The following is a 220,713-nucleotide window of genomic DNA, read 5'->3' on the forward strand; positions in this document are numbered from 1 at the left end:
GCTCGCCGACCGGCCGGTCATGGTGCTCGACCCGATGCTCGCCACCGGCGGCTCGATGGAGTACACGATCCGGCTGCTCACCGATCGGGGCGCCGACGACGTCACGGCCATCTGCGCCCTGGCCGCGCCGGAAGGCTTGGCGCACCTGGAAAAGACCGGCCTGCCGGTCCGCGTCGTCACCGCCAGCATCGACGAGCGCCTCAACGACTCGGGCTTCATCGTCCCGGGCCTCGGCGACGCCGGTGACCGCCAGTACGGCGCCGTCTGAGCCGTTGCCGGTCCTGAAGTGGCGGTGGATCGCGGTGACGGCCGTCGCGGTCGCGGCCGTCACCGGCGGCCTGCTCTGGCTGTTCCTGGCCTGGTCCGGACGACCGGACGCGCCGGTCCGCATCGACGCCGTGAAGACGGCGTTCGGCGTCGGTGCGGGCGCGGGTGGCGTCTTCGCCTTGTGGCTGGCGACGCGCCGCCAGCGCACGCTCGAGCTGCAGCTCGCCGAGACGACCCGCGTCGCCGGCGTGACCGAACGCGACCTGGAGGAGCGTCGCGTCACCGAGCTGTACACGAAAGCCGTCGAGCAGCTCGGCAGCGACAAGGCACCGGTGCGGTTCGGCGGGCTCTACGCGCTGGAGCGGCTCGGGCAGGACAACCCGAAGCAGCGTCAGACGATCGTCAACGTGCTGTGCGCGTACTTGCGGATGCCGTTCAAGGCCCCGGTCGTCGGGCTCAAGGGAACCGCGGCCCGCGACCTGGACGACGACCCCGAGGAAGGTGAGCTCCTCGTCCGGCTGGCCGTGCAGGAGCTGCTCAAGACGCACCTGAGCCACGACGCGGCGGGCTACTGGCCGGGGATGTCGATCGACCTGCAGCGAGCCACGCTCGTCGACTTCCGGCTGAGCGGGTGCACCCTGGCCGGCGCAGACTTCAGCCGCGCGCGGTTCGTCGGTCAGCTCCACATCCGCGGCTCGCACTTCACCCGCCGCGTCGGGTTCTACGGCACCGAGTTCCGCGACATCGTGAACTTCGACCGGTCGGTCTTCGAGGACGGCGCTTTCTTCTCCCGGGCGCACTTCACCAGCAACGTCCGCTTCACCCGGATCCGGTCCGGCGGCCGGTTCGAGTTTTCGCGCACGGTCTTCGAAGAGGGAGCCGACTTCGAGGGCGGCGAGCACGCGGAACTCGACCTGACCGACGCGCAGTTCCCTCAGGACGGCACCAAGTAGAGCTCCTGCCGTCCCAGCGTCGGCGCGTCGAGCGTCCAGTGCGCGAGGGCATCCGGCGGCGGGCTGGGCAACCGGCGCAGCACCAGGTCGGGCCGCCGCGGCCGGACGTCGAAGTCGAAGAACGCGTAGTCCACCCGCAGTGCCGCGCGGACCCACCGGTCGCCGGCGCCGCGGGCGTCGATGGCCGCCGGGAGCAGGCCGCGGTCGGCGAAGACGTCGACGATCGCGCACTCGCACGTGTAGGCCAGCACGCCGATTTCCCCGGCGCTGCCGATCACCCGGCCGGCGGCGAGGCCGCGCAGGTCCCGGCCGATCTCGACGTACTTCGCGGTCGACGCGTAGTTCGAAGTGAGCGGCGCGAACTCACGCGGCAGACCCGGAGCCGCGTACGCGACGACACTGGCCGCGATCAGCACGAGCACACCGCCGACCGCGATCCGTCCGGAAACCCAGGCACACAGGAAGATCGTCGCCGCGGTGATCCCCGGGCCGTAGTACCAGTGGTACGGCGGAACCGTCAGCAACACGTACATCCCGTGGTAGAGCGCACCTCCCAGCGCCAGCAGCGAAAACGGCCGAAGCCGCCGGGCGGCGAAGGGCAGCGCCACGAGGGGCAGGAACGACAGCACGGTCGTCCAGGGAGCGGTCCGGAGGTAGAACAGCGGCCCGTTGGCGAAGGTCCAGTCACCCCAGGCTCGTTGCGCGCCCTGCAGCGTCTTGATCACGAAGGTGTCCGGCACGGCCGCGCCGAGCACGACCCAGCTGAAAGCGAACCACGGCAGCGCGACGAGCGCGGCGCCGAGTACGGCCCGTCCGGATCGCAGCGAGAAACCCAGGACGACGGCGAAGATCAGCAGGTCCAGCCGCACGAGCGCGAGCGCGCCCGTGGTGAGCCCGAAAACCAGGGGCCGCCGTTCGACGGCGAAGACCGTGAGCCACCCGAGCACCGCCGACCCCAGCGCGACCTCCAGCCCGATCGACGAGAGCAGCAGCGGGTTGACCGTCAACGCGGCGAACGTCAGCGCGGGGAACCAGCGCGGCAGCGCCGTGCCGAGCCGCCGCAGGGCCAGGACGAGCGCGACCTGGCAGAGCACGTACAGCACTCCGGCGGCGAAGACGGCGTCCCGCGCCACGAAGGTCAGCGCAGCCAAGGCGAGGACGTTCGCCGGCGACGTCGCCGAGTTCGACGTCGCGTCGGCCAGCAGGCCCCAGTGCCCGTGGAACGCGAGGTTGCGCGCGTAGGCGAGCGTGATGAACGTGTCGTCGATGAGGTGCGGGCGGGCCAGCGCGAACACCAGCGCCGACACGCACGCGACGGCGGCGGGCAACCGCAGGCGAAGCTTGTCCGTGGTCCGGACCTGTTCGATGATCACGACCGGAAGTGGCCGCCGGATTCGCGGGAGTTGCGCGCAACAACCCGGCCGGTGCCGGCCACTGAGGGGTGTGACCAGCCATGCGACGGGGGCGCCGGTGGACGATCGGGTCCTGTGGGACCGGGCCGCGGGCGGCGACGAGGCGGCCTTCGGCGAACTCTTCGAGCGGCACGCCGAGGCCGTCTGGAACCACGCCTACCGGTTGACCGGGTCGTGGAGCGCCGCCGAGGACCTCACCTCGAACACGTTCCTCACCGCCTGGCGCCGCCGCGCCGACGTGACACTGGTGCGCGACAGTGCGCTGCCGTGGCTCTACACGGTGGCCGGCAACGCCGCCCGCGACGAGCACCGCGGCGCGAGACGGCGGCTGCGGCTGCTCCGGAAGATCCCCGACCCGCCGGTGGTGTCCGACCACGCCGACGCGGTGGCCGAACGGCTCGACGGTGAGGAGCGGCTGCGCGAGATCGTCGAAGCCGTGCGGGCGCTGCCGAAAGCGCAGCGCGCGGTCGTCGAGCTGTGCCTGCTCGGCGACCTGAGCGTCGCCGACGCGGCCGCGGCGCTGGCCGTCGCCGAGGTCACCGTCCGCGCCCACCTGTCCCGGGCCCGCGCACGCCTGCGCACGTTGCTGAAGGAGGCAGAGAAATGAGCGACGACCTCGGTCTCCCGCCGCGGCGCGCGCTGCCGGACGACGTCCGCGACCGGCTGCGCGCCGAAGTCCGCGCCGGGATCGGGCAACCGCGTCGGACCAACCGCGTCTGGTACGCCGCGGCGGCCGCCGTGCTCGTCCTGGCCGCGGGCGCGGTCGTCGCGACGAAGACGTTCCGGCAGCAGCCCGTCGCGGGCCCGCCACCTGCGCTCACCGGCGGCCTGATGCTCGACGCCCGGGTCGCGACCGCGGCGCTGGATCGCTGCTGGGCGGCGGTCGAGGCCGCCGGCAAGACGGACCGGGTGCCGCCGCGCGAGGAGTGGGTCCCGCTGTTCACGGAGGTCCTGGCGGCGGACTCGATGGTCGCGGCGACCGCGGCGGGCAAGCCGATGTTCTGCGAGACGACCGAGACGACGGTGACGCTGTCGGACCCGGCGGCCACGCCCGCGTACGCGCCGGGCACGCGCACCGGGCTCCTGCTGCGCAGCCAGACCGGGCTGGTCGGCGGGGTGCTCGACCCGACCTGGCCGAAGGCGAGCCTCGCGGTCACGACGCCCCGGGGCTCGAGCGGGAACGAGCTCGAGGCCTCGCCGGTCAGCCGCCAGTTCGCGGCGTTCACCCGCGTCGGGCCGGGCCTGGCCCGGGTCGCGCTCACCGACACCGGCGCCGGGCCGCCCCGGCAAGTGGACCTGCCGGCCGCGCCGGCGCCCCTGCTCGCGGTGACCGACCGCCCGGAGCCGGCCGACCGCACCTCACCGGCGGGCCGGGCGCTGGGAGAATGCCTCGCCGACGCCGAAGAGGTGGTCCCGGACGCCGCGGCCTACCGGCCCGGGCCGCTCCTGCGGGACGACGACTACCAGGTCGTCATGGGCCGCCGGGGTGACCGGGTGATCGTCTGCACGCGGGAGCCCGACTACGGGCGGCCGGGACAGACCCAGGCGCGGGTCTACCCCGACCTGGCCGAAAACCGGCAGACCCCGGCCCGCGTCCTGAGGGTGAGCACGCTCGGCGCCCGCGAGGCAGGTGCCCCGGCGGGGAAGGCCCGCAACCCGGTCCCGGTGGCGCTGCCCGCCTCGGCGACCGCGGCGGCCTTCGGGTTCGGAGCCGGCGCCGAAGCCGACGTGGACGTCGTCGAGGGCATGGCCCTGGCCTGGTTGCCGGACGGGATCGACTGGGCCCCGGACGCGAAGGTGCACGTCCTGGCCCGCGACGCGCAGGGCAAGGTCGTCTACGACGGGTCGCTGCGGCTGCTGTGAGGCCGCAGCCAGCCGGAGGCGTTCGCGCGCAGGGCCGTCTCGTAGGAGCCCGTGACGTCGAACTCCTCCGGCAGGTTGCCGGTCAGCTCCAGGGAGACGAGCCCGTGCACGAAGGCCCAGCAGCCGACCGCGACCGTCTCCGGGGGGACGTCGAGGAAGACCCCGTCGGCGATGGCCTTCCGGATGACCGCTTCCAAGGGCTCGAGGGTCTTCCGGGCCAGCTTCTCGGCGTCTTCGTTGGGCTCGAACCCGGGCACCGACCTGGTGAACATGATCCCGTAGAGGTTCGGGTCGGCCAGCGCGCTGGCGCGGTAGGCGCTGCCGAGCGCGACGAGGTCGCCGACCGGGTCGCCGGTCAGCACGGTGCCGGCCATGCGGGCGCCGAAGCGGCGGAAGCCTTCGGTGTAGAGGGCGTTCACCAGATCGGGTTTGCTGCCGAAGAGGGAGTACACGGCGGTGGTCGACGTCCCGGCGTCGGCGGCCAGCTTCCGCAGGGAAAGCGCCTTCGGCCCGTCCGCGGCGATCAGCTCGCCGGCGCGATCGAGCAGCTTCAGCCGGAGGGCTTCGTCGTGTGTCCGTGGTCGTGCCATGCACACAGCGTATCGGAACGCTGTTATTTTTGACCAGAACGAGGATTTGACCTGGAGTGCACTCCAGGTCGTAGTGTCGAGCGCATGAGCTACTCGATAGCGGAAGCCGCTCGACGTAGCGGGCTGTCCATCGACACCCTCCGGTACTACGAGCGCATCAAACTGCTCGACCCGCCCGCGCGCGACACCGCGGGCCGCCGGGCCTATTCCGACGACGACCTCGGCTGGCTGGGGTTCCTGACCAAGCTGCGCACCACGGGGATGCCCATCAAGAGCATGCGCGAGTACGCGTCGCTGCGCCGCCACGGCGTCGCCAGCGCGGGCCGTCGCAAGGCTCTCCTGGTGGAGCAGCGGCGATCGGTCGCCGAGCGGATCGCCGAGCTGCAGGGCTGCCTCGACATCCTCGACTACAAGATCGACAACTACGCCCAGGTCGAGCGCAACGTGCTCGGCGTGGAACCGGGCAGGGAGGAGATTTCCGCGTGAAGACCAGGAAGCTCGGCGGTCTGGAGGTCGGCGCCCAGGGGCTCGGCTGCATGGGGATGAGCCAGGCCTACGGCGTCCGCGACAACGACGACGAGTCGATCGCGACGATCCACCGGGCTCTCGACCTCGGCGTCACGCTGCTCGACACCGCGAACGTCTACGCGAACGGCGTCAACGAGGAGCTGGTCGGCCGCGCGATCGCCGGCCGCCGCGACGAGGTCGTGCTCGCGACCAAGTTCGGCATCGTGTGGACCGACGGCGCGATGGGGGCCCGCGGCGACGCCGAGTACGTGAAGCAGAGCTGCGACGAGTCGCTGCGCCGGCTCGGCGTCGACCACATCGACCTGTACTACCAGCACCGCGTCGACCCGGACACGCCCATCGAGGAGACCTGGGGCGCGCTCGGTGAGCTGGTGGAAGCCGGGAAGATCCGGTACGCCGGGATTTCCGAGGCGAGCGCGGCGACGATCCGCGCCGCGCACGCGGTGCACCCGGTGACGGCCTTGCAGAGCGAGTGGTCGCTGTGGACCCGCGGCATCGAGGGCGAAATCCTCGACACGTGCCGGGAGCTGGGTATCGGCGTCGTGCCGTTCTCGCCGCTGGGCCGCGGTTTCCTGACGGGCGCGGTGACGTCGATGAAGGACCTGCCCGAGGACGACATGCGCCGCGGCCTGCCGCGGTTCGCCGAGGGCAACTTCGAGCGCAACATGGCGATCGTCGACGCGCTGCGGAAGCTGGCGGACGAAAAGGGCGTCACGGCGGGACAGCTGGCGCTCGCGTGGGTGCAGTCCCACGGCGAGGACGTCGTCCCGATCCCGGGGACGAAGCGCCGCAAGTACCTGGAGGAGAACGTGGCGGCGGCTTCGCTGGAGCTGACCGCGGACGACCTCGCGGCCATCGCGGCGGCGGCTCCCGCCGAGGCCGTCGCGGGGGAGCGCTACCCCGAACGCCTGGCCCGCGCGGCCGGCAGGTAAGTGCTTCTGAGCCTTTTCTGAGATCTCCGGAGCAGGCTCGGCGCCGATCAAGGTGCCGAGCCTGCAGGAGGTCGTCGTGGAGGAAGTGCTCGATTATCTGGTCGTCGGGGCCGGGCCCGCCGGGGTGCAGCTGGGGCAGCACCTCGGCCACGCCGGCCACCGGTACCTGGTGCTGGAGGCCGGGTCCGCGCCCGGTCACTTCTTCGAGACCTTCCCGCGGCACCGGACGCTCATCTCCATCAACAAGAAGCACACCGGGTACACCGACCCGGAGCTGCGCATGCGGATGGACTGGAACTCGATCCTGACCGCGGGCGGCGAGGATCAGCCCCTCTTCACCGACTACAGCGAAAAGCTCTTCCCGGACGCGCCGGACCTCCTGCGCTACCTCGCCGACTACGCGGCGAAGCACGACGTCCAGGTCCGCTACGACACCCGGGTGACGCGCATCCGCCGTGACCCGGAAAGCGCTCTCTTCATCCTCACCGCCGGTGACGAAGAGTTCCGAGCGCACCGGCTGGTCATGGCCACCGGCGTCACCAAGCCGTACCTCCCGCAGTTCCCCGGCGTCGAGCTGATCGACCAGTACGTGGACGTCGACGTCGATCCGAAGAGCTTCACCGACCAGCACGTTCTCGTGCTGGGCAAGGGGAACTCCGCGTTCGAGACCGCCGACAACCTCATCGAGACCGCCGCGGTCGTGCACGTCGGCGGCCCGCGGCCGGTGAAGCTCGCCTGGCGCACCCACTTCGTCGGCCACCTGCGCGCCTACAACGCGGGCATCCTCGACATGTACCAGCTGAAACTCCAGCACGCGATCCTCGACGGCGACGTCCGCGAGGTCCGCAAGGACGCCGACGGCTACCACGTCAAGTTCGCCTTCGCCCGCGCCGACGAGGTCATCAAGGAAATCCGCTACGACCGCGTCATCGGCTGCACGGGCTTCCGCTTCGACGCGTCGCTGTTCGACGACGACTGCCGCCCGCAGCTCACGATCAACGACCGGTTCCCGGCGCAGACGCCGGACTGGGAGTCGGTCAACGTGCCCGGCCTCTACTTCGCCGGCACGATCACGCAGGTCCGCGACTTCAAGAAGGCCACCAGCGCGTTCATCCACGGCTTCCGCTACGGCGTCCGCGCGCTGACCAAGGTCCTGAACGAGCGTCACCACGACACGCCGTGGCCGAGCACCGAGCTGCCCGCCAAACCGGACGCGCTGACCGACGCCGTGATCACCCGGATCAACCGGACTTCCGCGCTGTACCAGCAGTTCGGCTTCCTCGGCGACGCACTGGTCGTCGACGGCGACACCGCCCGCTACCTCGAAGAGGTGCCGGTCGACCGCGTCCTGCAGGACCCGCCGGACGAGGTCTACGTCGTCACCCTCGACTACGGCCCCGACCACGACAAGATCGACCCGTTCGACTTCGTCGCACGCGCCGCCCAGGACCAGGCCAACGACACCGGCGAAGGCCACTACCTGCACCCGATCGTCCGGCACTACCGCCGCGGCGAGCTGGTCGCGACCCACCACGTCACCGAAAACCTCGAGAACGAGTGGGACAAAGAGGTGCACGTCGAGCCGCTGACCGCGTTCTTCGCCCGGGAGCTGTGATGCGCACGATCGCGGAGTTCGAGGCGGCGGCCCGGCAGCGCCTCGACCCGGTGCACTACGACTACTTCGCGGGCGGCGCGCAGGACGAGATCACCGTGGCGGAGAACGAAACCGCGTTCAAGAAGCTGCGGCTGCTCCCGCGGGTCCTGCGCGGCAGCGACAAACGGGACCTGAGCGTCGAGCTGCTCGGGACGCCGTCGTCGATGCCGATCCTCGTCGCGCCCACGGCGTTCCACCGGCTGGCCCACGGAGACGGCGAACTCGCCACGGCACGGGCGGCGGCCCGGGCGGGCACGATCATGATCGTCAGCATGGCCGCCACCACGGCGATCGAGGACATCGCCGCGGCGGCCCGCGAGGTCGCGCCGGACCCGGGCCTGTGGTTCCAGCTCTACCTGCAGCCCGACCTGGAGTTCACCGAGGCGATCGTGCGCCGGGCCGAAAACGCGGGCGTCAAGGCGTTCGTCGTCACCGTCGACTCGCCGGTGCTCGGCCGCCGCGAGCGCGACGACCGCAACGACTTCCACGACCTCCCGCCGGGACTCGCTGTCGAGAACCTGCGCGACATCGGGGAAAACCGCAGCGACGGCAACGCCAGCCACGTCCGCGACATCGTCATGTCGGCCGGGCTGAACTGGGACCACATCGCGTGGCTGCGGGGCAAGACCAAGCTCCCGGTGCTGATCAAGGGCGTGCTGCACCCCGAGGACGCGCGGCTGGCGGTGCACCACGGCGTCGCCGGGATCGTCGTGTCCAACCACGGCGGCCGCCAGCTCGACACCGTGCCTGCCACGATCGACGTCCTGCCCGAGATCGCGGCGGCCGTCGGTGGGGCGATCCCGGTGCTGCTCGACGGCGGGATCCGCCGCGGCACCGACGTCGTCAAGGCCCTCGCCCTCGGCGCGGACGCGGTCGGCGTCGGCCGGCCGGTCGTGTGGGGGCTCGCCGCGGGCGGCCGCGAAGGCGTCACGCAGGTCCTGGAGCTGCTGCGCGACGACTTCGACCAAGCCCTCGCGATGTGCGGTGGCCGGCACCCGGCCGACCTGACTCCGGACCAGGTGCGGCGATGATCGGGAAAGCGCTGGCCGCCGCGGCATTGGTGAGCGCGCCGGCGTGGCTGCCCGCCCGGGTCGTCGCGCTGCGGATGCGGATCTTCTCGCTGGTCAACGGCCAGGACACGGTGACGATCCCGGGGGAGCAGGTCGGCGTCGAGGACTTCCGGCGCGTCTACGCCGACCCGGCGGCGAACGGCCGCAGCCGCGGCGCCGCGCTGTCCGACCTGTTCTGGTACTGGCTCGCGCCCGGGCCCCAGGTGCACCAGGAGCACCTCGAAGCCGGGCCGCGCTACGACGAGGTCGCCAAGTGCACCCGGCACATCCTGGTGCGGTCCAAAAAGGACTCCGAAGAGCTGGCCCGGCGCGTGGCCGCCCACGTCCTCGACGATCTCGGCGGCGGCCTGGTCCGGATCCGCGACGAGATGATGCCGATCTGGGCCGAGCTGTACTACGAGCTGGTGTTCGACGAGCCGTGCCCGCCCGAGGCGCGTGACCTCATCGTGGGACACGCCGACGACGTCGTCTCGGCCTTGAAGTGCGTGCGGCCGCGAAACATGCGCCGCCGGGCCCGGTTGACGAAGTACCTGCGGCGGCACCTCGCCGACGTCCCGCACCCGCTGCCGGACTCCCTGACGCCGGAGGAACAGGCCTACTACCTGCAGGGCACGTTCTTCAACACCGCCGTCGTGCAGATGTCCGAGGCGATGGCGCACCTGCTGATGATCGTCGCGCAGCGCCCGGAGGTGCAGCGACACCTCGTCGAGCACCCGGACGACGACGCCTACCTGGACCGGGTCATCGACGACGGGCTGCGCGAGTACCCCCTGTTCGGCATCGCGCACCGGATCTCCACGGCCGACATCGACCTGGCCGACCTGACCATCCCGGCGGGCACGGTGCTGTGCTTCAGCTACCCGGGTTTCGCCGCCCAGACCGCGAAAGACGAGTTCATCCCGTTCGGAGTCGCGCAGAACCGGGCCTGCCCGGCCCGCGGACTGGCCCCGCCGACCATGCGCGTCGTGACGCGTGAGGTCCTGCGCCGGTTCAGCCTCGCCTCGACGGCCGGGCACACGCGCTCCATCCCCAACCGCGGCCCGGCGCTGTTCACGCCCCGCGGTGCCCGTCGCAAGCGAGCGCCCTTGGTGTGGCTCGCGGTCCGCGACCGCTGGGAAGACGTCTGGCGCAGCTTCGCCCAGCTCGTCTTCGGCACGTACATGGTGCTCGACGCCCGCAGGCAAGCCCTCTGCTCGACCTACTTCGCCGGAGGAAACTCATGACCCCCACCGAAGCGGCACCGGCGTTCTTCCTCGCCGTCGCGGTCATCCTCGTGGTGTGCCGGCTCGTCTGCCTGGTCGCGGTGCGGCTGGGCCAGCCACCGGTGGTCGGCGAGATGATCTCCGGCGTGCTGCTCGGCCCGTCGCTGCTGGGGCTGGTCCTCCCGGGCGTGCAGACGGCGCTGTTCCCGGACGGCATCCGCCCGCTGCTCTACGTCGGCGGCCAGATCGGCCTGGTCATCTACATGTTCGGGGCGGGGTACGAGTTCAGCCTCCGCAGCATCCGCGGCTCGGCGAAGTCGGTCGGCGCGATTTCGGCCGCGGGCACGGTGGTGCCGCTCGCGCTCGGGGTCGGCGTCGCCGTGTTCGGCACGAGCTGGGCCGGCATCGCCAAGGACGGCGTCTCGCTCGCGACGTCGGCGGCGTTCGTCGGGGTCGCACTGGCGATCACCGCGTTCCCGATGCTCGCCCGGATCATCACCGAACGCGGTCTCGGCGGCACCCGGTTCGGCTCGCTCGCGCTGGCCTGCGGCGCCCTCGACGACGTCCTGGCGTGGGTCCTGCTGGCCGTCGTGCTGGGCATGCACGCCGACTCGGCCGGCCCGGTCGCGCTGGCCGTGGGCGGCGGCCTGCTGTTCGCGTTGCTGCTCGTGCTCGTCGGCCGTCGGGTGCTCGCGAAGGCGATGGGCAGCGAGCGGATCACCGCCGACCAGAAGATGCTGATCACGGCGCTGACGCTGTTCGCGGCCGCCTGGTTCACCGACATCATCGGGCTGTACGCGGTGTTCGGCGCCTTCTGCGTCGGCATCGTGTTCCCCCGCGTGCCCGCCGCGGACGCCGTGCTCGCGAAGATCATGCCGATCGGGCGGATCGTGTTCCTCCCGCTGTTCTTCACCTATTCCGGCCTGAACACCCGGTTCGCGCTGCTCGCGGACCCGAAGCTGCTCGCGTTCGCGGTGCTGTGCGTGGTCGTCGCGATCATCGGCAAGCTCGGTGCCTGCTGGGGCGCGGCGCGGTTGGTGGGGGAATCGCAGCCGGTGGCGTTGCGCGTGGGCGCGCTGATCAACGCCCGCGGGCTGATGCAGCTGATCGCGCTCAACGTCGGGCTCGCCGCGGGGATCGTCTCGCCGGCGTTGTTCACGGTGCTGGTGCTCGTCGCGCTCGTCACCACGATCATGACGGCGCCGGTGCTGAGCTGGCTCGACCGCCGCGATGCCCGCCGGGGGAGCAGCGAACTGCTCCTGACGGCCGAACCGGTCCCGGTAAACGGGAAAAGTTGATAGTTCAATTTCGGAAAATCACTGCCAGTATGGGTTCGTGCACGAAGGGGCGACGAAACCGAGAGTGCTGCTCGTCGAGGACGACCGGGAGCTGGCGGGCATGCTCGCCGAGCTGCTCGCGGACGAAGGCTACGAGACCGAAGCGGCGCACGACGGGCAGCGGGGCCTGCACCTCGGGCTCACCGGGCGGTACGACGTGATGATCATCGACCGCCGCCTTCCCGTGCTGGACGGCCTCGAGCTGATCGCCCGGCTGCGGGCGCGGGCGGTGACCACCCGGGTCCTGGTGCTCTCGGCGCTGGGCGAGCTCGCCGACCGCGTCGGCGGGCTCGACGCCGGAGCCGACGACTACCTCGTCAAGCCGTTCGAGGCCGAGGAGCTGCTGGCGCGGCTGCGCGCGCTCGGCCGCCGTGACCTGGAGGGCGCGGAGAGCCTGCCGCTCGGCGCGGCGGCCCTCGACCTCCGGCGGCACGAGGTCGTGCTGCCGAGAGGGGAGCGGATCACGCTGTCCGGACGCGAGTTCGAGCTGCTGCGGACGCTGGCGCAGCGGCCCAAGGCGATCCACCCGCGGGCGTCGCTGGTCACGCACGTCTTCGCCGACTCGACCGGTGAGTCCATTGTGGACACTTATGTGTACTACCTGCGGCGCAAGCTCGGCCGCGACGTCGTCCGGACCGTGCACGGCCTCGGCTACCAGATCGGCGTGGTATGAAACCGGACCAGGAGGAACGGGCCCTGCGGCGGGCGCGGTGGGCGATCACCGCGCAGATCGCCGTGGTGGTGTCGATGCTGGTGGCCGTCGCGGGCGCGATCGCGTACGGGATGCTGCTGACCCGGCAGCACGCCGAGGCCGACCGCTCGCTGGCCAGGACGGTCGAGCTGGGCCCGGCCGCGACCCCGCCCGGCTGCGTCTGGCTGTTCACGCCGGTCCTGCACGCGCCCGCGGGCCCGTCCCCGGCCGGCATGCCGATCGCGGCGCTGGACGCGACGGTGCCGTCGCCCGGGGACGTCCACACGGAACGGCGTCCGATCGGCGGCATGACGTACACGATCCGGGTCGAGAACCGCGGGGGCGTCGTTTCGCAGGCGTACTTCGAGGAGCTCTACCAGATCCAGGACCGCTCGTCGCTGGTGTCCGGGCTGGTGGTCGCCGAGGTACTGGCGCTGCTCGCGGCGGTGCTGTGCGGCCGGGTGCTGGCCTGCCGGGCGATCCGGCCCCTGGCCGACGCGCTGCGGCGGCAGCGGACGTTCGTCGCGGACGCGTCCCACGAGCTGCGCGCCCCGCTGACCCGGCTGCACACGCGGGCGCAGCTGCTGGCGCGGCGTTCGTCCGGCCGCGACGCCGAAGACCTCGAGCAGCTGGTCCGCGGCACGCGGGAGCTCGGTGAGGTCGTCGAGGACCTGCTGCTGTCGGCGCAGGCGTGCGACCGGCCGGAGTTCGAGCTGGTGGAGCTGGGCGGCCTCGCCGAGGAGGCGGTGGCGGCCGAAGCGGTGCGCGCGGGGGAGAGCCGGGTCCGGCTCGCGGTGTCACGGGAACGGCGGCCGTACGTCGTCCAGGGCGTCCCGACAGCGCTGCGACGCGTGCTTTCGGCGTTGCTGGACAACGCTTTGGGCCACACCCCACCGGGGGGTTCCATCGAGGTGTGGCTCGGCGTACCGGACGAAAAGCACGTGGAGCTACGGATCCGCGACACGGGCGTCGGCTTCCCCTCGGCGGACGCGGAGCGGATCTTCGAGCGTTTCGCCCGAGGTTCCGACGGCGACGGCCGCCGCTTCGGCCTGGGCCTGGCCCTGGTCCGCGAGGTGGTGACGGGCCACGGCGGCACGATCGCGGCCGCCGGCCGCCCCGGCGACGGAGCCACGTTCACCCTCAGGCTCCTCCGCGCCGACCCCGCGTGATCCACGGGGCATCACCCGTGATCAGGAGGGCATCACGGGTGATTGAAGGGGCATCAGGAGTGATGCCTCCCCAATCACACGTGATGCCCCTTCAATCACGCGAGTTCCGGGTTGGACGCAGGGCGAAGCGGAGCTGCCGGGCCGCTTGCGGTGGGGCAAGCGGGAGGAGTGACTCGATTTCGGTTGCCAGGGCGGGGGACGGGGTCGTGTACGTCGCCGCCGTGTGGTGCAGCCAGGCGTACAGGTCTTGCTCGGCGTCGGCGGCCAGGTCGGGGTCGCGCAGCAGCGTGAGGTCCGTGTGCAGGCGCAACCAGGTGTCGCGGTCACGCAGCAGCGCCGCGCCCGCACGTCGGGTGTGGAGTGGCTCCGCCGCGAGCAGCTCCCGCAGCGCGGGGACGTCGACCAGCGCGGGCTTGCCGCGCAGGAACGTCACCACCTGACGGGTCACCGCGGGCGACAGGTCCGTCAGCAACGGGCGCACCGCGGCCAACTCCGGCGCCACCCGGCGCAGGCCGCGGACCGCCACGGCCCGGATCCGGGGACGGTCGTCGGTGAGGAGCCGCTCCAGGCCCGAAGCGTCCTCGCGCGTGCCGGTCTCGCCGAGCCCGGCGACCGCGCCGAACGACACCGGCATCGCGCGGTAGTGCGCGGCCGGGTCGCCACCCGCCTGGGAGACCAGCGCCTGCGCCATCGACCGCACCGCCGACGACCGGTCCGCCAGGTGGGCCACGGCGGCGTCGGGCCCGAGCAGCGTCAACGCCCGCATCCGGACCTTCGGTGTCCCGGCCGCGAGGAGCTCTTCGACACACTCGCCGCGGTCGAGCAGCGCGGTGCCGCACACCGCGCGGACCACGAAGTCGTGGTCCCGCAGCGCGACGTTCAGCAGGTGCGCGCGCGAAAGGAGTCCGAGCACCTCGACGTGGACCCAGCGCCGGACCTCCCGGTCGTCGATCGCCAGCGCCACGTCGAGGTGATCCGGCAGGGCTCGCCGGAACAGCGTCGTCATCCAGTCGTCGAGCTGCCGGCGCCGGAGCACCCCGATCAGCGGCAGCATCGACCGCAGGGTCGCGGAGTCCAACCTGGACAGTGCCGCTTCCCGGGCGCGCTCGCGGATCGGCCGGACCCAGTCGACGCACCGGACGAGCAGCAGCGGCACCGCCTCCGGGGCGGGGCTGACGGCCAGCCGTTCGACGGCCACTTCGCGCATCCGGCCGTTGCCGTGGCACGCGGCCTCGGCCAGCTTTTCCCGCGACAGCGGCAGGAGCCCGCTGCCGGGGAAGCGGTACCAGCGCTGCTCGGTCCACCACGCCCGCCGCACGGCGACGTCGAACTCCGCCCAGCGCCGCACGTCACCCGCGGCGAAGGCGTCCAGATCGGGCAGGCCGGTTTCGAACACGCACCCAGCCTGTCAGGCGTGTCGAGCCGGTTTCAGCTCAGCAGGGCCTGGACCGCGGCGGGGGCGTCGGCGATCGCGACCGGGTTCTGCTCGCGCGTCGCGAGGCTGCGGACCGTGACGTTGCCGGCCGCCCAGTCCTCCTGGCCGACGATCACCACCGCGACCGCGCCCGCCTTGTCCGCGCGGCCGAGTTCCTTGCCCAGCTTGCGGTGCTCGATCGGCGTCGACGTCCGGAGCCCCGCGGCGCGCAGTGACGACGCCACCGAGCGGGCCGCGTCCGAGAGGTCCTCGGTCACCGGGATCACCATGACGTCGACCTCGCTGCGCGGCGCCGGCGACAAGCCGTGTGTGTCGAGGAAGTCCATCAGCGTGACGTCGCCCATGCCGAACCCGATGCCCGGGATCTGCTGCGGCGTGAACATCGACGCGAGGTCGCTGTAGCGCCCGCCGCCGAAGAGGGCGCGGCGGTTCTCCGGCGAGGTGTCGAAGACCTCGAACACGGTCGACGTGTAGTACGCCAGCCCGCGCACGATCATCGGCTCGTACTTCACCAGGCTGCCCGCGCTGCTGTTCAGGACCTTCACGAGGTTCGACTGCTCGCGCACCTCGGCCGGCAGCTCGTCCAGCAGCGACTCGCCCGCGTCGAGCGTCTCGGCCAGCTTCTCGAACTGCTTGTCCGAGAGCCCGATCTCCCCGGCGCTCTCGGCCAGCTTCTCGCGCGGGTACTTCTCCCAGCGGTCGACCAGCGCGAACACCTGGGCCAAGTGGTCCTGGGAGACACCGGCGACGTCCGTGAGCGCCGACGTCAGCAGGTTCCGGTCGTTGACGCGCAGCACGAACATGTCCGGCGTCGCGCCCAGCGCCGCCATCATGTCGTGGACCAGCTCGAAGATCTCGATCTCGCAGTTGGCGCTGTCCGAGCCGAAGATGTCGGCGTTGATCTGCCAGTGCTCACGCACGCGGCCCCGCTGCGGCGCCTCGTACCGGTGGCAGTTCGGGTGGCTGTACCAGCGGACGGGGAACGACAGCGACTTGGCGCTCCCGGCGATCATCCGCGCCACCGACGGCGTCATCTCCGGCCGCAGCGCGAGGCGCCGCCCGCCCTTGTCGGTGAGGGTGTAGAGCTGCTTGTCGGCGAGCTCCTGGCCCGACTTCCGCTCGTAGATCTCGGCGGATTCGAGGATCGGCCCGTCGTAGCGGAGGAAGCCGCGGCGCTCGAGGACGTCGTAGAGATGACCGAAGACCTGCGTGCGGACGGACATTTCGGCGGGCAGGAAGTCCCGGGTCCCCTTGTAGGGCGCGGTCGGCAGGTATTCAGGCACGTCACCCAGCTTAACGACCGGCGCTCAGGCGAAGGCGACCCCGTAGGCGGTGAGCAGCGTGGCAGCGCCCAGGAGCACCGCACCGACGGACGTGACTCGGCCGCCGAGCTTGCCCCGGTTCGGGATCAGGTGGAGGAAGAAGCCGCCGGACTGGGCGAGGATCCCGAAGAGCAGCAGGAAGCAGGTGACCCACAGGGTGGTGTCGGACAGCGTGGTGCGGCTGAGGATCTGCAGCGCGACCAGGGCGAGGATCAGCAGGACACCGGCATGGGCATGACCGGCGCGGAACATCGTGCGCTGGTGTTCGGTGAGCTTCCGGTCACGCATGACGCCCATGAGCGCGTAGCCGCCGTACATGACGGTGGGCAGCGAGACCAGGGCGATCACGGTGAAGAGCTGGGTGGGTCCGTGCATCGGGGGACTCCTTCGTGGTGGACTGGGGCTACGGTAACACTGTTTTAAAACGGTGTCACCAAACCGGGCATTCCCCGATCGGGAAACTAGGCTTCGCGGCCCTGGGCCAGCACCAGCAGGGGGTTGCGCAACGCCGACAGCGACGCCAGCGGGTCACCTTCGACCACGAGCACGTCCGCGGCCAGGCCCGGCTCGAGGCAGCCGGTCACCGAAGTCAGGCCGAGCCCGGCCGCGGAGTCGCACGTGGCGATCTCCAGGATCCGGCGCCGGGAGAACCCGAGCCACTCGTACAGCTCCAAAGCCCCCACGGGGTCGTCGAACACCGACCCCGGCAACCCCGCGTCCGTCCCCGACAACAGCCGGACGCCGTGCTCCTCCAGCCACGGCAGCCGCCCGTACATCGCCTGCGCCGTCTCGTCGCCGAGCTTCTCGACGATCACTCGCCAGTTGCGGCTGCTCGTCGAGCACGCCGAAATCCCGGCCGCAGCCATCTTCGAAGCCACCGCGTCCCGCCGGTCGAACGACCGCGGCCCGGTCAGGAAGCTGCAGTGCTCGATCGTCGACACCCCGGCGGACACCGCCGCCTCGATCGCGTCCGCGCCGTGGGCGTGCGCCGCCACCGGAAGCCCGTGCGTGGCCGCGTGCGAAACCACCACCGCAAGCTCGCGCGCGGAAAACTGCGACTCCCACATGTCCGCGCCGCCCTCGGTGATCTGGCCGCCGCTGGCCATCACCTTGATCACGTCCGCGCCCGCCGCCGCGTTCTCGTCGATCAACGCGCGGATTTCGGAATCGGACGCGACCGCGCCACCGAAGAAGTGGCAATGCCCGTCCGGCACCGTGATCGGCGGGCCCGACACCAGCAGCCGCGGCGCGGCTTCCCCGGAGAACGACCGCCGGACCGCCGCGCCCAGGTGGTCGCGGTCGCCGAGGTCCCGCACCGTCGTGACACCACTGCGCAGCATCGACGACAGCCGCGAGCGCGCACCGTCCAGAAGGGAGCCGGCGTGGAAGTGCGCCAGCATCTCGCGGGAAGCGTCGAAAGCGAGGTGCACGTGGACGTTGAACAACCCGGCCAGCGCGGTGCCGGTGGGGAAGTCGCGCCGCGACGCGTCCGGCGCGGCCAGTGGCAGCACCTCCGCGCGCGGGCCGGCCGCCACGATCACGCCGTCGCGCACCAGCACCGCGCCGTCGCGCACCGGCGAAGACGGCCGTGGCAGCACCCGGCCCGCCGTGATCAGCGTGTCCACGTCACGACTCCATCGCCGCGGACAGCGCCAGCAGCGGCCGGACGTCCGATTCGATGTCGTCCGCCGGCGCGGGCAGGACCTGCTTGGCATGGCCGTCGCTCTCCTCGCCTGCCGCGTGCCGCGCCAGCGCCGTCTTCAACGCGGCCGCCGCGGCCGCGGGATCGGTGGCGACGACCTCGCCGAAGCCCGCGTCCAGGTACGGCGAAAGCTGCACCAGGCCGTCCCGGATCTCGATCACGCGGCGGTAGTGCACGCGGTGGATGCTGCGCGGGGAAAGGAGCTCGCCGCGGCGGCGCGGTGGCGTCCGCAGCACGATGCTGGGGAATGCCTGGACCAGGACCGTCCACAAGGGACCGAGCGCGTGGTGCTCTCGGCGGTGCTGGCGCCGCCGCCGCAACGCCGACACGCGCGCGCTCACCCCCGGGTAGGTGACGCCGAGCAGGAACAGCATCCCGCCGACGATCACGAACGGCACCCCGAGCAGCAGCAGCACCTTGACGACCGGCCCGAACGCCCACGCCACCACGATGTACAGCGCGCGGAAGATGCTGCCCACGGCCGCGCAGGCCAGGCCGATCGCGCCCAGCCGAAGGCCGATCCGCAGGTTCCGGTCGGCCACCCGCTGGTAGCGGACGATCCACGTCGTGCAGGCGATCAGGCCGTAGATCAGGTACAGCCCGGCGCCGAGGTAGAAGCTCGCGACCCCGCTGTCGTGGATCGTCGACGGTCCGAGCGGGAGCCCGCGCAGCTCCGGCGCCGTCAGGGCCATCGTGACGATCATCAGCGTGATCGCCGCGGCCAGCGGCACCAGCTCCACGACCACCCGGCGGTAGCGCCGCGGGCCCAGCGCGGAGCCGAGGAAGAAGATCACCAGCGCGCACACGGCGCACGCCAGCAGCGCGTTGTTGGCCACGCGCGCCGCGCCGCGCCCGAGGACGGCGTCGATCTCGTCGGAAATGACCTCCTGCTGGAGGAGGAACGCGAGGGCGAACCCGGCGACGCACGCGGTGACGGCCCAGTTCGGCACCGTCGGCGCACGCTGCACCTGGTAGATCCGCCATGCCAAAGCCACGGCGAACAGCACCATCGCGATCAGGTTCACGGGGCTGAAAAGTGTACTCACAACCACCCTTGGTGATCGCCGAGCGCCCCCTGGATCCGGCGGAGATCCCGGTCCGCAGCGCGCCGCGGGATCGTGTAGTTCAGGACCGACGCCCACTCGAGGATGATGGTCGCGACGGTCTCGGCTTCCCACTCGTGCGCGTCATCGTAGGACGTCCGGCGCAGTGCGCGGTGTACTGCATCCGGGTCAAGATCCGGAGCGGGCCCGCGCAGGAAGTCCGCCGGCTCGGCGTCGCCGTGCGGGTGGTGGTCGGCCAGCATGTGCCCGAGCTCGTGCAGGATGATGTGATCTTGGTGGGACTTCGTCGTTTCGGCCTGGTAGAAGATGTAGTCCGCCGCCGACGTCGCGATCCAGCAGCCGAACGGTCCGGGCACTTCCAGCGGGTAGGCCATCAACCGGATCGGCTTCCCCCGTTGGTCCCCCAGCCGCGCGCACAGCACTTCGACGTCGAGCGGCGGGCCGATGTCGAGCTGCTTCAGCAGCTTCCGGCACCGGCGGCGCAGCTCCCGTTCCTTCATCGCGCGGCGTCCTCCGGGTTCCGGCCATCGCGTTCGGCCCGTTCGTAGCGCTCCACCAGCTCCAGCAGGTCCATGACCTGCCGGCGTCCCTGCGGCGAAAGCTCCTGCGCCCGCATCGCCATCAGCTGCGCTTCCCCGGCCGGGGGCGCGGCTGCCTCTTCGTCGAAGAAGTACGTGACGGGCACGCCGAACAGTCTCGCCAGGGCTTCAACATAGTGGATCTTCGGATTGACGCGCTTGCCCGTGGCCAGCTGCTGCAGGTAGGCGGGCGACATCGCCGGCCCGCCCGCCCGCTCGACGGCGGCCGAGATCTCCCGATAGCTGTGCGGCGCGCGGCCGTCCACCCGAGCTGCCTCGATCAGGGCGCTCAGGCGCTCCGCGAAGGTGCGTTCCCGTGCCATACCCGCCCCCTAGGTTTCCACCGTGAAAATTCTAGCCGGGAAACCACTGTACGCACATGTTGACAGGTATCGTATGCAGTGGTTTACAGTTGGCGCGCCTCTCGTCTTGCTCTCCGTACCCTGGGGGTGTACGGAACCGCAAGACGAGAGGCCGTCGTGTCCGCCGACTCGTCATGATCCGCGGTCTGTAGTACGCTTCAGCTGCCAAGGTCGAACGCCCTCGCGGCGGTCCCTTGGCCACGGCCTGTTGCCGGAGGTCGACCCCCAGGGCTTCCGGTGACAGGCCCCTTACTTTTTTAGGACATAACCGTGGCAGCAAGTGTGCCGCCCAGTTCGGTGCACGCTTCCAGGGTCTTCCGGTCCGGTTCCCCGGTGCTGATCACGGGTTCCGCCACCTTCTCCCAACCCAGGCCCGTGGTGATCGAAAGCAGCTGGCGTTCCGTCCCCGACGTGTCGCCGGTGCCGTGGATCCAGTACCCGAACGGACGGCCGCGCGTCGCGTCCAGGCACGGGTAGTAGACGGTGTCGAAGAAGTGCTTCAGCGCACCGCTCATGCTGCCCAGGTTCGCCGGCGTGCCCAGCAGGTAGCCGTCCGCTTCGAGGACGTCGGGGACTCCTGCCCCCAGCGCCGCCCGGCGGACGACCTCCACGCCCTCGATGTCCGGGTGCGCCGCGCCGGCCAGCACCGCTTCGAACAGCGCCTGGGTCGACGGCGACGGCGTGTGGTGCACGATCAGCAGCCTCGGCATCAGGCGAGCAGCTCCTCGACGGCCGCCCGCGACGCGGCCAGCCGGGCGGACGCGGCGTCGCGAGCCTCGGCCAGCGAACCCGTCACCGGCGCCACGACCTGCAGGTACGCCTTCAGCTTCGGCTCGGTCCCGGACGGGCGGATCACCACGCGCAGCCCTTCGCCGGTCAGGCGCAGCACGTCCGCGTCCGGCAGCAGGTCTTCCAGCGTCACCGCGACGCCGCCCAGCTCGGCCGGCGGCGTCTCCCGCACCTTCGCCATCAGCTGCCCGCGGACGGCGAGATCGGTGACCCGCAGGGAAACCTGGTCGGTGAGGTGGACGCTGTGGCGCTGCGCCAGCTCGTCCAGCACGTCCAGTGGCGTGCGTCCCTCGGCCTTCAGCCGCGCCGTATACCCCGCGGCCAAGGTCGCGGCGGCGATGCCGTCCTTGTCCCGCACAAAACCCGGGTTCACGCACAGGCCGAGCGCTTCTTCGTAGGCGAAGACGAGTCCTTCACCCGCGCGGACCAGCCACTTGAACCCGGTCAGCGTCTCGGCGTAGCGGGCGCCCTCGGCCTTCGCGATCTCGCCGAGCATCGACGACGAGACGATCGTCGTCGCGACCAGCGGGTCCGGCAGGACCGTTCGGTCCACTGTGGACAGCACGTACGAGCCGAGCAGCACGCCGGTCTCGTCGCCGCGGAGCATTCGCCACTCGCCGCTCGCGTCCCGCACGCCCAGCGCGCACCGGTCGGCGTCCGGGTCGAGCGCGACCGCCAGGTCGGCGTCCACATCGGACGCGAGCGCGAGCAGCAGGTCCGTCGCGCCGGGCTCTTCCGGGTTCGGGAACGACACGGTCGGGAAGTCGGGGTCCGGCGCGGCTTGGTCGCCGACCAGGTGCAGGTCGGTGAAGCCGGCCCGCTCGAACGCGGCGCGCAGCGTGTCGGCGCCGACGCCGTGCAACGCCGTCGCGGCCACGCGCACCGCTCGCTCGCCTCCCATCGGCAGCGTCGCGACCTCGTCGAGGTAGCGGTCCACGAGGTCGACGACCTCGGCGCCGGGCGCCCGCGGCACGCTCACCGCGGCGGGCGCGGCCTGGATGGCGCGCTCGATCTCGCCGTCGGACGGCGGGACGATCTGGCCGCCGGTCGCGTCGTAGAGCTTGTAGCCGTTGTCCGCCGGGGGGTTGTGCGACGCGGTGATCTGGATTCCGGCCACCGCGCCGAGCCGCCCGACGGCGAACGCGAGCACCGGCGTCGGCAGCGGCTTCGGGAACACCTTGACGTCGAACCCGGCCGCGGTGAGGACCTCGGCGGCCGCGGTCGCGAAGGCTTCCGAACCGTGCCGCGCGTCCCGGCCGACGACGACCAGCGCGCCCGCGTGCCCGTGCGCCTTCAGCCACTCCGCGACCCCCGCGGTGGTCCGCGTGACGACGGCGACGTTCATCCCGTTCGGCCCGGCGCGCACCGGCCCGCGCAAGCCGGCGGTGCCGAACTCCAGGGCGCCGGCCATCCGGTCGGCCAGCTCGTCCGCCGCGTCCGGCTCGCCGCCCATCGCCTTCGCCAGGACGCCCTGCAGCTCGGCGCGGGTGCTTTCGTCCGGGTCGTCGGCAATCCAGCGGTAGGCGGCGTCACGCAGCGTGGAAGTCAAGGTCACCGCGACAGCCTACGGGCTAGGGTCGGACGGGTGCGCTTGCTCTTCACCTCACTGGGGTCCTTCGGTCACACGTTCCCGCTCGTCCCGCTGGCGGTCGCCGCGCGCGACGCGGGCCACGACGTCGTCTTCGCCACCTCCGGCGATTTCCTGCCACAGCTGACGAAAGCCGGTCTCGAGACGGCGGCCGCCGGGCTCGCCATCAAGGACGCGTTCGGGCAGGCGTTCGCCGGGGCCGGTCCGTCCGGTCCGCGTCGTCCGCCCGGTGAGGTCCCGCCGGAGGTGCTGGGACCGATCGTCGCGAAGGTGTTCGGCGAGCTGATGCCGAAGCGGTTCGTCGCCGACCTGCTGCCGCTGTTCTCGCGGTTCCGCCCGGATCTCGTGGTGAGCGAGGCCGGCAACTCCGGTGGCGCGTTCGCCGCGATGAAGGCCGGGATCCCGGTGGTGGCGCACGGTTTCGGCCGCGTGTCGAGCGACGATCCGATGGTGACGCGGATCCGCGACGCGATCCGTGCGCACGGTGCCGAGCTGGGCATCTCCGTCGGTGCGGACCTCGCGTTCGGCGGGCCGTTCGTCGACATCTGCCCGGAGTCGGTGCAGGACCCGGGATTCCTGGCGCGCGCGACGCGCGTCCCGCTGCGGCCGGTCGGCTGGAGCGAGCCGGGCGAGCTGCCGGCCGGGGTGCTGGAGCGGTCGCGGCCGCTGGTCTACCTGACGCTCGGCACGGCGATGGGGCACGCGGGCGTGCTGGGCGCGGCGATCGCCGGACTGTCCGGGTTGGACGTCGACGTCCTGGTCGCCACGGGCCCGACGGTCGACCCGGCCGCGCTCGGCGAGGTGCCGCCGAACGTCCGGCTCGAGTCCTGGGTACCGCAGTCGGAGCTGCTTCCGCACGTCGACCTGGTGGTCCACCACGGCGGCAGCGGCACGACGCTGGGCGCGTTCGGCGCGGGCCTCCCGCAGCTCCTGCTACCGCAGGGCGCGGACCAGTTCAGCAACGCGGACGCGGTCGTGGCGGCCGGCGTCGGCTCCCGCCTGCTCGCCGCGGAGGTCACCGCCGAAGCGGTCGCCGAAACGGCCCGCACGCTGCTCACGGACACCGCGGTCGCCGACGCGACCCGGGCGCTGGCGGCCGAGGTCGCGGCCATGCCGTCCCCGGCCGAGGTGGCGGCCCAGCTCCCGAGTTACGCCTGAAATCACGCGAGTTCCGGCTTGAACCCCGTGCGCACGGAATTCAAGCCGGAACCGGTCAGGCGCGGGTGACCAGCTCGCGCAGCAGGGACCCCATCCGGGTCGCGGCCGCGCGGCCCGCCTCCAGGACTTCCTGGTGGTTCAGCGGCTCGCCGGTCATGCCGGCGGCCAGGTTGGTCACCAGCGACAGCCCGAACACCTCGACCCCGGCCGCGCGGGCCGCGATCGCCTCCAGGACGGTCGACATGCCGACCAGGTCCGCGCCCAGCGTGCGCAGCATGTGGATCTCGGCCGGCGTCTCGAAGTGCGGCCCGGTCAGGCCCGCGTAGACACCCTCCTCCAGCGACGGGTCGATCTCCTGGGCGACCTTCCGCAGCCGCGCCGAGTACAGGTCGGTCAGGTCGACGAAGTTCGCCCCGACGATCGGCGAGCGCGCGGTCAGGTTCAGGTGGTCGGAGATCAGCACCGGCTGACCGACCTGGAACCCCTGGCGCAGCCCGCCCGCGGCGTTCGTCAGCAGCACCGTCCGGACGCCGGCCGCCGCCGCGGTGCGCACGTTGTGCACCACCGGGTCGATGCCCTTGCCCTCGTAGAAGTGCGTCCGCCCGAGCAGGACCAGGACGTTCTTGTCGCCGATCTTCAGCGAGCGGATCGTGCCGCCGTGGCCCACGGCGCCGGGCGTGGTGAAGCCGGGCAGCTCGGCGAACGGGATCTCCGTCTCGTACTCCCCGATGACGTCCGCCGCCGGACGCCAGCCCGACCCCAGGACCACCGCGATGTCGTGCGCGTCCACACCGGTGCGCTTGGCGATGGCGCTCGCGGCTTCGTGTTCACTCATGCCAGGGAGCGTATCCGGACCGCCCTCACCACGAGGAACACCACCAGCCCGAACGGCGACAGGAAGATCGTCAGCACCAGGATCGGGCTCACGATCCATGGCGAGATCCCCGTCGACCGGCCTTCGAAGTACATCCACCGCGCGATGAACAGGTCGAACGCGATGAGGTGCGCCCAGACGAGCCCGGCGCCCCACGGCGTGGCCAGCAGCGTCTGCAGCACGCCGAGGTCGGGCCGCAGCATCGCCCGGCCCCACTCGCCGAAGTGCGGCAGGACCAGGGCGAAGTAGCAAGCGAGCGGCAGCAACGGCACCCACGGTGACGCCATGATCCGCGGGGTCCACCGCCACCCCGGCAGCAGGATCATCAGCGCCCAGAACGGCGTGGCCAGCGGGAACGCCAGGTCGAAGAGGGTCATCGGACGCGCACCGCGGCCCACGACCCCAGCCCGGCCCCCGCCACGAGCACGGCGAACGCGCCGAGCGTCAGCGCGTCGGGGTGCACGATCGACTGCGCCCGCAGCGCCTGCCAGGTGACCAGCGCGGTCAGCCCCGCGTACCCGGCCGCGCCGACCAGGACGAGCCGCGCGCGGACAGTGCCGGCCACGTCATCGCGCAGCCGGGCGAAGCGCGGGGCCAGCGCCGCGAGCGCGAGGGCCAGCAGCGGCAGCGCCTGCAGCGCGTGCATCCCGACGAAGTGCGGGATCCGCAGGTCACCGGCGACCGTGCTCCAGCCGAGGATCGGCAGGCCGGGACCGCCGTCGGCGAGCCCGACGGTGTGCGCGCCGACCATGTCCGGCTTCCCGCCGGTCTGCCACTGCGCGAGCTGCCGCGCGGTCGGGCTCGTCATCAGGACGCCGAGCGAGATCCCCACGAGCGACACGACGGCGCCGGCGCGCACGGCCCAGAAGCTTGCCCGGTCCTCGACCTTCGTGACCATCACCAGCACGGTCAGCGCGAACGTCGCGACCCAGAGCCCGATGATCATCTTGGCCATGACGCTGTAGATCCCGGCGTCGAGCGCGGTCGCGTTGTTGAAGTGGCTCGCCCGGCCGCGCGCGGCCTGGACCACGAGCAGGACGTACTCGGCGGCGAAGATCAGCACCAGGAAGTTCGTCAGCCCGTTCGCCGTGCGCCGGAACCGCGGCAGCAGCGAGACGAGCCAGCTCCAGGTGAGGAAGTAGAGCGCGCCGGACACCGCGAACTTGAACGGCTTCGCCCAGATCGGCGCGCCTTCGAGAGTCCGCTGGTCGAGGAGCATCGCGGCGACGCACAGGACCGCGACCACCCCCAGGGTGGCGGCCGCCAGCGCGGACGGCCGGTGCCACCCGCGCGTTCTGCTCCGGACGTCGGCAAGGATGGTCATGGTTCCCTCCCAGAATGGATAGTCAAGCTCTCCGTTATGGGAAGTTAAGCTATCCATACTGAGAAGTCTTCAGGGTTGACCCGGAACCGGACCCGGGGATCGGAGCGGATGCGCATGCGGATGGCCGAACTGAGCGCGGGATCGGGAGTGCCGGTCGCGACCGTCAAGTACTACCTGCGCGAAGGTCTGCTCCCGCCGGGCGAGCGCACGAGCCCCAACCAGGCCCGGTACTCCCCGGACCACGTCCAGCGGCTCCGGCTGATCAGGGCGCTCACCGAGGTCGGCGGGCTGCCGCTCGCCTCGGTCGGCGCCGTCCTCGCCGCGATCGACGGCGACGCGACCCCGCACGAGACGATGGGCGTGGTCCAGCAGGAGCTGGCCGGCGTGCCACCGCAGGTGTCCGACGAGGCCGCCGCGTGGGCGTCCGAACTGCTCCACGACCTGGCACTTCGCCACGGCTGGAAGTGGCACCCGACGGAGAACCGGGCGTTCGGCAACCTGATCGCCGCGCTGGCCACGGCGAAGGAGCTCGGGCACGGGAAGCTCGCCGAACGGCTGGACGAGTACGCCGTGCTGGCGGTGCGCGTCGCCGAGCTGGACGTCGAGGTCGTGGCCGGGCTGACGTCGTTCGACAAGATCGTCGAGGCGGGGCTGGTCGCCACGGTGCTGGGCGACCGGATCTTCACGGGCCTGCGCCACCTCGCGCAGGAACACGTCTCCCGCGACGTCCTCGGCCGGACGCCCGGCAGCTAGTCCGAGACCTTGAGCGTGGGCGCGACGCGGTCGAAGACGTCCTCCCGGCCCGCGCTCTCCTGCTCGACCGGCACGGTCACCGACAGGAGCCACAGGCTGGTGCCCGCCTCGACCATCTTCATGAACGTCACGCGGGTGCCCCCGGTGCCTTCGTTCTGCGGCAGGGTGCCGGCTTCGCCGAGGCGGTAGGCCAGCGTCGCGCTCTTGTGGTCCGGCGCCGTCGACGTCTCGGAGAGCTCGAACGCGTTGTCGGGGTAGGACTGCTGCAGCCAGGTGATGTAGTCGTCGTAGCTGTCGGTCTGGTCGAAGTACTTCCCCAGCCGCTCCAGGCGCAGCGACCGGCGCCCGTCCGGCGAGACGTACTGGATGACCAGGCTGAGCCCGAACTTGGTGTTGTGCGGGGCGACGAACCGCTGCCAGCCCTCCGGCACGTCGAGGTCGTACTGCCCGCCGTCGTTGTTCAGCGCGCTGCCGTTGCCGGTCTGGTGCACCAGCGTCGGCGGCGGCACCTGGGTCGGCCCGTTCGGCGTCGACGTCGGCTCGGCCGCCGGAGGGAGCAGCGGCTGCCCGCCCACCGTCCTGGCCAGCGCGAACCCGCCGCCCGCGGCCAGCAGGAAGAGCAGGATCGCCACGGCGACGAGCACCGCGCTCGCCCGGGCGGTGCGCCGCCCGGCCGGCCGCGGCTGCGCGACGAACACCGTCGCCGGCTCGGGCGAAGGAGCCGGGGGCGCGGCCGGCGCCGGCGTGGGCGGGCGCAGGAACGGCAGCGGCCCGGGGTCGGTGGCGAGCTCGCTGCTCGACCCCTCGGCCTTCTTCTCCGCCTTGGCGGGCAGGACGGTCTTGATCACCTGGGTGTCGGTCGCGTCCGGCTGCGCGGACGTCTTCTTCCCGTCCGGGGTGCGGAACAGGTCCGGTCCGAACAGGTCGAGCGGCGTCTTCGTCTGCAGCGGGTACAGCCGGTACCGGACCTCGCGCAGGGTGATCCGGTCGCCCGGCTCCTTCTTCATCAGCGCGGAGATGACGTCGGCGAGCGGCCCGGCCTTCGGCTTGGGCACCTTGCCGTTGACGACCTTGCCGACGGTCTCCAGCGGGTCGCCGTCGGCGTCGTACGGCGGCGCGCCCTCGACCGCGGCGAACAGCGTCGCGCCGAGGCCCCACAGGTCGGCGGCGGGGATGACCGCGCCGCCGGAGGCGACCTCCGGCGCGATGTAGGCGGGGGAGCCGAGCATGATCCCGGTGCGGGTCATGGTCGCTTCGGAGACGTTGCGCGCGATGCCGAAGTCGGTCAGCTTGATCCGGCCGTCGCTGGCGACCAGGACGTTGCCCGGCTTGACGTCGCGGTGCGTGATGCCGGCGGCGTGCGCGGCCTCCAGCGCGGACGCGACGGCGATGCCGACCGCGGCGGCCTGCTCGACCGTCAGCGGCCCGTGGTCGCGCAGGATGTGCGCCAGGCTGCGCGAGGGCAGCAGCTCCATCACCACGAACGGCTGGTCGTCCTCGCGGGCGACGTCGTGCAGGATGATCACGTTCGGGTGAGACAGGACGGCGATCGCGCGGGCCTCGCGCAGCGTGCGCTCCCGCAGCTCGTCGGCCTGGGAAGAGGGGATGCCCGGGGGCACCTTCATCTCCTTGACGGCCACCTGGCGGTGCAGGAACTCGTCGTAGGCCGACCAGACCGTGCCCATCGACCCCGAGCCCAGCACCGAGCGCAGCCGGTAGCGACCGGCGACCAGTCGTGTCTCTTCGCTGGAGGGGGGCACCCCCTGATTGTGTCGTACCCGATCGACCCCTGACTGCCTAGGGGCGCGACTAGAGTCACAGGTCCGACGCGGCCCGTGCCTCTACCATCACTGGGTATGACTGAAGTGGCCGGTCCGGAGTCAGTGCCGATCTCCGAACTCGACCTTGCGGCCGAGTTTCCCCAGGCGACCCGCGAGCAGTGGCAGGAGCTCGTCGCCGGTGTCCTGCGCAAGAGCGGCAGGCTGCCGGAGGACTTCACGGGCGCCCCGGAGAGCAAGCTCGTCACGCGGACCTACGACGGCATCGAGATCCAGCCGCTGTACACGGCCGAGGACGTCCCCGGCGAGACCGGGTTCCCCGGCCTGCCGCCGTTCGTGCGCGGATCCCGGCCGGACGGGCAGATCAGCACGGGCTGGGACGTCCGCGCCCGCTTCACCGGCGACGACGCGCGCGAGGTCAACCGCGCGATCCTCGCCGACCTCGAAGGCGGCGTGACGTCGATCTGGCTGTCCGTCCCGCCCGCGTCGATCGCCGACGCGCTCAATGAGGTCTACGTCGACCTGGCGCCGGTGGTCCTGGACGCGGGTGCTTCGTTCGAGGCCGCCGCCGACGCGCTGTTCGAGCTGTTCGACGAGCGCGAGATCCCGGCGAGCGAAGCCACCGCGGTGCTGGGCGCCGACCCGATCGGGCTCGCGGCGCGCAGCGGCTCGGCCGTCGAGCTGGAACCGGCCGCCGCGCTCGCCGCGCGTGTCGCCGGGAAGTACCCGAAGGTGCGCACGATCGTCGCCGACGGCCTCCCGTTCCACGAGGCGGGCGGGTCGGACGCGCAGGAGCTGGGCGCGCTCGTCGCCGCCGGCGTCACCTACCTGCGTTCCTTGACGGACGCGGGCCTCGACGTCGAAGCCGCGGCCGGGCAGCTGGAGTTCCGGCTCGCCGCGACCGCCGACCAGTTCTCCACCATCGCCAAGCTGCGCGCGGCGCGCCGACTGTGGGCCCGCGTCGGCGAGGTGTGCGGGTTCTCCTCGCCGATGCGCCAGCACGCCGTGACGTCGCCGTCGATGCTGACCCGGCGCGACCCCTGGGTGAACATGCTGCGCACGACGGTCGCCTGCTTCGGCGCGGGCGTCGGCGGTGCGGACGCGGTCACGGTGCTGCCGTTCGACGCGGCGATCGGCCGTCCGGACGCGTTCTCCGCGCGGATCGCCCGCAACACCCACGCCGTCCTGCTGGAAGAGTCCAAGCTGGCCGGCGTGGCCGACCCGGCGGGCGGCTCCTGGTACGTCGAGAAGCTGACCGACGACCTCGCGCACGCGGCCTGGGCCGAGTTCACGGCCATCGAGGGTGCGGGCGGCCTGGTGGCCGAACTCGCCTCGGGCGCACTGGCCGGGCGGCTCGCCGAGACGTGGGAGAAGCGGTCGAAGCGGATCGCGACCCGGCGCGACCCGCTCACCGGCGTCAGCGAGTTCCCGAACCTGGCCGAGAAGCCGGTGGTCCGGACGCCGGTCGAGTCCACTGTGGAAGGTGGGCTGCCGCGGCACCGGTACGCCGAAGGCTTCGAGGCGCTTCGCGACGCTTCGGACGCGTACCTCGCCGCGCACGGTTCACGGCCGAAGATCTTCCTCGCCACTTTGGGACCGGTCGCGGCGCACACCGCGCGGGCCGGGTTCGCCGCGAACCTGTTCCAGGCCGGCGGCCTCGAAGCAGTCAACCCGGGCGCGACCGACGACCTGCCGGGCGCGTTCCGCGAGTCCGGCGCGAAGATCGCCTGCCTCTGCGGCACCGACGACGCCTACGCCGAGCGGGCGGCGGACGTCGCCGCGTCGCTCGGAGCCGACTACGTACTACTGGCCGGCAAGGGTACCTACGACGGTGTGGACGCCAACGTCTTCGCCGGCTGTGACGCCCTCGACGTCCTGAACGGCCTGCACGCCAAGCTGGGAGTCACCCGATGAGCATCCCGAACTTCGCCGGCCTCGACCTCGGCGCACCCGCGCCGGCCGACCGCGACGCCTGGGCGCGCGCGGTGCAGGAAGCCACCGGCAAGGGCCCGGACGCCCTGGCCTGGGAGACGCCCGAGGGCATCGGCGTCAAGCCCGTCTACACCGCCGACGACCTGTCCGATGTGGACTTCCTGGGCACGTATCCCGGAATCGCGCCCTTCCTGCGCGGGCCGTACCCGACGATGTACGTCAACCAGCCCTGGACCATCCGCCAGTACGCCGGGTTCTCGACGGCCGAGGAGTCCAACGCCTTCTACCGGCGCAACCTCGCCGCCGGCCAGAAAGGGCTTTCGGTCGCCTTCGACCTGGCCACCCACCGCGGCTACGACTCCGACCACCCGCGCGTCTCCGGCGACGTCGGCATGGCGGGCGTCGCGATCGACTCCATCTACGACATGCGCCAGCTCTTCGACGGGATTCCCCTCGACAAGATGTCCGTGTCGATGACGATGAACGGCGCGGTGCTGCCGGTGCTGGCGCTCTACGTCGTCGCGGCCGAGGAGCAGGGGGTGAAGCCGGAGCAGCTCGCGGGGACCATCCAGAACGACATCCTCAAGGAGTTCATGGTCCGCAACACCTACATCTACCCGCCGCAGCCGTCGATGCGGATCATCTCCGACATCTTCTCCTACACCTCGCAGCACATGCCGAAGTACAACTCGATCTCCATCTCCGGCTACCACATGCAGGAAGCCGGGGCGACGGCCGATCTGGAGCTGGCCTACACCCTCGCCGACGGCGTCGAGTACCTCCGCTCCGGCGTCGACGCGGGGCTCAGCGTCGACAAGTTCGCGCCGCGGCTGTCCTTCTTCTGGGCCATCGGGATGAACTTCTTCATGGAGGTCGCGAAGCTGCGCGCGGCGCGTCTCCTGTGGGCGAAGCTCGTGAAGGGCTTCGACCCTCAGAACTCGAAGTCGCTCTCGCTGCGCACGCACTCCCAGACGTCCGGCTGGTCGCTGACCGCCCAGGACGTCTACAACAACGTCGTGCGGACCTGCGTCGAGGCGATGGCCGCGACCCAGGGGCACACGCAGTCGCTGCACACCAACGCCCTCGACGAAGCCCTCGCGCTGCCCACCGACTTCTCCGCGCGGATCGCCCGCAACACGCAGCTGCTGCTGCAGCAGGAATCCGGCACGACGCGCGTGATCGACCCGTGGGGCGGCAGCGCGTTCGTCGAGAAGCTGACCTACGACCTCGCGCGCAAGGCGTGGGGGCACATCAGCGAGGTCGAGCAGGCCGGCGGCATGGCCAAGGCGATCGACGCGGGCATCCCCAAGCTGCGCATCGAGGAGGCCGCGGCGCGCACCCAGGCGCGCATCGACTCCGGTCGCCAGCCGGTGATCGGCGTGAACAAGTACCAGGTCACGAGCGACGAAGACATCGAAGTGCTCAAAGTGGACAACGCCGGCGTCCGGACGCAGCAGCTGGAGAAGCTGCGGCGCCTGCGTTCCGCGCGTGACTCCGCCGCCACCGAGGACGCGTTGCGGCGGCTCACCGAGGGCGCCGGGAACGGCGGCAACCTCCTGGAGCTGGCCATCGGGGCGGCCCGCGCGAAGGCCACCGTCGGCGAGATCTCCGACGCCTTGGAGAAGCTCTGGGGCCGCCACGCCGGGCAGATCCGGACGATTTCCGGCGTCTACCGCGAAGAGGTGGGTAAGTCGCAGAACGTCGAGAAGGCCCGTCAGCTGGTCGAGGAGTTCGCCGCGGAGGAAGGACGCCGCCCGCGCATCCTGGTCGCCAAGATGGGCCAGGACGGCCACGACCGCGGCCAGAAGGTGATCGCCACCGGCTTCGCCGACATCGGCTTCGACGTCGACGTCGGCCCGCTGTTCTCCACCCCGGCCGAGGTCGCGCGGCAGGCGATCGAGGCGGACGTGCACGTCGTCGGGGTGTCCTCATTGGCCGCCGGGCACCTCTCGCTGGTGCCCGCGCTGCGGCACGAGCTCGCCGAGCTGGGCCGCGAGGACATCATGGTCGTCGTCGGCGGGGTCATCCCACCGCAGGACTACCCGGCGCTGCGCGAGGCCGGCGCGGCGGCGATCTTCGGGCCCGGCACGGTGCTCGCGGACGCGGCCATCGACCTGCTCGGCCAGCTGACGGCGCAGGAGTCCTGACCCTTGCCGCGCAAGATCGACGTCCCCGCGTACGCCAAGGGCGTGCTGGCGGGCGACCGCGGGACGCTGTCGAAGGCGATCACGCTGGTCGAGTCGCAGCGGGAGGACCACCGGGCGCTGGCGCAGGAGCTGCTCGTCGAGCTGCTGCCCGCTTCCGGCGGTGCGCGGCGCATCGGCATCACGGGCGTTCCCGGTGTCGGCAAGTCGACATTCATCGACCAGCTGGGCACCGACCTGACCACGGCCGGGCACCGCGTCGCCGTCCTGGCGGTCGACCCGTCGTCGACGCGCACCGGCGGGTCGATCCTCGGCGACAAGACCCGGATGGCGCGCCTGGCGGTCGACGAACGGGCGTTCATCCGGCCGTCGCCGACGTCCGGGACGCTCGGCGGCGTCGCACGCGCGACCCGCGAGACGATCGTGCTGATGGAAGCCGCCGGCTACGACACCGTGCTGGTCGAGACCGTCGGGGTAGGACAGTCCGAAGTGACCGTCGCGAACATGGTCGACTGCTTCCTGTTCCTGACGCTCGCGCGCACGGGCGACCAGCTCCAGGGCATCAAGAAGGGCGTGCTGGAGCTGGCCGACGTCATCGCCGTCAACAAGGCCGACGGCGACCACGAGCGGGACGCTCGCCGCGCGGCCCGGGAGCTGTCCGGCGCGCTGCGGATGATCTACGGGCCCGAAGCGTCCTGGACGCCACCCGTGCTGACCTGCAGCGGCCTGCACAACCTGCGGCTGGACGAGGTCTGGGGCGCGATCGAGCAGCACCGCGACACGCTCACGGCGTCCGGCGAGCTCGAAGCGCGTCGCCGTCAGCAGCAGGTCGACTGGACGTGGGCGATGGTTCGCGAACAGCTGCTGAGTCGCCTGGCGGCACATCCGGACGTGCGAACGGTCGTTCCCGACGTCGAACGGGCGGTGCGGGACGGTGAGCTGACGGCTACCCTCGGTGCTCAGCGGATCCTCGACGCGTTCGGTCCACCGCGTGGGGGCTGACGCGCCGGGCGTTCCGCGGGAGAATGCCTGGTCGTGGCGAAGGGATGACATGGCGAAACTGCGGGGTCTGGTCCTGGCCGGCGTGCTGGGCGCGGTGCTGTTCACCGCGTCGCCGGCGTCCGCCGAACCGGTGCGCGCCCACCACACGGTGGCGGTGACGGTCGGGCACGCGTCCGCCGCGCTGGTCCCGGTGCAGGCCACTCCCAATCCGGGTCCGGTGCTCGACCCGGCCCAGACCGACAAGGCGAACACCGAAAAGACCAGGAACAAGCTGGTCGCCGGCGTGGTCGCGGTGGCGCTGCTCGGGATCGTGATCTGGGGCAGGCGGATCCGTTCGAAGAAAGCCAAGAGCTCTTGAGGCGTTCGGCTTAACCGAACTACTGCACGCCGTTCAACGCAGATCCGGTACCGGCCATCTAGGACGGCCGTTTTCGAGGCGCGCGTTGCCGCCTGCATGGTGCACGATCGTCTGCAAATGCGTACGACAGATCGATCGGCACGTTGCGTGACCCCAGCCGCTGCCCGGGTTACCCGTGTTGCGGGAGGAGGTGCGGCGTGACGGTGTTGGACTCACGACCGGACGTTCCAGGCGACCCCCACGGGCGCATCATCAACCCCATGGAGGGGTCCGAAGCGCTGATTTCCGAAGCCGGCGTAAGCATGGCTCCCGTGGAGGACCTTGGTGCGGGCCGTGGCCCGTTCTGGCTCGATGACTGGCTGCGCGCCAACGCGACCGATGTGCTCGCCTGGCGCCGGCACATCCACGCGCACCCGGAGCTGTCGCGGCACGAGTTCGCGACCACGGAGCTGATCGTCACGCTGCTGCGTTCCGTCGGGCTCAAGCCGTGGGTGCTGCCCGGCGGCACCGGCGTCGTCTGCGACATCGGCAGCGGCGAACGGTGCGTGGCGTTGCGCGCGGACATGGACGCCCTGCCGCTCACCGAAGCGACCGAGCTGCCCTACGCGTCGACCGTCGAGGGCGCGGCCCACATGTGCGGCCACGACGCCCACACGGCGATCCTGCTGGGCGCGGCCCGCGCCCTCGACGGCGCGCCGGAGCTGCCCGGCCGCGTGCGGCTGATCTTCCAGCACGCTGAAGAGGTCATGCCCGGCGGCGCGCTGGACATGATCGCGGCGGGCGCGCTAAACGGCGTCGAGCGGATCTACGGCCTGCACGTGGACCCGCGGCTCGAGGTCGGCCTGGTCGGGATGCGCGTCGGCGCCCTGACGTCGGCGGCGGACCTGATCGAGCTGCGGCTGACGTCGCCGGGCGGGCACACGTCCCGTCCGCACCTGACGGCCGACCTGGTCCACGCGCTGGGCACGGTGATCACGGGGCTGCCGGCGTTGCTCTCGCGGCGCGTCGACCCGCGCTCGGGAACGGTCCTGGTCTGGGGCGCGGTCCACGCGGGCCAGGCGGCCAACGCGGTCCCGCAGGACGGCGTCCTGCGCGGCACGCTGCGCACGGCCGACCACGAGGTCTGGACGTCGCTGGAGCCGCTGGTGGCGTCGTCGGTGGAGTCCCTCCTGGCGCCGCTGGGCGTCGGCTTCTCCCTCGACTACCGCCGCGGAGTCCCGCCGGTGGTCTCGGACGCGGACTCGACGGCCCTGATGCGCGCGGGCGTCGAAGCGGCCCTGGGCGAAGGCGCGGTGGCTTCGACAGAGCAGTCATCCGGCGGCGAGGACTTCGGCTGGTACCTGGAGCACGTTCAGGGAGCGTTCGCCCGCCTGGGCGTCTGGCCAGGAGCCCCGGACCCCCAGTCCGACATCCACCGCCCCACGTTCATCCTCGACGAGCGAGCCCTGCTCTGCGGAGTCCGGACCCTGGTCCACACCGCCCTAACCACCCTCGCGTAGTTCGTGTCGACCCTTCAATCACGCGTGTCGACCCTCTAAGCACGCGTGTCGACCCTTCCCGCACGGCGGGGTTGTGCACAGGGTTATCCACAGGTGGGCAGTTATCCACAGATCGAGAATGAGGCCCTTCCATCCGGACGTGGAAGGGCCTCATTCTCGACGTCGTGATCGAATGGGCAAGGCGACATGGAGTGCTCTCGCGTGGCGAGGCCGACCGGATCCTAGGTCGGCGGAAGGTCCTCGAAGGGCTCGACCGTGGGCTGCTTTCGCAGCCGTGGCGAGGTGTGGTCGTGCACGCCACCGACCTGCTGAAGCTGCCGACGAGAGCCGCTGCAGCGTTGCTCGCAATCGGTCCTCCTGTCGCGCTGGCTGGGGCTACTTCTCTTGCCCTGCATGGCATTTCGGCCGCCGACGACCGCAACATCCACGTGATGGTGCCGTACTCGCGGCGCATCCGGTCGCGGGCCGGACTGGTCGTGCACCAGGGCGGCTTCCGGGGCGAGGACGTGATCGAAATCGACGGCCTCGCGACGTTCCTGCTCGATCGCGCCCTGGCCGACTTCCTCTGCGATGGGAACAAGCGAGCAGCTTTCACCGCGGCCGACGAGGCCATGCGAGGACTGCCGCCGGACCACTGCGCGAAACTCCGGGAGAACGTGCGCGACCGCCTCGACGACCGCCGGGACCGGCGAGGTATCCACAGGGCGCTGATGCTGCTGGACCTGGCCACCGGCAAGGCGGAGTCGCCTCCGGAAAGCGTGCTCCGGCTGATTGTCGTCGAAGCCGGCTTTCCGGTGCCCGAACCGCAGCACGAGATCACTGCTGTCGACGGCCGCAAGCTCTACGTGTTCGACATGGCTTGGCCGAGCAGGCAGATCGCGCTCGAGTACGACGGGTTCGCCGCCCACGAGGAACGGCGCGAATACGACCGCGAACGTGACGAGCGGATGGCAGGCCGTGGCTGGATCACCATCCGGGCCGCCGCGGCCGACCTCCGGGATCCCAGTCGCCTTCTGGTGGAGCTGCACCACGCCTTCGACCGGCGATCGGGCCGGGCAGCGTGATCAGAGAGCCGACACGCGTGATTGAAGGGTCGACACGCGTGATTAGAGGGTCGACACGGGTTAGCCGGAGATGCCGGAGCAGGGGCGGGTTCGGAGGTCGTCGACGTAGTCGGCGGGGGCTCCGGCGGTCTCGGCGGCGTCGGCCAGCACGCCCAGGTAACGCGCGGAAGGCAAGCCGCCCTCGTACGCGTCCAGGACGTACAGCCAGGCCAGCACCGAGCCGTCCATCGTCTGGACCCGGAGCCGGATCTTCGAGTGGATCCCCAGCTCACCGCCTTCCCAGCGGTCCAGGCCCGTCTCGTCCAGCGGCGTCACGTCGTACAACACGACGAAGACCCGGGAAGCCGGGTCTTCGACGATCGTGGCCAGGGCACCTTCCCAGCCGAGGTCCTCGCCGCCGAAGGTCAGGCGCCACCCCTCCAGCCAGCCGGAGCCGGCCATCGGAGAGTGCGGCGCGCGCTCCAGCATCTGGGCGGGCTCCATGTTCGATCCGTACGCGGCATACAACGGCACGCCGACAGCGTAGCGACCCCGCGCTGACCCGAGTGGACGCACTCGCCGTGTTCGCCCACTTCAGTGTCCGGTCACCTTCGCCGCGTACGGTGAGAGCACCGCACGCGAGCACTTCGAGGAGGACCCAGGTGACCAGGATCGTGATCATGGGCGGGGGCCCGGCCGGCTACGAAGCCGCGCTGGTCGCAGCCCAGCACGGGGCCGACGTCACGATCGTCGAGAAGGACGGCCTGGGTGGCGCCTGCGTGCTCTACGACTGCGTCCCGTCGAAGACGTTCATCGCGAGCTCCGGCGCGCTGGCGAAGATGCACGACCTCGGCGAGCTCGGCATCAACACCGACATGGCCGACACGAGCATCGACCTCCCGACCGTCCACGGCCGGGTGAAGGGCCTCGCGCTCGCCCAGTCCGCCGACATCCGCGCCCGCGTCCAGCGTGAGGGCGTCCGCGTCGTCATCGGCGAAGCCCGCTTCTGCGACGACGAGACCGGCCTCGCGACCCACAAGGTCGCCGTGACGACGGCGGACGGCCAGACCGAGAAGCTCCCCGCCGACGTCGTCCTGATCTCCACCGGCGCCACCCCGCGCGTCCTGCCCGGCGCGGTGCCCGACGGCGAGCGCATCCTCGACTGGCGTCAGCTCTACGAGCTCGAGGAGCTGCCCGAGCACCTCGCCGTCATCGGCTCGGGCGTCACCGGCGCCGAGTTCGCGTCCGCCTACACCGAGATGGGCGTCAAGGTCACCGTCGTCTCCAGCCGCGACCGCGTCCTCCCGCACGAGGACGCCGACGCCGCCGCGGTGCTCGAAGAGGTCTTCTCGCAGCGCGGCACGACCGTCGCGAAGCAGGCGCGCGCCGACCGCGTCGAACGCACCGAAAAGGGCGTCGAGATCCACCTCGCCGACGGCCGCGTGATCGAAGCCAGCCACGCGCTGATGACCGTCGGGTCGGTCCCGAACACCAAGGACATCGGCCTCGACCGCGTCGGCATCTCGCCCGGCCCCGGCGGGTTCATCACCGTCGACCGCGTTTCGCGCACCTCCGTTCCCGGGATCTACGCCGCCGGCGACTGCACCGGCGTGCTCATGCTGGCCTCGGTGGCGAGCATGCAGGGCCGCATCGCGATGTGGCACGCGCTGGGCGAAGGCGTCGCGCCGATCAAGCTGAAGACCGTCGCCGCCAACGTGTTCACCCACCCGGAGATCGCGACCGTCGGCATCAGCCAGCACGCGATCGACTCCGGCGAGGTGCCCGCGCGCACCATCATGCTGCCCCTGGCCACCAACGCGCGCGCGAAGATGGAGGGCCTCCGCCGAGGCTTCGTGAAGCTGTTCTGCCGCCCCGCCACCGGCGTGGTCGTCGGTGGAGTCGTCGTGGCGCCGCAGGCGAGCGAGCTCATCCTTCCCATCGCGCTCGCCGTCCAGAACCAGCTCACAGTGGACCACCTGGCACTGACATTTTCGGTGTACCCGTCGCTGTCGGGCTCGATCACCGAGGCCGGGCGCCAGCTCATGCGCCACGACGATCTGGACTGATCCGGTAGGCAACCCGTCGCGCCCCGTCGCGTCTTGTCGGTTGTAAGGCTGAAGGACGCGAAGGGTGCGAAGGTGCGCAAGACGGTGGTTTTGGTTGTGGCAGCGGTGATCGGGGCGACGACGCTGACGGGGCCGGCGATGGCCCAGCAGAGTCCCAGCACGACTCCGGCCGCCGCGCCGGCGAAGGGCAGCGTCCAGCTCAACGTCAACACCGCGATCAACCAGACGCTCGTGGACAAGTACGTCCGCGACGCGCCCAACGTCGCGCTGGCGAAGTGCGAGGGCGCTTCGCCGAAGTTCTCCTCGCCGGTGCTGACCTTCTCCAACTACACCCCCGGCCCGTTCATGGGCGCCGACGCGAACATCAGTGCCGACGTCGCGCTCAACCCGGGCACCCAGGCCGGGACGTACCCGCTGACCGTCACCTGCGGCGGCCAGACGTACAGCACGCAGTTCTCGGTGCCCGCCCCGCAGGTTTCGAAGGTGCCTTCCGGCGCCGCGAAAGCGGGCGATGGCAGCATGGCCGGCTGAATCCGCAAACCACCGAACCACCTCGGAGCCACGCTCCGAGGTGGTTTTTTCTTGAGTTCCCGCCGGGCGATTTCGCGACTTTTTCGTGACCTTCGGGCGCAACCTTCCGCAGGTGGAGACGTCTTGGGGTACATAAGCAAGCGGACGAAGCCGAGGCAGGGGCAACTGCGACCGGAGTCCGCGAAAATGCTTTGTCTATTCATTCACCAGGGGAGAAAAGAATGAAGAACACCGCTGTCGTCACGGGCATCGCCGTGGCCTTCCTCATCCTCGCGCCCGGCGCGGCGCTCGCGAGCACCGCGCCGAGCACGAGCGCGACCCCCAAGCCGGGCACCACCGCCAAGCCGGCTGCTCCCAAGCTCACGATCACCCCGCGCCACGGCGTGCCCGGCACGGAGCTTCGGATCACCGCCGAGTGCGACGGCGAAGCGTATGTCACCTCCAGAGCGGTCGACGCCTTCGCAACCGGGACCGGCCCGAACGGCTCGGTCCGGACCTACGTCGGGATCGTGCGCGACGTCCGCGCCGGCGAGTACCCCGTCAACCTGCGCTGCCACCCCCTGGACGGCCGCCCCGACACCTTCGTCGACGTGGCGTTCGTCGTGGACGGCGTGCCCGCCAAGACGCCGGGCGCCAAGGCGCCGGCCCCCAAGCAGGTCGCCAAGGTACCGGCCGGTGCGCCGCAGACCGGCGGCACCGACGGCCCGGTCGACGACTCCGGCGCGCCGCTCGCGGCCGCGGCCGCCATGGGGGTGCTCGCCGTCGGCGGCAGCGGTCTCGTGCTGGCCCGGCGGGCGCGGCGCCGCTGATCCTCCGAGGGGGAGCGGGGGTAACGTCTGGGCGGCCCAACCGATCGGGCCGCCCAGACGTGTAAACCCGTGGGAAGGGGGAGCACATGACCACGAGGACCACGGGCCGGCGGCGCTACCTGATCGCGCTCATCCTGGCGTTGCTGGCCGCTTTGGTGGTGCTGGCGCTGACGCTCGGTGGCGGCCCGGAGCCGTCGACCGCCCAGCCGCCGCCCGCGCAACCCGTCGCGGTGAACCCGGAACCCGCGGCCGGTGAGCAGCCCGCCGACGCCGCGTTGCCGAAGTCCGATCCGGTCTCGATCGACATCCCGAAGATCGGTGCGCACTCGTCGCTCGTTCCGCTGGGTGTCAACGCGGACAACACGATCCAGGTGCCACCGGTGACCACGCCGCTGCAGGCGGGCTGGTACACCTACGCGCCGACGCCGGGCGAGGTCGGCCCGGCCGTCGTCCTCGGGCACGTCGACGGCAACCACCAGAAGGGCATTTTCTACCGCCTCAAGGAGCTGGCCCCCGGCGACCGCGTCTCGATCGCGCGCAAGGACGGGACGACGGCGCTGTTCGAGGTGACGAAGGTGCACCAGGTGCCGAAGCAGGACTTCGAGAAGGAAGGCGTGTACGACGACACGGCCGGACCCGAGCTGCGGCTGATCACCTGCGGCGGCGTTTTCGACCGGAGCGCGCACAACTACGTCGACAACATCGTCGTCTACGCCCAGCTCATCAGCGGCTGAGAGTCCTTCGGCCCTGTTTTTGTCGGTGCCCGGTGCAAGACTGTGTCGGCCGTCACCCGAGGCGGCGTAGGCGAGGGTTGGGAGTCGACATGTTGTTCCGCGACGAGCCGTGGCCCGACGGGACACCCAGCTGGGTGGACCTGATGGTGCCCGACCAGGCGAAAGCGGTGGCCTTCTACAGCGGCCTGTTCGGCTGGGACGTGCAGGCGGGCGGTGAAGAAACCGGCTTCTACGGCATGGCGCAGCTGAGTGGCCGCCCGGTCGCCGGGATCGGCCAGACGCCGCCCGGCCAGGACATGCCTCCGGTGTGGACGACGTACCTCTCGGTGTCCGACGTGGACAAGACGGCTGCGGCGATCACCGAGGCCGGCGGGCAGGTCGTCGTGCCGGTGATGGAAGTGATGAAGGAAGGCCGGATGGCGGTGGCGGCCGACCCGGCGGGCGCGGTCTTCGGGCTGTGGGAACCGGGCAACCACCTGGGCACGCAGGTCACGGCGGCCCCGGGCACGCTGGCCTGGAACGAGTGCATGAGCCGCGACTACCCGGCGGCGAAGGCGTTCTACGAGCAGGTGTTCGGGTACGGGTTCCAAGACCTGTCGAACGACGACTTCACGTACGCGGTGCTGCTGCTCGACGGCCGCCCGGTCGGCGGGCTCGGCGCCCTGCCCGATTCGGTGCCGGCGGAGGTGCCGTCGAACTGGTCGGCGTACTTCTCGGTGGCGGACGCCGACGCGAGCGCGGCCAAGGTGGCGGAGCTGGGCGGCCGGGCGCTGGACCGGCCGTTCGACTCACCGTACGGGCGGCAGGTGCGGGTGGTGGACGACCAGGGGGTGCCGTTCTTGATCATCGCGCCGAACGAGCAGTCCGGGAAACCGGAGGGCTGGGAGGACTGAGAGGGGCGGCGGCTGCAGGGGGAGTGCGGCGCCGCGACGAGGGCCGGAGCGCCGTGAGGCCGAGAGCGGCCGCCCCGCGCGCGAACGGGCGGGGCAGCGCACGGCTGCGGACCGGAGGCGCCGGAAGACGCCCCCGGCCCGGGCCGTTCTCTCAGTCCTCGTCGTCGACCCAGTCGAAGGTCTTCGTCACGGCCTTCTTCCAGTTGCGGAACTCGCGGTCGCGGCGGGCGTCGTCCATGGCCGGCTCCCACTGCTTGTCCTGGGCCCAGTTCGTGCGGATGTCGTCCTCGGACTTCCAGAACCCGACCGCCAGGCCGGCGGCGTACGCGGCACCCAGCGCCGTCGTCTCGTTGACCACCGGGCGGATCACCGGCACGCCGAGGATGTCGGCCTGGAACTGCATCAGCAGCTCGTTGACGACCATTCCGCCGTCCACCTTGAGGGAGGTGAGCGAAACACCCGAGTCGGCGTTCATCGCCTCGAGCACCTCACGCGTCTGGAACGCCGTGGCCTCCAGGACCGCGCGAGCCAGGTGACCCTTGTTGACGAACCGGGTGAGCCCGACGATCGCGCCGCGGGCGTCGGACCGCCAGTAAGGAGCGAACAGACCCGAGAACGCCGGGACGAAGTACGCGCCGCCGTTGTCCTCGACACTGCGGGCGTGCTCTTCGATCTCGGCCGCGGTCGAGATCATGCCGAGGTTGTCGCGCAGCCACTGCACCAGCGAGCCGGTCACCGCGATGGAGCCTTCCAGCGCGTAGACCGTGTCGTTCGAGCCGATCTTGTAGCAGACCGTGGTGAGCAGCCCGTTCTGCGACATCACCTTCTCGGTACCGGTGTTCAGCAGCATGAAGTTGCCGGTGCCGTAGGTGTTCTTGGCCTCGCCGGGCGAAAGGCAGGCCTGGCCGAACGTCGCGGCCTGCTGGTCGCCCAGGATGCCCGCGATCGGCACGCCGGCCAGCGCACCCTTTGCGCGGACCTTGCCGTACTCCTCGGAGGAGGAACGGATCTCCGGCAGCATGGACAGCGGGATCGTCATCTCGGCGGCGATCTCGGGGTCCCACTGCAGCGTGTCGAGGTCCATCAGCATGGTGCGCGACGCGTTGGTCGGGTCGGTGACGTGCACGCCGCCGTCGGGCCCGCCGGTCATGTTCCACAGCACCCAGGTGTCCATGTTGCCGAAGATCAGGTCACCGGCTTCGGCCTTCTCGCGCGCGCCTTCGACGTTGTCGAGGATCCACTTGACCTTCGGCCCGGAGAAGTACGTCGCGAGCGGAAGGCCGACCTTGTCGCGGTAGCGCTCCTGGCCGCCGCCGAGGTTGCCGAGCTCGGTGACGATCCGGTCGGTGCGGGTGTCCTGCCAGACGATCGCGTTGTACACCGGCTTGCCGGTCGTCTTGTCCCAGACCAGCGCGGTCTCGCGCTGGTTGGTGATACCGACGGCGACGATGTCGGTGGTGTGCAGGTCGGCCTTGGCGACCGCGCCCGCGGCGACCGCGCGGGTGTTCTCCCAGATCTCCTCGGCGTTGTGCTCGACCCAGCCCGCCTTCGGGAAGATCTGCTCGTGCTCCTTCTGGTCGACGGCGACGACCCGGCCCTCGTGGTTGAAGATCATGCACCGGGTCGACGTCGTGCCCTGGTCGATCGCGGCTACGTACGAAGTCATGTGTGCTCCAGGAATCCGGTAGGGGGGCGATCAGGTCAGGTTGTGCACGACGAGGTAGAGCAACGCGGCCAGCGAACCGCCGGCCAGCGGGCCGACGACCGGGATCCACGAATAGCCCCAGTTGGCGTTGGCCTTGTTCTTGATCGGCAGCAGGAACGCGTATGCGATGCGCGGCCCGAGGTCGCGGGCCGGGTTGATGGCGTAGCCCGTCGGCCCGCCGAGCGAAGTACCGATCACGAGGACCACGAACGAGACACCCGCGTAGCCGAGCGCGGAGTTGCCGAAGTTCGGGGTGCCGCCGTCACCGACGGAGACCACCGGGCTGAGCAGGATCCAGGCCACCAGGACGAAGGTGCCGATGACCTCGGTGACGAGGTTCCACGCGGTGTTCGGGATCTGCGGCGCGGTGGAGAAGATCCCGAGCGTGTTCTCGGGCTCGGGGTGGTCGTCGAACTGCAGCTTGTAGGTGGCCCAGCAGAGCACGGCGCCGATGATCGCGCCGGCCATCTGGCCGATGAAGTAGAAGGGGACGTCGGCCCAGTGGGTCTTGTCCGCGATGGCCAGGCCCAGCGTCACGGCCGGGTTGAGATGCGCGCCGCTGGGCGCGGCGATGCTGGCGCCTGTGAAGACGGCGAACGCCCAGCCGAAGTTGATGAACAGGAACCCGGCGTTGTGACCGTTGTTCTTGCGGAGTACGTGGTTCGCGACCACACCGTTGCCGAGCAGGATCAGCGCGGCCGTTCCCAGTAGTTCCCAGACGATTATTGCCCCAGCACTCACCGCTGCACCTCCACACTGGACACTCTGCGCAGGGTCGATCACGGCGTGCCACGGCACCGTTGCCGACCCACGTCCGCGCGACGTTACCGGGGCGTAGAAGCGGATTCCAAGCTCCGGCCAGCCGAATCTTTTCAAGATCCGACCCGAACGCAGGTGGAAGCGCAGCAAGATCGCGGAGGGTTACGCCACAAGTGTCATCCGTGGACGGGCGGAGGATCACCAGGTCGTGCGATGCTGGAACCCTCGCCGGCACCGAGGAGGAATGTCACGTGGCGCAGCACGCAGCGGAGACGAACCCGGCTCGACTGGGCCCGGTCAAGCGCGAAGAGACCTGGCAGCGGCTCGGCAACGAGACCTTCGACCTCGTCGTCATCGGCGGCGGCGTGGTCGGCGCGGGAACGGCGCTCGACGCCGCGACGCGCGGGCTGCGGGTCGCGCTCGTCGAAGCCCGCGACCTCGCTTCGGGGACGTCGAGCCGGTCGAGCAAGCTCTTCCACGGCGGCCTGCGCTACCTGGAACAGCTCGAGTTCGGCCTGGTCCGGGAGGCGCTGCGCGAACGTGAGCTGATGCTCACGACGATCGCACCCCATCTGGTGAAGCCGGTCAGCTTTCTCTACCCGCTGACGCACCGCGTGTGGGAACGGCCGTACACCGCGGCGGGCCTGCTGATGTACGACACGATGGGCGGCGCCAAGAGCGTCCCGGGCCAGAAGCACCTCACTCGTGCGGGCGCGCTGCGGATGGTGCCGGCGCTCAAGCGGTCCGCGCTGATCGGCGGGATCCGCTACTACGACGCGCAGTCCGACGACGCCCGCCACACGATGACGGTGGCCAGGACGGCGGCGCACTACGGCGCGGTCGTGCGGACGTCGACCCAGGTCGTCGGGTTCCTGCGCGAGGCCGACCGGGTGTCCGGCGTGCGCGTGCGCGACGTCGAGGACGGCCGCGAGACGGAGATCTCGGCGGCCGCGGTGATCAACTGCACCGGCGTCTGGACCGACGAGCTGCAGCGCCTGTCGGGCGGCCGCGGGCGGTTCCGCGTGCGCGCCAGCAAGGGCGTGCACATCGTCGTGCCGCGCGACCGGATCGTCTCGGAGTCGGGGATGATCCTGCGCACCGAGAAGTCGGTGCTGTTCGTGATCCCGTGGCGGAACCACTGGATCGTCGGGACGACGGACACGGACTGGAACCTCGACCTGGCGCACCCGGCGGCGACGAAGCACGACATCGACTACCTGCTGGAGCACGTCAACAGCGTCCTGGCGACCCCGCTGACGCACGACGACATCGAAGGCGTGTACGCGGGCCTCCGCCCGTTGCTGGCGGGGGAGAGCGAAGAGACTTCGAAGCTTTCGCGCGAGCACGCGGTGGCACGGGTGGCGCCGGGCCTGGTCGCGATCGCGGGCGGCAAGTACACGACGTACCGGGTGATGGCGGCGGACGCGGTCGACGCGGCGGCGGTCGACCTCCCGGGCCGCTCGCAGCCGTCGATCACGGACAAGGTGCCCCTGATCGGCGCGGACGGTTACCACGCGCTGGTCAACCAGGCCGACCACCTGGCCGCCGAGCACGGCCTGCACCCGTACCGGGTCCGTCACCTGCTGGATCGCTACGGGTCGCTGGTCAACGAGGTCCTGGCCTCGGCAAGCGGTCGTCCGGAGCTGCTGAAGCCGATCGAGCACGCGCCGGACTACCTGGGCGTCGAGGTGGTGTACGCGGCTTCGCACGAGGGGGCGCTGCACTTGGAGGACGTCCTGGCCCGCCGGACCCGCATCTCGATCGAGTACGCCCACCGCGGGGTGGAGTGCGCGGAGCAGGTGGCGGCCTTGGTCGGCGAGGTCCTCGGCTGGTCACCCGAAACGGTGAAGCGGGAGATCGAGGTCTACAACGCACGGGTGGAGGCGGAGCGCGAGTCCCAGTCCCAGCCGAGCGACGAAGCGGCGGACGCCCTGCGATCGGCGGCCCCGGAGGCCCGGGCGGGCATCGTGGAGCCGGTGAGCTGAGAGGGGTTGTCCCCAGCCCCTGCGAGTTGTGGACAAGCCGCGCCGCCGGGCGCTTTCGGACGAGTTCCGTCCGAGGGCGCCGATAGACTGGCCAAGGGGACGCCCCCCCTGGGAGCGGCGGGGGATGTTTTCGGGAGTCCGGGCCCCGCTGCTGCTGGTTGTCGTTGGGTAACTGTGTCGTGCGTTCGGCCGATCGCGGAGCGGTCGTGGGCGCCCATGATCAGGTTGCCTTCCCAGCGGCCGGGCACCGCCCGGTCCGCGGCTTCGGTCGGGGCGGTCGCATCAGCACCATCGGGGTGGCCATCCGCGGCCGCCGTTGATCCGGCCGCACGTGCGGCCGGCGCTGGACACGGCCGGTCCGCAGCCGGGCCGGGCGGGCCGTGGCCATCTCCGTGCGCGGTGTGCAGGAGGTCGGTCCCGTCGGGTTGCCGGTTGCGGTCCAGTTCCCGGCTGATCGTCGACACCGGCCGGCGCCAGCGATCACCCGCAGCGAGACCCGGGCTCGTGGACCCGGTCAGCGATCCTGATCCGTTCGTCCGGGCTCAAGAACCGCTAGGGCACCTCCGCCGGCACCACCGGTGTCGCGGCCCGGGTCGCCTCGGCTCGCCAGCGTTTCGCGGTCCGGTGATTGACCCCGACCCGCGGCGGCGCTTCCTGTCCCCGCTTCCACCAGGCCACTCCCTCGGCGGTCAACGCCCGGCCACGCTGATCAGGGCCCCGCGACAGCCGGCCCGGGGCACGATCTCGATCCCGTTCGGACACTCAGGTGTGGCAACCACCCCTGGAAACCGCCGAGCGGCGGGGGATGTTCTCCGGGAGTCCGGGCCCCGCTGCTCAGGAAGTCCGGTGCCAGCGGATCAGGCGCTCGCCGGTCGGGGCTGGGGATGGCTCTGGGCCCACCAGGGTGAACCCGCAGCGCTCCGCCACGATTGCCGATGCCGTGTTGCTCTCCTCGTAGCGGTAGCTCACCTCCGTCAGCCCCAGGCCACCGAAACCGAAACGCAAAGCCGCGTTCAACGCCGTTGTCGCGATGCCCTTGCCTCGCTCGGTCGGGTGAACCCAGATCGTCGCCTCCGCGTACGCCGCGGAAAGGTCCAGCTCGCGTAGGCCCACCTCGCCCAGCAGCCTGCCCGACGTCGGCTCCGCGATCGCCCACGAACAGCGCTCGTCGCCCGCCCACTGGGCCGCTCGCAGCGCTACGTACTCCGTTGCCTCGTCGAGGGTGCGCAAGCGGTAGTTCAGCACGTACTTGCGGTGCGTCGGGTCGGCGAACGCCTCCATCAGCGGCGGCCGGTCGTCGATGTGCCGGTCCGCGCGCAGCTGGCGCAAGTAGTACGTGCCCGCGTTGATCTCCACCGGTTCCACTCCGCCCAGCCTAGCCAGGCCGGGAGCGCGCCGCCCCCGGCCCGGCGATCAAGGCCGGATCACGGCGTCAAGCGCCAGATCACCGGCACCCCGCTGTCGGGGGTCGCGTCGTTCGACGCGTAGCCCGCGAGCGTGCCGTCGTCGGCCGCGACCTGGGCCCGGAACGTCGAATAGCCGCTGGGGCCCTGGACCACGCCCGGGACCGTGCCGCGCCACACCACCGCGTTGCCGTAGATCTGCGGCCCTGACGGCGTGGGCACCATGCCCACGGTCAACCCGGCCTTGTTGATGTCCACGGCGATGCCGCCGCCCTCCAGCCCGGTCGTCCCGTCCGGCGTGGACCACCGGGCCGCCTGGTTGCCGCCCCACAGGCGCCACCCGACGACGACTCCGTTGCGGATCGCGGACCCCTCGGCCTGTCCGGACGGGCTCGGCGTGAGCTTCCGCAGGACGCCGTCCTTCCACAGCGCCGAGCCGGTGCCGGTGCTCAGCAGGATCGTGCCGTCGTCGTCCAGGTCGCGCGGGCTCGAGACGTCCCCGGTCTCCGGGATGACCACCGGCGCGCTGCCGTCGGCCCGCCACAGGACGATGGCCCGGGGCACCCCGGGCTCGTACGCCTCACCCAGCACATCGCCGCGCGTGTTGATCGCGACGCCGGTCACTTCCCGGTAGCCCGCCGGGTTGTCCTTGATGTGGTACCACGACTCGTCCAGGGTGTAGGTCCGGCTGGTCATGGTCTGGTAGTCGTGGATCGTGCCGACCACGACGCCGGACGAGTTTTCGTCGTTGGCGTCGACCCGCTCGTACCCGTCCGGCACGCCACGCAAGAACGGCTGCCCGTTGCGCCAGCTCACGACCTGGGTGACGTCGTTGACCCGGAACGTGCCGGTGTACTCGCCCTTGCCGTCCGACCCGGTGATGTTGCCCGCGCCCGCGCCGGGCGGCAACGGCAGCACCGTCGGCCGCCACGGAATGCGGACCGCCGCGGCGTCCGCGGGAACCCCCAGCGCGGTGACGGCGATCGCCACGGTGGCGAGCACCCCCGCCCGCAACCACGTCTTCTTCATCTTGTCCCCTTTCCCCCGACCTGCGGACGGTCCACGTCCGGCGAGGGGAACCGGTTGCCCGGCGAACGGAGCAATCTCAGAGCGCGGGGACCTGCGCGCTGACGGCCGTGCCGCCGCCCGGGGTGCTCTCGATCGACAGCGTCCCCGCCACCCGGCGGACGCGCTGCCGCATCGCCTCCAGCCCGAACCCGGTGCCGTCGCCGCGGTCGCCGGGCCGGAAGCCGGCGCCGTCGTCGACGACGTCGAGCAGCACCAGATCGTCCGAATAGGACAGTGTCACCGCGATCCGGGACGCCTTCGCGTGCTTCTCCGCGTTCGCCAGCGCCTCCTGCGCGACGCGGTAAAGCGTCTCCTCCAGGTCGGGCAGCAGGGGCCGGGCGTCGCCGGTGGTCTCCACGCGCACCGACACCCCGGACGTCGCGGAGACCCGGTCGGCCAGCCGGGAAAGCGCTTCCGGCAGCTGGGCCGCGGCCAACGGCTCCGGCCGCAGCGCCTGCACCGCGCGACGCGCTTCGCCGAGGCTCTCCCGGGCGAGCGCGTGAGCCCGCTCCACCCGCCGGTCGCGGTCCGGGCCGTCGGCGGCCTGCAGCTGCGTGACGATCCCGGTCAGGCCCTGGGCGAGGGTGTCGTGGATTTCGCGGGCCATCCGCTGCCGCTCGTCGAGGACGCCGGCCTCCCGCGCCTGGGTGACCAGCCGCGCGTGCAGGTCCGCGTTCTCCTCGAGCGCCGCTTCCAGCCGGACGGTCGCCTTCCGCCGTTGCTCGCTCTCCGCCCCGACGAACCACGCGGCGTACAGCAGCGGCCCGGCCATCGACAGGACCAGCACCCACGTCGGGCTCGGCGAATCCGAGTTCGCCGCCAGCAGCGGCACCGTCGCCGTCGCGGCCACCGCGAAGAACCCCCAGCGCGCCGGGAAGAGCACGAAGGCGAGCGGGTAGCCGAAGGACGCGAAGCCCATGAAGGTGTCGTCGCGCGCCACCAGCACGGTGGCGGCCGCGAGCACGCCCGCGTAGTAGCCGGCGGCGAGCCACGGGTGCGTGCGCCGGTGCGGGAACAGCGGGATCAGCAGCGGCACCCACACCGCCGCGGCCACGACGACGGCGAGCGTGGCACCCCGGATCCCGGGCCCCCAGATCACGCACGCCGCGAGCCCGGCGAGGCCGACGCCGGTGAAGATCGGCCCCGCCACCCGTTCGCCTCGGGCGTCCAGCGCGCCCGGCACCACGCCCATCACGGCCGTGATTCTCGCAGGCTCAGCGCCGGCGGCGGGCCCCGGCGATCATCGCGACCACCAGCGGCAGCGCCACCGAGATGATCAACAGCCGGCCGCGGGACAGGATGAGCACCGCGACCGCGAGGACGATCGCGATCGGGACCGCGCCGCGGATCAGGAACTGCTGCAGCGCGCTGTCGCCGGACATCACCGGCACCGGGGGCGCGGACGCCCCGTTGAGCAGCGCGCTCGGGCGCGGCGAAGGCAGGTCGTCGAACAGCGGCACGAGCTCGCTGACCCGCTTGGCCGCGGTGACCTTCGCGGACCGGGTGCCGTATTCGTCGATGTCCAGCCGCCCCGACCGGACGTGCTCCTCGAGGACGTCCAGGGCGTCCTGGCGTTCGTCGTCGCTCAACCGCATGTCGCCCACGGTGGATCAGCGGTCCAGGCCACGCCGGTGGTCGCGGTAGGAGTCGCGCAGCTCGCGCCGCCGGTCCCGGTCGCGCAGGTGCCGCTCGCGGCGGTCCCCGTGGTCGTGGTGGGCGTGGTGCTGGTCGTGCCCGGCGTGACCCCACATCGACCGGCCGAAGATGCTCAGCCCGATCGGGACGAGGATCAGGGTCCCGTGCACGACGCCGGTGGCGATCAGCGCGATCGTCGCGATCCAGACCAGCGGGAGGAACGCGGCGACGAACCGTTGTCCTCCGCTCCAGCCGACCGGCGCACCCGGTTGCCGGGGCGCGGGCTGGGCCTCCGACGCCGGTCCGGGGGCCGCGACGGCCTGCGGTGCGTCGTCGTAGCGGGGGTGTGGCGCGGGCAGGTCCGCGAAGATCTCGACGAGCTCGCCCCGCGTCTTGGCCGCGGTGATCCGCGCCGAGCGCTCGCCGTACTCGTCGATGTCGATCCGCCCCGCGCTCATGTGCTCACCGAGCGCGGACAGCGCGGACTCGCGGTTCTGGTCGCTGATCCGCAGCTGCGGAGACGGGACTTCGGTCACCTGGTCGATGGTAGGCCGCCTCGGGGGCGGCCCACCACGACATCGGTAACGAACTGCGCTACTTGATCTCGAGAAGCTGCGTGCCCTGCGTCACGGCGGCGCCGACCTCGACCGAAAGGCCGGTGACCGTGCCCGCTTTGTGTGCGGTGACCGGGTTCTCCATCTTCATCGCCTCGAGGACGACGATCAGCTCACCGGCTTCGACCGTCTGGCCCTCTTCGACGGCGACCTTCACGATGGTGCCCTGCATCGGCGCGGTGACGGCGTCACCGCTGACCGCGGCCTTGCCACCACCGGCGCGCTTGCGCGGCTTCGCCTTGACGGCCGTACCGCCCCCGCCGCCGCCTTCGAGCGCGAACCCGCCCGGCAGCGACACTTCCAGGCGCCGCCCGCCGACCTCGACGACGACGTTCTGCCGTGGCTCTTCTTCAGCGGCCTCGACGTCCGGCGCGACGAACGGCTCGATCTTGTTGTCGAACTCCGTCTCGATCCAGCGCGTGTGCACGCTGAAGCCGTTCTCGTCGCCGATGAACGCGGGGTCGTTCACGATCACGCGGTCGAACGGCAGCACCGTCGCCATGCCCTCGACGACCATCTCGTCGAGCGCGCGGCGGCTGCGTTCGAGGGCGTTGTTCCGGTCGGAGCCGGTGACGATCAGCTTCGCCAGCATCGAGTCGAACTGGCCGCCGATCACGCTGCCGGACTCGACACCCGAGTCGACGCGCACGCCGGGGCCGCTCGGCGCGACGAACTTCGTCACCGTGCCCGGCGCGGGCAGGAAGCCGCGGCCGGCGTCCTCGCCGTTGATGCGGAACTCGATCGAGTGACCGCGCGGCTCGGGGTCCTCGGTGATCCGCAGCTTCTCGCCGCGCGCGATGCGGAACATCTCGCGGACGAGGTCGAGGCCGGTGGTCTCCTCCGAGACCGGGTGCTCGACCTGCAGGCGCGTGTTGACCTCGAGGAAGGAGATGGTGCCGTCGGTGGCGACGAGGTACTCGACCGTGCCGGCGCCGTAGTAGCCGGCTTCCTTGCAGATCGCCTTCGCCGACTCGTGGATGCGCTTGCGCTGCTCGTCGCTCAGGAACGGCGCGGGCGCCTCCTCGACGAGCTTCTGGTGCCGTCGCTGCAGCGAGCAGTCGCGGGTGCCGACGACGATGGCGTTCCCGTGCTGGTCGGCCAGCACCTGCGCCTCGACGTGGCGCGGCTTGTCCAGGTAGCGCTCGACGAAGCACTCGCCGCGGCCGAACGCGGCCACGGCCTCGCGCGTCGCCGACTCGAACAGCTCGGGGATCTCTTCGCGGGTGCGCGCCACCTTGAGGCCGCGGCCACCGCCGCCGAACGCGGCCTTGATGGCCACCGGCAGGCCGTACTCGTCGGCGAACGCGACGATCTCGTCGGCGTCCTTGGCCGGCTCCTTCGTGCCCGGCACCAGCGGCGCGCCCGCGCGCAGCGCGATGTGGCGGGCGGTGACCTTGTCGCCGAGGTCGCGGATGGCCTGCGGGCTCGGCCCGATCCAGGTCAGCCCGGCGTCGAGGACGGCCTGGGCGAAGTCCGCGTTCTCGGAGAGGAAACCGTAGCCCGGGTGCACCGAGTCGGCGCCCGAGCGCTTGGCGGCGTCGAGGAGCTTGTCGAAGTTCAGGTAGCTCTCGGCGGCCGTGCTCCCGCCGAGCGCGAACGCCTCGTCGGCCAGGCGCACGTGCGGTGCGTCGCGGTCCGGATCGGCGTACACCGCGACGCTGGTCAGTCCAGCGTCCTTGGCGGCTCTGATCACGCGTACCGCGATCTCGCCCCGGTTGGCGACCAGGACCCTCGTCACCGGACCACCGGTGGATTCGCCGACCTGCTCGGCCACCCCGCACCTCCTGCGTCCCGACAGCTGCATTGCTGACCGCTCACGCGGTACGGGGAAGTCTACGGATATGCCGTCGCGAGTCCCTTGAGTGAGAGCTGAACCACGCTCAGACGTGGTGCCGCAGCTCCTGGGGCAGCGGCGAGTCCAGCACGATGACGTCGTAGGGGTTCGCCGCGTGGACCTTCGGCAGGTGCTCGGTGTTCACCAGCACCCACGGCTGGTGCTCGCCGCAGCAGTCGATCAGCCGGTCGAGCGCGGTGAACGCGACCAGGGCGGTGCGGCCGTCCGGCGTGCGGCGCAGCTCGATCGACGCGCCTTCGGTCTCGGCGCTGGCCGGTCCGGTCGGCAGGTAGAGGGCGGGGGGAAGGTTCGGGTTCGTCACCCGGACAACATAGACGGACACGCTCCGCGAGCACGGGGTGCCTCCGCGGGGTCCACGGCCGGGGGATTTCGGCCACACCCCGCCGGGCCGCTGCCCACACACAGTCGCGAGGCGGCTTACGCTCTGTCCCATGCGGACTTCGGCGGCGCGCACGCCTCGGTCGGCGCTGCTCACCGCGGTGCTGGCCGCGGTGGTGACCGTCGGCGCGATCGCCGCGGTGTTCCTGCTCCGGCCGCGGCCGGCGGAACCCGCCGGCGCGGCCGAGCCCGCGGCCGCCCCGGTGTCCCCGGTGGTGACGTGCGGCGGCGGCCCGTGCCGCCAGCTGGCGGCGATGACGGTCGGCGGCACCCCGGTGGTGCTGCTGACCGACGCGGCGGGCGGATCGGCGCGGGTGCGCGTCGGACCCGAGCCGGGCACGGTGTTCGAGCTGTCGATCGCCCAGCTGGGCGTGCGGCTGGACCAGAACTCGCTGCGCTGCATCGACGGCGCGGCGCCGACGTGCCTGGTCCGCGGCGACGTCGGCAGCGAGGGCAAGGCGGCGTACGGCGAGCTGCTCGTCGCGAGCGGCGGGGTGTGGCGCGCGCCGGGCAAGCCGTACTTCGCGGACGCGGGAACGCTTTCGCTCTACGACGTCACGGCCGACGGCCGCCCGGACGTGATCGTGGTCCGCCACGACTGCCGCGGCGCGGACTCGGGCACGGCGAAGTGCGACGCGGCCCCGGTGCTGGGCCAGGTGTACGACCTGACGGGCAAGTCGGTCGGCTGCACGCGCCGGTACACGGCGCCGTCGGACCTGCGCGGGTGGCCGGACATCCGCCTCACGCGCACCGACCTGCGCACCTGCCCGTCCTGAACGACGCGAAGGCCGCCTCGAAGCTTCTCGAGGCGGCCTTCGCGGACTCGCGGGTCAGGCGGGGGCGGGTTCCGTGTGCCGGGCCTCGGTGCCCTCGTCGCTGTGCTGCGGACGGTCCGTCGGGGCGTTCAGGACCTCCTCGTCGAGGAGACCCTCGCCGCGGGCCACGACCACCGGGACCACGATCTGGCCGGCCACGTTCGTCGCCGTGCGCATCATGTCCATGATCGGGTTGACCGAGTAGATCAGCGCCAGGCCGAGCGCCACCTGCTTCGCGTCGAGGCCGATGAACGACGTCGTCAGCGTGAACGCCGTCAGCCAGCCCGTGGTGCCGGCCGTCGCCAGTGCGCCGACCACGGCGACCACGACGATGCCCACGTACTGCCAGAAGTTCAGCGACACCCCGGCCAGGTTGGCGACGAAGATCGCCGCGATCGCCGGGAACACCGCCGCGCAGCCGTCCATCTTCGTCGCGCTGCCGAGCGGGGTCGCGAAGGCCGCGTACGCCGGCTGGACGCCGAGGTTCACGGCGGACTGGCGGGTCAGCGGCAGTGTCGCGGCCGAGGACTGCGAGGCGAACGCGAACTGGATCGCCGTGCCCGCCTTGGCGAAGAACTTCAGCGGGCTGACCTTCGCCACGAACCGCAGCAGGATCGGGTAGACGACGAACAGCACGAGCAGGCAGCCGACGTACACCGCGAGCGTGGTGGAGAACAGCGGCCGGAACAGCGCGTCGCCGTAGTTGGAGACCGCCGCGCCGATCAGGCCGATGATGCCGATCGGGGCCAGCCGGACGATCCAGCCGAGGTAGCGCTGGATGATCTCGAAGACGCTCGTCGTGAAGTCCACGAACGGCTTCGCCTTGTCACCCAGGCTGTACGCGGCCGCGCCGATGACCAGCGCGAGGAACAGCACCTGCAGCGTCTCGCCGTCGGAGAACGCTTTCACGAAGTTCTCCGGCAGCAGCCCGTTGACGAAGGCGTCCCACGAACCCCAGTGGTCGACGCTGGCGGCGGCTTTGTCCGCGTTCTTGGCGGTCGCCGTGACGCCGCCGAGGCCGCCCGAACCCGGGTTGAAGATCCGGCCGACCGCGATGCCGATCAGCGACGCGATGAACGAGGTGATGGCGAACCACATGACCGTCTTGCCGCCGAGGCGCGCGGCGGTGCGGCCGCCGCCGAGCTTCCGGAGGCTGTTGATGCCGACCACGATCGCCGTGAAGACCAGCGGGATCACCGCGATCTGCAGCAGGGTCGTGAAGATGGTGCCGATCTGGTCGAGGAGATCGGTCAGCCAGCCGGCTCCGGTCTGCCGCGCGAGGACGCCCAGGAGGGCGCCGACGACGAGCGAGCCGAGAACCGCGGCCGCGAAGACCCGCGGTTTGGTGTATGTCCGTACAAAAGACACGGGGCTACTCCGGTACTCGAAAGTTTCTGTATTGCCTCGTCAAGAGAACGTTAGGCAAGACGAGACTCTTCCGGATCACCCGTTGGTGTGGCGCTCTTCTCAGGATGCGGGAGGTCGCCAGAGATCCACGACACTCACGCCGACCTCGGCGAGCAGCCGGCGCGTCAGCGGGAGGCTGATGCCGATGACGCTCGTGTGGCCGCCGTCGAGCCCGTCGACGAACCAGCTGCCCAGGCCGTCGATCGTGAAGCCGCCGGCCACGTGCAGCGGCTCGCCGGTCGCGATGTAGGCGTCGATCTCCGCCGCGCTCGGCGTGCCGAACCGGACGGTCGTCGACTCCCAGCCGCTGGTGTCCTTGGCGCGCGTGCCGCCGTCGAGCCGGACGACCGCGTGGCCGGTGAGGAGTTCACCGGATGACCCCGCCATCGCGGCCCAGCGCTGCCGCGCGATGTCCGGGTTCGCCGGTTTGCCGACCATCTGCCCGCCGATGTTCAGCATCGAGTCGCAGGCGACGACGACGGCGTCCGGGTGGGCCGCGGCGACCTGGTCGAGGACGGCTTCGGCCTTGGCCGCGGCGAGGGCGGCGACCAGCTCCGACGGTGCTGGATCGGTCAGCGAGGCGGCGACGGCGTCCTCGTCGACGCCGGAGACGAACACGGCCGGATCGAGACCGGCGGAACGCAGGAGGGCGAGCCGGGCGGGGGACTGGGAGGCGAGGACGAACTGCACAGCGTGAAGGTACCCGGACGCCTGCCGTAACCGAATTGTGACCGGCGCCACCCGGATGCGGAGTTAGTTTGTTGTTGCTCGCAACATATGGCGCCGGGAAGACGCGGAGGTGACCGATGACCGTCCGGGTCACGGAATCGACGTCAGCCACCAGGCCGCGGTCGCTGTGGACGAGGATCCGCGCGACGAAGGGCCGGGCGACCATCCGGGCGGACTCGGCCTCGGTGTCGAAGGCCGCCCGCTAGACAACCGCTCTCGCGGTTCGTGCGAGCCTCCGGGCACCCCGACACCCGGAGGCTCGCACGGTTCTCAAGCGGTGGCGGCTTCGGGCGCCGGCGCCTGGGTTTCCCAGCGCGGCTTCACCTTCCGCAGCATGGCGGCCGAAAGCACGCCGAGCAGCAGCACCGCCATCGGCAGCAGCATCGTCACCCGCGCGGCGTCCGTCAGTCCACTGTGGACAGCGTCGGAAGCGAGCCGGCCCGCCTGCGCGGCGACCTCCGCGGGCAGCCCCGGCATCGGCGACGGCCCGCCGGCCGACCCGAACTCGCCGGTGCTCGCCGCGGCCTTCGCGATGCCTTCCGCGAACGGCGCCCGGTACTGCTCCGGCAGCTGCGAGGCCGCCTTCGCCGCTTCGTCCGCGATGGACGAGCTCACCTGGGCCTGCAGCAGCACGCCGATCGCCGCGGAGCCGAGCACGCCGCCGACCTGGCGGGACGTGTTGAAGATCCCCGACGCCGTCCCGGCCAGCCGGGGTTCCACCGACCCCATCGTCATGTTGCTCATCGGCGAGAAGATGCAGCCGATGCCGAGACCGCACAGCAGCAACGCCGGGATGAAGCTCCACGGGCTGCTGTCCGGCGACGCCTGCAGCGCGATGACCCCGAGTCCCGCGGCCAGCGACCCCAGGCCGAACATCACGAGGTACTTGCCGTTCACCTTGTCGGACAGGTTCCCGACGAACGGCGCCACGATCCCCGACAGCAGCGACATCGGCGCGGTCAGCAGGCCCGCCATCGTCGGGGTCAGGCCGAGCACCGACTGGATGTAGATCACCAGCGGCAGGAACATGCCGGTCATCGCGAAGCCGACCGTCGTCGCCGTGAGCGTGCCCGCCGAGAAGTTGCGGTTCGAGAAGACCTGCAGCGGCAGCAGCGGCTCGCGCTTGTTGACCCGCTGCCACACCACGAACGCGATCAACAGCAGCACGCCGGCACCGATGATCTCGAACACCGTGATCCCGCCCCAGACGGTGCCCCAGTCGTACTGCTGGCCGTTCTGCACGCCGAACACGATGAACAGCAGCGCCGCGCTCGAGAGCAGGATGCCGATCACGTCGAACGAGTGCGAGTGCTTCGGCTGCCAGTCCGGCACCAGCACCAGCGTCATGACGATGGCGACCACGCCGATCGGCACGTTGACGTAGAAGATCCACTCCCAGCCGAGGTGGTCGACGAGCACACCGCCGAGCAGCGGGCCGGTGATCGTCGCCAGGCCGGCGACGCCGCCCCACATGCCCATCGCCGGGCCGCGCTTGGCCGGCGGGAACAGGTGCGTGATGAACGCCAGCGTCTGCGGCGTCATCAGCGCGGCGCCGATGCCCTGGACGGCACGCGCGGCGATCAGCATCTCGACGTTGCCGGACAGGCCGCACCACAGCGACGCGCCGGTGAACACGACCAGCCCGGCGAGGAACACCCGCTTCGGGCCGAAGCGGTCGCCGAGGCGGCTGGTGAACAGCATCGGCACGGCGTAGGTCAGCAGGTAGACGCTGATCACCCAGACGACGGAGTTCAGCCCGGCGTTCAGCTCGCGCAGCATGGTCGGGATCGCGATCGACACGATCGTCGTGTCGAGCAGGATCATGAAGAAGCCGAGGCACAGCGCGCCGAGCGCCGCCCACGGGTTAGCTTGTCTTGCGTTCATCGTCGTCTTCCTCGGTGATGAGCGTGAGCTTCGGTTGTTCGCAGTCCTGGAACGGGATCCGTCCGGACCTCAGTTCTTCGTGCAGGCGCACGGTCCACTCGAGCTCGAACTTCCGCTGGTCGCACTTGTACTGCCAGTCGAGCCAGTAGATCGGCGGCGTCCGGTCCTCGGCGAGGCGCTGTAGCACCGCCTCGTCGGCCGCGACGCCGGCGCGCAGCCGGGTGATCCGGTGTTCGAGCTCCAGCAGCGACGTCTCCTTGCCGAGCTCGTCGATCACGGCGAGGCCGGAGAGGTACGCGGGGAACTCGTCAGCGAGGTCGCCCAGCAGCTCGCGGCCGCGCTGGTTGAACTCGTCCAGGCCGGCCTGGGTCATGCCGTAGACGGTCCGTTCGGGCCGCCTGCCGTCGCGCTGCGTGTCGACGACCTCGATGAAACCGTTGCGCTGCAGGCGTTCCACGGTGTGGTAGAGCGACCCGGCCTTCACGTTGACGCGGGTGCTGACGTACCGCTCGCGCATGAGCGAGGCCATCTCGTACGGGTGCATGGGCTTCTCGTGGAGCAGCTCCAGCACGGCGAGGCCGAGCGGGGTCAGCTTGGCCGAGGCCATGATCGTTAGTCCCTTCGGATGACTCCAGGTCGTTTATTCCACGTGGACTATACGGCGCAGACTAAGCGGCCGTCCATGCTCACTTCTGTGACGGTCCGTACACAGCACGGAGGCCCCCATGATCCCGTCATGGGGGCCTCCGCCGCTTCTCTCAGAACGGCCAGTCGGCGTTCTCGCCCGCCTCGAGCAGGGGAATCATCCGGAACCCCTGGTCGGTGAGGCCGCCGAACGTGTGCCGGTGCCCGCTGCCGGACGACGCGTGGCCGAACCGGTAGCCGGCCAGGTTCCACGTGTACAGCGGCACGTGCGCGGGCAGTGACCGTCCGACGTCGCCGCCGCCGGCCTGCTCGTCGGTGAGGATGACGACGCGGTCGTGCCGGGCGAAGTGCCGCTTCACCGCGGCCGCCGTGTTCGTGCCGCCGCCGAGGAAGTACCCGCGGGACTTCCAGCGCTCGACGTCGCTCAGCAGCGACCCGCCCGGCCGCAGCTTGAACACCTTGGTGTGCGCGCCGCCCAGGAGGAAGCCGTCCGAGAACGACACGACGTCGGCGCTCGCGCACCGGCGGCCCAGTGCGAGGCCGAACACCGCGGCCGCGTCCCAGCGCTTCAGCGTGCCGTCCTTGCTGAAGCCCATGTTCATCGACGCCGAGGTGTCGACGAGCACGAGCGTCCGGCCCGGCAGCTCCGGCACGTTCGCCAGCGAATGCGCGATCGCCTGCTCCAGCGCCCACGTCCACCGCGGCGACGGCGCGGCGCGGTGGGCCGACAGGAACCGCATCGGCAGCTGCCGCGACTTCGCGACCTGCGCCGGGTCGGCCAGCCGCGCGGCGACCCGCTGCGCGACCTCGTCCGAGATACCGGCCTGGTCGAAGTTGCGCAGGTTCCGGAGGAGCGCCATGTAGCCCATCGACGGGATCAGGGCTTCCCAGACGCGCGCGTCGAGCGGGCCCTGCAGCCAGCCGGCGACCGACTCCCACGTCATGCCCGCCGCGCGGAGGACGTCCGCGGCGTCCGGCTGCCCGAACAGCTCGCGACGGCGCGGGACGTCCCACGCCATCAGCTCGGCGCGGGCGCGCAGGACTTCGAGCGCGTCCGGCAGCGGGTTCCCGCGGGAGTGCCGCTCGTCGAGGACGTGCTTGAACAGCGCGCCCTGGGCGGCGTCACGGCTGGCCGGGTGCGTCAGCTCGAGGACGTCCGCGAACCGGAACGCCCGCGCGGCCGAGTCCCACTTGACGTACGCGCGCTCGTCGTAGAGCTTCGGCGCCGCGTCGGCCACGCCACGCTTGACCGGCTTCGGGATGTTCCTGCCGTGCACGGAAGTCCAGTAGGCGAGCAGCTCCCCGGGCTCGTCGGCCCGCTGCAGGACGTCGGCGACGACCTGACGGCCGAGCCCGTCGAGCCCGGCATCGCGGCGCGCCTTGGCGAACTCGGCCGCGCCGACGAGCGACGCGGTGCGCAGGTTCGCCTCGGTGCGCAGCCAGCGCAGGAACCGGGCCGTCCACTGTGGATCCTCGAGGGTCGCGGCGTGGACGAGCGAGGTGTAGTGGGTGTCGCGCGCGCCGGCGGACTCGTAGAAGGTGTGTTCGCCGACCATGTTGGTGACGGCGAGCAGGAAAAGCTCGGACCGGGCGTCGCGCGCGTAGCCGGCGCCACCCTCGTGGGTGACGGCGGAAGCCGTGGCCTCACCGCGGACCGGCGAGGTCGCGGCGTTGAACTTGCTCATTTCTCCCCCTCGTGATGGGGGAGCCGCGGCCACCGCGATGCCCGAGTTCGAAGTCGGTGAAGGTACGTTGCTGCTCTGCCGAGCTGAGCTACCGGACCGAGTGGCCCGGGAGGGATTCGAACCCCCGACCTGCCCACTACAAGGAAGTAACCCTCGCCTGCGCACCGGACATCGGTGTGGCCGCGGCTCCCGAGATCGTGCTCGCACCGGGAGTGCGTGCCCGAGATCGAAGTGGTGAAGGCTTTCGGGATTCGAACCCATGGGATACCAGAGAAGTAACCCTCACCGCCGCACCGGGCGAGAACTACGTTAGCCGTCGCGCCGGGGTAGCGGAAATCAATTTCCGGCAGGGACTAACCCATACTATAGTTGGTATAGACGTACTAAAATACAGGTGAGGGCGATGGAGCTGAACAGGCCGCTGGCCACGGTGACTCCGACTCTGGACGGCGATGTGCTCGCCGTCCTGGCCGGCTTCGACGGGACGTTCACGACCGGGCAACTGCACCGCGTGCTGGGCAAGCACTCGGAAGAGGGAATCCGGAAGGTTCTCCAGCGTCTTGTCCGGCAGGGCGTCGTGCACTCTGACCGGGTCGGCAACGCCTTCGCGTACCGGTTCAACCGCGACCATCTCGCCGCAGAGCACATCACCGGGCTGGCGGGCCTGCGAGGGAGGCTGCTGGAGCGGATCGAATCCACTTTGGAGTCTTGGCAGTCGCGGCCGAAGTACGCCGCGGTGTTCGGATCGGCCGCCCGGGGCTCCATGATGGTCGACAGTGACATCGACCTGCTCCTGGTTCGGCCGGACGAGGCGAATGAAGATCGCTGGGCCCTTCAGGTCGACGGGTTGGCTGCCGATGTTTCCCGGTGGACGGGCAATGACGCCCGGATTCTCGAATTCACTGTGGCCGAGGTCGCGGCACGGGGCCCCGACGAGCCGGTGCTGAGCGACGTGCTGCGGGACGGCCTCACCGTGGCCGGTCGCCACGCCTGGCTGGCCGGGCAGGTTCGCAAGAGAAAGAGCTGAAGTGCGCACGAAGAGATGCAGTCCCGACGTGCTGCGTGGTCGCCTCGCGAAGGCGGAGCAGTTCTGGGAAGTGGCCCTTTGCGTGCACGCGGGAATCGCCGCCGCCGACGCGCTGTGCTGTGCCGGTCTCGGCGAGCATGCGCAAGGCGAGAAGCACGACGATGCGGTCCAGCTCTTGGCGAAGGTGGACGTGGAGGCGAGCCGTGCCCTTCGCGCCTTGCTGGGCTTGAAGACCAAGGCGGGCTACAGCCACACCTCGGCTACTGCGGACGAGTTCAAGCGAGCCGGTCGGAACGCCGAGGCGCTCGTCATGCAAGCCCGCCGGCGCGCGGCGAGCTAGGACTCTCAGCCCGACGAAGCCGAGTTAGTTCGTGCTAGGAACTATGTATAGTAAGTTCGTAGAACGAACTAAAACTGGGAGGAATCATGACTTACTTCGGCATCGGCGTGTCCACCGCGGTCGCCGCCGTACCCGGGACCCTGAAGCTCGCCGTACAGGCCGACCAGGCCGGGCTCGACCTGCTCACCGTGTCCGATCACCCGTACTACGCCGACCGCCTCGACGCGTACGCCGAGATCGGGGTCCTTCTGGGACGCACCGAACGGATCTCCGGCCTGGTCAGCGTCACCAACCTGCCGACGCGCCCCGCGTCGATGCTCGCTCGCACGATCACGTCGCTGAGCGCGCTGACCGGCGGGCGGATCGTGCTCGGGATGGGGGTCGGCGGGCTCTGGGACGACATCGCGCGGCTCGGGTTCACCAAGCTGACGCCGGGGCAGGCCGTCCGCGCCTTCGAGGAGGGCGTCCGGCTCGTCAAGATGCTCGGCGGGGGCGGGGAACCGGTGACTTTCGACGGCGAGTTCCACCAGGTCACGAACCTCGAACCGGCCGAGGAAGCGATGCCGCCGGTGTGGACCGGGTCCGTCGGGCCGAAGTCGCTGGCCGTTACCGGGCGCGTCGCCGACGGGTGGATGCCCGGCCGCGCCGCCGACTGGCTCAGCGAGCGCTACCGCACCTCACGACCGGTGATCGACCAGGCCGCCGTCGACGCAGGCCGCGATCCCGGCGACATCGTCACCGTCTACAACTTCCCCGGCCGCATCACGACCGAGGCGCTCAAGAACACCCGCGCCGACGACGGGCGCTGGATCGGCGGCTCGCCGGACCAGTGGATCGAGGAGCTGACCGGCGCGGTCCTGGAGCACGGTGCCGCCGGGTTCGTGCTGTTCGGGCCCGGGGGCAGCACGCCCGACGAGACGAGCGCCGCGCGCTGGGCCCGGGAGATCGTGCCCGCCGTACGGGAAGCCGTCGCGAAGTAGGCTGGCGCGATGGGGAAACACGGGGAGGACCTCGGCGTGGTGGCCGGGCTCGTGCGGGCGTCGTTCCTGGTGAACGCCGTCTACGCCGAGTCGGCGCGAGAGTACGGGCTGACCGTGCCGCAGGGCCAGCTGCTGTGCGTGCTGATGGGCCGTCCGTACGGCATGGGCGACCTCGGCGCGACGCTCGGCCTCGAGAAGTCCAGCCTGACGGGCCTCGTCGACCGCGCGGTCCGGCGCGAGCTGGTGCGCCGCGAGCCCGACCCGGACGATCGCCGCGCGGTCCAGGTCGTGCTGACCGAGGAAGGCCGCGAACTGGCGGAGGACTTCTACGCGGCGACGTGCCGGCGAGTCGACGACCTGGCCGCGGGCTGGAGTGGTCCGGACCGCGACCGGCTGGCGGCGTTGCTGGGGCGGGTCGTCCGCGAGAACGAGGTCCCGACGGTGTTCCTGGACGCCGTTCAGCGCTGAGGAGTCAGCTGGGGAAACCCGAAGCGCGCCAAGCGCCTTCGCCGGGATGAAGCGGCTTACGCAGCGAAGCGGCGTGATCGCCCCACCACGACGTACGCGGCTTCGGCTTCTCCGGCGCCTTCGCGGCCGACGCCGCGGCGACGACCGCCGTCAGCGCGGCCAGCTCGGCGTCGCTCGGATTTCCGCGGACCACCCTCAGCAGGGGCTTCTCGTCGCTGCTCACAGCGGGATGTTCCCGTGCTTCTTGGGCGGCAGCGACTCCCGCTTGTTGCGCAGCAGCGACAGCGCCCGCGCGACGTGCCCGCGGGTGTGCGCCGGCACGATCACCGAGTCGACATATCCCCGCTCAGCCGCCGCGTACGGGTTGAGCAGCGTGTCCTCGTACTCCTGGATCAGCTCGGCGCGCAGGGCGTCGACGTCCTTGCCCTCGTTGGCCGCGTTCGCCAGCGTCTTGCGGTGGACGATGTTCGCCGCGCCCTGGGCGCCCATCACCGCGACCTGCGCGGTCGGCCAGGCGAGGTTTATGTCGGCGCCGAGGTGCTTGGAGCCCATGACGTCGTACGCGCCGCCGTACGCCTTGCGCGTGATGATCGTGACCAGCGGGACCGTGGCTTCCGCGTAGGCGAAGATCAGCTTCGCGCCGCGGCGGATGATGCCGTTCCACTCCTGGTCGGTGCCCGGGAGGAAGCCCGGGACGTCGACGAAGGTGAGCACCGGGATGTTGAACGCGTCGCAGGTGCGGACGAACCGCGCGGCCTTCTCGGACGCGTCGATGTCGAGGCAGCCGGCGAACTGCGTCGGCTGGTTGGCGACGACGCCGACGCTTTGGCCGTCGACGCGGCCGAAGCCGACCAGGATGTTCGGCGCGAAGAGCTCGTGGACCTCGAGGAACTCGCCGTCGTCGACCACGCGGTTGATGACCTCGTGCATGTCGTACGGCGTGTTCGGGGAGTCCGGGATGAGCGTGTCGAGCTCACGGTCGGCGTCCGTGACGTTGTCGAAGAACCCGGCCGGCGCGTCGGACGGTTCGAAGACCGGCGCGTCGGAGAGGTTGTTCTGCGGCAGGTAGGAGAGCAGTTCCTTGACGTAGGCGATGGCGTCTTCGTCGTCGTTGCCCAGGTAGTGCGCGACGCCGGACTTCGTGTTGTGGGTGCGGCCGCCGCCGAGCTCCTCGAAGGTGACGTCCTCGCCGGTGACCGTCTTGACGACGTCCGGGCCGGTGATGAACATCTGCGAGGTCTCGTCGACCATCACCACGAAGTCGGTGAGCGCGGGGGAGTAGACGTGCCCGCCCGCGTTCGCGCCCATGATCAGCGAGATCTGCGGGATGACGCCGGACGCCTGCACGTTGCGCCGGAAGATCTCGCCGTAGAGGCCGAGCGAGACGACGCCTTCCTGGATGCGCGCGCCGCCACCTTCGTTGATGCCGACGATCGGGCGGCCGGTCTTGATGGCCAGGTCCATGACCTTGACGATCTTCTCGCCGTAGACCTCGCCGAGGCTGCCGCCGAAGACGGTGACGTCCTGGCTGAACACGCAGATCGGGCGGCCGTCGACGGTGCCGTACCCGGTGACGACGCCGTCGCCGTAGGGTCGGTTCTTCTCCTGCCCGAAGTTGGTCGAGCGGTGCCGGGCCAGCTCGTCGAGCTCCACGAACGAGTTCTCGTCGAGCAGCAGCTCGATGCGTTCCCGCGCGGTTTTCTTGCCCTTGGCGTGCTGCTTCTCCACCGCACGAGCCGAGCCGGCGTGCACGGCCTCGTCATAACGGCGATAGAGGTCGGCCAGCTTGCCCGCCGTGGTGTGGATGTCCGGTTCATCCTCGGGCGGCGTCCCGAGCGGCTCCGTCGCACTGCTCATGCCACGGGAGCTTAGCTACTTGCCGGTCACTTCGCGTGTGGCGTAGGCAACGTCCGACCGACCAGGCCGGATTCGTACGCCGCGATCACCAGCTGCGCCCGATCGCGGGCCGCGAGCTTGTGCAGCAGCCGGCCGATGTGGGTCTTCACCGTCGCGATGCCCAGGTGCAGCCGCGCCGCGATCTCGTCGTTCGACAGGCCCCGGGCGATCAGCGTCAGCACCTCTTGCTCGCGCGCCGTGATCCCGTCCAGGCGCGTGGTCACCGGGCCCGTCGGCAGCCGTGCGAACTCGGCCACCAGCCGTCGGGTCACCGACGGGGCGAGCAGCGCGTCGCCGGACGCCACGACTTCGATCGCCGTCAGGAGGTCCGCCGGGCGGGTGTCCTTGAGGAGGAAGCCGCTGGCGCCCGCGCGCAACGCCGCGTACACGTACTCGTCCAGGTCGAATGTCGTCAGCATCAGCACCCGGACTTCCGACGCGGCGCAGATCCGGCGGGTCGCCTCGATGCCGTCCATCGACGGCATCCGGACGTCCATCAACACGACGTCCGGGGCGAAACGTCGCGTCAACGCCACCGCCACCGCCTCGACGCCGTCGGACGCCTCGCCGACCACCTCCAGGCCCGGCGCGCTGTCCACCAGCACCCGGAAGCTGCCGCGCAGCAACGCCTGGTCGTCGGCGATCAGGACGCGGGTCATCGGGCCGCCGCCGTCTCGTACGGCAAGCGCGCGAACACGCGGAAGCCAGGAGCGCACGGGCTCGCCGAGAAGTCGCCGCCGTAGACGGCCACGCGCTCGCGCATGCCGATCAAGCCGTGGCCCGGGGTGGCCGGGCCGCCACGGCCGTCGTCGCGGACCTCGATGCTCACTTCGCCCTCGCTGCCCGTGACGCGGATGCGGCACGTCGTCGCGCCCGCGTGCTTGACCACGTTGGTCAGTGCCTCCTGCACGATCCGGTACACCGACTGGCCGACGCCGCCCGGCAGCTCGTCGAGACCCTCGACCGCGAGGTCGACGGACGGCCCCGCCAGCTCCGCGCGTTCGGCGAGCGCGCGCAGGTCGTCGAGCGTCGGGGCGGGGGCCAGCGCCGGGACGCCCGTGCCGTCGCGCAGCACGCCCAGCATGCGCCGCAGCTCGGCCAGCGTCTCGCGGCTGGTGTCTTCGATGACCCGCAACGCTTCCCGCGCCTCCGCGGGCTGCTCCGAAGCGACGTGGTTGCCGACGGCCGCCTTCACCGCGATGAGGCTCATGCTGTGCGCGACGACGTCGTGCATCTCGCGCGCGATCCGCAGCCGTTCCGCGGAAACCGCTTCCCGCGCGTGGTTTTCCCGCTCGGCCGCGGCGTACTCGCGGCGCCCGTGGACGGCGATGCCGAGCGCGAACCCGACGATCAGCGCCGACGCCCCGAAGTTGACGGTCGTGGCGGTGCTCGGGTTCGGCACCACGACCCCGACCAGGCCGACACCGAGCAGCCCGGCCACGAAACCGACTCGCGAGGCTCGGCTGCCCCGGTGCACGACGAAGGTGTAGAGCGCGCACCCGGCCGACACGACGGCGACCGCGAGCACCGGCCCGCCGATCGGCACGGCCGCCGCGGTCAGCACGAGCGCCAGGATGTAGGCGGGCCGCGGCCACCAGCGCCGCAGCAGGATCGGGGCGACGCTCGTCAGCATGATCGTCCAGCCGAGCCACGCGGGCAGCCACAGCGGCAGCGACCACGCCCCCGCGGCGAGGTTGCCGCCGGCCCCCACCGTGAGCACCAGGACCGCGAGCACGTCCAGCACCACGCGAATTCGCATGAAACGAACGTAATGCCGACGCGCGCGCCGCGCGTCAACCCTGGGTCGGACGCTCCGCGTACTGCTTCTTCACGGCCTCGACGTGCTCGGGCGTCCAGTCCGGCAGCTCGACACCGTGCGTCGCGGCGAACAGCTTGTCGAGCTGCTCGTGCCGCCTGGCCAGCTCCGCGACGACGTCGTCGGGCGCGGGTTCGGTGAACTCGACGCGGGTGCCTTCCAACGGCTCCTGGGTCACGTGCCAGCCGGGTTCGTCCGGGAGCAGCGCGCGGACCTCGTCGACCGGCTTCCAGACGAGGTCGCGGCGGAAGCGGATCGTGCCGTCTGCGAGCACTTCCCCGTGGCCGAGGCCGAATTCGTCCACATAGGACGCTATGCGGGCGTGCCAGTCCTTCGGCTGCTCGAAATCGCGGCCGGACAACCGCGCGTCGAGGGCTTCGAGGCAGACGTCCCAGCCGGCGGCGGTGCGGCCCGCGGCCAGCTTCGCGATCGCCGGGTCGCCGCGGCCGAACGTGTGCGTGAACTCCAGGAGGCTGCCGTCGCCGTCCGGCGAAATCAGCCAGCGCAGCGTGTCGTCGTTCCAGACGAAGGTGAACTCGCGCGGTGGGTCGACCGTGACGACCCGGCCGGTCGTCGAGTCGTCCTCGCCGGGGAAGGTGAACCGGATGTCGCCGCCATCGCGCAGTTCGACGTCGACCTTCGCCGGGAACCAGTGCGCCAGCTCGGCCGGGTCCGTGATGGCCCGCCAGACCTTCTCCGGCGCGTGCTTCAGGCGGCGTTCCAGCCGGAGGGCGGGGCGTTCCTCGTCGGTCAGCAGTTTCGCGGGCATGCCCGTATATAACCACTGAGGAATATACGGGTCAAGCTCCCCGGACGGCGGCCGCCGCGGCGGCGAGCTCCGGGTCGCTCGCGGCCTTGTCGAGCGAGGTCCGCAGCACCGAGCAGTACGTCGGCTCGGTCTCGGCGTAGCGCTTGCGGCCCGCGTCGGTGATCACCGAATAGACGCCGCGGCGGTCGTCTTCGCACAGGTCGCGGATGGTCAGACCGGCGTCTTCGAGGCGCGCGCACATCCGGCTGACCGAGCTCTGGTTGAGCCCGATCGCCTCGGCGAGCTCCTGCATCCGCAGGCCACCGCGCGGGCCGGCGACCAGCTTGCCGAGCGCGCGGTACTCGGACAGGCCGAGACCGTGCCGCCGTTGCAGCGCCTTCCCCAGTTCCTGCTCGACGCGGGCGTGCAGCACGAGCATGCGTCCCCAGGACTGTTCGTCGACGGTCATCTTTCCGCCTTCCTCTTGACACCAGCATAGTCCAGGGACAGTCTTTATATGTACATGCAAGTAACTGAGGGGACTGGTCATGACGCGGAACTTCCTCTTCCTGGTCGGCGCGGCGCGAGCCGGCGGGAACACGGAGATGCTGGCGCGGCGGGCGGCGAGGGAGCTGCCTCGCGACGCCGAGCAGCGGTGGCTCCGGCTGCCCGAGCTGCCGCTGCCGCCGTTCGAAGACCGCCGCCACGGCGCGGGCGAGCACCCGGCGCCGGGTGAGAACGAGCAGCTGCTGATGGACGCGACGTTCGCCGCGACGGACATCGTCATCGTGTCGCCGGTGTACTGGTACTCGGTCGCGGCGAGCGTGAAGCTCTACCTGGACTACTGGTCGGGGTGGATGCGGCTGCCGGTCGAGTTCAAGCCGAAGATGCGCGGCAAGTCGCTGTGGGGCGTGAGCGTCCTGAGCGAGACGGCGCGCGAGGCTCAGCCGTTGATCGGCACGCTGGAGCTGTGCGCGGAGTACCTGAGCATGAACTGGGGCGGCGTGCTGCTGGGGAACGGCAGCCGTCCCGGCGACGTGCTCCTCGACGCGGACGCGATGTCGGCGGCGTCGACCTTCTTCACCGGCGCGGATCTGGTAAACGCCTAGATCTTCGGTGGCAGAGTCCAGGGCATGCGAACGATGAAGATCGCCGCTCTGACCTTCTCTCTGGCGGCGGTGTGCGCGCCGGTCGCGCACGCCGCCGGCGCGCCGGTGCTAGCGGTCGCGGCCGTGTCCGCGAGCGGGGACGACGGCCACGTCCCGGCCGCCAGCCTGGACGGCGACCTCGGCACCCGCTGGTCGGCCGAGGGCGACGGCGCGTGGATCGAGTACGACCTGGGCTCGGCGCAGACCGTCGGGTCGGTGGCGCTCGCGTGGTACCAGGGCGACGCCCGGGTGTTCACCTTCGACGTCCAGGTCTCCGGCGACGGCTCGGCCTGGGCCACGGTGCTGTCCCGGCACGCGTCCAGCGGCCGCACCGCGGACTTCGAGGCCGCGGACTTCGCCGACACCGCCGGCCGCTACGTGCGGATTGTCGGGCACGGCAACACCAAGAACGACTGGACCAGCATCGCCGAAGCCCACGTCCTCGGCGCCGACGGCGGCAGCGGCGGGTCGTGCGCGTATCCGGCGGACGTGCTCGACCTCCGCAACTGGTACGAGGGCTTGCCGACCGGCCAAGCCGAAGATCCCACGGTGGTCAAGCAGCCGCAGCTCGCGACCTTCAAGGCCGACCCGTGGTTCGTCCCGACCGCCGATTGCGCCGGCGTGCGGTTCCGGGCGGCGGTCGACGGTGTCACCACCAGCGGCTCCGGCTACCCGCGTTCGGAACTGCGTGAGACGAAGGGTGCGGACCTGGCGAGCTGGTCGTCGACCTCGGGGACGTCGACGATGACGATCCGCGAGGCGATCACCCACCTGCCCGCTGGCAAGCCGCAGGTCGTGGCCGGGCAGATCCACGGCTCCAGCGACGACATCACGGTGTTCCGGCTGGAGGGCTCGAACCTCTACGTCACCAAGGGCGACGACGCCCACTACAAGCTGATCACCGGCGGCTACCAGCTCGGCACGGTGTTCGAGGCGAAGTTCGTCGTCTCCGGTGGTGCCGTCAAGGCGTACTACAACGGCACGCTGGTGACCACGATCAGCCAGAAGTTCTCCGGTGCCTACTTCAAGGCCGGCGCCTACACGCAAGCCAACTGCGGCAACTCCTCGCCCTGCTCCGCCGGCAACTACGGCGAAGTCGTGATCCACGACCTCGTCGTGACCCACACCTAAGCCAGGACGTCCGTCGCGATCAGGCGCAGGCCGCGGACCAAGTCGGCGCCCGAGGGTGCGCGGTCCGGGTCGATCAGCCACTGCAGCATCGCACCCGACAGGAGGGCCTGGTGCACGGTGCCGACGGCCCGGGCCTCGGCGCTGCCGTCGTCGAGGCCCTGGAAGAGGTTCGCCAGCCCGAAGCGGGCCAGCTCCAGGGCGTTCGCCAGCTGCGTGCGGACCTCGGGGTCCAGGTCCGGCTGCGAGTACGCCTCCATGCTCACCGCCCACATCCGGCGGTGCTCTTCGAACGACTCGATGACGCGGCGCCAGATCAGCTCGAACCGCTCGGCCGGTGACGCGCTCGCCGGCGTCTCGACCTGCAGCACCTTCGCCAGCGTCTCGCCCCACTCCTCGTTCGCCTCGATCAGCGCCGTGTTGAGCAGCGCCTCCCGCGAGCCGAAGTGGTAGCCGATCGCGGCCATGCTCACGTTCGCCGCCGAGGCCAGGTCACGCACGGTCGTGCGGGCGTAGCCCTTCTCGTTCAGGCAGCGCTTCGCGCCGGCCAGGAGTGCTTCCTTGTTGCCCATGGCCGGAGTCTAGCACGATCGCCTTAGGCGAACGTCTTGCGCGATCGCCCAAATCGCGGTTATGGTTCTCGGCATGACGAACCGACGAGTCCTCATCTCCGGCGCGAGCGTCGCCGGCCCCGCCCTCGCCTTCTGGCTGCACCGTCACGGCTTCACCCCGACGGTCATCGAACGCGCTCCCGAGCTGCGCGACGGCGGCTACGCGGTCGACTTCCGCGGCGCGTCGCTGCGGGTTCTCGACCGGATGGGCCTGCTGACGCAGGTCGAAGCCGCCGCGACGCGGATGGGCGACGTGACCTATGTAGACGGTGACGACCGGCCGCTGGCCGTCACGCCCGCGACGTTCCAGAGCGGCGAGCTGGAAATCCTGCGCGGCGACCTGTCGCGGATCCTCCACGACGCCACGAAGGACGACGTCGAGTACGTCTTCGGCGACTCGATCACCGGTGTCCTCGAGCGCGACGACGGCGTCACGGTGACGTTCGAACACGGCGAGCCGCGCGAGTTCGACCTGGTCGTCGGGGCCGACGGGCTGCACTCGAACGTGCGCTCGCTGGTCTTCGGCGACGAGTCGCGGTACCGCCGCGACCTCGGGTACTACGTCTCGATCTGCACCGTGCCGAACCACCTCGGCCTCGATCGCGCCGGCCGGTTCTACAACGAGCCGAACCGCACCGTCGGCGTCTACAGCGCGCGGGACAACACGGAGGCGAAGGCGCTGTTCTGGTTCGGCGCCGGCTCGCTCGACTACGACCACCGCGACGTCGAGCAGCAGCGGCGGATCGTCGAGGAGAAGTTCGGGGAGGTCGGCTGGGAGACGTCGAAGCTGCTCGACGCGATGCGTGAGGCGCCGGACTTCTATTTCGACTCGGCCAGCCAGATCGTGCTCGACTCGTACTCACGCGGCCGCGTCGCGCTGGTCGGCGACGCCGCGTACTGCGCCGCGCCGCTCTCGGGCATGGGGACGAGCCTCGCGATCGTCGGCGCGTACGTGCTGGCCGGCGAGCTGGCGGGCCGTGACCACGTCTCCGCGTTGGCGGCCTACGAACAGGAGATGCGCGGCTTCGTCGACGCTTGCCAGAAGCTGGCCCAGGGCAACGGGAAGTGGTTCGTGCCGCCGAGCCGCGGGTGGATCCGGCTGCGCAACCTCAACTACAAGCTGCTGCCGTACCTGCCGTGGCGCAAGATGATCGAGGAACTGCCGCTCAAGGCGGGCAACGCGATCACGCTCAAGGAGTATGCGGCGGCGCGGGCGTGACTCCGCGACGCTTCGCGATGCCGGCCATGTTCTCCTCGCCCCAGTCGCCCAGCGGCAGCAACGCGGTGTTCAACCGCTGACCCAGTTCGGTCAGCGAATACTCGACCTTCGGCGGGATCTCGTGGAACACCTCGCGGTGCACGACTTCGTCCGCTTCGAGTTCGCGCAGTGCTTGGATCAGCATCTTCTCGCTGATCCCGGTCACCTTTCGCTTCAGCTCCCCGAACCGCAGCGGCTCGGCGTGCAGCGCCCACAGGATCAGGGCCTTCCAGCGGCCGCCGACGACGTCGATCGCCGCGTCCAGCCCGCAGCGGTAGGTTCTCGCCAGCATGCAGGATCCTTACCTTTTGGTGGGTACCTGACTAAATAGTCGGTACTTGTCCATAGTAAAGCGCAAGGCCAGCATGATCCGCATGGGAGAAAGCAAGAAACAGGTGGGCGTGCTCGGCCTGGGGCGGATGGGCTCCGCCCTCGCCGGCGCGCTCTTGGGGGCGGGCCACGACGTCGTGGTGTGGAACCGGTCGCCGCTCAAGGCGGGGCCGCTGCTCGACCGTGGGGCACGCCTCGCGGCCACGCCGGCGGAAGCGGCCTCGGCGGACGTGGTGCTCAGTTGTCTGTCCACATACGACAGTCAGCGGCCGGTGCTCTCGGCGTGTTCGCCGAAGGTGCTGGTCAACCTCACTTCGGGGACGCCCGCGCAGGCTCGTGAGACGGCGTCGTGGGCAGCGTCGGCGGGGATCGAGTACGTGGACGGCGTGATCATGGCGGTGCCGCAGGGCATCGGGACCCCGCAGTCTCGGATTCTCTACAGCGGTCCGCCGTCGGTGTTTTCGGCGCAGCGCGAAGTGCTGACGGTGCTGGGGGAACCGGTGTTCCTCGGTGAGGACGCCGGGCTGGCGGCGCTGTACGACCTGGCGCTGCTGGGCATCATGTGGTCGACGATGGCCGGGTACCTGCACGCGCTGGCCCTGGTGGGGACCGAGGGCGTCGCGCCGTCGACGTTCACGCCGATGGCGACGTCGTGGCTCTCGGCGGTCGGCGGCTTCCTGCCGGGGATCGGCGCTTCGGTCGCCGGCGGCGACTACGAGACCGATGTGTCGGCGCTGGACATCAACGCGGCGGGGCTCGGTCTCCTGGTGGAGACGAGCCGTGCGCAGGGGATCGGCGCTTCCGTGCCCGCGGCGCTGCAGGAGTTGTTCGACCGCGCGGTGGCTTCGGGCCACGGTGCGCACGCGATCGCCAGTGTCATCGAGGAGATCCGGTGAAGTATTCGGGGAAGAAGGCCGTCGTCACGGGCGGCACGCACGGCATGGGGCTGGCGGTGGTGCGCGCGCTGCTCGACGGCGGCGCGGAGGTGCTGGCGACCGGCCGCGACGTGTCGGGGCTGGACCTGCCGGCGCACCTGCTGTCGTCGGACGCTTCGTCGTTGGCCGACATCGAGGCATTGGGGGCGTTCGCCGCCGAGAAGCTGGGCTCGCTGGACCTGGTGTTCATCAACGTCGGGTTCGCCACGTTGACGCCGTACGCCGAGGCGACGCCGGAGATCTACGACCGGACGTTCGACGTCAACGCGAAGGGCGCGTACTTCACGGCACAGCGGCTGGCCGGCTTGGTGCGGCCGGGCGGGTCGTTCGTGTTCACGACCTCGGTGGCGGCCGGCGCGGGGATCGCCGGAATGGGGCCGTATTCGGCGGCGAAGGCGGCGGTGCGGTCGTTCGCGCTGACGTACGCGGCCGAGCTGGCGCCGCGCGGGATCCGGGTGAACGTGGTCAGCCCGGGCTACACGGACACGCCGACGATGGGCGTGACCGGGGTGCCCGCGTCGGTGCTGGCGTCGTTCAAGTCGACCGGCGACGAGGTGACGCCGCTGAAGAGGCACGCGAGGGTGGAGGAAGTCGCGGCGGCGGTGCTGTTCCTGGCGTTCGAGGCGACGTTCACGACGGGAGCGGACCTCCCGGTGGACGGCGGCTTGGGACAGCGGCTGACGTTGCCGGCGTGACGATCGGCCCGGCGGGTTCGGCGAGGTGGACGGCCAGGCCTGTCGTGCCGGGTGCGTGATCCGCGCGCAGGACGAGGTCTTCGTCGTAGTCGCCGCCGTTCTGCGTCCGGAACGGGATCGGCTCCGCCGTCTCCAGCGTGGCCAGGCGCGTGCGCACCTGCTCGCGGGCTCGCGTGAACTGCTCGTCCGGCAGCCGGTCGGCGCCGTAGACCGGGACCGGCTCCAGTACCGACATCCCCGCGTAGAACAGCGTTCCGTGGTGCAGCGGGAACAGGATGTCGTTCAGCGGGCCGTTCACCCCGCGCGGGCCCATGGCCGGCTCGCGGGCGCCCGCGGTGAGCACCACCATCGCGCGCTTGCCCGCGAGCCGGCCTTCGCCGTAGCGCAACGTGCGGCCGTCGTCGGCGCGGACGCCGTAGCCGAAGCCCTTCACGAAGACGCGGTCGAACCAGCCCTTGAGGATCGCCGGCATTCCGTACCACCACAACGGGAACTGCACGACGACCGCGTCCGCCCAGTCGAGCTTCTCCTGCTCGGCCGCGATGTCCGGGCTGAGCTCGCCCCGCGCGTGCGCACGGGCCGACGTCGCCCCGACGACCAGCCGTTCGTCGCCGGCCTCGGCGCCGAAGTCGGCCGCGTCGACCACCGGGTTCCACTTCATCGCGTACAGGTCGGATTCCCGGACGTCGTGACCGAGCTCGCGCAGCGTCCGGAGCCCGTCGTCGCGGAGGGCCCCGTTCAGCGAGCGCGGCTCGGGATGCGCGAAAACCCACAGAACGTTCATGACCTCGATGGTCACGCGGACGGCCGTCACGATCGAGTGGCCTGATGGACAACATGTGCAAGAATCGAGCCATGGCCGAATTCGTGCACCCGGACCGTCACCACGTCGCCGTGCTGGTCAGGCACGGCATGCTCGTGATGGAGCTGGGCATCGTCCACCGGCTCTTCGGGCAGGCGCGCTCGGCGTCGGGCGAGCCGTTGTACGAGGTCGTGACCTGCACCCTCGAACCCGGCCCGGTCCGCACCGACTCCGACTTCACCATCCCGATCGACCGCGGCCCCGAGGTCCTCGCCGAAGCCGACACCGTGATCGTCCCGGCGTCGCTGGTCGAGTACGAGCCCCTGGCGCGCGTGCTGACCCCGCCCCTCGCGGCGGCGCTCGACCGGATCCCGGGGGACGCGCGGATCGCGTCGATCTGCACGGGCGCGTTCGTGCTCGCCGCGGCCGGCCTCCTCGACGGCCGCCGCGCGACGACCCACTGGCGCTCCGCCGACGACCTGCGGAACCGGTTCCCGGAGGTCGACGTCGACCCGGACGTGCTTTACACCGACGACGGCAACGTCCTGACGTCGGCGGGCGTCGCGTCCGGAATCGACCTGGTGCTGCACATGATCCGCCGCGACCACGGCGCGACCGTCGCCAACGAGGTCGCCCGCGGCACGGTGGTCTCGCCACACCGCGAGGGCGGCCAGGCCCAGTTCGTCCGACGGCCGGTGCCCGAGCCGAGCACGTCGTCGACGAAAGCGGCGCGCGCCTGGGCGCTCGAGAACCTGCACCGCCCGCTGACGCTGCGCGAACTGGCCGCCCGTGAGGCGATGAGCACCCGGACGTTCACCCGCCGCTTCCGCGACGAGGTCGGCATCTCGGCCCTGCAATGGCTGACGCAGCAACGGATCGAGCGCGCCCGCCAGCTGCTGGAAGAGTCGGACCTGCCGGTCGACCGCGTCGCGACGGAGGCCGGCTTCGGCACGGCGGCGTCGCTGCGCCAGCACTTCCAGGCCGCACTCGGGGTGTCCCCGAGCGCGTACCGCACGACGTTCCGCGGCGAACTCGCGATGCAGGCGGGCTGATCTCGTAGTCCGGGGCGATGGACTGGTACCGCGGCCAGAGCCGTTTCACCGACCCGGGCGCGCAGTCGTCGTGGCTCGACGGAGTTCCGCGCGACCTCGCGCCGGATCTGGACGTGCCGTTCCTGCGCGGCCTGCCGTACGCGCGGCACACCCTCGTGCTCGACCTCGCCGCCCTCACCAAGCCCGAGATGATCCTGTGGGACCTCTGGGGCGATCTCGACGACGCCCCCGTGCTCGCCCCGGACGCCGTCGCCCGCGCGGACGAGCTGGCCGAAGTCATGGCCGACGCGGACCTTGAGCAGCCGCGGGTGCTGTCCGAGGCCGAGGACCTCCGGGTGCCGCCGGTGATCCGCTCGGTCACCCCGCCGGGACCGCTCCCGGTCGAGGTCGTGCTTCGCTGACTTCGACGGCGGTCCGCACGAACCGCGCGATCCGCAGATCCCGCGCGCCCGCCGGCCAGCCGAGCGCGAGCGAGTACGGCGTCGCGTCGGCGACCGGCCGGTAGACGACATCGGTCCGCGGGTACCACTGCGCGACCGACGCCGGCAGCAACGCGATCGCCTGCCCGAGCGCGACGGCCTCCAGCAGCTGGGCGCTGTCGTGCACCACCGGCCCCGGGGTGACCGGGCCGCCGGTCACGTCCCGGCCCGACCAGTAGGCCCGGTCCACGGCCGACGCGTCCGGCCAGGACGGCGTCGCCCGGCCGGTGAAGTCCGCGCAGGTCAGCGAGGACCGGCCGGCCAGCTCGTGCCGCACCGGGAGCGCGGCGACCCGCGGCTCGGTGAACAGCACCTCGACGTCCAGCTCGCCGTGGTCGCCCGGACCGCCCAGCAAGACCTCGACGTCCAGGTCGCCGTGGTCGCCCGGACCGCCCAGCAGGACCACGTCGGCCCGGCCGTCCCGCAGCAGGGCGGCCTGGTCCCCGAACCCGCTGAGCCGGATCTCGACCGGGTCCGGGTGCCCGTCGGCGATCCGCCGCAGCAGTTCGGTGGCGACACCGGGTTTCGCGGCGACGACGAGCGGTCGCCGCGCCGCCCGGCGCGTGCGCCGGACCGCGGCCGTGACCGCGTCCAGTGCCTTGGCCGACTCCGCGAACAGGACGTTCCCGGCCGGCGTCAGCTCGACGTGCCGGCTCGTGCGTTCGAAGAGCTGGACGCCCAGCCGCCGCTCCATCAACCGGATCGCACGCGACAGCGGCGGCTGCGCCATCCCGAGCCGCTCGGCGGCGCGGGAGAAGTTCAGCTCCTCGGCGACTGCGCGGAAGTACCGAAGCTCACGGACCTCGACGTCGTCCATACCGCGAGGGTATCGCGGCGGAGTCCGTCGGTCTTTCCCTTTCTGTTGTGCGAATGGTGGTCTTGGTGTCGAGAATTCCACAAAGGACGGACAGTGATGACGGAGACTCCGCGACCCACGAGAGCCGCGCACGGCCGGTCGGGTGTCAAGGCGCGATGCCGTCGAGGGCCGCTCGGACCACCGCGTCCGGGGTGGGCGGGTCGAGCGGGCCCGTGTGCGGGAAGACCGCTGCCATCACCGAGGCGTGGCAGTAGCCGACCAGCATGGCCGCTGTCGCGTCCACTTCGGACTCCGGGCGCAGCCTGCCGAGGGCGCGTTCCTCCCTCAGGTACGTCAGCAGGCGATCGCGCCAGTAGCCGGATCGCTCGCTGATTTCCGCGAACCGCTCCAGCACCTTCGGCTGCCCGAGCAGGCCGCTGAACGCCGGGACGATCACCGCGTGCAAGGCGAGGCCGAACTCCAGGTGGCGGCGGAGGTTCCCCTCCAGCGTGCCTTCGCCGGCCACCGGCAGGTCGCCCAGCTCCGCTTCCGTCGTGCGCACGTGCTCCAGGAGGGCCCTGGCCACCAGCTCCTCCTTGTCGGAGAAGTGGTTGTAGAGCACGCCGTCGGCGACGCCCGCCATGCGCGCGATCTCGCGCACGGTCATCCCGGCCGTCCCGTGCGTGGCGATCATCTTCTGAGCGGTTTCGACCAGCAGGTCGTGCAGGGACTGGCCGTCCCGCTGAGCCGCGGCTTTCCTCGGTGACATCACCGCCATCGTAGAACCAGTGCCCTACGACCTCCTTCCCGTGACCAGCCACGCCGCCCCGCGCAGGCGGACCGCGTCCGGGCCCGCGAACGGCTCGAGCGCCGCCGTGAGGGCTTCGGTCGCCTTGGCCGCGGTCGAGGCGTCGACCAGGCCCAGGTGGTGGCGGACCGGGCCCCAGCCGGCGATGAACCGCGCCGCGTCCGGGACGTCGCGGCCCCAGACCTGGCCGGCCTCGACGCGGGTGCACACCACGTCCTCGAAGCCGGCTCCGGTCAGGACCGCCGTCGTCCGGTCCGGGTCCGCGAACGACGTCGGGCCGCTGCCGTCCGGGCCCGTGGGCTGGGGCAGGTACTCCGCCATCGCCCCGAACACCGTGCCGAGGTCGGTGCCGGAGAGCGCCGTCATGCAGAGGAACGCGAGCCGCCCGCCGGGGCTCAGGGCCCGCCGGACGTTGGCGAAAGCCGCCACCGGGTCGGCGAAGAACATCACCCCGAACCGGCTGATCGCCAGGTCGAACCCGCCGTCGGCGAACGGGTGCACCTGGGCGTCACCCTGTTCGAAGGTCACGTTCGGCACCTCCGCCGCCCGCGTCCGCGCGGTCGCGAGCATCGGCCCGGACAGATCGACGCCGGTCGCGGACCGGGCCCGCGCCGCCGCGAGCCGCGTCAGCTGCCCGTTGCCGCAGCCGATGTCGAGCACCCTGTCGTCCCGGCCCACCTGGTCGAGCACGTAGTCGTTGAACCCGCTGTTCACCGCGTCGTAGCGGTCGGCATGCGAAGCCCAGTGCTCCCCTTCGTAGCCGTTCCACGCCTCGGCCTGCGCGGTGTTGACGATCCCGGTCATCCCCATCCCCTTCGTTGTGAACACACGTTCATGAACACATGTTCATGGTCGCGAAGACCGCGGCGCCTGTCAAGGCATCGGCCACCCGCTGCCGGATGTCGGCCAGGTGGCAGATCTTCCGGCCGGGCGATCGCGGAAGACTTCCCCTCAGTGAGGCAAACCGCCTCCGACCAGCACAAAGGAGCTCAAAATGGCCGACGTCTTCGCCAACATGTCCATGTCCCTCGACGGCTTCGTCGCCGACCCGCAGGACCGCATCGATCACCTGTTCGGATGGTTCGGCAGCGGTGACGTCGAGGTGCCCACCGCCGTCGAGTGGGCGACCTTCAAGACCTCCGAAGCCAGCGCGAAGATGCTTCGCGACGCCATGGACAACGTGGGCGCGTTGATCGCCGGCCGCCACCTGTTCGACATCACCCAGGGCTGGGGCGGGCAGCACCCGATGGGCGTGCCGGTCTTCGTGGTCACCCACGAGCCGCCGGCGGACTGGCCGCACCCGGACGCGCCGTTCACCTTCGTGACCGACGGCGTCGAAAGCGCCGTCGAGCAGGCCAAGAAGGTCGCCGGTGACAAGAACGTCGCCGTCGCCAGCACCAAGATCGCGCAGCAGTGCCTCAACCTCGGCCTGCTCGACGGCATCCAGGTCGACCTCGTCCCGGTGCTGCTCGGCTCCGGCGTCCGGTTCTTCGACGACCTCGACGCGACCACCACGCTGACCGGTCCCGAGGTCGTCGAAGGGACCGGTGTCACGCACCTCTCCTACCGGGTCGAGCGAGGAGCGTGACGTGCAGCGCGGCGAGCCGGGCGGGATCGGCGATCACCTCGTACGCCGCCACCCGCTCGCCCTCGACCGTCACCGCGAGGGCGAGCACCAGCCGCCCGCGCGGGGCCACGACGACGCCGACCGCGCCGTCCACCAGCGCCGTTTCGGCGAAGTGAGCCCGTTTTCCGAACACCTGCGTCTCGTCGGCGACGGCACGGGCCCCGCGTGCCTCGAGCGCCGCTCCGGCCGGCAGCGCGGCGGCGTCGGCGTGCCGGACGACGTCCGAGGCCAGCACGGCCAGGAGCTCGTCGAGGTCTCCGCCGCGGGCCGCGGCGAGGAAGGCGTCGACCACTCGGCGGTGTCGCGCCAGGTCGGCCGGCGGCAGCGGGGACGTGCCGCGGACGCGGTGCCGCGCACGGCTCGCGAGCTTCTTCGCCGCGACCGGCGTACGGTCGAGCACCGGCGCGATCCGGTCGAACGGCACCGCGAACAGGTCGTGCAGCACGAACGCGATCCGCTCGGCAGGGCCCAGCGCGTCCAGCACGACGAGCAGCGCGCGGCCCACCGAGTCGGCCAGCTCGACCTCGCCCGCCGGATCGGCGTCGGCCGCGAGGTCCGGGACCACCTCGAACGGGTCCTCCCGGCGAGCCTTCCGCGTGCGCAGGGCGTCCAGGCAGACGCGCGAGACGACCGTCGTCAGCCAAGCCGCGAGGTTGTCGACGGAGTCCGCGCGGTTCAGGCGCAGCCAAGCCTCCTGGACGGCGTCGTCCGCTTCGGCCGCCGAGCCGAGCATCCGGAAGGCCAGCCCGCGCAACCGCCCGCGTTCGGCCTCGAACTTCCCGGTCAGCTCGTCCATCGGTCACCTTTCGCCCGCCTTCGCCGTCGCACTGACGACGGATCGCCGCGACCAGAGGTGACCGATGAGCTTGCTGACCCCGCCGAAGTGGCCGGCTACTCGGGGCACCACACCGCCAGCTCGCTGCCGCCGGGTTCGCGGAAGTGGAAGCGTCGCCCGCCGGGGAAGCCGAACGGCTCCTTCGTCACCCGCCCTCCCGCCGCTTCGACCGCGACGCGGGCCGCCACCAGGTCGTCCGTGCGGATCGTGACCAGGGGCGCGCTGGACTGCTCGGCCGCGTCGGCCTGGAAGCCGAAAGTGAGACCGGGCGCGCGGACGTCCGAATACGTCGGCCCGTACGGCGTCACCTCCCAGCCGAAGGCGCGCGCGAAGAACTCGCCGGACGCGGTGGCCGACGTGGACGGGAACTCGGCGAAGTCGACTTCGTACATGCCGCCGACGCTAGCGGCGACCACCGACAAAACCGCGCGAGCGAGCCAGCGCCAGCCCGCCGAGCGCCGCGGCGACCACGCCGATCACCAGCGCCGCCCAGCCGCCGACGATCCCGTATCCGGTGCCGGGACCGCCCTTGGCCATGGCCACGACGACGGCTCCGCCTGCCGCGCCCGCCACTCCCGCGGCCAGCGCGACCGCGGCACCCCGGCCACGGGTCAGGGCCAGCCCGCCGGCGACCACGCCGGCCAGCCCCACCAGCGCGGCCACCACGGACCACACACGTCCCGGCGTCAAGGCATAACTCGTGACAGCTGCTGCAACCATGGCGTACTCCTTCTTCGGTGTCCGGGAAGGATGGCCGCCGGACCCGCCGCCCGTCGTCGTGCGGGCGCGGGCACTTCCCGCTGCCGCGGCCGCCGCAGGAACCGGGGATCTACCGCGGGCGCGGTAGCCGGCGAATGCTCTTCACGCCGGATTCGCCGCCCGGAACCTCCGGTTAGGGTGCGGGGATGAGGGTCGTGGACGGAGTGATCGCCGTGGGGGTGGCGGCGGCCCTGCTGGTCGCCGGGCTCTCCGCGCGGCACGTGCCGACAGACCTCGACCCCCTGGGCTACGCGTTCCTGGTGGCAGGCGGACTCGCGTTGGCGGCGCGCCGCCGGGCGCCGGTCGTCGTGCTGGCGGTGACCGCGGCGTGCGCACTCGGCTACCAGGCCGCGGGATTCGAAGTGCCCGTCGTCGCCTACCTGTTCGCGGTGTACGCGGCGGTCCGGGCGGGCCACCGCGTCGCCGCGGTGGTGGCTTCGGTGCTCATGCTGGGCGCGGTTCCGTTCGCGATCCTGGCCTCGGGCCTGCACACCACCGGCGAGGCGTTCACGCAGTCCCGCGACGTCCTCCAGCTGGCCTGGCTGATCGCCGCCGGCGCGGCGGGGGAGGCGCTGCGCCAGGCCGAGCGCCGCGCCGACGAGGCCGAACGGACCCGCGAAGAGACCGCGCGGCGGCGGGCCGACGAGGAGCGGCTGCACATCGCGCGGGAGCTGCACGATTCGCTCACCCACCAGATCTCCGTCATCAAGCTGCAGGCCGAAGTGGCCGTCCACCTGGCGGGCAAGCGGGGCGAGGACGTGCCGGAAGCGCTCCTGGCGATCCGCGACGCCGGCCGTGAGGCGGCCCGGGAGCTGCGCGCGACGCTGGAAGCGTTGCGCGACGACGACCCGAACCCGCCGCGCGGGCTCGACGACGTCCCGGAACTCGTGGACCGCGCCCGGTCCACCGGTCTCGACGCGCACTTGACGATCGAAGGCCGCCGCGAGGACGTGCCGGCGGCGGTCGGCCGGACCGCCTACCGGATCGTCCAGGAGTCGCTGACCAACGTCGCCCGGCACGCCGCCGCGGCCACCGCGTCGGTCCGGATCGACCACCGGCCCGGCACCCTGGTCGTCCGGATCGACGACGACGGCGAGGCCACTGTGGACACCGCGCCGGAGCCGGGCGTCGGCCTGCTGGGGATGCGCGAACGCGTCACGGCCCTCGGCGGCCGGCTCCGGGCCGAGCCGCGCCGCGAAGGCGGGTTCAGCGTCGAGGCCGAGCTTCCCGTGGGCCACCCGGCATGATCCGCATCCTGCTGGCCGACGACCAGCCGCTCATCCGCAGCGGGTTCCGCGCGCTCCTCGACGCCGAAGACGGCATCGAGGTGGTGGCCGAAGCCGCCGACGGCGGCGAGGCCGTGGCGCTCGCGCTCGAGCACCTGCCGGACATCGCGCTCCTCGACGTCCGGATGCCGGGGGTCGACGGCATCGAGGCGACCCGCCGCATCGCCGCGGAGCCGGCGCTGGCCGCCGTGCACGTCGTCATCCTGACCAACTACGGCCTGGACGAATACGTCTTCGAAGCCCTGCGCGCCGGGGCGGCGGGGTTCCTGGTCAAGGACATCCGGCCGGAGGACTTCCTGCACGCCGTGCGCGTCGCCGCGCGGGGCGACGCGCTGCTCGCGCCGTCGATCACCCGCAAGCTGATCGACCGGTACGTGACTCAGCCGCCCGTGCCGGGCGCGGGCCTGGCGGAGCTGACCAACCGCGAACGCGAGGCCGTCGCGCTGGTCGCGCGCGGCTTGTCCAACGACCAGGTCGCCGCCCGGATGGTGATCAGCCCGCTGACCGCGAAGACCCACGTCAACCGGGCGATGGTGAAGCTGCGGGCGCGGGACCGGGCCCAGCTGGTGGTGTTCGCCTACGAGTCCGGGCTGGTGCCTCAGAGCCCTCAGACCGGGCGGCCCGCGCCCGCGTAGTCGTCGCCCTTCGAGTGGTACGTGTGGATCTGGATCGCCTGGCCCTCGGTCGGCGCGTTGATCATCAGGCCGTTGCCCAGGTACAGCCCCACGTGGTGGATGCGCGTCGCCGGGCTGCCGTAGAACACCAGGTCGCCGAGGCGGGGCTCCTGCGACGCCGGGACCGGCGGGAGCGCCCGGAACTGGCTGTCCGCCGTTCGCGGCAGGTTCACGCCCGCGCTGTCGTACGACGCCTTCGTCAGGCCCGAGCAGTCGAAGCCGGCCGCGCCCGCGTCGGGGCCGTTGCCGCCCCAGACGTACGGGAGGCCGAGCTGGCCCAGGGCGAACCGGGTCGCCTGGACCCGCGGCGACGAGGCCGACGCCGGGTCCAGGGAGAGCGTCGCGTACAGCTGGGCCATGCCGAGGACGCGCTGGCGGAACAGCTCCGTGTCGCCGCCCGGGTGGTACGCCGCGATCGCCTTCCACCATCCCGGGCCGGCGCCGAGGTCCGTGCCGCCCGCGCACAGGGCGCGTCCGGCCGCGACCGGCGCTTCGCCGCCGTACTTCTTGGCCTGCGCCGCGGTCAGCCCGAGGAGGTTGCCGCCGCCGCGGCCGTGGTTCGACGCCGCCGAGCCGACGCCCGCCAGCGTGACCCACGAGAGGTGGCACGACGGGTCTTCGCTCCGCAGGGTCAGCTCGCCGTTCGCGTAGCCGATCAGTGCGGCCGCCGGGATGTCGAGGGGCCCGGACAGCTGGTCGGCCCACTGCTGGAGCGGGCTCTTGCCGCCTTGGCCGGACGCGCCCTGGCCCGGCTCCTGCGCCTTCACCGGCGCGCTGACCTCGAGGACCGACGGGCCCGACGCCGCGTCGCGCGCCACCGGCAGGGGAGCCGGGGCGGCCGCGGGCTCGGGCGACCGGTCGGCCAGCAGCCAGCCCGCGGCCACCAGACCCGCGACGAGCGGGAGCGCGACGAGGCCGCGCAGGGCCGCACCACGAGCCCAGGAGGTCGGCTTGGTCGTCACGGGGTCCAACTTAGAAGAGCGCACCTCTTAGTGAACGACTGAGTAGCTTGCACGTTAGGGGGACTCCCATATGGTGGACACATGGCAGAGATCGACGCCGCCCGGCTGACCGCGGCGCTCAAGGATCGGTACGCGAAGATCGACGTCGTGGAGCGCACCGGGTCCACCAACGCCGACCTGCGGAAAGCCCTGGACGACGGCGCCGCGGACCGGACCGTTCTGCTGGCCGAGGAGCAGACCGCGGGGGTCGGCCGCCGGGCCCGGACGTGGAGCTCGCCGAAGGGCGCCGGGCTGTACCTCAGCGTGGCGCTGCGGCCGGGCGTCCCGTTCACGGCGCTGGGCTCACTCTCCGTCGTCGCCGGGCTCGCCGTCCGGGCGACCGCGGCCGGCGTCGGGGTCGACGCCGTGCTGAAGTGGCCCAACGACGTCCTCGCCGGTGGCGCGAAGTGCGCCGGGATCCTCGCCGAGGCCGTCGCCGGGGACCCGCCGTCGCTCGTGCTCGGCATCGGCCTCAACGTGCTGCCGCTCGGCGACGTCCAGCCGGGCCCGGGCGGCCTGCCCGCGACGTCGCTCGCCGAGCTGGGCGCCACGGACACCGACCGGACCGACGTCGCGATCGCGCTGCTCACCGAGTTCGACGAGCTGGAGAAGCGCTGGCGGCTCGCGGGCGGCGACCTCACCGAAGCCGGCCTGCTGGGCGACTACCGCGCCCACTGCGCGACCCTCGGCCAGGACGTCGAGGTGCAGCTGCCGGACGGGACGTCGCTCGTCGGCCGCGCGGCCGACATCGACGCCGCCGGGCAGCTCCAGGTCGACATGACCGGCGGCCAGCGGCACACCGTGTTCGCAGGTGACGTGGTCCACGTCCGCCCGGCCTGATTCTTCGGGGCGTTGCACTCACCGGCCGGGCGTCTCGCCGGTACGGTGAAGCGACATCGCCGCACCGACCTTGGGAGCGTCCGCCGTGGCTTATCCGGACGATTTGCTCAGCGAGCAAGAGCACGTCGTGGTGCACAGTCACCCGCACTTCAAGATGCTGATCTTCCCGATGCTCGCGTTCCTGGTCACCCTGGGCGCGGGTATCTGGCTGGCGATCCTCGCCAAGGACGCCGGCTCGCCGTGGAACACGGTCGGGCTGATCGCCATCGGGGTCGTCGCCCTCGTGCTGATCGTGTGGCTGTTCCTGGCACCGCTCGTGCGCTGGCGCACCACCCACTTCATCGTGACCACCGACCGCCTGATCGCCCGTGAAGGCGTCCTGAAGCGCACCGGCATCGACATCCCGATGGGCCGCATCAACAGCGTCCAGTTCGAGCACGACCTGCTGGACCGGGTGTTCGGCTGCGGCACGCTGATCATCGAGTCGGCGTCGGCCGAGCCGCTGCGGTTCGAGGACATCCCGCACGTCGAGAAGGTGCACACGGTGATCTACCGCGAGGTCAACGACAACCCGTACGACGACTACCGGGCGGGCGGCCAGGCCCCCGGTCCCCAGCAGACCGAGCCGCTGCCTCCCCAGGGCGGGCACCCGCCCCGCGGCGACCGACGCCGCTGATGGGCACGCGCGAACTGGGCCTGCCGGAGCGGGTCCCCTCGACGGGTGAGCTGCCGGAGCGGGTCACGATCTGGGAGGTCGGCCCCCGGGACGGCCTGCAGAACGAGAAGACGATCGTCCCGGTCGAGGTCAAGCTGGAGTTCCTCGACCGGCTCGCGGGCGCCGGCCTGACGACGCTCGAAGCGACGAGCTTCGTGCACCCCAAGTGGGTGCCGCAGCTGGCCGACGCCGAGCAGCTGCTGGCCGGGCTGGAGCGTCGCGCGGGCGTCCGCTACCCGGTGCTGGTGCCGAACGAGAAGGGCCTGGACCGGGCCCTCGACGCCGGCGTCGAGCACATCGCGATCTTCGCCAGCGCGACCGAGACGTTCGCGCGGAAGAACCTCAACTCGTCGCTGGACGAGCAGTTCGCGATGTTCGAGCCGGTCGTGACGCGGGCCCGGGAAGCCGGCCTGGACGTGCGCGGCTACCTCTCGATGTGCTTCGGCGACCCGTGGGAGGGTGCCGTGCCGGCGAAGCAGGTCGCCGACGCCGGCCGCCGCCTGCTGGAGATGGGGTGCTCGCAGCTGTCGCTGGGCGACACCATCGGCGTCGCGACCGCGGGCCAGGTCGAGAACCTGGTCGGGCTGTTCGGCGATGTCGGTACTTTGGCCGTGCACTTCCACGACACCTATGGTCAGGCTCTGGCCAACACCCTGGCGGCGCTCCGATGTGGAGTGTCGACAGTGGACTCTTCGGCGGGCGGGCTCGGCGGTTGCCCGTACGCCGAGTCGGCCACGGGGAACCTGGCCACCGAAGACCTGGTGTGGATGCTGGACGGCCTCGGGGTGGCCACCGGCGTCGACCTGGACACGCTGGTGGCGGCCAGCGCGTGGATGGCGGGACAGCTCGGCCGCCCGAGCCCGTCCCGCGTGGTGGCCGCGCTCAGCTGACCTCGCCCGCAGCCGCACGCCAGGCGTGCGGTATCAAGGGGGACCGGCAGCGCCGCGGCCGCGTCGAACAGAGTGCCCGCGGGCACCGACCGAGCCGGAGGATGTGTGTGACCGAGCCTTCCGAGGCGGGCTCCGAACCGGTCGAGGCCGACCTCGACACCGGGCCGATCCGGCTGCCCGGGTACGGCTTGACGGATTCCGGCGCGTTCGAAGAGGCGCCGACACCGCCCTCGGGCAACCCCGCGGCGTGGCCGCACGCGGTGTCGCCGCTGCTCCCGCCGTTCCAGCTGCCGCCGGCCCCGCCCGCTCCCGTCCCGTCGGCGCCCGTTCCACCGGCACCCGCCGGGCCGCCTCCGCCGGTGGCCGGCCCGCCGCCGAACCCGGGCTCGCCCGCGCCGCTGCCCGCGCTCGGCTCGCCGCGCATGGAGCGGGAAAGCGTTGTCGCGCTGTTCCTGGTGCACATGTTCCCGATCGGGCACCTGCCGGTGGCCATGGACCGGCCGGCGTTGCAGCTGCCGCTGCCCGAGGATCCGGAGGGCTTCGGCCCGAACGACCACCCGGACGCCCGGCTGATCTTCGACGACCAGGCGCTCACCAACGTCACCGCCGGGTTCCGCCGTTCGCCGACCGCGCCGCCGCGGCCGGTGCCCCGGCACCTGACCGACGGGTATGTCCCGTATGCCCGGGCGACGCAGGCCGTCTGGATCCGCCGGTTCGTCCTCGGGCACAGCGAGCTGGGGCCCGAGTACGCGTGGCCGCCGGGCGACCACTACCCGGAGGGCGGCATCGAGCCGGCCACGCCGGTGATGGTCCCGATGAACACCGTGCTCGACCGCTTCGGCCCGGCGTACGGGCGCGTGTTCTTCGCCGACGGCACGCCGTTCGCGGAACGCTCGCTGCCGCCCGGGATGCTGGACGCCGAATACCGCCGGTACGTCGTCGTGCGCGCGGTGCCGATGTGGCGTTCGGAGACGGCGAACTGGTTCGGCCAGGTCGGCGGTGGCGTCCGGTTCCGGGCCCTGCTGGCGGCCGACGAGCTCGTGACCCTCGGCTACCTCGCCGAGGCCAAGGGGGATGAGGACTGATGAACACGCAGTCGATCCAGCGCTGGCTGGGCGTGCTGGGCGTGCCGCCGGAGGTCGTCTCGCTCGGCGCCGAGGTCGACAACGCCTGGTGCCTGATGCAGGGCGAGGACGAGGCGTGGGAGGTCTTCTGGCGGGAGCAGGGCAACCGCTACGACTGGGCGCGGTTCACCAGCGAGCAGGTGGCGTGCCACTACCTCTTCGGCCGGCTGGCCTGGGCGCAGGTCGCCCGCGGCGCCGTCGGCCTGCTGCCCGGGTCGTGACCCGCACGACCCGGGCAGGCGGGTCAGCTCACGGCGTAGGTGAAGATGTGCGCCGCACCGGCGCCCGTGGACGTCGGCAGGGTGAGTGACTTGACCCGCTTGGCCGGGTCGAGGGCGATCGGGGCCGTCGCGAACAGGTACGACGTGTAGGGCCGCTGCAGCCGGAACATGTACCTCGGGAACGCCGAGTTCACGTACGGCACCGACGCGACGACCGTGTTCCCGAACTGAGGCGTTTCCTCGCCGCCCCGCAGCAGCCACTCCGACAGGCCGAGCGCGCCCTGCTGCGTCGAGCCGTCGGTGTAGGTGACCGTGACGCTGCCCTGCGCGTCGCCGCCGGTCGCCGAACCGAGGAACGACAGCTTCGTCGCGCCCGCCGGGGCGTCCACCGCAAGCGTTTGCCCTGAGGCGATCACGTTGTCCGGCGACCCCGGCGGGCTCGACGGCCACGTGAACTCCCGCACCTTCGCACCGGGCTGGATGCCGCTCGCGGCCAAGCCCTGAGCCGAATAGGCGAACTGGCCGGGGTAGAGGTCCGTCTCGCCGAAGTCGCCGTACTGGACGAACCGATCGTCCGTGACGCCGACGTTCGTGTTGGCCGCGGGCAGCGTCCCCGGCTTCCCGACCGTCACCGGCAGGTACGCGGGCACCGGCTGCCCGGTGAACTCCACCGGCACACTCGTGTAGGCGTCCGGTGTCCCGGCGGCGGCCGCGACGCGGACTTGCTGCGACGCGGTCCCGTTCGGGCCCACCGCGAGCGTGCCGCTCGACGGCGTCACGGTGATCCCGGCCGGCGGCTTCGCCCGCCAGGTCACCTTGCCCTGGCCGGTGATGCCTTCCGCGATCACGGTGGCGGTGGTCGCCGAGCCGGGAGCGACGACGATCCGGCCCGGCCCGACGCGGCCGCGCACCGGCACCTCGCCGTCGCGGAAGGACGGCGGCGCGTCCGAGGCCTTCGAGCCCCACGACGTCGGGGACGCGCCGAGCGTGAAGTCGAGCCGGCCGCCGTTCACCGCGAAGGACTCCGGCAGCCACGGCTTCGTGCTCGACTGGCCGTTCACCTTCAGGCTCTTCACGTACTTCACCGAGCTGGACGCGCCGGGCGCGGTGATCGTGGTCCGCTGCCCGGTCGCCCGCGTCAACGTGATCTTCGGGAACATCGGGCTGGCCAGCACCATTTCGGCGCGGCCGGGCGCTTCCGGGTACATGCCGAGTGCGGCGAAGACGTACCACGCCGACGTCGCGCCGAGGTCGTCGTTACCGGGCAGGCCGTCCTCGGTCGGCTTGAACAGCAGCTCGGCCGAGCGGCGCACGATGTCCTGCGTCTTCGACGGCGCGCCCGCGTACGCGTACTCCCACGGCACCTCGAACGACGGCTCGTTGGACATGAACGCGTACGGCGAACTGGCGTCGCTGTTCAGCTTCGTGAAGAAGAAGTCGAGCCGCTTCTTCACGGCGTCGTCGCCGCCCATCGCGTCGAAGAGCCCGCGGACGTTGTAGGGCACCATCCACGTGTACTGCGCCGCGTTCCCTTCCTGGTAGCGCATTTCCTCGTACTTCGCAGGGTCGAACGGCGACAGGAACCGACCGTCGCGCAGCCGGGTCTGCAGGTAGCCCGTCGCCGGGTTGTAGACGTTCTCCCAGTACTGCGCGCGGGTCATGAACTGCTGGTAGGTGGTCTTCTGGCCGAGCCGCTGGGCCAGCTGGGCGATGCCGAAGTCCGCGGTCGTCTCTTCGAGCATGTCCGAGACGTTGTTCGGGTGGTAGCCCAGCGCCTGGTAGTCCGACAGGCCCGGCCGTTCGAGGGCGCGCTCGCCCGCCTGCTGGACGTGGGTGGCGCCGTTGACCATCGACTTCAACGCCTGGGCCGCGTCGAAGTCCGTGGCGCCGAAGGCGTACGTGCTGGCGATGATCGAGTGGTACGGGTCGCCGCCCATCACGCCCATGAAGTCGTTGTTCTGCGACCAGCGGTCCCAGATCCCGCCGGCCTGGTTCGCCTGGTTGAGCATCGACTGCGCCATGTCGGCGGCCTCGTGCGGCGCGAGCATCGAGAGCAGCTGGACCTCGTCGCGGTAGGTGTCCCAGCCGGAGAAGTTCGCGTACTGCGCGTGGCCCGGTTTCGTGCGGTGGATCGCCTTGTCGAAGCCCGCGTAGCGACCGTCCACATCGGAGAAGACGTTCGGCTGCAGGAGAGTGTGGTAGAGCGCGGTGTAGAAGGTGCGCGTGGCCGCGTCCGTGCCGCCTTCGACGGCGATCTGCCGGAGCCGGTCGTTCCACGTCCGGCGCGCGTTGTCCTTGATGGTCTCGAAGGAGTCGTGACGCTGTTCGAGCGCGGCGTTGAGTCGCGCGCCCTGGGTGTCCACATAGGACAAACCGACGCGGACCTGGACCGGCTTGGCGGGGTCGAAGGTCAGGTAGGCGCCGGAGCCGCCGTCGGCGGTGACGACCTGCTTGTCCCACCTGTCCTTGCTCAGGTCACCGCCGCGGGCGCTGGTGCCACCGGGCGTCACGGTCGCGTCCTGCCAGGTCCCGGACGTCGCGAACGGCTGGTCGAAGGACGCCGAGAAGTAGACCTTGTACGTGTTGGGGCCGCGGCAGAAGTGGCCGCTGGAGACCCAGCCTTCGACGGTGCGCTTCGCCGGGTCGACGGTCACCGAGGCGTCGTCGCTGCCCATCGCGGACTGCGCGACGTCGATGAGCAGCGTGGCGGGCGAGTTTTCGGGGAAGGTGAAGCGGCCCATGCCGGAGCGCTGGGTCGCGGTCAGCTCGGTGGTGATGCCGGAGTCCGTCGTCACCTTGTAGTAGCCGGGGGACGCGGATTCGTTCGGGTGGCTGAAGGTGGGGAAGTACGGCGTGGCGTCCTTCGCCGGTGACGTGGTGATGTTCCCGGCGAAGGGGAGGAACGGGACGTCGCCGGCCGCGCCACCGCAGCCGGCGCCGTTGAAGTGGGTGAGGCTGAAGCCGCGGAGCCGGTTCTCTTCCCACGCGTAGCCGCCGTCGCGGTCGCGGGCGTAGTAGCGGCCCTGCCCGGCGGGCGGCTTGGGCTGCAGGGGAGTGTCGGGACTCCACTGCACCATGCCGAAGGGGACGTCGGCGCCGGGGAAGGTGTCACCGGCGTAGGTGTTGGTTTCGGGGGTGTCGCCGGCCTCGGCGCCGACGAACGGGTTGACGTAGGCGGCGAGGTCGGTCGCGTGAGCGGCGGCTGCCGGAGTGGCTGGGCCGGTCGTGATGGCCGTGAACAGGGGAATGACCAAAGCCGCGGTGACGACTCTGCGCATGCTCTTCCTCCCGGGGTGAGTGGGGCACCCGGGGCTGACAACGTTGTCAGGGAGCAGGGGTGACCCGGCGAGCACTGGGAGTGAACCACCGGTGGTTCAGACCGGTCAAGAAGTGCCCGCCGAGCGGCCTATCCGGTTACCTCTTGAGGATCCCCAGGACGTCCTCGTGCAGCAGGCCGTTCGTCGACAGCGCGCTGCCGTTGTCGTACCGGCCCGAGCCGTCCAGGTCGCTGAAGCGGCCGCCCGCCTCGGTGACGATCACCTGGGCCGCCGCGACGTCCCACGGGTTCACGATGCACTCCGCCGCCACGTCGAGCGCGCCCTCCGCCACCAGCACGTGGTGCCAGAAGTCGCCGAACGCGCGGGTTTCCCAGCACGCGTCCACCAGGTCCAGGTACTTCTCGCGCGAGTGGTACTCGGTCCACGAGTTCAAGTCCGTCGTGGACAGATAAGCGTCCGAAAGGGACGACACGCCGGAAACCGACAGCTGCCGCGTTCCGGCCGAATCGCTGGAGAACGCGCCGGACCCGGCAGCCGCCCACCAACGGCGGCCCAGCAGTGGCGCGCTGATCATGCCGACCACCGGGTCGCCGTCTTCGACGAGGGCGATCAGGGTCGCCCAGACGGGTACACCCCGGAGGAAGTTCTTGGTGCCGTCGATCGGGTCGAGCACCCACGCCCGGCCCGTCGCCGCCGACCCGCCGCGTTCCTCGCCCAGGACAGCGTCGGAAGGGCGCTCGGTAGCCAGCAAAGCCCAGATCGCGTCTTCGACCGCGGTGTCCGCGTCGGTCACCGGGGTGCGGTCGGGCTTGCGCTCGATCCTCAGGTCCAGGGCGCGAAAGCGCGCCGTCGTGATCGCGTCGGCGGCGTCAGCCAGCCGGGTGGCGAGGGCCAGATCATCTCCGTAGCCAGGCACGGTCACGATGGTTTCACGCCTCTTCGCCGTAGAGTTACGCAGGTGAGCATGGTCCTACTTGCCGAAGACGATCCGGCCATCGCCGAACCGCTCTCCCGCGCCCTCGAACGTGAGGGATACGAGATCCACGTCGTCACCGACGGTCCTTCGGTCCTCGACGCCACCGCCGCCCAGAGAGTCGACCTGCTCGTGCTCGACCTCGGGCTGCCCGGCATGGACGGCCTCGAGGTCTGCCGGCGCCTGCGCGCCAACGGCACCGAGCTGCCCGTCCTGATGCTCACCGCCCGCACCGACGAGGTCGACTTCGTCGTCGGCCTGGACGCGGGCGCCGACGACTACGTCGCCAAGCCGTTCCGGCTCGCCGAGCTGCTCGCCCGGATCCGCGCGCTGCTGCGCCGCCGGGTGCCGGAGGTGCTCGAAGCCGGCGGCGTGCGGATGGACCTCGGCGCGCGGCTGGTCACCGTCGACCTGCACGAGGTGCAGCTGGCGAACAAGGAATTCGAGCTGCTGCGCGTGCTGATGAGCCGCGCCGGGCAGGTCGTCAGCCGCGACGAGATCCTCGCCGAGGTCTGGAACGACCTCGAGTCGAAGACGTCCAAGACGCTCGACATGCACATGTCGTGGCTGCGGCGGAAGCTCGCCATCGCCGCCGACGAGGCCGCCGGGCGCACCAGCAAGACCCACGACGGCGAGCGGCGGATCGCGACCGTCCGCGGCGTCGGTTTCCGGTTCAACGCCGAATAAGCCGTGCGCCGTCGCATCCTGCTGGCCATCCTGCTGGCCGTGGCCGTCACCGCGGCGGTCCTCGGCATCCCGCTGGGCATCGTGGCGAGCTGGCAGATCGAGTCGAGCTACCGCGAGACGCTCGCCGAGAACGCCCGCGCCGCCGCGGCGATCCTCGACACCGAGATCGCCAACGGCCAGGAGATCGACCTCGACCAGGTGCGCGCGGCGGTCCCGGCCAACGGGCTGCTCAGCGTCCAGGTCCCCAACCAGCAGGAGAAGCGCTACGGCAACGACCCGGGTCCCGACACCGTCACCGAGACGGCGGACCTGGCTCGCGACGGCAAGGTGGCGATCGCCGTCCCGGCCGGCCCGATGCACGAGCGCCAGACGACGGTGACGCTGGTCGTCGTGCTGCTGGTGCTGCTGTCGGTCGCCACCGGCGCGGTGGTGGCGATCGCGACGGCCCGGCGGCTGGCGAAACCCCTGCGGCACGTCGCCGAACGCGCGTCCCGCCTCGGCGGCGGCGACTTCCGGCCCGACCCGAGCCGCTACGGCGTCGGCGAGCTGGACATGGTCGCCGAGGCGCTGGACGCCTCCGGCACCGCGCTCGCCCAGCTCGTGCAGCGGGAACGCCAGCTCGTCGGCGACGTCTCGCACCAGCTGCGCAGCCGGCTCACGGCGTTGCAGCTGCGGCTGGAACCGCTCACCGTCCACCCGGACGAGGAGGTGGCCGACGAGTCGAAGGCGGCGCAGGAGCAGGCCGACCGGCTCGCCGAGGCGCTCGACGAGCTGCTGGCGGCGGCGCGCGCGGCGCGTGAGGTCGGCGCGGAACCGGTGGACCTGCCGAAGCAGCTGCCGGAAATGGCGCAGGAGTGGCGCGAGCTGCTGCGCTCGGAGGGACGCAACCTCCGGATGCGCGTGGCCGACGGCCTGATGGCGCGCGCGACACCGGGACGGCTGCGCGAGGTCGTCGGAGTACTGCTGGACAACGCCCTGCGCCACGGTTCGGGCACGGTCACGGTGGTGGCGCGCCGCGGCGACGCCGACGGCACGGTGGTGGTCGAAGTCAGCGACACGGGTCCGGGCGTCCCGGACGAGCTGGCCCCGCACATCTTCGAACGAGGCTTCTCCGGCGGCGGCTCGACGGGTGTCGGGCTGGCGTTGGCGCGGGCGCTCGTCGAGGCCGACGGCGGGCGGCTGGAGCTGTCCAACCGCCGCCCGGCCGTCTTCAGCCTGTTCTTGAAGGTGCCGCGGCCCAGCGATGTCCCGGAAGTCCGGTGGCCCGCCGAACGCGTTCCGCGTTAAATCAACCCCTCCCGCAACGCATACGCCACGGCGTGCGAACGGTTGCGCAGCTGGAACCGGTTGGTCACGTCGTGCAGGATGCTCTTCACCGTGCGCTGCGAATAACACAGCTCGTCGGCGATTTCCTGCGTCGAATACCCCGCCGCGACGAGCCGGAGCACCTCCGTCTCCCGGTCGCTCATCCCGCCCAGGTGCAGGCCGTGCGGCTGGAGCACTTGGCGCTGCAGGCGGGAAACCCGGTTCAGCAGCCGGCCGAGCAGGTCCGGCGGCAGTGCGCCCTCCCCGGCCGCGGCCGCCTTGATCAGCCGGACGAGCACCTCCGGCCCGGCGTCGGCGCGGCGGGCGACCGCGCAGACCCCGTGCTCGACGGCGTTGAGGATCTCGTTGTCGTCGACTTCCCCCGCGACCAGCACGATGCGGGTGAAGCCCTGGTGGTGCAGTGCGGACAGCAGCTTGGTCATCGTCTCGTCGAGCCGGTCGGCGACCAGCAACGCGACCGCACCCGCCTCCTCGTCCACCACGCGGACCTCGTCCCGGGAACGCAGCGCCATGCAGACGCCGTTGTGCAGGATCGGATCGGTGGCGCGGACCACCACCGGCGTCCTGTCGGATTCGAACATCGTCACCCATTCCCCTCGAACGGTGTGCGAGAGTTCCACCCCTCACCCTGTCCAGAATGCCCGTCTCAGTGTCCCGGGCGCATGGGACCGGCGTCCCGATGTTGCCCGGATGGACGCCCGTCAGGACCGGCCGAGACCCGCGTCCCGGGCCCGGACGATCGCTTCGGCGCGATCGGCGACGTGAAGCTTGGCGAAGACGTTCGAAATGTGGTTACGCACCGTTTTGGGGCTCAGGCACAGGGTGTGCGCGATGACGCCGTTGCTGTGCCCGGCCGCGATGAGCGACAGGACCTCGCGCTCACGCGCCGTCAGCTCCGGGAACACCGGCTCGCTCGCGGGCGGTGGCTGGTTGAAGAAGCCGAGCAGGCGGTTCGCGATGTCGGGGCCGAAGATCGCTTCCCGCCGCGCGACCGCCCGCACCGCGCGGATGATCTCGTCCGGCTCGGCGTCCTTGAGCAGGTAGCCGCGGGCACCGGCGCGCATCGCCGCGAAGACCGACTCGCTTTCGTCGGCCATCGTCAGCATCAGCACGCCGGTGTCCGGGCTCACGGCCGCGATGTGCCGGGTCGCCTGGATCCCGGACAGGTCCGGCAGGTGGAGGTCCATGACCACGACGTCGGGGAGCAGCGTGCCCGCGGCGTCGATCGCGGCGCCACCGCCTGCGGCCTCGCCGACGACTTCGATCCCGGGCTCGGCGTCCAGGAGCGTGCACACGCCGAACCGGAACAGCGGGTGGTCGTCCACGACGAGGACGCGCAGGTCCTGGCTCATCCGGTCACCTTCCCGCCGTCACCCCCGGTAATGGTAGGGGAACGCGGCCGCATTCTCACGTGCCCAATCGGCGAACGTCAGCGGCGGCCGGCCGAGCACGCGGTCGACGGTGTCGAACACGACGTGTTCGCGCTCGGCGGACTCCCGCTTCAGCGCGAAGAAGCCGTCGACGGCTTCGGCGGGCCAGCCGTACTTCCGCATCATGCGTTCGCGCGCGGCGCTTTCCGGCTCTTCGACGTACTTCACCGGACGGCCGAGGGCGTCGGCGAGGATCGCGACCTGCCGCTCGGTCGTGAGGGCTTCGCCGCCGGTGAGCTCGTAGGTCGCACCTTCGTGCTCGGACGTCGTGAGGGCGAGCGTCGCGACGGCGGCGATGTCCCGGACGTGGATCAGCGCGGACGCCGACTCGCCTTCGGGGACGTAGACGGCGTTCTCGTCGCGGATGGTTTCGCGCCAGGCGAACCGGTTGTCCATGAACGCGCCAGGGCGCAGGATCGTCCACGCCGGGCCGGCTTCGCGGATCGCCTGCTCGGCTTCGGCGTGGGCGCGGGTGATCGGATCCGTCTGTCCGAAGTGGACACCCGTGGTGGACAGCTTGACGAGGTGGGTGGCACCGACGCTCGCGGCGGCTTGCGCGACCGCTGCTTCACGGTCGGCGCTGTGGCCTTGCGTCAGAACGAAAACGCGGTCCGCGCCGTCGAGGAGGCCCGGCAGGTCGGCGGTGTCCAGGTCGGCTCGCACGACTTCGGCGCGCGGGTCGATGCGGGCCTTGGCCGGGTCCCGGGTCAGTGCGCGGACGGCGGCGCCGGCGTCGAGGAGGGCGGGAACGAGGGCGCGGCCGATCTTGCCGGTGGCGCCGAGGACGAAGATCATCGGGAAGCTCCTTCGAGCGGGACGTGCGGGAGTGCGAACGCCGTGACGACGGCGAGCGCGAGGACGGGCAGCAGGGCGAGGAAAACGCCGTGCGTGCCGGCGTTGTAGGCGAAGCCGAGCGCGACCGGGCCGAGGCTCGAGCCGAGCGCTCGGGCGAGGTTGACGCCCGCGGCGACGGCACCGCGGTCCGCCGGCGGCGCGGTGTTCTGCGTCGCCATGGCGAGCACCTGCAGGTTGAGCCCGGCCGCGAGGCCGAAGACGACCAGGCACGCCAGGATCAGGGGCAGTTCGTGCAGCGTGGTCAGGCCGAGCACGGCGATCAGGCCCAGCGCCGTGCTCAGCCGGGGCGCCCAGCGGTAGGCGCCGGTGCGGGCGATGATCCTGCTCGCGACCACGGACGAAAGCGACACGGCGAGCGTCATCGGCACCAGCCGCAGCCCGCCTTCCGCCGGGCCGGCGTCGGCCTGCAGGAGGATCGCGATGTAGTTGATCGAGCCGAGGAACGCGAACCCGGCGAGCACGCTGAGCACGACGGACACGGTGAACGTGCGGTCCTTGAAGAGGCGCAGCGGGAGCACGGGCGCTTCGGCTTTTCGCTCGGTGAAGACGAACGCGACGGCCGCCACCGCGCCGAGACCGACCGACCACGGCGTGATCAGGGTGAACCCGGTGATCGCCCCGCCGAGCAGGACGACGCCGGCGAAGTCGAAGGGCGCTTCCCGCCGCCGTCTCGGCAGGTCGAGGGTCTTGAGGAGCGCGACGGCGACGAGCCCGAGCGGCAGGTTGACCAGGAAGATCGACCGCCACCCGGCGAGCCCGGTGAGCACGCCGCCGACGACCGGCCCGGCGAGCGACGCGACGGCGAAGCAGATCGAGAACCATCCGAAGTACTTCGCGCCTTCGCGCGGCGTGAACATCTCGCCGAGCGAAGCGCCGACGGAGACGAAGAGCCCTCCGGAGCCGGCGCCCTGCAGAACCCGGCCGACGATGAGCGCGGTGGCCGACGGCGCCAGCCCGCAGGCGAGCGAACCGAGCAGGAACAGGCCGAGCGCGCCGAGGAGCACGCGTTTGCGGCCGAAGACGTCGCCGAGCTTGCCGTACAGGGGAGCGGTGACGCTCCCGGCGAGCAGGTAGGCGGTGGTGACCCAGGCGTAGGAACCGGTCCCGCCGAACTCGGCGGCGACCCGGGGGAGCGCGATGGCGACGACCTGGGCGTCGAGCATCGCGAGGAAAACGGACAGGAAAAGCCCGGCAAGGGCAGGTTTTTGGGCGCGCTTCAGCGCGGTGGTACTCACGAAAAGTCCTTGTTTCGTCAGAAGGGACGAGAGATGCGGACGCGGCTCGGGGCACGCGTCCCGTCGAGTCGGGAAAAGGCTCCATCGTCACCCGCGAACGGGTGCGACCTCTTCGCGCTCGGAAACCACCTCGAATCGTCCCGCTCGCCCGGCCGAACCCGGACGGCGTCCTCACAAAGGAACACTGACGAGGATGACTTTAGACAACTACATGTCAGAGGACAAGTAGTTTCCTTGGAGCAGGGCGCCATCCGGGTGAAGCGGGTCCTCCGTGCTCAACGGCGGAACGAGGTGGGGCGTTTCCGTCGCGACGGCCCCGGACCGACCGGGGCTCGGCTGGAGGGAAACGTCGATGACGCGCACAAGTCGAACGGTCCGCAACGGTGTGGCGGTCTCCGGGATCGCTCTTGCCTTGGCGGCCGTGCTGGTCACGCCGGCGAGTGCGAGCAGCGCCTGGCCGAACGACACGTTCCGCTTGTGCACCACCCAGGGCTGCGGCGGGCAGGCCATCGGCGGCGTCATCTGGGGCAATCGGACCTCGACGGTGCAGGGGACCGTGGCGGACTACCTCGCGAGGGGCACGACCGTGTACTTCGAGGCCTACGCCGGGGCGACCAAGATCGACAGCGCGACCAGGACCGCCTCGGCCCACGACGACGTGCCCTTCAACTTTTCGATCGGCGACCCCGATCGGGTCGGCGGTTTCGACCGGCTCAAGATCACCGTCTGCGAGAGCGGGAAGACCTACTGCACCGTCCCGGTCAACGCCGATCGCGACGACGATCCCGAGTACTTCGTGCAGATGTAGCCGCTGAACCCGGGTCAGTGCAGGCGGGTCACGTCGCCGGTGTCCCGGCGGCGCTCGCCCAGCTCGTCCGGGAAGACCCACTTCTTGAAGCCCCAGAAGCGGAAGAACATCGCCAGCAGCATGCCGATGATCGACCCGCTCGCGAAGTCCGCGACCTCCTGCACCAGCCGCGTCACGTGGGGGACCTCCAGGTCCAGCACGTACCGCGAGACGTACAGCGGGATCAGGTTCACCACGACCGCGATGCCGCTGATCACGAAGAACAGCGCGGCCTCGTGGTGGCGCTCCCGGCCGCCGCGGGTGCGGAACGACCACTCGCGGTTCAGGATGTACGACACGATCGTCGCGACGATGATCGCGATCGCCTTCGCCGTCGTCGGCTTCGACTCCAGCACCGACAGCTTCAGGAAGTACCAGACGCCGTTGTCGACCAGGAACGTCGTGCCGCCCACGATCCCGAACTTCAGCAGCTCCCGGTGCTTGATGAGCACCGAACGCAGCGGCTCCGGCGTGCGCTTGAGCACGGTTTCCACAACGGTCACAGCATGCAGTCTAGGAGCACACCGCGTTGACCTGTGGTTCAGGCGGCCTTCCGGTCCTGAATGTCCGGATCATCCGCGACCGCGACGACGCCGCGCGCGTCCTCGTCCGGGAAGACCCACTTCTTGAACGCCCACCACCGGAACGCCGTGCCGAGCAGGGTCCCGATGATGATCCCGCTGACGAAGTCGGCCACCTCGACGCCGAACGGCGACAGCCGCGGCGCCTGCAGGTCGAGCACGTACCGCGAGAACCACTGCGGCAGCGCGTTCAGGCCCAGCGCGACGCCGCTGATCAGGAAGAACAACGTCGCCTCGTGGGCCCGCTCCCGGCCGCCGCGGGTGCGGAACGACCACTCGCGGTTGGCGACGTAGGAGAAGATCGTCGCGACGAGGACGCCGACGATCAACGCCGTCACCGGGTGGGTCCGCAGCACGGTGAACTTCAGGCCGTAGTTGACGGACATCGTGATCACGAAGCTGATCCCGCCGACGACGGCGAAGCGGAGGAGCTCGCGATGCTTCTTCAGCAGCTCGCGCACCGCGCGGACGCTACCCGGTCAGCCAGCCGAATCCCTTCTCGGGGGTGACGGTCGGTCGCTGGTCGGCCGGCTTCGTCCCCGGTTGCGGCGGCGCGCTCGTCGTGGTCGGCGACGTCGGGGGCTCGGTCGTCGGCTCGGTCTTCGTGGTCGTCGCCGGGGGCGTGGACGTCGGCTTCGAGGGCGACGTCGGGGCCGGCTTGGACGGTTTGGTCGTCGGCGTCGTCGACGTCGTCGGGAGCGGGTCCTTGCCGCACCAGTGGTGGTAGCAGCCGAAGTCCACGGTCACCGGCTGCGCGGCCGCCTTGCCGAGCTTCGCGGTGATCGTCACGCGCCCGTCGTCGGGACGGCCCTTCAGCCGCACCCACAGGTTGACGTGCTGACCGGGCGCCAGCGCCGTGTTCGTCGTGCAGGTCGCGCCCTCGCCGGACGGCGTGCACGGGAAGCCGCGCAGGCTCCACCACTGCCACAGCGGGTGGTCGAAGGTGACCGTGACCGGCTTCGTCGACTCGCCGGTGTTGCGCACGCGCACGTAGACCAGCGGGTTGCGGGTCCACGGGAACGCCGAGAGCCCGTCGCCCTGGGCTTCCAGGACCACCGCGTCCGGCGGCAGTTTCACGGTGACCTTGACGCTCACCGCGACGTTGATCCGGACGCCGGCGGTGACCGAGCCGGTCACCGTGCCGCCTTCGGCGTCGTCGTCGGCCCGGAGGCGGAAGTTCAGCGTCGCGCTCTGGCCGGGCTGCAGGCCCGCGCCGGTCTTGCACGTCACCACGCCGTCACCACCCGGGCAGTTCACCGAGATCGGGCCGCCGTCCTGCGCGAACGCCATCGGCGCGCCGCCTCCGCCGGCGTCGACCGCGTGCACGCCCGGCGGCAGCTTCATCGCGGCGACCACCGGCTCGGACGGGCTGCCGCCGTCGTTGCGGACGGTGATCGGCAGGTTCATCGCGGTGCCGGGACTCAGTTCGAGGCCGTCCGGCGGGGTGGTCGCGGACATCGACGGCGGCGCCGGGGCCGGCGGTGCGGGGGGCGCCGGCGCGGGCGGCTCGACCGCCGGAGGAGCGGGCTCGACGGGCGGGGCCGCCGGAGGCGCGGGCGGAGCGGGAGGTGCGGGCGGCTGGGCCGGCGCGGGCGGGGCCGGGGGCGGCGGTTTGGGGGCCGGCGGGTTGACCGGCTGGACCACCGGCGGCGGCACCTGGGCCGCGACCGGGATCTCCTGCGCCCCGCCGCCGGCGGTGAGCGCGATGACGACGGCCGCGACGACCGCCGCGCCCGAGGCGGCGACCCCGGCGAACTGACGGGGTCCCGCGGCCGCGGCTCCGGCGGCCGCGCCGGCCTTGCCCCCGGCCGCGGCGGCTCCGGCGGCCGCCGCACCGGCCGCGGCCGCGGTGGCCGCGCTCGCCTTGGCCGCGCCGATCGTGGCGAGGTAGCCGAGCGCCGCGCCGCCCAGGACGATCGGGGCGATGATCGCGCGCAGCCCGCCGTTGACGTCGGCGAGCTCGGCGGCCAGCGCCCGGCAGTTCTCGCACTCGTCGAGGTGGTTCTCGACCTGGGAGCGTTCGCGCTTGGACAGTCCGTCGCGGGTCCACGAGCCGAGCCGCTCGGCGCAGGCGCGGCAGCGTTCCTCGGCGTTCTCCTGCAGGTGGACCTGCAGGTACGCCTGGCGCAGCCCTTCGCGAGCGCGGTAGGCCAGCGCGGAGACGCCGTTCGCGGTCAGCCCCAGCAGCGGCGCGACCTCGGCCGGGCTCTGCTGCTCGATCTCGGTGTGCCAGAGCACCGCCTGCCAGCGTTCGGGCAGCCGCGCGAACGCCTTGGCGGCCATCGTCCGCTCGAGTCCCGCGACGGCGGTGTCGGAGAACGGCACGGTCAGTGCCTCGGCCGAGACGTCGGCCATGTCCTCGTTGAGGTCGACCCGGCGTTCCTTGCGGGTGCGGTCGTACGCGGTGTGACGCAGCGCAGTCAGCAAGTACGCCCGGAAGGCTGTGTCCGGCCCCTTGCCGCCACGCAGAGTGTCGAGCACTTTCGCGAACGCCTCGGATACGAGGTCGTCGGCTTCGGAGCTCGAACGGGCCAGCTGACGAGCGAGATTGTGGGCCGCACCGGTGTGACGTTCGTAGAGCGGCCCGTACGACTCGATCTTTCCCGCGCGGACCTCGGCGATCAGCTCGGCGTCACTCTTTCCGCTGAGATCGGCGGGAACGGTGGACACGGCACTCCTCGGTCGGTTAGGGCCAGGACCTGCCATTACAGGCGGGTCCGCGACGCGTGACAAGTGTGACTGACCCACCCCGAGCCGTCACGCTGTGGTCGGGGTGTTGACTCCGACGGCGCATCGAAATCACCCGACCCCGGGTCGCGCCGTGGAAAAGCTTCTTAACAAAACTCGCGAGTACGCGTCACGGCGTCCGGTGGGGCACGTCCTCACCGTGAAGCACCGAGCAAGATCGACACGGACCGGACGAAAGGGGCAGGCCGCCAGTGGACGTTCCGGCTACGCGCTCCGGTCCCGGTGACGCCCCGCTCGCCGACCGCGCCCTGCGCACCCTGCGTGCCCGCTGGCGGACGGCCAGCCTGGCCGCCGGGTGGCGGTTCCCCAGCGACTGGGCCCTGCCCGAGGTCGACGCCGTTTGCGCGGCCGTGATGGCCAAGGGCCGCGTCGAGGCCGCCGAAACCGCGTTGGCCGGGCTGGCCCGCGCCCGGGCGGCGGCCGGTGCGGGGCTCGCGGAAACGCTCGCCGACCTGGCCGCGCTGCACGCGGTCCTCGACCACGCCGGCGACGGGTTCGTCTCGCCGGACGTCGACGCCACGCCGGCGCGGCTGCTGCGGACCACCGCGCTGGCCTGGGCCGACGTCGCCACCGACCAGCTCGTGCACACCGAGGTCACCGACCCGCTGACCGGCCTGCCCTCGGCCGCCTACCTGCGCACCCGGCTCTACGAGGTCTACCGGGCCGCCGCCGCGCGGGAGCGGCCGGCCGCCGAGGACCACGTGCTGCTGGTCGTCTCGCTCGACCTCACCACGGTCACCGGGTTCCCGCGGCTGACCGGGATGATCCTGGTCGCGGACGCGCTGCGGGCGGTGTTCGACAGCGGGCAGAGCGTCGCTTCGCTGGGGACGTCCGTCGTGGCCGCGCTGGTCCCGAAGGACGAGCGGGTCGCTTCGCACGGCGTCGCGCTGCGAAGAGCGTTGCACGAGCGGCTTTCCGTGGATTCGCAGCTGGCGGACGCCGGCCGGCCCCGGGTGTCGGCGGTGCGCCTGCCCGCCACCCACGAAATGGCCTGCGACCTGCTGGCCCACCTCGCCCGCGTGTAGTACGGGTGAAATGTCCGATTCTGGCCGGGGCCGTCTGACCCCGATCAGGCGGCTCATGATTTCCTGGTGAGGTGACCCGGACCGTATCCACCGACGTCGACGGCGCAGTCGCGGCCAGATCGCAGCACCGCCTGGCCCTGCGGAAGTCACTCGCCCGCCTGTCCGTCCGCCCTCGGTCGATGCTGATCCTCGCGGTGATCCCGCTGGTCGCGATCGGATACGGCATCTGGGGCTGGCAGCACGACTGGGTGCTCGGCGTCGACAGCGCGGTCTACCGGGCCGGTGCGCTCACGCTGCTGCACGGCGACTCCCTCTACGACGCGAACACGCTGGCCCCCGAGCCGTGGTGGGCGCTGCTGCCGTTCACCTACCCGCCGACGGCCGCCCTGATCTTCGTGCCGCTCGCGGCGTTCCCGACGCAGATTTCCTGGGGCCTGATCACCGCGATCTCGCTGGCGGCGATGGCGTTGTCGATCCGGATCGCGATCGGCGCCCTGCCCCGCCCGGCCGCCGACGGCCCGCGCTGGTGGGCCTCGCCCGCCCGCTCGACCATCGTCTTCTTCCTGGTCTTCCTCGCGCTCGAGCCGGTGTGGCGGACGATCTTCCTGGGCCAGATCAACCTGGTCCTGATGGCCATGATCATGCTGGACATGCTGGTCATCGGCGCGCGCGGCAGCCGATGGGGCGGCGTGCTGGTCGGCGTCGCGGCGGCGATCAAGCTGACGCCGCTGGTGTTCCTCGGGCACCTGTTCATCACCGGCCGCCGGATGGACGCGATCCGCGGCTTCGCCACGTTCGTCGTGCTGCAGGGGCTGATGTTCCTGATCAACTCGCACGACGCGGCCAAGTACTGGACCGTGACGCTGCCGGACACCGGCCGCATCGGGCCGGTGCACTGGGCGGGCAACCAGTCGCTGAACGCGCTGATGAACCGGGCCACCGACCTCGCGCCGTGGGCGTCGTCGGCGGCGATGGGCATCGGGTTCCTGCTCGCGATCCCGGCGCTGTGGCTGCTGGTCCGCTTCCACCGCAAGGGCCAGGCGCTGGCCGCGCTGCTCGTCACGGCGTTCTGGACGCTGCTGATCTCGCCGATCTCGTGGACGCACCACTGGGTGTGGGTGATCCCGCTGATCGTGCTGCTGGTCTCGCGGCTGCCGAAGACCACCCCGAAGACGGCGTGGAAGCGCTGGGTCGGGACGTTCCTCGCGGCGTTCGTGTTCGTCAGCTGCGTGCTGCTGATCCTGCCGAACGGCCGCAACGTCGAGCTGCACTGGACGGTCTGGCAGAACATCCTGGGTGACGCGTACATCCTGATGCCGGTCGTGCTGGCCGTGGCGCTGAGCCTGCGCTGGGGCCTGCAGCGGCGGGCCAGGAAGAAAGCCGCGACGGACGAGCATGTCGACGTCGCGTCCGGCGTCTGAGGTGCGGGGCCGGCTCCTGGCCGGCGGGATCGCGCTGCTGGTGCTGGCGTTCGGCGTCGTCGTCTGGCTGGCCGAGTGGCACCTGGGCGCGGACAGTGCCGTGTACCGCGCCGGGGCCATGACGCTGCTGCACGGCGACCCGCTCTACACGCGGGACGTGCTGACGGCGCTGCCCGACTGGGTGCGGCTGCCGTTCACCTACACGCCGGCCGCCGCGCCGCTGTTCCTGCCGCTCGCGCTCGTGCCGTCCGGCCTGGTGTGGGGCGTGATCGCGTTTTTGTCGGTGGTCGCCCTTATGGTCGTGATCACGGTGGTGCTGTCGTCGCCGGGGCACTCGTCGCTTCTGGGAAGAAGCTGGTGGGCGCTGCCGGCGGGAACGGCCATCGCGCTGGCGCTGGAACCGGTGTGGAAGACGCTGTTCCTGGGCCAGATCAACTTGATACTGATGGCGTTCGTGGTGCTGGACGTCCTGGTGCTGTCGGCCAGGGGGTCGCGCTGGGCGGGCGTGCTGATCGGCGTGGCGGCGGCGATCAAGCTCACCCCGCTGATCTTCGTGCCGCACCTGTTCTTCACGGGAAGGTGGAGAGACGGGCTGCGGGCCCTGGGCACGTTCGTGGCGCTCGAAGCGGTGATGTTCGCGGTCATCCCGGTCGACGCGGCGCGGTTCTGGCGGGATTCCGCGACCGACCCGAGCCGGGTCGGGTCGGTGCACTGGATCTTCAACCAGTCGCTCAACGGGCTGGTCAACCGGGCTTCGCACCTGGCGTCCTGGTCGCTGGCGGTGGCGGTCGGGGTGGCGGCGGTGCTCGCCGTGCCCGCGGTGTGGCTGGTCGTGCGGCTGCACCGGCGAGGTGAGGACGCGGCGGCTCTGCTCGTGACGGCGTTCTACGGGCTGCTGCTGTCGCCGGTGTCCTGGTCGCACCACTGGGTCTGGTGCGTGCCCTTGCTCACGCTGCTCGTTGTCAAGGCGCGGTGGTGGGCCGCGGCGGCGGTGGCGGCGCTGTTCCTCTCGCAGATCGTGATGCTCGTGCCCAACGGCGGTGACGCGGAGTTCGGCTGGGGCCTGGGCTGGTCGGTCCTCGGCAACGTCTACGTGCTCGCGGCGGCGGGCGGGATCCTCGGCCTGGCGGCGCGTGAGCTACGTCTGGTCCGGCGGTCACCGCAGGTCGTCACCGTTTAGGCTGGGCGCGCTATGGACAAACACACCGGTCTGCCCGTCGTGGGCATGGTGGGCGGCGGTCAGCTGGCCCGGATGACCCACCAGGCGGCGATCTCCCTCGGCCAGTCCCTGCGCGTGCTCGCGGCAGGGGAGAACGAAGCCGCGGGGCTCGTCGCCGGCGACGTCACGCTGGGGCACCACACCGACCTCGACGCGCTGCGGAAGTTCGCGGCGTCGGTCGACGTGCTCACGTTCGACCACGAGCACGTGCCGGGCGAGCACCTGCTGACGCTGGCGATGGAGGGCTACCTCATCCGGCCGGCGCCGTCGGCGCTCGGCTTCGCGCAGAACAAGCTGGTGATGCGCGAGATGATGGCGGGTCTCGGCGTGCCGGGCCCGGCCTTCGCCGAGGTGTCCACTGTGGACGACGTGGTGAAGTTCGGCGGCGAGCACGGCTGGCCGGTGGTGCTCAAGGCGTCGACCGGCGGGTACGACGGCCGCGGCGTCTGGATGCTGGACACCGCCCAGCACGCGCGCGAGACCGTGCCGGAGCTGCTGGAAGCGGGCACGGCGCTGCTGGTCGAGGAGAAGGTGGCGATGCGGCGGGAGCTGGCCGCGCTCGTCGCCCGCTCGCCCTTCGGCCAGGGTGCGGCGTACCCCGTGGTCGAGACGGTGCAGACCGGCGGCATCAACACCGAGGTGCTGGCCCCGGCCCCGGGCCTCGCGCCCGAGCGCGTGCACGAGGCACAGGACCTGGCGCTGCGGGTCGCGTCGACGCTGGACGTCACCGGGCTGCTCGCGGTCGAGCTGTTCGAGACGGACACCGGGCTGCTGGTCAACGAGCTGGCCATGCGCCCGCACAACTCCGGGCACTGGACCATGGACGGCGCGCGCACGTCGCAGTTCGAGCAGCACCTGCGGGCGGTGCTCGACTACCCGCTGGGCCGGACGGACCTCATCGCGCCGGCGTGCGTGATGGCGAACGTGCTGGGCGCGCCGGAGCTGCCCGAGATGGGGCCGGACGAGCGGCTGCACCACCTGTTCGCGCGGTACCCGGAGGCGCGGGTGCACCTCTACGGCAAGCAGGAGCGGCCGGGGCGCAAGCTCGGGCACGTCAACTTCACCGGCGACCGCATGGACGACCTGCGCAACCGCGCGCTGCTCTCGGCGCACTGGCTGTCCCACGCCGTCTGGCTCGACGGCTACGAAATCCACTAGGAGATCAGGTATGGCGCCGCAGGTGGGCGTGATCATGGGCAGCGACTCGGACTGGCCGACCCTCGAGGCGGCCGGTGCGGCGCTGGACGAGTTCGGCGTCGAGTACGAGGTCGGCGTCTACTCGGCGCACCGCACCCCGCAGCGCATGCTGGACTACGCGACGTCGGCGGTGGCGCGCGGCATCCGCGTGATCATCGCGGGCGCGGGCGGCGCGGCCCACCTGCCCGGCATGGTCGCCTCGGCGACGGTGCTGCCGGTGATCGGCGTCCCGGTCCCGCTGAAGTACCTGGACGGCCTGGACTCGCTGCTGTCGATCGTCCAGATGCCGGCGGGCGTCCCGGTGGCGACGGTCTCGGTGGGCGGCGCGCGCAACGCGGGCCTGCTGGCGGTCCGCATCCTGGCGGCCTCGGACGAGGGCCTGCGCTCGAAGATGGCGGAGTTCCAGCGCGACCTCGAGAAGCTGGTCCTGGACAAGGACGCGGCCCTGCGCGCGAAGGCCGGCCACTAGCGGTCACCACGGTACGGTCTTGCCCTCGCGGTCGAGGAACTCGAGGCCGGGCTTGCCGAGCTTGGCCAGCAGGACGTCCACGATCAGCGGCACGGACTCCTCGACGGTGAACGGCGCTTGGTCGCCCCCGAGGGCGGTGCGGATCCAGCCGGGGGCCATGAGCAGCAGGGCCCGGTCGGCCTGCCGGGCGGCGAAGCTGCGCATGAGCATGTTCAGCGCCGCCTTGCTGCCGCGGTAGACCTCGCGCGAGCCGGCCGTGTTGTTGGTGATGCTGCCCTGGCCGGACGACATCGCGCCGATGAGCCCGTCCGCAGGCACGAGGTCCTGGAGCGACTCGATGACGCGCATCGGGCTGAGCGCGTTGGTCACCATCACGTCGACGAAGTCGGCGGTCGACACCTCGCCGATCGGAGTCGCCGGGTTGTTCGTGGTGCCCGCGTTGACGAAGAGCATGTCGATCCGGCGTCCGGCGAGCCGTTCGCGCAGGGGCGGCAGCCGATCGGGCTCGGTGATGTCGAGGTGTTCGACTTCGACGCGTCCGGCGGAGGCGTCGGCCAGGTCGTGCAGGGGTGTCCGGGCGGCCGGGTCGCGGACCGTGCCGATCACGTGCCAGTGGCGGGCGGCCAGCTCGGCGGCGATCGCGTGCCCGAGCCCGCGCGAGGCTCCGATGACGAGGGCGGTTTCCATGGCTGTTCCCTTCGAGCGGTGTGCCCCGAGTCTGTCCACTCGCTCGCCGAGCGTGCCCGTGCGGGTGGCGAATTTGTAGGATTGCCTCGATGAGGGGAGCCGTGATGGCCGAATCCGGCACTGTGCAGGCCGACGATGTGCGTCTCATCCGGGCACTCCAGGTGGCTCCGCGCGCCTCGTTCGCTTCGATCGCGGCCGTCCTCGGCGTCACCGAGAACGCGGTCGGCCGCCGCTATCGGCGGCTTCGGGCCGAGGGCGTCCTGCGCGTCGCGGGCATCGTCGACCCGGGCGCGCTGGGCCAGAGCAAGTGGCTGGTGCGGCTGCGGTGCCGTCCCGGCAGCACCGCGGCGATCGCCGACGCCCTCGCGAAGCGCGAGGACGTCAGCTGGGTGGGCCTCTGCGCCGGGGGCTCCGAGATCGGGTTCGCCGTGCGGTCGCGGACCCGGGAACAGCGGGACGACCTGCTCGGCCAGCAGCTGCCGCGGACCGCGGCCGTCCTCGACATCCACGCGTCGGCGATGCTCCGCCAGTTCGTCGGCGGCCGCGGGCACTACTGGGCCGCGCTGCGGGGCACGCTGACCCCCGAGCAGGAAGCGATGCTCGGGACCGACGCGTCGCCGTTCACGGAAGCCCCGGTCGTGGCGCGTGAGCCCGTGCACCTGACGCCCGAAGACGAAAAGCTGCTCGACGTCCTCGCCGCGGACGGCCGCGCCGCCCTGGTCGACCTCGCCGCGGCGGCGGACCTGACGTCCGGCCGCGCCGCGCGCCGTCTGGAGACGCTGATCCGGCTGCGCGTCGTCCACATCGACGTCGAAATCGCGGCCGAGGCGCTCGGGTACCACGCCCGGGCGCACCTCTGGCTGCGCGTACACCCGTCGGCGGTCAAGGACGTGGGGCGCACGCTCGCGCAGCAGCCGGAAATCGCCTTCGCCGCGGCGGTTTCCGGGCCGTACAACCTCCACGCCGTCGCGCACTGCCGTGACCTCGACGAGCTGTTCGAGTTCACCTCGGACCGGATCGGCGCGCTGCCCGGGCTGCAGAGCATGGAGGTCTCCCCGCTGCTCAAGCACGTCAAGCAGGCGGGCACGCTCCTGTCCGGCGACCGGCTAGCCGGGCAGCTCGCCGATCAGCTGCTGCCGTAGCTCCCGCTTGAGCACCTTCCCGGCGGCGGACACCGGGATCTGCTCGACCACGCGGATCTCCCGCAGCCGCTTGTAGGGCGTCACCTTCTCGTTGACCGCGGCCATCAGCTCGTCGGCGTCCAGCGAACCGCGGGGCACCACGAAGGCGACCGGCAGCTCGCCGACCTCGATGTCGGGCCGGCCCACCACGGCCGCCGCGGCGACGCCGGGCATCGTGATGAGCAGTTCCTCCAGCTCACGCGGGAAGACGTTGTACCCCTTGTACAGCAGCATGTCCTTCTTGCGGTCCACAATGGACAGATAGCCATCGGCGTCGAGGATGCCGACGTCGCCGGTGTGGAGCCAGCCGTCGACGAGGGCGGCCGCCGTCTCCTCCGGGCGGTTGCGGTAGCCCAGCATGATCTGCGGCCCGCGCAGGCAGACCTCGCCCTTCTCGCCCGCCGGGAGCGGGTCCTCGCCGCCCTCGGCCGGGACGACCTTGACCTCGGTGTCGAAGATCGGCACGCCGACCGAGCCGACCTTGCGCGTGCCCGAGCGGTACGTCGGGGAGATGACCGCGCCCATGGTCGCTTCGGTGAGGCCGTAGCCCTCGGCGACGACCACCCCGGGGAAGCGCTCGCGCAGCGCGTTGATCATCGCGTGGTTCATCGGCGCGGCGCCGGAGCCGATCGACTTCACCGAAGACAGGTCCGCGGTGTGGAAGGCGGGCGTCGCGAGCAGCGCGGCGAACAACGCGGGCGCGCCGCCGATGCCGGTGATCCGCAGCCGCTCGGCGTCGGCGATGTAGGCGGCGGGGTCGAAGCGAGAGTGGAGCACGGTCGTGGTGCCGGCGAGGACGGCCGCGTTCAGCCCGCCGATGATGCCCATCGCGTGGAACCACGGCGTCAGGTTGATCGCGACGCCGGTGCCGAGCCGGGACGGCCACTCGTCCTCGCTGCCGATCTGGTCGATGGTGACGTCGCCGTGCTCGTCGAGCGCCGGTACCGAGCCGGTGCCCCAGCACGCGTGCTGGAGGGTGTTGACCACGACGTTGCGGTGCGTCAGCCGCACGCCCTTCGACCGGCCGGTGGTGCCGCCGGTGTAGGCGAGGTGCGCGAGGTCGTCGTGGACCGACGTGCCGGCGTCCGGCCGCTCGTCCGGCTGCCCGGCGTGGAACGCCTCGAACTCGACGGCGCCGGCGGGCAGGTCGCCGGTGGGGCCGACGACGATCGTCAGCCGGGCCGGGATCCGGTCGGCGACGCTCGCCAGTACCCCGGCTACCGGCCCGAACGTCACGACGGCCGCGGCTTCGCAGTCGGCGAGCTGGAAGGCGAGGTCGTCCGGCGGGAGCAGCGGGTTGGCCGGGCTGAAGGTCGCCCCGGCCAGCAGCGTGCCGTAGTACGCGATCGGGAAGGCCAGGCAGTTCGGCAGGTGTAGCGCCACGACGTCACCGCGGCCGACACCCCGCGCCCGCAGCGCGTGGGCGAAGCGGCAGGCCGCGCGGTAGGTCTCGGTGAAGGTGAGGCTGCGGCCGTCGTGGGCGAAGGCGGTCCGGTCGCCCCAGCGGGCGGCGCCCGCGGCGAGGAGGGAACCGACGGGGACTTCGGGGTAGTCGAGGGTGGCGGGCAAACCGGGCGGCGTCGTCGGCGCGGTGAGCGGCATCACTCGACCATACGAATTCTGCGGTCAACGACACAAGGACGAGAGCGACGCAGTCAGTGAACGAGCGCTAACATCGACGGAACCCTCCCGACGTCGTAGAGAAGGTGACCGGAAGTGACCGAAGGCCTGTACCAGCTTGCCGAGGAGCACGAGGAGCTGCGGGCCGCGGTCCGGGCCCTGGCCGAGAAGGAGATCGCGCCGTACGCGGCCGAGGTCGACGAGAACGAGCGCTACCCGATCGAGGCGTACAACGCGCTGGTCAAGTCCGGGTTCAACGCCGTCCACATCGGCGAGGAGTACGACGGCCAGGGCGCGGACGCCGTGGGCGCCTGCATCGTGATCGAAGAGGTCGCGCGGGTCGACGCGTCGGCGTCGCTGATCCCGGCGGTGAACAAGCTCGGCACGCAGCCGATCATCCTGTCCGGTTCGGAGAGCGTGAAGAAGCTGGTGCTGCCCTCTATCGCGTCGGGCGAGGCTTCGGCGTCGTACGCGCTTTCGGAGCGCGAAGCGGGCTCGGACACCGCGTCGATGCGTGCGCGCGCCCGGCTCGACGGTGACCACTGGGTGCTCAACGGCACCAAGTGCTGGATCACCAACGCGGGCGAGTCGTCCTGGTACACGGTGATGGCCGTGACCGACCCGGACGCGGAGAAGAAGGCCAACGGCATCTCGGCGTTCGTCGTGCACAAGGACGACCCGGGCTTCTCGGTGGGCCCGAAGGAGAAGAAGCTCGGCATCAAGGGTTCGCCGACGCGCGAGATCTACTTCGAGAACTGCACGATCCCCGAGGACCGCATCATCGGCGAGCCGGGGACCGGTTTGAAGACGGCGCTGCGGACGCTGGATCACACCCGCCCGACGATCGGCGCGCAGGCGTTGGGTATCGCCCAGGGCGCCTTGGACGCGGCGATCGCGTACGTGAAGGACCGCCGGCAGTTCGGCAAGTCGATCGCGGAGTTCCAGGGCGTTCAGTTCATGCTGGCCGAGATGGGCACGAAGATCGAGGCGGCTCGCCACCTGGTCTACGCCTCGGCGGCGGCTTCGGAGCGCGGGGACAAGCGGGCTGGGTTCATGGCTTCGGCGGCCAAGACTTATGCGTCGGATATCGCCATGGAGGTGACGACGGATGCTGTTCAGCTCTTCGGTGGGGCTGGGTACACCCGCGACTTCCCGGTGGAGCGCATGATGCGCGACGCGAAGATCACGCAGATCTACGAAGGCACGAACCAGATCCAGAAGGTCGTCATGGCCCGCGCCCTGCTCAAGGGCTAGATTGATCTTGATCCGGTAGTTCGGGTACCGGTAAAACCGTTGAGGACCAGCGGACCGTGGCGCCATACTTTGGTCAATCCGCCTCAACAGGTGCACGGGGCGCCCGAGGCGCAAGCCGAACCGGCAGGGTAAGCAGCGACGTGGCGGATGTCGCACGCGTGGTGCGCGATCGGCACCTGCGTATCCCCTGCCGGACCCGCCTCGCGGTCACGCCGATGACCCCGGCATCGGCCACGAACCAGATCTGGAAGGTCGTCATGGCCCGGGCTCTTTTGAAGGGTTGGTCCCGGGCACCCCGAAGCCCTCATTGTGACTACGGCCGGCGGGACCGGGTCAAGGCGGGAAAGATGCCTTGACCCGGTTCCGCCGGCCGTGTTTCGGCTTCGGATCGGGGTGCGGGGGAGGTCTGGGTTCTCGATCCTCCTGGCTCCTCCGTGACCCTTGCGTGTTGCCCTCTGGCGCCTTGTTGCGCCGGGGGCCTTTGTCATGTTCGTGAGTGGCACTTTGGTCATCTTGTGTCACTCGTAGCAGGTCAGAACCCGGAAGAAAATCACTCACCAGGGGGAGTGTCCGGACAAGTTACCCGCGCGTTAACACTTCGGTGATGCGGATCACCATCGGTTCACAGAGAGGTGAAACGGATGGGCGCAACGACGCGCAGGTGGCTCACGGCGGCCGTCGCCACGGTGGCGGCGCTGGCACTCGGGGCCGGTACCGGGCAAGCCGCCGAAAAGGAACCCACCGGGCCCGTGCAGCCCAACATCCTCGCCGCCGCGCTCTACTCGCTCGGCGCGCCCACCATTGCGCCGCCGGGGGCGAACGACTGGAACTGCAAGCCCTCCGCTCAGCACCCGAACCCCGTGTTGCTTTCCAACGGGACCACCGCCAACGCCTACGAAAACTGGGCCAACCTCTCGCAGAAGCTGGCCGACGCCGGTTACTGCGTCTTCGCCGGCAACTTCGGCGGGGCGCCCGGGAGCTTCCTGCAGACCGTCGGGCCCATCGCCGTTACCACGAAAGCGCTTGCCGCCTTCGGGGACAAGATCCTCCGGGCCACCGGGGCGAAGAAGCTCGACGTCGTCGGGCACTCGCAGGGCGGGATGAACGTCCGGTACTGGATCAAGTACCTCGGTGGCGCGGACAAGATCAGCCGGCTCGTCGGGCTGTCGCCGTCCAATCACGGGACCGATCTCTTCGGCCTGCTCAGCACCCTCGAGATGATCCCCGGCGTGCCGGCCGCGCTCGGCACCGTCTGCCAGTCGTGCAACGAACAGGCCGTCGGCTCGGACTTCCTCGCCGCGCTCAACTCCGGGGGCGAGACCGTCGACGGCATCCAGTACACCGTCATCCAGACCCGCTACGACGACGTCGTCACGCCGTACACGAGCGCGTTCCTGGCCCCGAGGCCGAACGTGAAGAACATCCTGCTGCAGAACGTCTGCGGGCTCGACTTCACCGACCACCTCGGCATCACCTACGACCCCGTCGCCCAGGGGCTGGTGCTCAACGCGCTCGACCCGGCCCACGCCAAGACGCCGCCCTGCGTGCCGGTGCCGCCGGTGATCAGCGGGCAGATCGGCTGAGTTTCGCCACATGAGACATAACCCACCGCCGGGGCGGTTTTCCGCTCCGGCGGTGTCACCCTCGAACGATGTACTGGCCGGTTCCGGCGTCCTGGACGCCCCACGACGAAGCCGAGCTGGTCGCCGGCTGGCGGCTGTGGCTCGAGCTGTCCGACCGCGCCTGGCCGACGGCCGCCTGGGACGGCACGCCGGCCGGGGCCGTCGCCCAGCTGCGGGAGCTGCTGGCCGCATGCGATGAGATCGAAACCGCTTACCGCGCGGCCGCACGCGAGCCGTCGCCCGGCTTCCTCAGCCTGACGCAGGGGCTCGCCGTCACGGCCGGTTCGGCGATTTCGCTCTGGTTCGACGACGTCGACCCGCTCGACGGCGAACGCGCCGCCCTGCTGCACGAAGACCTCGTGCGCTTCGCCGAACAGGCCGAGCAGGTGCTGACGCTGCTGGCGGTCAACGGCGGCTGGGCCCGCCTCGACGAGGTGCGGCGCCGCCCCGCCTAGGCGAGCGTCGGGTCGGTGCCGCCGCCCGGGACGGCCAGGAACTCCGTGCCGCCGAGCATCTCGTCGAGCGGGCGGGCCAGCCGCAGCCTCGGCCCCGGGGCCAGCGTGCAGCTCAGCGTCAACTCCGTGTCGAGGTGCTCGCGGCGCTCGATGCGGTGGTCCGTCCGCTCGCCGGCGAGCGACCACGTGCCGTCCAGGATCATGCCGAGCCGGATCAGGAGCCGGCTCGCCGTGCCCTCCCACGTGAAGCGGTGGACGACGAACGCCGTGCTCCAGCTCGACCAGTACTGCCAGCCCGTGCCGTCGGGGCGGAAGCCCAGTTCGGTGTATTCGGTCGAACCGGGGTGCACCTCCGACTCCGACCAGTAGCCGACCAGCCGCGCATCCATGCCGGAATCGTCCCATCACAGCGCGCGATTGCGCCGCATGGCCCAGCGGGGTGCGCCCCGGGATGGGTACCCACACGGTATGAACCGGACATCAGACGGCGTGCGCCGGACCGAGGGTTCCGCCCGAAGAGGCGCGAACCGGACCGAGGCCGAAGCCGAAAAGGGCGAGAAGAGCGACACCGCGCAGCTGCTCGGCCGGGTCGGCATGGCCTGCTACGGCGTCGTCCACCTCGTCATCGCCTACCTGGCCGTGCAGGTCGCGGTCGGGAGCAGCGAGCAGGCCGACCAGAAGGGCGCACTGCAGCAGGTCGGTTCGACGGCGTTCGGCCAGGTCCTGCTCTGGATCCTCGCCGTCGGCCTGGTCCTGTTCGGCCTCTGGCAGTTCATGATGGCCGCCACCGGCTACGAATGGGTCAGCGGCGGCAAGCGCACGCGCAAGCGGATCGGCGCGGCCGCGCGCGGCGTCGTCGTCATCGCGCTGGGCTTCACCGCCTTCAAGATCGCCACCGGCAGCGGTGGCGGTGGGTCGAGCAACCAGACCCAGCAGGAGTTCACCGGGAAGCTGCTCCAGCTGCCCGCGGGCCCGGCGCTGGTGGTCATCGCCGCCGCGTGCGTCCTCGGAGTCGCGATCGCGGCCGGGGTGAAGGGCGTCAAGAAGAAGTTCCTCGAAGACCTCGACACGCAGGAGCTGCCCGGCAAGACGAAGCGCTGGATCGGCGGGGTGGGCCGGGTCGGCTACCTCGCGAAGGGCGTCGTCCTCGCCATCGTCGCGTTCCTGCTCGCCATCGCCGGGTTCACGGCCGACCCGAACAAGGCCGGCGGGCTGGACGCCGCGCTCAAGACGCTCGCCGCCCAGCCCTTCGGCACCGTGCTGCTGATCGTGGTGGCGCTCGGCCTCGCCTCCTTCGGCGCGTACTGCTTCGGCGCGGCCTGGGCGCACAAGCGCTAACGCCGGGCCACCTGCGCGAGGTACTCCTTGCGGTCCAAGGGGTTCTGGCCGGTCCGCGGCCGCACCGGCGGCGGACCGGGGTAGGGCCGGTAGCCCTCGAACTCGTTGAGGAAGACGCCTTCGCCCTGGCTGAGCGCCGGGAGCGCCTGCTCGAACGCGTGGACGTGCTCCGCGGGGATCGTGCCGTGCAGCGTGCACGACGACGGCCCGGTCACCGGCTCGCCGGGCACCGCGCGCAGGTCCGCGAGCTTGAGCAGCGCCGCGCTGACGGCGTTCGCCGGGACCTCCAGCTCGAAGCGGTGCACCGGCTCGTGCACCCGCGTACCGGCCTCCTTCAACGCCGCCATCAGCACCAGCGGCGTCATCTTGCGGAAGTCGCCCGCCGCGCTGAGCGGGCTGAAGAACGCCGTGTGCGTCAGCGTGACGGCCACGTCCAGCACTTCCCAGCCGTACAACCCCTGCTCGAGCGTGGCGTGGACGGTCTCGTCGATGGCCTTGTGGAACGCGAGCGGCAGCGAACCCAGCTCGACCGAAAGCCCGAACGTGCGGCCGGGGCCGGGCTCCACCCGCAGCCCGACCGTCGCGAAGAAGTACAGCCGCTGCTCCGGATCCAGCCCCTCGACGGCTTCCCCGCACCCGACCGGCTTCTCGACGTACAGGGTGCTCGTCCGCTCGAACGTGACGTCGATGCCGGCGCCGTCGGCCAGCATCGAGCGCAGCACCTCCTTCTGCACTTCGCCGTAGAGCCGGACCGAGATGTCGTGGCCGTGGCGGCGGACGTCGATCAGCGGGTCCTCTTCGGACAGTCGCGTCAGCGCCGTGAACAGCGCCGCGGCCTGCTCGGGCCGGACCGGCCGCACGACGGTCTCCAGGCTCGGCGGCGCGAACACGCCGTCGCCGGTGGGGCCGGGGGAGCCGAGCCGGTCGCCGATCCGGACCTCCCGCAGCCCGCGCACCTGGGCGACGTCCCCGGCGAGCGCCACGTCGTCGCCGGCGACCTCGAGCGCGGAGACCCGGCCGGTGAACTCGGTTTCGCCGCGGTAGAAGGGAATTCGCTGCCGCGGCGCGAGTGAGCCGGTGTGCAGGCGGGCGTAGGCGATCTTCTCCCCGGTGCGGCCGCGGTCGATCTTGAAGACCGTCGCGTGCAGCGGCCCGTCGCCGGTGCGTTCGGTCGCCGGGAGCAGCTCGGTCATCGCCGTCGCCAGGTCCGCGACGCCGTTACCGGTGAGCGCCGAGCCGGACAGCACGGGGTGCAGGTCGGCGCGGGCGACCTGCCGGGCCAGCTCGGCGCGGCACGCCTCGTCGTCGACCTCGTCGTCCACATAGGACTCCAGGAACGCGTCGTCACCGTCGGCCAGGAACTCGGCCAGCTCGCCGGATGACGCGTTCAGCGTGATCGCCCGGGGCGCGAGCTTCGCGCGGATGTCGCCGAGCTGGTCGCGGGCGCCCATCCGGTCGATCTTGTTGACGAAGATCAGCGTCGGGATGGCGAGCCGGCGCAGCGTGCGCATCAGGACGCGGGTCTGGGCCTGGACGCCCTCGACCGCGGACACGACGAGCACGGCGCCGTCGAGGACGCGCAGCGCGCGCTCGACCTCGGCGATGAAGTCCGAGTGCCCCGGGGTGTCGATCAGCGTGATCCGGGTGTCGCCGGTCGTGAACGAGACCACTGCGGAGCGGATGGTGATGCCGCGACGGCGTTCGAGCTTGAGGGAGTCGGTCTGGGTGTCGCCGCGGTCGACGCTGCCGAGACGCGCGATGGCGCCGGCTTCGAAGAGCAGACGCTCGGTCAGGCTGGTCTTACCGGCGTCGACGTGCGCCAGGATGCCGATGTTCAGGGTTTTCACGGTCGTGGGAAGTCCTTTGTGATGCGGGTGACAGGCCGGGTCGGACGGTCTGTCGGCGCATCGGGGTCTCCTCACGGTCGTGGACGCAGGTCAGGGCGAAGATAGCCCCGCGGCGGGGCGCGCGAAAAGCGAATTTCCGTCCCTGTCGGTTCCCTGTCGATCACCCTCCGGAGCTTCGATCCGGGGTCCCGGCGCCCTAACTTGGGGCGGGTCAGTTGAAAATTCACCCACCGGGGAGCTGAAACCGGATGTTCGGACGATTCAAGGACGTGGCCCTGCTGCTGGGGAGGATCGGCGTCGCGGTCGTCTTCCTCGCGCACGGCCTCCAGAAGTGGAACAACGGCATCGACGGCACGGCGAAGTTCTTCTCGATGACGGGCATCCCGCTGCCCACGGTCGCCGCGGTCTTCGCGATGACCGTCGAGATCCTCGGCTCGATCGCGTTCATCGTCGGGTTCCTGATGCCGCTGGTCGGCATCGGGTACGTCGTGATCTCCGTGGGCGCGCTGCTCTCGGTGCACATCGACAACGGGCTGACCGGCCAGGGCGGCTACGAGCTGGTCCTGGTGCTCGCGCTCGCCGGGCTGGCGCTCGGCTTCAACGGCGGCCGGCTTTCGCTCGACCACCTGCTGTGGGGCCGCAAGCGGGCCCGCCGCGAAGCCGAGGCCGGCGAGCTGCAGAACGCCTAGGCCGGGAGGTCCGCCGTGGTGCGCTCCGCATCACGGCGGGCTCCCAGCTTCGCCTCGTTCGCGTTGCTCACGTGGACCAGGTGGGCGCCGGCGACCAAGGGGACGAGCAGGCCGTCGAGGATGCCCTCCGGCCCGCTCCAGTCGCGAGTGGACAGCACGCGGTCGTCCGCGCCGAGGCCCAGCTTCGCCGCGCGGGCGCGGGCTTCGGCCAGCACTTCGTCCACAGTGGAGTCGAACAGCGCCGGGGTGTCGCCGGGGATCGCGACGAGCGGGCTGTACTGGTCGCCCGCCGCGCGGGACTCCGTCAGGTAGTCGAACGCGCCGCCGCCCGGCGCCTCGTCGAGGCCGCGGCCCATCGGGTCCAGCGTGACGACGGCGGTCGCGGTCGCGCCGGTCGGCTCCGGGTCGTCCGGCCCGACGAACGCCACCCGCGCGCCGGCGCCCTCGGTCACGACGCGCGCCCCGCACCACCACGCCCCGAGCAGCACGCCGACGGTCTGCCAGTGCGCCGGCAGCTGCACGGCGACGGCGTCGCCCGGCTCGACGTCGAACTCCTCGGTCAGCCAGTTGGCCGTCTTCGCGGCCCAGTTGGCGGTCGTCGCCACGGACAGCTCGACGCGGCTGCCGAGCTGGTCGTCGTAGTGGGTGATCAACGGTTTCGCGGGCGAGGCCAGCAGCGGGCGCAGCAGCTCGTCGGTCAGGCTCATGCGGACAGGCTAAAGCGCGGACCACGCGCTTCGCCGGTTGACACCGCCACGCGAATCTCAGTACGTTTGCTTTGCAAGCAAATGTAACTGGAGAGCTGGGGGACAGCCATGACCATTCTCGTCACCGGCGCGCGCGGGCACGTCGGCCGCGCCGTGCTCGACGCGCTCGTCGCCGCAGGTCAGGACGTGCGCGCGTCGAGCCGCGACGCCACCACGCTCGACGTGCCCACGGCGAAGGTGAGCGCCGACCTCGAAGATCCGTCCACCCTGGACGCCGCGCTCGACGGCGTCTCCGGGGTGTTCCTGTACACGCGGCCCTCGGGGATCGAGGGCTTCGTGAAGGCGGCCGAAGCGGCCGGCGTGCGGCACGTCGTGCTGCTGTCGTCGGGCGCGACGCTCGAGCCGAGGTCCTCGGGGAGCCGGATCGCGTCGCTCCACCGCGCGGTGGAGCAGGCGCTGATCGCGGCGCCGTTCGCGGAGACGCTGCTGAACCCGGGCGCGTTCGCCACCAACGTCCTGGGCTGGCGCGCGGACATCGCCGAGGGCGTGATCCGCACCCCGTACCCGGACGCGCGGATCGGCGCCATCCACGAGCGCGACATCGCCGACGTCGCGGCGCGGATCCTGGTCGACGGCTCCCACGCCGGCGAAGCGCTGCAGCTGAGCGGGCCGGCGCCGATCACGTTCCGGGAGCAGGCGGAAGTGCTCGCGGACGTCCTCGGCCGGCCGATGCGGGTCGAGGAGGAGACGCCGGAGCAGACGGCGTCCCGCATGACGGCGCTGGGGTGGCCGCCGGAGGTGCCACCGGAGGTCCTGCGGGCGTGGGAGCGGACGACGCGGGAGCCGTCGGTGGTGACGGACGTCGTGCGCGAGGTGACCGGGCACGCGCCGCGGACGTTCCGGCAGTGGGCGGAGGACCACCGCGCCGACTTCAGTTGACGCAGGGGACTCCGTCGGAGGCCTGGAGCAGCGGCGCCGCGGCGGGGGCGGCGCCGCTGCCCGAGCCGCCGCCCGTCGGGGCTCCGCCCGATGCCTTGGCCGCCACCGGGGCCGCTCGGCCCGCCAGGCCCGCCACGAACTCGCGGACCGCCTTCGGGTCGATCTCGACGATGCTCTGACCGTCCTCGCTGCGCCCGTTCGCCGTGATCACCGGGATCGTCGCGAACGTCAGGTCGCCCGACGCGATGCCCTTCGCCTGCTGCGCGAACTGCAGCAGGTCGAGCCCCGGGTCCAGGGTCAGCGACCGGTGCACCGCGTCCATCAGGTTGTTCAGCGTGCCCGGGCTGGTCAGCGTGCCCGCCGAAAGCACCTGGCGCAGCGCCGACGACAGGAACGCCTGCTGCCGCACGATCCGGTCGAGGTCGCCGCGCGGCAGGTTCTTGCGCTGCCGGACGAACGACAGCGCTTCCCCGCCCGACACCGTCTGCTCGCCGCGGCGGAAGTTCGCGCCCGAGTCCTTGTCCTCGGTCGAGTGGTTCAGGCACACCTTGACGCCACCGAGTGCCTCGGTGAGCAGGTAGAAGCCCAGCAGGTTGATCTCGGCGTAGTGGTCGACGCGCACCTGCGTGAGGTCCTGCACCGCCTGCACCAGCACCCGGCGGCCCTCGGTGTCGGAGTCGCGCTCGATCTTCGCCTGGTCGCGCTCGCCCTGCCCGCGCAGCTCCTGCGCGAAGTGCGCCTTCGCGATGCCGTACGCCGAGTTGATCTTCGCCTTGCCGCGGCCCGGGATGTCGGTCCAGGTGTCCCGCGGCACCGACACCGCCGACGGCTTCGAGCCGTCCTTCGGCACCCGCAGGAGGATCACCGTGTCGGTGTTCACCGCGCCGCTGTTGGCCTCGGTCCGCAGCTCCCTCAGCACCCGCGGCGGGAGCTGGTTGCCCTGCGCGTCCGTCCGCGCGTCGCTGCCGACGAGCAGGATGTCGTCGGCGCCGTCGTCCGCGGGCGGCGGCGCGGGCTCGCCGGCGCGCGGGGTGAGCGCGTCCGTCGTCGGGACGGTGCTCTGCAGCTGGTCCTTAGTGACGTACGCGTAGCCGCTGGCGCCGAGCGCGAGCACCGAGACGAGCCCGACCGCGACCCGGCGGGTGACCCGCCCGGCCCGCCGCACCCGCGACGGCCTCGCGGCCACCGGAGCGGGATTCGCTTCCCGCGGAAATGGCGACGGCTTCCACTCGGAATCGTCGCGCTCCGTCACCGGCTCCGCGGCCGGATCCGGCTTTTCCTGCTCGTCGTCCATCCTGGTTGACCTCCCCCGACCACCCTGCGTACTCAGTCTAGTTGATGCAGGGAACGTCGCCCGCGGTGATCGGCGGCGCGGCGGGGGTGGCGGACACCGGGGTCGACGGTGCCTTCGGCGTGCTGGCCGGTGCGCCGCCCGGGCCGGCGGCCGAGCTGCGGAAGTCCTTGCCCAGCAGGACGCGCACGTGCCCGGCGGCGACGTCGCGGTCCGGTTCCGCCTGGACGGTCGTGCCCAGGGCCTGCTTGACCAGGTCCAGCGCGGCGCTGTCGGCCGGGTTGTACCGGACGACGGTGGTGTTGCGGGTGCTCAGCTTCTGGTCGGCGACGAGGGTGAAGCCCTTGCCCTGGAGCGTTGTGTGCGTCTGGGTGGCCAGCGACGGCGAGCCCGTGCCGTCGAACAGTTCGACCGTGACGGCCTTCGCACCCGGCAGCTGGGCCGGCGCCGGCGTCGCCGGGGCGTCGCCGTCCGTGGTCAGCCGCGTCACCTCGGCCTGGACGGCCGCCTGGTCGACGCGCAGCACGTCGGCGCCGCCGATCACCGCGTTGCCCTGGGTGGGGATGGTGTGGAACTCGATGTTGCCGCCGGTCAGTCCGCGCATCTGCTCGGCGAACTCGGTCAGGTCCCAGCCCTGCGACAGCACCACGGACTTCTTCACCGCGGCCACCAGGTCGGCGATCTTCCCCGGACTGGTCAGCACGTCGGTCGAGATGACCTTGCGGGCCAGGCCGGACAGGAACGCCTGCTGCCGGGCGATCCGGTCGAGGTCGTAGTTGGGCAGGCCGTAGCGCTGGCGGACGAACGCGAGCGCCTGCACGCCCTCGATCGTCTGGCGCCCGCCCGGCAGGTCCACGCCGGACTTCACTTCCTTGACCGGCCCGTTGAGACAGACCTCGACGCCGCCGATCGACTTGGTGATCTCGTAGAAGCTCGCCAGGTTCACCTCGGCGTAGCGGTCGATCATGCCCGGCTTGCCGATGAACTTCTCGATCGTGGCGATCAGGTTCTTCCGCCCCGCGACCTTCGCCTCGGCGTCGGCCTGCTTGAGGTCGGTCATGCCCTGGCGCTGCAACGTCTTGTAAGTGTCCGTGTACGCGTAGACAAAGGCGCTGTTGAGCTTGTGCTTGCCGTAGCCGCCGGCCAGCTCCACCCAGGAGTCGCGGGGGAACGAGATCGCGATCGCGTGCTTCCCGTTCTGGGGGATGTGCACGAGGATCATCGTGTCGGTGTTCAGCTCGCCGTCGGAGACGCCGGCGTGCAGCATGTCCAGCACTTCGCGCGGCAGCGGGTTGCCCTGCGCGTCGGTGCGGCTGTCCTGCCCGACCAGGAGGATGTCGATGGCGCCGTCGAGCGGCTTCGCGTGCGCCTCGGTGTCGGCGAAGACGTTCGTGGTGGTCAAGCCGGTGTTCGGGTCGCCGATGAAGTGCCAGCCGTACCAGGTCAGGGCCAGGATCGCGACGGACAGCAACGACACCACGACCTTGCCGCCGCGGCGTGCGAAGACCGCGACACCGTGGCTACGGTGCGCCGGGATCGGCGGCGCAGGCCATTCGGTCACGCGCTTCCTCCCCTGTGAAACCCCGTGCTTCCCCCAGGGCACCCCTGTGCCTCCGAGGATGACTCTACTGAGGGTGTTGTCTGACCTCCGTAGGCTGGGGGCCGATTGCCCCGGTCGGGGGCCGAGGGAAAGGCGGGAAGATGCGGGTCCTGGTCACCGGTGGTGCCGGCTTCATCGGGTCGCACTACGTCCGGCAGGTGCTGAGCGGCGCCTATCCGACGGTGCGCGACGCCGAGGTGGTGGTGCTGGACAAGCTCACCTACGCCGGCAACGAGGCCAACCTGGCGCCGGTCGCCGCCGACCCGCGGCTCGAGTTCGTCCGCGGCGACATCTGTGACGCCACGCGGGTCGCCGAGGTCATGCGCGGGGTGGACCTGGTCGTCCACTTCGCCGCGGAGTCGCATGTGGACCGCTCGATCCTCGGCGCCGCCGACTTCGTGCTGACGAACGTGCTCGGCACGCAGAACCTGCTGCAGGCGGCCCTGGAAGCGGGCGTCTCGAAGTTCGTCCACGTGTCCACGGACGAGGTGTACGGCTCGATCGAGTCCGGATCCTGGACCGAGGACCACATCCTGGAGCCGAACTCGCCCTATTCGGCGTCGAAGGCGTCCTCCGATCTGGTGGCGCGCTCCTTCTTCCGGACCCACGGGCTGCCGGTGTGCATCACGCGGTGCTCCAACAACTACGGTCCGTACCAGTTCCCCGAGAAGGTCATCCCGCTGTTCGTCACGAACCTCCTCGACGGCCGGAAGGTGCCGCTCTACGGCGACGGGCTCAACGTCCGTGACTGGCTGCACGTGGACGACCACTGCCACGGCATCCAGCTGGTCGCCGACGGCGGGCGGCCCGGCGAGATCTACAACATCGGCGGCGGCACCGAGCTGACGAACCGGGAGCTGACGGAGAAGCTGCTCGCGGCGGTCGGGGCGGGCTGGGACAGCGTCGAGCCGGTCGAGGACCGCAAGGGTCACGACCGCCGGTACTCGGTGGACATCACCAAGATCGGAACGGAGCTGGGGTACGCTCCGCGCGTGTCCTTCGAGGACGGTCTGGCCGCGACAGTGGCCTGGTACACGGACAATCGCGCGTGGTGGGAGCCCCTGGCGGAGCGGGCCGCGCTCAAGACGCTCAAGACGCTCAAGACGCTCAAGAAATGAGGATGTGCTCGTGCGGCTGACGGTGCTCGTGCCCGGCGGTTCCGGACAGCTCGGCCGCGACCTGGCCGCCGCTGCGGGTGACGACGTGGACGTCGTCGCGCCGGGATCGGCGGAGCTGGACGTGACGGCGACGGGCCAGGTGCTGGCGGCCGTCGGCGCGCTGGCCGACCGGGCGCGCGAAACGGGCTCGGCGCCGGTCGTGGTCAACGCGGCGGCGTACACGGCGGTCGACGCGGCGGAGAAGGACGAGGACCGCGCGTTCGCGGTGAACGCAGACGGGCCGCGGGTCCTGGCCGCGGCGTGCGCTTCCCGGCGGGTGCCGCTGATCCACGTGTCGACGGACTACGTGTTCGCCGGCGACGCTTCGCTGCCGTACGAGCCGTCCGACGAGCTGGGGCCGCGGTCGGCCTACGGCCGCACGAAGGCGGCCGGCGAGGACGCGGTGCTCGGGTCGGGGGCGTCGTCATGGGTGGTGCGGACCGGCTGGCTGTACGGGCACGCGGGGTCGAACTTCGTGAAGACCATGGCACGGCTGGAGTCTTCGCGCCCGGAGTTGTCCGTTGTGGACGATCAGGTCGGCGGTCCTACGTGGACGGCCGACCTGGCCGCGGGGCTTCTCGAGCTGGCTTCGCGGGTGGCGGCCGGTGACGGGCCGGAGCGGCGGATCCTGCACTGCACGAACGCGGGTTCGGTGAGCTGGTGCGGCTTCGCCCAGGCGATCTTCAAGCACCTGGGCGCGGACCCCGCACGGGTGAAGCCTTGCACGACGGCGGAGTACCCGCAGGCGGCGACGCGGCCGGCGTACTCGGTGCTGTCCCCGGCTTCGTGGAAGGAAGCCTGGCTGACGCCGATGCGGCCGTGGGAAGAGGCGCTGAACGCCTACTTCGCGACGGCGTAGCAGTCGGCGAAGTCCGGCGGCGCGTTCTCCAGGAGACTGGCCAGCATGGCCAGGATCGCGGTGGGTACGACGTGGCCACCGCCGGACAGGACCGGCCGGGCGGCCACGCGCGACCACGTCAGCTCGCCTTCGACGACGGCGGTCATTTCGGCGAGGTGACGGCGCTGGGGCGCCGGCCGGAACAGGTACGAGATGAGGTCCTCGGTGTAGCGGTCCTTGCGCTCTCAGCGGTACCGGAACATGTTGACGGTGAGCACGTTCGGGTTCCGCCGGGTCCGGTCGGCCTCGTCGGCGCGCCGCAGGATCCGTACGTCTCGGGTCGACTTGGACCGAGCGCGGGTGCGGAGCGGACCATGGTTTTCGCAGGTCCCGGAGAACGGAGTCGCGATGCCGGTGACGATGCGGTTGAGCACCTTGACGAAGATCGTGGCCGTGCTGGTGACGTTCCTCGCCACCCTGCTGCTGGTGGGCGGCGACGCCGCCGCGCCGGATCCGCGGGCGGACCGGTCAGTGGCGGCCTGAGGCCAGCCGGTACGCGCCGACCGTCAGCTCGGCGCACGTGCGCCACGTGAAGTTCGCCGCGTGCGCTCGCCTCGAGGCCGACGTCGCCACCGCGTGCGGGTCCGTGATCGCCGTCCTCAGCGCCTCCGCCAAGCCGTCCACGTCGCCGTACGGGACCAGGCTCGCGCAGTCGCCCGCCACCTCGCGCAGCGCCGGGATGTCCGTGCACACCACCGGGACGTCCGACGCCATCGCCTCCAGCACCGGCAGGCCGAAGCCCTCGTCACGGGACGGCAGCACCACTGCCGACGCGCCCGCGACCACCGTGCGCAGGTCCACATCGGACAGATAGCCGGTCTGCGACAGCCGGGGGCCGCGCGGGAACGGGCCCGGGCCGGCGAACACCAGGTCCGGCAGGTCCGGCGCCGCGTCGTGGGTGCGGGTCAGCCAGTCGAGGCCCTTGCGCGGGCCCGCGGCTCCGGCGAACAGCAGGTACCGGGCGGGCAAGCCGAGACGCGCGCGCCGCTCGTCGTCCGGGGGACGTGCCGTGAACCACGCCGGGTTGACGCCCAGCGGGGTCACCACGATCTTGTCGCGGGAGACGTCCAGGCGCTCCGCCACCGCGTCCGCGACCGCCGCCGTCGGGGTGCAGATCACGTTCGCCCGGCGCGCGCCGCGACGGACCAGCTCCGGCAGGCCGCGGTCGCTCGGCGCCAGCTCCGCCGGGTTGTCGAAGAAGGCCAGGTCGTGGATCGTCACCACGCCGGCCGCGCGGAGGCGGCCCGGCAGCACGAAGTTCGTGCCGTGCACGACATCCGTCGGCCCGGCGAACAGCTCCACCGCCGGGAAGTCCGACCGCGTCCACGCCGCCCGCAGCAGCCGCGCCGCCACCGGGATCCCGCGGGCGCGCGCGCCGTACGGGAGCACGTGCCGCAGCCTTCGCCAGCCGCGCAGCGTGAACGCCACCGCGCGCGTGTCCACCTCGGGGATCGAGACCAGCTCTTCGATCAGCGCCGAGGTGTACCGGCCGATCCCGGTGCGCGCGCCGAGCAGCGGGGTGCCGTCGAGGAGGACGCTCAGGGACCTAGCCACGACGGAGCCGTTGCTTCGCGACCTTGAGCACCCGGCCGCCGACGCGCCGCGCCAGCTCGCCCGCGCCGCCGGCCGCGAGGTACTCCCGGACCAGGTCGACGTCGCGGCGCACCATCGCGCGGCCGCGCACCGCCGGCGTCGTCACCAGGTCCGCCGACCCGGGCAGCCGGTCGGCCGCCGGGCGCGGGTCGCGGCAGAACTCCACCAGCGGCTTCAGCGCCTCCGGCCAGGTGTAGCGCTGCGCTACGACGGCGATCCGCTCGACGCAGCCCGCGGCGAACTCCTCGTCGTACAAACACTTTTCGAGCGCTTCGGCCAGCGCGTCGGCGTCCTCGGCGGGGACGACGACGCCCAGCCGTTCCGCCCGCACGAGGTCGGCGAACGAGTCGCCGTCGGTCGTCACGATCGGCAGCCCGGCCCACAGGTAGTCGAGCACCCGGGTGCGGAACGCGAACGTCGTCTCGACGTGCTCGTAGTGCGTGGTGACGCCGCAGTTCGCGTCGAGCAGCCAGTTCTGGCGCTCGTGGTAGGGCACCCACTGCTCGTTGAAGTAGACGTGCTTGTCCGTCAGCCCGAGCGAATCCGCCAGCCGCATCGTCCGCGTGCCGATGTCCATCTCGGCGACCTCGGGGTTCGGGTGCTTCATGCCGAGGAAGACCAGCCGGACGTCACCGCGGCGACGGCGGAGCGTGTCGATCGCGCGGACCAGCGTCAGCGGGTCGAACCAGCTGTAGACCCCGCCCGCCCAGAGCACGACGTGGTCGGTGCCGCCGAGGCCCAGCGACGACCGGAGCCCGGGGCCGGTCCGCGTCGGCGCCTGTGTGGACAGTCCGAAGGGGACGACCGCGAGCAGTGACTGCGTCGTCGGGTCGGCGTCGTAGAGCCGCGGGGACAGCCGGCCGAGCGCGGCCAGGTGGCCGAGCCAGAGGTGCCGCTGCCGCTCGGACGCGCAGAGGAAGAAGTCGCCGCGCTCGATCTGGGCGTCCAGGACCCGCGTGACGCCGGCGAGGTCGGCGGCGCGCTGGTCGTCGGCGACGCCCTTGCCCTGCTCCAGAAGTTCGAGGTGCATCGGGTCGTAGAGGTCGGCGACGACGATCTTGCCGCTGTGCTCCTTCTTCAGCGACGGCGCGAGTTCGAGCACGTGACCCTGCAGCACGACGACGTCGGCCCAGGCGATCGGCGCTTCCAGCTCGCGGTGCTTGCCGGCGCTGATGCGGAACGGCGCGGGCGGCGGCGTCGCGAGGGGGTTGGTGGTGACGAGGTGGACGTCGTGTTCGGCGGACAGCGCCAGCGCGATGTTCCAGGCGCGGATCGCCGGGCCGGCCATCCGCTCGGTGAGCGCGTCACCGGTGATCACGAGGATCTTGCGGCGCTGCCCGAAAGCCTTTTCGATGCCGAACGCCTCGACGAGGATGTCGTGCGCGGCGAGGTAGCGCGGCAGCGGGTAGGCGGGCTCCAACGCCTTGCGCAGCAAGGGAAGCAGGTCGGCGTCGGTGCGGACGCGGGCGGCCTGCTCGATAGCGCGGGACTCCGCCAGTGAGGGCAGTTGCTCGACGAACTGGTCGATCGCCAGAATCCCGGCGAGCGTGGTGCGGGGGATCGCGACGTCGCCGGATTCGATCGGGCCGACGCCCTGTTCGAGGTCCAGCTGCGTGGCGTCCAGCTCGCCGCGGGCGGTGGCCCGGCGCACGGCCAGCGCGAGCGCTGCCGGCAGCGCGCGGACCAGGGTCTCGTCGGAGAGGTTCTTGTAGAGCGCGGCGAGGGCGTTGCGCTCCAGGAGGAAGGTCTCGCGGCCGGTCTCCGGCGCGTCGACCGCGGCCATCGTGCCGTGGTGGCGGTGGTAGGTCAGCGACTCCGGCACGTACCGGACGCGCCAGCCGCGGAGGTTGAGCCGCCAGCCGAGGTCGACGTCCTCGTAGAACATGAAGAACCGCTCGTCGAAGCCGTCGAGCTCGGCGAACACGGCCGTGCGGACGAACATCGCCGAACCGGTGCCGAACAGGACGTCCTTCGCGACCTCGTGCTCGGCGGCCGGGACGTCGGCCAGCGGCGAACCCGCGTGGCGCTTGTAGCCCATGCCGAACCAGGTCAGGCCGCCGTCGACGAAGTCGGTGCCGGTGCCCTCCCAGTCGAGGACCTTGCTGGCGACGGCGGCCACGCGGGGTTGCGCGCGCAGCTCGGCGACCGCGGCGGAGACCCAGCCGGGCGCCGGGCGGGCGTCGTTGTTGAGGAAGCCGAGGACCGTGCCCTTCGCGTGCTTCGCGCCGAGGTTGCAGCCGCCGGCGAAGCCGGTGTTGCGGCCGGCCTCGATGACGTTGGCCTGGGGGACGGCTTCGCGGATGCGCGCGGCTTCGTCGGAGTTGTCGACGCAGATCAGCTCGAGCTCGGGGTAGTCGTGCTCGGCGAGCGCGCGCAGGCAGGTGATCGTGTCGTCGGCGCCGTGGTAGTTGACCACGATCACCGAGACGAGCGGTTGCGGTGCCCCCTGCGCCAAAGCCTGCTCCTTCGTCGGGATGAGCGCCAGCTTAAAGGCCAGCCCAAGCCTCCCAGACCGCGCCTCGGCCGAGTGCCGCGCGACGGCCGATCTTGCGGCGGGCCGCGAGCGTCGCGGGCAGCCTGACCACCACCTCGGCCAGCACCCGGCAGCGCAGCCCGAAGCGGAAGTTCGGGGCGGCCGGACGGCCCGGCCGCAGCGGCAGTACCGCTGTCAACACGGCGAACCTGACCAGCTGGTTCACCGCGACCCCGCGGGGCGCGCAACGCAGCAGCATGAGCAGCCGGTTGCGCTCGTTCCAGCGGTGGAACAGCGGCGACCCCAGCTCGGAGCTGACGCCGTGGGCGTGCCGGACGCGGGCGTCGGGCGCGGCGACGACGTCCCAGCCGGCCAGCCGCAGCCGCCAGGCCGTGTCGGTGTCCTCGTAGTAGCAGAAGAACCCGGCCGGGACGCCGTGCACGCCCTTCAGCGCCTCGGTGCGCAGCAGGGCCGCGCCGCCGCAGAAGCCGAACACCTCGGCGGCGGGCTCGGTGAGGTCGGCGCCGTGGCCGTCGGCGGTCAGGCGGACCCCGGCGGACTGCGTCGCGCCGTCCGGCCGCACGAGCCGTGACGTCGCCGCAGCGGCCAAAGGCGCCTTTTCCAGGGTGTCTTCGAGCGTCGCCAGCCAGTCCGGCTCGGGTTCGGCGTCGTCGTTCAGCCACGCCATCAACGGCGTCTCGACGCGCTTCGCGGCGACGGCGAGCGCGCCCGCGTAGCCCGCGTTGCGGGGCAGGCGAATTACTTGCGGACGCGAAGGATGGGCCGCGAGCAGGGCGGCGGTGCCGTCGTCGGAGGCGTTGTCCACCACGAGCGTCCGATGTGGACGCGTCTGCGCGGCGAGCGCGTCGAGGCAGGCGGTGACGTGCCCGGCACCCCGCCAGGTCACGACGACCACCGTGGTGGCGGGATTCGTGGTCACGTCCCGCACAATAGCCGCGTGCCCGAACTGGTCGTGCTCGCCGAGCAGCTCCTCGCGCCCGTGCCCGGTGGCACCGGGCGCTACACGGCCGAGCTCCTGCCCGCGCTGGCGAAGACCGCGCCGCCGGGCTGGACGGTGTCCAGCGTGGTCGCGCGGCACGCCGACGTCGGCGCGGCCCGGCTCGAGGGCGTCGACGGGCCGCGGGCGCTGCGGATCCCGCCGCGGGCGCTGATCGGCCTCTGGCAGCTGGGGTTTCCGTGGTGGCCGGGCGGCGACGCGGTGCACGCGCCGACGCCGTTCGCGCCGCCGCGCGCGCCGGCCGGGAAGACGTTGAGCGTGACCGTGCACGACACCGTGCCGTGGACCCACCCCGAGACCCTCACCGCGCGCGGGGTCAGCTGGCACCGGTCGATGATCGCGCGCGCGGCGCGGCGCGCGTCCGGGCTGGTCGTGCCGACGCGGGCGGTCGCCGACGAGCTGGCGGTGCTGATCGACGTCGACGTCCCGGTGCGCGTGGTCCCGCACGGGGTGCGGGTCCCGACCGGCTCCGCGCCTCTCGACCTCCCGCCGGAGTACGTGCTGGCCGTCGGGACGATCGAGCCGCGCAAGGGGATCGACGTGCTGGTCGACGCGGTCGCGGCGCTGGAAGACACGGTGCTCGTGCTGGCCGGGCAGCCGGGCTGGGGCGGCGTCGACCCGGTGGCGCTGGCCGCCGAGCGCGGCCTTCCGGCGGACCGGCTGCGGATGCTGGGGAAGGTGTCGGACGCCGAGCTGGCGACGGTGCTGCGGCGGGCGAGCGTGCTGGCCGTGCCGAGCCTCGCCGAGGGGTTCGGGCTGGGCCTGCTGGAGGCGATGGCGGCGGGGATCCCGGTGGTGCACACGGACGTCCCGGCGCTGGCCGAGGTGGCGGGCGGCGCGGGGATCATGGTCCCGCGTGGCGACGCGGCGGCGCTGGCAGCCGCGTTGCGAGAGGTGCTGAACTCACCCTCCGTGGCGGCCGCCCTCACTCGATCGGGGAGGGAGCGGGCGCGCGCGTTCACCTGGCGCCGCGCGGCCGAAGCCGTCTGGGCGATTCACACGCGGGCTCACGGCTGACCGGTTTGCCAGTTCCCCACCATGACGCAGGGTCGCCGCCGTACCCTGCAGGGGTGAGCGATGAGCCCCGGGTCCTGATCGACGCCACCGCGGTTCCCGCGGACCGCGGCGGGGTCGGCCGGTACGTGGACTCGCTCGTCGCCGCGCTCGACGCGGACGGGGCGCGGATCACCGTCGTCTGCCAGCCCCGGGACCTGCAGCTTTACGATCGGCTGGCGCCGCGCTCGCGGGTCGTGCCCGCTTCGCCGTCGACGACCACCCGCACCGCGCGGCTGACCTGGGAACAGGCGACCCTGCCCCGGTTGGTGCGCCGCCTCGGCGCGGACGTCGTCCACTCGCCGCACTACACGATGCCGCTGGCCACGTCGGCGGCATCGGTCGTCACGCTCCACGACGCGACGTTCTTCACCGACGCCGTGCTGCACTCGTCGGTGAAGGCCCGGTTCTTCCGCGCGTGGACGGCGACAGCGCTCCGGCGCGCGACGCTGTGCGTGGTGCCGTCGGCGGCGACGGCGGCGGAGCTGGCCCGCGTCGGCCCGGTCCGGCACGCTTCGTTGGAAGTCATTCACCACGGCGTCGACACCGAGCGCTTTCACCCGCCGTCACCGTCGGAGGTGGCGGCCGCCCGATCGGCGGTCGGGCTCGGGCGCACGCCTTATGTGGCTTTTCTGGGTGCTTTGGAACCGCGGAAGAACGTGCCGGCGCTGATCCGCGGGTTCGCGCGGGCGGTGGCCGGGCAGCGGGACGCGCCGGCGTTGGTGCTGGCCGGCCAGCCCGGGTGGGACACGCAGGTGGAGCGGGCGCTGGACGCCGTCCCCCATCGGCTTCGGGTGATCCGGGCAGGATATCTGCCCTTCGGGACGCTGGCCGGGTTCCTCGGCGGTTCGGAGCTGGTGGCTTATCCGTCGCTGGGCGAGGGTTTCGGCCTGCCGGTACTGGAGGCGATGGCGTGCGGCGCCTGCGTGCTGACGACCCGGCGGCTGTCGCTGCCGGAGGTCGGCGGCGACGCGGTGGCGTACTGCGGCGTCGGCGCGGGCGACGTGGCGGCGGCGATCGAGGAGCTGCTGGCCGACCCGGGCCGCCGAGCCGAGCTGGCGACGGCGGCCCAGCAGCGCGCGAAGGAGTTTTCCTGGGCCACCACCGCCGAACGGCACCGCGAGGCGTACGCAAAGGCCTGGTCCCGCCACCTCCGCACCCGCTGAAGCGTGATCCGAGAGTCGACACGCGTGATTGAAGGGTCGACACGCGTGATTGGAGGGTCGACACGGCAAAACGCGGCCCCGCGCAGTGTGTCGACTCCCCAAACACGCGTGTCGGCTTCCTGATCACGCGTGTCGGCGGTTCCGTCACGCGGTGCGGGGTGGCGGGGTCGCGTTCGGTGACCGGTGGACAATGGCCGGGTGACTGAGCACCCCCGCTATGGCGACGAAGTCGGCGTCGTGACCGTGACCTACTTCTCCGAGGACACCATCGAGCGGTTCCTCGACACCCTCGAGAAGGCCACCGAGCGCGAGGTCAAGGTGGTCGTCGCGGACAACGCGTCCGTCGAAGGCGCCCTCGAAGAGGTCGCGAAGAAGCGCAAGAACGTGCAGCTGCTCAGCATCGGGGAGAACGTCGGCTACGGGACCGCCGCCAACCGGGGCGTCGCCGAGCTGGACGACCGGTACGGCTGGGTCGTCGTCGTCAACCCGGACCTCGAATGGGAGCCCGGCTCGCTCGACGCCCTCCTCGACGTCGCGGGCCGCTGGCCGCGCGGGGGTGCCTTCGGGCCGCTCATCAAGGACCTCGACGGCACCGTCTACCCCTCGGCGCGGCTGCTGCCGTCGTTCGGGCGCGGCATCGGGCACGCCGCCTTCGCGAAGGTCTGGCCGGGCAACCCCTGGACGAAGCAGTACCGCCAGGAGACCGGCACGCCGGTCGAGCGCACGTCGGGCTGGCTGTCCGGCTCGTGCCAGCTCATCCGCCGGGAGGCGTTCGACTCCGTCGGCGGCTTCGACACGCGCTACTTCATGTACTTCGAGGACGTCGACCTCGGTGACCGGCTGGCGAAGGCCGGCTGGCTGAACGTCTACGCGCCGTCCGCGAGCGTCACCCACGAAGGTGGGCACTCGACGTCGCAGGCGTCGAAGAAGATGCTCAAGGCCCACCACGACAGCGCTTACCGCTACCTCGCCGACCGCCACCCGGGCCTCGCCTGGAAGCCGGTGCTGGCCGCCGTGAAGCTCGGGCTGGCGGTCAGGCTGAAGCTCGAGACCCGCTAGATCCCGTCGAGCCGGCGCGAAAGGTCGGACCTGCCGTTGTTCTGCGTCACCGTCGGCACCAGGCCGGTGTCCTCCGGGTCCGGCTCCTTCAGCGGGCTCGTGATCGGCTCGGCCTGGGGACGGCGGGCCAGCGGCGTCGTCACCGGGGTCTTCATCGGTGTCGTCGGCGCCGGCGTGCTCAACGGGGCGGTGGCCTGGGGACGACGTCCGCCCGCCGCTTCCAGCCGCCGAGTCGGAGACGCGCCCGCGAGCGGGTGGTCGTTCTCCTCGATCAGCGACGCCGGCAGCTGCGTCGTCGTGTCCGGGTCCTGGCTTCTGTCGAGGCCGTCGATGGCGGCACGCGGTATCTGCTGCGTGTTCGAGGCGTCCATCGGCGAAATGGCGCTGTCCGGCGTCACCACGAACACACCGCGCGCCTGGGCTCGTGCGAGCAGGGCGTCCGCCCGATCGCGGGGGTCCATCCCCTCGGCCTCCCGACTGACCCGGGGCCCTCTGGGGAAAGGCCCGCCTGTTTCGTGTCTAGGGTAGGCCCTCCGGGCGACCTCCGTCAGGGTTTCCCGCGGCTTGTCGCTCAGCGGTGCGTGATACAAGAGGAGATTTCCGTGACGTCCGAGGTCGAGATCGACGCCGTCGTGCTGGTCGGGGGCAAGGGCACGCGCCTGCGGCCACTGACCCTTTCGGCACCGAAGCCGATGCTCCCGACAGCCGGGACGCCCTACCTCAGCCACCTGTTCTCGCGCATCCGCGAGGCCGGGATCCGGCACGTCGTGCTGGGGACGAGCTACCGGGCGGAGGTGTTCAAGGAGTACTTCGGCGACGGCAAGTCGATCGGTCTGGACCTCGAGTACGTCGTCGAGGAGGAGCCGCTCGACACGGCGGGCGCCATCCGGAACGTCTACGACAAGCTGCGCGCCGACCACGTGATCGTCTTCAACGGCGACATCATCTCCGGCTCCGACCTCGGCGAGCAGCTGCGCGTGCACCGCGAGTCCGAGGCCGACGTCACCCTGCACCTGCAGCGCGTGCCCGACCCGAGCCGGTTCGGCTCGGTGCCGACCGACGAGACCGGGCGCGTCCAGGCCTTCCTCGAGAAGACGCCGAACCCGCCGACCGACCAGATCAACGCCGGCTGCTACGTCTTCCGCCGCCCGGTGATCGAGTCGATCCCGACCGGGCGCCGCGTCTCGGTCGAGCGCGAGACGTTCCCGCGGCTGCTCGAGCAGGGCGCGCACATCCACGGCTTCGTCGACGCGTCCTACTGGCTGGACGTCGGCACGCCGGAGGCGTTCGTCCGCGGCTCGGCCGACCTGGTGCGCGGCGTCGCGCCGACGTCGGCGCTGCCCGGCCGTCCCGGCGACTTCCTGGTGCTCGACGGCGCTTCCGTGGCCGAAGACGCCCAGCTGTCCGGTGGTTCGACCATCGGCGGCGGCGCGGTGGTCGGCTCCGGCGCGAAGATCGACGGCTCGGTGCTCTTCGACGGCGCCGCCGTGTCCGAGGGCGCGATCGTCGAGCGTTCGGTGCTCGGGCACGGTGCGCGCGTCGGCGCCGGCGCGGTGCTGCGCGGGGTCGTGCTGGGCGACGGCGTGTCCGTCGGCGCCGGCTGCGAGCTGCTCGACGGTGCCCGGATCTGGCCCGACACCGTGCTGCCCGACGGTTCCGTCCGCTTCTCGAGCGACGCCTAGCCATGTTCTGGCGTCCCGCGTTCGAGGTCGACCTGGGCGGCGTCCTGGGTCCGCTGAAGCGCGGGCGCGGGTCGCTCAACATCCTCACCGACGAGCGCGGGATCACGTGGCTCGCGTCGAACACGCCGGACGGCCCGGGCACCCTCGCCCTGCGCAAGCTGACCGACGGCCGCATCGAGGCCGCGGCCTGGGGCGAGGGCAAGGATCGGCTGCTCACCGGCGTCCCCGCGCTGCTGGGCGCGAACGACGACGACTCCGGGTTCGTCGCGCACCACGACGTCGTCGCGCGCGCCCGGCGCGAGAACCCGGGGCTGCGGCTGGGCGCCACCGGCGTCGTGTGGGACTGGCTGGTGCTCGCGGTGCTGGAGCAGAAGGTGACCGGCAAGGAGGCGATCCGGTCGTGGGCCGAGCTGTGCCGCCGGTTCGGCGCGCCGGCGCCCGGACCGGGCCCGGAACGGCTGCGCGTGCCGCCGACGCCGGTCGCGCTGCGGTCGCTGCCGGACTGGCACTGGCACCGCGCGGGCGTCGACATCAAGCGCCGCACGGCGTTGCTCAACGCGGCCCGCGTCGCCCACCACCTGGAGCGGGCGGTCGAGCTGCGCGGGATCGAGGGCAGGCACCTGCTGCGTCACGTCCCGGGGATCGGGGTGTGGACGGCGGCGGAGATCGCGCAGCGCGCGTGGGGCGACCCGGACGCGGTCAGCTTCGGCGACTACAACATCCCGTCGATGGTCGGGAACGCCGTGCTGGGCCTGAAACTCGACGACGCGGGCATGGCGGAGGTCCTGGCGCCGTACGCCCCGCAGCGGCAGCGGGCGGTGCGCTACCTGGAGGCGGCGGGCCACCGGCGGCCGCGCTTCGGCCCGCGCATCGAGCTGCGCGACTACCGCGCCATGTGAGAGCCCCGGACTACTGCTGGGGCGGGTACGGCGGTTGCTGGCCGGGGTAGCCGCCCGGCTGGGGCGGGTACGGCGGCTGCTGGCCCGGATAGCCTTGCTGCGGCGGGTATCCCGGTGGCTGCTGGCCGGGGTAGCCCTGCGGTGGGTAGCCCGGCTGCTGGCCCGGATACCCCTGCTGGGGCGGGTAACCCGGGTACTGCTGCGGCGGGTACGGCGGCTGCTTCGGCTTGTTCGCCTTGAGCACCAGGACCACCACGGTCACGACCACCGCGACCGGCACCAGGATGATCAGCAGCGTCAGGACGCTCAGCACACGATCAGCCCCTTCCTTCGTCGAGCGCGGCACGGACGATCGCCAGCGCCTCGGCGTCGTCCAGGCCGAGCTTACGGGTGAGGTCCGCGTATCGGGCCGCGGCCTGCTGGGCGCGGCGGCGGCTCTGATCGCCGGACGCCGCGACGAAGCTGCCCGCCCGGCCGCGCGTCTCGATCAGCCCGGCTTCCTCCAGCTCGCGGTACGCGCGGGCCACCGTGTTCGGCGCGATTCCGAGGTCGGCGGCGAACTGGCGGACCGTGGGCAGCTTCGTGCCCACCGGCAGGCTCCGGTCGTTGATCCGCGTCGCGAGCCCGGACCGCACCTGCTCGAACGGCGGGACCGGCGAACTGCTGTCGAAGGGGATGATCACCAGCTCTGCGGACCCGCTCCCGGCCCCGGCGGCCGCTGCCCGTACGGCCCCTGCGGAACCGGCTGCGACGGCGGGAAGCCCGGCTGCTGCGGAACCGGCTGCGACGGCGGGAACCCGGCCTGCTGCGGCGCGAACCCGGCCTGCGGACCCGGCGGGTACCCGGGCTGCGCGGCGAACCCACCCGGCCCCGGCTGCGGTGGGAACGCGGCGGTCCCTTGCCGCGGCGGGGCGAACCCACCCGGTGGCTGCGCGAACCCTTGCTGCGGCGGGAAGTTCTGCTGCGGCGGGAACTGCCCGCCCTTTTTCATCGCCTCTTCGCGGCGCATCTTCGACACCCGCACCGCCACCACGATCACGAACACGATGATCGCCAGGATCAGCAGGCCGACGACGATGTAGCCGAACACCCCGCTGTCCCCGCCGCTGCCGGAGTGATAGTGCACCCGCTCGGGGAACCGCGTAGCCATGTGGACCTCCCTCTCCGCGTCCCAGGCTAGTGCCCGGCACCGACAGGAACGGCCGCTTTCACCAGATCGGCGAGATCTTCCGACCCCACCGGGAGCGCGTCCACCGGCCACCACCGCAGGTCGTCGGACTCGTCGCTGCGCACCGGCTCCGCGCCCGCCGGGGCGTGCACCGCGTACCGGACGTCGAAGTGCCGCGTCGGCACCCCGAGCGAGCAGGTGATCGGGTGGACGTCCAGGTGGACCGGCTCGGCGGAGATCCGCAGCCCGGCCAGCCCGGACTCCTCGGTCGCCTCCCGCAGCGCGGCCGCGGCCAGCGAGACGTCGGCGGGCTCGCAGTGCCCGCCGAGCTGCAGCCAGCGGCCGACCCGCGGGTGCAGCGTGAGCAGGACCCGCGTCCCGGTGTGGTCCAGGACCACCGCCGACGCCGTGAGGTGCCCGGCTTCGCACGAGCGCTGACAGCTGTCCTCGCGCGCCGCGAGGAACCCGAGGAACGCCTGGCGCAGCGACTCCTGGGAAGCGAGATCGGGCCGCCACGAACCCAGGGTCGTGACGGCGTCCGCGTGCAGGCTCACAGCTCCAGCAGTCCTTCCCCGGGCGTGATCGGCCCGCGCGGGCCGGGATCGTCGAGCGGGACGCCGATCGCGACCGAGCCGAGCGGCTGCCAGCGTTCGTCGAGCCCGAGGACCTCGCGGACGAGCGGGGCGGCGAAGATCGTCGACCCGATCCAGCAAGAACCGAGCCCTTCGGCCGCCAGCGAGACGAGCAGGCCCTGCACCGCGGCGCCGCCCGCGACGGTGAACATCGTCTTCTCGCAGTCGTTGCGACGCTCGTCGCGGTAGGTGTGCGCGCCGTCGGGCACCAGGAACGGGATGACCACTTCCGGGGCCCGGTAAAGGATGTCGCCGCGGCTGAGCCGCTTCGCGATCTGCTCCTGCGTGAACTCGTCCGCGGACAGGTCGGCCCGCCACGACTCGCGCATCGCGTCGAGCAGCTTGTGCCGCAGGCCCGGGTCGCGCAGCCAGACGAACCGCACCGGGTGCGTGTGGTGCGGCGCGGGCGCGGTCAGCGCGGACGCCACGGCGCGGCGCATCGCGGCCGGGTCCACCGGCTCGTCCGAGAAGTGCCGCACCGAACGCCGCGCCGGGACGGCCGCGCGCCGCCCCTGCTCGATGGCCTCGTTCGTGCCCAGCCGGAAGAGGTCCTCCTCCAGCGGGCGGACCAGGTTCCGGGCCGTCGAGCCGTCGTCGAAGATGTCCAGGCCGCGGACGACGGCGACCGGCGTGCCGCCGAGCTTGCCCTTGACCAGGTCGGCGGCCGCGGCCAGCTCGTCGGCGACCGCGACCTCGGTGACGGCCAGCTCGTTGCCCTGCCCGTCCACCTCGCCGCGGTAGGCGTGCAGCACGCGCAGCCCGGACGAGCCGATCGCGGCGTCGGTCTGCCCGACCCGCCACGCGCGGCCCATCGTGTCGGTGACGACCACCGCGACCTCGACGCCGAGCCGCTCGCGCAACCCGTTGCGCAGGGCCAGGGCCGACGCGTCCGGGTCGGCCGGCAGCAGCGCGACCTCGTCGCCCTCGACGTTCGACGCGTCGATGCCCGACGCCGCCTGCACGATCCCCAGGTGGTTCTGGGTGATCACCGTGCGCGCGATCCGCGCCACCACCCGGATGGCCTCGCGCTCGACGAGCTTGCGGCGCTCGGTGTCGCGGGCCTCGGGGTCGGCGGGCACCTTGACGAGCCTGCCCTCGGCCTTCGAGACGATCTTGCTGGTCACGACGAGGACGTCACCCGAGCGCAGCCACGGCGCGGCCTTGACGATCGCGCCGGTCAGGTCGTCGCCGGGGCGGAACTCCGGCAGCCCGGTGACGGGCAGGATCTCCAGCTTGGCGGAAGCGTGGTCATTCAACGGGGGCTCCAGCCAGTTCCAGCGCCGCGCGGGCCATCGCCGCGGTCGCGTCCACATCGGACATCAGCAGCGGGACGTCGCGCACGGTCACGCCCGGCACGTCGGCCGTCTCGCCTTCCGCGATCAGCCAGCCGTCGAGCACGCCGTCGGCCTTGCGCGAGCCGTAGTGCCGGCCCACCGCCTCCGCCGACGTCTCGACGCCGATCGCGGTCAGGCACGCGTCGGCCATCCCGCGCAGCGCCTTGCCGCCGATGATCGGCGACACCCCGACGACGCCGGCCGACGTCTTGCGCAGCGCGTCCCGGATCCCCGGCACGCCCAGCGTGGTCCCGATCGACACCACCGGGTTCGACGGCGCGAACAGCACGGCGTCGGCGCCGGCGATGGCTTCGAGCACGCCCGGCGCGGGCTTGGCCTCGTCGTTGCCGACCGCGACGATCGAGTGCGCCTTCGGCTCGGCGCGGTAGCGCACCCACCACTCCTGGAAGTGGACGGCCTTCTGCTGGCCGTCCTGCTCCGGGTCGTCGATGACGACGTGCGTCTCGACGCGGTCGTCCGACATCGGCAGCAGCCGGACGCCGGGCTGCCAGCGGTCGCACAGGGCCTCGGTCACCGCCGAAAGCGGATAGCCCGCCCGCAGCATCCGGGACCGGATCAGGTGGGTGGCGATGTCCTTGTCGCCGAGGCCGAACCAGCTCGGCTCGGCGCCGTAGGCCGCCAGCTCCTCCTTGACGACCCAGGTCTCGCCCGAATGCCCCCAGCCGCGGTCCTTGTCGATCCCGCCGCCCAGCGTGTACATGCAGGTGTCCAGGTCCGGGCAGATCCGCAGGCCGTGCATCCAGACGTCGTCGCCGGTGTTGACCAGCGCCGTCACCTCGTGCCCGGACTCGCTCGCGCCTTCGGGCGTCATGCCCAGCGCCGACTTCAAACCCAGCAGGAAGCGGGCCCCGCCCACTCCGCCGACCATTACCACGATCTTCACGACGTCGAATCCTCGCACGAGCCGGGTGCGGGCACCCAGTACCGGTATCTGTGGTGCGGGGCGTAGCCCAGCCCCGCGTAGAGCGCGAGTGCGCCCGAGTTCCCCTCCGCCACCTGCAACACCGCCCGGTCCGCTCCGTGTTCCGCGCCCCACGCGTGGAGGGCGCCCATCAGCGCTTTCGCGAGCCCGCGGCGCCGGAAGGCGGGATCCACCTCCAGGCGGCCGACGTGCAGCCAGCCGTCGACCAGGGCGCCGCGGACGACCCCGGCGGCGGCGCCGTCGAGCGTCGCGACGCCGTACCCGACCTTCCCACCGGTCAGGACGCTCCGCGCGGCCGGGATGTCCTCGCCGGGCCCGAGCGTGAGCGCCCACCACTCCGGCGTCGGCTCGTCGTGCACGACGACGCCGCCGACCGGGGATGCGCCGGTCAGCGGCGCGGTGAGCACGACGACCTCGTGGCCGCGGTGGTGCCGCGTCGCCTGGAACCAGCCCTCGGCGACGATCGCCCGCTCGTTGGGGCTGTCGCGGACCACCTGCACCATCGGCTGGATCCCCCGATCGTGGGCGAAGTCACACACCGCGCGCAGGGCGTCCGGGATCGGCAGGCCGGGGTCGCCGAGGGCGAGCGCGCTGTTCGCGCGGCCGGTGAAGCCGTCCGCCCAGCGCAGACGCCAGGTCCCCAAGAGTTTTTCGACCAGCGGCGGCCATGCTCTGCTGCAGGCGATTTCGAGCGTCTCGGGTGCGTTCACCGCTAGATTGTCCCCAAGGCCGTGAAAGGCGCGGAGCGGATTTTCCCGAGGAGGTGGCCGTGGGCATCCAGCGCAAGGATGAGCGGCACAACGAGAAGCTCGTCGACGAGATCTCCGAGGGGTTCAACCGCGCCGTGGGGGAGAAGAAGACCGAAAGTGACGCCGGCGAGGCACCCAAGCCGCGCTTCGTCATCACCGGCGACGCCCGGGCCACCCCGCCCCCGCGCCGCCGGGAGAGGTGAGCACGCGCCATACCCGGGGTATGGCTAAGGCTTGCCTCACCAACCGAACGGGTGGCCGAACCGCGTAGTGTCGGCCACGACTGGCTGTTTGCAGAGAAAAGCAGGAGTGCGCAGTGACCTACGTGATCGCCGAGCCCTGCGTCGACGTGCTCGACAAGGCGTGTATCGACGAGTGCCCCGTGGACTGCATCTACGAGGGCGAGCGGATGCTGTACATCCACCCGGACGAGTGCGTCGACTGCGGCGCCTGCGAGCCGGTCTGCCCGGTCGAGGCGATCTACTACGAGGACGACGTCCCGGACAACTGGTCGGACTACACCAAGGCCAACGTCGACTTCTTCGACGAGCTGGGCTCGCCCGGCGGCGCCTCCAAGGTGGGCAAGACCGCGCACGACCCGGCGTTCATCAAGGCGCTGCCCCCGCAGGGCGAATGAGCCGGGTCGCGCTGCCCGACTTCCCCTGGGATTCGCTCGCCGAGGTCAAGGCCACGGCGAGCGCGCACCCCGGCGGGATGGTCGACCTCTCCATCGGCACGCCCGTCGACCCGGTCCCGGCCGGCATCCGCGACGCGCTCGCGTCGGTGTCGGAGATCCCGGGCTACCCGACGACGCACGGCATCCCGGCCCTGCGCGCGGCGGCCATCGCCGCCCTCGGCCGCCGGCACGGTGTCACCGGCATCGAGCCGGACGCGGTGCTCCCGACGATCGGGTCGAAGGAGGCCGTGGCCTGGCTGCCGCGCCTGCTCGGCTTCGGTCCCGGCGACCTCGTCGTCATCCCGGAGCTGGCCTACCCGACGTACGAGGTGGGGGCGCTGCTCGCGGGCGCGTCGATCCTGCGTGCCGACAGCACGGTCGCGCTCGGCCCGCAGCGGCCGGCGATGATCTGGCTGAATTCGCCCTCCAACCCGACGGGTCGCGTGCTCCCGGTGGAGCACCTGCGCAAGGTCGTCGAGTGGGCCCGCGAGCGCGACGTCGTGGTGGTCTCCGACGAGTGCTACCTGGCGCTGGGCTGGGAGACTTCGCCGTTGTCGGTGCTGCACCCGGACGTGTGCGGCGGCAGTACCGACGGCCTGATCGCGGTGCACTCGCTGTCCAAGTCGGCGAACCTCGCCAGCTACCGCGCGGGCTTCCTGACCGGTGACCCCCGGCTGATCGCGCAGCTGCTCGAGATCCGCAAGCACGCGGGCATGATCGTGCCCCGCCCGGTCCAGGAGGCGATGGTCGCCGCCCTGACCGACGACGAGGCGCTGGCCGCTCAGCGCGAGCGTTATGCCCGGCGTCGGCTGTCGCTGCGGAAGGCGTTGCAGGACAACGGTTTCCAGATCGACCACTCCGAGGCGGGCCTGTACCTCTGGGCAACCCGCGACGAGCCTGCGACGGCGACGGTTGAGTGGCTGGCCGACCGCGGGATCCTGGTGGCTCCAGGAACGTTCTACGGCCCGACCGGCGGCAAGCACGTCCGGGTCGCGTTGACCGCGACGGACGAGCGCGTCGACGCTGCCGTGGAGCGCTTGAGTCAGTAGTCCCGGCCCGTGAAGCCGCGGTAGACGAACCGGGTGAGCGCTTCGATCGCCTCTTCGTCGGTCGGCGGCGTCCACCCCGCCGGCGCCGGGTCGAGCAGCCACATCTGCGCGAAGCTGTCGACGAGCTGGTACATCATCGCGATCGTCAGCTCGGTGCTGGCCGGCAGCCGCATCCCGGCCGCCGTCACGTGGGCGAGGTGGCCGTTGAGATCCGCGCCCTGAGTGGCGCCGAAGCTCGCCAGCGTCCGGGCGAACGCGTCGTTGACCATCGCCGCCTGGCGCAGCGCCTGCATCGTCGGCGCGTGCTCCTTGTAGAAGTCCCAGTACTGCGCCACGTGCCAGCGCACCGCCGCCGGGTCGCTGAAGTCCGACAGGTGCCCCTCGGTCAGCGCGCTCTCGTCGCCGGACGTCGCGATATCGGCCAGGAGCGCTTCGAGCAGCTCTTCCTTGCCGGGGAAGTGGTTGTAGAACGACCCCGCGGCCCGGCCCGCCTCGGCGGTGATGTCCGTGATCTTCGTGTTCAGGTAGCCCTTCCGCGCGAACACGCGCCGGGCCGCCTCCTTCAGCGCGGACTCCGTCTCCGCGGCCTTCTCCTTGCGGTTCACCGCCACCTCCTTGACGCCGGACGCTAGCAGTGTCATTCTGAATCCAGATTCACTGAATCACAATTCACTGGGAGGACGAGATGGACACTCGGGTGCTGATCGCGGGGGCGGGGCCGACCGGGCTGACGCTGGCCATCGAGCTGGCCCGGCGCGACGTCGCCGTGCGGATCATCGACAAGGCCGAGACGTATTTCGTGGGCTCGCGCGGCGATGGGCTCCAGCCGCGCACGCTGGAGATCTTCGAGGACCTCGGCGTGCTCGACGCGGTGCTGGCCGCGGGGGCCGCGCCGGTGCCGATGAAGATCCACCTCGGCGGCGAGGTCGTCGGCGAGCGGATGATGTTCGACCCGGTCGAGCCGACGCCGGCGAAGCCGTACCCGACCGGCTGGTTCCTCGGCCAGTCGCAGACCGAGGGCATCCTGCGCGACCGGCTGGCCGAGTTCGGCGTGCACGTCGAGCTGAGCACCGCGCTGACCGGCTTCGAGCAGGACGCCGACGGCGTCACGGCCACGCTGAGCACGGGGGAGACCGTCCGCGCCGAGTACCTGGCCGGCGCCGACGGCGGCAAGAGCTTCGTCCGCAAGACGCTGGGGATCGCGTTCCAAGGCAGCACCGACGAGTCGATCCGGATGCTGCTCGGCGACGTCCACGCGGAGGGGCTGGACCGCGCGTACGGCCACTGGTTCGCGACGCCGGAAGACCCGATGAGCGGCATGATGTTCAGCCCGCTGCCGGGCACGCCGTGGTTCCAGTTCGGTGCGCCGCTCGGCGACGGTGAGCTGGACGCCGAGACGGCGTTGCCCGCGGTCCAGGCCCGGCTCGACGCCCTCAGCGGCGGCACCGTCAAGCTGTCCGACCTGGCCTGGTCGACGGTGTGGCGGCCGAACGTCCGGCTGGCCGAGCGGTTCCGCGACGGCCGGGTCTTCCTGGCCGGCGACGCGGCGCACGTCCACCCGCCGACCGGGGGCCAGGGCCTGAACACCGGCGTCGGAGACGGCTACAACCTGGGCTGGAAGCTCGCCGACGGCGCACCCGAGCTGATCGACAGCTACGAGGCCGAGCGCCGGACGAACGCGGCGCGCGTGCTCGGCATCTCGACGGAGCTGATGCAGAAGTACGTCGACGGCGACGAGGACGCCCACCGGCGCGGCGAGGACACCCAGCAGCTGGACATCAGCTACCGCGGCGGCCCGCTGTCCCCGGCCGGCACCGGTGCGCTGCGTCCCGGCGACCGCGCCCCGGACGCGCCACTGCTCGACGCGAACGGCAAGCGCGTGCGGCTGTTCGAGCTGTTCCGCGGCCCGCACGCGACGTCGCTGACCTTCGGCGACGGCCCGGCGGAGGGCTACCGGATCCTGCCCGCGGGGAGCGTCGCGACGGGTGCGGACCTGGTCGACGACGGTGGCCACGCGTACGCGGCGTACGAGGCCGAGGACGGCCGGCAGGTGCTCATCCGGCCCGACGGGTACGTCTGGTCGATCGCCTGATCACGACATCCCGCTGTGCGTGGAGTTGTCGTAGGTGCCGTTCGGCTTGGCGCGGTAGGGGTAGCGGCCGAGCTTCCGCCCGCGCCGCACCCGGCGACCGGCCAGGACGCCGATCGTGAGGACGATCAGGAGCAGCAGGACCACTCCGCCGATGGCGAGGGTCAGCGCGGTCTCCATCAGCCGAGCTTACGGTCGGCGGCCGGGCTGCGGGGGTGGTCAGGCGTGGAGGGCCTTCGCGGCGTCGTCGACCGCGGCCCAGGAGGCGCGCCAAGCCGCGCGGGCCTCGGCGCGGCGGCCCAGCTCGCGCTCGGCGATCCGGCCGGCGACGAAGCCGACCTCGCCGTCGGCCGTGTCCAGCACCGTGCGCATCCGCTCGGCCGCGATCACCGCGTCCTGGTGGTCGCCGAGCACGGTCTGGAAGTTCCGCGTCGCCTTGATCAGCTGCTTGATCCGCTTGGCCCGCTTCTTCTTCGCCGACGTCTGGGCCAGCTCGGCGGCGTACCGGAGCTTCTTGCCGTGGATGCGCAGGGCGTGCAGGTCGTCGTCCGGCGGGTCGGCGGGCAGCGCGCGGACGGCCTTCGCGAGCTTCCGGTGCGGCTTCGCCAGCCCGGCGACCAGGTCGTGCGACCGCTCCGCCACCTCGGCGGCGGCCTCCCGGTCGCGGGTCAGCAGGCTGACCTCCCGCAGCAGCGTCGAGTAGCGGGCACTGGACAACGCCCGGGTCAGCCGCCGTTTCGCCGTGGCGCGCTCGGTGACGAAGCGGGACACCAGCCGGCGCCCGGCGGCCTGGTCTCGGACCTCGAAGTCGGCGATGACCTCGCGCAGGTGCCCGATCAGGACGTCGTAGTCGCGCACCTCGCCGAGCGACTGCCCGAGCCAGCCCAGCTCCGCGCGCACCGGCTCGGCGCCGTCCCCGACCAGCGCGCCGGACAGCTTCAGCACGCTGCGCATCCGCCGCAGGGCGACGCGCATCTGGTGCAGGTCCTCGGGATCGGCGCCCGAGCGCGTGCCGGGTTCGTACGCGAGCAGCGCGCGGATCTCCCGGTCGAGCTTGGCCCGCACGTGGTGGGCCGCCGGATCAGCCGGGCGCGCCTCGACCGGGAGCTCCGGCAGACCCAGTTCGGCCGGGGTACGAGGCAACGATTCGGTGGTCACACCATGAATACTAAGTGAATTCCGCCGCTCAGTCGTTGGCGTGCAGCATCGAGTTCAGCTCGACGCCGGACCCCGTCCGCGGCACGACCTCGACCGCGCCGGTCGCCGAGTTGCGGCGGAAGACCGCGCCCGAGACGCCGTTGAGCTCGCGGGCCTTGACGACCTTGCCGTCGACGACGACCTTCGTCCCCGCCGTCACGTACAGCCCGGCCTCGACGACCGTGTCGTCGCCCAGCGAGATCCCGACGCCGCCGTTCGCGCCGATCAGGCAGCGCTCGCCCAGCGAGATCGTCTCCTTGCCGCCGCCCGACAGCGTGCCCATGATCGACGCGCCGCCGCCGACGTCCGAGCCGTCGCCGACCACGACGCCGGCCGAGATCCGGCCCTCGACCATCGACGCGCCGAGCGTGCCGGCGTTGAAGTTCACGAAGCCCTCGTGCATCACGGTCGTGCCGGACGCCAGGTGCGCGCCGAGCCGCACGCGGTCCGCGTCGCCGATCCGGACGCCGGACGGCAGCACGTAGTCGACCATCCGCGGGAACTTGTCGACGCTGTAAACGGTCACCGCGCCGCGCGAGCGCAGCCGCAGCCGCGTCGTCTCGAAGCCCTCGACCGGGCACGGGCCGTGGTTGGTCCACACGACGTTCGCGAGCAGGCCGAACATCCCGTCGAGGTTCTGGCCGTGCGGGCGGACCAGCCGGTGCGAGAGCAGGTGCAGCCGCAGGTACATGTCGTGGGTGTCCGCGGGCGCGTCGGCCAGCTTGCCGATCGTGGTGCGGACGGCGACGACCTCGACCCCGCGGTCGGTGTCCGGGCCGAGCAGCGCCGCGGCGGCTTCGCCGAGCAGCTCGGTGGCCTCTTCGGTGCTCAGGCGCTCGGTGCCGGGGGACCCGGTCTCGATCAGCTTCGGGTGCGGGTACCAGGTGTCGAGGACCGTCCCGTCGGTCGCGACGGTGGCCAGCCCGACGCCGCTGGCGCCGGTCGTTTCGGGGTTCGGGCTCTGCTCGCTCACGGCCCTCACGGTAGTCCGTAACCTCTGGGGCCAAGCCCCAGACCCCAGCCGGGCGCAAGCCCCCTGAACCCCCGGAAGACCGGGGGTGACGCGCGTCAACCACTCGTGGGCCGGGCGGCTACCTGCTTCTTCAGGCCGTCGAGAGCGGCGGCGACGTCGACCAGCGCCTGGGTGCAGGGGCCGCCCGCGTCGGGCACGGTCGTGCAGCCCGCGCTCCGGAACGACTTGATCGCCTGGTCGAGCTTGTCCGCTTCGGCGACCAGCTGCGGGTCGCGGTCGTCCGCGCGCTTGCGGGCCGTGCCCGGCACGTTGGCGACCTCCGTGACGTACTTCTCACAGCCCTTCGGCAGCTGGGTGCGCGGGCTGGCGTAGCACTGGTCGGCGGTCAGCGCGTCCAGCTTCGTCGGGAGCGCGTCCGGCCCCGGCTCGCCGCCCTGCTTGGGGGTCGGGCCGGCTTCGTTTCCGCAGCCGGACAGGACCAGGACCAGCAACGCGCCGCCCACGGCGACCGGGAACCTACGCACACCCTCACGGTAGCGTGCCGGGCATGAGCCTCGACCTGCGCGCCGACCCCGTCGACCTGACCGCGGCCTTGGTGGACGTCTTCAGCGTGTCCGGATCCGAGGCCGCGCTGGCGACGCTGGTGCGTGAAGCGCTGGAGAAGCAGGCGCCGCACCTCGAGGTGATCCGCAACGGCGACGCCGTCCTCGCGCGCACGAACCTCGGCCGCCCGGCACGGGTCGTGCTCGCCGGGCACCTGGACACCGTGCCGGAAAACGGAAATCTGCCTTCGCGGCGCGAAGGCACCGGCGCCGACGAGGTCCTGCACGGCCTCGGCACGGTCGACATGAAGAGCGGCGACGCGGTGTTCCTGCACCTCGCCGCGACCCTGTCCTCGCCCCGGCACGACATCACGTTCGTCTTCTACGACAACGAAGAGGTCGAGGCGGTCAAGAACGGCCTCGGCCGGATCGAGCGCGAGCTGCCGGAGTGGCTGGCCGGCGACCTGGCGATCGTCGGCGAGCCGTCGAACGGCGTGATCGAGGCGGGCTGCCAGGGCACGATGCGCGTCGAGCTGCGGACCACCGGCAGGCGCGCGCACACGGCGCGGGCGTGGATGGGGGAGAACGCGATCCACGCGCTGGCCGAGCCGATGCGGCGGCTGGCGGAGTACGCGCCGCGCGTCGTCGACATCGACGGGCTGACCTACCGCGAAGGCCTGCAGGCGACGAAGATCGGCGGCGGCGTCGCGGGCAACGTCGTCCCGGACTCGGCCGTGCTGACGGTGAACTTCCGCTTCGCACCCGACCGCACCCCGGAGACGGCGGAACGCCACGTGCGCGAGGTTTTCGACGGCTACGAACTGTCCGTTGTGGACATGTCACCGGGAGCCCTGCCGGGCTTGTCGGCCCCGGCGGCGGCGGAGCTGGTGGCGGCGGCGGGCGGCCACGCGGCGGCGAAGCTGGGCTGGACGGACGTGGCGCGTTTCGCGGCGTTGGGGATGCCGGCGGTGAACTTCGGCCCGGGCAACCCGACGCTGGCCCACACGAAGCAGGAGAACGTCCACACGGCGGAGATCCGTCAGGTGACCGAGGTCCTGCGCAAGTTCCTGTCCTGAGTGGGCCGGCTCAGTGGCGACTGTCACACTCGCGTGGGCTGAGCTGCGGTGACACCCTGGTGCGCGAACCGGAACCCGAACCGTGCAACTTTTCCCCGGCGGGAGCCGTATTCCCTGGTGAAGCCGCATGTTCGGGAGGACCCATGCCGAAAACCGCGAGACGGGCCGCGGCCGTTGCCGCGCTGGCCCTGGCGGTCGTCGGTGCGCTGACCGCCTGTGAACAGCAGCCCGTCGCCGCGCCGGCGGCCGGGCCGATCGTCACCGCCATCGGGGATGCCACCTCGCTGCCGCCGCCGCCCGCCGAACAGCCGCAACAGCAGCAGCCGGTGACGCAGGCCGCGCAGCGGATCACCTTCCCGCGGACCGGCTCCGGCCAGTGGATGTTCACCCCCGGCAGCGACGAGGTGGCCGGCACCCAGGGCAAGCTCATGCGCTACCGGATCGCCCTCGAGACCGACATCGACGGCGTCGGGCCGGCCGCGTTCGCCAAGGCCATCCGCGGCATCCTCGGCGACCCGCGCGGCTGGACCGGCGGCGGCGAGTGGCGGCTGCAGGAGGTCGGGCCCGAGGACCCCGCCGACTTCACCATCTACCTGGCGACGCCGGCCAGCCGCGACAAGCTCTGCGGCGGCACGGCGGACAGCTACACCTCCTGCCGCAACGGCAGCAACGTCGTGCTCAACGTCGCCCGCTGGGCCAACGCCGTCCCGAACTACGGTGCCCCGCTCGACGTCTACCGGCAGTACATGGTCACCCACGAGACCGGGCACCGGCTCGGCCACGGCCACGAGCTGTGCCCGGGCGCGGGCCGGCCGGCGCCGGTGATGGAGCAGCAGACGCTCGGGCTGCACGGCTGCGTCCCGAACCCCTGGCCGTTCCCCAACGGCCGCGAGTACGCCGGCCCGTCCGGCGAGTACAACGACCCGATCCCGGCCGGCGACTCCTAGGCTTGCCGCATGCCGGACACCACTCCGACCTGGCGTCGCGTCGAGGACGACGTCGTTCAGGGGCGGCAACGCCTGATCTTCGTCAACGAACCCGACAGCTGCATCCTGACCACGCTCGCCGTCTACGCCGACGGCGTCGTCGCCTGGCGGTGGGGGACGACCGACTTCGACGGCCTTCGCACCGCGTTCGCCGACGGCACCCTGACTCTGACCCCACCCGAGGACGCGAAGGTCATCGTGAACGGCACCGCCGCCGGCACCGCGCGGCTGGAGTCCTGGCTGACGCCCGAACTCCTCATCGCGGACCTCGCCGACGAGGTGGACCGGCTCAACGACCGGCCGGATTCCTCCGGCCGCTGCTGGGACGCGCTTCTCGCGTATGCCGCCGAGCCGAGCCCCGCCACCCTGGAGATCGTCCGCGAGCGGTACCACGCGGTGCCCGAACACCGGCGGATCTACCTGCTCGGCGACATGGACCAGAACGACGTGCCGGTGCGGATCCTGCTGGCCGAGGTGGGCGAGACGATCCCCGCCCGGGACCCCGACCGCACGATCACCGTGACGCCGGAGAAGCAGGAGTGGGCGCTGGAGTACTTCCGCCGCAGCGAGCGCGGTGTCGCCGAGTCGCGGCAGCGGAACGCCGCGGACGGGCCGGAGACACCGGGCGCGATCCCGCTGCGGATCGGCGTCGGGGTCTACCCGACCGGCTGGCCGGAGCCACCGGGCCCCGAGGTGTTGCAGATCGACTACCCGGCACCGGTTGTGCACGACGGCCGGGAGTACCGGACGGTCATGCACGCCTACTGGGCGCTGTCCACCGACGACGCCGCCTGGCACGATCGGATCGCCGCCGTCGAGCTCGGCCGCGAAGCCCGGATCCTCGCCGAGCGGGCACCCCGCCGGGACGGCTGGTCCGCGGTGCGGCTCGGGGTGCTGGCCGCGCTCCTGCGGGACAAGTTCGACCGGCATCCGGCGATGGCGCAGCGGCTGCGGGAAACCGGTGACGCCCGGCTGCTCTACGGCGATTGGGGTTCGCGGTACTGGAGCTCCGGCGGCGCCAACTGGGTGGGGCGCCTGCTGGAGCTGGTGCGGTCGGAGCTCGCGGGACGCTGACCGGGACCACCGGCCCGGAACGAGTCCGGGCCGGTGCGACTCCTAGCGGCCCTGCAACGACTTGACGTTGTCGCCGAAGGTCCAGCCCTTCGAGCCGTCCCAGTTGATCGACCAGTCCATCAGGCCCTTCAGCCCCGGAACCGACCGCCACGCCTGGGAAACCAGGCTCGGCGACATGTAGCCGCCGCCCGCGCCGGGCTGGGCGGGCAACCCCGGGACCTGCTTGTCGTACGGGACGCGGATCGTCGTGCCCTGCACCACCAGGCCGTTGTTCAGGCACTGCGTCTGCACGGTGAAGCCCTGCACGGTCCCGGCCTGGTACGAGTCGCCGGAGCAGCCGTACATCGATCCGTTGTAGTACTGCATGTTCAGCCACCACAGCCGGCCGTTGTCCGCGTACTTCTTGATGATCGGCAGGTACGCGCCCCAGATCGAGCCGTAGGTGATGCTGCCGCCGGTGACGTACGCGGTCTCCGGCGCCATCGTCAGCCCGAAGTTCGACGGCATCTTCGCCAGCACGCCGTCGATGATCCGGATCAGGTTCGACTGGGACGTCGAGAGTGTCTTGATGTTGCCGCTGCCGGTCAGCCCGGTCTCGATGTCGATGTCGATCCCGTCGAAGTTGTACGCCTTCAGGATCGGCACGACCGTCGCGACGAACTTGTCGGCCACCGCGGACGACGACAGGTCGATCCCGGCCGCCGCGCCGCCGATCGACATCAGGAGCGTCGCGCCCGCGGCCTTCGCCGCGCACATCTCGGCGGGCGTCGACACCTTGACGCCGGCGTCCATCCCGTTCTCCCACAACACGGTCCCGTCGGACCGGATCACCGGGAAGGCGGCGTTGATGACGTTGTAGCCGTGCTGGGCCATGCGTGTGTCGGTGATCGGCACCCAGCCCATTCCGGGGTGGACGCCGTTCGCGGCGCCGTCCCAGTTTTCCCAGTACCCCTGGAGGACCTTGCCGGCAGGCCGGGATTTCACCGCGCACGTGTCGGCCTGCACCGCCCCCTGCGCGGGGGCCGACACGAGCAGCGGGACGGCCAAAGCCGCTGCCAGAAGGGTTCCGAACAGGCGGGTTCTGCGACCGGACATACCGGCTCCCATCGTCGTTGAGGGCGAACGCGGCGTGTTCGTCCACGATAGGGAACCGGGGAAAGCGCTGACTACCTACGAACGGGTGGTCTAGACAACCTGGGGCGCCCGGTGAGAGGCGCCCCAGGCCGAGGGGTCAGACGGTCAGCGTCCAGGAGGACAGGTAACCGGTGTCGGCCGGGCCGACGTCCCGCAGCCGCAGCTGCCAGGCCCCGTTCGCGGCCTCCGAGGAGGCGTTGACGGTGTAGGTGGTGTCGAGGTTCGGCGTCGAGTCGCTGCTGGAGTTCTTCAGCCGGTACGCCGTGCCGTCCGGGGCGACGAGGTCGATGACCAGGTCACCGCGGTAGGTGTGGGTGATGTGCACCTCGACCTTGGTGGTGCCGGACGCGTTGCGCGCGCAGCCGCCGACGGTCGCCGTGCTGTTCACCGCGGCACCGGGGTAATCCGGGATGTCCAGCCGGGTCCCGTTGGTCACCGGGCCGCACGAGGACGTCCCGACCCCGAGGGTGAACGACGCCGTGTGGTCGACGCTGGCGCCGTCGGCGGTCACGGTCACCGGGAAACTGCCGGTCGGAGTGCTTGAAGACGTCGTGATCGTCAGCGTCGAAGAACCGCCCGACTGGACGGTCGCCGGGCTGAACGACGCCGTCGCGCCCGCGGGCAGGCCCGAAGCCGACAGCGAGATGGACTGCGCGCTGCCGGACGTCGTCGCGGTGCTCACCGCGACCTGCAGCGACTGTCCCGGTTGGACGGTTCCGGCGGTCGGGTTCAGGCTCACCGAGAAGTCGTTGCCCTGCGTCGTGGCGACGGCCAGCTTCCAGAGCGCGTAGCCGATCGCGTCGGAGTTCTTCTCCAGCGGGGTGTCCGGGATGTTCGCCGTCGTGTCGCACGCGCGGTGGTAGCAGTTGTCGAACGCCGCACCCGCGGTGCCGCCCCACTTCTGGGCCTGCGCCGAGCTCTTGATGTCGCCGGCGCCGGTGGCCAGGCCGCCGACCGGGATGCCCGCGCTCTTGAACGACGCGTGGTCGGAGCGGCCGTCGCCTTCGCTGTCGCCCTCGGTCTGGATGCCGATCGACGAGAAGTACTCGTCGAAGATCGCCTTGACCGAAGCGACGTCGTCGTAGACGAAGTAACCCCAGTTCTTCGAACCGATCATGTCGAAGTTGAGGTAGGTCTTGATCTTCGTGCGCTCGGCGCTCGGCAGGTTGTTGACGTAGTACTTCGAGCCGACCAGGCCGGACTCCTCGTCGGCCCACCAGGCGAACCGGACGCGCTTGGCCATCGCCGGGTTGGTGCGGGCCAGCGTCAGCGCGGTCTCGAGGATCGACGCGCTGCCGGAGCCGTTGTCGTTGATGCCGGGGCCGGCGCTGACGCTGTCGAGGTGCGCGCCGAGCATGATGACCTGGCTCGCGTCACCCTGCGGCCACTCCGCGATCAGGTTCTGCGACTGCCCGAGGCAGCTGGTGCACGTCTGGCGCGTCGTGGTGAAACCCGCGTTCTTCAGCAGGTTCTCCACATAGGACACCGACGCCGCGTACCCGCCGCCGCGCGCCGAGCGCGTGCCGCCGTTGTTGTTGGCGATCGTCTGCAGCTGGTTGAGGTGGGTCTTGATGTTGGCCAGGGAGATGTCCGGCGCGGCGAGCGTCGTGGCGGGCGCGGCGGTGGCCGCCGGGGCCGTCACGACACCCAGGACGGCGGCCAGGGCGGTGACCCCGGCGCCGATCTTGCTCTTCCACTTCATGGCGGTGATTCCTTCGGTGGGGGTTGGGAGAACGGCCGTGAAGGCCGCACCGGGCTGGTGCGGCCTTCACGGGTGGGGAACTGCTACACGGTCAACGTCCAGGAGGACAGGTAACCGGTGTCGGCGGGGCCGACGTCTCGGATGCGGAGCTGCCACGCGCCGTTCGCGGCTTCCGAAGAAGCGTTCACGGTGTACGTGGTGTTGATGTTCGGGGTCGACGACGAGGACGAGTTCTTCAGCCGGTAGGCGGTGCCGTCCGGCGCGACCAGGTCGAGGACCAGGTCACCGCTGTAGGTGTGGGTGATGTGCACCTCGACCTTGGTGGTCGACGACGCGTTGCGCGCGCAGCCGGTCACGGTGCTGGGGCTGCTGACCGCGGCGCCCGGGTAGTCCGGGATGTCCAGCCGGGTCGAGTTGGTCACCGCGGCGCACGAGCCTGTGGTCCCGACCGACAGCGTGTACTGCGCCGTGTGGTCGGTGCTGGCCCCGTCGGCGGTGATGGTGATCGGGAAGCTGCCGGTCGGCGTCGACGACGTCGTCGCGATCGTCAGCGTCGAGCTGCCGCCGGACTGGATGGTCGCCGGGCTGAACGTCGCGGTCGCGCCGGCCGGGAGGCCCGAGGCGGACAGCGTGACCGACTGCGCCGCGCCGGAGGTGATCGCGGTGCTGATCGTGGTGGTCGCCGAGGCGCCCGGTTGCACGGAACCCGAGGCCGGGTTCAGCGCGACGGAGAAGTCCGGACCGCCACCGCTGCACGAGGTGGGCTCGCCGGTCGCGGTGGTGACGGAGACGGCGTCCCACGCGGCCTTGGTGGCGTTGTACTCGGTGCAGCTGCCCGGGAAGAGCGCGATCGCGGCTTCGAGGGTCGCCTTGCGGGCGGCCTTGTGGTTCCACGACGAGGTCTTCTTCAGCAGGCCGTTGTAGAAGATCTTGCCGGCCTTCTGGATGCCGACGCCGGTGACGCTGGAGTTGTTGCACGTCGGGCTGTTCGGCTTGCCGCCGCCGGGCGCGGAGCCCTCGGCGAGCAGGTAGAACCAGTGGTTCTGCGGGCCGGCCGCGGCGTGCACCTCGGTGCTCGGGATCGACGACGAGTAGCAGTTCGGGTCGCCGACCAGCGACGGCTGGTACATGTAGCGGATCGGGCCCTGGCCGACCAGGTTGACACCCTCGCCGACCTGGTAGTCCGGGACGTCCTTCGGGTTGTTGGCGTAGGCCTCGGTCAGCGCGCCGAAGATGTCACCGGTCGACTCGTTCATCCCGCCGTTCTCGTTGCCGGAACCGGCACCGCCCGGGGTGAACTGGAAGATGCCGTGGCCGAACTCGTGGCCGACGACGTCCATCGAGGTGGCCTGGCGCTGGTTGTCCTGCGAGTGGCCGAAGTGCGTCGAGGAGCCGTTCCAGTAGGCGTTGACGTCGCTCAGGCCGACGGACGCCGGGTAGCCGGTGCCGCTGCCGTTGATGCCGTTGCGGCCCAGCCAGTCGGCGAGCATCTTCCACTCGGTCTGCACGCCGAAGAGCGTGTCGACGCAGGCGGTCTCGAGGTCCGTGCCGGTGCCGTTGCCCCAGGCGTTGTCGGTGCCGCTGTAGACGGAACCGCCTTCGCGGCCGCAGCTGATGCCGGTGCGGCCCGGGTCGCGCATCGTGTAGGTGCTGCCGGACTGCGTCGTGTCGATGGAGACGTTGCCGACGTAGTAGCTGTTGCCCGTACCGGCGACGTTCACCGTGTTCGGCTGGGCCTGGGTCCTGGCCCCGGAGGCGAACGTCTTGACGTCGTCGCGCTTGTCGAGCACCGCGCCGGTGGCGGCGTCGACGAACACGTGCAGGTTGCTCGGCGCGGTCGCGGTGCGCCCGGCGACGACGACCTCGTAGGCCAGCTTCGGGGTCGCCCCGGCCAGCACGACCTTCTCCGGCGTGCTCACACTGTCCACAGTGGGCAGTTGGGCGCGCGCGGTGGCCGCGGCCTTCGCGGCGTCGAGCGCGGCCTGGGTCCCGACGGTGATGGCCGCGGTCTCGGCGGCGCTGGTGCCGCGGACGCGCCCGGCGCCGTCGGCGACGACGACCGCGTCCCCGCCCACGACCCGCAGGCCCTGGTAGGTCCGCTGGTAGGCGCCGTAGAACAGGCCGCCGCCACCGGCGGTGAGCCCGATGCGCTGGAACGATTCCGCCGGTCCGCGCTTGAGCGCGTCCAGTCCGGAAGCCGCGGCCTGGTCGGCGGCGCGGGCGGCCGCGACGTCGGGTGCGGCGGGTTGTGCCTGGGGAGCCGCGCTGGCCGGGGCTACCGGCAGCGCGAGTGTCATGGCGAGCCCGGCGGCGGCCGCCAAGCCCGTTCTGAACCCACGATGGGTCATCGAGGTCTTCCTTCCACGAAGGCAGGACGATGGGGTGCGGTGCGGGGAAAAGGGGGACGTGTCCGGCGTGCTAACACCAGGTATGCGTCCGGACGCATCCGAGTAAAGGATCAGCGGATCGGGGCGTCAATGCGCCGAACGGACCAATGCCGCGTTCCGGATTCGGCGGTCAATTCGTACAAACCCCGCCGGTGCTGGGGATTCTCGACGCATTTCGCACCGGAACGACTTTCGTAGGGACTGTCCCGGACACCATCCGAACGCCGGAAGATCTCGATCAACGGGAATCGTTAGTACTGCTTAAGAAAACGATGTCAGTCGGCTTCGGCGCCCAACGCGAGCAGCCCGTTCCGCAGCACGTTCGCGGCTTCTTCCTGCCGCCCGGTCTCGCCCAGCAGCTCGCTCAGCGGCCGCAGGGCCCGCACCAGCACACCCCGCGCGCCGAGCCCGGTGGCCAGCTCGACCGCCGCCCGCAGGTACTCCGCCGCGCCGCGCGCGTCACCGCGGGCGCGGGCCAGTGACCCCAGCTGCAACCGGAGTTCCGCGGCCAGCGGCGTGCCCGCCACGACGGCCGGGCGGACCTGGTCGAGCAGCGTGCCCGCCGTCTCCAGCCGGCCCGCCGCCAGGTACTCCGACGCCAGCTCGACCGTGATCGCCGGGACGTCGTCGGGCCAGGCCGTCTCCCGCGCCGCGCCGAGGTCGGCCAGCGCGCCTTCGACGTCGCCCGCGCGGCCGCGGACGCGGGCCCTGGCCAGCAGGCAGTGCGCCATCGCCGGGTGCAGGGCCCGTTCCTGCATCAGGTCGTACGCCGCGGCGACCGACGCCGCCGCGTCGGCGAACCGGTCGGCCGCCAGGTGGCTGCGGCACACCTCGACGTGGCTGCGGGTCAGCTCGGCCAGCACCGCCGGGCCGCCCCGGGTGAGCCGCAGGGCCGCCTCGGCGTACTCCGCGGCCCGCTCCAGGTCGCCCTGGCGCAGGTGCCGCTCGGCGAGGCACGCCCGCAGCGTCAGCAGCATCGACGGCTGCGGGTACCCGTCGCGCAGCAGCTCCGCGTGGCAGGTTTCCAGCAGGTGCAAGGAATACTGCGCCTCGCCCCAGTCGCTCAGCACCGCCGCGCGCAGCGGGACGACCATCGCGCGGACCGGCGGCGGCTCGCCCGACAACGTCGTCTCGGCCTCCGCGACGTACTTCGTGCGGATGTCGCCGGAGGAGTACCCGGCCAGCCACAGCAGGGCGATGCCCGCCTGCCGCGGCCGGTCCAGGCGTTCGGCGTGGCGCCGGATCCGCTGCATCCGCGGGGTCGCGCGGCGGGCGTCGCCGGACAGGAACCGGTCCGCCGTCTCGATCAGCTCGAGGTCGAGCTCGAGCAGCTCCCGGGGTGAGCTGCCGCCGAGCAGCTCGTCCGGGTCGATGCCCAGCTGCTGGGCGAAGAACCGCAGCGCGTCGCCCGACGGCGTCCGCGCGCCGGTTTCGACCGACGACACGTACGCCGCGGAGTACTGCGGCCCGGCCAGTTCGCGCTGCGTGAGCCCGCGCTCGGTGCGCAGCTCACGCAGGCGTTCGCCGACGCTCTCGCTCACTCGGGTCGCCCTTCCACCGGTTCAGGGTAGGCCGCGCGGCGGCGGGGGAGTCGCCCGCCGCCGCGCGACCGGGATCAGCAGGCGCCGGCGTCGCTCCACACGGCCCACGAGCCGGGCGCGCCGGGCTCGGCACCGGTCGAGTACCACAGCGACGTCCACTTGTGACCGTTGTGGCCGACGACGTCGTTGGGCACGTACGCCTTCGCGGAGTCCCACTCGGCGATACCGTCGCAGCCGGTCGGCGGGGTGCCGGTGCCGACGGTGAGCGAGAACTGCGCGGTGTGGTCGGCGTCGGTGCCGTCGCCGGTGACCGTCACCTGGCTGGTGCCCTGCGGCGTGGTCGCCGAGGTGGTGATGGTCAGCGTCGACGTGCCGCCGGACTGGACGCTCGCCGGGCTGAAGGTGGCCTTGGCGCCTTCGGGGAGACCGGTCGCCTGCAGCGCGACGGTCTGGGCGCTACCTTGCGTGATCCGGGTGGTCACCGTGGTCGTCGCCGTCTGTCCCGGTTGGACGGACGCGGACGCCGGGGAGAGCGTCAGCGAGTAGTCGTTGCCGGCCGGCGGCTGGCCGCTGCAGGTCGGCTCACCGCTGACGGCCGTCACGCTCACCGCGTCCCAGGCGGCCTTGGTGGCGGTGAACTCGGTGCAGCTGCCCGGGAAGAGCGCGATCGCGGCTTCGAGGGTCGCCTTGCGGGCGGCCTTGTGGTTCCACGACGACGTCTTCTTGAGGAGGCCGTTGTAGAAGATCTTGCCGGCCTTCTGGATGCCGACCCCGGTGACGGTGCTGTTGTTGCACGTCGGGCTGGCGCCGCTGCCTTGCGAGAGGAGGTAGAACCAGTGGTTCTGCGGGCCGGCGGCGGCGTGCACCTCGGTGCTGGGAATCGACGCCGAGTAGCAGTTCGGGTCGCCGACCTTCGACGGGTTGTCCATGTAGCGGATCGGGCCCTGGCCGACGAGGTTGACGCCCTCGCCGACGCTGAAGTCCGGGGTGTCCTTCGGGTTGTTGGCGTAGTACTCGGTCAGGGCGCCGAAGATGTCACCGGTGGACTCGTTGAGCCCGCCGTTCTCGTTGCCGGAACCGGCGCCACCCGGGGTCGTCTGGAAGATCGCGTGCCCGTACTCGTGGCCGACGACGTCCATCGGCGTCGCCTGGCGGCGGTTGTCCTGCGAGTGCCCGAAGTGGGTCGAGGAGCCGTCCCAGTAGGCGTTGACGTCGTTGAGGCCGACGCTGGCGCGGAAGCCGCCGCCGGCGCCGTCGATGCCGTTGCGGCCCAGCCACTCGCCGAGCATCTTCCACTCGGTCTGGACGCTGTAGAGCGTGTCGACGCAGCCGGTTTCGAGGTCGGTGCCGGAGCCGTTGCCCCAGGTGTTCGTGTTCTTGGTGAAGATCGCGCCGCCCTCGCGGCCGCAGGCGATGCCGCGGCGGCCCGGGTCGGTCATCGAGTAGGAGCTGCCGGAGCCGGACGTGTCGATCGAGACGGTCCCGGCGTAGTAGGAGTTGCCGGTGCCGGCTTCGCGGACGTCGTCGCGGGTGTCGAGGACCTTGCCGGTGGTGCTGTCGACGAAGACGTGCAGCTTGGTGGGTTTGCCGTGGTCGCGGCCGCTGACCACGACCTCGTAGGCGAGCTTCGGTGCGTCTCCGGCGAGGACGACGAGCTTCGGCGTGGTGGCGGTGTCTACTGTGGACACCTTGGCCGCGGCGATCTTGGTGGCCTGCTCGGCTTTGAGCGCGGCTTGCGTGTTCACGGCGATCGGCGCGGTGTGGGCGGCTTCGGTGCCGCGGACGCGCCCGGCGCCGTCGGCGACGACGACCGCGTCCCCGCCGACGACCGGCAGGCCGTGGTAGGTGCGCTGGTAGGAGGCGTAGTAGAGCCCGCCGCCACCCGGGGTGACCCCGGTGCGGACGAAGGCCTCCGCGGCGCCCTTGGCGAGCCGGTCGGCGCCGGTGAGGGCGGCCTGGTCGGCGGCGCGGGCGGCGAGCGCCTCGGGCGGGACGGCTTGTGGCTGGGCATGCGCGGTGGCCGGGATCGCCGGCACCGCTGCGAAGGTCAGGGCGAGGCCGGCGATCGCCGCCAGCCCTCGTGGGGATCTCATGGGGAACCTTTCCGGGGACACGGGGAGTGTGCCCGGCGGAATAACTGCTGTTATTGCGCCGGACGCGTCCGAGTAAAGGTTCCGCTCGTCAGCGGGTCAATGGGCCGAACGGCCCAGTGCTGGCCGGTCAAGATCACGCCGGTTCCCGGCAAACCCCAGGAAAACGGGGTCTTGGCGACTGGTCTGAACCAATTCACCAGACTTTGGTAGGAAACTTCCCCCACCCGGACCACCGCACGCGCAGGTCCGCCGTGTCGACCCCTCAATCACGCGTGTCGACTCCCCAATCACGCGAGTTGACCCTTCGATCACGCACAGCCCGGTGGTCGGCGTGATCAGGGGGTCGACACGTGTGTCTGGAGGGTCGACACGCGTGATCAGAGGGTCAACACGGTCAGGAGTCGGTGCCGGCGGCGGAGTCGAGGCCGCGCTGGTAGGCCTTGATGGCTTCGTCGAGATGACCACGTTGTCGGAGGACGTCGCCGAGGCGCAGGGACGTCGAGACCGCCGCGCCGTGCAGGGACGCGCGGGTCTGGATCTCCGCCGCCTCGCGCAGGAGGCGGGTGGCCTCGGGAAGGTCGTCGCGGGACTGCGCGACCTGGCCCAGCAGGCCCGTCGCCTCGCCGAGGGACTCGACGTCGCGGGCCAGCAGCGGCCAGACTTCCGAGACCAGCGACGCCGCTTCGGCGGGGGCGCCCTGGCGGAGGCGGACCTCGGCCAGCTCCAGGGTCGCGCCCGCGACGCCTTCCTCCGCGCCGATCGCCGCCAGCTGGTCGCGGGCCGACGTCAGCTCCGCGCGGGCCTCGTCCAGGCGGCCCAGCCGGCGCAGCAGGTACCCGCGAGCCCAGCGGCAGCGGGCCGCGTCGCGGTCGAAACCCACCGACGCGAACAGGCGGCACGCCTCGATGAGGTCCTGTTCCGCCCGGGCGGACTGCCCCGTCGCCTGCCACACCTGCGACGCCTGCCGGTGGAACCGCGCGACGAAGTCCGGCCGGGTGGCCACGCGGGTCAGGCGCACGCCGGAAAGGGCCGCGCGCTGGGCCCGGTGCAGCCCGCCCATCTCCATCAGCGGGTGGATCAACGCGCTGAGCAGGCACAGCTCGGCATCCGGGTCGAGTTCCGGAGAGGCCAGCGCCTCCTCGACGCGCGCGATCGCCGTGCCGGCGTCGCCGCTCAGGTACCGGCAGCCCGACCAGCGGTGCACGATCATCGCCCGCAGCCACGGCGGCGCGGCATCGGCCCGTTCCGACGCGTGTTCGAGGGCCTTCTGCGCGCCCGAGACGTCGAACAGCTGCCACTTCACCTCGGCGAGGCAGAAGCGCGCGTAGCACTCGACGTCGTCGAGCCGGTAGTCCGCCGCCTGCTTCCCGGCGAGGGCGAACCGTTCTTCCGCGAGCGCGACGCGGCCCTGTTCGAGGTCGCGATAGCCCTCGTCGAGGGACGCGCGCAGCTCGTCGGCGACGCCGGGAGGGCGGCCGAACCGCAGGTCGTCGACGCTCAGGCCGAGCCGTCGCGCCAGGTAGGCGAGCATCTCGTCCGACGGCGGCCGGCTGCCGGTCTCGACCTTGGCCAGGAACCCCCGGTCGTACCCCGGCTCGGCCAGCTCGCGCTGAGTCCACCCGCGCTCGGCGCGCAGCCGGCGGATCCGCGCGCCGAGCGGTTCGGTCATCTCCCCACGGTAGGTCATGGCCTCGCGGAGCCGTCACGCCAGAGACGCGGGCGTGCCCGGACGGGCATCACGTGTGTCCCCGGAGGCATCACCCGTGATCAGAGAGGCATCACACGTGATGCCCGCCCAGTCACGCGTGATGCCCGCCCAATCACGCGTGATGCCTGCCCAGTCACGCGTGATGCCCCGGCGCGGTCGTCGGCGGGACCGCGGAAACGGACATATTGACGCCCCGCCCGCGCCGGGATAGCGTGCTCTCGCTAAATAGGAAACTTTCCTAACAAAGTGGAGGGCGACTATGCGCCTGCTTCCCCTCGCGACGGCGGCCGCGCTGGCCGTGCCCCTCGCCGCGCCGCCCGCCGAGGCGGCGACCCCGGCCGAGGTGCGCGTCGACCAAGTCGGCTACGCGCTGGGCGAGGCGAAGCACGCCTACCTGCTCGGCGGCGCCGCGGGGAAGTTCACCGTCGTCGACGAACGCGGCCGTACGGTCCGTGAGGGACGCATCGGTGCCAGTCTCGGTGCCTGGAACGCGCGGTACAACAACGTGTTCGATCTCGACCTGTCCACTGTGGACCGACCAGGCACCTACCGCGTCAAGGCCGCCGGCGCGACGTCGCCGCCGTTCCGGATCGACACCGCGAGGCGCCTGTTCCGCCCGCTCGTGCGCGCCACCACCGAATTCTTCCAGGCCCAGCGCGACGGCCACGACGTCATCCCCGGCCGTCTCGACCGCCGGCCGTCGCACCTCGCGGACCGGAAGGCGACCGTGTACGCGGAGCCGAAGTTCCAAGGCGAGGGCGGTGACGAAATCGTCGAACCGCTGAAACCCCAGGGCGGCCCGGTCGACGTCGAAGGCGGCTGGGTCGACGCCGGCGACTTCGTCAAGTTCACCTCCAACACCGCGTATTCCCTGGCCGAACTGGGTTTCGTACTCCGCGACGACCCCGACCCGGTGCTGGCGAAGGAGGTCCGCTTCGGCCTCGACTGGCTCGACAAGATGTGGGACGGCCGGACGAAGACCCTCTACGCCCAGGTCGGCATCGGCACCGGCAGCGAGGAGTTCGGCTTCCTCGGCGACCACGACGTCTGGCGCAACCCCCAGGACGACGACGCGCTGAACGTCAAGCCTGGCGACCCCGCCTACTTCGTCAAGTACCGCCCGGTGTTCCCGGCCGCTCCCGCCGGCGCGCCGCTGTCGCCGAACCTCGCCGGCCGCGTCGCCGCCGCCTTCGCGCTCGGCGCGCAGGTTCAGGCCCGCCGGGACCCGCGCCTGGCCCGCCACTACCTCGCCGAGGCGGCCGCCGTGTTCGCCCAGGCCAAGACGACGGACGTCGGCGAGCTCGTCAGCGCGTTCCCGCACGCCTACTACCCGGAGTCGTCCTGGGAGGACGACCTGGAACTCGGTGCGACGCAGCTGGCGCTCGCGGCGCGAGCCCTCGGAGACCCCCGCGCGAACGGCTGGGCCCGCGACGCGGCGAAGTGGGCGAAGGCCTACATCGGCAGCGACGACACGAGCACGTTGAACCTCTACGACACCAGTGCGCTCGCCCACGCCGACCTCGCCGGCCTGCTGCGCACCGGCGTCCCCGGCGCCGCGCTCGGCGTCCGCGAGCTGGCCGCGGATCTCCGCCGTCAGCTGGACGCGGGGGTCGAGGCGGCGAAGAAGAGTCCATTCCGGACCGCCGTCGACGTCACCGACTTCGACGCCGCCAGCAAGAGCTTCGGCTTCGCCGCCACCGCGCGGCTCTACCAGCGTGTCACCGGCGACACCCGCTACGCGGCCTTCGGCGCGCGACAGCGAGACTTCACGCTCGGCGCGAACGCGTGGGGAGTGTCGCTCGTGGTCGGCGTCGGGACGACGTCCCCGCAGTGCCCGCACCACCAGGCCGCGAACCTCGCCGGACCTTCGAAAGTGCTGTACGGCGCGGTCGTCAACGGCCCCAACGGAGCGGACAACTTCGCCGATCTGCCCTTCCCGGCGGGCGCGAAGGAATGCACCCGTCCGTATGAATCCTTCGACGGCCAGGGAAGTCGCTACGCCGACGACCTCAGTTCATGGCCCAGTAACGAGCCCGCCATCGACTTCACCTCCACGGCGACGTTGGCATTCTCGCTGGCGGGCAGGCCGTAGCATGGGGAAGTGAGCGAACAGTCTGAATGGCCGGACGGCCAGTACCCCGAACGCCCGGTAGAGCGCCACAAGGGCCCGGTCGTGCTGCGCCGCGACCGCCGCGACCAGGGCAGCACCACCGACCAGCGGCTCCTGGACGCGCGCGGCCCGAGCGACTGGGTGCACACCGACCCGTGGCGCGTGCTGCGCATCCAGGCCGAGTTCGTCGAAGGCTTCGGCGCGCTCGCCGAGGTCCCGCGCGCGGTCACGGTGTTCGGTTCGGCCCGCACCAAGCGCGACCACCCGGAGTACGAGCTCGGCCGCAAGATCGGCGCGGCGCTGGCCGACGCCGGGTTCGCCGTGATGACCGGTGGCGGCCCGGGCGCGATGGAGGCCGTCAACCGCGGCGCGGCCGAGGCCGGCGGCTTCTCCGTCGGGCTGGGCATCGAGCTGCCGTTCGAGCAGGGCCTGAACCCGTGGGTCGACCTCGGCGTCAACTTCCGGTACTTCTTCGCCCGGAAGACGATGTTCATCAAGTATTCGCAGGCCTTCATCTGCCTGCCCGGCGGCTTCGGCACGCTCGACGAGCTGTTCGAGGCGCTGACGCTGGTGCAGACCAAGAAGGTCACGAAGTTCCCGGTCGTGCTGTTCGGCAGCGACTACTGGGGCGGGCTCTACGACTGGATCGCCAAGACCGTGCAGGCCGAGGGCAAGGTCAGCCCGCACGACCTGGACCTGCTGCACGTCACCGACGACATCGACGACGCCGTCCGCGTCGTGCAGGAGTCCTACCAGGCCTGGGAGGACACCCACTGATGAGCCGGATCTGTGTCTTCTGCGGCTCGTCGATGGGGTTCTCGCCGCGCTACGCCGAGCAGGCGGCGGCGCTGGGCAAGCTCCTGGCCCAGCGCGGCATCGGCCTGGTCTACGGCGGCGCGAGCGTCGGCACGATGGGCGTGGTCGCCGACGCGGCGCTGGCCGCGGGCGGCGAGGTGATCGGCGTGATCCCGGAGGCGCTCTCGAGCGTCGAGATTTCGCACGCCGGGCTGTCCGAGCTGCACGTCGTGAAGGACATGCACGAGCGCAAGGCCAAGATGGCGGCCCTGTCCGACGGCTTCCTCGCGCTGCCGGGCGGCGCCGGGACGCTGGAGGAGCTGTTCGAGGTCTGGACGTGGGCCCAGCTCGGCCTGCACGGCAAGCCGATCGGCCTGGTCGACGTCGACGGGTACTACGGGCCGCTGGTGGCGTTCGCCGACCACATGGTGACCGAGGGGTTCGTCAAGCCGGAGTACCGGCAGCTGCTGATGACCGACTCCGACCCGGCGGTGCTGCTCGACCGGTTCGCGACGTACGAGCCGCCCGCGCCGCCTAAGTGGGCGACGGAGCCGCCGGGGATCTGACGTCGGTGCTCGCCCGGACGAACGCGGCCACCGCCCGCGAGCGCGTCCGGTCGGGCCACGCCAGCAGCACCGACGTCCGGGGCGCGTCGAGCACCGGCAGGCACACGACGTCCGCGCGCACGTGGCGGCGGGCCGACTCCGGGACCACCGCGACGACCTGGCCCAGCGCCACGAGCTGGAGCAGCTGCCCCGCGTCCCGCACCTCGGGCCCGCGCACGTCGCTGCCGGGCCACCGGGGGAGCGGCTCGCCGTCCAGGTCGGCGAGCACCAGCGCCGACCGGTCGGCCAGGCGGTGCCCGCGCGCGAGCATCGCCACCTGGTCCTGCTCCAGCAGCAGCTCGGTGTCGAACCCGACGGAGTCGTCGTGCGGGCCGTGCAGGAACGCCAGGTCGACGCGGCCGTCGCGCAGCATGCGGGACTGCTCGCCGACCCCGCCCACGACGACCTCGACCTCGATCGCGTCCGGGTCGGCGCGGTACCCGGGGAGGATCCGCTCGAGCAGGCCGGCGTCGCCGTCGGGCTTCATCGCCACGAGCAGCTTCGGCACCTCCTGCCCCGCGCGCTGCGCCCGGCGCACCGCGGCGTCCACCGCGTCGAGCGCTTTGCGGCTCTCCGCAAGGAAAACCGCGCCCGCGGGCGTCAGGCTCACGCCGCGGCTCGTGCGGTTCAGCAGCGGCACGCCCATGCGGCGTTCGAGCTGCTGGATGGCGCGCGACAGCGGCGGCTGCGCCATGCCGAGGCGCTGCGCGGCGCGGCCGAAGTGCAGCTCCTCGGCGACGGCCACGAAATACGCGAGCTCCCGCGTCTCCATACCGCCAGAGTATCGGCCGATGCGGCATCGGTGTTGGCTCGCGTGGGCGGCTCGCTGGTGTGCTGGAGCCATGGACGAAATCACTTTGGTCACCGGCGCGAACAAGGGCATCGGCCGCGAGATCGCCGCGCAGCTCGCCGCCCTCGGGCACACCGTCGTCATCGGCGCCCGCAGCGCGGAACTGGGCGAGAAGGCGGCCGCGGAGCTGGGCGCGGACTCGGTGGTTCTCGACGTCACCGACCCCGCTTCGGTCGTCGCGGCGGCGTCGGCTCTCGAGGAGCGCTACGGCCGGCTCGACGTGCTGGTCAACAACGCCGCCATCGCCCGCCCACCGGGCACCGACCTGGCCCACCAGACCCCCAGCACGGCCCACCTGGGCACGCTGCGCACGATCTTCGAGACGAACTTCTTCGGCGTCATCACGGTCACGAACGCGCTGCTGCCGCTGCTGCGCCGGTCGGCCGCGCCGCGCATCGTCAACGTCTCCAGCAGCGCCGCGTCCCTGACCCGCAACGCCGATCCGGCCGTCGAGCTGCCGATCTCGGCGGGCTACACCCCGTCGAAGACGGCGTTGACGTCGCTGACCTTGCAGTACGCGAGGGAGCTGCGCGGCGACGGCATCCTGGTCAACGCGGTCTGCCCGGGCTACTGCGCGACGGACCTGAACGGCCACTCGGGGTTCCGGACCCCGGCGCAGGGCGCGGTGGCGGCGGTCCGGATGGCGACGATCGGAGCGGACGGCCCGACGGGCACTTTTGTCGACGACGAGGGCCCGGTGCCGTGGTGACGGCCTAAACCGGCGGGCCGGTCCGCGCGTGGTGGGTGAACCGAAGGGGAGGAACCCACCATGATCGAGTCGAGCAAGCGCGCGGTCCGGCGGCTGACGGCCGTCCTGCTGGCCCCCGTGGCGGCCTTGACCCTCGCCGCCGCGCCCGCTTCGGCGGAGACCAGCGGCTATGCGACGGTCAGTTCGTGGCAGGACTGCCCGGCCGGGTGGTTCTGCGCCTGGGAGAACGCCGACGCGACCGGCCACTGGGCCCGCTTCCAGGACGGCTCGTCCGACCTGACCAAGGCGATCAACGGCTACGTGTTCAACGACGAGTTCCAGTACGCGTACAACCGCACGAACTACGTCTGGGCCTTGTACGAGAACATCGGCTACAACTACTACCAGGCGGGTCGCAAGCTGCTGATCGGCCGCGACTGGCGAGGTCCGCTGGCGCCGAAGTACGACTTCGCGAAGATCACCAGTTCGCTCATCTGGATCGCGAACTAGGCGACGCCCTCGCTCGGCCGCTTGTGGTAGGTGTCCACGTACTCCTGCCCCGAGATCTCCAGGATCTGGTACATCACCTCGTCGGTGACCGACCGGCGGATCGCCGGCGAGTAGTCCTGGCCCTCGTAGCGCGAGAAGTCCAGGGGCTTGCCGAACGTGATGGCGATCTTGGCCGGGCGGGGGATCCGCTTCCCCGCGGGCTGGAGCTTTTCGGTGCCGGTCAGCGCGACCGGCACCACCTTCGCGCCGGTCGCGAGGGCCAGCGCCGCGACGCCGGTGTGGCCGCGGTGCAGCCGGCCGTCCAGGGAACGCGTGCCCTCGGGGTAGATCGCGAACACGCCTCCCGCGTCGAGCACCTTGCGCGCCGCTTCGAGGGCGGCCAGCCCGGCTTGGGCGTTGCCGCGCTCGACCGGGATGTAGCCGAGCCCGCCGACGAACCCGGCCATCAGCTTGCCCCGGACGCCCTTGCCGGTGAAGTACTCGGCCTTGCCGAGGAACTTGACCTGCCGCGGCGTCGCGAACGTGATCACGCCGGTGTCGAGCGCGGCCCGGTGGTTGGCCGCCAAGATCACCGGGCCCGTGGCGGGCACGTTTTCGACGCCGTGCACCTCCGGCCGGTACACCGCCCTGGCCAGCGGTCCCAGCACGAACCGGACAAGCAGCGCGATCAAGTGGTCCTCCTCCTCGGGTGCGGTGACCCCAGCATGGCACGATCGTTACTCGTGAGTTGGTTCGAGCGGCGTACGTGGCAGGAGCCCGGGTGGACGCCCGAGGACATCGTGACCGCGAAGGGTGACCGGACGGTTTCGGTCGTGCTACCGGCGCTGGACGAAGAGCGGACGGTGGGCGACGTCGTCGCGTCCGTGCGTCCGCTGGTCGGCAGCGTCGTCGACGAGCTGGTCGTCATGGATTCGGGTTCCACGGACGCGACCGCGCAAACCGCCGAGGCCGCCGGCGCGCGGGTCGTCCGCCGCGAGGACGTCCTGCCGGACCTGCCGCCGGTGCCCGGCAAGGGCGAGGTGCTGTGGCGTTCGCTGGCCGCGACCAGCGGCGACTTCGTCGTGTTCCTCGACTCCGACCTCGTCGACCCGGACCCGGCGTTCGTGCCGTCGCTGCTCGGGCCACTGGTCTCCGAAAACGGCGTCCACCTGGTGAAGGGCTTCTACCGCCGTCCGCTGCGACTGGAGAGCAGCGGCGGCGGCCGCGTCACCGAGCTGCTGGCGCGGCCGGTGCTCTCGGCGTTGCGCCCGTCGCTCGGCGGGCTGATCCAGCCCCTCGGGGGCGAGTACGCGGGCACGCGCGAGTTCCTGGAGTCGGTGCCGTTCGCCGCCGGGTACGGCGTCGAGATCGGGCTGCTGCTCGACGCGGAGGCGCGCTACGGCCTCGACGGGCTCGCGCAGGTCAACCTCGGCGTCCGCAAGCACCGGAACCGGTCACTGCTGCAGCTGGGCGCGATGTCCCGGCAGATCCTGGGCACGGCGCTGGCGCGCTGCGGGATCCCGGCCGCCGACGCGCCGCTCACGCAGTTCGTGCAGGTCGACGAGGAGTGGCTGCCGGACGTCACCGAGATCCGGGTCGCGGACCGGCCGCCGATGCGGGAAGTGCTCGCCCGTCCTCGAGGGTGAGGACCTGGTCGAAGCCTTCGAGGTGCTCGGGGCGGTGCGTCACGAGGACGACGGTGCCTTTCGCGTGCGCGAGGACGTTCTTCAGGACGGCGTCGCCGTGGGCGGGGTCGAGGCCCTCGACCGGCTCGTCGAGCACGAGGACCTTCGGCGCGGCCAGGACCGCGCGCGCGAGGATCAGCCGCTGACGTTGACCGCCGGAGAGCGCGTCGCCGTCCGGGCCGGTGTCGCGGTCCAGATCCAGGTCGAAATCCGCGGTCGCGCAGGCTTCCCGCAGCTCTTCGTCGGTGGCGTCGGGCTTCGCGATCAGGAGGTTTTCGCGGACGGTCGTGTGGAAGACGTGGGCGTCGGCGAGTGCCGCGGAGGCGAGTTGGGGCAGGTCGGCGTACTCGGCGAGCGGGTGGCCGTCGAGGAGGACTTGACCGTCCGTGGGGGTTTCGAGGCCGAGGAGGAGCCGGAGCAGGGTCGTCTTGCCGGCGCCGCTGGGGCCCAGGATCCCGACGCGCTTGCCGGGCGGGAGGTCGAGGTCGACGTCCCTCAGCGCGGGCGCCCGGCCCGGGTACCGGACACCGGCTTTCCGGAGTTCAATGTGTCCATTGTGGACTTCCCGGGTGCGCTGTGGCCCGGCGGGTCCGGTCAGCACGTCCTTCACTCGGGCGGCCGACGCGCGGATCTCGGGAACGCGGCGGGCGGCGCCGACGAGCGGCAGGACGACTTCGAAGGCGGTCATGGCGCCCAGGGTGAGCGCGGCGGTCCACGGCACGGAGGCGTGGCAGAGCAGTGCGACGGCAGCGGTGGTGACCAGCTGGACGAGCACCCCGGCGGCGGTGAGCGCGGCGGTCTTTCCCGACGCGGTTCGGTCACTCACGGCGATTTCGTCGACAACGCCGGTCGCCCCGGCGAGGTGTTCGTCGAGGGCACCGGCGGCCACGAGTTCCCGGTGCCCGGTGACGAGTTCCACGGCCCGTTCGGCAAGTTCGGCCCGTTTCGGAGCGTCGTCCTGAGCGGCCCGTCGGGTGATCCGGACGACCAGCCACGGCAGCAGCACCCCGGCGACGGCCAGCCCGCCCGCGAGCGCGACGGCGGCGGACACGGAGGCGGTCAGCGTGACCGCGACGGCGGCGGTCCCGACGAGCGCAGCAACGCCGGAGGGCAGCAGCCACCGCAGAACGGCGTCCTGCAGAGCGTCCACATCGGACACAAGCCGCGTGACGAGGTCGCCGCCGGAGAACCGTGAGCCGGGGATGAGTGCCTGGTAGACGCGGGTCCGGAGGGCGCCGAGCCACCGCAGGACGACTTCGTGCCCGGCGAGCCGTTCGGCGTACCGAAGGCCACCGCGCAGGAGCGCGAGGGTCCGGACGCCGACGATGGCGACGGTCAGGGCACCGAGCGGAGGCTGTTCGGCGGCGCGGAGGAGCAGCCACGCGGCGGTGGCCATGAGCGCGAGGGCGGCGAGTTCGGCACCGGCACCGAGGAGGGCGGCGCGGAGAAGCCGGAGGATGTCTTTGGGGGACAGGGCCCAGACCTCCAGAGCAGCCCCCACCCATCCCGGGGGGCGTCCCCGATCCCAGCCTACTGGCGCCGGGGTGCAAAAAGGGGCCGCTCGGCGATCTGTGGACAACTGACCTCCTGTGGACAGAAAAGTTGACAAACTCATCACTCCGTCACCTCTGTGCACACCCGGCCACCTCGCAGCTTGACCATCTGTTCCGACAGTCCGGTCGTCGTTCGGCGGTGGGTGACCGTCGCCCTCCGCTCGCGTGTACCCACCACCCCGCCACCTCTGTGCACACCCGGCCACTTCACAGCTCGACCATCCGTTCCGACAGTCCGGCTGTCGTGGGTCGGTGGGTGACCGCCGTCGTTCGCTTGCATGCCCATCAGGCCGTCATCTCCGCGCACCCGGGCGTCGCGCAGGTCGCGACCCACCCCCGCTCCGAACGCCCGCGGGTCGATAGGCGGCCACCGTCCGCTCGCGTGCCCATCACGCCGCCACCTCCGAGCACACCCGGCCACCCCGCAGCTCGATCACCCGGTCCGCCAGCGAGACCATCGCCGGCCGGTGCGCGACCAGCACCGCAGTCCGCCCCGGCAACAACCGCCGCGTCGCCGACAGCACCGCCGCCTCCGTGCGGGAATCCAGCCGGGCGGTCGGCTCGTCCAGCAGCACCAGCCCGGCCGAAGTCCGCGCCAACGCCCGGGCCAGCCCCACCCGCTGCCGCTGGCCCGCCGACAGCACCTCACCCAGCTCGCCCACCGCAGTGGAGAACCCGCCAGGCAAGCCGGCAGCCACCGAGTCCAACGAAGCCGCCCGGGCTGCCGCCGAGAAGTCGGTCGATGTGCCCAGCGAGATGTTCGACGCCAACGATCCCCGGAACAGCGTCGGCCGCTGCGGGACCCAGGCCACGTCGGCCAGCCAGTCCGAAGGAGACAACGAACGCAGGTCCACGCCGTCCACGAGCACCCGCCCCGAAGATGGCGTCACGAACCCCAGCAAGACGGCCAGCACGGTGCTCTTCCCCGACCCGCTGGGCCCGGCCAGAGCCACCCGTGAACCGGCGGGCACCGAAAAGTCCACTTCGGACAGAGCGGGAACCCCGTCGTAGGAAACGGACACCCGCTCGAAGGCGACCGAAGGCGCACCTCGCCGTCGAGTGAAGACAGCCGAGCGCGACGAGACCACCGGCACCGCGAGCGCCTCCCGCAACGCCGTCAACCCCTCCGCCGCCGCGTGGAACTTCGCGCCCGCCGCCCGCAACGGCAGGTACGCCTCCGGCGCCAGGACCAACACCAGCAACGCCGTCCGCGCGTCGAGGCTGCCGGACAGCAGCCGGAACCCGATCGGGACCGCGACCAGGGCCACCGACATCGTCGCGACCAGCTCCAGCACCAGCGACGACAGGAACGCCACTCGCAGCGTCTTCACCGTCGCGTCGGCGTGGGCGGAAGCCATCGCCCGGACCGTCGACGCCTGCGCCGACGCCCGGCCGAACAGCCGAAGGGTCTCCAGCCCGCGGACGACGTCGAGGAAGTGCCCGCCCAGCTTCGTCAGCGACGACCACTGCCGCACCGTGCGCGCCGCCGTGTGCTTGCCGACCAGGATCGCGAACACCGGGATCAGCGGCAGCGTCGCCGTCACCACCAGCGCCGACACGACGTCCGTCGTGAACAGCCGCACGATCACCGCGATCGGCACCACCGCCGAGACGACCAGCGTCGGCAGGTACCCGGTCAGGTAGCTGTCCGTCGCGTCGACACCCCGCGTGATCTGCGTGGCGACGACGCCGGCGCGCTCGGACGCCGAGCCGAGCAGCCGGCGCCGCAGGCCGGCGCGGACCGTGGCCGCGAACCGTCCACCGAGGACGCCGTGACCCCAGGTCACCAAGACCCGCGAAGCGACAGCCACGACCAAGAAGACCGTCACGCCACCGCCGGTGAGCAGCGTGGCCAGCCCTTCGGCCTGGATCAGAACCAGGATCGCCGAGAGCACTCCGAGCACGGCCAGCACGACCAGGTACCGCCGGAGTCCGGGCAGAGCAGGCACCGAAACCCCCTAGAAGTGCAGCAGCGAGCGCTGGTCGAGGGGATGCCGGTGCGCGCGCCAGGTCAGCCACTGCACCACCAGGAGCACCACCACCGCCGGCACGGCGAACCAGGCCAGCACCGCGAACGTGCCGGACGCCGTCGCCGCCTCCTCGACGGTCAGCGTGGACGTCGGGGAAACCAGCACCGTCGGGAACCGCAGCGTGCCCGCGAGCAGCGCCGGGCAGGCCGACAGCACCATCGACGCGACGAGCGCCACCCGATGCCGCCGCGAAGCCAGCCCCAGCCGCGAAACGGCGAGGGCCAGGAACGCCAGCACGACCACGCCGACGCCGAGCGCGGTAACTCCGGAAAGGGTGAAGAACCCCCACCCCGTGGCGATCACGAGGAAAGCGAGCACCGGCGCCGAGAAGGCACGCGCCAGCCGCACCGCGCGGCCGGTCAGCTCCGCCGGCGCGCGCACCGCGAGGAACGTCGCCCCCTGCAAGCAGAACAACGCGACGAACCCGAGCCCCCACAGCGCCGCGTACGGGCTGAAGAACGCCAAGACGTCGTCGGTCGGTGGCAGGCCGAGCACCAGGTTGCCGAGGAACAGGCCCCACGACAGCGCGGTGACCAGCGCGCCGCCGACGATGCCCGCCGTCCAGGCGCCGCGCCGCGCGTCCGGGCGGCGGCTGCGCAGCTGCATCGACGCCGTGAACGTGACCAGGCCGAGCAGTAGCGTCACGACCAGCACGTACGCCCCGGCGAACACCTTGCCCTCCAGGTGCGGGAACGCGCCGAACAGCAGGCCGACCGCGGCCACCAGCCACACCTCGTTGGCCAGGAAGAACGGCCCGAGCGCGCCGAGCGTCTGCCGTCGCCGCCGCTCGTCGGCTTCGAACGCGGGCAGCAGCATGCCGACGCCGTAGTCGTAGCCGGCGAGTGCGAAGTAGCCGCAGGTCAGCAGGCCCAGCAGGCACCAGAAGAAGGTCGCCATCGCTCAGACTCCGCTCAGGACGGGCAGCTCGGCGGGCTCGTCCACCGGCTCCGGGCCGCGCTTGGCGACCCGCGCCATGAGCACCCAGTCGGCGACCGCGAGCGCGGCGAACAGCAGGGAAAAGGCGATGAAGGAGAAGAGGATCTGGCCGGCGGGGACGTCCGCGATCGCGTCCGCGGTGCGCAGCTTCCCCCAGACCAGCCACGGCTGACGGCCGAGCTCGCGCACCAGCCACCCCATGATCGCCGCGAGGAAGGGCAACGGGATCGCCGCGACCATCAGGTAGTGCAGGAACCGCGCCCGGGTGAGCCAGTTCCGGACCAGCAGCAGCGTGCCGAGGATCGCGCAGACGAACATGAGGAACCCGAGCCCGATCATCGCGCCCAGCGGCATGCCGACCACGCTCTCGTCCAGCTTGTCCGGCTGGTACATCTTCAGCTGGCCGAACTGCGCGAAGCCCTGGTTGACGACGAAGATCGAACCGACGAGCGCCGCGACGACGCCGATCCGCATCGAGCGGCGGAAGAACTCGACTTCGGTGGTGCGCTTGAGGAAGTGCCACGCGCTGACGCCGACGACGAAGAACCCGCCGGTCACCAGCGCGGCGCTGAGCACGTGCGGCAGCGACGCGGCCAGCGCCGGGTTCGAGAACAGCGCACCGAAGTCGTCGAGGTGCAGCGTGCCGCCCTCGAGCCGGCTGCCGACCGGGTTCTGCAGGAACGAGTTGGCCAGCATGATGAACAGCGCCGACGCGTACGCGGTCAGCGTGACCAGCCAGATCAGCGCCAGGTGCAGCCACTTGCCCATCCGCCCGAAGCCGAAGATCCACAGGCCGAGGAAGGTCGACTCGAGGAAGAACGCGACCAGCGTCTCGATGGCCAGTGGCGCGCCGAAGACGTCACCGGCGAAAGCGGACAGCCCGGTCCAGGTCAGCCCGAACTGGAACTCCATCACGATGCCGGTGACGATCCCCAGCGCGTAGTTGATGACGTAGAGGCGGCCCCAGAAGCGCGTCATCCGCAGCAGCTCGGGCTTGCCGCCGAGCGTCCAGCGCGTCTGCATCACGGCCACCAACGTGACCAACCCCAGTGTGAGCAGCACGAACAGGAAGTGGAACGAAGTCGTCGTCGCGAACTGGAGTCTCGCGACCGGGAGGGCGTTCATGTAGCCAGGCTACACATAGACTGGCTACATGTAGCAAGGCGACGTGTAGACTGCGTACTCATGAAGGCGGACACCCTGCGCGGCCACCTCGACGCGCTGCTGCTGGCCGTGCTCGACGGCCGGAAGCTCCACGGCTACGCGATCATCGAGGCGCTCCAGCTGCGCAGCGACGGCGCGCTCGACCTGCCCACCGGCACCGTCTACCCGGCGCTGCGCCGGCTCGAGCGGGCCGGCTGGCTGAGCAGCGAATGGGACGTCGTCTCCGGCCGCAAGCGCCGCACCTACCGCCTCACCCGCTCCGGCGAGCAGGCCCTGGCCGCCGAACGCACCGAGTGGCGGGAGTTCACCACGGTCATCGGGGGAGTGCTGGGCGCATGATCGACGAGTACCTGGGGGACCTCGACCAGCGGCTGCACGGCTGCGGCAGGTTCAAGGCCGACCTCCTCGAAGAGGCCCGCGACGGGCTGCACGACGCCGCCGACGCCTACCGCGCGGGCGGCTGGAGCGACGAGGACGCCGAGCGCCGCGCGGTCGCCGACTTCGGCCCGGCGGCCGTCGTCGCCCGCGACTACCAGGCCGAGCTCGGCATGCTCAGCGGCGTCCGGACGCTGTGGAAGCTCGTCATCGGCGTCCCGCTGATGCAGGCCTCCTGGGACTACGCCCGGATCCTCACCTTCGGCGAGTGGACGAAGCTGTCGACGCCCACGCCGGAGTGGTACAAGGTGATCGCCCACGCCACCCACGGCGCCGTCTTCGTGGTGCCGGTGATCGGCCTGATCGCCCTGCTCGGCACCCGCTGGCTCAGCCGCCGCCTCGACGCCGTCCGGCTCGCCCGGTTCTGCGGCGTCCTGATCGCGCTGGCCGTCGGCATCAACCTCGCCTCGGTCGGGCTGGTCATCGGCTCGACCGGCTTGGTCGACGTCTCGAGACTGTTCCTGAGCGTCCCGTGCGTCCTGTTGATGGTCGCGTGGGTGCTGCTTTCGCTCCGGCTCGTCGTGCTCGCGAGACGATCCTGGGGTGGGTATGCCACGATCGTCGCGTGACGACCGCGCTGATCTACCTCGTAGTCATGCTGCTGGTGGCCGCCGTGGTGTTCCTGCTCGCCGCCGTGGTCTTCGGCCGGGGTGAGGAGCTCGCCCCGCTGCCGCCGGGCAGCTCGCCGACGCGGCTGCCCGCCGAGGACATCACCGGCGAAGACCTGCGGGAGGTCCGCTTCCAGCAGGTCCTGCGCGGCTACAAGATGTCCGAAGTGGACTGGGTGATGCGACGCCTCGGCGTCGAGCTCGACGAGCTGCGCACCCGGGTCGCCGAGCTGGAGCAGCGCGAACACGAGCGGGAGAGCTCGCCCGAAGGCGCCCAGTGACGGACCTGATCCTGTCGGTCGACGTCCGCGCGCCGGCCGGGACGACCTGGCTCGCGCTGACGGACTGGACGCGCCAGGGCGAGTGGATGCTCGGCACCGAGGTCGAAGTCGTCGAGGGTAACGGCCGCAGCGTCGGGTCGCGGCTGTCGGCGTTCACCGGCGTCGCCGGGGTCGGCTTCACCGACACGATGGAGATCACCAGCTGGGAGCCGCCGGTGCGGTGCGGGGTCCGCCACCTCGGCAGCTTCGTGCAGGGCACGGGCGTGTTCCAGGTGGTGCCCAAGGGCGCGACGCACTCGACGTTCGTCTGGGCCGAGCACCTGCGGCTGCCGTTCGGGCCCTTGGGCCGGCTCGGCTGGCCGGTGGTGCGGCCGGCGTTCGCGCTGGGGGTGCGCCAGTCGCTGCGGCGGTTCGCGCGGTTCGCGGAGGACTATTCGGTGGGTGGGGATGAGTGAGCTTCTCGGCGCCGACGGCGTCGCGCGGTGCAGCTGGGGAAATTCGACCCCGGACTACGCGTCGTACCACGACGAAGAGTGGGGCACGCCGCTCCACGGGCAGGACGAGCTGTACGAGCGGCTGTGCCTCGAGTCGTTCCAGTCGGGGCTTTCGTGGATCACGATCCTGCGCAAGCGGGACGGCTTCCGGAAGGCGTTCAAGCAGTTCAAGCCGGCGAAGGTGGCCAAGTTCGGCGACGCCGACGTCGAGCGGCTGATGCAGGACGCGTCGATCGTGCGGAACCGGGCGAAGATCCTGGCCGCGATCAACAACGCTCGGGCGATCGCTTCCCTGGACACCCCGTTGGACGACCTGCTGTGGTCGTTCGCGCCCTCGTCACACAAGCGCCCGAAGACGATGGCGGACGTCCCGGCCATCACCGACGAGTCCAAGGCGATGGCCAAGGAGCTGAAGAAGCGCGGCTTCGTCTTCCTCGGCCCGACGACCTGCTACGCGCTGATGCAGGCCACCGGCATGGTCGACGACCACGTCAAGGGCTGCTTCCGGGCGGCCTGAGCCCGGAAGCGCCCCGACGTCTACTTGCCCTGGAAGTTCGGCTTGCGCTTGCCGACGAAGGCTTCGACGGCCTCGGTGTGGTCGGCGGTCGCGCCGAGCGCGGTCTGGGCGGCGTCCTCGGCGGCGAGCGCCTCGTCGAACGTCGACTGCGCGGCCAGGTTGAGCACGCCCTTGATCTTCGCGTAGGCCACGGTCGGCCCGTTCGCCAGCTTCGCCGCGATCTTCTGGGCGCGGGCGGGCAGTTCCTCGTCCGGCACGACCTCACCGACCAGGCCGAGCCGCAGCGCTTCGGCGGCGTCGACGGTCCGGGCCAGCAGCATCAGCTCGGCCGCGCGCCCGTAGCCGACCAGCCGCTGCAGTGTCCAGGACGCACCGGAGTCCGGGCCGAGCCCGACGTTGGCGAAGGCCATCAGGAACGACGACGACTCGGCGGCGATCCGCAGGTCACTGGCGTAGGCGAACGCCGCCCCGGCGCCCGCGGCGGTGCCGTTGATCGCCGCGATCACCGGCTTCTCCATCGACACGATCGCCTGGACGATCGGGTTGTAGTGCTCCTTCACCGTGTGTAGCGGGGCGGGGTCACCCGCCTGGAGCAGTCCCACGTGCTCCTTCAAATCCTGGCCGGCGCAGAACGCCTTGCCGGAACCGGTCAGCACGACCGCGCGGACGGCTGCATCGCCGGACGCCTCGCGCAGCGCCGCGAGCAGTGCTTCCTTCAGCTCGACGGTCAGCGAGTTGTACGCCTGCGGCCGGTTGAGCGTGAGGGTGCGCACCCCGTCGGCGTCGGCGGACAGCAGGACGTCGGATGTGGTCACGTCTTCTCCTTGCGCGGAAACATCGGTCGTCCGACAGTCTTCCACCCCGCGCGAGCCGCATACCAGCACCGATACGGCGGCAAAAGATCGGTCCGCTGATGCGCCCGGCCGCTGATGAGGGACAATGGACACCAGACCCGGCTGGCTTTCACGCGAGCGCGACCCGGGCGCGCCGGTTGAGACGGAGGGAGCACGCTATGGCGGCCATGAAGCCCCGGACCGGAGATGGTCCCCTCGAAGTGACTAAGGAGGGGCGGGGCCTCGTGATGCGCGTACCGCTCGAGGGCGGTGGGCGACTCGTCGTCGAACTTTCCGCGGAAGAAGCGAAGGACCTCGGCGCCGCTTTGGCGGAGGTCACCGGCTGAGCCGACCCCCTCGAACCGTCCTTCCGTCGCACCCCGGTCTCCCTTCGGAGGCCGGGGTCGCGGTTCCTCTGCGCCCGAAGGTTGCTCACTGTGCGTAATCCGCTACCCCCCGTTCCGACCAGTCTGCTCGACATCGAGGTGGCGGGCGACCTCCGTCGCGGCGCCCCGGTCGCCCGGCTGGTGACGGCCCCCGCCGACGACGTCGAGTCCGAGCCGCTGGAGATCGGCGGTGTCCGGATCACCGGCAAGGCGGGCGACGTGCAGACGGTCCCCGCCGGGGAGGCCCGCTGGATCGCGGGTCTGGGCAACGGCGAGCCGAAGCAATATCGGAAGGCGGGCGCGGCGCTGGTCCGCGCGGTGAACGCGGGCCTTGCGGACGACGTCGACCACGGCGGCAAGGCGTTCCGCGCGGTGCAGCTGGTGCTGCCGGAGGAGGCTTCCGGCGAGCACGTGACGGAGCTGGCGCTGGGGCTGCTGCTCGGGGGCTACAAGTTCAAGGTGACGGGCGAGGATGCTGCGCCGTCCGTCCGCACGGTGCGGCTGGTGGCGCACGACCGGGCGGTCCCCACTTTCACCGAGCTGGTCTCGCGGGCGTCGGTGCTGGCGGCGTCGACGGCGCTGACGCGCGACCTCGCGAACACGCCGTCCAACATCAAGACGCCGGCCTGGCTCGCGGACACGGCGGCCCGGGTGGCCGGCCCGCGCGTCGAGGTGGCGATCCGGGACGAGAAGTGGCTGACGGCGCAGGGCTTCGGCGGCGTCCTGGCGGTCGGCGGCGGGTCGTCGCGGCCGCCGCGGCTGATCGAGATGACGTACAGGCCGTCGGGGGCGGCGAAGCACCTGCTGCTGGTGGGCAAGGGCATCACGTTCGACACGGGCGGCCTGTCGATCAAGCCGGCCGACGGCATGCACCTGATGCGCACGGACATGGCGGGCGGCGCGGCGGTGATCGCGGCGATCCGCGGGATCGCGGCGCTCGAGCTGCCGGTCCGGGTGACGGCGCTGGTGCCGGCGGCGGAGAACCACGTGTCGGGATCGGCGTACCGGCCGGGCGACATCGTCCGCCACTACGGCGGCAAGACGACCGAGGTCGGCAACACGGACGCGGAGGGCCGCATGGTCCTGGCCGACGCGCTGGTCTACGGGATCCGCCGCTTCAACCCGGACCTGGTGGTGGACGCGGCCACGCTGACGGGCGCGATGAAGGTGTCCCTGGGGCTGCGCACGGGCGGCCTGTTCGCCACGGACTCCGCCCTGGCGGCTTCGGTGGTGGAGGCGGGCGCGCGCGTGGGCGAGGCGTGGTGGCGCATGCCGCTGACGGAGGACTACGCGGAGAACGTCCGCGGCGAGTTCGGCGACGTCCGCCAGACCCCGGCCGGCCCGGGAGGCATCACGGCGGCCCTGTTCTTGAGGGAGTTCACGGCGGGACTGCCGTGGGCGCACTTGGACATCGCGGGACCGGCGCGGTCGGAGAAGAACTACGACGACGTGGTCCCGGGGGCGACGGGTTTCGCGGCGCGGACTTTGGTGGAGCTGGCGGCTTCGCTGGCCTGAGCCCGGCTTCGCGCGGCTGAGCTGGGTCGCGGGTCTGAGCCCGGTTTGGTGCGGCTGAGCTGGGGATCCACAGGTGCCTTCGACCCGGGTGCCGATCGCGGAGCGGTTGCGGGTGCCCATGATCAGGTCGCTTTCCCGGTGCCCGGGCACCGCCCGGTCGGTGGCTGCGGCCGCCGTTGATCCGCCGCACGCGCGGCCGGATTCTGGATTCGACACCGGCCGGGCCCAGCTCGCCGCGATCACCCGCAGCGAGACCCTGGGCTCGCGGACCCGTCAGCGATCCCGGATCCGTTCATCCAGGCTCAAGAACTGCGACGACACCTCCACCAGCACCCCCGGTGCCGCCTTTCGCGGTCCGGTAATCGACCCCGACCCGCCGCGCCGCTTCCCTGCTGCCTGTTCCCGCTTCCACCAGGCTGAAGTGGCCACGCTGATCAGGGCCCCGCGACAGCCGGCCCGGGGCACGATCTCGATCCCGTCTGCGCACGAAGCAACTCCTGAAGCCTCAGGGGTTGCCCCCACCCCTGGAAACCGCCGATGGGTGGGGGCCGGCCTCAGCGCTCGGCCGCCGTCGTCAGGACGTGGTCGCGGAAGCCGGTGACTGCCGGGGTCATCGGCTCGTCGGCCCGCCACACCAGCCCGATCGTCCGGTACGGCCGCGGCTCCAAGCGCACCTCGGCCACCCCGGCCGGCGTCCCCGGACCGAACCGCGGCAGCAGCGCCACCCCGAGCCCCGCCGCCACCAGTCCCCGGACCGTGTCCGACTCCTGGCCCTCGAACGCGATCCGCGGGGTGAAGCCCGCCGCCGCGCACAGCTCGTCGGTCAGGGTTCGCACGCCGTATCCCGGCTCCAGCAGCACGAACTCCTCGTCGGCCAGCTCCGCCACCCGCACCGAAGCCCGGCCCGCCAGGTGGTGGCCCGCCGGGACCGACAGCAGGATCTCCTCGTCCACCAAGCCCGCCGTGGCCAGCGAAGCCGCCGCGGGCAGCGGTGCCAGCAGGGCCAGGTCCAGCTCGCCGCCCACCAGACGGTCGACCATCTCCTGCCGCGAGCCCTGGACCAGCGTGAACCGCACTCCCGGGTACCGCGCCCGGTGCCCGCGCAGCAGCGACGGCACCAGCGACCGCCCGAGCAGGTGCAGGAACCCCAGCACGACGTGCCCCGACTCCGGCGCCACCTCTTCACGCGCCAGCCGGACGCCCGTATCCACCGCCGCCAACCCGCGTTCGGCCGCCTCGGCCAGCAGTTCCGCCGCGCGCGTGAGACGGATGCCGCGGCCGTCCGGAACCGTCAGCGGCGCTCCCAGCGCGTCGGCCAGCGCCGCGAGCCGTCGGCTCACCGTCGGCTGCGGCACGCCCAGCAGCTCCGCCGCGCGTGTGACGTTCCTCGTCTCGCGCAGCGCGGCGAGCAGCGGCAGGTGCGGCGCCACCTGCGCCGTCAGCGAGTCATACGTCATCGCATCAATCATGCCAGTTCGGCGCATTGGACGTATTGGTTAGCGCTGCTTACTTTCAGGTCGTGACTTCCACGCGCCGAGTCAAGACCGCCGTCGCCGCGGCCGGGATCTCCTCCTTCGCCCTGCTCTACGCGCCGCAGCCGGTGCTGCCCCAGCTCGCCGCGCAGTACCACCTCGACCCCGGCGGCGCGGCGCTCGCGGTCAGCGTCGCGACCGGCGCGCTCGCCATCGCCGTCCTGCCGATCGCCGCGCTGTCCGAGGTGATCGGCCGGCGCCCGGTGATCCTCACTTCGGTGATCGCGTCCGTCGTCTTCGGCCTGCTGCTGCCGCTGATGCCGACGTACCCCGCGCTGCTCGTCCTGCGCGCGCTCCAGGGCGTCGCCATCGCGGGCTTCCCCGGCGTCGCGGCGGCCTACCTTGCCGAACGCCTCGGCCGCGCGGGCGTCGCCGCCGCGGTCGGCGCGATGATCGCGGGCAACACGATCGGCGGCATGCTCGGCCGGCTGGCCAGCGGGTTCACCGCCGGGCCGCTCGGCTGGCGCGGCGCACTGTTCGTCGTCGCGGGCGTGGGCGCGATCTGCTCGGCGATCACGGTCGTGACGCTGCCGCCGGGGACGCGCCCACGCGGCGACGCCCAGCTTCGCGCGGTCGCCCGGGGGCTCGTCACGGCGTTGAGCAAGCGGGTGCTGCTCGCCCAGTACGCGGTCGCGCTGCTCGCGATGGGCTCGTTCGTCGCGCTGTACAACGCGGCCGGGTTCCGGCTGACCGGCCACCCGCTGGACCTGTCGCCGGCGATCGCGTCGCTGGTCTTTCTCGCCTACGCGACGGGATCGGTGTCGTCGGCCGCGGCGGGAAGGCTGGTGGCACGCGTCGGCCGGCGCCGCGCGTTGATCGGCGCGCTGCTGCTGACGGCGGTGGGTGCGGCGCTGACCCTGCCGAACTCACTACCGCTGGTCATCGCCGGTTTCCTGGTGCTGACCTGCGCGTTCTTCGCGGCGCACGCGGTGGCGAACGGCTGGGCGGCGGCCGACGCCCCCGAGAACGCCCGCGGCCAGGTGGGCGGCATGTACACGGCGACGTACTACCTGGGCAGCAGCGTCGGCGGCGCGGCGGGAGCGTGGGTCTACGGGCACGCGGGCTGGCCGTGGCTGATCGCCCTGGTGACGGTGTGGCTCCTGCTGGCGGCAGCGGCGGTCGGCGCCTGGACAGCCCCCGCCCGTCCCTGGGGGGCGTCCCCGTTCCAGTCTATCGGCGGGGGCCGACACAACCGGCCGGAAGCGGCGAGTTGTCCACAGTCCGGCGGACCTGTGGACAAGTACTCAGATCGCCGCCGCGACCAGCAGTCCGCCGCCCACCGGTAGTAACGCCGGGACCAGGCGTTCGTCCTCCCGGAAGGCCCGGGCCACCTCGCGCAGCGCCAGCGTCTCCGGATCACGGTGGGACGGGTCGATCACGCGGCCGCCGGCCAGCACGTTGTGGAACGCGATGATCCCGCCGCGCCGCAACAAGGACACGCCCAGCTCGTAGCAGCCGGGGTACTCGATGTGCGCCGAGTCGACGAACACCAGGTCGTAGCCGCCCGGGGTGAGCCGCTGGAGCACGTCCAGCGCGCGTCCGACGATCAAGCGCGTGCGGCCCGGTGCGAAGCCGGCCTCGCGGAACGTCGCGCGCGCCGCTCGCTGGTACTCCGGCTCGACGTCGATCGAGGTCAGGATGCCGTCGGGGGCCATGCCGCGCAGCAGGCTCAGCCCGCTCACCCCGGCGCCCGTGCCGACCTCGACGACGGCCTTCGCGCACAGCGTCGCGGCCAGGAAACGCAAGGTCGCGCCCGCGCCCGCGCTCAGCGAGCTGCAGCCCAGGTCATCGGCCCGTGCGCGCGCCGAAGACAGCACCTCGTCGTCGGGCAGGTACCCGTCGACGAACCCGGAGTCGGCCGGTGCGGCCGCGGGGGTGGGCGTGTTCACGCACGGAGGTTAGCGTTGGTTGTCGATAAATCCGCGCAGGCTCCCTGGTAAGCACCCCGGAAGAAGTTCTCAGCCTGCTCTCAGTCCAGTCTCACTAGAACCATAAGGAGTCCGGACAGACTGAAATCCGAGGCCACGGGGAACACCGTGGCGACAGCCCGCGTTGGGTGGAGCAGACAGGAGAACACAGATGGAGGTGCCTGCTCCCGCGATGCAGAACGCCGTTGCCGATGACGACGCCGACGCGGCTCAGCCCGTGTCCCTGGACGAGGCGGTCTGGACGCCGCCGTCCTGGGACGAGGTCGTCCGAGAGCACAGTGACCGGGTCTACCGGCTCGCCTACCGCCTGACCGGCAACACGCACGACGCCGAGGACCTCACCCAGGAGACCTTCATCCGGGTCTTCCGGTCGCTGGCGTCCTACAAGCCCGGCACGTTCGAGGGCTGGCTGCACCGCATCACCACCAACCTCTTCCTCGACATGGCCCGCCGCCGCTCGCGCGTGCGGATGGAAGGCCTGCCGGACGACACCGACCGCATCGTCGGCGACGACCCGAGCCCCGAGCAGGTCTTCTCCGACACGCACCTGGACCCGGACCTGCAGGCCGCGCTCGACGAGCTGCCGCCTGAGTTCCGCGCCGCCGTGGTGCTGTGTGACGTCGAGGGGCTCTCGTACGAGGAGATCGGTGCGACGCTCGGTGTAAAGCTGGGCACTGTCCGCAGCCGGATCCACCGCGGGCGCCAGGCGCTGCGCGCGTCGCTCGAGCGCCGGCGCGCTCACGACCGCGAGTCTGCGAAGGTGTCGGTATGACCGCTCCCCGAGGCTGGGCACTCCCCGAGTCGCACTTGCTGCCGGACGCCGTGGTGGCGTTCGTCGACGGGGAACTGTCGCACGGCGCCCGCGATCGCGCGGCGTCGCACATCACGCGCTGCGCCGGGTGCGCCGCCGAGGTGCGCGCCCAGCGCCAGACGGTCGACGCGATCCGCCGCGCGGGTGCGCCGTCGATGTCGGCGGGGTTCCTGGCGAGCCTGCAGTCGATCCCGGAGCACACGGACGTCCCGAGCGCCCCGGACAACCTGGCCATCACGGCCGACGGTCAGCTGGTCGCGGTCCAGCGCCCGGACCGGGTCGCCGGGCTGCGGGACACGGGCGTCCTGGGCGGTGTGTCGCCGTTGGGATCAGCGGCCCCGCTGGGCCAGTCCCCGAACGTCCTGGGCGGCGGCCGGCTGAAGCGCCGCGCGGCACAGGGAGCCGGAGTGGTGGTGTCCGGGCTGGTGCTGAGCGCGCTGGCGCTGGTGGGGACGACCGCGGACAGCGGTGACGGAACCCCGGAAACCGGGGGCGGAGCGCCGCAGCAGGCGAACCTGCTGCCGGCCCAGATGGCGGTGCCGCAGCCGGTGGCGGTCCCGACGTCGACTCCGGTGAGTTCGCCGGCCGCGGTGCCGGCGGGCATCCGCTGAGACTTGTTTCCCGCGAAGGCCGCCCCGAGGAATTCCTCGTGGCGGCCTTCGCCATGTCCTGGGCTGCTCGGCCGAAGCGATCAGGGAGTGCGGGCCCTGGAGCGGAGAGCGGCTCCGGCGGCGGCTTTTGCACGTCCGAGGGTGGATGGCGCTCCCGAAGTACGGTCCCCAGCCCGGGGCAAGCCCCCATCAGGCCCCGGAAAGCAGCCCCCGCCCGTCCCAGGGGGGCGACCCCGAGTCCAGTCTATCGCCGCCCACTGACGGAAAGCCCTGATCAGCGGCTGAGCCGTCCGCTTGTCCCCAATGCCCGCCCCCTGGGGACAAGCCGCCCAAGCAACAGCCATTTCACTGACGTACCGGCAGACTCGGAGCACTGGGCTTGGGTATCGTCACGCCCAGCCACCTGATCTTCTGCACCGGGGAATGATGACCGAGCCGAACGAGAATCCCGAGCAGCCCGGCGCGCGTGATGCCGACCGGCTGGGTCCGCGGCCGCTCGCGCGGCCCGCCGTCGATCCGGCTCAGGCCGCCGTCTTCGGCAGGCCGAGTGGGGTCGACGGGGCGTTCGACCAGCTCTACTCCCCGCAGAAATCCAACGGTGTCCGGCTCGCGCCGCCCGCTCCCGAATCGCTCGCCGAGGCCTTCCGGCGGCCGCCCGGGGCTGAGGGCGTGCTGCTCGAACGGCCGCGCGAGGCCACCGGGGAACCCAAGGAACAAGACCCGCCCCTCTGGCACAGCACCAGCGATCCCTGGCGCGATCCGGGCGCCGGTGCCGTTCTCGCCGGGCCCGCGATGCCGGCCGAAGACGAGGAAAAGCCCGCCCAGCGCCCGCCCGGTGCCCTGCTCAGCCTGCCCGAGGTGCTCTTCGGCCGGCGCGTCCAGCCCAAGGCACTCGGCCTGCTCGGCGTCGTCGCGCTGCTCGTCGGGGCCGTCGGGGGACTCGTCGGCTGGTGGGTCGCCGACACCGGGAGCGAGCTCACCGGCTCCGCCACCATCTCCGAAGCCGAGGCCGCCAAGGAGCGTCCCGCCGGCTCGGTCGCCGAGATCGCCAAGCGCGTCGCACCCGCCGTCGTCTCGCTCGAGGTCTACAAGCCCGGGGCCGACTCCGGTGAGCAGGGCTCCGGCGTCATGATCGACCCGCAGGGCTACATCCTCACCAACGAGCACGTCATCTCGTCCGCGAGCGCCGACCAGGGCGTCAAGATCACCGCCATCTTCATCGACGGCACCCGCACCGAAGCCAAGCTCGTCGGCTCCGATCAGAAGACCGACCTCGCCGTCGTCAAGGTCAACGTCACCAACCCGACCGTCCTGCAGATCGGCAAGTCGTCGGACCTGCAGGTCGGCGACACCGTGATGGCCATCGGCTCGCCGCTCGCGCTGCAGAACTCCGTGACCGCCGGCATCGTCAGCGCCCTCAACCGCCCGATCACCGCGGGCGGCGACAACGGCGCGCCGCCGGTCACCTACGAAGCCATCCAGACCGACGCCGCCATCAACCACGGCAACTCGGGCGGCGCGCTCGTCGACGCCACCGGCGCGCTCGTCGGGATCAACTCCTCGATCCGCTCCTCCGGCGCCGACGGCGGCAGCATCGGCATCGGGTTCGCGATCCCCAGCGACTACGCGGTCAAGATCGCGAAAGCGCTGATCAAGGACGGCAAGGTCCAGCACGCCGACATCGGCATCAACGCCTCGTCGACCGTCGCCGGCTCGTCGACCATGGGCGCCCAGGTGAAGAACGTCGCGCCCGGCGGGCCGGCCGCGAACGCCGGCATCAAGGAGGGCGACGTCATCACGAAGATCGGCGGCCGCCTGGTCCGGGACTCGGCCGAGATGACGGTCGCGGTGCGCGCCCACGACGTCGGCCAGGTCGTCCCGGTGCAGCTGGTCCGGGACGGCGCGAGCTTCGTCGTCGACGTAACCCTGGCTTCCGACTGAGTTCCCGCGTTCGGCCTGCCGGAGCGCGGGCCGGGGCGGGTACCCTGGGCGGGTAGGTTCCGAGCGGAGGTAGACGGTGTTCGACAGTGTCGGATGGGGGGAAATCCTCGTCCTCATCATCGCCGGTCTTTTCATCCTCGGCCCGGAACGGCTTCCCGAAGCGGCGTCCTGGATGGCGAAGAGCGTGAAGAAGGTCCGCGACTTCGCGACCGGTGCGCGGGAACAGCTCCGCGAGGAGATGGGCCCGGAGTTCGACCAGCTGCGCAAACCCTTGGAAGACCTGCGCGGGCTGCGCAACTTCGACCCGAAGCGGGTGGTGACGCAGCACCTGTTCGACGGCGACGCGGACCCGCTCGGCCTCAAGGGCATCACGAACGGCAGCCCGAACCTGGGCGGTACCAACGGGACCAACGGGACGAATGGCTCGAACGGCTACACGGCCCAGGCGAAGCAGCCGGAGCCGCTCAAGCCGGGGGAGCGCCCGCCGATCGACCCGGACGCCACGTAGGCGTCGCAGTTATCCCCAGCCCTGCCGCAATGTGGACAATTCGGCTGCTGCTCGGCCATTCAGAGCTTATTGTCTGCCGGCCCCGATAAAATTGGTGCGGGGCCGGACCCCCGGAGAGGGCGGGGGCTGTTTTTGGGTGGGGGCTGCGGCCGTCGCCCGTGAACAGGAGACGGGCTGGGTGCCACGTCGTCCGGTCCACTGTGGACCTACTAAGCACGAACGCCCGTTTGCGCACCGTTTCCGGGGATTTCCCTAGTCCCGGGTCGCGAACCCCGGCCGAGTGATCGTTTCCTCCTACGTTCGAAGTGGGGGCGGCTGTCCGCCGCTCGCAAACGAAGGGGAGAGAGATGAAATTCAGATCGCTGGGCTGTGTGCTGCTCGCCGTCGGCCTGCTGGGATCGGGGCAGCAGGCGACCGCCGCCACGCAAGCCGCCGCCTGCACCTGGAAGCCCACCGCTCTCGGCGCGGGCACCTCCGTCAGCGCGCAGGTGACCGCCACCGACGACAAGGGGAACTTCGCCGGCTGGACACTGCCGACCGACGAGTTCGGCGAGACCCGCCGCGCCGCTTCCTGGACCGGCGGTGCCTTCACCGACCTCGGCACGGCGGGGACCGCCGGTGCCGCCGTGACCGCCGAGAACCGCTCGGGCGCCGTCGCCGGGACCGCGACCTACTCGCTCTTCGGGTCCGGCTTCCTCTTCCAGAAGGCCTTCAAGAGCTCCGGCGGCACCCTCGTGCAGCTGCCGTTCCCGACGTCGAGCCAGCTGCCCGCGGGCTACACGCTCTCGAGCGCCCTCGGCATCACCGACTCCGGCGACGTCATCGGCGTCGTGCGCAAGCAGAACGGCTCGGGCACGACCCCGGTCCGCTGGCCCGCCGCCCAGCCGGGCACCGTGACGCTGCTGACCGGCCTGCCGTCGGGCCTGGTCGCGGTCGACGCCGATGGCTCGATCGTGCTGAACAGCGGGGACATCTGGCGCGACGGGACGCTGACCCACCTGGGCACCCTGCCGGGCCTCGAGTACGCGTGGCCCGAGGCCATCAAGAACGGCCGCGTTGTCGGCTACGGCGTCTACAACGGCAAGAAGGTCGGCGTCTACTGGGACCAGCAGCACGCGGCCCACGTCCTGCCGAAGTCCAGCTACAACCTGTCCAACGGCAACCCGGGCTTCACGATCAACGCGAACGGCCTGATCACCGGCCGGATCGACGAAGCGAACGGCGGCAACGACGCGGCCGGCACCGGCTACGGCGTCTGGGACCAGGGCACCTTCGTCTCGAAGTTCGGTGACCTCAAGGCCGACCTGCCCGTCGTCATCGGCGACGACGGCACCGCGGGCGGCTTCCGCTACGACTCCGCCACGCAGCACTCCACCGCGTACGTCTGGCGCTGCTCCTAGGACGGCTCAGCGGCCGGCCGGGGTGACGTTCAGCATCATCCCGGCCAGGCCGCGCGCCCGGACCGTCAGCTTCTTCGCCGTCTCCTTGAGCACCACCGACGCCGGCGCGTCCGGCGCGGACAGCACCAGCGGCGTCCCCGCGTCGCCCTGCTCGCGCAGGCGCGGGTCCAGCGGCACCTGGCCCAGCAGCGGCACCTCGGAGCCGATCGACTTCGTCAGCGACTCGGCCACCGCCTGCCCGCCGCCCGAGCCGAAGATCTCCAGGCGGGAGCCGTCTTCCTGCTCCAGCCACGACATGTTCTCGATGACGCCCGCGACGCGCTGACGCGTTTGCAGCGCGATCGCGCCGGCCCGCTCGGCCACCTCGGCCGCGGCCTGCTGCGGGGTCGTGACGACCAGGATCTCCGCGTTCGGGATCAGCTGGGCCACCGAGATCGCGATGTCGCCGGTGCCCGGCGGCAGGTCCAGCAGCAGGATGTCGAGGTCGCCCCAGAAGACGTCCGCCAGGAACTGCTGCAGCGCGCGGTGCAGCATCGGCCCGCGCCACACCACCGGCGTGTTGCCCGGGGTGAACATGCCGATCGAGATCACCTTCACGCCGTGCGCCTGCGGCGGCATGATCATCGTGTCGACCTTGGTCGGCTTCTCGCGCGTGCCCAGCATGCGGGGGATCGAGTGGCCGTAGATGTCCGCGTCCACGACGCCGACCGACAACCCGCGGGATGCCATCGCCGCGGCCAGGTTCACCGTGACCGACGACTTGCCGACGCCGCCCTTGCCCGACGCGACGCAGTACACCCGCGTCATCGAGCCCGGCTGCGCGAACGGGATGACCGGCTCCGCGGCGTCCCCGCGCAGCGACTTCCGCAGCTCGGAGCGCTGTTCGTCACTCATGACGTCCAGCTCGACCTGCACGTCGACCACGCCCGGGAGCTTCGCGACGGCCTCGCGGGTGTCGTTGGTCAGCGTCGCCTTCAGCGGGCAGCCGGCCACCGTCAGGTAGATCCCGACGGTGACGACACCGTCTTCGCCGACGACGACGTCCTTCACCATCCCCAGGTCCGTGATGGGTTTGTGGATCTCGGGATCTTGCACGCTCTTCAGCGCGCTGCGGACGTCGTCGACGCTGGGGAGCTGCTGAGTGCTGGTCACCCCGTCGATGTTACGACCCGGTAGGAGTGCGGTTGGGCTTGGCCTTCCGGGGCTGGACGTCGAGGTCCTCCCGTAGCCGGTCCAGCTCGCTGCGCAGGTAGTCCCGCGTCGCCACCTCGCCGACCGCCAGCCGCAGCGCCGCCAGCTCCCGGGCCAGGTACTCCGTGTCGGCCTTCGTCTGAAGCGCCCGGTTCCGGTCCTCCTCCAGCGAGACGCGGTCGCGGTCGTCCTGGCGGTTCTGCGCGAGCAGGATCAGCGGCGCCGCGTACGCCGCCTGCGTCGAAAAGGCCAGGTTGAGCAGGATGAACGGGTACGGGTCCCACTGCAGCGACACCGCGGTGAGGTTCAGCACGATCCAGATGAACACCAGCAGCGTCTGCCAGAAGAGGTACTTCCCGGTGCCGAGGAACCGCGCGATCCGCTCGGTGAAGCGGCCGAAGGTGTCGGGGTCGATGTTCAGCTTGAACCGGCTCTGGCTGCGCGGCTGGTCCAGCCGCCGTCGGGACGTCGGTTCAGGCACGGTCGGCCTCCAGGTGCTCGCCGGTCTCGCCGGTGGTGTCGTGCAGGCCGGTCTCGCGCCAGTCCTCGGGCAGCAGGTGGTCGAGGACGTCGTCCACGGTGACCGCGCCGAGCAGGTGGTCTTCGGTGTCGACGACCGGCCCGCAGGTCAGGTTGTAGGCCGCGAAGTAGCGCGTGACCTCGGGCAGGGTCGCGTTCGGCCGCAGGGCCGCCAGCCCGGTGTCTACGGCGCTGGCCACGAGCTCCGCCGGCGGCTCGCGCAGCAGCCGCTGGAAGTGCACGACGCCGACGAAGCGCCCGGTCGGCGTCGCGGTCGGCGGCCGGCAGACGAACACCATGCTGGCCAGTGCGGGCGGCAGCTCGGCGTTGCGGATGTGGGCCAGCGCCTCGGCGATCGTGGTGTCGGGCGTCAGCACCACCGGCTCGGGCGTCATCAGGCCGCCCGCGGTGTCGGACGAGTAGGCCAGCAGCCGCCGGACCGGCGCGGACTCCTCCGGCTCCATCAGCTCCAGCAGCCGGCTCTGCTCCGCGGGAGCGAGCTCGGCGAGCAGGTCGGCCGCGTCGTCCGGGTTCATCGCCTCGAGGATGTCGGCCGCGCGCTCCTCGGCGAGGTAGGACAGCAGTTCCTTCTGGTCGTCGTCCGGCAGCTCTTCCAGGACGTCGGCGAGCCGCTCGTCGTCCATCGCGTCGGCGACCTCGTGACGGCGCTTGAGCGGCAGGTCGCGGACGGTCGCGGCCACGTCGACCGAGCGCATGGTGTCGAACAGCATGAGCAGCTGGCCCGCGCCCTGCGGCTGCTTCGCCAGGTCGGCCAGGCCCAGGCCGGCGACCTCCTCCCAGCGCAGCACCTGCATCGCCGACCGGCGGCGCCCCAGCCCGACGCGCCGCTCGCGGATGGCGAGCTTCGCCAGCACCCAGTCGCGGGTGCGGGTCGGCTCCATCGCGGCGTCGACGACGGTGATCCGCGTGTCCGACCCGGCCAGCGTCGCGTGCGCGTCGAGCAGCTGGCCGAGCACCAGGACCTCGTTGGGGCGCTGGTTGAACTGGCGCATGTTGACCGAGCCGGTGGCGAGCGTGACGGCGCTCGGCTCGATGGAGGTGACGCGCAGCATCGGCACGAAGACCCGCCGCCGCGTGGTCAGCTCGACGACCACGCCGAGGATCCGCGGCGGCTGCGCGTCCAGGCGCAGGCCGGCGACGAGGTCGCGGACCCGGCCGATGGACTCGCCGTCGGGGCCGAAGACCGGCAAACCCGACAGCTGAGCTGCGAAAACCCTGTTGACCGCGGCCATGCCGCCGACCCTATCGGCTGGCTGCCCAGGGAGCGATTTCCGCCACGGTGACGAACGCCGGGTCGTCGCTGTCCTCGCCGGTGTCCGCGAACTCCTCCGCCATCCAGATCCAGTTCTGGACGGCTCGCACGAGTGTCCACGCGCGGGCTTTCTCGGCGTCCAGCTCCTGCGAAGCGACGATCATGGCGAATCGTTCGTCCAGTGTGGACTCCGTGAAGCGGTTCCAGAACAACGGGATCACGCCCCACTCGAGGTCACCCGCCAGGGGTTTCGGGTCGATGACGAGCCACGGCTCGCGCGTACCGGCCAGCACGTTCTGGAAGTGCAGGTCCTCGTTCACCAGCAGCTCACGCGCCGACGGCCCGAGTTCGCGGCAGATCGCGACGGCGTCGTCGACGAGCCGCCGCTCGAACGGTTCGCCGAGCGCGGCCCACCGCCGGGGAAGCTCCTCGGCGAGCCTTCCGGCTTCGGTGCGCAGGTTCCGGCGCAACGACGGCGGCGCGGGGACGGCGAGGCGCCGCGCCAGCGAGCCGAGCAGCGGGACGGCCTCGCGCAGCGGGAGGTCGTCGAGGGTGCTTGCGGCGTCGAGCCGCTCCAGCAGCAGGACGCCGTCCTCCGGCGCGGACTCCAGCAGCAGCACCGCACCCCGGCCGGCCCATGTGGACAGTGCGAGCGGCTCGTCGGCGGACTCTTCGTCGCGCCAGCCCAGTTTCAGCGCCACCGGCGTGCCGTCGGCGAGCCGGGCGGGCTGCACCACGCCGACGTAGCCGTGCATCGCCTCGCCCTCGAACGTCAGCCCCCACTCGCGCGCGTACCCGGCGGCGAGGTCCGGCAAGGCCGCGAGCCACGGGACGGCCTCCGGGCCGAGCACCCGGGGCGCCCGGCCGGCGAACAGCGGTGGCACGCGGAGATCGTTCACCACCCCAGTCTGGTGGGCCCGTCCAGCGCGTTTCGCCCTGGTCGAGACGGGCGTACGCTGGGTTTTCAGGGGAAAACGCAACCCCGGGAGCAGCCATGGTGGTGGAGATCCTCAGCGCCGTAGTCGTCGCGGGCGGAGCCTGGCTCGCGGCCGGCGTGCGCGTCGTCAAGCAGTACGAACGGGGCCTCGTCTTCCGGTTCGGCCGGGTGCGGTCCCGCGTGTCGGAGCCCGGCCTGACGCTGCTGGTGCCGTTCGTGGACCGGATGCAGAAGGTCAACATGCAGATCGTGACCCTGCCGGTGCCCGCCCAGGACGGCATCACCCGGGACAACGTCACCGTCCGGGTCGACGCGGTCGTCTACTTCAAGGTCATCGACCCGGTCGTCGCGGCGGTCAACGTCCAGGACTACCGGTCGGCGGTCGGCCAGGTCGCGCAGACGTCACTGCGCTCGATCATCGGCAAGAGCGACCTCGACGACCTGCTCTCCAACCGCGAACGCCTCAACGAGGGGCTGGAGCTGATGATCGACAGCCCGGCGCTGGACTGGGGCATCCACATCGACCGCGTCGAGATCAAGGACGTCGCGCTGCCGGAGGCGATGAAGCGCTCGATGTCGCGGCAGGCCGAGGCGGAGCGGGAACGGCGCGCGCGCGTCATCTCCGCCGACGGTGAGCTGCAGGCGTCGTACAAGCTCTCGCAGGCCGCGGCGCAGATGGCCGACACCCCGGCGGCGCTGCAGCTGCGGCTGCTGGAGACCGTCGTGCAGGTGTCGTCGGAGAAGAACTCGACGCTGGTGCTGCCGTTCCCGGTGGAGCTGCTGAGGTTCCTCGACGCGCAGACGCCGAGGCCCGCGGCGCCCGCCGCACCCGAGCCGGCTCCCGCGGCTCCGGAGCCGGAGCTCGAACTCGGGGAAGCCAAGCCGGAGGAGAACGGTCACGTGACGCCGTCACCGCGCAGCCCCGGCGACGCGGTGCAGCCCGCCGACTAGCTCAGCTGGCCGTTCGCGGCCAGGATGATGAGGGTCGTGAAGAAGCCCACGTACAGCGCGATCACGACGTAGCCGACGATCACGGCGGCCGTGGCCAGGCCGCGGCCGCCCGCTTCGCCGCGGTTCGTCCTGCTCAGCGCGATGTGGCCCATGACCAGCCCGGCGATCGCGGTGATGCCGGAGCAGAAGCCGAGGATCGAGCAGACCAGCGCCCCGATCGCCAGCGCGTTGTCCGGCCGGGGCGCGACGGGGACGTACGGCGGCTGGACGTAGGGCGCCGGGCCGCCGTACGGCTGGCCGTAGGCCGGCGGGTACGGCTGCTGGTGGTACGGGTGGGCGTACGACGGTTGCGGCTGGCCGGGCGCGACGTAGGGCGTGCCGGGGATGTGCGCGGCGGGAGCCTCGAACGCGCCGGGCGGCAGCTCACCGGGCTGCTCCGGGGCGGGCTGCTCGGAGGTGCCTTGCTCGGGGGCGGGGACGTCGGCGATCGTGCTGTCGGCCGACGGCGGGTCGTAGTTCTCCGGTGCGTACGGCGCGGGCTCCGCGGTGGGCGGCGGGTCGTACGACGCGGTCGGATCGGCCGGACGGTCCTTGTCCCCGGACGGGTCGGTCATGGCGGGTCCCCTCGGTGCGTTCAGGACTTCAACCTAGCCGGTCAGCGGAAGTGCCCGTGCGCGACGCCGAACCGGAAGAGGAGCACGAGCGCGACGGCGTTCAGTGCGATCCCGAGGTAGCCCACGACGAACGCGGCGATCGCGAGGCCTCGCCCGGTCGCTTCGCCGCGCTTGGCCCGGGCGTGGGCGACGTGGCCCATGGCGACGCCCGCGATACCCGCCGGCAAGCACACGAAGCTGCCGGCGATCGAGCAGAGCAGCGCCCCGGCCGCGAGACCCGGACCCGGTTCCTCGCCGGGGTCCGGCGTGGAACCGCCGGCCGGGGACCGCCTGCCGAAGGGGTCGTCCGGGTCGTACGGGTGGCTCAAGATCGGCTTCCTCCCCCGGGGGACTTTACGGCGCGGATCGTGAGCGCCCTCATAGCAGGGTTGCGGCTTTCGGGTCATACTCCCCGGTAACCCAGCGCCGCGAGCCGGCGTCGTATCCGGAAAGGGAGCCGTGATGGCCCGTCTCGCCCAGACCGCCGGCCTGACCGACGTGCAGTCGGAGATCCTCGCGACCGTCCGCTCGTTCGTGGACAAGGAGGTCATCCCGCACGCGCAGGAGCTCGAGCACTCCGACACGTACCCGGCGGACATCGTCGAGGGCATGAAGGAGATGGGCCTGTTCGGGATCACCATCCCGGAGGAGTACGGCGGGCTCGGCGAGTCGCTGCTGACCTACGCGCTCGTCGTCGAGGAGATCGCGCGCGGCTGGATGAGCGTGTCCGGCGTGATCAACACCCACTTCATCGTGGCGCACATGATCACCCGCCACGGCACCGAAGCGCAGAAGCGGCACTTCCTGCCGCGGATGGCGACCGGCGAGGTGCGCGGCTCGTTCTCGATGTCGGAGCCGGACCTCGGCTCGGACGTCGCGGCGATCAAGACCAAGGCGAAGAAGACCGACGACGGCTACGTCATCGACGGCTCGAAGATGTGGCTGACCAACGGCGGCTCGTCGAACCTGATCGCGCTGCTGGTCAAGACGGACGAAGGCGCGGAGAAGGCCCACCAGAACCTGACGGCGTTCCTCGTCGAGAAGCCGGAGGGCTTCGGCGAGGTCGCGCCCGGGCTGACCATCCCCGGCAAGATCGACAAGATGGGCTACAAGGGCGTCGACACGACCGAAGCGGTCTTCGACGGCTACAAGATCGGCGCCGACATGGTCCTCGGCGAGGCGCCGGGCAAGGGCTTCGCGTACATGATGGACGGTGTCGAGGTCGGCCGCGTGAACGTCGCGGCGCGGGCGTGCGGCATCGCGATCCGCGCGTTCGAGCTGGCGGTGGAGTACGCCCAGCAGCGCAAGACGTTCGGCAAGGCGATCGCCGAGCACCAGGCCGTGGCGTTCAAGCTGGCCGAGATGGCGACCAAGGTCGAGGCGGCCCACCTGATGATGGTGAACGCGGCCCGGCTGAAGGACTCCGGCGAGCGCAACGACGTCGAGGCGGGCATGGCGAAGCTGATCGCGTCGGAGTACTGCGCGGAGGTCACGCAGGACGCGTTCCGCATCCACGGCGGTTACGGGTACTCGAAGGAGTACGAGATCGAGCGCCTGATGCGCGAGGCGCCGTTCCTGCTGATCGGCGAGGGCACGAGCGAGATCCAGAAGACCATCATCAGCCGCGGTCTGCTGCGCGAGTACAAGTCCCGCTCCTGAAGGAAGGCGCCGATTGTCGATACGGCGACAATCGGCGCCCGGCCTTTCGGGGTAAGCGGCTCGCACGGTCCGGGCGTTCTTGACAAGATGGACGCCCAGACCCACGAGTGCGCAGGTGATGATGGTGAGTAGTCCCTTTGGCGGGGGCCGGGCGCAAGGTGGCCTCCCGCGGCTGCCGACCCCGCCGACCGGCTGGCCGATCGGGTCGTACGCGACCTACGGCGAGGCGCAGCAGGCCGTCGACTTCCTCGCGGACAGCGAGTTCTCCGTCAGCGACGTCACGATCGTCGGCGTGGACCTGATGCTCGTCGAGCGCGTCATCGGGAAGCTCAGCTGGGGCCGCGTGCTCGGCACCGGTGCCGTCTCGGGCGCCTGGTTCGGCCTGTTCGCCGGGCTGCTGCTCGGCCTCTTCGTCAACCAGGGCTTCGCGCTGCAGCTGCTCACCGGGCTCGTGCTGGGCGTCCTCTCCGGGCTGATGTTCGCCGCCATCGGGTACAGCATGTCGCGGGGGCAGCGGCGGGACTTCTCCTCGGCGAGCCAGCTCGTCGCCGGCCGCTACGACGTCCTGTGCCAGCCTCGCTCGGCCGAACAGGCGCGTGAGCTGCTCGCCCGGCTCGCCCTTAAACCACCTCCGGCCACGACCTGAAAAAGTCGGCCATTATCAGGGGAAAATCACAGTTCGAGCTGCAGTGGGCTGAATCGTTACCGATACTGCTTGCGGGGTGTGATCGCCCGGCATAAGTTGTCCGACACCAGTCGGGCGGCCTCGCCCAACCAGCGCGGCGGCCCGATCACTAGCACGTCGGGGTGCTGGCGCGGTTCGCCTCATCGCGTCGTGGTGCCCGCCGGGCACCGCGGTTTCCGGCGTGCATGCGGGTGAGGAGGCCTTATGGGGAAGAGGATCGGCGCGGGCAAACGGGGGCGCTCGCCCGGCCGTACCGCGGTCCTGCTGGGGGCAGGGGCTCTGGTGACCGGCATGCTGGCCGGTTGCGGTTCGAGCGGCGGACTCAAGATCAACGTCTACTACGCGCCCGAAGACAGCTTCCAGAAAGTCGTCGACAACTGCAACGCGGCGGCGAACGGCAAGTACGAAATCGTCTACAACAAGCTCCAGCGCGGCGCGGACGACCAGCGCCTGCAGATGGCCCGGCGGCTCGCCGCCGGGGACACCGCGATGGACGTCCTCGGCCTCGACGTGACCTGGGTTTCGGAGTTCGCCGAAGCCGGCTGGGTCGAGGAGTGGAAGGACCAGAACAAGACGGCGGCGACCGAAGGCGTCCTGCAGGGCCCGCTGGAAACGGCGACCTACAACGGGAAGCTCTACGCGGCCACGAAGAACACCAACGTCCAGCTCCTCTGGTACGACGACCGCATCACGCCGACGCCGCCGAAGACGTGGGACGAGATGATCGCCAAGTCGAAGGAGCTCAAGGCGCAGGGCAAGCCGTACAGCATCGTCTTCACCGGTGCGCAGTACGAAGGTCTCGTCGTCTTCTACAACACGCTCGTGGAGTCCATGGGCGGGCACATCCTGTCCGACGACGGCAAGTCCGTCGTCCTGGACGACGGCGCGGTGAAGGCGCTCGCCCTGCTGAAGCAGATCGCTTCCTCGGGCATCACCGACCCGTCGCTGACCAACTCGAAGGAGGACGACGTCCGCCAGACGTTCCAGCGCGGTGACGCCGCGTTCGAGCTCAACTGGCCGTTCGTCTACGCCTCCTACGCCAAGGAAAAGCCGCAGGACGTCTCGCACTTCAAGTGGGCCGTCTACCCCGAGGCCCAGGCCGGCACGCCGGCCAAGACCACGATCGGCGGGTACGACCTCGGCGTCAGCTCGCTGTCGCAGCACAAGCCCGAGGCGTTCGAAGCGGCACTGTGCCTGCGCAACGCGGAGAACCAGAAGTTCTCGGCGATCAACGACGGGGTGCCGCCGACCATCGAATCGGTGTACCACAACGACGCGCCGCTGGACCCGTCGAAGCCGGCGAGCGCCGACAACCCGAACATGGCGCTCAAGTACCCGATGCGCGACTCGATCATCGACGCCATCAAGGACTCGGCGGTGCGGCCGCTGACCCCGGCGTACCAGAACATGTCGACGGTGATGTCGAAAGTCCTTTCCCCGCCGGGTGAAATCGACCCGAAGGCCACCGCGGACAAGCTGCGCGAGCAGCTCAACGACGCGCTCCAGTCGAAGGGAGTGATCCCGTGACCGTCCAGGACTCGACCCCGGCGGACACCTCCGGGGCCACGGTCGCCGAGGCGACCTCCGGCAAGAAGGGCAAGCCCGCCCTCTCGGAAGGGAAGAAGGCCGAACGGAAGCTCGGGCTGTGGCTGTGCGCGCCCGCGTTCCTCGTCATGATCGCCGTCACCGGCTACCCGATCGTCTACTCGATCTGGCTGTCGCTGCAGCGGTACGACCTGAGGTTCCCCGCGCAGCAGGAGTTCGTCGGCCTCGACAACTACGGGGCCGTGCTGTCCAACTCGTACTGGTGGACGGCGTTCGGCACCACGATGTTCCTGACCGTGGTGTCGGTGGCGATCGAGTTCGTGCTCGGCATGGCGCTGGCGCTGGTCATGCACCGCACGCTCGTCGGGCGCGGCCTGGTCCGCACGGTCGCCCTGATCCCGTACGGCATCGTCACGGTCGTCGCGGCGTTCTCCTGGTACTACGCGTGGACGCCGAAGACCGGCTACCTGGCGAACTGGCTGGCCGCGGACGCGGCGCCGCTGACCGACCAGTGGCCGTCGATGTTCATCATCATCCTCGCCGAGGTGTGGAAGACCACGCCGTTCATGGCGCTGCTGCTGATGGCCGGCCTGGCGCTGGTGCCGGACGACCTGCTCAAGGCCGCGGCGATGGACGGCGCGAGCGGGTGGCAGCGGTTCACGAAGGTGATGCTGCCGGTGATGAAGCCGGCGATCCTGGTGGCGCTGCTGTTCCGCACGCTCGACGCCTTCCGGATCTTCGACAACATCTACGTGCTCACCGGCGGCGCGCAGGACACCGGATCGGTGTCCATGCAGACCTACGACAACCTGGTCAAGGGGCTCAACCTCGGGATCGGGTCGACGATGGCGGTGCTGATCTTCATCACCGTGGCGATCATCGCCTTCATCTTCATCAAGGTGTTCGGCACGGCCGCACCGGGTTCGGACGACGGGGGTAAGCGCTGATGGTGATGGGAACCGTCACGACGGGCCGCAAGCTCAGGTGGGGCCTGGTCGACATCCTCGTGCTGGTGTTCGCGCTGGTGCCGGTGCTCTGGGTCGTCTCGCTGTCGTTCAAGACCAAGGACACGCTGACCGACGGGTCGTTCATCCCGCAGTCGTGGACCTGGCAGAACTACGCGGACATCTTCCAGACGTCGGAGTTCCTGCTGGCGCTGGTCAACTCGATCGGCATCGCGATCATCTCCACGGTGATCGCGGTGGTGCTGGGCACGATGGCCGCGTACGCGATCGCGCGGCTGGAGTTCCCCGGCAAGCAGCTGCTGGTCGGGCTTTCGCTGCTGATCGCGATGTTCCCGCAGGTGTCGCTGGTGACCCCGCTGTTCAACATCGAGCGGAACCTGGCGCTGTTCGACACCTGGCCGGGGCTGATCCTGCCCTACATCACGTTCGCCCTGCCGCTGTCGATCTACACGCTGTCGGCGTTCTTCCGGGAAATCCCGTGGGAACTGGAAAAAGCCGCGAAGATGGACGGCGCGACGCCGGCCCAGGCGTTCCGGAAGGTGATCGCGCCGCTGGCCGCGCCGGGTGTGTTCACCACCGCGATCCTGGTGTTCATCTTCTGCTGGAACGACTTCCTGTTCGCCATCTCGCTGACGTCGACCACGGCGTCGCGCACGGTGCCGGCGGCGTTGTCGTTCTTCACCGGGTCCTCGCAGTTCGAGGACCCGACGGGACAGGTGAGCGCGGCCGCGGTCGTCATCACCATCCCGATCATTGTGTTCGTGTTGTTCTTCCAGCGTCGCATCGTGGCGGGGCTGACCTCCGGTGCGGTGAAGGGGTAGTCATGGCAGAAATCGTCCTCGACAAGGTGTCGAAGAAGTACCCCGACGGCGCGCTCGCGGTGTCCGAAGTGGACATCACCATCGCCGACGGCGAGTTCCTGGTGCTGGTCGGGCCGTCCGGCTGCGGGAAGTCGACCATGCTGAACATGGTGGCGGGCCTGGAGGACATCTCCTCCGGCGAGCTGCGCATCGACGGCAAGCGCGTCAACGAGAAGGCCCCGAAGGACCGGGACATCGCGATGGTGTTCCAGTCCTACGCGCTCTACCCGCACATGAGCGTGCGGGAGAACATGGCCTTCCCGCTGCGGCTGGCCAAGGTCGACGACCAGACGGTGCGGGCGAAGGTCGAGGAGGCGGCGACGATCCTCGACCTGACCGCGCACCTGGACCGCAAGCCGGCCAACCTCTCCGGTGGCCAGCGCCAGCGCGTCGCGATGGGCCGGGCGATCGTCCGGAACCCGAAGGCGTTCCTGATGGACGAGCCACTGTCCAACCTGGACGCCAAGCTCCGCGGCCAGATGCGGACGTCGGTGTCGAAGATCCAGAAGCAGCTCGGCACGACGACGCTGTACGTCACGCACGACCAGACCGAGGCCATGACCCTCGGCGACCGGGTCGTGGTGCTGCGCGGCGGTTTCGTGCAGCAGATCGGCGCCCCGCAGTTCCTCTACGAGAACCCGGCGAACCTGTTCGTCGCGGGGTTCATCGGCTCGCCGTCGATGAACTTCGTGCCGGCCACGCTGGAGAACAACGAACTGCGGACGCCGCTCGGGGTCACGCCGCTGACGGACCGGATCCGGCAGCTGGTGGAGAAGGCGGACGCGCCGCGCGAGGTGCTGGTCGGCATCCGGCCGGAGCACTTCGAGGACGCTGCGCTCGTCGACGCGGCCCAGAAGTCCGGCGGGGGCACGTTCACCGCGCACATCGACGTCCTCGAGTCGATGGGCTCGGAGAAGTTCGCCCACTTCACGGTGGAGGGTGAGACGGCGACGTCCGCGGAGCTGGCGGAACTGGCCGCGGACAGCGGTTCGGCCGACGTCCCCGGCTCGGAGTCCCAGATCGTGGCCCGCCTCTCGGCGGAGTCGTCGGCGAAGGAGAACGAGGACCTCGAGGTCTGGTACGACGCGGACAAGATCAAGCTGTTCGACCCGTCCAACGGCAAGAACCTCACCTACGAGGACTAGCCCCGAGACCCGGGAAGGGCGCCCTCATGGACTCATGGGGGCGCCCTTCCCGGCGTTCAGTGCCGGGTGGGCCGGTAGACGAGTTCCTGGATGTCGCCATCCAGCGTCCGGGTCTCGAGCAGCTCGAGGTCGAAGTCTTCCGCGCCGGCGAAGATCGGGTCCTCCCCGGTCCGGCCGGTGATCACCGGGTAGAGCGTCACCTGGACGCGGTCGACCAGCCCGGCGGCCAGCAGCGCGCGGTTCAGCGAGAGGCTGCCGTGCGAGCGCAGCGGAACGTCGGACTCCTCCTTGAGCCGGGCCACGACGTCGACGGCGTCGCCGCTCAGGATCGTCGCGTCCGGCCAGGCGAGCGGTTCTTCGAGCGTGGTCGACACGACCGTGGCGGGCAGGTTCCGCAGCCGCTTCACCCACGGGTCGAGGTCGTCGTCGGGAACGGCGTTCAGCATCTCGGCGTTGGTCCGGAAGGTGGTGGCGCCGAAGACCATCCGCTGGTCCTCCTCGTACTGGGCGAGGCGGTGCGCGAGCAGTTCCGGGCCCTGCTTGCCCCAGTAGCCGCCCCAGTCGCCGTGGTGGCTGCCGAAGCCGTCGAGGCTGGAGAAGACGTCGAAGGTGTACGTGGCGGTCATGGCCGGTTCCTTTCTTCGGGGGCCGAGCGCGCCCGCCGGCTCTCCAGGAAGGTTCGTTCGGTTTCGTTGCGGGCCAAGGTGATCGCCTCGTCGTAGGCGGCGACCGCCTCGGCGGTCCGGCCCAGCCGGGCGAGCAGGTCCGCGCGGGTGGCGGGCAGCAGGTGGTAGCCCGGCAGGTCCAGGTCTTCGATGGCGGCCAACGCTTGCGCCGGGCCGTGGACCTCGGCGACGGCCACCGCGCGGTTGAGCGCGACGATCGGCGACGACGTCTGCGCCAGCAGCTGGTCGTAGAGCGCCAGCACCTGCGTCCAGTCGGTCGACGGCCCGTCCGTGTGCACGGCGTTGATCGCCGCCTGCAGCTGGTACGGCCCGGGCCGGTTGCGGCGCAGGCACCGCCGCACCAGCTCGTGCCCCTCGGCGATCAGCTCCCGGTTCCACCGCGACCGGTCCTGCTCCGCGAGCACGACCAGCTCACCCGAGGGGCCCACGCGCGCGGGCCGCCGGGCTTCGGTGAGCAGGAGCAGCGCGAGCAGCCCGAGGACCTCCGGCTCGTCCGGCATCAGCTCGGCGAGCGCCCGCGCCAGGCGGACGGCGTCGGCGCACAGGTCCGTCCGCAGCAGCTCGCCGGAAGTCGACGCGTACCCCTCGTTGAACACCAGGTACAGCACGGTGAGCACCGAGGCCAGCCGGTCGGGGAGCGCGGCGGCGTCCGGCACCCGGTAGGGGATGCGGGCGTCGCGGATCTTCTTCTTCGCGCGGACGATCCGCTGCGAGATGGTCGCCTCCGGCACGAGGTAGGCGCGGGCGATCTCCGGCACCTCCAGGCCACCGAGCAGCCGCAGGGTGAGCGCCGTCCGCGCGAGCGGCGAGAGCGCCGGGTGGCAGCAGGTGAAGATCAGGCGGAGCTGGTCGTCGCGCACGGGTCCCTCCTCCGGGAGCTCGTCGGATCGGTGCAGCAGCAACGCCTGCGCGTGCCGGGCTTCGCGGGTGGACTCCCGGCGCAGGCGGTCGATCGCCCGGTTGCGGGCGGTGGTGACGATCCACGCGCCGGGGTTGGGCGGCAGCGCGTCGTGCCAGTGCGTGACGGCCACCGCGAACGCGTCCTGCACGGCCTCTTCGGCGAGCCCGATGTCGCCGAGGAGACGCGTCAGCGTGGCCACGCACCGGCCGTACTCCGCCCGGTAGACGTCGTCGAGATCCATCAGCGCCGGCGCGAACCGTCGTCGAACGGGCGCACCTCGATCGGCTGCCCGCAGGCCACCGAGCACTTCTCGGCCCAGACGAGCGCCTGGTCGAGGTCCTCGGCCTGGATCACCCAGAACCCGCCGAGCTGTTCCTTGGTTTCGGCGAACGGGCCGTCGGTGAACGCGGTCGTGCCGCCGGCGGTGCGGACGACCGTCGAGGCGTCCGAGTGCTGCAGGCCGCCGACGAACACCCACACCCCGGCGTCCTTCATCTCGTCGGTGACCTCGCCGGTCCGGGCCATCATGGCCCGCACGTCCTCTTCGGGCTCCGGCGGCGCGCTTTCGTCGAACTGGACGGCGAGGAGGTACTGCATCATCTCGGGCTCCTTCTGCGGGATCGGGCGAGCGGCTCTCACCCTGGCTACGAACCGGCTCGACGCCATTCGACATCGCCGCGGAAGAATTTTTCGGGAGGCTCGCGAGCCTGAGCACCTATCCCCGCGGGAGCAGGGGCAGGATCGTGTTCGCCGCCGTCCTGGCCAGGGCGCACGTGCCGTCGCCCGCGGTGCCCGCCGTCTCCACCACGCTGAGCTCCGCCAGCTCGCGGTGGCCCGGCAGGCCTCGCGCCGGCTGGGTCGTGTCGACCAGGCAGAACGCGCCCGCGAGCCGGACCCGGGCCTCGCGGCCGCCGAGCTGCTCGGGCGGGGCCGCCGCCTCGTCCGTCTCCACGGTCAGCTTGAAGCTCACCTTGCCCCGGATGCAGCTGTGCCCGGACAGCCCGGTCGCGGGCCGGCTGCCGGCGCCCGCGACGGCTTCGAGATCGGGTTTGTCCAGCAGCACGCACGGCGCCACCAGGCCCCACGAACGGTCCGGGAAGTTCAGCCGCTTCACCTTGTTCGCGGTGACGGTGCTCAGCACCGACCCGACGGCCGCGTCCGCGACGCCGCAGCGGCCGGCCTGGTCGCCGCCGCCGTCGGTGACCGAGAGGTCGAGCCGGTTGCCGTCGGCGAAGGTGATCGCGCGGGTGCACGTGCTGCGGTCGTTGAACATCGACTGCTGCACCGCGACGCCGTCGGGCACCGGCCCGAGGTAGTCGTAGGGCTTGATGTTCGGGTCGGAGTCGAAGGCCAGCGGCCCGACGAGGATCGTGCGCCCGCCGGCGTCGGCCCGGCAGTTCTCGAACGTCGGGGTGGTGACCGCACCGGGCGCGACCGCCGGCACGTCGAGCAGACTGCAGTAGTCGACGGTGGCGAAGTCCCCGAGCGCGGCGGACGCCGTCAGCGGCGTGGGCCCCGACGACGGTTCGGGAGCGGCCTGGGTCGTCGCGCACCCGGCGGTGAGCAGGGCGCAGAGCAGTGCGACGACCAAGACGTTCAGACGCGGGTACACGGTGAGCAAGTATCGCGGTATCGAAGCGAAAAACCAGCCCTGACGGGGACATCTCTCACTGTTTTTCCGGCCCGGCCCGGAGAACGTGCAGGTCACCGGATTCCACGGCGGTTTCCCGGGTGCGGCGGAGGCTTCCGAACGAATTTCGCTTTTACCGTCCCCTAAGGGAGAGATCCTTCCCGCGAGCGATGCGGAAGAGGGTGCTCCGGTGGTGAAGTGGAGATATCGGAAGTTCTCCGAGGCACGAAGAAAGGGAAAGACGATGAGCGCACCGGTCACCACCCGACGGCTGTCCCGTCCCCGCTACGGCCGCATGATCGGTGGTGTGTGCGCGGGTCTCGCCCAGCGATGGGGCATGAAGACGAGCACGGTGCGGCTGCTGGCCGTGCTGTCGTGCCTGCTGCCCGGGCCGCAGTTCGTGGCCTACCTGATCCTGTGGGCGATCATCCCGTCCGAGTGACGGCGGTAGTGATCGAGGCGAGGAAGCCGAGCCAGGAAGAAGAGTCGACGGCGAGGTGCGGGCCGGAGGGATCCTTCGAGTCCCGCACCGCCACGGCGGGTGTGGCGAAGGCGACCTCGACGCAGGCTTGGTTCTCGTCGCCGCTGTAGCTGCTCTTGCGCCACACCATCCGGTCCATCGGTCGCTCCTACTCACTGAGGCGGTCCGCGAGCCGGAGCAGGAGATCGCAAGACTCCGCCTCACTCAGCGCGAGCTTACCGATGTCCTTGAACCGCCGGGAAAGCTCGGCGAGCTGGCCCGCCTTGACCAATTGCAGGCTGCCCGCGGCGTGATCCACGTAGCCCAGGTCGCCGATCGTGTCCGGCGGAAAACCGAGGAGCGAAAACGCGCCCCGCAAACCGCGGTAGATCCCGGTCTCGGCGGGAACCACCTGCACGGTCACGTTTGGCAGTTCGGTCAGCTCGATGATGTGCAGCAGCTGGGCGATCAGCACGTGAGGTTCCGCGATGGGGCGGACCAGCGCTGTCTCGTCCACCATCGCGTGCAGCCGCAGCGGGTCATCACCTTTCAGCCGCTCGCAGCGGCGCATGCGCACGTGCAGCTTGTGGTTGCGTTCCCGCGTGCCGTGGTGTGCGTACAGAGCGCGCGCGAAGCTCTCGGTCTGCAGGAGCCCCGGTACGTACGCCAGCTCGAAGTTGCGGACCGAGACCGCTTCCGCCTCCAGCGCCGGGTAGCTGTTGACCGACACCCCTTCGATCCGGTTCTGGTTGGGCCGCCGCGCTTCGCGGGCGATCTCGACCAGCTCCACCAGCTCGTCCTCGGGCACGCGGTACAGCTCCGCCATCGCCCGGGCGTGCAGCGGGTGGATCGCCCCCTGCCCCTTCTCCAGCCGGGACAGCGTGCTCTTCGAAATGTCGAGGTCGCCGCCCGCCTGCTCCAGCGTCAGGCCGGCCTTCTCCCGCCAGGCCTTCAGCTCCCGGCCCAGCTGCAGCCGTCGAATCGCCGGAACGCTGTAATACGCCAACCCGCGCACCTCCCCGTCGCCATGATCGCGCGGGCAGCAGTGTCCGGGCGGGAGGGCGGCGCCGGGATCCCGCGCCGATCACCCCATCAGGGGCGCCAGCAGGACATCGCTTCGTCGACTTCGTCCACGCCGAGCGGCGGGTGGGGCAGCTCCGACGGCTTGCCGGGCTGGGCGCGCAGGCCGTCCAGAAGCATCGCGAGGCAGCGGCGCCACAGGTCCGGCTCGACCGCGGACGTGAACTCGATCGCCGAGCCGATCATCATGTGCAGCAGCGGGATGTCCGTGGGGGCGAAGTCGGCGCGCAGGCCGCCCGCCGCCTTGGCCCGCTCGACGAGCTGTGTGATCAACGGCACCATGCGGGCTTTCTCTTCCGCGACGTGCTCGTGGCCGAACTTGTTGGACAGCATGATCTCGCGCAGCCCGCGGTCGCCCGAGTGAAGCTCGATCGACTTCCAGGTGAAGTCGACGAACGCCTGCCAGGGGTCGTCGGCCTTCAGCGCTTCCTCGGCGAGGTCGCCGATTTCTTCCATCCGCTCGGCGAACATGGCCTCGACCAGGTGTTCCTTGCTGGGGAACCGGCGGTAGACGGTGCCGACGCCGAGGCCGGCGTGGTGGGCGATGTCGTCGAGCGTGGCTTCGAGCCCTCGCTGGCCGAAGACCACCCGGGCCGAGGCGAGGATGCGGCGGCGGTTGAGTTCGGCGTCGCGCCGCAGCGGCCGCGCCGGTGCGGCGGGACCTGCGTCCCGTGTCATTCCCCCAGTCTAGCTCACAAAGTAGAGGCACCTTCTCCGGTTTGTGTGTACCTTGGGTCGCGTAAGGGGAGATACCTACTCCACATAGCTTCCTGATCACTCCCAGTGAGGGGACACCCATGTCCGAATCCACTCTCGAGGTCGCGCCGCCGGGGGACGTGCGCGCCGCCGAGAACCCCCACCACGCCAGACGGTGGCTGATCCTGGTGATGATCGGCCTGGCGCAGCTGATGGTCGTGCTGGACGCGACCGTCGTGAACATCGCGCTGCCGTCCGCCCAGGTCGACCTGGGCTTTTCCAACGACGCCCGCCAGTGGGTCGTGACGGCGTACGCGCTCGCGTTCGGCAGCCTGCTGCTGCTCGGCGGGCGGCTCGCGGACGTCTTCGGCCGCAAGAACGCCCTGCTCGTCGGCCTGGCCGGCTTCGCCGCGGTGTCCGCGCTCGGGGGCGCGGCCGCCAACATCGAAATGCTGCTGATCGCCCGCGCGGCCCAGGGCGTGTTCGGCGCCCTGCTCGCGCCGGCCGCGCTCTCGCTGCTCACCACGACGTTCACCGACCCGAAGGAACGCGGCCGCGCGTTCGGCGTGTTCGGCGCCATCGGCGGTGGCGGCGCGGCGGTCGGGCTGCTGCTCGGCGGCGTGCTCACCGAGTACCTCGACTGGCGCTGGTGCATGTTCGTGAACATCATCTTCGCGGTCGTCGCCTTCGTCGGCAGCTCGGTCCTGCTGCGCAACGAGCGGGACGGCGGCCCGCGCCCGAAGCTCGACCTGCCGGGCACGGTCACCGCGTCGGCCGGCCTGTTCGCGCTGGTCTACGGCTTCGCGAACGCCGAGTCGGACTCGTGGTCGTCGGTTTCGGTGTGGGGCTTCCTCACGGCGGGCGTCGTGCTGCTGGGTGTGTTCGTGTGGCTGCAGCAGCGCGTCTCGCACCCGCTGCTCCCGCTGCGCGTGCTGCTGGACCGCAACCGCGGCGGCTCGTACCTGGCGATGTTCCTGCTCGCCATCGGCATGTTCGCGATCTTCCTGTTCCTGACGTTCTACGTGCAGCAGAACCTGAAGTTCACGCCGATCGAGAGCGGCGTCGGCTTCCTGCCGATGGTCGCGACGCTGATGCTGGCCGCGACGACGGCGACGGCGGTGCTGCTGCCGCGCTTCGGCCCGCGTCCGCTGGTCCCGACGGGCATGGCGATCGCGGCCGTCGGGCTGTTCTGGCTGAGCGGTATCGGGCTTGAGAGCACGTACGCGTCCGGCGTCCTCGGCCCGCTGCTGGTGATGGGCTTCGGCATCGGCCTGGCGATGGCGCCGGCGATGAGCGTCGCGACGTTCGGCGTCGAGGCGCACGACGCGGGTGTCGCGTCGGCCGCGGTCAACACGATGCAGCAGGTCGGCGGCTCGATCGGCACGGCCCTGCTGTCGACGCTGGCCGGCAACGCGGCGACGTCGTACCTCGCGGGCAAGGTCCCGACCCCGCAGCTGGCGGCCGAGGCGGCGATCGAGAGCTACACGACGGCGTTCACCTGGGCGGCGGTGATCTTCGCCGCGGGTGCGGTGATCAGCGGCCTGCTGCTCCAGTCGGGCGTCCCGAAGGGCGAAGCCGCCCCCGGCGCCGTGCACATGTGATCGAACCTTCCCGGCCCTCCGTTCCAGGTGGGCCGGGAAGGGGCGGCTGTTAGGTTTTGGGCGTGCTGGAACGATGGGGGAGCGTGCCGGACGGGCCAGTCGTCGCGTCCACTGTGGATGCCTTCGGCAGGATCATCGCGCTGTCGGCCGACGGTGACCTGCGGGTGGACGGGACGTCGTGCAGCCGGGTAGCCGAGCCGGGACAGTTCCCCAAGATCGACGCGTCCGGCGACGGGTTCGTCCTGGTGAACAGCCGGTGCCGGATCCGGCCCGGCTTCGAGGCGCCGCGCAACGGGCGGATCCTCGACGGCGCCGGACAGGTCCTGACCGCGTTCCACGCCGGAGACGGGATCGAGGAACTGGTCACCGGGCCCGCCGACGAGATCTGGGTCAGCTACTTCGACGAGGCATCGATCGGCGACCGCTACCACCCGGGCCTGATCCGCTGGACCGCCGCGGGCGAACCGGTCTGGTGGGCGATCGACGACCCGGTCCGCTTGTCCTGGATGGACTGCTATGCGCTCAACGTCGGCGAACGGCGGACGTGGGCGGTCCCGTACACCGAAGTCCCGCTGGTGGAGGTCGGCGGCGACGGCATCCGGTCGGTGCGGCGGTGCCCGATCTCCCGAGTGCGAGGGGTCGCCCTCTCCGGCGCGGAGGCGATCTTCCTGACCTTGGCGGGCCAACCCGGCGGCTACTACCACCACCTCGTGCCCGCCCGGCTGACCGCTGACGAGGTCGTGCCGGAGCAGCCGGTCCCGCTTGACGTCCCGGACGGCGGCACCCTGCAGCGCTGGGTGTGCCGTGGCGACCGGATGTGGCTCCAGTTCGGCGACACCTGGTACGTCCTCGGGCTCTAACGCTCCCGAGACCGCAGCGTCTCGATGACTTCGTCGTCCCAGCGGTGGGTCCGGATCAGCCGGTACCGCTCCGCCGCCACCCACATGTACGCCTCGGCGTCCGTCCGGTCGCCGATCATCTCCGCCTGGCGGAGCATCCCCACCACCGGCACGAACTCCTCGTCGAACCAGCGCTGCGCCACGCTCGCCCGGTCGCAGAACTTGCCCTCGTCCTGCATCAGCCGGAAGCCCCACGCCTCCACGTGTTCGCCCAGCTTCGCGTAGTCCCACGGGTCCGACACGATCACCGACGCCCGCGCGTGGCCGGTCAGCGGCACGCGCTCCAGGAACAACCTCCGGTAGTCCTTGACGATCAGGTCGCCCCGGTGGCGGATGCCGCTCGGGTCCAGCTTGGTCCGGACCACCGTCACGAATGCCTCTATTGTGGACAGACCCTGGGCGAGCGCCACCGACACGCGGTGGTGGCCGTCGATGATGAAGTGCAGCTCGCCCACCCGGTACACCTCGATCGGCGGGATCTCCTCGCCCCGCCGTGCCGCCAACGCCAGGCGCTCCCAGCGCTCGCGGACGCGGCCGGTCGTCGGGCGGAAGCGGCGGTCGAAGTCGCGGCTGCGGTCGACCGTGCCGACGATCGAGTCCAGCTTGATCACCCGCAACCCGATCCGGTGCTCGCCCGCGTACCCGAGCGCCTCCACGACCTCGTGGAACGGCAGCATGATGTTGACGTCGTCGGGCTCGCGCCGCAGCCACGTCGAAAGCCGCGAGAGCACCTGGCTCCGGCGCGCGCGGAGGAAGTCGTTTTCCGCGTCGGCGCGGGGAAACCCCGTCTCTTTCATGAGAACTCCATGATCCGGTGGCCCACCACGTTGCGGATCCGGGTTTCGCCGACGACCCGGTCCGGTACCGGCTCGCCGTGGGGGTGGATGTGCCCGTGCAGCAACCACTTCGGGCGCAGCACGTCGATCGTCCGGTGCAGGCACGCGAACCCGCGGTGCGGCGGGTCCGCCCGGTCGCCGAGGTCCAGCGGCGGCGAATGCGTCAGCAGGACGTCGACGTCGTGGCCGTCGCGACGGCGCCGCCACTTCGCGCGCCGCACCAGGCCGCGGGCCCGGCGCGCCTGCTGGCGCTGCGTCCACTGGTTCGGTCCGTCGTTGTAGCGGATCGAGCCGCCGAGCCCGGCGAACCGGATCCCGGCGACGTCGACGACCCGGCCGTCGGCGTTGACGCCGCCCGCCGGGCCCGGCCAGGCCGTGGGGAAACCGTCCTTCATGGACAGCCCGCCGTAGCGCGTGTAGCCGCTCAGGTCGGGGTCGTGGTTGCCGGGCACGAACACGCACGGTGCGTCGAGCGCGCTCGCCAGGAACGCCAGGTAGTCGTAGGGAAGATCGCCGGCGCCGATGACCAGGTCGACGGAGACGGCGCGGACCGCGTCGGTCCACAGCCGCTCGTCGACCTCGTCGGAGACCACCAGCGCTTTCGGCACGCACCCAGGGTACGACGCCGGGCGCTACTTCATGCCGTGTGCGAACCCCGGGTCGGCGACGATGACGAAGGTGATGACGAAGATCCAGACGAGGCTGAGCGCGAGGGCCCAGAACTTGAGGTTGGACAGCATGCGAGGCATCACGAACACTCCAGTGGGGGAAGAGGGGACCTAGAGCCAGCCGTTCTTCCGGAATATTCGGTACAGCAACAGGCAGATCGCCAGGATCACGGTGATCACCAGCGGGTACCCGAACTTCCAGTGCAGCTCGGGCAGGTAGTCGAAGTTCATCCCGTAGATGCCCGCGATCATCGTCGGCACGGTGATGATCGCCGCCCACGACGTGATCTTGCGCATGTCGGTGTTCTGCTGCAGGGAGATCTTCGCGACCGTCGCGTCGACCAGGGTGGACAGCAGCTCGTCGAACGCCGCCACCCGCTCGGACACGGTCGTGAGGTGGTCGGCGACGTCGCGGAAGTAGGAGCGGACCTCGTCCGGTACCAGTCGCGTGTAGCCCTCGGCCAGCCGCTGGATCGGCGTCGCGAGCGGCATCACCGCCCGCCGCAGCTCGAGGACCTCCCGCTTCATCAGGTAGATCTGCTCGGCGCTGACCTGCGACCGGGGCGCGAAGACCTGCGCCTCCATGACGTCGATGTCGTTCTCGATCCGGCCCGTGACGTCGAGGTAGTGGTCGACGACGTGGTCGGTGATCGCGTGCACGACCGCGGCCGGGCCGAGCTGCAGGCGCTCGGAATCGTCGTCCAGCTCACGGCGCAGGCGCGCCAGGCCGGAGTGGTTCCCGTGGCGGACGGTGATCACGAAGTCCCGGCCGAGGAACACCATCAGCTCGCCGGTCTCGACGATCTCGTTCGCCGTGGTGGGGGACTCGTGTTCGACGTAACGGACGGTCTTGACCACCAGGAAGAGCGTGTCGTCGTAGCGCTCCAGCTTCGGGCGCTGGTGCGCTTCGAGGGCGTCCTCGACGGCCAGCTCGTGCAGCCCGAACGTCTCCGCGATGCCCTGGATCTGCTGGGAGTCGGGCTCGTGCAGCCCGATCCAGACGAACCCCTCGTGCCGCTTGCGGACCTCTTTGATCGCTTCGATGTGCGTCCAGCGGCCGGGCAGGCGCTCGCCCGCGACGTACACCGCGCAGTCCACGACGTACGCGGAGAGCGGCACCGGGACCGGGCGGACGGGGACGGCGCCCTTGTTGCCGCGGCCGCGAAGGCCGCCGAGCGAGGGAATGGCAGGCATGGGATCTCCTGGGCGTCGTGCGTGGTCGTGCGAAGACGACTGACCAGGGGCGGAACGCATCCGCCCCGCGACACCAGCGTTCCCGGGAAAAGGCCTACCAGGAGATGAGCCGGCCGGCGGGTGTGGTGGGAACGCTGGGAGTACTAGGGAGCGGACTATCGCCACTACTCATCGGGGTTCCTCACCTCCTTCGGGCCGGGTCCAGAGTGGTGGGGCTCGCGTTGACGCGCGAACACCAATGGTTGAGGGTACTCCTCACTACGGATGCGTGTCGTACCAGCCTCACGCGGTGTTACGCGGAACAGGCGGAACAGGGAGAGACGAGTGCAGTTCGGTCGGTACTACGAGGAGTTCGAGGTCGGTGCGGTCTACAAGCACTGGCCGGGCAAAACGGTCACCGAATACGACGACCACCTCTTCTGCCTGATCACCATGAACCACCACCCGCTGCACCTCGACGCGCACTACGCCGAGGAGACCACGGACTTCGGCAAGAACGTCGTGGTCGGGAACTACGTCTATTCGCTGCTGCTCGGGATGTCCGTGCCCGACGTCTCCGGCAAGGCCATCGCGAACCTCGAGGTCGAGTCGCTCAAGCACGTCAAGCCGACCTTCCACGGCGACACCATCTACGGCGAGACCGAGGTGCTGGACAAGACGCCGTCGAAGTCGAAGGACGACCGCGGCGTCGTGTACGTCGAGACGCGCGGGTACAAGCAGGATGGCCTGATCGTGTGCACCTTCCGGCGGAAGGTGATGGTGCCGAAGCGCTCGTACGGGGAAACTCGGGGCGGGGAGCAGCCGGGCCGGCCGGTACCGCACGAATGAGGCTGTGTGCACGGATGAGGCGCTGATGGACCTGGATCGCATCAAGGAAGTACTGCGCACGTTCGCGGAAGTCGAGGCCCGCGGGGTCTCGCCGCTGTACGAGCACCTGGCCCTGCGGGCGGCCGAGGACGACGACGTCGCCGGGCTGCTCGCCTCGGCGCGCGACGGCGAGGTGCGCGCGACGCTGCTGATGGCGACCGCGCACCGGCTCGTGCAGGCCGACCCGATCCACCCGCTGTCGCGGTACTACCCGTCGCTCGGCGGCTTCGACGGCGTCGACTCGGAGACCTGGCCGCTGTTCCGGTCGTTCCTGCTGGAGCGGTCCGAGAAGGCCAGGGCGCTGATCGCGTCGCGGTACACGCAGACGAACGAGGTCCGCCGGGCGGCGCTGCTGTACCCGGGCGTGGCGCGGGCGGCGAAGGAAGCGGGCGGCAAGGTCTCCCTGCTGGAGGTCGGCTGCAGCGCGGGCCTGCTGCTGGGGCTGGACCGCTTCGGCTACCGCTACCAGTGCGACGGCGGCGAGCAGCTGACGGCGGGCCCGGCGAAGACCCCGGTCGGCCTGCACTGCGCGTTGGACCTGGCGCCGGGCGCCGTCGCGCCGAAGCTGCAGAAGAAGCTCGCGTTGCTCGACCGGGCCGGTCTGGACCGCGCGCCGGTCGACCTCTCGGACGAGGACGAGCTGGCGTGGCTGGAGGCCTGCGTCTGGGCCGACCAGCCGGACCGCATCCGCCTGCTCCGCACCGCGGCGGCCGAGCAGGCGAAGCACCGGCCCCGCCTCATCGCGGGGGACGGGGTCGACGACCTGGAGGCGGCCGCTTCGTCGCTGGAGGGGCCGCTGGTGGTGGTTACGAGCCACGCGCTGGCGTACTTCCCGGAGTCACGGCGAGCCGCGTTCGTGTCGGCGCTGGCTTCGCTGGCGGCTTCGCGGCCGTTGTGGTGGGTGTCGGAGGAGTTCTACGGCGCCGGGCTCGAGACGGTGCTGCCCGGGCGGGACGACCTGGTGGGCGACGGGCTGGCGACGCTGGGCGTCGTGCGCTGGGAGGGCGGGAAGGCCGACGCGCACGCGTTGGCCCGGACCGCTCCGCACGGGCAGCGGATGACCTGGCTGCCGCTGTAAAGCCGCGGAGGTGGCGAATCACGGCATTTCAGGCGCGAGGCAGGGCGTTCCAGTCGCGGAGCGTCACGTAAAGCAGGTCGACCAGCTCTCCGCCCGCCTCCAGGGCCGACAGGTCTGCCGCATCGGACCAGCGCGCGTCCGTTGCGTCGTCACCCGCCGTGAGAACGCCGCCGGCGACCGCGCACCGGTAGTCGTGGATTTCGTACCGGCCCCGGGTCACCGTCCCGACCAGTGTGCCGGGAATCACGTCGAGTCCCGTCTCTTCGAGGAGCTCTCTGACCACGGCCTCTTTGTCCGTTTCGCCCGGTTCGACTCGGCCACCCGGCAGCGACCATTGCCCCGAACCGGGGTCATTCGCGCGCCGGATGAGCAGCAAGCGGCCGTGCGGGTCGAACGCTATGCCGCCGACGCAGCGGATCGTGGCGTCCCCAGGTGCTTCCATGTCCCGAAGGGTAGACGTGACCGACTTGAAAACGGATGTCCTGTACACGGAGAGTAGCCGTACGGTACACTTCGGACCACGTGCTGCCCCAAGCGCGGGACTTACCTCCCGTCCGCCTGTTCAGTGCGGTACAACGTAAAAAGTCAGGATTTCTGCTGTTGTCCGGTGTCACCGTAAGAGACGGGATTTGATCGCGGTGAACGTGAAGAAGATTGCGGGCCTCGCCGGTATCGCGTTGGTGCTGTTCTTCGTCATTGCCCAGCCGGGTCAGGCCGCGGGCCTTGTCGGCAACATCGTCCAGTTCCTCCGGGACTCGGCCGAATCGGTGATCACCTTCGTCAGCAACGTGTTCAAGGGCTGATCGCGGGGCTACCCTCGAACCATGTTCGCGCCTCGCGATCCCGACGAGTACCTCCTCGACACCGAGCGGCGGGTCATCCGGATCCGCCGCCACTGGGCGGTGCTGCTGTGGGACACCTTCGAAGCGGCCGCCCTGCTGGCGGTCTGCGTCCTGGTGTCCTACCTGCTGCCACCGGCGCTTTACATCGGCCAGAACATCCTCTGGTACGTCGCGCTCCTCGTCGTGCTGCGGTTCGCCTACGTGGTGATGGAGTGGTGGGTCGAACGGCTGGTGGTCACCGACAAGCGGTTCGTGATGACCACCGGCGTGTTCACCACCAAGGTCCTGATGATGCCGATCAGCAAGGTCACCGACCTCAGCTACGTGCGCACCGCCACCGGCCGCATGATGGGCTACGGCACGATGGTCGTCGAGTCGGCCGGTCAGATCCAGGCCCTCAACAAGATCGACTTCCTGCCGCGGCCCGAAGAGTTCTACGACACGATCTCGGAGCTGGTCTTCGGTGACAAGCAGAAGCAGGCCGAGCGCTTCTCGATGATCAAGGCCCAGCGAGCCGCCCGGGGCAAGAAGCCGGTCGGCTAGCCTCATCCCGCCGCGCGTGTGACGCAGCGCATCGTCGACAATGGACCCGATGCGCATCGACCTGCACGCCCATTCCACCGCTTCCGACGGCACCGACTCGCCGGCCGGGCTCGTCGCCGCGGCCGCGAAAGCCGGGCTCGACGCCGTCGCGATCACCGACCACGACACCACCGCGGGCTGGGCCCCGGCCACCGCGGCCATCCCGCCGGGCCTGACGCTGGTGCCCGGCGCCGAGCTCTCGACAGTCTCGATCAACGCCGAGACCGGCCGTCAGATCAGCGTCCACCTGCTGGCCTACCTCTTCGACCCGACGTCCGAGCCCGTCGTCACCGAGCAGACCCGGCTGCGCGTCGAACGCCGCACGCGGCTGCGCCGGATGGCCGAGCGGATGGCCGCCGACGGCCTCCCGATCGACGCCGACGAGATCTTCGGCCTGCTGCCCGAGGACTCGCCGCCCGGGCGCCCGCACCTGGCCCAGGCGCTGGTCCGGGCCGGGCTGGTCAAGTCCGTCGACGAAGCCTTCGCCGACTACCTGAGCCCGCGCCGCGGCTACTACGTCGCGCGTCGCGACACGCCGGTCGAGGAGGCCATCGACATGATCGCCGCGGCCGGCGGCGTCACGGTCATCGCGCACCCCTTCGCCTTCAGCCGCGGCGCCACCATCAGCGAGGAAACCCTCGCCGAGCTGGCCGCGCACGGGCTCACCGGCGTCGAGGCCGACCACCCGAACCACGACGAGCCGACGCGCGCCCGCACCCGCGCGCTGGCCGGGGAGCTCGGCCTGCTCGTCACCGGGTCCAGCGACTACCACGGCACGAACAAGACGATCGCGCTCGGCGAGTGCACCACCGACCCCGGGCAGTTCGAAGAACTCGTTTCGCGGGCGACGGGGTTCAAGGTCGTGAAGGGCTGACATGGCCATCGCCGACTTCTTCGACGCCAAGCTCTTCATGAGCGCGACGATCACCTTGATCGTCATCATGGACCCGCCCGGCACGGTGCCGGTGTTCTTGAGTCTCGTCGGCCGCAAGCCGGTCGCGACCAGGGCAAAAGCCGCGCGGCAGGCCGTACTGGTGTCGCTGCTGGTGATCAGCCTGTTCGCGGTCGCGGGCCAGGCGATCCTGGCCTACCTCGGCATCGGCATCCCGGCGCTGCAGGGCGCCGGCGGCCTGCTGCTCCTGCTCATCGCGCTGCAGCTGCTCACCGGCAGCGGCCACGAGGCCGAAGCGGCCACCGAAGACGTCAACGTCGCGCTCGTCCCGCTCGGCACGCCGCTGCTGGCCGGACCCGGCGCGATCGCCGCGACCATCGTGTTCGTCCGCCAGGCCGACGGGCACATCGGCGCGTACATCGCCCTGGCGCTGGCGATCGTCACGACGCACTTCGTGATCTACATCTGCATGCGCTACTCCGGCGTGGTCATCCGGCTGATCAAGGAAAGCGGCATCACGCTGCTGGCCAAGGTGGCCGGTCTGCTGCTCGCGGCGATCGCCGTGGAGCTCGTCGCGAACTCCGTGCGCGGCTTCATCGACGGCGGCAGCTGACCCCGCCTTTCGGGTTGTCCTGCCGGACAGGAACCGGCGGGTTCGTTGACATCGTTAGCACGCCTCCCGCAGATTGAATCCCAGCCCAGCGTTTGAATCGTTTCAACCGCCTTGTGTCGGTTTTCGGAGGCCTCGATGAAGTGGCTCAGAGCATTCCTGCCGGTCACGGTGCTGGTGGCGAGCGGCGTGGTCGCCGCACCCGCCGACGCCGCCCCGAGCTGGCAGAAGTACGTCGTCGCGCCGGCGAGCCGGGACGTGCGGCCGGTCAAGGTGCTGTCGACCGCCGGCGACGTCACGAACCCGGACGGCCTGCTCGGCCGGGGCGTCACGACGTTCAAGCGGCAGGCCCCGCCGCCGAAGCCGGCCTGGCCCACCGGGACCACGGCGGCCGCGTCGTCGTTCCACGCGCCGAACAACGGCGGGAACGGCCAGCCGCGGACGTACGCGCCCGGCAACGCCGTCGACGGCAACACCGACACCTTCTGGAACGACGACACGATCGGCGCCTACCCGGACGTCCTGACCATCACCTCGGCGGCACCCGTCGCGCTCCCCGGCGTCACGATCCTGTCCAGTGTGGACGGTGTGCCGCAGGACTACACGGTGGAGGTCCTGGACGGTGGCGCCTGGCGCGTCGCGGCTTCGGTGAGCGGCAACACCGCTGTCCAGCGCGCGGTGCCGTTCGACCGGCCGGTGACGACCACGCAGGTCCGGATCACCGTGACGAAGGACCAGAACACGCCGTCGGGGGAGTTCAGCCGCGTCACCGAGGTCTGGCCCGGCCTGGTCGCCGACCCGCCGGTGCCGGTCGCGGTGGTGGACTTCGGCAAGGTCGTCGCGGGCTACCCGAAGATCTCGTTCGCGGGTGCGTCCGCGAACCACCCCGGCATCCGGGTGTCGACCTCGGAAACCCAGCAGTACCTGGGCGAACGCTCCGACTTCTCGCGCTCGGACTTCTCCGGCGGGCCGGGCAGCGACCAGATCGCGGTGCCCGCGACACCGACCGTCTGGCGGGACACGAAGGGCTGTGCTTCCGGCACGCAGGTGTGCGCGGACGGCCTGCGCGGCTTCCGCTACCTGCGGATCAGCCTCGACGCGCTCGCGTCGGACGCGCCGCTCACCCAGCCGTCGGGTGAGGTGCGGATCAGCGGCGTCTCGCTCGACTTCACGCCGTTCCTCGGGACGCCGAGCACCTACCGCGGCTGGTTCGAGTCGTCCGACGATGCTTTGAACCGCTACTGGTACGCCGCGTCCTACACCAACGAGCTGGGGATGGACACGTTCCGCGCGTCCGATGTGGACCCACGCGGGGCGTTCTCGCCGTCGCTGGACGGGAAACTCGTGCTGCACGACGGTGCGAAGCGCGACCGGGACCCGTACGTCGGCGACGTCGCGGTGTCCGGGCTGACCGAGTACCTGACCCACCAGGACGGCACCGCGGCGCGCAACGTGCTCGCCGACCTGGCCGACCACCAGCGCGCGGACGGCTGGATCCCGCCCGCGTCGATCAACAACTACACGTTGCCGTTGTTCGACTATCCGCTCTGGTGGGTGACGTCGAGCTGGGACTACGTGCTCTACACGGGCGACACCGCGTACGCGTCTTCGTACTACTCGCAGCTCGTGAAGACGCTCGACGCGTGGTACCCGTCGGTCACCGATTCGCGCGGGTTGCTCGCGAAGGGCCTCAACGGCACCGGCGGCTACGGCGACTACGCGTTCCTGCCGCGTACGGGCGAAGTGACCTACTACAACGCGTTGTACGTCCGGGCGCTTCAGGGCGCGGCGGGCCTGGCGCGGGCGACCGGGCATTCCGGCGACGCCGACCGGTGGCTCGCGCGTGCTTCCGGGGTGGCGTCCGCGGTGAACGCTTACCTGTGGGACCCCGCGGCGGGGGCGTACCTCGACTCCGGGACGGGCGCGGTGCGCCACGGCCAGGACGGCAACAGCCAGGCCATTGTGGCCGGTATCGCGTCGCCTTCGCAGGCCACTTCGGCGTTGGCGCGGCTCGCGGCGGGTGCGTTGCCCTACGGGAACCCGTTCATGGACAACGACACTCTCGTTTCCGATGGCACGAAGCGCGTGTACGCGTTCACGTCGTTCCCCGAGCTGCAGGCGCGGTTCCGGAGCGGGCAGCCGGACTCGGCGATCGACCAGATCAAGCGGATGTACGGCTGGATGGCGTCCCACGACCCGGGCATCACGGCGTGGGAAGGCATCGGCGAGGGCGGGTCGCACTACGAGCAGGGGTACACGTCGGCGGCGCACGGCTGGTCGACCGGCGTCGTGCCCGCTTTGACGAACGAGCTGCTGGGCGTCTCGCCGGCTTCGCCGGGCTTCGCGACGTGGACGGTGTCACCGCACCCGGGTTCGGTCGCCTGGGCGCGCGGAGCGGTGCCGACGCCGAAGGGCGCGTTGTCGGCTTCGTGGACTCAGCAGGGTTCGGTGTTCTCGTTGACGGTGACGGCTCCTCGCGGGACGTCGGGTTCGCTGGTGGTCCCGTCGGGCCGCTTGGTACTGCTGGACGGGCGGCCGATGCGGGCCGTGGCCGGTGGTGCGCTGGCCGTTTCCGGCGGGACGCACACGGTCCTCGTGGTGAAGTAGCCGCACTTTCCGCGCGGGGCCGGTCGCGCCCCGCGCGGAAAGTGTCGGTGACATCTGGGGCTTCGCCCCAAGTCGGGGGCTCCGCCACCCGAACCCCCGGAAAAAGTGTCGGTGGTGGTGCGTAGCGTGACAGCCGTGAAGGAGCAGATGGGGTTCGACTTCGGCGTCGCGCAACCGGTACGGCTCACGAAGGTGTCGCCGGCGCGGCTGGCCACCTTCGACGACTGCCCGCGCCGGTACCGCCTCGCGTACCTCGAACGGCCCACCCCGCAGCGCACGGGGCCGTGGGCGCACAGCACGCTCGGCGCGGTGGTGCACAACGCGCTGCGGGCGTTGTTCGACCTGCCGGTGCTCAAGCGGGTGCCGCAGCGGGCGGTGGCGCTGGTGGCGGAGTTCTGGAAGGACGCGGGCTTCGAGAGCGAGGAGCAGGCGGCGCGCTACCGGGCGCGGGCCAAGGGGTGGGTGGCGGAGTACGTCGAGGACAACGACGTCACGCACGACCCGGTCGGGCTGGAACGGTGGGTGTCGGCGCCGGTGAGCCCGTCACCGGGGGAGAAGCCGTCGATGATCATCGAGGGCCGCGCGGACCGCATCGACGCGCGTGACGGCGCGTTGGTGATCGTGGACTACAAAACGGGACGGCGCCCGCCGGACGAGTACGAGGCCCGGGCGTCGCAGGCACTGGCGCTGTACGCGGTGGCGGCGGCGCGGACGCTGCGGATGCCGTGCACGACGGTGGAGCTGCACCACCTCCCGACCGGCACGATCGCGGCGGCCGAGCACACGCCGGAGAGCCTGCAGAGGCAGCTGCAACGCGCCGGCGAGACCGCCTCGGACCTCAGGCTGGCCACGGATACCCTGGACGCGGGCGGCGACGGAGACGAGCTGTTCCCGCCCCGCCCGGACCGCCGTTGCGCCTGGTGCGACTTCAGGCCGAGCTGCAAGGCGGGGCAGGAAGCGGCCCCGCAGATGCAGCCGTGGGACCTGCTCGCGCCCTGACAGGGAGGGAAAGTGCCTTCACCGGAAACCGACGAACTGGCCACGGTCCCGCTGCCCACGGGCGCGCCCGAAGTGGAGCGCCCCTCGGCCGGGACTGATGCGGCCGAGGCGCGGGAGGTGCCGCAGCAGCAGACGGAGCGGCTTGCGACTGGACCCGGCCCGGCCGCGGCGAGGTCGCGGCAGACCGAGCCGCTCGCCGCAGAAGCCGGTCAGGCCGAGGCGCAGCAGACTGAGCGGCTTGCGACCGGATCCGGCCCGGCCGAGGCGGGGTCGCGGCAGACCGAGCGGCTTGCGACCGAGCCGGGCGCACGGGTCGTTCCGCAGCAGACGGAGCCGTTCGCCGCCGAGCCAGGAGTGGCCGAGGCACAGACGGTCCCTCAGGAACGCGTCGAGCCCGAGCGGGTCGAGCCGTCGGAGACCGATGCCGAAGACCCCGCTGAGCCGGGCAAGCCGGGCGGTCGATGGTGGCGCGGCTTCACCGGCTCCCTCGCGGCCGGCCTCACGGTCCTGGCGATCGGCGTCCTCGTGGTGGCGGCGATCGACCTGAACACGGGCGCGCCGGGCCCCGGCGCGGTGCTGCTGGTCGGCCACCCGGTGGCGGCGGTGCTGGCGTTGCTGGCCCAGCGAGTCGCGGACCGTCGCAACGGGGCCCCGGCTGTGGGTGCGGGCGTTGCGGTGGTGCTGTTCACCGTCTCAGCCCTGACTCTCTTCTGGCTCACCTGAACCGTCGCCCGAGCACGCTTGATGCCCCTGCAATCACGCGAGATGCCGCTCCGGACACGCGTAATGCCCGCCCGATCACGCGAGTGACCAGCGCCGGAACAGCGAAGCCGGAACTCGCGTGATTGAGGGCCGAACTCGTGACTCGCGCCGGCTACTTCAGGGCCGTCAGGGTGTCGCCGCGTTCTTCCAGCAGGACCGGGCCCGCCGCGCCCAAGCGGACCGCCCCCGCGTACCCCCGGCGGTCCACCCCGACCGTCCGGATCGTGGAGCCGTCGTTCTCGTTCAGCACCGCCAAGCCGCCCTTGATCGGGACCACCAGCTGGGCCGCGAACAGGATCCCCGGCCCCGATGCGCTGCTCAACGTCCAGCGCGGCGAAAGGTCGTCGCGGGAAAGGGCCAGCATCTTCGACCCGCTGAACCAGTACACGTTCTGCGTCGTCTGGGTCGTCGCCTCGACACCGCCGGCCGGGTCCGCCGCCAGGTCCGTGGCCGGCACGTCCAGCGGGTACGCCGCGCGCTGGGAACCGTCGCCGTTGTAGACCACCAATAGCTTCTGGTCCGGGAGGACCACCGCCGTCAGGTCGCCGGACATCGCGATCACGCGCGCTCGCTTGCCGGCCAGCACGCTGCTGAACGCCACTGATGGCTCGTCGTCCTTCTCCGGGGCCGCCTTGTAGACCGTCAGGCGGTCCGCCGGGTCGCCCGGGCAGCGCTCGATCACGCCGACCTTGCCCGACGCCGCCGCCACCGTGCCGTACGTGCAGCCCGTGCGGGGCTGCTTGCCCGCGTTGACCAGCGCCGGGACCTGGCCGTACTCCGCGCTCTGCACCAGGTCGTCGCGCCACGTCGTGAGGAGCTTCTTGCCCGTTGCCGTCACGTGGGAGCCGTCGCCGACCAGGCGCGTTCCCAGCTCCGCGTTGCCGTTGCGCTGCGCCGTGATCCGGCCCGTGCCCGGGTCCAGCTGCGTGACTTCGCTGCACCCCTCCGACTTGGCGTAGACGGCGTTCAGCCGCCCCCACGTCTCGTTCATCGTGCACAACGGCCGGTCACGCGTGTAGTGCCAGCGGATCTGCCCGGTCAGCGGGTCGCGGGCGGCGACCTCGCCGCCGTCCGCCGTCGCCACCGCGTCGCCCGCCACCACCGGGACCGGCGTCGCGCCGCTGCGGGCGCTCCAGATCTCGGCCAGTGAGCCGGGCACCTTGTCCGGCGCCGCGGGCAACGGCGGGGGCGGCGCCGCCTCGGTGCGGTCGGTCGCCGCGCTGTCGCTCGTCACGCCGATGACCAGCGCGGTGGCGACCGCGACGACCGCGACCAAGGCCGCGGCCACCCGGTCCCGCCCGCGGTTCCAAGGCGAACGACGCGCCTTGACCCGCGGGGCGGGCGGAGAGCTCTCGGCCTCCTCGGAGACCTCCTCGGAAGCGTCCTCGAGGACGTCCTCCGAGCCGTACTCAGGGGTCTCTTCAGGCGCGTTTTCAGGCGCCTTCCCGACGTCGCTCACGTGCCCGGACCCCCGCGTTCAGGTTCAGTCTGCCGACGCAGGTGTATCAGACGTCGCGGCGGGACGGCGACGGCGGCGCCGCCGAGCGGGCCGCTCGGCGTTGTCGCCGGCTTCCTTCTCGGTGGCCGGGCCGGTCGCTTCCGGCGCGGTGCCGCGGGTGCGGCGACGCGACCGGGTGCGTCCCTCGGCGGCGGGAGCGTCGTCGGGGGACGAGGCAGCGGCGTTGTCCGCGGCCTCGATCGCCTCGGCCGCGTGCGAGCCACCGCGGGTCCGCTTGCGCGGGGTGCGGTTGCGCTTGCGCGGCGCGTCTTCCGAGACGGTCTCGCCCGGCTTGCCCCGGCCACGCGGGCCGCGGCGCTTGCCGCCCAGGTCCTCTTCCTCCTCGGCGGCCAGGCCGGCCCGGGTGCGGTTGGCCAGCGGCAGCCGGCCCTTCGTGCCCTCG

General features: G+C 71.4%; 228 protein-coding genes and 1 pseudogene (1 of these 229 only partly in view). 115 read left to right on the forward strand and 114 right to left on the reverse strand.

The genetic code is table 11. The features are described from left to right. On the forward strand, positions 1 to 268 hold a 268-nt coding region (upp, locus tag ABZ342_RS06080; RefSeq protein WP_360469244.1), incomplete at its 5' end, for a uracil phosphoribosyltransferase. A 34-nt stretch (positions 269 to 302) separates the two neighbouring features. Next, positions 303 to 1,220, forward strand: a complete 918-nt coding sequence (locus ABZ342_RS06085) for a pentapeptide repeat-containing protein (RefSeq protein ID WP_360469247.1) — start codon at positions 303 to 305, stop codon at positions 1,218 to 1,220. Here the strand turns inward: ABZ342_RS06085 and ABZ342_RS06090 are convergent. Next, a complete protein-coding gene (locus tag ABZ342_RS06090; protein WP_360469249.1) occupies positions 1,202 to 2,593 on the reverse strand; it encodes a hypothetical protein in 1,392 nt (463 codons plus the stop codon). The genes ABZ342_RS06085 and ABZ342_RS06090 overlap by 19 nt on opposite strands. 70 nt (positions 2,594 to 2,663) lie before the next feature. On the opposite strand from ABZ342_RS06090, the gene ABZ342_RS06095 reads away from it, so the two are divergent. Continuing rightward, on the forward strand, positions 2,664 to 3,239 hold the full coding sequence (locus ABZ342_RS06095; RefSeq protein ID WP_155549040.1) for an RNA polymerase sigma factor: 576 nt from the start codon (positions 2,664 to 2,666) through the stop codon (positions 3,237 to 3,239). Beyond that, positions 3,236 to 4,495, forward strand: a complete 1,260-nt coding sequence (locus ABZ342_RS06100; RefSeq protein ID WP_360469253.1) for a hypothetical protein — start codon at positions 3,236 to 3,238, stop codon at positions 4,493 to 4,495. The genes ABZ342_RS06095 and ABZ342_RS06100 overlap by 4 nt, the downstream gene beginning before the upstream one ends. Here the strand turns inward: ABZ342_RS06100 and ABZ342_RS06105 are convergent. After that, a complete protein-coding gene (locus ABZ342_RS06105) occupies positions 4,468 to 5,085 on the reverse strand; it encodes a TetR/AcrR family transcriptional regulator (protein ID WP_360469255.1) in 618 nt (205 codons plus the stop codon). The two genes, ABZ342_RS06100 and ABZ342_RS06105, sit on opposite strands and share 28 nt — an antisense overlap. 84 nt (positions 5,086 to 5,169) lie before the next feature. On the opposite strand from ABZ342_RS06105, the gene ABZ342_RS06110 reads away from it, so the two are divergent. From ABZ342_RS06110 to ABZ342_RS06145, 8 genes are all read left to right on the forward strand, one after another. Beyond that, positions 5,170 to 5,571, forward strand: coding sequence for a MerR family transcriptional regulator (locus ABZ342_RS06110; protein WP_155549043.1), 402 nt, complete (start codon positions 5,170 to 5,172; stop codon positions 5,569 to 5,571). Positions 5,572 to 5,621: 50 nt separating this feature from the next. Then, a complete protein-coding gene (locus ABZ342_RS06115; RefSeq protein WP_230863113.1) occupies positions 5,622 to 6,545 on the forward strand; it encodes an aldo/keto reductase in 924 nt (307 codons plus the stop codon). Positions 6,546 to 6,621: 76 nt separating this feature from the next. Then, positions 6,622 to 8,160, forward strand: coding sequence for an NAD(P)-binding domain-containing protein (locus tag ABZ342_RS06120; RefSeq protein WP_360469258.1), 1,539 nt, complete (start codon positions 6,622 to 6,624; stop codon positions 8,158 to 8,160). Then, a complete protein-coding gene (locus tag ABZ342_RS06125) occupies positions 8,160 to 9,230 on the forward strand; it encodes an alpha-hydroxy acid oxidase (RefSeq protein WP_360469261.1) in 1,071 nt (356 codons plus the stop codon). Before ABZ342_RS06120 ends, ABZ342_RS06125 begins: the two co-directional genes overlap by 1 nt. Continuing rightward, positions 9,227 to 10,492: a cytochrome P450 gene (locus tag ABZ342_RS06130; protein WP_360469264.1), complete on the forward strand. Its 1,266-nt coding sequence runs from the start codon at positions 9,227 to 9,229 to the stop codon at positions 10,490 to 10,492. The genes ABZ342_RS06125 and ABZ342_RS06130 overlap by 4 nt, the downstream gene beginning before the upstream one ends. Then, a complete protein-coding gene (locus ABZ342_RS06135; protein WP_360469267.1) occupies positions 10,489 to 11,769 on the forward strand; it encodes a cation:proton antiporter in 1,281 nt (426 codons plus the stop codon). Before ABZ342_RS06130 ends, ABZ342_RS06135 begins: the two co-directional genes overlap by 4 nt. A 64-nt stretch (positions 11,770 to 11,833) precedes the next feature. Next, positions 11,834 to 12,481, forward strand: coding sequence for a response regulator transcription factor (locus tag ABZ342_RS06140; RefSeq protein WP_360469746.1), 648 nt, complete (start codon positions 11,834 to 11,836; stop codon positions 12,479 to 12,481). Beyond that, positions 12,478 to 13,668: a HAMP domain-containing sensor histidine kinase gene (locus ABZ342_RS06145; protein ID WP_155549049.1), complete on the forward strand. Its 1,191-nt coding sequence runs from the start codon at positions 12,478 to 12,480 to the stop codon at positions 13,666 to 13,668. Before ABZ342_RS06140 ends, ABZ342_RS06145 begins: the two co-directional genes overlap by 4 nt. 91 nt (positions 13,669 to 13,759) lie before the next feature. Here the strand turns inward: ABZ342_RS06145 and ABZ342_RS06150 are convergent, their stop codons facing one another. The 9 genes from ABZ342_RS06150 to ABZ342_RS06190 form a co-directional block, all read right to left on the reverse strand. After that, positions 13,760 to 15,064: a hypothetical protein gene (locus tag ABZ342_RS06150; protein WP_360469270.1), complete on the reverse strand. Its 1,305-nt coding sequence runs from the start codon at positions 15,062 to 15,064 to the stop codon at positions 13,760 to 13,762. A gap of 32 nt (positions 15,065 to 15,096) precedes the next feature. After that, on the reverse strand, positions 15,097 to 16,386 hold the full coding sequence (gene hisS / locus ABZ342_RS06155) for a histidine--tRNA ligase (protein ID WP_155549050.1): 1,290 nt from the start codon (positions 16,384 to 16,386) through the stop codon (positions 15,097 to 15,099). Between the two features lie 24 nt (positions 16,387 to 16,410). Next, positions 16,411 to 16,800, reverse strand: a complete 390-nt coding sequence (locus ABZ342_RS06160) for a hypothetical protein (RefSeq protein WP_155549051.1) — start codon at positions 16,798 to 16,800, stop codon at positions 16,411 to 16,413. An 86-nt stretch (positions 16,801 to 16,886) separates the two neighbouring features. Continuing rightward, positions 16,887 to 18,050, reverse strand: a complete 1,164-nt coding sequence (locus tag ABZ342_RS06165; RefSeq protein WP_360469274.1) for an amidohydrolase family protein — start codon at positions 18,048 to 18,050, stop codon at positions 16,887 to 16,889. A gap of 1 nt (position 18,051) precedes the next feature. Next, complete coding sequence (locus ABZ342_RS06170; protein WP_360469277.1) at positions 18,052 to 19,173, reverse strand: MAB_1171c family putative transporter; 1,122 nt, start codon at positions 19,171 to 19,173, stop codon at positions 18,052 to 18,054. Next, on the reverse strand, positions 19,170 to 19,691 hold the full coding sequence (locus ABZ342_RS06175) for a hypothetical protein (protein WP_155549054.1): 522 nt from the start codon (positions 19,689 to 19,691) through the stop codon (positions 19,170 to 19,172). Before ABZ342_RS06175 ends, ABZ342_RS06170 begins: the two co-directional genes overlap by 4 nt. Then, positions 19,688 to 20,092: an XRE family transcriptional regulator gene (locus ABZ342_RS06180; protein ID WP_155549055.1), complete on the reverse strand. Its 405-nt coding sequence runs from the start codon at positions 20,090 to 20,092 to the stop codon at positions 19,688 to 19,690. Before ABZ342_RS06180 ends, ABZ342_RS06175 begins: the two co-directional genes overlap by 4 nt. Positions 20,093 to 20,388: 296 nt before the next feature. Then, a complete protein-coding gene (locus ABZ342_RS06185; protein ID WP_155549056.1) occupies positions 20,389 to 20,841 on the reverse strand; it encodes an NAD(P)H-dependent oxidoreductase in 453 nt (150 codons plus the stop codon). Beyond that, positions 20,841 to 22,475, reverse strand: a complete 1,635-nt coding sequence (locus tag ABZ342_RS06190) for a phospho-sugar mutase (protein WP_360469281.1) — start codon at positions 22,473 to 22,475, stop codon at positions 20,841 to 20,843. The genes ABZ342_RS06185 and ABZ342_RS06190 overlap by 1 nt, the downstream gene beginning before the upstream one ends. A gap of 30 nt (positions 22,476 to 22,505) precedes the next feature. Here ABZ342_RS06190 and ABZ342_RS06195 point away from each other — a divergent pair, with 30 nt between their 5' ends. Beyond that, complete coding sequence (locus ABZ342_RS06195) at positions 22,506 to 23,666, forward strand: nucleotide disphospho-sugar-binding domain-containing protein (protein ID WP_360469284.1); 1,161 nt, start codon at positions 22,506 to 22,508, stop codon at positions 23,664 to 23,666. Positions 23,667 to 23,721: 55 nt separating this feature from the next. Here ABZ342_RS06195 and ABZ342_RS06200 read toward each other — a convergent pair whose 3' ends face one another. Genes ABZ342_RS06200 through ABZ342_RS06210 form a run of 3 tightly spaced genes read right to left on the reverse strand, consistent with a single transcriptional unit; the run spans position 23,722 to position 25,864 of the window. Beyond that, positions 23,722 to 24,501 (reverse strand): purine-nucleoside phosphorylase, encoded by a 780-nt coding sequence (locus tag ABZ342_RS06200; protein WP_155549059.1) that lies wholly within the window; start codon positions 24,499 to 24,501, stop codon positions 23,722 to 23,724. Beyond that, the gene (locus tag ABZ342_RS06205) at positions 24,498 to 24,917 is read right to left on the reverse strand and encodes an ABA4-like family protein (protein WP_360469288.1); all 420 of its coding nucleotides are present in this window, start codon (positions 24,915 to 24,917) and stop codon (positions 24,498 to 24,500) included. Before ABZ342_RS06205 ends, ABZ342_RS06200 begins: the two co-directional genes overlap by 4 nt. Further along, positions 24,914 to 25,864, reverse strand: a complete 951-nt coding sequence (locus tag ABZ342_RS06210; protein WP_360469291.1) for a hypothetical protein — start codon at positions 25,862 to 25,864, stop codon at positions 24,914 to 24,916. Before ABZ342_RS06210 ends, ABZ342_RS06205 begins: the two co-directional genes overlap by 4 nt. Before the next feature lie 114 nt (positions 25,865 to 25,978). Here ABZ342_RS06210 and ABZ342_RS06215 point away from each other — a divergent pair, with 114 nt between their 5' ends. After that, positions 25,979 to 26,617: a MerR family transcriptional regulator gene (locus tag ABZ342_RS06215; protein ID WP_360469748.1), complete on the forward strand. Its 639-nt coding sequence runs from the start codon at positions 25,979 to 25,981 to the stop codon at positions 26,615 to 26,617. Here the strand turns inward: ABZ342_RS06215 and ABZ342_RS06220 are convergent. Next, entirely contained in the window at positions 26,614 to 28,377 is a 1,764-nt protein-coding gene (locus ABZ342_RS06220) for a serine/threonine-protein kinase (RefSeq protein ID WP_360469294.1), read from the reverse strand. The two genes, ABZ342_RS06215 and ABZ342_RS06220, sit on opposite strands and share 4 nt — an antisense overlap. Before the next feature lie 96 nt (positions 28,378 to 28,473). Here ABZ342_RS06220 and ABZ342_RS06225 point away from each other — a divergent pair, with 96 nt between their 5' ends. From ABZ342_RS06225 to ABZ342_RS06250, 6 genes are all read left to right on the forward strand, one after another. Further along, entirely contained in the window at positions 28,474 to 30,309 is a 1,836-nt protein-coding gene (locus ABZ342_RS06225; protein ID WP_360469296.1) for a methylmalonyl-CoA mutase subunit beta, read from the forward strand. Then, entirely contained in the window at positions 30,306 to 32,474 is a 2,169-nt protein-coding gene (gene scpA / locus ABZ342_RS06230) for a methylmalonyl-CoA mutase (RefSeq protein ID WP_360469299.1), read from the forward strand. The genes ABZ342_RS06225 and scpA overlap by 4 nt, the downstream gene beginning before the upstream one ends. A 3-nt stretch (positions 32,475 to 32,477) precedes the next feature. Beyond that, complete coding sequence (meaB, locus tag ABZ342_RS06235; protein ID WP_155549063.1) at positions 32,478 to 33,473, forward strand: methylmalonyl Co-A mutase-associated GTPase MeaB; 996 nt, start codon at positions 32,478 to 32,480, stop codon at positions 33,471 to 33,473. A gap of 49 nt (positions 33,474 to 33,522) precedes the next feature. Then, entirely contained in the window at positions 33,523 to 33,831 is a 309-nt protein-coding gene (locus tag ABZ342_RS06240) for a hypothetical protein (protein WP_155549064.1), read from the forward strand. Positions 33,832 to 34,028: 197 nt separating this feature from the next. Further along, positions 34,029 to 35,330: an amidohydrolase gene (locus ABZ342_RS06245; protein ID WP_360469303.1), complete on the forward strand. Its 1,302-nt coding sequence runs from the start codon at positions 34,029 to 34,031 to the stop codon at positions 35,328 to 35,330. Positions 35,331 to 35,620: 290 nt separating this feature from the next. Beyond that, complete coding sequence (locus ABZ342_RS06250; RefSeq protein ID WP_360469306.1) at positions 35,621 to 36,394, forward strand: DUF559 domain-containing protein; 774 nt, start codon at positions 35,621 to 35,623, stop codon at positions 36,392 to 36,394. 60 nt (positions 36,395 to 36,454) lie between these two features. Here the strand turns inward: ABZ342_RS06250 and ABZ342_RS06255 are convergent, their stop codons facing one another. Beyond that, entirely contained in the window at positions 36,455 to 36,907 is a 453-nt protein-coding gene (locus tag ABZ342_RS06255; RefSeq protein WP_196425891.1) for a gamma-glutamylcyclotransferase, read from the reverse strand. Positions 36,908 to 37,035: 128 nt separating this feature from the next. On the opposite strand from ABZ342_RS06255, the gene ABZ342_RS06260 reads away from it, so the two are divergent. The 5 genes from ABZ342_RS06260 to ABZ342_RS06280 all read left to right on the forward strand — a co-directional run bounded on the left by ABZ342_RS06260 (position 37,036) and on the right by ABZ342_RS06280 (position 41,406). Further along, positions 37,036 to 38,439, forward strand: coding sequence for an NAD(P)H-quinone dehydrogenase (locus ABZ342_RS06260; protein ID WP_155549067.1), 1,404 nt, complete (start codon positions 37,036 to 37,038; stop codon positions 38,437 to 38,439). Positions 38,440 to 38,511: 72 nt separating this feature from the next. Further along, positions 38,512 to 38,970: a hypothetical protein gene (locus ABZ342_RS06265; RefSeq protein WP_360469311.1), complete on the forward strand. Its 459-nt coding sequence runs from the start codon at positions 38,512 to 38,514 to the stop codon at positions 38,968 to 38,970. A 221-nt stretch (positions 38,971 to 39,191) separates the two neighbouring features. Continuing rightward, entirely contained in the window at positions 39,192 to 39,779 is a 588-nt protein-coding gene (locus ABZ342_RS06270; protein ID WP_360469314.1) for a hypothetical protein, read from the forward strand. An 86-nt stretch (positions 39,780 to 39,865) separates the two neighbouring features. Beyond that, a complete protein-coding gene (locus tag ABZ342_RS06275; RefSeq protein ID WP_360469317.1) occupies positions 39,866 to 40,513 on the forward strand; it encodes a class F sortase in 648 nt (215 codons plus the stop codon). 89 nt (positions 40,514 to 40,602) lie between these two features. Continuing rightward, complete coding sequence (locus tag ABZ342_RS06280; protein ID WP_360469320.1) at positions 40,603 to 41,406, forward strand: VOC family protein; 804 nt, start codon at positions 40,603 to 40,605, stop codon at positions 41,404 to 41,406. A 151-nt stretch (positions 41,407 to 41,557) separates the two neighbouring features. On the opposite strand, the gene glpK is transcribed toward ABZ342_RS06280, so the two are convergent. Together glpK and ABZ342_RS06290 are read right to left on the reverse strand one after the other, a co-directional pair. Next, positions 41,558 to 43,072: a glycerol kinase GlpK gene (gene glpK / locus ABZ342_RS06285; RefSeq protein WP_360469323.1), complete on the reverse strand. Its 1,515-nt coding sequence runs from the start codon at positions 43,070 to 43,072 to the stop codon at positions 41,558 to 41,560. A 30-nt stretch (positions 43,073 to 43,102) separates the two neighbouring features. Next, entirely contained in the window at positions 43,103 to 43,852 is a 750-nt protein-coding gene (locus tag ABZ342_RS06290; protein WP_196425892.1) for an MIP/aquaporin family protein, read from the reverse strand. Positions 43,853 to 44,121: 269 nt separating this feature from the next. On the opposite strand from ABZ342_RS06290, the gene ABZ342_RS06295 reads away from it, so the two are divergent. Next, a complete protein-coding gene (locus tag ABZ342_RS06295; RefSeq protein WP_155549073.1) occupies positions 44,122 to 45,855 on the forward strand; it encodes a glycerol-3-phosphate dehydrogenase/oxidase in 1,734 nt (577 codons plus the stop codon). Positions 45,856 to 46,689: 834 nt separating this feature from the next. Here ABZ342_RS06295 and ABZ342_RS06300 read toward each other — a convergent pair. The 7 genes from ABZ342_RS06300 to ABZ342_RS06330 form a co-directional block, all read right to left on the reverse strand. Continuing rightward, positions 46,690 to 47,220 carry a GNAT family N-acetyltransferase gene (locus tag ABZ342_RS06300; RefSeq protein WP_360469327.1) on the reverse strand — a complete coding sequence of 177 codons (531 nt, stop codon included), beginning with the start codon at positions 47,218 to 47,220 and terminating at the stop codon, positions 46,690 to 46,692. Between the two features lie 59 nt (positions 47,221 to 47,279). Then, positions 47,280 to 48,287, reverse strand: a complete 1,008-nt coding sequence (locus ABZ342_RS06305; RefSeq protein WP_360469330.1) for a hypothetical protein — start codon at positions 48,285 to 48,287, stop codon at positions 47,280 to 47,282. 76 nt (positions 48,288 to 48,363) lie between these two features. After that, positions 48,364 to 49,518 (reverse strand): sensor histidine kinase, encoded by a 1,155-nt coding sequence (locus tag ABZ342_RS06310; RefSeq protein ID WP_360469751.1) that lies wholly within the window; start codon positions 49,516 to 49,518, stop codon positions 48,364 to 48,366. 22 nt (positions 49,519 to 49,540) lie between these two features. Further along, positions 49,541 to 49,930: a DUF1707 domain-containing protein gene (locus ABZ342_RS06315; protein ID WP_360469333.1), complete on the reverse strand. Its 390-nt coding sequence runs from the start codon at positions 49,928 to 49,930 to the stop codon at positions 49,541 to 49,543. A 6-nt stretch (positions 49,931 to 49,936) separates the two neighbouring features. Then, on the reverse strand, positions 49,937 to 50,497 hold the full coding sequence (locus ABZ342_RS06320) for a DUF1707 domain-containing protein (RefSeq protein WP_155549077.1): 561 nt from the start codon (positions 50,495 to 50,497) through the stop codon (positions 49,937 to 49,939). A gap of 58 nt (positions 50,498 to 50,555) precedes the next feature. Further along, positions 50,556 to 52,349 carry an acetyl/propionyl/methylcrotonyl-CoA carboxylase subunit alpha gene (locus ABZ342_RS06325; RefSeq protein ID WP_155549078.1) on the reverse strand — a complete coding sequence of 598 codons (1,794 nt, stop codon included), beginning with the start codon at positions 52,347 to 52,349 and terminating at the stop codon, positions 50,556 to 50,558. A 106-nt stretch (positions 52,350 to 52,455) separates the two neighbouring features. Beyond that, complete coding sequence (locus ABZ342_RS06330; RefSeq protein ID WP_086673790.1) at positions 52,456 to 52,731, reverse strand: SAV_915 family protein; 276 nt, start codon at positions 52,729 to 52,731, stop codon at positions 52,456 to 52,458. Between the two features lie 130 nt (positions 52,732 to 52,861). Between ABZ342_RS06330 and ABZ342_RS06335 the strand changes: the two genes are divergently transcribed. Continuing rightward, positions 52,862 to 53,584, forward strand: a complete 723-nt coding sequence (locus ABZ342_RS06335) for a hypothetical protein (RefSeq protein ID WP_360469338.1) — start codon at positions 52,862 to 52,864, stop codon at positions 53,582 to 53,584. A gap of 54 nt (positions 53,585 to 53,638) precedes the next feature. Here the strand turns inward: ABZ342_RS06335 and ABZ342_RS06340 are convergent, their stop codons facing one another. Both ABZ342_RS06340 and ABZ342_RS06345 read right to left on the reverse strand, forming a co-directional pair. Further along, positions 53,639 to 54,991: a dicarboxylate/amino acid:cation symporter gene (locus ABZ342_RS06340; protein ID WP_360469341.1), complete on the reverse strand. Its 1,353-nt coding sequence runs from the start codon at positions 54,989 to 54,991 to the stop codon at positions 53,639 to 53,641. A 99-nt stretch (positions 54,992 to 55,090) separates the two neighbouring features. Then, positions 55,091 to 55,720 carry a nucleoside triphosphate pyrophosphatase gene (locus ABZ342_RS06345; RefSeq protein ID WP_360469344.1) on the reverse strand — a complete coding sequence of 210 codons (630 nt, stop codon included), beginning with the start codon at positions 55,718 to 55,720 and terminating at the stop codon, positions 55,091 to 55,093. Between the two features lie 116 nt (positions 55,721 to 55,836). Between ABZ342_RS06345 and ABZ342_RS06350 the strand changes: the two genes are divergently transcribed. Beyond that, on the forward strand, positions 55,837 to 55,965 hold the full coding sequence (locus ABZ342_RS06350) for a hypothetical protein (RefSeq protein WP_360469347.1): 129 nt from the start codon (positions 55,837 to 55,839) through the stop codon (positions 55,963 to 55,965). A 64-nt stretch (positions 55,966 to 56,029) separates the two neighbouring features. On the opposite strand, the gene ABZ342_RS06355 is transcribed toward ABZ342_RS06350, so the two are convergent. The 3 genes from ABZ342_RS06355 to ABZ342_RS06365 all read right to left on the reverse strand — a co-directional run bounded on the left by ABZ342_RS06355 (position 56,030) and on the right by ABZ342_RS06365 (position 59,973). Beyond that, positions 56,030 to 57,643: a DHA2 family efflux MFS transporter permease subunit gene (locus tag ABZ342_RS06355; protein WP_360469350.1), complete on the reverse strand. Its 1,614-nt coding sequence runs from the start codon at positions 57,641 to 57,643 to the stop codon at positions 56,030 to 56,032. Next, positions 57,624 to 58,250, reverse strand: a complete 627-nt coding sequence (locus ABZ342_RS06360) for a PadR family transcriptional regulator (protein ID WP_155549084.1) — start codon at positions 58,248 to 58,250, stop codon at positions 57,624 to 57,626. The genes ABZ342_RS06355 and ABZ342_RS06360 overlap by 20 nt, the downstream gene beginning before the upstream one ends. A gap of 151 nt (positions 58,251 to 58,401) precedes the next feature. Continuing rightward, a complete protein-coding gene (locus ABZ342_RS06365; RefSeq protein ID WP_360469354.1) occupies positions 58,402 to 59,973 on the reverse strand; it encodes a TROVE domain-containing protein in 1,572 nt (523 codons plus the stop codon). Between the two features lie 403 nt (positions 59,974 to 60,376). Here ABZ342_RS06365 and ABZ342_RS06370 point away from each other — a divergent pair, with 403 nt between their 5' ends. From ABZ342_RS06370 to ABZ342_RS06385, 4 genes are all read left to right on the forward strand, one after another. Further along, positions 60,377 to 61,000 (forward strand): nucleotidyltransferase domain-containing protein, encoded by a 624-nt coding sequence (locus ABZ342_RS06370; protein WP_360469357.1) that lies wholly within the window; start codon positions 60,377 to 60,379, stop codon positions 60,998 to 61,000. 1 nt (position 61,001) lies between these two features. Next, complete coding sequence (locus ABZ342_RS06375; protein WP_360469360.1) at positions 61,002 to 61,340, forward strand: hypothetical protein; 339 nt, start codon at positions 61,002 to 61,004, stop codon at positions 61,338 to 61,340. 86 nt (positions 61,341 to 61,426) lie between these two features. After that, positions 61,427 to 62,320 (forward strand): LLM class flavin-dependent oxidoreductase, encoded by an 894-nt coding sequence (locus ABZ342_RS06380; protein ID WP_360469363.1) that lies wholly within the window; start codon positions 61,427 to 61,429, stop codon positions 62,318 to 62,320. Positions 62,321 to 62,329: 9 nt separating this feature from the next. Continuing rightward, a complete protein-coding gene (locus ABZ342_RS06385; RefSeq protein WP_155549086.1) occupies positions 62,330 to 62,788 on the forward strand; it encodes a MarR family transcriptional regulator in 459 nt (152 codons plus the stop codon). Between the two features lie 4 nt (positions 62,789 to 62,792). On the opposite strand, the gene ABZ342_RS06390 is transcribed toward ABZ342_RS06385, so the two are convergent. From ABZ342_RS06390 to ABZ342_RS06415, 6 genes are read right to left on the reverse strand one after another with little or no spacing between them, the layout of a single operon-like run. After that, on the reverse strand, positions 62,793 to 63,011 hold the full coding sequence (locus ABZ342_RS06390) for an acyl-CoA carboxylase subunit epsilon (RefSeq protein ID WP_360469366.1): 219 nt from the start codon (positions 63,009 to 63,011) through the stop codon (positions 62,793 to 62,795). After that, the gene (locus ABZ342_RS06395; RefSeq protein WP_360469369.1) at positions 63,008 to 64,645 is read right to left on the reverse strand and encodes an acyl-CoA carboxylase subunit beta; all 1,638 of its coding nucleotides are present in this window, start codon (positions 64,643 to 64,645) and stop codon (positions 63,008 to 63,010) included. The genes ABZ342_RS06390 and ABZ342_RS06395 overlap by 4 nt, the downstream gene beginning before the upstream one ends. A gap of 26 nt (positions 64,646 to 64,671) precedes the next feature. After that, the gene (locus ABZ342_RS06400; protein ID WP_360469371.1) at positions 64,672 to 65,343 is read right to left on the reverse strand and encodes a response regulator transcription factor; all 672 of its coding nucleotides are present in this window, start codon (positions 65,341 to 65,343) and stop codon (positions 64,672 to 64,674) included. Next, entirely contained in the window at positions 65,340 to 66,443 is a 1,104-nt protein-coding gene (locus tag ABZ342_RS06405) for a sensor histidine kinase (RefSeq protein WP_360469374.1), read from the reverse strand. The genes ABZ342_RS06400 and ABZ342_RS06405 overlap by 4 nt, the downstream gene beginning before the upstream one ends. 34 nt (positions 66,444 to 66,477) lie before the next feature. After that, positions 66,478 to 67,269 (reverse strand): SRPBCC family protein, encoded by a 792-nt coding sequence (locus tag ABZ342_RS06410; protein WP_360469377.1) that lies wholly within the window; start codon positions 67,267 to 67,269, stop codon positions 66,478 to 66,480. Positions 67,270 to 67,300: 31 nt separating this feature from the next. Further along, positions 67,301 to 67,717, reverse strand: coding sequence for a MarR family transcriptional regulator (locus tag ABZ342_RS06415; protein ID WP_155549093.1), 417 nt, complete (start codon positions 67,715 to 67,717; stop codon positions 67,301 to 67,303). Between the two features lie 79 nt (positions 67,718 to 67,796). On the opposite strand from ABZ342_RS06415, the gene ABZ342_RS06420 reads away from it, so the two are divergent. Both ABZ342_RS06420 and ABZ342_RS06425 read left to right on the forward strand, forming a co-directional pair. After that, positions 67,797 to 68,357 (forward strand): NAD(P)H-dependent oxidoreductase, encoded by a 561-nt coding sequence (locus ABZ342_RS06420; protein ID WP_360469380.1) that lies wholly within the window; start codon positions 67,797 to 67,799, stop codon positions 68,355 to 68,357. A gap of 24 nt (positions 68,358 to 68,381) precedes the next feature. Further along, on the forward strand, positions 68,382 to 69,527 hold the full coding sequence (locus ABZ342_RS06425; protein ID WP_360469383.1) for a polysaccharide lyase family 7 protein: 1,146 nt from the start codon (positions 68,382 to 68,384) through the stop codon (positions 69,525 to 69,527). Here the strand turns inward: ABZ342_RS06425 and ABZ342_RS06430 are convergent. Beyond that, the gene (locus tag ABZ342_RS06430) at positions 69,524 to 70,096 is read right to left on the reverse strand and encodes a TetR family transcriptional regulator (protein WP_360469385.1); all 573 of its coding nucleotides are present in this window, start codon (positions 70,094 to 70,096) and stop codon (positions 69,524 to 69,526) included. The genes ABZ342_RS06425 and ABZ342_RS06430 overlap by 4 nt on opposite strands. Positions 70,097 to 70,169: 73 nt before the next feature. On the opposite strand from ABZ342_RS06430, the gene ABZ342_RS06435 reads away from it, so the two are divergent. After that, positions 70,170 to 71,354 (forward strand): FAD-dependent monooxygenase, encoded by a 1,185-nt coding sequence (locus tag ABZ342_RS06435; protein WP_360469388.1) that lies wholly within the window; start codon positions 70,170 to 70,172, stop codon positions 71,352 to 71,354. Here ABZ342_RS06435 and ABZ342_RS06440 read toward each other — a convergent pair. After that, positions 71,326 to 71,685 (reverse strand): helix-turn-helix domain-containing protein, encoded by a 360-nt coding sequence (locus tag ABZ342_RS06440; RefSeq protein WP_360469391.1) that lies wholly within the window; start codon positions 71,683 to 71,685, stop codon positions 71,326 to 71,328. The two genes, ABZ342_RS06435 and ABZ342_RS06440, sit on opposite strands and share 29 nt — an antisense overlap. Before the next feature lie 82 nt (positions 71,686 to 71,767). On the opposite strand from ABZ342_RS06440, the gene ABZ342_RS06445 reads away from it, so the two are divergent. Further along, complete coding sequence (locus tag ABZ342_RS06445) at positions 71,768 to 72,619, forward strand: NAD(P)-binding domain-containing protein (protein ID WP_360469393.1); 852 nt, start codon at positions 71,768 to 71,770, stop codon at positions 72,617 to 72,619. Continuing rightward, positions 72,616 to 73,353, forward strand: coding sequence for an SDR family oxidoreductase (locus tag ABZ342_RS06450; protein ID WP_360469395.1), 738 nt, complete (start codon positions 72,616 to 72,618; stop codon positions 73,351 to 73,353). Before ABZ342_RS06445 ends, ABZ342_RS06450 begins: the two co-directional genes overlap by 4 nt. On the opposite strand, the gene ABZ342_RS06455 is transcribed toward ABZ342_RS06450, so the two are convergent. After that, on the reverse strand, positions 73,289 to 74,137 hold the full coding sequence (locus ABZ342_RS06455; RefSeq protein ID WP_360469397.1) for an NAD(P)H-dependent oxidoreductase: 849 nt from the start codon (positions 74,135 to 74,137) through the stop codon (positions 73,289 to 73,291). The genes ABZ342_RS06450 and ABZ342_RS06455 overlap by 65 nt on opposite strands. A gap of 71 nt (positions 74,138 to 74,208) precedes the next feature. Between ABZ342_RS06455 and ABZ342_RS06460 the strand changes: the two genes are divergently transcribed. Then, the gene (locus tag ABZ342_RS06460; protein WP_155549100.1) at positions 74,209 to 75,207 is read left to right on the forward strand and encodes a helix-turn-helix domain-containing protein; all 999 of its coding nucleotides are present in this window, start codon (positions 74,209 to 74,211) and stop codon (positions 75,205 to 75,207) included. A gap of 17 nt (positions 75,208 to 75,224) precedes the next feature. Then, positions 75,225 to 75,608: a hypothetical protein gene (locus ABZ342_RS06465; RefSeq protein ID WP_360469400.1), complete on the forward strand. Its 384-nt coding sequence runs from the start codon at positions 75,225 to 75,227 to the stop codon at positions 75,606 to 75,608. Here ABZ342_RS06465 and ABZ342_RS06470 read toward each other — a convergent pair. The 3 genes from ABZ342_RS06470 to ABZ342_RS06480 form a co-directional block, all read right to left on the reverse strand. Continuing rightward, positions 75,565 to 76,503, reverse strand: a complete 939-nt coding sequence (locus tag ABZ342_RS06470) for a LysR family transcriptional regulator (RefSeq protein ID WP_360469403.1) — start codon at positions 76,501 to 76,503, stop codon at positions 75,565 to 75,567. The genes ABZ342_RS06465 and ABZ342_RS06470 overlap by 44 nt on opposite strands. Before the next feature lie 145 nt (positions 76,504 to 76,648). Continuing rightward, positions 76,649 to 77,260, reverse strand: a complete 612-nt coding sequence (locus ABZ342_RS06475; RefSeq protein WP_360469406.1) for a TetR/AcrR family transcriptional regulator — start codon at positions 77,258 to 77,260, stop codon at positions 76,649 to 76,651. A gap of 15 nt (positions 77,261 to 77,275) precedes the next feature. Beyond that, a complete protein-coding gene (locus tag ABZ342_RS06480) occupies positions 77,276 to 78,094 on the reverse strand; it encodes a methyltransferase domain-containing protein (protein WP_360469409.1) in 819 nt (272 codons plus the stop codon). Between the two features lie 190 nt (positions 78,095 to 78,284). On the opposite strand from ABZ342_RS06480, the gene ABZ342_RS06485 reads away from it, so the two are divergent. Beyond that, on the forward strand, positions 78,285 to 78,878 hold the full coding sequence (locus ABZ342_RS06485; protein ID WP_360469412.1) for a dihydrofolate reductase family protein: 594 nt from the start codon (positions 78,285 to 78,287) through the stop codon (positions 78,876 to 78,878). Here the strand turns inward: ABZ342_RS06485 and ABZ342_RS06490 are convergent. The 3 genes from ABZ342_RS06490 to ABZ342_RS06500 form a co-directional block, all read right to left on the reverse strand. Next, positions 78,841 to 79,713: a sigma-70 family RNA polymerase sigma factor gene (locus tag ABZ342_RS06490; RefSeq protein ID WP_360469414.1), complete on the reverse strand. Its 873-nt coding sequence runs from the start codon at positions 79,711 to 79,713 to the stop codon at positions 78,841 to 78,843. The genes ABZ342_RS06485 and ABZ342_RS06490 overlap by 38 nt on opposite strands. A gap of 95 nt (positions 79,714 to 79,808) precedes the next feature. Continuing rightward, on the reverse strand, positions 79,809 to 80,144 hold the full coding sequence (locus tag ABZ342_RS06495; RefSeq protein ID WP_360469417.1) for a VOC family protein: 336 nt from the start codon (positions 80,142 to 80,144) through the stop codon (positions 79,809 to 79,811). Between the two features lie 10 nt (positions 80,145 to 80,154). After that, on the reverse strand, positions 80,155 to 80,472 hold the full coding sequence (locus tag ABZ342_RS06500) for a DUF6223 family protein (protein ID WP_360469419.1): 318 nt from the start codon (positions 80,470 to 80,472) through the stop codon (positions 80,155 to 80,157). A 185-nt stretch (positions 80,473 to 80,657) separates the two neighbouring features. Between ABZ342_RS06500 and ABZ342_RS06505 the strand changes: the two genes are divergently transcribed. Both ABZ342_RS06505 and ABZ342_RS06510 read left to right on the forward strand, forming a co-directional pair. Beyond that, positions 80,658 to 81,758 carry a histidine kinase gene (locus ABZ342_RS06505; protein WP_360469422.1) on the forward strand — a complete coding sequence of 367 codons (1,101 nt, stop codon included), beginning with the start codon at positions 80,658 to 80,660 and terminating at the stop codon, positions 81,756 to 81,758. Then, positions 81,755 to 82,432, forward strand: a complete 678-nt coding sequence (locus ABZ342_RS06510) for a response regulator transcription factor (RefSeq protein ID WP_360469424.1) — start codon at positions 81,755 to 81,757, stop codon at positions 82,430 to 82,432. The genes ABZ342_RS06505 and ABZ342_RS06510 overlap by 4 nt, the downstream gene beginning before the upstream one ends. Here the strand turns inward: ABZ342_RS06510 and ABZ342_RS06515 are convergent. Further along, positions 82,405 to 83,433, reverse strand: a complete 1,029-nt coding sequence (locus ABZ342_RS06515) for a C40 family peptidase (protein ID WP_360469427.1) — start codon at positions 83,431 to 83,433, stop codon at positions 82,405 to 82,407. The two genes, ABZ342_RS06510 and ABZ342_RS06515, sit on opposite strands and share 28 nt — an antisense overlap. Before the next feature lie 81 nt (positions 83,434 to 83,514). Between ABZ342_RS06515 and ABZ342_RS06520 the strand changes: the two genes are divergently transcribed. From ABZ342_RS06520 to ABZ342_RS06540, 5 genes are all read left to right on the forward strand, one after another. After that, complete coding sequence (locus ABZ342_RS06520; RefSeq protein WP_360469429.1) at positions 83,515 to 84,312, forward strand: biotin--[acetyl-CoA-carboxylase] ligase; 798 nt, start codon at positions 83,515 to 83,517, stop codon at positions 84,310 to 84,312. Positions 84,313 to 84,397: 85 nt separating this feature from the next. After that, positions 84,398 to 84,988 (forward strand): PH domain-containing protein, encoded by a 591-nt coding sequence (locus ABZ342_RS06525; protein WP_360469432.1) that lies wholly within the window; start codon positions 84,398 to 84,400, stop codon positions 84,986 to 84,988. After that, entirely contained in the window at positions 84,988 to 85,917 is a 930-nt protein-coding gene (locus ABZ342_RS06530) for a hydroxymethylglutaryl-CoA lyase (RefSeq protein WP_360469434.1), read from the forward strand. Before ABZ342_RS06525 ends, ABZ342_RS06530 begins: the two co-directional genes overlap by 1 nt. A 101-nt stretch (positions 85,918 to 86,018) precedes the next feature. Then, positions 86,019 to 87,002, forward strand: coding sequence for a TNT domain-containing protein (locus ABZ342_RS06535; RefSeq protein WP_360469437.1), 984 nt, complete (start codon positions 86,019 to 86,021; stop codon positions 87,000 to 87,002). Continuing rightward, complete coding sequence (locus ABZ342_RS06540) at positions 87,002 to 87,262, forward strand: hypothetical protein (protein ID WP_003105220.1); 261 nt, start codon at positions 87,002 to 87,004, stop codon at positions 87,260 to 87,262. The genes ABZ342_RS06535 and ABZ342_RS06540 overlap by 1 nt, the downstream gene beginning before the upstream one ends. A 23-nt stretch (positions 87,263 to 87,285) precedes the next feature. Here ABZ342_RS06540 and ABZ342_RS06545 read toward each other — a convergent pair whose 3' ends face one another. Together ABZ342_RS06545 and hisN are read right to left on the reverse strand one after the other, a co-directional pair. Beyond that, positions 87,286 to 90,540, reverse strand: a complete 3,255-nt coding sequence (locus ABZ342_RS06545; protein ID WP_360469440.1) for a GH92 family glycosyl hydrolase — start codon at positions 90,538 to 90,540, stop codon at positions 87,286 to 87,288. 136 nt (positions 90,541 to 90,676) lie between these two features. Further along, positions 90,677 to 91,462 (reverse strand): histidinol-phosphatase, encoded by a 786-nt coding sequence (gene hisN, locus ABZ342_RS06550; protein WP_360469442.1) that lies wholly within the window; start codon positions 91,460 to 91,462, stop codon positions 90,677 to 90,679. A gap of 42 nt (positions 91,463 to 91,504) precedes the next feature. Here hisN and ABZ342_RS06555 point away from each other — a divergent pair, with 42 nt between their 5' ends. Together ABZ342_RS06555 and ABZ342_RS06560 are read left to right on the forward strand one after the other, a co-directional pair. Beyond that, positions 91,505 to 92,200, forward strand: coding sequence for a response regulator transcription factor (locus ABZ342_RS06555; protein WP_155549497.1), 696 nt, complete (start codon positions 91,505 to 91,507; stop codon positions 92,198 to 92,200). Between the two features lie 3 nt (positions 92,201 to 92,203). After that, entirely contained in the window at positions 92,204 to 93,487 is a 1,284-nt protein-coding gene (locus tag ABZ342_RS06560; RefSeq protein WP_155549117.1) for an ATP-binding protein, read from the forward strand. Here ABZ342_RS06560 and ABZ342_RS06565 read toward each other — a convergent pair. The 4 genes from ABZ342_RS06565 to ABZ342_RS06580 form a co-directional block, all read right to left on the reverse strand. After that, complete coding sequence (locus ABZ342_RS06565; protein WP_360469754.1) at positions 93,484 to 94,107, reverse strand: response regulator transcription factor; 624 nt, start codon at positions 94,105 to 94,107, stop codon at positions 93,484 to 93,486. The genes ABZ342_RS06560 and ABZ342_RS06565 overlap by 4 nt on opposite strands. A gap of 120 nt (positions 94,108 to 94,227) precedes the next feature. After that, on the reverse strand, positions 94,228 to 94,878 hold the full coding sequence (locus ABZ342_RS06570; protein WP_360469446.1) for a response regulator transcription factor: 651 nt from the start codon (positions 94,876 to 94,878) through the stop codon (positions 94,228 to 94,230). A gap of 18 nt (positions 94,879 to 94,896) precedes the next feature. Next, a complete protein-coding gene (locus ABZ342_RS06575; RefSeq protein ID WP_360469449.1) occupies positions 94,897 to 95,751 on the reverse strand; it encodes an NAD(P)H-binding protein in 855 nt (284 codons plus the stop codon). Then, positions 95,748 to 97,046 (reverse strand): MFS transporter, encoded by a 1,299-nt coding sequence (locus tag ABZ342_RS06580; protein WP_360469451.1) that lies wholly within the window; start codon positions 97,044 to 97,046, stop codon positions 95,748 to 95,750. Before ABZ342_RS06580 ends, ABZ342_RS06575 begins: the two co-directional genes overlap by 4 nt. 352 nt (positions 97,047 to 97,398) lie before the next feature. Here ABZ342_RS06580 and ABZ342_RS06585 point away from each other — a divergent pair, with 352 nt between their 5' ends. After that, the gene (locus tag ABZ342_RS06585; RefSeq protein WP_360469454.1) at positions 97,399 to 97,854 is read left to right on the forward strand and encodes a hypothetical protein; all 456 of its coding nucleotides are present in this window, start codon (positions 97,399 to 97,401) and stop codon (positions 97,852 to 97,854) included. Between the two features lie 14 nt (positions 97,855 to 97,868). Here the strand turns inward: ABZ342_RS06585 and ABZ342_RS06590 are convergent, their stop codons facing one another. From ABZ342_RS06590 to ABZ342_RS06600, 3 genes are read right to left on the reverse strand one after another with little or no spacing between them, the layout of a single operon-like run. Beyond that, on the reverse strand, positions 97,869 to 98,396 hold the full coding sequence (locus tag ABZ342_RS06590; RefSeq protein ID WP_196425896.1) for a GtrA family protein: 528 nt from the start codon (positions 98,394 to 98,396) through the stop codon (positions 97,869 to 97,871). Between the two features lie 38 nt (positions 98,397 to 98,434). Further along, positions 98,435 to 98,935, reverse strand: coding sequence for a GtrA family protein (locus ABZ342_RS06595; protein ID WP_360469457.1), 501 nt, complete (start codon positions 98,933 to 98,935; stop codon positions 98,435 to 98,437). Positions 98,936 to 98,945: 10 nt separating this feature from the next. Then, positions 98,946 to 101,144, reverse strand: a complete 2,199-nt coding sequence (locus ABZ342_RS06600; RefSeq protein ID WP_360469460.1) for a sigma-70 family RNA polymerase sigma factor — start codon at positions 101,142 to 101,144, stop codon at positions 98,946 to 98,948. Between the two features lie 269 nt (positions 101,145 to 101,413). On the opposite strand from ABZ342_RS06600, the gene ABZ342_RS06605 reads away from it, so the two are divergent. From ABZ342_RS06605 to purE, 5 genes are all read left to right on the forward strand, one after another. After that, a complete protein-coding gene (locus ABZ342_RS06605) occupies positions 101,414 to 102,247 on the forward strand; it encodes a GGDEF domain-containing protein (protein ID WP_360469463.1) in 834 nt (277 codons plus the stop codon). 71 nt (positions 102,248 to 102,318) lie between these two features. After that, positions 102,319 to 103,668, forward strand: a complete 1,350-nt coding sequence (locus ABZ342_RS06610; RefSeq protein ID WP_155549125.1) for a glycosyltransferase 87 family protein — start codon at positions 102,319 to 102,321, stop codon at positions 103,666 to 103,668. Next, positions 103,643 to 104,848 (forward strand): glycosyltransferase 87 family protein, encoded by a 1,206-nt coding sequence (locus ABZ342_RS06615; RefSeq protein WP_360469466.1) that lies wholly within the window; start codon positions 103,643 to 103,645, stop codon positions 104,846 to 104,848. Before ABZ342_RS06610 ends, ABZ342_RS06615 begins: the two co-directional genes overlap by 26 nt. A 12-nt stretch (positions 104,849 to 104,860) precedes the next feature. After that, on the forward strand, positions 104,861 to 106,045 hold the full coding sequence (locus ABZ342_RS06620; RefSeq protein ID WP_360469469.1) for a 5-(carboxyamino)imidazole ribonucleotide synthase: 1,185 nt from the start codon (positions 104,861 to 104,863) through the stop codon (positions 106,043 to 106,045). Positions 106,046 to 106,055: 10 nt separating this feature from the next. Beyond that, positions 106,056 to 106,553, forward strand: a complete 498-nt coding sequence (gene purE, locus ABZ342_RS06625; protein ID WP_155549128.1) for a 5-(carboxyamino)imidazole ribonucleotide mutase — start codon at positions 106,056 to 106,058, stop codon at positions 106,551 to 106,553. Positions 106,554 to 106,556: 3 nt separating this feature from the next. Here purE and ABZ342_RS06630 read toward each other — a convergent pair whose 3' ends face one another. Further along, positions 106,557 to 107,240: an SDR family NAD(P)-dependent oxidoreductase gene (locus tag ABZ342_RS06630; RefSeq protein ID WP_360469473.1), complete on the reverse strand. Its 684-nt coding sequence runs from the start codon at positions 107,238 to 107,240 to the stop codon at positions 106,557 to 106,559. An 89-nt stretch (positions 107,241 to 107,329) separates the two neighbouring features. On the opposite strand from ABZ342_RS06630, the gene ABZ342_RS06635 reads away from it, so the two are divergent. Beyond that, positions 107,330 to 108,382, forward strand: coding sequence for an Lrp/AsnC family transcriptional regulator (locus tag ABZ342_RS06635; RefSeq protein ID WP_360469476.1), 1,053 nt, complete (start codon positions 107,330 to 107,332; stop codon positions 108,380 to 108,382). Here the strand turns inward: ABZ342_RS06635 and ABZ342_RS06640 are convergent. Further along, positions 108,347 to 110,023 carry an AMP-binding protein gene (locus tag ABZ342_RS06640; RefSeq protein ID WP_360469479.1) on the reverse strand — a complete coding sequence of 559 codons (1,677 nt, stop codon included), beginning with the start codon at positions 110,021 to 110,023 and terminating at the stop codon, positions 108,347 to 108,349. The two genes, ABZ342_RS06635 and ABZ342_RS06640, sit on opposite strands and share 36 nt — an antisense overlap. 114 nt (positions 110,024 to 110,137) lie before the next feature. Between ABZ342_RS06640 and ABZ342_RS06645 the strand changes: the two genes are divergently transcribed. The 3 genes from ABZ342_RS06645 to ABZ342_RS06655 all read left to right on the forward strand — a co-directional run bounded on the left by ABZ342_RS06645 (position 110,138) and on the right by ABZ342_RS06655 (position 113,372). After that, the gene (locus tag ABZ342_RS06645; RefSeq protein WP_155549132.1) at positions 110,138 to 111,295 is read left to right on the forward strand and encodes an acyl-CoA dehydrogenase family protein; all 1,158 of its coding nucleotides are present in this window, start codon (positions 110,138 to 110,140) and stop codon (positions 111,293 to 111,295) included. Between the two features lie 641 nt (positions 111,296 to 111,936). Further along, positions 111,937 to 112,878 carry an alpha/beta fold hydrolase gene (locus tag ABZ342_RS06650; protein ID WP_360469482.1) on the forward strand — a complete coding sequence of 314 codons (942 nt, stop codon included), beginning with the start codon at positions 111,937 to 111,939 and terminating at the stop codon, positions 112,876 to 112,878. A gap of 68 nt (positions 112,879 to 112,946) precedes the next feature. Then, positions 112,947 to 113,372, forward strand: a complete 426-nt coding sequence (locus tag ABZ342_RS06655; RefSeq protein WP_360469485.1) for a hypothetical protein — start codon at positions 112,947 to 112,949, stop codon at positions 113,370 to 113,372. On the opposite strand, the gene ABZ342_RS06660 is transcribed toward ABZ342_RS06655, so the two are convergent. After that, positions 113,369 to 113,761 (reverse strand): hypothetical protein, encoded by a 393-nt coding sequence (locus tag ABZ342_RS06660; RefSeq protein ID WP_360469488.1) that lies wholly within the window; start codon positions 113,759 to 113,761, stop codon positions 113,369 to 113,371. The two genes, ABZ342_RS06655 and ABZ342_RS06660, sit on opposite strands and share 4 nt — an antisense overlap. Before the next feature lie 79 nt (positions 113,762 to 113,840). On the opposite strand from ABZ342_RS06660, the gene ABZ342_RS06665 reads away from it, so the two are divergent. After that, on the forward strand, positions 113,841 to 114,710 hold the full coding sequence (locus tag ABZ342_RS06665) for a DUF1206 domain-containing protein (RefSeq protein ID WP_360469490.1): 870 nt from the start codon (positions 113,841 to 113,843) through the stop codon (positions 114,708 to 114,710). Here ABZ342_RS06665 and ABZ342_RS06670 read toward each other — a convergent pair. Continuing rightward, positions 114,707 to 116,557 carry a translation factor GTPase family protein gene (locus ABZ342_RS06670; protein ID WP_360469493.1) on the reverse strand — a complete coding sequence of 617 codons (1,851 nt, stop codon included), beginning with the start codon at positions 116,555 to 116,557 and terminating at the stop codon, positions 114,707 to 114,709. The genes ABZ342_RS06665 and ABZ342_RS06670 overlap by 4 nt on opposite strands. Before the next feature lie 248 nt (positions 116,558 to 116,805). Here ABZ342_RS06670 and ABZ342_RS06675 point away from each other — a divergent pair, with 248 nt between their 5' ends. Continuing rightward, complete coding sequence (locus tag ABZ342_RS06675; protein WP_360469496.1) at positions 116,806 to 117,246, forward strand: DoxX family protein; 441 nt, start codon at positions 116,806 to 116,808, stop codon at positions 117,244 to 117,246. Here the strand turns inward: ABZ342_RS06675 and ABZ342_RS06680 are convergent. Further along, positions 117,243 to 117,953, reverse strand: a complete 711-nt coding sequence (locus ABZ342_RS06680) for a TIGR03089 family protein (RefSeq protein ID WP_155549139.1) — start codon at positions 117,951 to 117,953, stop codon at positions 117,243 to 117,245. The two genes, ABZ342_RS06675 and ABZ342_RS06680, sit on opposite strands and share 4 nt — an antisense overlap. A 108-nt stretch (positions 117,954 to 118,061) precedes the next feature. On the opposite strand from ABZ342_RS06680, the gene ABZ342_RS06685 reads away from it, so the two are divergent. Further along, positions 118,062 to 118,892: an NAD(P)H-binding protein gene (locus ABZ342_RS06685; protein WP_360469499.1), complete on the forward strand. Its 831-nt coding sequence runs from the start codon at positions 118,062 to 118,064 to the stop codon at positions 118,890 to 118,892. Here the strand turns inward: ABZ342_RS06685 and ABZ342_RS06690 are convergent. Further along, complete coding sequence (locus ABZ342_RS06690) at positions 118,885 to 120,186, reverse strand: LCP family protein (protein WP_360469502.1); 1,302 nt, start codon at positions 120,184 to 120,186, stop codon at positions 118,885 to 118,887. The genes ABZ342_RS06685 and ABZ342_RS06690 overlap by 8 nt on opposite strands. 37 nt (positions 120,187 to 120,223) lie before the next feature. Continuing rightward, complete coding sequence (locus ABZ342_RS06695; RefSeq protein ID WP_360469505.1) at positions 120,224 to 121,744, reverse strand: LCP family protein; 1,521 nt, start codon at positions 121,742 to 121,744, stop codon at positions 120,224 to 120,226. Positions 121,745 to 121,884: 140 nt separating this feature from the next. Between ABZ342_RS06695 and rfbB the strand changes: the two genes are divergently transcribed. Both rfbB and rfbD read left to right on the forward strand, forming a co-directional pair. Further along, entirely contained in the window at positions 121,885 to 122,901 is a 1,017-nt protein-coding gene (gene rfbB / locus ABZ342_RS06700) for a dTDP-glucose 4,6-dehydratase (RefSeq protein ID WP_360469507.1), read from the forward strand. 4 nt (positions 122,902 to 122,905) lie between these two features. After that, positions 122,906 to 123,799, forward strand: coding sequence for a dTDP-4-dehydrorhamnose reductase (gene rfbD / locus ABZ342_RS06705; RefSeq protein ID WP_360469510.1), 894 nt, complete (start codon positions 122,906 to 122,908; stop codon positions 123,797 to 123,799). Here the strand turns inward: rfbD and ABZ342_RS06710 are convergent. Further along, the gene (locus ABZ342_RS06710; protein ID WP_360469513.1) at positions 123,781 to 123,945 is read right to left on the reverse strand and encodes a hypothetical protein; all 165 of its coding nucleotides are present in this window, start codon (positions 123,943 to 123,945) and stop codon (positions 123,781 to 123,783) included. The two genes, rfbD and ABZ342_RS06710, sit on opposite strands and share 19 nt — an antisense overlap. 241 nt (positions 123,946 to 124,186) lie before the next feature. On the opposite strand from ABZ342_RS06710, the gene ABZ342_RS06715 reads away from it, so the two are divergent. Continuing rightward, positions 124,187 to 124,321 carry a hypothetical protein gene (locus ABZ342_RS06715; protein ID WP_360469516.1) on the forward strand — a complete coding sequence of 45 codons (135 nt, stop codon included), beginning with the start codon at positions 124,187 to 124,189 and terminating at the stop codon, positions 124,319 to 124,321. Here the strand turns inward: ABZ342_RS06715 and ABZ342_RS06720 are convergent. Genes ABZ342_RS06720 through ABZ342_RS06730 form a run of 3 tightly spaced genes read right to left on the reverse strand, consistent with a single transcriptional unit; the run spans position 124,307 to position 128,853 of the window. Then, positions 124,307 to 125,392: a glycosyltransferase family 1 protein gene (locus tag ABZ342_RS06720; RefSeq protein WP_360469519.1), complete on the reverse strand. Its 1,086-nt coding sequence runs from the start codon at positions 125,390 to 125,392 to the stop codon at positions 124,307 to 124,309. The two genes, ABZ342_RS06715 and ABZ342_RS06720, sit on opposite strands and share 15 nt — an antisense overlap. Next, positions 125,385 to 127,886, reverse strand: a complete 2,502-nt coding sequence (locus ABZ342_RS06725; RefSeq protein ID WP_360469522.1) for a glycosyltransferase — start codon at positions 127,884 to 127,886, stop codon at positions 125,385 to 125,387. Before ABZ342_RS06725 ends, ABZ342_RS06720 begins: the two co-directional genes overlap by 8 nt. A gap of 31 nt (positions 127,887 to 127,917) precedes the next feature. Beyond that, positions 127,918 to 128,853 (reverse strand): glycosyltransferase family 2 protein, encoded by a 936-nt coding sequence (locus tag ABZ342_RS06730; RefSeq protein WP_360469524.1) that lies wholly within the window; start codon positions 128,851 to 128,853, stop codon positions 127,918 to 127,920. A 9-nt stretch (positions 128,854 to 128,862) separates the two neighbouring features. On the opposite strand from ABZ342_RS06730, the gene ABZ342_RS06735 reads away from it, so the two are divergent. The 3 genes from ABZ342_RS06735 (at position 128,863) to ABZ342_RS06745 (ending at position 132,200) form a co-directional block, all read left to right on the forward strand. Beyond that, positions 128,863 to 129,939, forward strand: a complete 1,077-nt coding sequence (locus tag ABZ342_RS06735; RefSeq protein WP_360469526.1) for a glycosyltransferase family 1 protein — start codon at positions 128,863 to 128,865, stop codon at positions 129,937 to 129,939. Between the two features lie 53 nt (positions 129,940 to 129,992). Next, on the forward strand, positions 129,993 to 131,141 hold the full coding sequence (locus ABZ342_RS06740; RefSeq protein ID WP_360469528.1) for a glycosyltransferase family 1 protein: 1,149 nt from the start codon (positions 129,993 to 129,995) through the stop codon (positions 131,139 to 131,141). A 198-nt stretch (positions 131,142 to 131,339) separates the two neighbouring features. Then, complete coding sequence (locus ABZ342_RS06745; RefSeq protein WP_196425899.1) at positions 131,340 to 132,200, forward strand: glycosyltransferase family 2 protein; 861 nt, start codon at positions 131,340 to 131,342, stop codon at positions 132,198 to 132,200. Here ABZ342_RS06745 and ABZ342_RS06750 read toward each other — a convergent pair. After that, positions 132,197 to 132,661, reverse strand: coding sequence for a hypothetical protein (locus ABZ342_RS06750; RefSeq protein ID WP_155549151.1), 465 nt, complete (start codon positions 132,659 to 132,661; stop codon positions 132,197 to 132,199). The genes ABZ342_RS06745 and ABZ342_RS06750 overlap by 4 nt on opposite strands. A gap of 141 nt (positions 132,662 to 132,802) precedes the next feature. Here ABZ342_RS06750 and ABZ342_RS06755 point away from each other — a divergent pair, with 141 nt between their 5' ends. Then, positions 132,803 to 133,882 (forward strand): NDP-sugar synthase, encoded by a 1,080-nt coding sequence (locus ABZ342_RS06755; RefSeq protein ID WP_360469533.1) that lies wholly within the window; start codon positions 132,803 to 132,805, stop codon positions 133,880 to 133,882. A gap of 2 nt (positions 133,883 to 133,884) precedes the next feature. After that, complete coding sequence (locus tag ABZ342_RS06760; RefSeq protein WP_360469536.1) at positions 133,885 to 134,781, forward strand: DNA-3-methyladenine glycosylase 2 family protein; 897 nt, start codon at positions 133,885 to 133,887, stop codon at positions 134,779 to 134,781. A 10-nt stretch (positions 134,782 to 134,791) separates the two neighbouring features. Here ABZ342_RS06760 and ABZ342_RS06765 read toward each other — a convergent pair whose 3' ends face one another. From ABZ342_RS06765 to ABZ342_RS06795, 7 genes are read right to left on the reverse strand one after another with little or no spacing between them, the layout of a single operon-like run. Beyond that, positions 134,792 to 135,094 (reverse strand): hypothetical protein, encoded by a 303-nt coding sequence (locus tag ABZ342_RS06765; protein WP_360469538.1) that lies wholly within the window; start codon positions 135,092 to 135,094, stop codon positions 134,792 to 134,794. Positions 135,095 to 135,098: 4 nt separating this feature from the next. After that, entirely contained in the window at positions 135,099 to 135,464 is a 366-nt protein-coding gene (locus ABZ342_RS06770; protein ID WP_360469541.1) for a GntR family transcriptional regulator, read from the reverse strand. Beyond that, positions 135,461 to 135,931, reverse strand: coding sequence for a hypothetical protein (locus ABZ342_RS06775; protein ID WP_360469543.1), 471 nt, complete (start codon positions 135,929 to 135,931; stop codon positions 135,461 to 135,463). The genes ABZ342_RS06770 and ABZ342_RS06775 overlap by 4 nt, the downstream gene beginning before the upstream one ends. A 26-nt stretch (positions 135,932 to 135,957) precedes the next feature. Then, the gene (locus ABZ342_RS06780) at positions 135,958 to 136,503 is read right to left on the reverse strand and encodes an NUDIX hydrolase (protein WP_360469546.1); all 546 of its coding nucleotides are present in this window, start codon (positions 136,501 to 136,503) and stop codon (positions 135,958 to 135,960) included. Beyond that, positions 136,500 to 137,837, reverse strand: a complete 1,338-nt coding sequence (locus ABZ342_RS06785; RefSeq protein WP_360469549.1) for a coenzyme F420-0:L-glutamate ligase — start codon at positions 137,835 to 137,837, stop codon at positions 136,500 to 136,502. The genes ABZ342_RS06780 and ABZ342_RS06785 overlap by 4 nt, the downstream gene beginning before the upstream one ends. Further along, positions 137,830 to 138,819, reverse strand: a complete 990-nt coding sequence (gene cofD, locus ABZ342_RS06790; protein WP_360469551.1) for a 2-phospho-L-lactate transferase — start codon at positions 138,817 to 138,819, stop codon at positions 137,830 to 137,832. Before cofD ends, ABZ342_RS06785 begins: the two co-directional genes overlap by 8 nt. Then, the gene (locus tag ABZ342_RS06795) at positions 138,816 to 139,568 is read right to left on the reverse strand and encodes a GNAT family N-acetyltransferase (protein WP_360469554.1); all 753 of its coding nucleotides are present in this window, start codon (positions 139,566 to 139,568) and stop codon (positions 138,816 to 138,818) included. The genes cofD and ABZ342_RS06795 overlap by 4 nt, the downstream gene beginning before the upstream one ends. Positions 139,569 to 139,627: 59 nt before the next feature. Here ABZ342_RS06795 and ABZ342_RS06800 point away from each other — a divergent pair, with 59 nt between their 5' ends. The 3 genes from ABZ342_RS06800 (at position 139,628) to dapC (ending at position 141,332) form a co-directional block, all read left to right on the forward strand. Next, on the forward strand, positions 139,628 to 139,810 hold the full coding sequence (locus tag ABZ342_RS06800; protein WP_155549160.1) for a hypothetical protein: 183 nt from the start codon (positions 139,628 to 139,630) through the stop codon (positions 139,808 to 139,810). 113 nt (positions 139,811 to 139,923) lie between these two features. Continuing rightward, a complete protein-coding gene (gene fdxA, locus ABZ342_RS06805; protein ID WP_003083029.1) occupies positions 139,924 to 140,244 on the forward strand; it encodes a ferredoxin in 321 nt (106 codons plus the stop codon). Further along, positions 140,241 to 141,332, forward strand: a complete 1,092-nt coding sequence (gene dapC, locus ABZ342_RS06810; protein ID WP_360469557.1) for a succinyldiaminopimelate transaminase — start codon at positions 140,241 to 140,243, stop codon at positions 141,330 to 141,332. The genes fdxA and dapC overlap by 4 nt, the downstream gene beginning before the upstream one ends. Here dapC and ABZ342_RS06815 read toward each other — a convergent pair. Beyond that, positions 141,326 to 141,973 (reverse strand): TetR/AcrR family transcriptional regulator, encoded by a 648-nt coding sequence (locus ABZ342_RS06815; protein WP_360469559.1) that lies wholly within the window; start codon positions 141,971 to 141,973, stop codon positions 141,326 to 141,328. The genes dapC and ABZ342_RS06815 overlap by 7 nt on opposite strands. Before the next feature lie 44 nt (positions 141,974 to 142,017). On the opposite strand from ABZ342_RS06815, the gene ABZ342_RS06820 reads away from it, so the two are divergent. Continuing rightward, complete coding sequence (locus ABZ342_RS06820) at positions 142,018 to 143,424, forward strand: FAD-dependent monooxygenase (protein WP_360469562.1); 1,407 nt, start codon at positions 142,018 to 142,020, stop codon at positions 143,422 to 143,424. Here the strand turns inward: ABZ342_RS06820 and ABZ342_RS06825 are convergent, their stop codons facing one another. From ABZ342_RS06825 to ABZ342_RS06840, 4 genes are all read right to left on the reverse strand, one after another. After that, complete coding sequence (locus ABZ342_RS06825; protein WP_285482646.1) at positions 143,425 to 143,601, reverse strand: hypothetical protein; 177 nt, start codon at positions 143,599 to 143,601, stop codon at positions 143,425 to 143,427. Positions 143,602 to 143,640: 39 nt separating this feature from the next. Further along, positions 143,641 to 144,579, reverse strand: a complete 939-nt coding sequence (locus ABZ342_RS06830; protein WP_360469566.1) for a CHAD domain-containing protein — start codon at positions 144,577 to 144,579, stop codon at positions 143,641 to 143,643. A 28-nt stretch (positions 144,580 to 144,607) separates the two neighbouring features. Beyond that, the gene (gene dapD / locus ABZ342_RS06835; RefSeq protein WP_155549165.1) at positions 144,608 to 145,591 is read right to left on the reverse strand and encodes a 2,3,4,5-tetrahydropyridine-2,6-dicarboxylate N-succinyltransferase; all 984 of its coding nucleotides are present in this window, start codon (positions 145,589 to 145,591) and stop codon (positions 144,608 to 144,610) included. Positions 145,592 to 145,686: 95 nt separating this feature from the next. Next, positions 145,687 to 146,094, reverse strand: coding sequence for a hypothetical protein (locus tag ABZ342_RS06840; protein WP_360469757.1), 408 nt, complete (start codon positions 146,092 to 146,094; stop codon positions 145,687 to 145,689). A gap of 44 nt (positions 146,095 to 146,138) precedes the next feature. Between ABZ342_RS06840 and dapE the strand changes: the two genes are divergently transcribed. The 3 genes from dapE to ABZ342_RS06855 all read left to right on the forward strand — a co-directional run bounded on the left by dapE (position 146,139) and on the right by ABZ342_RS06855 (position 149,269). Then, on the forward strand, positions 146,139 to 147,209 hold the full coding sequence (dapE, locus tag ABZ342_RS06845; protein ID WP_360469569.1) for a succinyl-diaminopimelate desuccinylase: 1,071 nt from the start codon (positions 146,139 to 146,141) through the stop codon (positions 147,207 to 147,209). A gap of 143 nt (positions 147,210 to 147,352) precedes the next feature. Beyond that, entirely contained in the window at positions 147,353 to 148,156 is an 804-nt protein-coding gene (locus tag ABZ342_RS06850) for a DUF3152 domain-containing protein (RefSeq protein WP_360469572.1), read from the forward strand. A 9-nt stretch (positions 148,157 to 148,165) separates the two neighbouring features. Next, positions 148,166 to 149,269, forward strand: a complete 1,104-nt coding sequence (locus ABZ342_RS06855) for an NADAR family protein (protein ID WP_360469575.1) — start codon at positions 148,166 to 148,168, stop codon at positions 149,267 to 149,269. A 42-nt stretch (positions 149,270 to 149,311) separates the two neighbouring features. Here ABZ342_RS06855 and ABZ342_RS06860 read toward each other — a convergent pair whose 3' ends face one another. The 6 genes from ABZ342_RS06860 to ABZ342_RS06885 all read right to left on the reverse strand — a co-directional run bounded on the left by ABZ342_RS06860 (position 149,312) and on the right by ABZ342_RS06885 (position 159,795). Then, the gene (locus ABZ342_RS06860; protein ID WP_360469577.1) at positions 149,312 to 150,364 is read right to left on the reverse strand and encodes a chitinase; all 1,053 of its coding nucleotides are present in this window, start codon (positions 150,362 to 150,364) and stop codon (positions 149,312 to 149,314) included. A gap of 136 nt (positions 150,365 to 150,500) precedes the next feature. Then, entirely contained in the window at positions 150,501 to 152,105 is a 1,605-nt protein-coding gene (locus ABZ342_RS06865; protein ID WP_360469579.1) for a M28 family metallopeptidase, read from the reverse strand. Between the two features lie 83 nt (positions 152,106 to 152,188). After that, positions 152,189 to 154,453 carry a M4 family metallopeptidase gene (locus ABZ342_RS06870; RefSeq protein WP_360469582.1) on the reverse strand — a complete coding sequence of 755 codons (2,265 nt, stop codon included), beginning with the start codon at positions 154,451 to 154,453 and terminating at the stop codon, positions 152,189 to 152,191. 314 nt (positions 154,454 to 154,767) lie between these two features. After that, positions 154,768 to 156,033, reverse strand: coding sequence for a helix-turn-helix domain-containing protein (locus ABZ342_RS06875; RefSeq protein WP_360469584.1), 1,266 nt, complete (start codon positions 156,031 to 156,033; stop codon positions 154,768 to 154,770). 74 nt (positions 156,034 to 156,107) lie between these two features. Then, complete coding sequence (locus ABZ342_RS06880) at positions 156,108 to 158,126, reverse strand: M4 family metallopeptidase (RefSeq protein WP_360469587.1); 2,019 nt, start codon at positions 158,124 to 158,126, stop codon at positions 156,108 to 156,110. A gap of 394 nt (positions 158,127 to 158,520) precedes the next feature. Further along, entirely contained in the window at positions 158,521 to 159,795 is a 1,275-nt protein-coding gene (locus tag ABZ342_RS06885) for a tetratricopeptide repeat protein (protein WP_360469590.1), read from the reverse strand. Positions 159,796 to 160,093: 298 nt separating this feature from the next. On the opposite strand from ABZ342_RS06885, the gene ABZ342_RS06890 reads away from it, so the two are divergent. From ABZ342_RS06890 to ABZ342_RS06900, 3 genes are read left to right on the forward strand one after another with little or no spacing between them, the layout of a single operon-like run. Further along, positions 160,094 to 161,926 (forward strand): glycoside hydrolase family 9 protein, encoded by a 1,833-nt coding sequence (locus tag ABZ342_RS06890; protein ID WP_360469593.1) that lies wholly within the window; start codon positions 160,094 to 160,096, stop codon positions 161,924 to 161,926. A 9-nt stretch (positions 161,927 to 161,935) separates the two neighbouring features. Then, complete coding sequence (locus tag ABZ342_RS06895) at positions 161,936 to 162,721, forward strand: TIGR00730 family Rossman fold protein (protein ID WP_155549176.1); 786 nt, start codon at positions 161,936 to 161,938, stop codon at positions 162,719 to 162,721. Further along, positions 162,721 to 163,305, forward strand: coding sequence for a TIGR00730 family Rossman fold protein (locus ABZ342_RS06900; RefSeq protein ID WP_360469596.1), 585 nt, complete (start codon positions 162,721 to 162,723; stop codon positions 163,303 to 163,305). The genes ABZ342_RS06895 and ABZ342_RS06900 overlap by 1 nt, the downstream gene beginning before the upstream one ends. On the opposite strand, the gene ABZ342_RS06905 is transcribed toward ABZ342_RS06900, so the two are convergent. Beyond that, the gene (locus ABZ342_RS06905) at positions 163,274 to 164,116 is read right to left on the reverse strand and encodes a LysR family transcriptional regulator (RefSeq protein ID WP_360469598.1); all 843 of its coding nucleotides are present in this window, start codon (positions 164,114 to 164,116) and stop codon (positions 163,274 to 163,276) included. The two genes, ABZ342_RS06900 and ABZ342_RS06905, sit on opposite strands and share 32 nt — an antisense overlap. 70 nt (positions 164,117 to 164,186) lie before the next feature. Between ABZ342_RS06905 and ABZ342_RS06910 the strand changes: the two genes are divergently transcribed. Next, positions 164,187 to 164,903, forward strand: coding sequence for an SDR family oxidoreductase (locus ABZ342_RS06910; RefSeq protein WP_360469600.1), 717 nt, complete (start codon positions 164,187 to 164,189; stop codon positions 164,901 to 164,903). A gap of 60 nt (positions 164,904 to 164,963) precedes the next feature. After that, entirely contained in the window at positions 164,964 to 165,392 is a 429-nt protein-coding gene (locus ABZ342_RS06915; protein ID WP_360469602.1) for a peptidase inhibitor family I36 protein, read from the forward strand. Here ABZ342_RS06915 and ABZ342_RS06920 read toward each other — a convergent pair. Then, positions 165,389 to 166,063, reverse strand: coding sequence for a lysophospholipid acyltransferase family protein (locus tag ABZ342_RS06920; RefSeq protein WP_360469604.1), 675 nt, complete (start codon positions 166,061 to 166,063; stop codon positions 165,389 to 165,391). The two genes, ABZ342_RS06915 and ABZ342_RS06920, sit on opposite strands and share 4 nt — an antisense overlap. Positions 166,064 to 166,114: 51 nt before the next feature. Between ABZ342_RS06920 and ABZ342_RS06925 the strand changes: the two genes are divergently transcribed. Further along, positions 166,115 to 167,017 (forward strand): glucosyl-3-phosphoglycerate synthase, encoded by a 903-nt coding sequence (locus tag ABZ342_RS06925; RefSeq protein WP_360469606.1) that lies wholly within the window; start codon positions 166,115 to 166,117, stop codon positions 167,015 to 167,017. Here the strand turns inward: ABZ342_RS06925 and cydC are convergent. The 4 genes from cydC to ABZ342_RS06945 form a co-directional block, all read right to left on the reverse strand. After that, positions 166,953 to 168,545: a thiol reductant ABC exporter subunit CydC gene (gene cydC, locus ABZ342_RS06930; protein WP_360469759.1), complete on the reverse strand. Its 1,593-nt coding sequence runs from the start codon at positions 168,543 to 168,545 to the stop codon at positions 166,953 to 166,955. The two genes, ABZ342_RS06925 and cydC, sit on opposite strands and share 65 nt — an antisense overlap. A gap of 453 nt (positions 168,546 to 168,998) precedes the next feature. Continuing rightward, positions 168,999 to 170,558 (reverse strand): thiol reductant ABC exporter subunit CydD, encoded by a 1,560-nt coding sequence (cydD, locus tag ABZ342_RS06935; RefSeq protein WP_360469609.1) that lies wholly within the window; start codon positions 170,556 to 170,558, stop codon positions 168,999 to 169,001. A 9-nt stretch (positions 170,559 to 170,567) separates the two neighbouring features. Then, positions 170,568 to 171,536, reverse strand: coding sequence for a cytochrome d ubiquinol oxidase subunit II (locus ABZ342_RS06940; RefSeq protein WP_360469611.1), 969 nt, complete (start codon positions 171,534 to 171,536; stop codon positions 170,568 to 170,570). A 3-nt stretch (positions 171,537 to 171,539) separates the two neighbouring features. Next, the gene (locus tag ABZ342_RS06945) at positions 171,540 to 172,700 is read right to left on the reverse strand and encodes a cytochrome ubiquinol oxidase subunit I (protein ID WP_360469614.1); all 1,161 of its coding nucleotides are present in this window, start codon (positions 172,698 to 172,700) and stop codon (positions 171,540 to 171,542) included. A gap of 60 nt (positions 172,701 to 172,760) precedes the next feature. On the opposite strand from ABZ342_RS06945, the gene ABZ342_RS06950 reads away from it, so the two are divergent. Genes ABZ342_RS06950 through ABZ342_RS06970 form a run of 5 tightly spaced genes read left to right on the forward strand, consistent with a single transcriptional unit; the run spans position 172,761 to position 175,074 of the window. After that, complete coding sequence (locus tag ABZ342_RS06950) at positions 172,761 to 173,078, forward strand: helix-turn-helix transcriptional regulator (protein ID WP_155549185.1); 318 nt, start codon at positions 172,761 to 172,763, stop codon at positions 173,076 to 173,078. After that, positions 173,075 to 173,743, forward strand: coding sequence for a permease prefix domain 1-containing protein (locus ABZ342_RS06955; RefSeq protein WP_155549186.1), 669 nt, complete (start codon positions 173,075 to 173,077; stop codon positions 173,741 to 173,743). The genes ABZ342_RS06950 and ABZ342_RS06955 overlap by 4 nt, the downstream gene beginning before the upstream one ends. Then, on the forward strand, positions 173,740 to 174,063 hold the full coding sequence (locus ABZ342_RS06960) for a DivIVA domain-containing protein (RefSeq protein ID WP_155549187.1): 324 nt from the start codon (positions 173,740 to 173,742) through the stop codon (positions 174,061 to 174,063). Before ABZ342_RS06955 ends, ABZ342_RS06960 begins: the two co-directional genes overlap by 4 nt. After that, the gene (locus tag ABZ342_RS06965; RefSeq protein ID WP_155549188.1) at positions 174,060 to 174,518 is read left to right on the forward strand and encodes an SRPBCC family protein; all 459 of its coding nucleotides are present in this window, start codon (positions 174,060 to 174,062) and stop codon (positions 174,516 to 174,518) included. The genes ABZ342_RS06960 and ABZ342_RS06965 overlap by 4 nt, the downstream gene beginning before the upstream one ends. After that, complete coding sequence (locus ABZ342_RS06970; RefSeq protein ID WP_360469618.1) at positions 174,511 to 175,074, forward strand: DNA-3-methyladenine glycosylase I; 564 nt, start codon at positions 174,511 to 174,513, stop codon at positions 175,072 to 175,074. Before ABZ342_RS06965 ends, ABZ342_RS06970 begins: the two co-directional genes overlap by 8 nt. A gap of 20 nt (positions 175,075 to 175,094) precedes the next feature. Here ABZ342_RS06970 and ABZ342_RS06975 read toward each other — a convergent pair whose 3' ends face one another. Next, positions 175,095 to 175,889, reverse strand: coding sequence for an enoyl-CoA hydratase-related protein (locus tag ABZ342_RS06975; RefSeq protein WP_360469621.1), 795 nt, complete (start codon positions 175,887 to 175,889; stop codon positions 175,095 to 175,097). Positions 175,890 to 176,086: 197 nt separating this feature from the next. Between ABZ342_RS06975 and ABZ342_RS06980 the strand changes: the two genes are divergently transcribed. Together ABZ342_RS06980 and ABZ342_RS06985 are read left to right on the forward strand one after the other, a co-directional pair. Beyond that, positions 176,087 to 176,254, forward strand: coding sequence for a DUF3117 domain-containing protein (locus ABZ342_RS06980; protein ID WP_013222969.1), 168 nt, complete (start codon positions 176,087 to 176,089; stop codon positions 176,252 to 176,254). A gap of 90 nt (positions 176,255 to 176,344) precedes the next feature. Next, entirely contained in the window at positions 176,345 to 177,808 is a 1,464-nt protein-coding gene (locus ABZ342_RS06985) for a leucyl aminopeptidase (RefSeq protein ID WP_360469624.1), read from the forward strand. A gap of 72 nt (positions 177,809 to 177,880) precedes the next feature. Here ABZ342_RS06985 and ABZ342_RS06990 read toward each other — a convergent pair. Beyond that, positions 177,881 to 177,993 (reverse strand): annotated as a pseudogene (locus ABZ342_RS06990) (IS30 family transposase); the annotation flags it as partial. Between the two features lie 369 nt (positions 177,994 to 178,362). Beyond that, positions 178,363 to 179,265: a LysR family transcriptional regulator gene (locus tag ABZ342_RS06995; protein WP_360469626.1), complete on the reverse strand. Its 903-nt coding sequence runs from the start codon at positions 179,263 to 179,265 to the stop codon at positions 178,363 to 178,365. 62 nt (positions 179,266 to 179,327) lie between these two features. Between ABZ342_RS06995 and ABZ342_RS07000 the strand changes: the two genes are divergently transcribed. Next, complete coding sequence (locus ABZ342_RS07000; protein ID WP_360469629.1) at positions 179,328 to 180,626, forward strand: MFS transporter; 1,299 nt, start codon at positions 179,328 to 179,330, stop codon at positions 180,624 to 180,626. On the opposite strand, the gene ABZ342_RS07005 is transcribed toward ABZ342_RS07000, so the two are convergent. After that, the gene (locus ABZ342_RS07005; protein ID WP_360469632.1) at positions 180,585 to 181,229 is read right to left on the reverse strand and encodes an O-methyltransferase; all 645 of its coding nucleotides are present in this window, start codon (positions 181,227 to 181,229) and stop codon (positions 180,585 to 180,587) included. The two genes, ABZ342_RS07000 and ABZ342_RS07005, sit on opposite strands and share 42 nt — an antisense overlap. Positions 181,230 to 181,440: 211 nt before the next feature. Here ABZ342_RS07005 and sigE point away from each other — a divergent pair, with 211 nt between their 5' ends. From sigE to ABZ342_RS07030, 5 genes are all read left to right on the forward strand, one after another. Next, positions 181,441 to 182,040 (forward strand): RNA polymerase sigma factor SigE, encoded by a 600-nt coding sequence (sigE, locus tag ABZ342_RS07010; RefSeq protein WP_196425933.1) that lies wholly within the window; start codon positions 181,441 to 181,443, stop codon positions 182,038 to 182,040. Next, positions 182,037 to 182,690 carry a zf-HC2 domain-containing protein gene (locus ABZ342_RS07015; protein WP_360469635.1) on the forward strand — a complete coding sequence of 218 codons (654 nt, stop codon included), beginning with the start codon at positions 182,037 to 182,039 and terminating at the stop codon, positions 182,688 to 182,690. The genes sigE and ABZ342_RS07015 overlap by 4 nt, the downstream gene beginning before the upstream one ends. 423 nt (positions 182,691 to 183,113) lie before the next feature. Further along, on the forward strand, positions 183,114 to 184,631 hold the full coding sequence (locus tag ABZ342_RS07020; RefSeq protein WP_360469638.1) for a trypsin-like peptidase domain-containing protein: 1,518 nt from the start codon (positions 183,114 to 183,116) through the stop codon (positions 184,629 to 184,631). Positions 184,632 to 184,707: 76 nt separating this feature from the next. Continuing rightward, entirely contained in the window at positions 184,708 to 185,139 is a 432-nt protein-coding gene (tatB, locus tag ABZ342_RS07025; RefSeq protein ID WP_155549197.1) for a Sec-independent protein translocase protein TatB, read from the forward strand. A 347-nt stretch (positions 185,140 to 185,486) separates the two neighbouring features. Beyond that, on the forward strand, positions 185,487 to 186,539 hold the full coding sequence (locus ABZ342_RS07030) for a hypothetical protein (protein WP_360469642.1): 1,053 nt from the start codon (positions 185,487 to 185,489) through the stop codon (positions 186,537 to 186,539). 6 nt (positions 186,540 to 186,545) lie between these two features. Here the strand turns inward: ABZ342_RS07030 and ABZ342_RS07035 are convergent, their stop codons facing one another. The 4 genes from ABZ342_RS07035 to ABZ342_RS07050 are packed head-to-tail and all read right to left on the reverse strand — an operon-like array spanning position 186,546 to position 190,424. After that, positions 186,546 to 187,691 (reverse strand): P-loop NTPase, encoded by a 1,146-nt coding sequence (locus ABZ342_RS07035; RefSeq protein ID WP_360469645.1) that lies wholly within the window; start codon positions 187,689 to 187,691, stop codon positions 186,546 to 186,548. A 10-nt stretch (positions 187,692 to 187,701) separates the two neighbouring features. Next, positions 187,702 to 188,211, reverse strand: a complete 510-nt coding sequence (locus ABZ342_RS07040; protein ID WP_155549200.1) for a DUF1003 domain-containing protein — start codon at positions 188,209 to 188,211, stop codon at positions 187,702 to 187,704. Beyond that, positions 188,204 to 189,502 carry a CBS domain-containing protein gene (locus ABZ342_RS07045; RefSeq protein WP_155549201.1) on the reverse strand — a complete coding sequence of 433 codons (1,299 nt, stop codon included), beginning with the start codon at positions 189,500 to 189,502 and terminating at the stop codon, positions 188,204 to 188,206. Before ABZ342_RS07045 ends, ABZ342_RS07040 begins: the two co-directional genes overlap by 8 nt. Before the next feature lie 10 nt (positions 189,503 to 189,512). Then, positions 189,513 to 190,424 carry an aminoglycoside phosphotransferase family protein gene (locus ABZ342_RS07050; RefSeq protein ID WP_360469648.1) on the reverse strand — a complete coding sequence of 304 codons (912 nt, stop codon included), beginning with the start codon at positions 190,422 to 190,424 and terminating at the stop codon, positions 189,513 to 189,515. Between the two features lie 92 nt (positions 190,425 to 190,516). Here ABZ342_RS07050 and ABZ342_RS07055 point away from each other — a divergent pair, with 92 nt between their 5' ends. Beyond that, a complete protein-coding gene (locus tag ABZ342_RS07055) occupies positions 190,517 to 191,410 on the forward strand; it encodes a slipin family protein (protein ID WP_155549203.1) in 894 nt (297 codons plus the stop codon). Here the strand turns inward: ABZ342_RS07055 and ABZ342_RS07060 are convergent. Next, complete coding sequence (locus ABZ342_RS07060) at positions 191,407 to 192,024, reverse strand: DUF4190 domain-containing protein (RefSeq protein WP_360469651.1); 618 nt, start codon at positions 192,022 to 192,024, stop codon at positions 191,407 to 191,409. The two genes, ABZ342_RS07055 and ABZ342_RS07060, sit on opposite strands and share 4 nt — an antisense overlap. Positions 192,025 to 192,065: 41 nt before the next feature. After that, entirely contained in the window at positions 192,066 to 192,392 is a 327-nt protein-coding gene (locus ABZ342_RS07065; RefSeq protein ID WP_360469654.1) for a DUF4190 domain-containing protein, read from the reverse strand. A 133-nt stretch (positions 192,393 to 192,525) separates the two neighbouring features. On the opposite strand from ABZ342_RS07065, the gene ABZ342_RS07070 reads away from it, so the two are divergent. The 6 genes from ABZ342_RS07070 (at position 192,526) to ugpC (ending at position 198,922) form a co-directional block, all read left to right on the forward strand. Further along, entirely contained in the window at positions 192,526 to 193,722 is a 1,197-nt protein-coding gene (locus ABZ342_RS07070) for an acyl-CoA dehydrogenase family protein (protein WP_360469657.1), read from the forward strand. A gap of 118 nt (positions 193,723 to 193,840) precedes the next feature. Continuing rightward, positions 193,841 to 194,368 (forward strand): general stress protein, encoded by a 528-nt coding sequence (locus tag ABZ342_RS07075; protein WP_360469763.1) that lies wholly within the window; start codon positions 193,841 to 193,843, stop codon positions 194,366 to 194,368. A 243-nt stretch (positions 194,369 to 194,611) separates the two neighbouring features. Continuing rightward, entirely contained in the window at positions 194,612 to 195,934 is a 1,323-nt protein-coding gene (locus tag ABZ342_RS07080) for an ABC transporter substrate-binding protein (protein WP_360469660.1), read from the forward strand. Beyond that, the gene (locus tag ABZ342_RS07085) at positions 195,931 to 196,899 is read left to right on the forward strand and encodes a sugar ABC transporter permease (RefSeq protein WP_360469663.1); all 969 of its coding nucleotides are present in this window, start codon (positions 195,931 to 195,933) and stop codon (positions 196,897 to 196,899) included. The genes ABZ342_RS07080 and ABZ342_RS07085 overlap by 4 nt, the downstream gene beginning before the upstream one ends. Further along, on the forward strand, positions 196,899 to 197,738 hold the full coding sequence (locus ABZ342_RS07090; RefSeq protein WP_155549210.1) for a carbohydrate ABC transporter permease: 840 nt from the start codon (positions 196,899 to 196,901) through the stop codon (positions 197,736 to 197,738). Before ABZ342_RS07085 ends, ABZ342_RS07090 begins: the two co-directional genes overlap by 1 nt. A gap of 2 nt (positions 197,739 to 197,740) precedes the next feature. Further along, on the forward strand, positions 197,741 to 198,922 hold the full coding sequence (gene ugpC, locus ABZ342_RS07095; protein ID WP_360469667.1) for a sn-glycerol-3-phosphate ABC transporter ATP-binding protein UgpC: 1,182 nt from the start codon (positions 197,741 to 197,743) through the stop codon (positions 198,920 to 198,922). 56 nt (positions 198,923 to 198,978) lie between these two features. On the opposite strand, the gene ABZ342_RS07100 is transcribed toward ugpC, so the two are convergent. From ABZ342_RS07100 to ABZ342_RS07115, 4 genes are all read right to left on the reverse strand, one after another. After that, a complete protein-coding gene (locus tag ABZ342_RS07100; protein WP_360469669.1) occupies positions 198,979 to 199,548 on the reverse strand; it encodes a dihydrofolate reductase family protein in 570 nt (189 codons plus the stop codon). After that, entirely contained in the window at positions 199,545 to 200,750 is a 1,206-nt protein-coding gene (locus tag ABZ342_RS07105; RefSeq protein WP_360469672.1) for an RNA polymerase sigma factor, read from the reverse strand. Before ABZ342_RS07105 ends, ABZ342_RS07100 begins: the two co-directional genes overlap by 4 nt. Next, positions 200,750 to 201,109, reverse strand: coding sequence for a YciI family protein (locus tag ABZ342_RS07110; protein WP_360469674.1), 360 nt, complete (start codon positions 201,107 to 201,109; stop codon positions 200,750 to 200,752). The genes ABZ342_RS07105 and ABZ342_RS07110 overlap by 1 nt, the downstream gene beginning before the upstream one ends. 115 nt (positions 201,110 to 201,224) lie before the next feature. Further along, positions 201,225 to 202,121 (reverse strand): hypothetical protein, encoded by an 897-nt coding sequence (locus ABZ342_RS07115; RefSeq protein WP_230863099.1) that lies wholly within the window; start codon positions 202,119 to 202,121, stop codon positions 201,225 to 201,227. 262 nt (positions 202,122 to 202,383) lie between these two features. Here ABZ342_RS07115 and ABZ342_RS07120 point away from each other — a divergent pair, with 262 nt between their 5' ends. After that, on the forward strand, positions 202,384 to 202,581 hold the full coding sequence (locus ABZ342_RS07120) for a PspC domain-containing protein (RefSeq protein ID WP_155549215.1): 198 nt from the start codon (positions 202,384 to 202,386) through the stop codon (positions 202,579 to 202,581). Here ABZ342_RS07120 and ABZ342_RS07125 read toward each other — a convergent pair. From ABZ342_RS07125 to ABZ342_RS07135, 3 genes are all read right to left on the reverse strand, one after another. Continuing rightward, the gene (locus ABZ342_RS07125; RefSeq protein WP_360469678.1) at positions 202,565 to 202,759 is read right to left on the reverse strand and encodes a DUF397 domain-containing protein; all 195 of its coding nucleotides are present in this window, start codon (positions 202,757 to 202,759) and stop codon (positions 202,565 to 202,567) included. The genes ABZ342_RS07120 and ABZ342_RS07125 overlap by 17 nt on opposite strands. A gap of 9 nt (positions 202,760 to 202,768) precedes the next feature. Beyond that, positions 202,769 to 203,605, reverse strand: a complete 837-nt coding sequence (locus ABZ342_RS07130) for a helix-turn-helix transcriptional regulator (protein ID WP_360469681.1) — start codon at positions 203,603 to 203,605, stop codon at positions 202,769 to 202,771. 86 nt (positions 203,606 to 203,691) lie between these two features. After that, a complete protein-coding gene (locus tag ABZ342_RS07135) occupies positions 203,692 to 204,357 on the reverse strand; it encodes a TetR/AcrR family transcriptional regulator (RefSeq protein WP_155549218.1) in 666 nt (221 codons plus the stop codon). A gap of 119 nt (positions 204,358 to 204,476) precedes the next feature. Here ABZ342_RS07135 and ABZ342_RS07140 point away from each other — a divergent pair, with 119 nt between their 5' ends. Together ABZ342_RS07140 and ABZ342_RS07145 are read left to right on the forward strand one after the other, a co-directional pair. Beyond that, positions 204,477 to 205,976 carry an MFS transporter gene (locus tag ABZ342_RS07140; RefSeq protein WP_360469684.1) on the forward strand — a complete coding sequence of 500 codons (1,500 nt, stop codon included), beginning with the start codon at positions 204,477 to 204,479 and terminating at the stop codon, positions 205,974 to 205,976. 62 nt (positions 205,977 to 206,038) lie between these two features. Then, a complete protein-coding gene (locus ABZ342_RS07145; protein ID WP_360469687.1) occupies positions 206,039 to 206,836 on the forward strand; it encodes a hypothetical protein in 798 nt (265 codons plus the stop codon). Here the strand turns inward: ABZ342_RS07145 and ABZ342_RS07150 are convergent. The 3 genes from ABZ342_RS07150 to corA all read right to left on the reverse strand — a co-directional run bounded on the left by ABZ342_RS07150 (position 206,833) and on the right by corA (position 209,573). Further along, positions 206,833 to 207,672 carry a chromosome partitioning protein ParB gene (locus ABZ342_RS07150; protein WP_360469689.1) on the reverse strand — a complete coding sequence of 280 codons (840 nt, stop codon included), beginning with the start codon at positions 207,670 to 207,672 and terminating at the stop codon, positions 206,833 to 206,835. The two genes, ABZ342_RS07145 and ABZ342_RS07150, sit on opposite strands and share 4 nt — an antisense overlap. Beyond that, positions 207,669 to 208,319, reverse strand: a complete 651-nt coding sequence (locus tag ABZ342_RS07155) for a metallophosphoesterase (protein ID WP_155549221.1) — start codon at positions 208,317 to 208,319, stop codon at positions 207,669 to 207,671. Before ABZ342_RS07155 ends, ABZ342_RS07150 begins: the two co-directional genes overlap by 4 nt. Positions 208,320 to 208,490: 171 nt before the next feature. Further along, positions 208,491 to 209,573: a magnesium/cobalt transporter CorA gene (gene corA / locus ABZ342_RS07160; protein WP_155549222.1), complete on the reverse strand. Its 1,083-nt coding sequence runs from the start codon at positions 209,571 to 209,573 to the stop codon at positions 208,491 to 208,493. 324 nt (positions 209,574 to 209,897) lie between these two features. Between corA and ABZ342_RS07165 the strand changes: the two genes are divergently transcribed. Together ABZ342_RS07165 and ABZ342_RS07170 are read left to right on the forward strand one after the other, a co-directional pair. Then, the gene (locus tag ABZ342_RS07165) at positions 209,898 to 210,401 is read left to right on the forward strand and encodes a MaoC family dehydratase (RefSeq protein ID WP_013223004.1); all 504 of its coding nucleotides are present in this window, start codon (positions 209,898 to 209,900) and stop codon (positions 210,399 to 210,401) included. 25 nt (positions 210,402 to 210,426) lie between these two features. Continuing rightward, a complete protein-coding gene (locus ABZ342_RS07170; protein WP_360469692.1) occupies positions 210,427 to 211,518 on the forward strand; it encodes a DUF2332 domain-containing protein in 1,092 nt (363 codons plus the stop codon). 28 nt (positions 211,519 to 211,546) lie between these two features. On the opposite strand, the gene ABZ342_RS07175 is transcribed toward ABZ342_RS07170, so the two are convergent. Beyond that, positions 211,547 to 211,960 carry an NUDIX domain-containing protein gene (locus tag ABZ342_RS07175; RefSeq protein ID WP_360469695.1) on the reverse strand — a complete coding sequence of 138 codons (414 nt, stop codon included), beginning with the start codon at positions 211,958 to 211,960 and terminating at the stop codon, positions 211,547 to 211,549. A gap of 196 nt (positions 211,961 to 212,156) precedes the next feature. Here ABZ342_RS07175 and ABZ342_RS07180 point away from each other — a divergent pair, with 196 nt between their 5' ends. The 7 genes from ABZ342_RS07180 to ABZ342_RS07210 all read left to right on the forward strand — a co-directional run bounded on the left by ABZ342_RS07180 (position 212,157) and on the right by ABZ342_RS07210 (position 218,773). Next, positions 212,157 to 212,321: a hypothetical protein gene (locus ABZ342_RS07180; protein ID WP_196425937.1), complete on the forward strand. Its 165-nt coding sequence runs from the start codon at positions 212,157 to 212,159 to the stop codon at positions 212,319 to 212,321. Between the two features lie 21 nt (positions 212,322 to 212,342). Further along, a complete protein-coding gene (locus ABZ342_RS07185) occupies positions 212,343 to 212,903 on the forward strand; it encodes a PH domain-containing protein (protein WP_003095467.1) in 561 nt (186 codons plus the stop codon). A 40-nt stretch (positions 212,904 to 212,943) separates the two neighbouring features. After that, positions 212,944 to 213,816 (forward strand): PHP domain-containing protein, encoded by an 873-nt coding sequence (locus ABZ342_RS07190; protein ID WP_360469698.1) that lies wholly within the window; start codon positions 212,944 to 212,946, stop codon positions 213,814 to 213,816. A 1-nt stretch (position 213,817) separates the two neighbouring features. After that, positions 213,818 to 214,447 (forward strand): MarC family protein, encoded by a 630-nt coding sequence (locus tag ABZ342_RS07195; RefSeq protein ID WP_155549226.1) that lies wholly within the window; start codon positions 213,818 to 213,820, stop codon positions 214,445 to 214,447. A gap of 135 nt (positions 214,448 to 214,582) precedes the next feature. Continuing rightward, positions 214,583 to 217,051 (forward strand): alpha-L-rhamnosidase C-terminal domain-containing protein, encoded by a 2,469-nt coding sequence (locus ABZ342_RS07200; protein WP_360469702.1) that lies wholly within the window; start codon positions 214,583 to 214,585, stop codon positions 217,049 to 217,051. A gap of 147 nt (positions 217,052 to 217,198) precedes the next feature. Next, on the forward strand, positions 217,199 to 218,050 hold the full coding sequence (locus ABZ342_RS07205) for a PD-(D/E)XK nuclease family protein (protein ID WP_196425935.1): 852 nt from the start codon (positions 217,199 to 217,201) through the stop codon (positions 218,048 to 218,050). A 12-nt stretch (positions 218,051 to 218,062) separates the two neighbouring features. Further along, positions 218,063 to 218,773, forward strand: coding sequence for a hypothetical protein (locus tag ABZ342_RS07210; protein ID WP_360469705.1), 711 nt, complete (start codon positions 218,063 to 218,065; stop codon positions 218,771 to 218,773). Between the two features lie 151 nt (positions 218,774 to 218,924). On the opposite strand, the gene ABZ342_RS07215 is transcribed toward ABZ342_RS07210, so the two are convergent. Together ABZ342_RS07215 and ABZ342_RS07220 are read right to left on the reverse strand one after the other, a co-directional pair. Further along, positions 218,925 to 220,271, reverse strand: coding sequence for a hypothetical protein (locus tag ABZ342_RS07215; RefSeq protein ID WP_360469708.1), 1,347 nt, complete (start codon positions 220,269 to 220,271; stop codon positions 218,925 to 218,927). A gap of 24 nt (positions 220,272 to 220,295) precedes the next feature. Beyond that, positions 220,296 to 220,713, reverse strand: partial view of a DEAD/DEAH box helicase gene (locus ABZ342_RS07220; protein WP_155549230.1) — the 3' portion only. It continues 1,373 nt past the right edge of the window; the window shows 418 of its 1,791 coding nt (coding positions 1,374–1,791); its start codon lies off the right edge, out of view; the stop codon is at positions 220,296 to 220,298.

Origin of the sequence: Amycolatopsis sp. NPDC005961 (assembly GCF_040629235.1) — a bacterium.
In the GTDB taxonomy this organism is placed as follows: Bacteria; Actinomycetota; Actinomycetes; order Mycobacteriales; family Pseudonocardiaceae; genus Amycolatopsis; species Amycolatopsis camponoti.

What these genes read in the sequence shown, in the direction of transcription:
- ABZ342_RS06915 (WP_360469602.1), top strand. Translation starts at nt 164,964, where the DNA reads ATGATCGAGTCGAGCAAGCGCGCGGTCCGGCGGCTGACGGCCGTCCTG.
- ABZ342_RS06465 (WP_360469400.1), top strand. Translation starts at nt 75,225, where the DNA reads ATGGACTGGTACCGCGGCCAGAGCCGTTTCACCGACCCGGGCGCGCAG.
- ABZ342_RS06425 (WP_360469383.1), top strand. Translation starts at nt 68,382, where the DNA reads ATGCGAACGATGAAGATCGCCGCTCTGACCTTCTCTCTGGCGGCGGTG.
- ABZ342_RS06480 (WP_360469409.1), bottom strand. Translation starts at nt 78,094, where the DNA reads ATGACCGGGATCGTCAACACCGCGCAGGCCGAGGCGTGGAACGGCTAC.
- ABZ342_RS06180 (WP_155549055.1), bottom strand. Translation starts at nt 20,092, where the DNA reads ATGGCACGGGAACGCACCTTCGCGGAGCGCCTGAGCGCCCTGATCGAG.
- ABZ342_RS06415 (WP_155549093.1), bottom strand. Translation starts at nt 67,717, where the DNA reads ATGACCGTCGACGAACAGTCCTGGGGACGCATGCTCGTGCTGCACGCC.
- ABZ342_RS06105 (WP_360469255.1), bottom strand. Translation starts at nt 5,085, where the DNA reads ATGGCACGACCACGGACACACGACGAAGCCCTCCGGCTGAAGCTGCTC.
- ABZ342_RS06535 (WP_360469437.1), top strand. Translation starts at nt 86,019, where the DNA reads ATGTGTGTGACCGAGCCTTCCGAGGCGGGCTCCGAACCGGTCGAGGCC.
- ABZ342_RS07120 (WP_155549215.1), top strand. Translation starts at nt 202,384, where the DNA reads ATGAGCGCACCGGTCACCACCCGACGGCTGTCCCGTCCCCGCTACGGC.
- ABZ342_RS06135 (WP_360469267.1), top strand. Translation starts at nt 10,489, where the DNA reads ATGACCCCCACCGAAGCGGCACCGGCGTTCTTCCTCGCCGTCGCGGTC.
- corA (WP_155549222.1), bottom strand. Translation starts at nt 209,573, where the DNA reads ATGCCTGCCATTCCCTCGCTCGGCGGCCTTCGCGGCCGCGGCAACAAG.
- ABZ342_RS06175 (WP_155549054.1), bottom strand. Translation starts at nt 19,691, where the DNA reads ATGAAGGAACGGGAGCTGCGCCGCCGGTGCCGGAAGCTGCTGAAGCAG.
- ABZ342_RS06205 (WP_360469288.1), bottom strand. Translation starts at nt 24,917, where the DNA reads ATGACCCTCTTCGACCTGGCGTTCCCGCTGGCCACGCCGTTCTGGGCG.
- ABZ342_RS06145 (WP_155549049.1), top strand. Translation starts at nt 12,478, where the DNA reads ATGAAACCGGACCAGGAGGAACGGGCCCTGCGGCGGGCGCGGTGGGCG.
- ABZ342_RS07195 (WP_155549226.1), top strand. Translation starts at nt 213,818, where the DNA reads ATGGCCATCGCCGACTTCTTCGACGCCAAGCTCTTCATGAGCGCGACG.
- ABZ342_RS06665 (WP_360469490.1), top strand. Translation starts at nt 113,841, where the DNA reads ATGAACCGGACATCAGACGGCGTGCGCCGGACCGAGGGTTCCGCCCGA.
- ABZ342_RS06410 (WP_360469377.1), bottom strand. Translation starts at nt 67,269, where the DNA reads ATGCCCGCGAAACTGCTGACCGACGAGGAACGCCCCGCCCTCCGGCTG.
- rfbB (WP_360469507.1), top strand. Translation starts at nt 121,885, where the DNA reads ATGCGGGTCCTGGTCACCGGTGGTGCCGGCTTCATCGGGTCGCACTAC.
- ABZ342_RS06500 (WP_360469419.1), bottom strand. Translation starts at nt 80,472, where the DNA reads ATGGTTGCAGCAGCTGTCACGAGTTATGCCTTGACGCCGGGACGTGTG.
- ABZ342_RS07045 (WP_155549201.1), bottom strand. Translation starts at nt 189,502, where the DNA reads ATGGCCGCGGTCAACAGGGTTTTCGCAGCTCAGCTGTCGGGTTTGCCG.
- ABZ342_RS06380 (WP_360469363.1), top strand. Translation starts at nt 61,427, where the DNA reads ATGACTTACTTCGGCATCGGCGTGTCCACCGCGGTCGCCGCCGTACCC.
- ABZ342_RS06365 (WP_360469354.1), bottom strand. Translation starts at nt 59,973, where the DNA reads ATGAGCAAGTTCAACGCCGCGACCTCGCCGGTCCGCGGTGAGGCCACG.
- ABZ342_RS06475 (WP_360469406.1), bottom strand. Translation starts at nt 77,260, where the DNA reads ATGGCGGTGATGTCACCGAGGAAAGCCGCGGCTCAGCGGGACGGCCAG.
- ABZ342_RS07090 (WP_155549210.1), top strand. Translation starts at nt 196,899, where the DNA reads ATGGTGATGGGAACCGTCACGACGGGCCGCAAGCTCAGGTGGGGCCTG.
- ABZ342_RS06495 (WP_360469417.1), bottom strand. Translation starts at nt 80,144, where the DNA reads ATGTACGAAGTCGACTTCGCCGAGTTCCCGTCCACGTCGGCCACCGCG.
- ABZ342_RS06865 (WP_360469579.1), bottom strand. Translation starts at nt 152,105, where the DNA reads ATGAAGTGGAAGAGCAAGATCGGCGCCGGGGTCACCGCCCTGGCCGCC.
- ABZ342_RS07185 (WP_003095467.1), top strand. Translation starts at nt 212,343, where the DNA reads ATGTTCGCGCCTCGCGATCCCGACGAGTACCTCCTCGACACCGAGCGG.
- ABZ342_RS07020 (WP_360469638.1), top strand. Translation starts at nt 183,114, where the DNA reads ATGATGACCGAGCCGAACGAGAATCCCGAGCAGCCCGGCGCGCGTGAT.
- ABZ342_RS06430 (WP_360469385.1), bottom strand. Translation starts at nt 70,096, where the DNA reads ATGGGCAACAAGGAAGCACTCCTGGCCGGCGCGAAGCGCTGCCTGAAC.
- ABZ342_RS07080 (WP_360469660.1), top strand. Translation starts at nt 194,612, where the DNA reads ATGGGGAAGAGGATCGGCGCGGGCAAACGGGGGCGCTCGCCCGGCCGT.
- ABZ342_RS06435 (WP_360469388.1), top strand. Translation starts at nt 70,170, where the DNA reads ATGACGAACCGACGAGTCCTCATCTCCGGCGCGAGCGTCGCCGGCCCC.
- ABZ342_RS07015 (WP_360469635.1), top strand. Translation starts at nt 182,037, where the DNA reads ATGACCGCTCCCCGAGGCTGGGCACTCCCCGAGTCGCACTTGCTGCCG.
- ABZ342_RS06675 (WP_360469496.1), top strand. Translation starts at nt 116,806, where the DNA reads ATGTTCGGACGATTCAAGGACGTGGCCCTGCTGCTGGGGAGGATCGGC.
- ABZ342_RS06900 (WP_360469596.1), top strand. Translation starts at nt 162,721, where the DNA reads ATGAGCCGGATCTGTGTCTTCTGCGGCTCGTCGATGGGGTTCTCGCCG.
- ABZ342_RS06630 (WP_360469473.1), bottom strand. Translation starts at nt 107,240, where the DNA reads ATGGAAACCGCCCTCGTCATCGGAGCCTCGCGCGGGCTCGGGCACGCG.
- ABZ342_RS06485 (WP_360469412.1), top strand. Translation starts at nt 78,285, where the DNA reads ATGGCCGACGTCTTCGCCAACATGTCCATGTCCCTCGACGGCTTCGTC.
- ABZ342_RS06490 (WP_360469414.1), bottom strand. Translation starts at nt 79,713, where the DNA reads ATGGACGAGCTGACCGGGAAGTTCGAGGCCGAACGCGGGCGGTTGCGC.
- dapC (WP_360469557.1), top strand. Translation starts at nt 140,241, where the DNA reads ATGAGCCGGGTCGCGCTGCCCGACTTCCCCTGGGATTCGCTCGCCGAG.
- ABZ342_RS06100 (WP_360469253.1), top strand. Translation starts at nt 3,236, where the DNA reads ATGAGCGACGACCTCGGTCTCCCGCCGCGGCGCGCGCTGCCGGACGAC.
- ABZ342_RS06520 (WP_360469429.1), top strand. Translation starts at nt 83,515, where the DNA reads ATGGCAGAGATCGACGCCGCCCGGCTGACCGCGGCGCTCAAGGATCGG.
- ABZ342_RS06305 (WP_360469330.1), bottom strand. Translation starts at nt 48,287, where the DNA reads ATGAAGAAGACGTGGTTGCGGGCGGGGGTGCTCGCCACCGTGGCGATC.
- ABZ342_RS06955 (WP_155549186.1), top strand. Translation starts at nt 173,075, where the DNA reads ATGATCGACGAGTACCTGGGGGACCTCGACCAGCGGCTGCACGGCTGC.
- ABZ342_RS06270 (WP_360469314.1), top strand. Translation starts at nt 39,192, where the DNA reads ATGAAGAACACCGCTGTCGTCACGGGCATCGCCGTGGCCTTCCTCATC.
- ABZ342_RS06715 (WP_360469516.1), top strand. Translation starts at nt 124,187, where the DNA reads ATGCCGGTGACGATGCGGTTGAGCACCTTGACGAAGATCGTGGCCGTG.
- ABZ342_RS06620 (WP_360469469.1), top strand. Translation starts at nt 104,861, where the DNA reads ATGGACAAACACACCGGTCTGCCCGTCGTGGGCATGGTGGGCGGCGGT.
- ABZ342_RS07075 (WP_360469763.1), top strand. Translation starts at nt 193,841, where the DNA reads ATGATGGTGAGTAGTCCCTTTGGCGGGGGCCGGGCGCAAGGTGGCCTC.
- ABZ342_RS06540 (WP_003105220.1), top strand. Translation starts at nt 87,002, where the DNA reads ATGAACACGCAGTCGATCCAGCGCTGGCTGGGCGTGCTGGGCGTGCCG.
- ABZ342_RS06585 (WP_360469454.1), top strand. Translation starts at nt 97,399, where the DNA reads ATGACGCGCACAAGTCGAACGGTCCGCAACGGTGTGGCGGTCTCCGGG.
- ABZ342_RS06970 (WP_360469618.1), top strand. Translation starts at nt 174,511, where the DNA reads ATGAGTGAGCTTCTCGGCGCCGACGGCGTCGCGCGGTGCAGCTGGGGA.
- ABZ342_RS06185 (WP_155549056.1), bottom strand. Translation starts at nt 20,841, where the DNA reads ATGCCGAGGCTGCTGATCGTGCACCACACGCCGTCGCCGTCGACCCAG.
- ABZ342_RS07030 (WP_360469642.1), top strand. Translation starts at nt 185,487, where the DNA reads ATGAAATTCAGATCGCTGGGCTGTGTGCTGCTCGCCGTCGGCCTGCTG.
- ABZ342_RS07055 (WP_155549203.1), top strand. Translation starts at nt 190,517, where the DNA reads ATGGTGGTGGAGATCCTCAGCGCCGTAGTCGTCGCGGGCGGAGCCTGG.
- sigE (WP_196425933.1), top strand. Translation starts at nt 181,441, where the DNA reads ATGCAGAACGCCGTTGCCGATGACGACGCCGACGCGGCTCAGCCCGTG.
- ABZ342_RS06650 (WP_360469482.1), top strand. Translation starts at nt 111,937, where the DNA reads ATGGGCGCAACGACGCGCAGGTGGCTCACGGCGGCCGTCGCCACGGTG.
- ABZ342_RS06455 (WP_360469397.1), bottom strand. Translation starts at nt 74,137, where the DNA reads ATGAACGTTCTGTGGGTTTTCGCGCATCCCGAGCCGCGCTCGCTGAAC.
- ABZ342_RS06680 (WP_155549139.1), bottom strand. Translation starts at nt 117,953, where the DNA reads ATGAGCCTGACCGACGAGCTGCTGCGCCCGCTGCTGGCCTCGCCCGCG.
- ABZ342_RS06945 (WP_360469614.1), bottom strand. Translation starts at nt 172,700, where the DNA reads ATGAACGCCCTCCCGGTCGCGAGACTCCAGTTCGCGACGACGACTTCG.
- ABZ342_RS06905 (WP_360469598.1), bottom strand. Translation starts at nt 164,116, where the DNA reads ATGGAGACGCGGGAGCTCGCGTATTTCGTGGCCGTCGCCGAGGAGCTG.
- ABZ342_RS06815 (WP_360469559.1), bottom strand. Translation starts at nt 141,973, where the DNA reads ATGACACTGCTAGCGTCCGGCGTCAAGGAGGTGGCGGTGAACCGCAAG.
- ABZ342_RS07200 (WP_360469702.1), top strand. Translation starts at nt 214,583, where the DNA reads ATGAAGTGGCTCAGAGCATTCCTGCCGGTCACGGTGCTGGTGGCGAGC.
- ABZ342_RS06690 (WP_360469502.1), bottom strand. Translation starts at nt 120,186, where the DNA reads ATGGACGACGAGCAGGAAAAGCCGGATCCGGCCGCGGAGCCGGTGACG.
- ABZ342_RS06615 (WP_360469466.1), top strand. Translation starts at nt 103,643, where the DNA reads ATGTCGACGTCGCGTCCGGCGTCTGAGGTGCGGGGCCGGCTCCTGGCC.
- ABZ342_RS07150 (WP_360469689.1), bottom strand. Translation starts at nt 207,672, where the DNA reads ATGAAAGAGACGGGGTTTCCCCGCGCCGACGCGGAAAACGACTTCCTC.
- ABZ342_RS06505 (WP_360469422.1), top strand. Translation starts at nt 80,658, where the DNA reads ATGAGGGTCGTGGACGGAGTGATCGCCGTGGGGGTGGCGGCGGCCCTG.
- ABZ342_RS06940 (WP_360469611.1), bottom strand. Translation starts at nt 171,536, where the DNA reads ATGGCGACCTTCTTCTGGTGCCTGCTGGGCCTGCTGACCTGCGGCTAC.
- ABZ342_RS06215 (WP_360469748.1), top strand. Translation starts at nt 25,979, where the DNA reads ATGCGGATGGCCGAACTGAGCGCGGGATCGGGAGTGCCGGTCGCGACC.
- ABZ342_RS06350 (WP_360469347.1), top strand. Translation starts at nt 55,837, where the DNA reads ATGACCGTCCGGGTCACGGAATCGACGTCAGCCACCAGGCCGCGGTCG.
- ABZ342_RS06855 (WP_360469575.1), top strand. Translation starts at nt 148,166, where the DNA reads ATGCCGGACACCACTCCGACCTGGCGTCGCGTCGAGGACGACGTCGTT.
- ABZ342_RS06275 (WP_360469317.1), top strand. Translation starts at nt 39,866, where the DNA reads ATGACCACGAGGACCACGGGCCGGCGGCGCTACCTGATCGCGCTCATC.
- ABZ342_RS06575 (WP_360469449.1), bottom strand. Translation starts at nt 95,751, where the DNA reads ATGATCTTCGTCCTCGGCGCCACCGGCAAGATCGGCCGCGCCCTCGTT.
- ABZ342_RS06640 (WP_360469479.1), bottom strand. Translation starts at nt 110,023, where the DNA reads ATGCCGCTCACCGCGCCGACGACGCCGCCCGGTTTGCCCGCCACCCTC.
- ABZ342_RS06655 (WP_360469485.1), top strand. Translation starts at nt 112,947, where the DNA reads ATGTACTGGCCGGTTCCGGCGTCCTGGACGCCCCACGACGAAGCCGAG.
- purE (WP_155549128.1), top strand. Translation starts at nt 106,056, where the DNA reads ATGGCGCCGCAGGTGGGCGTGATCATGGGCAGCGACTCGGACTGGCCG.
- ABZ342_RS07070 (WP_360469657.1), top strand. Translation starts at nt 192,526, where the DNA reads ATGGCCCGTCTCGCCCAGACCGCCGGCCTGACCGACGTGCAGTCGGAG.
- ABZ342_RS06395 (WP_360469369.1), bottom strand. Translation starts at nt 64,645, where the DNA reads ATGAGCAGTGCGACGGAGCCGCTCGGGACGCCGCCCGAGGATGAACCG.
- ABZ342_RS06355 (WP_360469350.1), bottom strand. Translation starts at nt 57,643, where the DNA reads ATGAACGCAAGACAAGCTAACCCGTGGGCGGCGCTCGGCGCGCTGTGC.
- ABZ342_RS06870 (WP_360469582.1), bottom strand. Translation starts at nt 154,453, where the DNA reads ATGACCCATCGTGGGTTCAGAACGGGCTTGGCGGCCGCCGCCGGGCTC.
- ABZ342_RS06910 (WP_360469600.1), top strand. Translation starts at nt 164,187, where the DNA reads ATGGACGAAATCACTTTGGTCACCGGCGCGAACAAGGGCATCGGCCGC.
- ABZ342_RS06470 (WP_360469403.1), bottom strand. Translation starts at nt 76,503, where the DNA reads ATGGACGACGTCGAGGTCCGTGAGCTTCGGTACTTCCGCGCAGTCGCC.
- ABZ342_RS06685 (WP_360469499.1), top strand. Translation starts at nt 118,062, where the DNA reads ATGACCATTCTCGTCACCGGCGCGCGCGGGCACGTCGGCCGCGCCGTG.
- ABZ342_RS06880 (WP_360469587.1), bottom strand. Translation starts at nt 158,126, where the DNA reads ATGAGATCCCCACGAGGGCTGGCGGCGATCGCCGGCCTCGCCCTGACC.
- ABZ342_RS06405 (WP_360469374.1), bottom strand. Translation starts at nt 66,443, where the DNA reads ATGCGAATTCGCGTGGTGCTGGACGTGCTCGCGGTCCTGGTGCTCACG.
- ABZ342_RS06130 (WP_360469264.1), top strand. Translation starts at nt 9,227, where the DNA reads ATGATCGGGAAAGCGCTGGCCGCCGCGGCATTGGTGAGCGCGCCGGCG.
- ABZ342_RS07135 (WP_155549218.1), bottom strand. Translation starts at nt 204,357, where the DNA reads ATGACACGGGACGCAGGTCCCGCCGCACCGGCGCGGCCGCTGCGGCGC.
- ABZ342_RS06750 (WP_155549151.1), bottom strand. Translation starts at nt 132,661, where the DNA reads ATGGACCCCCGCGATCGGGCGGACGCCCTGCTCGCACGAGCCCAGGCG.
- ABZ342_RS06885 (WP_360469590.1), bottom strand. Translation starts at nt 159,795, where the DNA reads ATGACCGAACCGCTCGGCGCGCGGATCCGCCGGCTGCGCGCCGAGCGC.
- ABZ342_RS06370 (WP_360469357.1), top strand. Translation starts at nt 60,377, where the DNA reads ATGGAGCTGAACAGGCCGCTGGCCACGGTGACTCCGACTCTGGACGGC.
- ABZ342_RS07170 (WP_360469692.1), top strand. Translation starts at nt 210,427, where the DNA reads ATGGACCTGGATCGCATCAAGGAAGTACTGCGCACGTTCGCGGAAGTC.
- ABZ342_RS06860 (WP_360469577.1), bottom strand. Translation starts at nt 150,364, where the DNA reads ATGTCCGGTCGCAGAACCCGCCTGTTCGGAACCCTTCTGGCAGCGGCT.
- ABZ342_RS06420 (WP_360469380.1), top strand. Translation starts at nt 67,797, where the DNA reads ATGACGCGGAACTTCCTCTTCCTGGTCGGCGCGGCGCGAGCCGGCGGG.
- ABZ342_RS06995 (WP_360469626.1), bottom strand. Translation starts at nt 179,265, where the DNA reads ATGACGTATGACTCGCTGACGGCGCAGGTGGCGCCGCACCTGCCGCTG.
- ABZ342_RS06440 (WP_360469391.1), bottom strand. Translation starts at nt 71,685, where the DNA reads ATGCTGGCGAGAACCTACCGCTGCGGGCTGGACGCGGCGATCGACGTC.
- ABZ342_RS06125 (WP_360469261.1), top strand. Translation starts at nt 8,160, where the DNA reads ATGCGCACGATCGCGGAGTTCGAGGCGGCGGCCCGGCAGCGCCTCGAC.
- ABZ342_RS07140 (WP_360469684.1), top strand. Translation starts at nt 204,477, where the DNA reads ATGTCCGAATCCACTCTCGAGGTCGCGCCGCCGGGGGACGTGCGCGCC.
- ABZ342_RS06200 (WP_155549059.1), bottom strand. Translation starts at nt 24,501, where the DNA reads ATGAGTGAACACGAAGCCGCGAGCGCCATCGCCAAGCGCACCGGTGTG.
- ABZ342_RS07060 (WP_360469651.1), bottom strand. Translation starts at nt 192,024, where the DNA reads ATGACCGACCCGTCCGGGGACAAGGACCGTCCGGCCGATCCGACCGCG.
- ABZ342_RS06160 (WP_155549051.1), bottom strand. Translation starts at nt 16,800, where the DNA reads ATGCACGGACCCACCCAGCTCTTCACCGTGATCGCCCTGGTCTCGCTG.
- ABZ342_RS07110 (WP_360469674.1), bottom strand. Translation starts at nt 201,109, where the DNA reads ATGATGCAGTACCTCCTCGCCGTCCAGTTCGACGAAAGCGCGCCGCCG.
- ABZ342_RS06775 (WP_360469543.1), bottom strand. Translation starts at nt 135,931, where the DNA reads ATGGCTACGCGGTTCCCCGAGCGGGTGCACTATCACTCCGGCAGCGGC.
- ABZ342_RS06530 (WP_360469434.1), top strand. Translation starts at nt 84,988, where the DNA reads ATGGGCACGCGCGAACTGGGCCTGCCGGAGCGGGTCCCCTCGACGGGT.
- ABZ342_RS06660 (WP_360469488.1), bottom strand. Translation starts at nt 113,761, where the DNA reads ATGGATGCGCGGCTGGTCGGCTACTGGTCGGAGTCGGAGGTGCACCCC.
- scpA (WP_360469299.1), top strand. Translation starts at nt 30,306, where the DNA reads ATGAGCATCCCGAACTTCGCCGGCCTCGACCTCGGCGCACCCGCGCCG.
- ABZ342_RS06565 (WP_360469754.1), bottom strand. Translation starts at nt 94,107, where the DNA reads ATGTTCGAATCCGACAGGACGCCGGTGGTGGTCCGCGCCACCGATCCG.
- ABZ342_RS06850 (WP_360469572.1), top strand. Translation starts at nt 147,353, where the DNA reads ATGCCGAAAACCGCGAGACGGGCCGCGGCCGTTGCCGCGCTGGCCCTG.
- ABZ342_RS06635 (WP_360469476.1), top strand. Translation starts at nt 107,330, where the DNA reads ATGAGGGGAGCCGTGATGGCCGAATCCGGCACTGTGCAGGCCGACGAT.
- glpK (WP_360469323.1), bottom strand. Translation starts at nt 43,072, where the DNA reads ATGACTTCGTACGTAGCCGCGATCGACCAGGGCACGACGTCGACCCGG.
- ABZ342_RS06825 (WP_285482646.1), bottom strand. Translation starts at nt 143,601, where the DNA reads ATGGAGACCGCGCTGACCCTCGCCATCGGCGGAGTGGTCCTGCTGCTC.
- ABZ342_RS07100 (WP_360469669.1), bottom strand. Translation starts at nt 199,548, where the DNA reads ATGACCGCCACGTACACCTTCGACGTCTTCTCCAGCCTCGACGGCTTC.
- ABZ342_RS06385 (WP_155549086.1), top strand. Translation starts at nt 62,330, where the DNA reads ATGGGGAAACACGGGGAGGACCTCGGCGTGGTGGCCGGGCTCGTGCGG.
- ABZ342_RS06980 (WP_013222969.1), top strand. Translation starts at nt 176,087, where the DNA reads ATGGCGGCCATGAAGCCCCGGACCGGAGATGGTCCCCTCGAAGTGACT.
- ABZ342_RS06545 (WP_360469440.1), bottom strand. Translation starts at nt 90,540, where the DNA reads ATGCGCAGAGTCGTCACCGCGGCTTTGGTCATTCCCCTGTTCACGGCC.
- ABZ342_RS07125 (WP_360469678.1), bottom strand. Translation starts at nt 202,759, where the DNA reads ATGGACCGGATGGTGTGGCGCAAGAGCAGCTACAGCGGCGACGAGAAC.
- ABZ342_RS06360 (WP_155549084.1), bottom strand. Translation starts at nt 58,250, where the DNA reads ATGGCCTCGGCCAAGCTGACCCCGCTCGGCCTCGCCGTGCTGGAGCTG.
- ABZ342_RS06445 (WP_360469393.1), top strand. Translation starts at nt 71,768, where the DNA reads ATGGGAGAAAGCAAGAAACAGGTGGGCGTGCTCGGCCTGGGGCGGATG.
- ABZ342_RS07190 (WP_360469698.1), top strand. Translation starts at nt 212,944, where the DNA reads ATGGACCCGATGCGCATCGACCTGCACGCCCATTCCACCGCTTCCGAC.
- ABZ342_RS06555 (WP_155549497.1), top strand. Translation starts at nt 91,505, where the DNA reads ATGGTCCTACTTGCCGAAGACGATCCGGCCATCGCCGAACCGCTCTCC.
- ABZ342_RS06110 (WP_155549043.1), top strand. Translation starts at nt 5,170, where the DNA reads ATGAGCTACTCGATAGCGGAAGCCGCTCGACGTAGCGGGCTGTCCATC.
- ABZ342_RS06400 (WP_360469371.1), bottom strand. Translation starts at nt 65,343, where the DNA reads ATGACCCGCGTCCTGATCGCCGACGACCAGGCGTTGCTGCGCGGCAGC.
- ABZ342_RS06570 (WP_360469446.1), bottom strand. Translation starts at nt 94,878, where the DNA reads ATGAGCCAGGACCTGCGCGTCCTCGTCGTGGACGACCACCCGCTGTTC.
- ABZ342_RS06335 (WP_360469338.1), top strand. Translation starts at nt 52,862, where the DNA reads ATGCGGACTTCGGCGGCGCGCACGCCTCGGTCGGCGCTGCTCACCGCG.
- ABZ342_RS06210 (WP_360469291.1), bottom strand. Translation starts at nt 25,864, where the DNA reads ATGACCATCCTTGCCGACGTCCGGAGCAGAACGCGCGGGTGGCACCGG.
- ABZ342_RS07175 (WP_360469695.1), bottom strand. Translation starts at nt 211,960, where the DNA reads ATGGAAGCACCTGGGGACGCCACGATCCGCTGCGTCGGCGGCATAGCG.
- ugpC (WP_360469667.1), top strand. Translation starts at nt 197,741, where the DNA reads ATGGCAGAAATCGTCCTCGACAAGGTGTCGAAGAAGTACCCCGACGGC.
- ABZ342_RS07205 (WP_196425935.1), top strand. Translation starts at nt 217,199, where the DNA reads ATGGGGTTCGACTTCGGCGTCGCGCAACCGGTACGGCTCACGAAGGTG.
- ABZ342_RS06115 (WP_230863113.1), top strand. Translation starts at nt 5,622, where the DNA reads ATGGGGATGAGCCAGGCCTACGGCGTCCGCGACAACGACGACGAGTCG.
- ABZ342_RS06240 (WP_155549064.1), top strand. Translation starts at nt 33,523, where the DNA reads ATGGCGAAACTGCGGGGTCTGGTCCTGGCCGGCGTGCTGGGCGCGGTG.
- ABZ342_RS06280 (WP_360469320.1), top strand. Translation starts at nt 40,603, where the DNA reads ATGTTGTTCCGCGACGAGCCGTGGCCCGACGGGACACCCAGCTGGGTG.
- ABZ342_RS06225 (WP_360469296.1), top strand. Translation starts at nt 28,474, where the DNA reads ATGACTGAAGTGGCCGGTCCGGAGTCAGTGCCGATCTCCGAACTCGAC.
- ABZ342_RS06310 (WP_360469751.1), bottom strand. Translation starts at nt 49,518, where the DNA reads ATGGGCGTGGTGCCGGGCGCGCTGGACGCCCGAGGCGAACGGGTGGCG.
- ABZ342_RS06950 (WP_155549185.1), top strand. Translation starts at nt 172,761, where the DNA reads ATGAAGGCGGACACCCTGCGCGGCCACCTCGACGCGCTGCTGCTGGCC.
- ABZ342_RS07105 (WP_360469672.1), bottom strand. Translation starts at nt 200,750, where the DNA reads ATGGATCTCGACGACGTCTACCGGGCGGAGTACGGCCGGTGCGTGGCC.
- ABZ342_RS06820 (WP_360469562.1), top strand. Translation starts at nt 142,018, where the DNA reads ATGGACACTCGGGTGCTGATCGCGGGGGCGGGGCCGACCGGGCTGACG.
- ABZ342_RS06760 (WP_360469536.1), top strand. Translation starts at nt 133,885, where the DNA reads ATGTTCTGGCGTCCCGCGTTCGAGGTCGACCTGGGCGGCGTCCTGGGT.
- ABZ342_RS06710 (WP_360469513.1), bottom strand. Translation starts at nt 123,945, where the DNA reads ATGACCGCCGTCGTCGAAGGCGAGCTGACGTGGTCGCGCGTGGCCGCC.
- dapE (WP_360469569.1), top strand. Translation starts at nt 146,139, where the DNA reads ATGAGCCTCGACCTGCGCGCCGACCCCGTCGACCTGACCGCGGCCTTG.
- ABZ342_RS06890 (WP_360469593.1), top strand. Translation starts at nt 160,094, where the DNA reads ATGCGCCTGCTTCCCCTCGCGACGGCGGCCGCGCTGGCCGTGCCCCTC.
- ABZ342_RS06510 (WP_360469424.1), top strand. Translation starts at nt 81,755, where the DNA reads ATGATCCGCATCCTGCTGGCCGACGACCAGCCGCTCATCCGCAGCGGG.
- ABZ342_RS06460 (WP_155549100.1), top strand. Translation starts at nt 74,209, where the DNA reads ATGGCCGAATTCGTGCACCCGGACCGTCACCACGTCGCCGTGCTGGTC.